The 163,127-nt window shown below is 70.5% G+C and carries 116 protein-coding genes and 12 pseudogenes (1 of these 128 only partly in view); 68 read left to right on the top strand and 60 right to left on the bottom strand.

Annotated features, from left to right (window positions below):
- Window positions 1-690 (top strand): hypothetical protein (locus tag IPN03_08610; protein ID MBK9373777.1); only part of this gene is annotated, 690 nt, incomplete at its 5' end.
- A gap of 102 nt (window positions 691-792) precedes the next feature.
- Here the strand turns inward: IPN03_08610 and IPN03_08605 are convergent.
- A complete protein-coding gene (locus IPN03_08605; protein ID MBK9373776.1) occupies window positions 793-1,185 on the bottom strand; it encodes a hypothetical protein in 393 nt (130 codons plus the stop codon).
- Complete coding sequence (locus IPN03_08600; protein MBK9373775.1) at window positions 1,182-1,439, bottom strand: hypothetical protein; 258 nt, start codon at window positions 1,437-1,439, stop codon at window positions 1,182-1,184. The genes IPN03_08605 and IPN03_08600 overlap by 4 nt, the downstream gene beginning before the upstream one ends.
- A 103-nt stretch (window positions 1,440-1,542) precedes the next feature.
- Here IPN03_08600 and IPN03_08595 point away from each other — a divergent pair, with 103 nt between their 5' ends.
- From IPN03_08595 to IPN03_08585, 3 genes are read left to right on the top strand one after another with little or no spacing between them, the layout of a single operon-like run.
- Window positions 1,543-2,121 carry a DUF4390 domain-containing protein gene (locus IPN03_08595; GenBank protein ID MBK9373774.1) on the top strand — a complete coding sequence of 193 codons (579 nt, stop codon included), beginning with the start codon at window positions 1,543-1,545 and terminating at the stop codon, window positions 2,119-2,121.
- Window positions 2,118-4,316, top strand: a complete 2,199-nt coding sequence (locus IPN03_08590) for a HAMP domain-containing protein (GenBank protein MBK9373773.1) — start codon at window positions 2,118-2,120, stop codon at window positions 4,314-4,316. Before IPN03_08595 ends, IPN03_08590 begins: the two co-directional genes overlap by 4 nt.
- Window positions 4,317-4,362: 46 nt before the next feature.
- On the top strand, window positions 4,363-5,760 hold the full coding sequence (locus IPN03_08585; protein MBK9373772.1) for a sigma-54-dependent Fis family transcriptional regulator: 1,398 nt from the start codon (window positions 4,363-4,365) through the stop codon (window positions 5,758-5,760).
- On the opposite strand, the gene IPN03_08580 is transcribed toward IPN03_08585, so the two are convergent.
- Window positions 5,750-7,012, bottom strand: a complete 1,263-nt coding sequence (locus tag IPN03_08580; GenBank protein MBK9373771.1) for an MFS transporter — start codon at window positions 7,010-7,012, stop codon at window positions 5,750-5,752. The genes IPN03_08585 and IPN03_08580 overlap by 11 nt on opposite strands.
- 106 nt (window positions 7,013-7,118) lie before the next feature.
- Between IPN03_08580 and sthA the strand changes: the two genes are divergently transcribed.
- Window positions 7,119-9,266 (top strand): Si-specific NAD(P)(+) transhydrogenase, encoded by a 2,148-nt coding sequence (sthA, locus tag IPN03_08575; GenBank protein MBK9373770.1) that lies wholly within the window; start codon window positions 7,119-7,121, stop codon window positions 9,264-9,266.
- A gap of 48 nt (window positions 9,267-9,314) precedes the next feature.
- Here the strand turns inward: sthA and IPN03_08570 are convergent, their stop codons facing one another.
- Window positions 9,315-9,605, bottom strand: a complete 291-nt coding sequence (locus IPN03_08570) for a hypothetical protein (protein ID MBK9373769.1) — start codon at window positions 9,603-9,605, stop codon at window positions 9,315-9,317.
- A gap of 90 nt (window positions 9,606-9,695) precedes the next feature.
- Between IPN03_08570 and IPN03_08565 the strand changes: the two genes are divergently transcribed.
- The 3 genes from IPN03_08565 to gap all read left to right on the top strand — a co-directional run bounded on the left by IPN03_08565 (window position 9,696) and on the right by gap (window position 12,785).
- Window positions 9,696-11,090 carry a DUF4147 domain-containing protein gene (locus IPN03_08565; GenBank protein ID MBK9373768.1) on the top strand — a complete coding sequence of 465 codons (1,395 nt, stop codon included), beginning with the start codon at window positions 9,696-9,698 and terminating at the stop codon, window positions 11,088-11,090.
- Window positions 11,091-11,093: 3 nt separating this feature from the next.
- Window positions 11,094-11,648, top strand: coding sequence for an FHA domain-containing protein (locus tag IPN03_08560; GenBank protein MBK9373767.1), 555 nt, complete (start codon window positions 11,094-11,096; stop codon window positions 11,646-11,648).
- A gap of 81 nt (window positions 11,649-11,729) precedes the next feature.
- Window positions 11,730-12,785 (top strand): type I glyceraldehyde-3-phosphate dehydrogenase, encoded by a 1,056-nt coding sequence (gene gap, locus IPN03_08555; protein MBK9373766.1) that lies wholly within the window; start codon window positions 11,730-11,732, stop codon window positions 12,783-12,785.
- A gap of 86 nt (window positions 12,786-12,871) precedes the next feature.
- Here gap and aceB read toward each other — a convergent pair.
- A pseudogene (aceB, locus tag IPN03_08550) lies at window positions 12,872-14,480 on the bottom strand (malate synthase A).
- Window positions 14,481-16,599: 2,119 nt separating this feature from the next.
- Between aceB and IPN03_08545 the strand changes: the two are divergent.
- Together IPN03_08545 and IPN03_08540 are read left to right on the top strand one after the other, a co-directional pair.
- Window positions 16,600-19,062, top strand: coding sequence for an NAD(P)/FAD-dependent oxidoreductase (locus tag IPN03_08545; protein MBK9373765.1), 2,463 nt, complete (start codon window positions 16,600-16,602; stop codon window positions 19,060-19,062).
- Window positions 19,063-19,308: 246 nt separating this feature from the next.
- Window positions 19,309-21,864: a S9 family peptidase gene (locus IPN03_08540; protein MBK9373764.1), complete on the top strand. Its 2,556-nt coding sequence runs from the start codon at window positions 19,309-19,311 to the stop codon at window positions 21,862-21,864.
- An 18-nt stretch (window positions 21,865-21,882) separates the two neighbouring features.
- On the opposite strand, the gene IPN03_08535 is transcribed toward IPN03_08540, so the two are convergent.
- Window positions 21,883-22,125 carry a hypothetical protein gene (locus IPN03_08535; GenBank protein MBK9373763.1) on the bottom strand — a complete coding sequence of 81 codons (243 nt, stop codon included), beginning with the start codon at window positions 22,123-22,125 and terminating at the stop codon, window positions 21,883-21,885.
- A gap of 246 nt (window positions 22,126-22,371) precedes the next feature.
- Between IPN03_08535 and IPN03_08530 the strand changes: the two genes are divergently transcribed.
- The gene (locus tag IPN03_08530; protein MBK9373762.1) at window positions 22,372-25,422 is read left to right on the top strand and encodes a glycosyl hydrolase; all 3,051 of its coding nucleotides are present in this window, start codon (window positions 22,372-22,374) and stop codon (window positions 25,420-25,422) included.
- Window positions 25,423-25,455: 33 nt separating this feature from the next.
- Here IPN03_08530 and IPN03_08525 read toward each other — a convergent pair whose 3' ends face one another.
- From IPN03_08525 to IPN03_08515, 3 genes are all read right to left on the bottom strand, one after another.
- Complete coding sequence (locus IPN03_08525) at window positions 25,456-25,809, bottom strand: STAS domain-containing protein (protein ID MBK9373761.1); 354 nt, start codon at window positions 25,807-25,809, stop codon at window positions 25,456-25,458.
- A gap of 108 nt (window positions 25,810-25,917) precedes the next feature.
- On the bottom strand, window positions 25,918-27,846 hold the full coding sequence (locus IPN03_08520) for a response regulator (GenBank protein MBK9373760.1): 1,929 nt from the start codon (window positions 27,844-27,846) through the stop codon (window positions 25,918-25,920).
- 51 nt (window positions 27,847-27,897) lie between these two features.
- Window positions 27,898-29,049 (bottom strand): pyridoxal phosphate-dependent aminotransferase, encoded by a 1,152-nt coding sequence (locus tag IPN03_08515; GenBank protein MBK9373759.1) that lies wholly within the window; start codon window positions 29,047-29,049, stop codon window positions 27,898-27,900.
- Between the two features lie 57 nt (window positions 29,050-29,106).
- Between IPN03_08515 and IPN03_08510 the strand changes: the two genes are divergently transcribed.
- Window positions 29,107-30,129, top strand: a complete 1,023-nt coding sequence (locus IPN03_08510; protein ID MBK9373758.1) for an alpha/beta fold hydrolase — start codon at window positions 29,107-29,109, stop codon at window positions 30,127-30,129.
- Here the strand turns inward: IPN03_08510 and IPN03_08505 are convergent.
- Window positions 30,126-30,566, bottom strand: coding sequence for an NINE protein (locus tag IPN03_08505; GenBank protein MBK9373757.1), 441 nt, complete (start codon window positions 30,564-30,566; stop codon window positions 30,126-30,128). The genes IPN03_08510 and IPN03_08505 overlap by 4 nt on opposite strands.
- A gap of 183 nt (window positions 30,567-30,749) precedes the next feature.
- Between IPN03_08505 and IPN03_08500 the strand changes: the two genes are divergently transcribed.
- The 5 genes from IPN03_08500 (at window position 30,750) to IPN03_08480 (ending at window position 37,345) form a co-directional block, all read left to right on the top strand.
- Window positions 30,750-32,387, top strand: a complete 1,638-nt coding sequence (locus tag IPN03_08500) for a radical SAM protein (GenBank protein ID MBK9373756.1) — start codon at window positions 30,750-30,752, stop codon at window positions 32,385-32,387.
- A 197-nt stretch (window positions 32,388-32,584) separates the two neighbouring features.
- On the top strand, window positions 32,585-33,280 hold the full coding sequence (locus IPN03_08495; protein ID MBK9373755.1) for a M23 family metallopeptidase: 696 nt from the start codon (window positions 32,585-32,587) through the stop codon (window positions 33,278-33,280).
- Between the two features lie 181 nt (window positions 33,281-33,461).
- Window positions 33,462-34,889, top strand: coding sequence for a DEAD/DEAH box helicase (locus tag IPN03_08490; GenBank protein MBK9373754.1), 1,428 nt, complete (start codon window positions 33,462-33,464; stop codon window positions 34,887-34,889).
- Window positions 34,890-35,020: 131 nt separating this feature from the next.
- Window positions 35,021-36,205, top strand: a complete 1,185-nt coding sequence (locus IPN03_08485) for an SPFH domain-containing protein (GenBank protein ID MBK9373753.1) — start codon at window positions 35,021-35,023, stop codon at window positions 36,203-36,205.
- Window positions 36,206-36,232: 27 nt separating this feature from the next.
- Entirely contained in the window at window positions 36,233-37,345 is a 1,113-nt protein-coding gene (locus tag IPN03_08480; GenBank protein MBK9373752.1) for a zinc ribbon domain-containing protein, read from the top strand.
- 129 nt (window positions 37,346-37,474) lie between these two features.
- Here the strand turns inward: IPN03_08480 and IPN03_08475 are convergent, their stop codons facing one another.
- Complete coding sequence (locus IPN03_08475; GenBank protein MBK9373751.1) at window positions 37,475-39,580, bottom strand: S46 family peptidase; 2,106 nt, start codon at window positions 39,578-39,580, stop codon at window positions 37,475-37,477.
- A 144-nt stretch (window positions 39,581-39,724) separates the two neighbouring features.
- Window positions 39,725-40,513, bottom strand: a complete 789-nt coding sequence (locus IPN03_08470; protein ID MBK9373750.1) for a hypothetical protein — start codon at window positions 40,511-40,513, stop codon at window positions 39,725-39,727.
- Window positions 40,514-40,594: 81 nt separating this feature from the next.
- On the opposite strand from IPN03_08470, the gene IPN03_08465 reads away from it, so the two are divergent.
- The 5 genes from IPN03_08465 to IPN03_08445 all read left to right on the top strand — a co-directional run bounded on the left by IPN03_08465 (window position 40,595) and on the right by IPN03_08445 (window position 48,560).
- Window positions 40,595-42,637, top strand: a complete 2,043-nt coding sequence (locus IPN03_08465; GenBank protein ID MBK9373749.1) for a sulfatase-like hydrolase/transferase — start codon at window positions 40,595-40,597, stop codon at window positions 42,635-42,637.
- A gap of 179 nt (window positions 42,638-42,816) precedes the next feature.
- A complete protein-coding gene (locus tag IPN03_08460; protein MBK9373748.1) occupies window positions 42,817-45,741 on the top strand; it encodes a carboxypeptidase regulatory-like domain-containing protein in 2,925 nt (974 codons plus the stop codon).
- A gap of 118 nt (window positions 45,742-45,859) precedes the next feature.
- The gene (locus IPN03_08455) at window positions 45,860-46,795 is read left to right on the top strand and encodes a hypothetical protein (protein MBK9373747.1); all 936 of its coding nucleotides are present in this window, start codon (window positions 45,860-45,862) and stop codon (window positions 46,793-46,795) included.
- Window positions 46,792-47,643: an N-acetylmuramic acid 6-phosphate etherase gene (locus tag IPN03_08450; protein MBK9373746.1), complete on the top strand. Its 852-nt coding sequence runs from the start codon at window positions 46,792-46,794 to the stop codon at window positions 47,641-47,643. The genes IPN03_08455 and IPN03_08450 overlap by 4 nt, the downstream gene beginning before the upstream one ends.
- Window positions 47,634-48,560 (top strand): N-acetylglucosamine 6-phosphate deacetylase, encoded by a 927-nt coding sequence (locus IPN03_08445; GenBank protein ID MBK9373745.1) that lies wholly within the window; start codon window positions 47,634-47,636, stop codon window positions 48,558-48,560. The genes IPN03_08450 and IPN03_08445 overlap by 10 nt, the downstream gene beginning before the upstream one ends.
- 660 nt (window positions 48,561-49,220) lie before the next feature.
- On the opposite strand, the pseudogene IPN03_08440 reads toward IPN03_08445, so the two are convergent.
- Window positions 49,221-49,631, bottom strand: a pseudogene (locus tag IPN03_08440) (DUF5009 domain-containing protein).
- Window positions 49,632-49,767: 136 nt separating this feature from the next.
- Between IPN03_08440 and IPN03_08435 the strand changes: the two are divergent.
- Window positions 49,768-51,573 carry a sensor domain-containing diguanylate cyclase gene (locus IPN03_08435; GenBank protein ID MBK9373744.1) on the top strand — a complete coding sequence of 602 codons (1,806 nt, stop codon included), beginning with the start codon at window positions 49,768-49,770 and terminating at the stop codon, window positions 51,571-51,573.
- Window positions 51,570-53,177 carry a serine hydrolase gene (locus tag IPN03_08430; protein ID MBK9373743.1) on the top strand — a complete coding sequence of 536 codons (1,608 nt, stop codon included), beginning with the start codon at window positions 51,570-51,572 and terminating at the stop codon, window positions 53,175-53,177. The genes IPN03_08435 and IPN03_08430 overlap by 4 nt, the downstream gene beginning before the upstream one ends.
- A gap of 33 nt (window positions 53,178-53,210) precedes the next feature.
- Here IPN03_08430 and IPN03_08425 read toward each other — a convergent pair whose 3' ends face one another.
- Window positions 53,211-54,344, bottom strand: a complete 1,134-nt coding sequence (locus IPN03_08425) for a dipeptide epimerase (protein ID MBK9373742.1) — start codon at window positions 54,342-54,344, stop codon at window positions 53,211-53,213.
- 18 nt (window positions 54,345-54,362) lie between these two features.
- On the opposite strand from IPN03_08425, the gene IPN03_08420 reads away from it, so the two are divergent.
- Window positions 54,363-56,144, top strand: a complete 1,782-nt coding sequence (locus IPN03_08420; protein MBK9373741.1) for a serine hydrolase — start codon at window positions 54,363-54,365, stop codon at window positions 56,142-56,144.
- A gap of 64 nt (window positions 56,145-56,208) precedes the next feature.
- On the opposite strand, the gene IPN03_08415 is transcribed toward IPN03_08420, so the two are convergent.
- The gene (locus IPN03_08415) at window positions 56,209-56,844 is read right to left on the bottom strand and encodes a DUF1579 domain-containing protein (protein MBK9373740.1); all 636 of its coding nucleotides are present in this window, start codon (window positions 56,842-56,844) and stop codon (window positions 56,209-56,211) included.
- A 113-nt stretch (window positions 56,845-56,957) separates the two neighbouring features.
- On the bottom strand, window positions 56,958-57,584 hold the full coding sequence (locus tag IPN03_08410) for an exopolysaccharide biosynthesis protein (protein MBK9373739.1): 627 nt from the start codon (window positions 57,582-57,584) through the stop codon (window positions 56,958-56,960).
- Between the two features lie 106 nt (window positions 57,585-57,690).
- On the opposite strand from IPN03_08410, the gene sppA reads away from it, so the two are divergent.
- Window positions 57,691-59,451, top strand: coding sequence for a signal peptide peptidase SppA (gene sppA, locus IPN03_08405; GenBank protein MBK9373738.1), 1,761 nt, complete (start codon window positions 57,691-57,693; stop codon window positions 59,449-59,451).
- A gap of 24 nt (window positions 59,452-59,475) precedes the next feature.
- Here sppA and IPN03_08400 read toward each other — a convergent pair whose 3' ends face one another.
- On the bottom strand, window positions 59,476-60,048 hold the full coding sequence (locus IPN03_08400) for a hypothetical protein (protein MBK9373737.1): 573 nt from the start codon (window positions 60,046-60,048) through the stop codon (window positions 59,476-59,478).
- Entirely contained in the window at window positions 60,045-60,956 is a 912-nt protein-coding gene (locus tag IPN03_08395; protein ID MBK9373736.1) for a hypothetical protein, read from the bottom strand. Before IPN03_08395 ends, IPN03_08400 begins: the two co-directional genes overlap by 4 nt.
- Before the next feature lie 38 nt (window positions 60,957-60,994).
- Between IPN03_08395 and IPN03_08390 the strand changes: the two genes are divergently transcribed.
- The 6 genes and pseudogenes from IPN03_08390 (at window position 60,995) to IPN03_08365 (ending at window position 67,405) form a co-directional block, all read left to right on the top strand.
- Entirely contained in the window at window positions 60,995-61,294 is a 300-nt protein-coding gene (locus IPN03_08390) for a hypothetical protein (protein ID MBK9373735.1), read from the top strand.
- A gap of 13 nt (window positions 61,295-61,307) precedes the next feature.
- A complete protein-coding gene (locus IPN03_08385; protein MBK9373734.1) occupies window positions 61,308-62,210 on the top strand; it encodes a TIGR01777 family protein in 903 nt (300 codons plus the stop codon).
- 31 nt (window positions 62,211-62,241) lie between these two features.
- A pseudogene (locus IPN03_08380) lies at window positions 62,242-64,448 on the top strand (xanthine dehydrogenase family protein molybdopterin-binding subunit).
- The gene (locus IPN03_08375; GenBank protein MBK9373733.1) at window positions 64,445-64,915 is read left to right on the top strand and encodes a (2Fe-2S)-binding protein; all 471 of its coding nucleotides are present in this window, start codon (window positions 64,445-64,447) and stop codon (window positions 64,913-64,915) included. Before IPN03_08380 ends, IPN03_08375 begins: the two are co-directional and overlap by 4 nt.
- A pseudogene (locus IPN03_08370) lies at window positions 64,912-65,803 on the top strand (FAD binding domain-containing protein). Before IPN03_08375 ends, IPN03_08370 begins: the two are co-directional and overlap by 4 nt.
- Before the next feature lie 864 nt (window positions 65,804-66,667).
- Entirely contained in the window at window positions 66,668-67,405 is a 738-nt protein-coding gene (locus IPN03_08365) for a RidA family protein (GenBank protein ID MBK9373732.1), read from the top strand.
- Here IPN03_08365 and IPN03_08360 read toward each other — a convergent pair.
- On the bottom strand, window positions 67,307-67,999 hold the full coding sequence (locus IPN03_08360; GenBank protein ID MBK9373731.1) for a hypothetical protein: 693 nt from the start codon (window positions 67,997-67,999) through the stop codon (window positions 67,307-67,309). The genes IPN03_08365 and IPN03_08360 overlap by 99 nt on opposite strands.
- 601 nt (window positions 68,000-68,600) lie before the next feature.
- On the opposite strand from IPN03_08360, the gene IPN03_08355 reads away from it, so the two are divergent.
- From IPN03_08355 to IPN03_08340, 4 genes are all read left to right on the top strand, one after another.
- Window positions 68,601-70,133: a PD40 domain-containing protein gene (locus IPN03_08355; GenBank protein ID MBK9373730.1), complete on the top strand. Its 1,533-nt coding sequence runs from the start codon at window positions 68,601-68,603 to the stop codon at window positions 70,131-70,133.
- Between the two features lie 129 nt (window positions 70,134-70,262).
- On the top strand, window positions 70,263-71,417 hold the full coding sequence (locus IPN03_08350; protein MBK9373729.1) for a hypothetical protein: 1,155 nt from the start codon (window positions 70,263-70,265) through the stop codon (window positions 71,415-71,417).
- Window positions 71,418-71,545: 128 nt separating this feature from the next.
- Window positions 71,546-74,587 (top strand): right-handed parallel beta-helix repeat-containing protein, encoded by a 3,042-nt coding sequence (locus IPN03_08345; GenBank protein ID MBK9373728.1) that lies wholly within the window; start codon window positions 71,546-71,548, stop codon window positions 74,585-74,587.
- Between the two features lie 263 nt (window positions 74,588-74,850).
- Entirely contained in the window at window positions 74,851-78,369 is a 3,519-nt protein-coding gene (locus IPN03_08340; protein MBK9373727.1) for a hypothetical protein, read from the top strand.
- A gap of 2,378 nt (window positions 78,370-80,747) precedes the next feature.
- On the opposite strand, the gene IPN03_08335 is transcribed toward IPN03_08340, so the two are convergent.
- On the bottom strand, window positions 80,748-81,299 hold the full coding sequence (locus IPN03_08335) for a hypothetical protein (protein MBK9373726.1): 552 nt from the start codon (window positions 81,297-81,299) through the stop codon (window positions 80,748-80,750).
- Window positions 81,300-81,575: 276 nt separating this feature from the next.
- The gene (locus tag IPN03_08330; protein MBK9373725.1) at window positions 81,576-81,980 is read right to left on the bottom strand and encodes a helix-turn-helix transcriptional regulator; all 405 of its coding nucleotides are present in this window, start codon (window positions 81,978-81,980) and stop codon (window positions 81,576-81,578) included.
- A 112-nt stretch (window positions 81,981-82,092) separates the two neighbouring features.
- Here IPN03_08330 and IPN03_08325 point away from each other — a divergent pair, with 112 nt between their 5' ends.
- The 7 genes and pseudogenes from IPN03_08325 (at window position 82,093) to IPN03_08295 (ending at window position 90,298) form a co-directional block, all read left to right on the top strand.
- The gene (locus IPN03_08325; GenBank protein ID MBK9373724.1) at window positions 82,093-83,265 is read left to right on the top strand and encodes a toprim domain-containing protein; all 1,173 of its coding nucleotides are present in this window, start codon (window positions 82,093-82,095) and stop codon (window positions 83,263-83,265) included.
- A 313-nt stretch (window positions 83,266-83,578) separates the two neighbouring features.
- Window positions 83,579-84,394, top strand: coding sequence for a hypothetical protein (locus IPN03_08320; GenBank protein MBK9373723.1), 816 nt, complete (start codon window positions 83,579-83,581; stop codon window positions 84,392-84,394).
- Between the two features lie 623 nt (window positions 84,395-85,017).
- Window positions 85,018-86,214 (top strand): site-specific tyrosine recombinase XerC, encoded by a 1,197-nt coding sequence (gene xerC / locus IPN03_08315; protein MBK9373722.1) that lies wholly within the window; start codon window positions 85,018-85,020, stop codon window positions 86,212-86,214.
- A gap of 70 nt (window positions 86,215-86,284) precedes the next feature.
- Window positions 86,285-87,563, top strand: a pseudogene (locus IPN03_08310) (DNA cytosine methyltransferase).
- Window positions 87,560-88,617: pseudogene (locus tag IPN03_08305) on the top strand (hypothetical protein). The pseudogenes IPN03_08310 and IPN03_08305 overlap by 4 nt, the downstream one beginning before the upstream one ends.
- 76 nt (window positions 88,618-88,693) lie before the next feature.
- The gene (gene vsr, locus IPN03_08300) at window positions 88,694-89,089 is read left to right on the top strand and encodes a DNA mismatch endonuclease Vsr (GenBank protein MBK9373721.1); all 396 of its coding nucleotides are present in this window, start codon (window positions 88,694-88,696) and stop codon (window positions 89,087-89,089) included.
- Between the two features lie 699 nt (window positions 89,090-89,788).
- On the top strand, window positions 89,789-90,298 hold the full coding sequence (locus IPN03_08295; protein MBK9373720.1) for a hypothetical protein: 510 nt from the start codon (window positions 89,789-89,791) through the stop codon (window positions 90,296-90,298).
- Window positions 90,299-92,162: 1,864 nt separating this feature from the next.
- Here IPN03_08295 and IPN03_08290 read toward each other — a convergent pair.
- On the bottom strand, window positions 92,163-92,981 hold the full coding sequence (locus IPN03_08290; GenBank protein MBK9373719.1) for a hypothetical protein: 819 nt from the start codon (window positions 92,979-92,981) through the stop codon (window positions 92,163-92,165).
- A 10-nt stretch (window positions 92,982-92,991) separates the two neighbouring features.
- A complete protein-coding gene (locus IPN03_08285) occupies window positions 92,992-93,396 on the bottom strand; it encodes a helix-turn-helix transcriptional regulator (protein ID MBK9373718.1) in 405 nt (134 codons plus the stop codon).
- A gap of 111 nt (window positions 93,397-93,507) precedes the next feature.
- Between IPN03_08285 and IPN03_08280 the strand changes: the two genes are divergently transcribed.
- The 9 genes and pseudogenes from IPN03_08280 to IPN03_08240 all read left to right on the top strand — a co-directional run bounded on the left by IPN03_08280 (window position 93,508) and on the right by IPN03_08240 (window position 101,785).
- Window positions 93,508-94,668: a hypothetical protein gene (locus IPN03_08280; protein ID MBK9373717.1), complete on the top strand. Its 1,161-nt coding sequence runs from the start codon at window positions 93,508-93,510 to the stop codon at window positions 94,666-94,668.
- A 327-nt stretch (window positions 94,669-94,995) separates the two neighbouring features.
- The gene (locus IPN03_08275; protein MBK9373716.1) at window positions 94,996-96,516 is read left to right on the top strand and encodes a DNA primase; all 1,521 of its coding nucleotides are present in this window, start codon (window positions 94,996-94,998) and stop codon (window positions 96,514-96,516) included.
- An 88-nt stretch (window positions 96,517-96,604) separates the two neighbouring features.
- The gene (locus IPN03_08270) at window positions 96,605-97,084 is read left to right on the top strand and encodes a site-specific integrase (protein ID MBK9373715.1); all 480 of its coding nucleotides are present in this window, start codon (window positions 96,605-96,607) and stop codon (window positions 97,082-97,084) included.
- A gap of 10 nt (window positions 97,085-97,094) precedes the next feature.
- Entirely contained in the window at window positions 97,095-97,289 is a 195-nt protein-coding gene (locus tag IPN03_08265; GenBank protein ID MBK9373714.1) for a tyrosine-type recombinase/integrase, read from the top strand.
- The gene (locus IPN03_08260; GenBank protein MBK9373713.1) at window positions 97,217-97,687 is read left to right on the top strand and encodes a tyrosine-type recombinase/integrase; all 471 of its coding nucleotides are present in this window, start codon (window positions 97,217-97,219) and stop codon (window positions 97,685-97,687) included. The genes IPN03_08265 and IPN03_08260 overlap by 73 nt, the downstream gene beginning before the upstream one ends.
- Before the next feature lie 183 nt (window positions 97,688-97,870).
- Window positions 97,871-99,147: pseudogene (locus tag IPN03_08255) on the top strand (DNA cytosine methyltransferase).
- Window positions 99,144-100,205 (top strand): hypothetical protein, encoded by a 1,062-nt coding sequence (locus tag IPN03_08250; protein ID MBK9373712.1) that lies wholly within the window; start codon window positions 99,144-99,146, stop codon window positions 100,203-100,205. Before IPN03_08255 ends, IPN03_08250 begins: the two are co-directional and overlap by 4 nt.
- A gap of 76 nt (window positions 100,206-100,281) precedes the next feature.
- Window positions 100,282-100,679: pseudogene (gene vsr / locus IPN03_08245) on the top strand (DNA mismatch endonuclease Vsr).
- A gap of 647 nt (window positions 100,680-101,326) precedes the next feature.
- The gene (locus IPN03_08240) at window positions 101,327-101,785 is read left to right on the top strand and encodes a hypothetical protein (GenBank protein ID MBK9373711.1); all 459 of its coding nucleotides are present in this window, start codon (window positions 101,327-101,329) and stop codon (window positions 101,783-101,785) included.
- A gap of 970 nt (window positions 101,786-102,755) precedes the next feature.
- Here the strand turns inward: IPN03_08240 and IPN03_08235 are convergent.
- The gene (locus tag IPN03_08235; GenBank protein ID MBK9373710.1) at window positions 102,756-103,967 is read right to left on the bottom strand and encodes a hypothetical protein; all 1,212 of its coding nucleotides are present in this window, start codon (window positions 103,965-103,967) and stop codon (window positions 102,756-102,758) included.
- Between the two features lie 87 nt (window positions 103,968-104,054).
- The gene (locus IPN03_08230) at window positions 104,055-106,454 is read right to left on the bottom strand and encodes a protein kinase (protein MBK9373709.1); all 2,400 of its coding nucleotides are present in this window, start codon (window positions 106,452-106,454) and stop codon (window positions 104,055-104,057) included.
- Window positions 106,455-106,523: 69 nt separating this feature from the next.
- On the opposite strand from IPN03_08230, the gene IPN03_08225 reads away from it, so the two are divergent.
- The gene (locus tag IPN03_08225; protein MBK9373708.1) at window positions 106,524-107,969 is read left to right on the top strand and encodes a radical SAM protein; all 1,446 of its coding nucleotides are present in this window, start codon (window positions 106,524-106,526) and stop codon (window positions 107,967-107,969) included.
- A 108-nt stretch (window positions 107,970-108,077) separates the two neighbouring features.
- Here IPN03_08225 and IPN03_08220 read toward each other — a convergent pair whose 3' ends face one another.
- From IPN03_08220 to IPN03_08210, 3 genes are all read right to left on the bottom strand, one after another.
- Window positions 108,078-110,051, bottom strand: coding sequence for a hypothetical protein (locus IPN03_08220; GenBank protein ID MBK9373707.1), 1,974 nt, complete (start codon window positions 110,049-110,051; stop codon window positions 108,078-108,080).
- Between the two features lie 874 nt (window positions 110,052-110,925).
- A complete protein-coding gene (locus tag IPN03_08215; GenBank protein MBK9373706.1) occupies window positions 110,926-111,870 on the bottom strand; it encodes a putative sulfate exporter family transporter in 945 nt (314 codons plus the stop codon).
- A complete protein-coding gene (locus tag IPN03_08210; GenBank protein MBK9373705.1) occupies window positions 111,870-113,525 on the bottom strand; it encodes a putative transporter in 1,656 nt (551 codons plus the stop codon). Before IPN03_08210 ends, IPN03_08215 begins: the two co-directional genes overlap by 1 nt.
- 275 nt (window positions 113,526-113,800) lie before the next feature.
- Between IPN03_08210 and IPN03_08205 the strand changes: the two are divergent.
- The 4 genes and pseudogenes from IPN03_08205 to IPN03_08190 all read left to right on the top strand — a co-directional run bounded on the left by IPN03_08205 (window position 113,801) and on the right by IPN03_08190 (window position 118,758).
- Window positions 113,801-114,343 (top strand): annotated as a pseudogene (locus IPN03_08205) (PD40 domain-containing protein).
- A gap of 36 nt (window positions 114,344-114,379) precedes the next feature.
- Window positions 114,380-115,231, top strand: a pseudogene (locus tag IPN03_08200) (PD40 domain-containing protein).
- Between the two features lie 1,034 nt (window positions 115,232-116,265).
- Window positions 116,266-117,438: a PDZ domain-containing protein gene (locus IPN03_08195; GenBank protein ID MBK9373704.1), complete on the top strand. Its 1,173-nt coding sequence runs from the start codon at window positions 116,266-116,268 to the stop codon at window positions 117,436-117,438.
- Between the two features lie 666 nt (window positions 117,439-118,104).
- Window positions 118,105-118,758: pseudogene (locus tag IPN03_08190) on the top strand (hypothetical protein).
- Here IPN03_08190 and IPN03_08185 read toward each other — a convergent pair.
- Window positions 118,686-118,994 carry a hypothetical protein gene (locus IPN03_08185; GenBank protein MBK9373703.1) on the bottom strand — a complete coding sequence of 103 codons (309 nt, stop codon included), beginning with the start codon at window positions 118,992-118,994 and terminating at the stop codon, window positions 118,686-118,688. The pseudogene IPN03_08190 and the gene IPN03_08185 overlap by 73 nt on opposite strands.
- A gap of 149 nt (window positions 118,995-119,143) precedes the next feature.
- On the opposite strand from IPN03_08185, the gene IPN03_08180 reads away from it, so the two are divergent.
- The gene (locus tag IPN03_08180) at window positions 119,144-120,196 is read left to right on the top strand and encodes an IPT/TIG domain-containing protein (protein MBK9373702.1); all 1,053 of its coding nucleotides are present in this window, start codon (window positions 119,144-119,146) and stop codon (window positions 120,194-120,196) included.
- A 9-nt stretch (window positions 120,197-120,205) separates the two neighbouring features.
- Here IPN03_08180 and IPN03_08175 read toward each other — a convergent pair whose 3' ends face one another.
- A complete protein-coding gene (locus tag IPN03_08175) occupies window positions 120,206-121,300 on the bottom strand; it encodes an aldo/keto reductase (GenBank protein ID MBK9373701.1) in 1,095 nt (364 codons plus the stop codon).
- Window positions 121,301-121,357: 57 nt separating this feature from the next.
- Complete coding sequence (locus IPN03_08170; GenBank protein MBK9373700.1) at window positions 121,358-122,755, bottom strand: hypothetical protein; 1,398 nt, start codon at window positions 122,753-122,755, stop codon at window positions 121,358-121,360.
- Between the two features lie 112 nt (window positions 122,756-122,867).
- On the opposite strand from IPN03_08170, the gene IPN03_08165 reads away from it, so the two are divergent.
- From IPN03_08165 to IPN03_08150, 4 genes are all read left to right on the top strand, one after another.
- Entirely contained in the window at window positions 122,868-123,308 is a 441-nt protein-coding gene (locus IPN03_08165) for a DUF2177 family protein (GenBank protein ID MBK9373699.1), read from the top strand.
- Window positions 123,309-123,386: 78 nt separating this feature from the next.
- Window positions 123,387-124,355, top strand: coding sequence for a 1-acyl-sn-glycerol-3-phosphate acyltransferase (locus IPN03_08160; GenBank protein MBK9373698.1), 969 nt, complete (start codon window positions 123,387-123,389; stop codon window positions 124,353-124,355).
- The gene (locus tag IPN03_08155) at window positions 124,352-125,146 is read left to right on the top strand and encodes a DUF1295 domain-containing protein (GenBank protein MBK9373697.1); all 795 of its coding nucleotides are present in this window, start codon (window positions 124,352-124,354) and stop codon (window positions 125,144-125,146) included. The genes IPN03_08160 and IPN03_08155 overlap by 4 nt, the downstream gene beginning before the upstream one ends.
- A 76-nt stretch (window positions 125,147-125,222) precedes the next feature.
- A complete protein-coding gene (locus IPN03_08150; protein ID MBK9373696.1) occupies window positions 125,223-126,656 on the top strand; it encodes an SDR family oxidoreductase in 1,434 nt (477 codons plus the stop codon).
- A gap of 67 nt (window positions 126,657-126,723) precedes the next feature.
- On the opposite strand, the gene IPN03_08145 is transcribed toward IPN03_08150, so the two are convergent.
- Window positions 126,724-127,119 carry a hypothetical protein gene (locus IPN03_08145; GenBank protein ID MBK9373695.1) on the bottom strand — a complete coding sequence of 132 codons (396 nt, stop codon included), beginning with the start codon at window positions 127,117-127,119 and terminating at the stop codon, window positions 126,724-126,726.
- A 363-nt stretch (window positions 127,120-127,482) separates the two neighbouring features.
- On the opposite strand from IPN03_08145, the gene IPN03_08140 reads away from it, so the two are divergent.
- Window positions 127,483-127,932, top strand: coding sequence for an NUDIX hydrolase (locus tag IPN03_08140; protein ID MBK9373694.1), 450 nt, complete (start codon window positions 127,483-127,485; stop codon window positions 127,930-127,932).
- A gap of 61 nt (window positions 127,933-127,993) precedes the next feature.
- Window positions 127,994-129,508 (top strand): annotated as a pseudogene (locus tag IPN03_08135) (cryptochrome/photolyase family protein).
- 10 nt (window positions 129,509-129,518) lie between these two features.
- Here the strand turns inward: IPN03_08135 and IPN03_08130 are convergent.
- The 3 genes from IPN03_08130 to IPN03_08120 all read right to left on the bottom strand — a co-directional run bounded on the left by IPN03_08130 (window position 129,519) and on the right by IPN03_08120 (window position 134,635).
- On the bottom strand, window positions 129,519-131,939 hold the full coding sequence (locus IPN03_08130) for an FAD-dependent oxidoreductase (protein MBK9373693.1): 2,421 nt from the start codon (window positions 131,937-131,939) through the stop codon (window positions 129,519-129,521).
- A gap of 52 nt (window positions 131,940-131,991) precedes the next feature.
- Window positions 131,992-133,002, bottom strand: coding sequence for a hypothetical protein (locus IPN03_08125; GenBank protein ID MBK9373692.1), 1,011 nt, complete (start codon window positions 133,000-133,002; stop codon window positions 131,992-131,994).
- A 175-nt stretch (window positions 133,003-133,177) separates the two neighbouring features.
- Window positions 133,178-134,635: an MFS transporter gene (locus IPN03_08120; protein MBK9373691.1), complete on the bottom strand. Its 1,458-nt coding sequence runs from the start codon at window positions 134,633-134,635 to the stop codon at window positions 133,178-133,180.
- A 142-nt stretch (window positions 134,636-134,777) separates the two neighbouring features.
- Here IPN03_08120 and IPN03_08115 point away from each other — a divergent pair, with 142 nt between their 5' ends.
- Window positions 134,778-135,782 (top strand): LysR family transcriptional regulator, encoded by a 1,005-nt coding sequence (locus IPN03_08115; GenBank protein MBK9373690.1) that lies wholly within the window; start codon window positions 134,778-134,780, stop codon window positions 135,780-135,782.
- A 22-nt stretch (window positions 135,783-135,804) separates the two neighbouring features.
- On the top strand, window positions 135,805-137,817 hold the full coding sequence (locus IPN03_08110) for a glycosyltransferase family 39 protein (GenBank protein MBK9373689.1): 2,013 nt from the start codon (window positions 135,805-135,807) through the stop codon (window positions 137,815-137,817).
- A 32-nt stretch (window positions 137,818-137,849) separates the two neighbouring features.
- On the opposite strand, the gene IPN03_08105 is transcribed toward IPN03_08110, so the two are convergent.
- The 7 genes from IPN03_08105 to ettA form a co-directional block, all read right to left on the bottom strand.
- Window positions 137,850-138,287: a BLUF domain-containing protein gene (locus IPN03_08105; GenBank protein ID MBK9373688.1), complete on the bottom strand. Its 438-nt coding sequence runs from the start codon at window positions 138,285-138,287 to the stop codon at window positions 137,850-137,852.
- A gap of 11 nt (window positions 138,288-138,298) precedes the next feature.
- On the bottom strand, window positions 138,299-139,030 hold the full coding sequence (locus IPN03_08100) for a GTP cyclohydrolase I (protein ID MBK9373687.1): 732 nt from the start codon (window positions 139,028-139,030) through the stop codon (window positions 138,299-138,301).
- Between the two features lie 25 nt (window positions 139,031-139,055).
- Window positions 139,056-140,363, bottom strand: a complete 1,308-nt coding sequence (locus IPN03_08095; GenBank protein ID MBK9373686.1) for a SpoIIE family protein phosphatase — start codon at window positions 140,361-140,363, stop codon at window positions 139,056-139,058.
- A gap of 53 nt (window positions 140,364-140,416) precedes the next feature.
- The gene (locus IPN03_08090) at window positions 140,417-141,196 is read right to left on the bottom strand and encodes an SDR family oxidoreductase (GenBank protein MBK9373685.1); all 780 of its coding nucleotides are present in this window, start codon (window positions 141,194-141,196) and stop codon (window positions 140,417-140,419) included.
- 72 nt (window positions 141,197-141,268) lie between these two features.
- The gene (locus IPN03_08085; protein MBK9373684.1) at window positions 141,269-142,696 is read right to left on the bottom strand and encodes a carotenoid oxygenase family protein; all 1,428 of its coding nucleotides are present in this window, start codon (window positions 142,694-142,696) and stop codon (window positions 141,269-141,271) included.
- A gap of 229 nt (window positions 142,697-142,925) precedes the next feature.
- Entirely contained in the window at window positions 142,926-143,456 is a 531-nt protein-coding gene (locus IPN03_08080; protein MBK9373683.1) for a hypothetical protein, read from the bottom strand.
- Window positions 143,457-143,497: 41 nt separating this feature from the next.
- Window positions 143,498-145,180 carry an energy-dependent translational throttle protein EttA gene (gene ettA, locus IPN03_08075; protein ID MBK9373682.1) on the bottom strand — a complete coding sequence of 561 codons (1,683 nt, stop codon included), beginning with the start codon at window positions 145,178-145,180 and terminating at the stop codon, window positions 143,498-143,500.
- Window positions 145,181-145,464: 284 nt separating this feature from the next.
- Here ettA and IPN03_08070 point away from each other — a divergent pair, with 284 nt between their 5' ends.
- Window positions 145,465-146,004 carry a DUF2911 domain-containing protein gene (locus IPN03_08070; GenBank protein MBK9373681.1) on the top strand — a complete coding sequence of 180 codons (540 nt, stop codon included), beginning with the start codon at window positions 145,465-145,467 and terminating at the stop codon, window positions 146,002-146,004.
- Window positions 146,005-146,044: 40 nt separating this feature from the next.
- Window positions 146,045-148,195, top strand: a complete 2,151-nt coding sequence (locus IPN03_08065; protein MBK9373680.1) for a S9 family peptidase — start codon at window positions 146,045-146,047, stop codon at window positions 148,193-148,195.
- A 57-nt stretch (window positions 148,196-148,252) separates the two neighbouring features.
- Here the strand turns inward: IPN03_08065 and purQ are convergent, their stop codons facing one another.
- The 18 genes in view from purQ to IPN03_07975 are tightly spaced (at most 31 nt apart) and all read right to left on the bottom strand, a layout consistent with a single transcriptional unit that may run on beyond the window.
- The gene (gene purQ, locus IPN03_08060) at window positions 148,253-148,975 is read right to left on the bottom strand and encodes a phosphoribosylformylglycinamidine synthase subunit PurQ (protein MBK9373679.1); all 723 of its coding nucleotides are present in this window, start codon (window positions 148,973-148,975) and stop codon (window positions 148,253-148,255) included.
- Window positions 148,972-149,214 carry a phosphoribosylformylglycinamidine synthase subunit PurS gene (gene purS, locus IPN03_08055; protein ID MBK9373678.1) on the bottom strand — a complete coding sequence of 81 codons (243 nt, stop codon included), beginning with the start codon at window positions 149,212-149,214 and terminating at the stop codon, window positions 148,972-148,974. Before purS ends, purQ begins: the two co-directional genes overlap by 4 nt.
- Complete coding sequence (locus IPN03_08050) at window positions 149,211-150,014, bottom strand: MBL fold metallo-hydrolase (GenBank protein ID MBK9373677.1); 804 nt, start codon at window positions 150,012-150,014, stop codon at window positions 149,211-149,213. Before IPN03_08050 ends, purS begins: the two co-directional genes overlap by 4 nt.
- Window positions 150,011-150,496 carry a dUTP diphosphatase gene (dut, locus tag IPN03_08045; protein ID MBK9373676.1) on the bottom strand — a complete coding sequence of 162 codons (486 nt, stop codon included), beginning with the start codon at window positions 150,494-150,496 and terminating at the stop codon, window positions 150,011-150,013. Before dut ends, IPN03_08050 begins: the two co-directional genes overlap by 4 nt.
- Window positions 150,493-151,776: an insulinase family protein gene (locus IPN03_08040; GenBank protein MBK9373675.1), complete on the bottom strand. Its 1,284-nt coding sequence runs from the start codon at window positions 151,774-151,776 to the stop codon at window positions 150,493-150,495. The genes dut and IPN03_08040 overlap by 4 nt, the downstream gene beginning before the upstream one ends.
- Window positions 151,777-151,807: 31 nt before the next feature.
- Entirely contained in the window at window positions 151,808-152,449 is a 642-nt protein-coding gene (locus IPN03_08035) for a type II secretion system protein (GenBank protein MBK9373674.1), read from the bottom strand.
- The gene (locus IPN03_08030) at window positions 152,443-152,901 is read right to left on the bottom strand and encodes a type II secretion system protein (protein MBK9373673.1); all 459 of its coding nucleotides are present in this window, start codon (window positions 152,899-152,901) and stop codon (window positions 152,443-152,445) included. The genes IPN03_08035 and IPN03_08030 overlap by 7 nt, the downstream gene beginning before the upstream one ends.
- A gap of 2 nt (window positions 152,902-152,903) precedes the next feature.
- The gene (locus tag IPN03_08025; protein ID MBK9373672.1) at window positions 152,904-153,365 is read right to left on the bottom strand and encodes a prepilin-type N-terminal cleavage/methylation domain-containing protein; all 462 of its coding nucleotides are present in this window, start codon (window positions 153,363-153,365) and stop codon (window positions 152,904-152,906) included.
- 10 nt (window positions 153,366-153,375) lie between these two features.
- On the bottom strand, window positions 153,376-155,772 hold the full coding sequence (locus IPN03_08020; GenBank protein ID MBK9373671.1) for a hypothetical protein: 2,397 nt from the start codon (window positions 155,770-155,772) through the stop codon (window positions 153,376-153,378).
- A gap of 10 nt (window positions 155,773-155,782) precedes the next feature.
- Window positions 155,783-156,379 (bottom strand): hypothetical protein, encoded by a 597-nt coding sequence (locus IPN03_08015; GenBank protein MBK9373670.1) that lies wholly within the window; start codon window positions 156,377-156,379, stop codon window positions 155,783-155,785.
- Entirely contained in the window at window positions 156,376-157,020 is a 645-nt protein-coding gene (locus IPN03_08010; GenBank protein MBK9373669.1) for a hypothetical protein, read from the bottom strand. Before IPN03_08010 ends, IPN03_08015 begins: the two co-directional genes overlap by 4 nt.
- Window positions 157,017-157,631 (bottom strand): hypothetical protein, encoded by a 615-nt coding sequence (locus IPN03_08005; protein MBK9373668.1) that lies wholly within the window; start codon window positions 157,629-157,631, stop codon window positions 157,017-157,019. Before IPN03_08005 ends, IPN03_08010 begins: the two co-directional genes overlap by 4 nt.
- 4 nt (window positions 157,632-157,635) lie before the next feature.
- Entirely contained in the window at window positions 157,636-158,607 is a 972-nt protein-coding gene (locus IPN03_08000; GenBank protein MBK9373667.1) for a hypothetical protein, read from the bottom strand.
- Window positions 158,597-160,234 (bottom strand): type II/IV secretion system protein, encoded by a 1,638-nt coding sequence (locus IPN03_07995; GenBank protein MBK9373666.1) that lies wholly within the window; start codon window positions 160,232-160,234, stop codon window positions 158,597-158,599. Before IPN03_07995 ends, IPN03_08000 begins: the two co-directional genes overlap by 11 nt.
- Window positions 160,235-160,238: 4 nt before the next feature.
- On the bottom strand, window positions 160,239-161,480 hold the full coding sequence (locus tag IPN03_07990; GenBank protein ID MBK9373665.1) for a type II secretion system F family protein: 1,242 nt from the start codon (window positions 161,478-161,480) through the stop codon (window positions 160,239-160,241).
- A complete protein-coding gene (locus tag IPN03_07985) occupies window positions 161,480-162,217 on the bottom strand; it encodes a hypothetical protein (GenBank protein ID MBK9373664.1) in 738 nt (245 codons plus the stop codon). Before IPN03_07985 ends, IPN03_07990 begins: the two co-directional genes overlap by 1 nt.
- Window positions 162,218-162,222: 5 nt before the next feature.
- Complete coding sequence (locus tag IPN03_07980) at window positions 162,223-162,768, bottom strand: hypothetical protein (GenBank protein MBK9373663.1); 546 nt, start codon at window positions 162,766-162,768, stop codon at window positions 162,223-162,225.
- Window positions 162,765-163,127: the 3' portion of a sigma-70 family RNA polymerase sigma factor gene (locus IPN03_07975; protein MBK9373662.1), read on the bottom strand. 294 nt of this gene lie beyond the right edge of the window; only the last 363 of its 657 coding nucleotides appear in the window; its start codon lies off the right edge, out of view; the stop codon is at window positions 162,765-162,767. Before IPN03_07975 ends, IPN03_07980 begins: the two co-directional genes overlap by 4 nt.

Raw genomic sequence — 163,127 nt, 5'->3', positions numbered from 1 at the left:
GTATCCGCTACCTGCCGGGCGTACGACGCCGAGGCACGTTCCGGGTTCCTGCAGAAAGGCGTCGTCGTCTACGCACCCTCCTACACGCTGCAGGTGAACAGGATCGGATCCGGGAGCGGGCTCGTTTACTCAAACCCGTCCGGCCTGAGCTGTGGGTCGGTCTGTTCCGCCGATTTCGCCACCGGCTCGACGGTGACACTGACTGCCCTCGCTTCCCCGGGCTCTCGCTTCGCCGGCTGGAGCGAACCGAGCTGCCTAGACCTCGGTCCCTGCACCATCCTCATGACGGCGGCGCACCCGGTAACGGCGACCTTCCAGCCGGACGGCGGAGCTCTCTTCTACCAGGTGACGCCGTGCCGAATCGCGGACACCCGAACCGGAAGCGGGGTTCCGCTGACGGCTGGGGAGATCCGCGAGTTCGCCGTAACTGCGAGCGGGTGCGGCGTTCCGATCGGGGCGGTAGCCGCTGCGCTGAACGTCTCTGTGACCGACGCCGCATCCGTGGGGTCCGTCACACTCTTCCCTTCGGGAATCCAGACACCCGGTACGCAGACGGTTTCCTTCTCTCCGGGCAAGATCCGATCGTCCTCTACGGTAATAAAGATCGGAGCCGGTGGCGCCGTGAGCGCCTATAACGGTTCTGCAGGACCTGCCCACGTGATCCTCGACATCTCCGGCGTCTTCCAGTAGCCGCCGCCAGCGAGCACGTCCGCCGCTCCGAGCCGGCCCACGAGACCGTCGCCCTCGCCGGGCGCTGAGCTCGATTCGTCGCCCCCGCTGATACCTTCGGCCTCAGTTCACGACCCTGCACGCGTCGTCGCACGCAACGATGCGGGTGCCGACGAGGAGATTCTCGATGTCCCACCACGTCGAGAGGACGACTTCGTGCCCGGCGCCCTCGAAGTGAAAGCCCTTCGGTGGCAGGACGACGAGGGGAAGTCTCGGCACGTCACCTTCCCGCTGGCGGGGGGGGCGCGTGTTCCTGTACCAGCACCCGAGTCGACGCATGACGGCGACCACCTCGGCACGGTTCCGGCGGATCTCCTCGCCGTAGTGCCGCCAGCAGAGAAGCCAACGGACCTCCGGCCGCCTGCACCGGCTGGTGGACCCGTCGGGTCCCACGACCTGGCCGTGGCACTGGCCGTAGTGGGCGGCGTAGGGGCAGGCCCAGCGATCCTCGCTCATCGCTCATCGCAGTCCGCGTCGCACGGGACCACCGGGATGGTGGCGAGTCGCTCGGCGATGTCAGACCAGTACTTGATGACGAAGGAATGCTGTCCGTCACCAAAGTGGTGCCCCGCCGGTGGCCAGACTTCCAGCGGGTAGGACGTCGCCGAGACGTTCGGCCCGGGGAAGAAGCACCGAGGGCGGTAGCTGCAGCCGAGCCTTCGGAGGAGCTCCAGAGTCTCGGGCGGGGCGGGGTCGTCTAGAGACTGCATTCCGAGTTTCGCTTTACGGCCATACGTGGGCGCCATTCTGACGGCGGATCTGCCTTCGTTCCAGCTCGGCTCCGAGCCGGTCCGTTTCGCGCACAATGCGCGGGTGCGCGCCCGCCCGGTCCTGATACTCGCTGCCGCACTGACCGCGGCCGCCCTCGCGGCCGCGGTCGCGCCGGCCTTTGACGAAGGGCTGCGGATTCCCCAGGTCGAGACGTCCCTGGTCGGGCGGGACGTCCGGGTGACGGCGCAGCTCTCCCCCGGCCTGCCGCCCGACGCCCTCAAGCGGCTCGCCTCGGGCCTCCCCACGACCGTCGCGTGGGAGATGCGGCTGTTCGTCTCGCGCAACAAGTGGTGGGACGGGCTGCGGGACGAGCGGCAGTACTCCATCACCGCGACCTACCGGCCCATGAGCGGCGACACCACGGTCGAACGCCGCCTCGACGGGCGGCTCCTCGAGACGGTCGTCCTGCCGGGCCGGGAGGAAGCCGAGCGGGTGCTCGCGACGCTCCCCGGGCTTCCGGCGTTCACGATGGGCCCGCAGCTCGTCGGCAAGCCCCTCGTCGTGAGGGTCCGCTGCCTCCACGGGACCGAGCTGACGCTCGGCTTCGTCCCGACGCGCGCCATGACCGACTGGCGCAGGTCGCCCGTCTTCTTCTGGAAGGGCAACGGGGAAGCTCGATGAAGACGCCGTGGGCGCGGGACAACAGGGTCCTCCTCGGCGTCGGCCTCACGCTCGGCCTCGCCCTCGCCGGGATCTACGCCCTCGTCCTCAGGGCCCGCGCGCTCGCGCCGCCGGCCGCCACGAACCGGGTCCTCCTGTTCGTCCTCTTCTACATCGTCGTCGTCCTCATCCTCGCCCTGCTCCTCGTCATCGGGCGCAGCGCGGCGCGCCTCGTCCTGGAGTCGCGACGCGGGGTCTTCGGCTCCCGCTTCCGGGTCCGCGTCGTCCTGACGCACGTCGGCCTCGCCCTCCTCCCCATCGCCCTCCTGATCCTGCCGACGACCGGCCTCCTCCAGCGCAGCGTGGAGATCTGGTTCCAGCCGCCGGTGACCGAGACGGTCTCGGCGGGGAGGGAGGTCGTGGAGCTGGTGCGTCAACGCTCGGCAGACAGGGAGGATCGGGTCGCCTCGCGGCTGGCGTCCTCGCTCGTCGAGGCCAGGGGCGCGGCGGCCCGTCTCGCCCTCCTCGCCTCCAGCCGCGAGGACTCGGGTCTGGACTACCTCGAGCTGAGACCCCTGGACGGGACCGCGTCCTCGGGCACGCTCGCCGTCGGCTCGCCGCGCTGGCCACTGCGCGACGTGCCGGAGCCTTCGGCGGAGTGGATCTCCTCGGCCCGGGCCCGCGGCTCGGTGCGGCGCATCGACGCGATCGAAGGGGGCGGGCAGGTCGGACGGACGATCGTCGCCTTCCCCGCCGGCATCCTGATCCTCGGCACGTACGACCCCCCCGCCGAGGCCGGTCCGCTGCGGATGCTCTCGCGCGCCACGTCGGCCTTCGCCCAGCTGGAGGCCGAGCGCACCTCGCTGCAGGCGGTGCAGGTCCTGCTCTTCCTCCTCCTCGCCCTCCTCGTCCTTCTCGCCGCGGTCTGGGTCGGGCTCCTCCTGGCGCGGCGCGTGACGCGCCCGATCGCCGCGCTGGCCGCCTCGGTGCGGCGGGTCGGGGCCGGCGACTTCGACACGCGCGTCGAGGTCGAGGGAGCCGACGAGATCGCGACGCTCGGGCTCGCGTTCAACGCGATGACCGACGAGCTGCGCGAGAGCCGCGGCCGCCTCGTCTCGGCGAACGCGGAGCTGCAGTCGGCCTACGCGAGGCTGGACGAGGACCGCCTCCGGATCCGCACCATCCTGGCGCACCTGGACGTCGGCGTCCTCGCGTTCGGCCCGCTGACGGGCGAGGGACGGGGCGAGGCGAGGCTCGAGGGGATGAACGAGGCCGCGCTGAGGATGCTCCGCAGGGCGGGCGCCCCTCCCGGAACGCCGATGTCCGCCCTGCTCGACGAGGAGTGGCAGGCGCCCCTCTTCGAGCTGCTCGACCGCGCGTTCCGCGGCACCGGCCCCCGCGAGGCGACGCTCTCGCTCGCGGCGCCCGGGGCACGCGAGCCGCTCGTCGTCGAGGCGCACGCCACGAACGTCCCGGGGGACGCCGGAGAGAAGACGGCGTGGGTCGTGACCCTCGAGGACACGACGGCCCTCGTCCGTGCCGAGCGCGCCGCGGCCTGGGAGGAGGCGGCGCGACGGATGGCGCACGAGATCAAGAACCCGCTCACGCCCGTGCGGCTCGCCGCCGAGCGGATCCGGCGGAAGGCGCGCGCCTCGACGGCGTGCGACCCGGCTCTCGCGAAGGTCGTGGAAGAAGGGGCCGACACGATCGTCCAGGAAGTGCGGACCCTCGCCGCGCTCGTCGACGCCTTCCACCGCTTCGCGCGGCTTCCCGAGACGAGCCTCGGCGACTGCGACCTCGGCGCGATCGTCGGGCAGGTCGCGAAGCTCTACGACGGGACGAAGGCGGGCGTGAAGATCACGGCCGACGTGCCGGAGGACCTCGCCGCGGTGAGAGGCGACGTGCAGCAGATCAAGCGGGCGGTCGTCAACCTCGTCGACAACGCCGTCTCCGCGACCCCTCCGGGCGGGGAGGTGAGGATTCGCGCGTCGGTCGAGGAGGGCGTCGCCCGCGTCGTCGTGGCCGACGACGGGCCGGGGATTCCGGCCGAGGAGAGGGACCTCGTCTTCGAGCCGACCTTCTCGACGAAGGCCGAAGGGTTCGGCCTCGGGCTCTCGATCACCTCGCGCATCGCCGCCGAGCACCGCGGGCGGGTCGTCCTGGAGGAGAATTCCCCCCGCGGATGCCGCTTCGTCCTCGAATGGCCGGCCGCGTGACGCCCCGCGCGCGGAGAAGACCGTGAGCGCCCCCGGCCGGGGGGCGCTGGTCTTCGTCTGCGACGACGCGCCGGGAATCCGGCGCACTCTCGCGCAGATCCTCGGCGACGAGGGGTATCGCGTGGAGGAGTTCGAGGACGGAACGTCGGTCCTCCACCGGCTCTCCGAGCCCGGCGGCGCGGCGGCAGGGGCGCTCTTTCTCGACGTCTGGCTCCCCGACATCGACGGCCTCGCCGTCCTCGACCAGATCCGCGCCCGCGGCCACGACCTGCCGGTCGTGATGATCTCCGGGCACGGAACCGTGGAGACGGCGGTCCAGGCCGTCAAGCGCGGCGCCGACGACTTCCTCGAGAAGCCGCTCGCGCTCGAGAGGGTCCTCCTGACGCTCGAGCGCGCGCTCGAGAGGAGCCGCCTCGCCCGCGAGCGCGACGTCCTCGCCCGCGAGGTGGCGCGGCAGCGGGAGCGGCTGGAGGAGGAGGAGACGCTCCTCGGCGAAGGGCCCGCGATGACCCGCCTGCGCGAGGAGATCCGCCGGGCCGGCGCGTCGGACGCGCGCGTCCTCATCACCGGCGAGAGCGGCGTCGGCAAGGAGGTGGCCGCGCGCAGCCTCCACCGGGCCTCGCCCCGCGCCGCCGGTCCGTTCGTCGAGGTGAACGGCGCGGCCATTCCGGAAGACCTCATCGAGAGCGAGCTCTTCGGGCACGTGAAGGGGTCGTTTACGGGGGCGACCGAGGACCGGAAGGGGAAGTGGGAGCTGGCCGACGGCGGGACGCTCTTTCTCGACGAGATCGGGGACATGTCGCCGCGGACGCAGGCGAAGATCCTCCGGGCGATCCAGGACGGGAAGATCTCGCGCGTCGGCGGGACGCGGACGATCGCGACCGACGTGCGGATCATCGCCGCCACGAACCGCGACCTGCCGAAGATGATCGCCGCGGGGACCTTCCGCGAGGACCTCTACTTCCGCCTCGCCGTCGTCCCGATCCGCGTTCCGACCCTCGCGGAACGGCCCGAAGACGTCCCCGTCCTGGCCACCCACTTCGCCGGCAAGCTCGCCCGCCGGCGCGGGCGCCGCCCACCGACGTTCTCGCCGGAGGCGGTCGAGGAGCTGAAGAAGCGCCCCTGGCCGGGAAACGTCCGCGAGCTGCAGAACGTCGTCGAGCGGGCGCTCCTCCTCGCCGAAGGTGCCGTCATCGGGCCGGACGACCTCCCGGGCGATGTCCTGCGCATTCCGAGGGCCGGAGCGGCGAACGAGCCGGACCTCCTACCGGGACAGAGCCTCGCCGACGCCCGCGACGCCTTCGAGCGCCGTCTCGTCACGCGCGTCCTCGCCGACTGCCGGGGCAACGTCTCCCGCGCCGCCGAGCGCCTCGGCCTCGACCGCACGACCCTTCACCGCCGGCTGAAGGGCTGGGGGCTGGGAGACGAAGGGGTCAGGTCCTGACCGTCGGCCTCGCCACCCAGCGGTCGTAGGCGAGGAGCGCGGCCGTCGAGACGAAGCCGAGGGTGGAGAGGATCATCCAGGCCTTGTCGGGCTGCATCGACTCCTTCAGGTACTTCTGGAGGAGGAAGCCGCCGAGGGGGCCCGCCAGGAGCGCCCCGAGCGCGATCGGGAGGAACGCGAAGCCCATGAAGGTGCCGACCTGCTCCTTCGGGGCGAGGTCGGCGATGTACTCGTAGTAGCGCGGCGCCTGGAGGACCTCGCCGAGGGCGAGGAGGAACATCGCCGCGGCGGCCGCCTGCCACGTCTGCGAGACGACGAGGAGGAGCCAGGAGCAGCTCCCGACGGCGAGGCCGAGCGTCATCTGCGGCACGGCCCGCACCTTCTTCATGAGCGCCGCCACGGGGACCGTCAGGAAGATGACCGAGAACGACTCGAGCGACGCGATGAACTCGAAGCGCTCCACCTTCAGGACGTCGCGGACGTAGAAGGGGAAGAGGTCGTAGACCTGCCAGAACATGACCCAGAAGCCGGTGAAGATGACGAGGAACCCGATGAAGCGTCCGTTCGCGAAGACGAGCGCCGCGTCCTTCAGGACCTTGCCGAGCGTCCGCTCCTCGGCGCCGGGGTCGCGCCCGGGCTCCTTGAAGAAGACGAGCGTGGCGAGGAAGAGGACGAACGAGACGAGAGAAGCGCCGACGAGGACCTGCGCGATGCCGAGGCTGACACGGACCTGGCTCGCGAGGACCGGCCCCAGCCAGCCGCCGACGTTCACGAGGGTGTAGTAGATCGAGTAGCCGAGGGCCTTGGTGTCCTTCGTCGTCGTCCGCGCGACGGTGCCGACGATGCACGGCTTGATGAGCGACCCGCCGATCGCCGTGATCAGGAGCGCGCAGACGACCCAGGTCTTCGTCCCGACGGCCTGGACGAGCGGCTGCCCCATCGGCATCCCCGACAGCCCGATGAGGAAGTAGCCGAGGGAGAAGATGCCGAAGCAGGCGGCGAGGCTCTTCTTGAAGCCGAAGCGGTCGACGAGCGGCCCCGCGAGGATCGGCAGGAAGTAGACGGCGAAGCCGTAGAAGCCGACGAGGCTGACGCCGAAGGGCCCGAGGCCGACCGTCTCGGCGAGGAAGACCGCGAGGACGATCTTCGAACCGTAGAAGGAGAACCGTTCGAAGAGCTCGAGGACGTTGGCGACCCAGAACGTCCGGGCGAAGCCGGACTTCACTTCGGAGAGACGTGCGGCGAGGTCCACGGGCGCTCCTTCTCGGGCCTTCGGGAACGCGGCATCTTCCGGGGCGCGCCGCGGCGCGTCAACCGCGCCCCGCGTTTGCTAGCCTCCCGGTCACCGGAGGAACGTCATGCCCGATGCGGAACGGTACGACCTCGTCGTCCTCGGGGCCGGTCCGGCCGGAGAGAAGGGGGCCGCGCTCGGCGCGTACTTCGGCCGGCGCGTCGCCCTCGTGGAGCGCCGCGCGGCTCCCGGCGGGACCTCCGTCCACACCGGCACGCTCCCCTCGAAGACGCTGCGCGAGGCGGCGCTCTACCTCACCGGCTTCCGGCGCCGGGAGCTCTACGGCATGACGCTGCGGCTCGACCGCAGGCGGAGCCTGCGGCAGCTCCTCGGGCGGCTCGCCGACGTGACGGACCGCCAGACGCGGCAGATCGACCGCAACCTCGAGCGCCACCGGATCGAGTGCGTGACGGGCCAGGCCCGCTTCCTCGACGCGGAGACGGTGGCCGTCGTCGACTCCGAGGGGCGGGAGACCCGGCGGCTCTCGGCCGGAGCGTTCCTCGTCGCGACCGGCTCGGCTCCCCTCCCTCCCCGCGGCCTGACGTTCGACGACCCGGACGTCGAGGACTCCGACCGGATCCTCGACCTCGACCGGATCCCCCGCAGCCTCGCCGTCGTCGGCGGGGGCGTCATCGGATGCGAGTACGCGTCGATCTTCGCGGCGCTGGGCACACGCGTGACGCTCGTCGAGGGGAGGGACAGGCTCCTCGGGTTCCTCGACGCCGAGCTGTCGGCCGCCCTGAAGGTGTCGCTGGAGAGAATGGGGGCCGACGTCATCCTCGGCGACGCCGTGGAAGGGCTCTCGCGCGTTCCGGGCCTCCCGGACGACGCCCTGCGCCTCTCCCTCAGATCGGGCACCGAGCTCGCCGCCGGAAAGGTCCTCTTCTCGGCCGGCCGCCGCGGCAACACCGAGGGCCTCGGGCTGGAAGCGGCCGGCGTGACCTTCGACGAGAAGGGGCGCATCCCGGTCGACGCGTCGCTCCGGACGAACGTCCCGGGCATCTACGCCGCCGGCGACATCATCGGCTTCCCCGCCCTCGCGGCCACCTCGATGGAGCAGGGGCGGACGGCGGTGAGGAATGCCCTCGGCCTCGCGGGGCCCGACGACCGCAAGCTCCCCTTCCCCTACGGCGTCTACACGATCCCCGAGATCTCGATGATCGGCGCGACCGAGGAAGAGCTGAAGGAGAAGGGAATCCCGTACGAGGCCGGCCGGGCCCGCTACGAGAACAACGCCCGCGGGCAGATCAACGGGGACGTGGACGGCTTCGTGAAGCTCCTCTTCGATCCGGCGACGAAGAAGCTCCTCGGCGCCCACCTCCTCGGGACGAACGCGACCGAGCTCGTCCACGTGCCGCAGATGGTGATGGCCCACGGCGGAGGCCTCGCCGACTTCCTCGACGCCGTCTTCAACGTGCCGACCCTCTCCGAGTGCTTCAAGTACGCGGCCTACGACGGCCTCCAGCGCCTGTCGCACCAGAGCCGTGCCGTGCCGGTGGAGGTCGCCTCGCCGGTCGCCGAGGGCGAGGTCCTCCCGCCCGGCGCGCGCGGCTGGTTCGTCGGCGTCGACCTGACCGACCTGTCGGCCCCGTCACCGCGTCCCGTCGACGTCGCGTTCATGGACCGCTGGCGCCGTGTGACCTTCTCGACCTGGGCCTTCGACGCCGCTGGTACCGGCCTCCTCCCGCCGGAGAAGCTGCGCGAAGGCGCGGTCGTCGCGATCGACGGCCCGCAGGGGCTCGCCGCGCCCGGCCGGAAGGTGCGGGACGGCGAGCGCGAGCTGCGCTGCGCCGGGAAGACTCCCGACGCCCTCCCCGCTCCCGGCTCGGCGCCGTACGCCGGGTTCCTGCGCGGGAGCGTCCTTCTCTTCTCGGCCCTGCGGGCGAGCGGGCTCGGCGTCTTCGGCGAGGTGCCGCAGGACCGGGCGATCCTCCTCGAGGTCTACCCGGCCGATCTCTGGAAGAAGTGGGCTGGGCACGCGCTCCCGAAGAAGCAGACGGCACAGGGGCGCAGGGCCCGCTGGGACCTCCTGCGAGGGCAGGGCCTCGAGCTGCCGGTCGACGCGACGGCGATCACCCACGACCAGCTCGACGCCGCCGCGGCGGCCCTCGCCGCCTATCTCTGGGCCACGGGACGGACGAACGCGTGGGGCGAGGCCCCGCGTTGGGACGACGCCGCCGGCGTTCTCCGCGAGGGGTTCGTCGTCAGCCTCTGAGGAAGGGCAGCTGGGGAAACCCGGCAGACCGGGTTTCCCCGATCCATCTCAGTCCCTACGATCCCGGGCGATCAGCCAGCCTATGAGGGCGCCGACGGCGAGCGCCCCGGCGGCCATGACGAACGCGTTCTCGCGGCCGACCCGATCGACCTGTTTCCACCGGCGGGCCAGCTCCTGCTTCACCTCACGCTGGAGCTTCCGGCCTTCGGTCCCCGCCTTCTCCAGGGCGTCCTCGATCTTGTCGGCGACGTCCTCGACGACGTCCTGCGACTTGTCCCTGACGCTCGCGGCGTTCTCGCGGATGGAACCGACGATCTTGTCCACGTCCATCTGGGGCATGGGTCACCTCCGTTCGGCCCGTGCCGGGCCGGATCGCCTCGATTCTCTCAGAAGCGGAGCCCCTCCCGAGTTCGGTAGAATTCATCCTCCTTGGATCCGCGCACGTTCCTCAGTGCCCTCTACCGCGCCGCGGTCTCGGCCGTGGAGCCGGGGCGGCTCGTCGTGGAGGCGCTCTCCCGGCGCGGGAACGCCGTCGTCATCCGTTCCGTCTCCGATCCGGGCCGGCGCGAGTTCGTCTTCGTCCCCCGGCGGGTCGTCCTCCTGTCGGTCGGCAAGGCCGCCGTCGCCATGGCGGCCGCCGCCCACCGGGCGCTCGGGACGCGCGTCGACGACTCGGTCGTCATCGCTCCGGCCGGCTCGCCGCAGGAAGAGCTCCCCCCCGGTTGCCGGTACCTGGCGGCGGCGCACCCCGTCCCCGACGAGCGCAGCCTCGCCGCGGGTCGCGAGGCGCTCGCCCTCGCCACGAGCCTCGGCTCGGAAGACCTCCTCCTCGTCCTTCTCTCCGGGGGGGGCTCCAGCCTCATGGCCCTTCCGGCGGAGACGATTTCCCTCGCCGACAAGGCGCGGACCGTCTCGCTCCTCTCGGCGGCCGGCGCCCCGATCGCCGACATCAACGTCGTGCGCGGCGCTCTCTCGCGCGTCAAGGGAGGCCGCCTCGCGGCCGCGGCCCGCGCGGCCGACGTCGTCACGCTCGTCCTGTCGGACCTCGGCGATGCCGGATGGCACCTCGTCGCCTCGGGCCCGACGCTCGGCGCTCCTCCATCGCCGCGGGACGCCTCCGCGATCCTCGAGAGCTACCGGCTCCTGTCGCTCGTCCCGGTCGCCGTCCGCCACTACCTGCTCTCCTCGCACGGCGAGACCGGTTCACGGGACGGCGGCCAGCGCTGGAGCGTCCTCCTGGGCGACATCCGGACGGCCCTCGAAGGGGCCAGGCGCGAGGCGCAGAGGCTCGGTGCCGACGTCCGCGTCCTCCCGGAGCTCCTCGCCGGAGAGGCCCGGTCGGCCTCCCGCCGGCTCGCGGTCGCGGGCGCCTGCGCCGGGAACCTCGTGCGCCGCGCGGGCGCCCCCCAGCGGCGCCTCGTCACGGTGTTCGGAGGCGAGACGACGGTCACCGTGAAGGGCACGGGGAGCGGCGGTCGAAACCGGGAGCTGGCGCTCGCCACCGCCTTCCACATCGACGGGGTCCGGGGAGCGCACCTCCTCGTCGCCGGGACCGACGGGATCGACAACACCGCCGACGCCGCCGGCGCCTTCGTCGACGACACCACCCTCGCCCGCGCGGCCGCCCTCGGTCTCGACGCGCCCGGGGCCCTCGACGCCAACGATTCCGGTCCCTTCTTCGCCGCGCTCGGCGACGCTTTCGCCCCTGGCCCCACCGGCACGAACGTCGGAGACGTGGCGTTCGTCCTCGCGCCCGGGGGTGAGGCCGCGCCGGCAACCGTCCGCCTCGAGGAGGAGGGAATCCCCCTCCCCGACAGGATCTGACCGATGGCGAGACCACACTCCACTGCCGACGACGCCGCGTCCCACCGTGCCGTCCTCACGGTCGAGGAGGACGGCGTGAGGCACACGTTCCACCTGGACGGGACCTCCACCGTCGGGCGGGAGCCGGGTTGCGACGTGCTTCTCAATTCGCCGACCGTTTCCCGGCGCCACGCGCTCGTCGCGCCGAACGGCGACGGGTGGATCGTGAGGGACCTCGGGAGCGGCAACGGGACGTTCCTGGACGCCCGCCGCGTCGACGAGGCCCCTCTTCCGAACGGTGTCGCGATCCGTTTCGGGAGCGTGCCCGCCTGGTTCGAGGAGCAGCCGGAGGCGCCCCTCACCTCCAGCCAGAGGATCCAGCGAACCCTGACGCAGACCCTCTCCATCCAGCCGGCGAAGCGGACCCGGAAGAAGGCCTGCGTCGCGTGCCTCGCGGGGGGCATCGTCCTCCTGCTCGGCGCCTCGATCTGGCACCGCGGGTGCGACTCGAGGGAGAGTGGCGCCTCTCGGCCGGCCGACTCTTCCCGCCCGGCCGCGTCCGCCCCGGCAGGGGGCTGAGGGATGGCCGCACACCCGGACCGCTCCGTCGTATAACGAAGCATCACCCGCGGGGGAATCCCCCGGAAGGAGACGCCCAAGATGGCCACGAAGGTAGGAATCAACGGGTTCGGCCGCATCGGCCGCCAGGTCCTCAAGGCGATTCGCGACAAGTACCCCACCGACCTCGAGGTCGTCGCCGTCAACGACATCGGCGACCTGAAGACGATGGCCCATCTCCTCAAGTACGACTCGACCTACGGGCGCTTCGACGGCACGGTCGAGGTGTCCGGAGAAGACCTTCTCGTCGACGGCAAGCACCTGAAGATGCTGAAGGAGACCGACCCGGCGAACCTCCCCTGGAAGGACCTCGGCGTCGACATCGTCATCGAGTCGACCGGCCTCTTCACGATCAAGTCCGACGGCGTGAACAAGAAGGGCAAGACGGTCCGCGGAGCCGAGAACCACATTACCAAGGGCGGCGCGAAGAAGGTCATCATCTCCGCCCCCGCCGAGGGCGAGGACCTGACGATCGTCCTCGGCGTCAACGAGGGGGCCTACGACCCCGCGAAGCACCACGTCGTCTCGAACGCCTCGTGCACGACGAACTGCCTCGCCCCCGCCGCCAAGGTCGTCCACGACAACTGGACGATCCAGCGCGGCTTCATGACGACGATCCACGCCTACACGAACGACCAGCGGATCCTCGACCTGCCGCACAGCGACCTGCGCCGCGCGCGCGCCGCCGGGCTGTCGATCATCCCGACGACGACCGGCGCCGCGAAGGCCGTCGCCCTCGTCATCCCCGACCTGAAGGGGAAGTTCGACGGCTACTCGCTCCGCGTCCCGACGCCGACCGTCTCCGTCGTCGACTTCACCGCACAGCTCGCCAAGCCGACGACGACCGACGAGCTCCGCCAGGCGTTCCGCGACGCCGCCGCCGGCCCGATGAAGGGGATCCTCGCCGCCATCGACGAGCCGCTCGTCTCGGTCGACTTCAAGGGCGACCCGCACTCCTCCTCCGTCGACCTGCCGTTCACGATGGTCCTCGGCAAGGAGAAGAGCGACTTCGTGAAGGTCGTCACCTGGTACGACAACGAGTGGGGCTACAGCATGCGGACGGCCGACCTGGCCGCCCTCATGGCGAAGATGCTGTAGACGGGTCGCGCGCGCCGCCGACGCCGCGGCGCGCACAACGACATCGACTCGAAGGGGAGGCCTCACGGCCTCCCCTTGGCTTTCTGCTACGCCCCCAGCTTCATCAGCTCCTCGTACGCCGACAGCGTCAGGAACTCCGGCAGCTCCTCGCTCCGGATCATCCGGTCGAAGAGCTGCGCGGCGAGCTCGTAGCGCCCCGCTCCGACCCCTTCCTCGGCGAGACGCGCGCGGACGGCGCCGACCTCCTCGTCGAAGACCTGGCCGTAGAGCTCGGGGGTGAGCGTCCGGCCGTCGGCGAGCGTCACGCGGTTCTTCAGCCACTGCCAGACCTGCGTCCTCGAGATCTCGGAGGTCGCCGCGTCTTCCATGAGGTTGTAGAGCGGCACGCAGCCGTTCCCGCGGAGCCACGCCTCGAGGTAGAGGATCCCGACGTTCAGGTTCTGGCGGAGCCCCTTCTCGGTGACCGGCCCCTCGGGGACGGTGAGGAGATCCTTCGCGGTGATCTCGGTGGTCGGCATGGCGGTCGCGATCTGGTTCGGCTGCGGCATCCCCGCGTCGAAGATCTCCATCGCGATCGGGACGAGGCCGGGGTGGGCCACCCAGGTCCCGTCGTGCCCCGCCCGCACCTCCCGCAGCTTGTCGGCCCGCACCTTCGCGAGGGCCGCCTCGTTGGCGGCGGGGTCGTTCTTGATCGGGATCTGCGCCGCCATGCCGCCCATCGCGTGGATGCCGCGCTTGTGGCAGGTGCGGATGAGGAGCGTGACGTAGGAGGCGAGGAAGTGCTTCTCCATCGTCACGAGGCCGCGGTCGGGGAGGAGGAAGCCCGGGGAGGCGCCCGAGCCTCTTGATGAACGAGAAGATGTAGTCCCAGCGGCCGCAGTTGAGGCCCGCCGAGTGGTCCTTCAGCTCCCAGAGGATCTCGTCCATCTGGAAGGCGCCCATGATCGTCTCGATGAGGACCGTCGCGCGGATCGTCCCGTGCGGGATGCCGAGGTCGCCTTGGGCCTTCACGAAGACGTCGTTCCAGAGGCGCGCCTCGAGGTGGTGCTCGAGCTTGGGCAGGTAGAAGCAGGGCCACGCCCCCTTCGCCAGGAGCCTCTTCCCACAGTGGAAGAAGTAGAGGCCGAAGTCGAAGAGGCTCCCCGAGCAGGGCTTGCCGTCGACGAGGAGGTGCTTCTCGAGGAGGTGCCAGCCGCGCGGCCTCACCATGAGGATGGCGGTCTTCGCGTTCAGCCGGTACTCCTTGCCGGTCTCGGGAGCGCGGTAGTCGATCGTCCCGTCGACGGCGTCGCGGAGGTTCCTCTGTCCTTCGACGCAGTTCGCCCACGTGGGCGAGTTCGCGTCCTCGAAGTCGGCGAGGAAGACGCTCGCCCCCGAGTTGAGAGCGTTGATGACCATCTTCCGGTCGACCGGGCCGGTGATCTCGACACGCCGGTCCTCGAGGCCGGGCGGGATCGGCGCGACCTTCCACTCTCCCTTCCGGATCTCTTCCGTCTCCGGGAGGAAGTCGGGGAGCACGCCGGAGTCGATCCTCTTCTGCGCCTCGACGCGGCGCGCGAGGAGCCCCTCCCGGCGCACGCCGAACGCCCTCTGGAGGGAGGCGACGAACCGGAGGGCCGCGGGCGTCAGGATCTCGTCGTACTGGGGGCCGATCGGACCGAGGACCTCGATCCCTTCCTTCGCGAGAGCGGCGATGGCGTTGTCTTCGGGCACGGGGGCCTCCTCGTCCGTGGGCGTCGCGGTCGTCCCCGAAGTTTACGATCTCGCGCCGCATTGCGGCACATCGGTGCGCCCCGCGTCTATGCTGTCATCCACCCGTGGCGTCCCATCTCGCTTCGTTCCGTGGCGGCACCCTCGCCGCCCTGCGCCTCGGCACGGCGGGTCTCCTCGCCGTCCTGGCGCTCGGCGCGAGCGCGGCGCCGGCGGCGCGGGGCCGCGTCGAGCCAGCGTTCGGCGTGACGCCTGGGGGGCTGGTGTGGACGGTGGAGCCCCTGGCCCGCAGGCTCGTCCTGCGCGACCCGGAAGGCTCGGAGCGGGCCGTCTTCCCGCTCGGCGACGAGGGGCACGTCCTGGGCGTGGCCGACTCGGGCGCTCGCGTCACCGCGCCGACCCCCGACGGCTTCCGCCGCGGGCTCGCCCGCAGGGGTGAGGAGCGGCAGGTGGAGGCGCGTTTCGTCTTCCGGTTCGCCGACGGCGGGGTGCGCGCCACCGTGGCGACGACCGCGCTGCGCGGCTCCGAGCCGGCGTTCTTCGGCGACGAGGCCTGGGTCCTGCGGCGCCAGGACGGCTCGTTCCGCATCGTCCGCGTCGCTCCGGACGGAGAGACGCCCTTCGCGGCGTTCCCGGTCGCGGATGTCAGGCGCCGGGTGGGACACCCCTCGTCCCCACGGGTCTTCGCCGGCGCGGCGGGGACCACGGTGCTCTTCTCCGGCGCACGGGGCGAGGCGGCGGCGCGCTTCGGAACCGGGGAGCTGGTCGTCGTTCCCGACCCGCTCGAGTCCTGCGGCGAAGGGCGCACGCGATTCGTCCTGGGCATCCCCGAGGGAATCGTGCGCGTCTCGGTCCGGACGGCTCCGCCCGCGGATGGCGAGGACTGGGGTGAGCCGCTCTCCGTCGCCGAGGTCTTCGACGGAACCGGGCGCCTCGTCAGGTCCGCGCCGCTCGGCCCGCTGACCGAGGTCTTCCCTCTGCCCGACGGCGGCCTGCTCGGCCTCGACGGGAGGGAGTCCGTCCGGTTCGACGACCGGTTCACCGAGATCTCGCGCGCGGTGCTGCCGCTCGAGGAGGGCTCGGACCCGGCCGCCGCCGCGAGGGTCGTCGAGCAGCTCCGCCGGCTCGAACGGCTCGGACCCCGCGCCACGGGCGGCGACTGGGCCGAGCTCGCGCTCCTCCCCGGCGCGCCCGCGTCGAGGTACCTCGAGCGGGCGATCGAGGACCCGGGCGGCGCTCTCGAGAGGCTCGCCCGGGTCGCCGATGGCGAGCCGGCGGCGCTGGAGGCGGCGAAGGCGGTGCCGATTCTCCTCGGGACCCTCGATCCCGACGCGCGCGACGGCCTCCTGGACCGGCTGAGGCAACGGGTCGAAAGCGGCGGCCCGATCTGGCTCCGGAACGTCGCGGCGCTGGCCCTCCTTTCGGCCTCACCGGCCGAGGCTCCCGCGTGGGCCCTTCCGGCGGTCGCCGAGGCCATCTCGTCCGGCGCCGACGGCGCTGGGTCTTCCCTTCCCGACGAGGCCTTCACGCTCGAGCTCGCCGAACTCGTCACCGCCGTCGACCGGGCCCGCATCGACCGGCTCGTACGGGAGAGGCCCGAGGTCGCCGAAGGGCTCCTCGCCGGGAATCTCGAGGAAGCGCTCTCCGGCTCCTTCGCCGAGCTGCGGTTCCACGCGCCGGCAGACCGCTTCGCCAGGACGCTCCTCGACTGCACGGCCGGCCCCCCCTCCGCCACGGGACTCCTCGCGCTGGCGCGCGTCTCCGAGGCGGCGCTCGAGGTTTCGCCGTCTCCGGCCGGCCTGGCGCGCGGCGACGCGCAGCTGCACGGAGCGGTCGAGGCGCGTGGCGGCCTCGCGGCGACTCTCCTCGCGGCGCAGGGCTCGCCCGATCCGGGGCTTCGGGCTTCCGCCCTGGCGCTCGGCCCCCTCGTGGGTCTTCCCCTGGATGCGGCCCGGTTCCGCGCGGACGTCCTGAAGCGGCCCTCCCTCGCCGCCTTCGGCTTTCTCGGCCTCGTGGCCGACCGCTCCCTCTCCCCGCGCTCGTGGACGGGGCTCTTCACGGAGCTCTTCTTCTCCGCCCGCGCCGCTTCGCGCGACCCGTCCGGATGCGCCCTCTCGGGCGCACCCGTTCTCCAGGCCGACGCGGAGAGCAGCCTCGACCGCTACTGCAACCTCTTCGCCATCGTCCAGTTCGCAGCGCTCGACCTGGGGGACGACGAAGACCCGTCCTTCGTCTCGCGGCAGCGGATCGGCCTGCTGGCGGAGTTCGCCCGCTCGGCCTCGGCCCCCCCGGAGCTGAGGCTCGAGCTGAAGCTGGGCCGCGCGCTGCGCGGGACGGCGAACGAGGAGGAGATCGTCGAGATCCTCGGCGCACGCGACCTGGCACCGGCCTTCCGCCGGGTCGTCCTCGGCAAGCTCCCTCCCGGTTCGACCCGGCTCGCGGCCACGCTCGAGCGCGAGCTGTCGTCGGGCCGGGTCGCCCCGCCCGAGCGGGAAGCCTGGCTCGACGCCCTCGCGCGCCTCGACCCGGCGGCGGGAGACCGCGTGGCGGCGGACGCGTGGACGCGCGGTCTCGTCCCTCTCGACGCGGAGGACGGTGGCGCGGGCGCCTTCGCCCGGGCCCTCGACCCGGAGCGCGTCCGGTCCAGCGAATCCCTCCGCGCGGCCCTGCGCCGGGCGCGCAGCCTCCCGGCCGCGAGCCTCGAGGCCGCCACCGCCCTGGCGCGCGCGGCGGACCCCGGCGCGGCCGCGCCGCTCCTCGCGGCCCTCCTCGAGACCTGCCCTGCCTGCCAGAGCCCGGCCGCTCTCGCCGCGCTGTTCGGACCGCTCGGCGAAGAAGGCCTGGATGCCCTCGCCCGTCTCGCCGAGGCGACCCTTCCCTTCGGCACCTCCCCTCTCGAGGCCCTCTTCGAGCTCGACGAGGCCCGCGCCGAAGAGCTGGGGCGCGCACACCTCGCTGTGGCGCTTGCCCGAGGGTGCGTTCCGGAGCCGCTCCTCCCCGCGCTCTTTGCCCACGGCATCGACCCCTTCCCCGACCTCCTCGCCGCCCTGCAGGAACGCGGGTGCGACCGGGCGCGCCTTCGGCCGGGCGAGCCGGTGGCGGCCGGAATCGCGCGAGCAGCCGGGACCGACACGGGCCAGGCCGCCCGTCGCGCGCTCCAATCCGCCGGCTCCCCCTCGTGCCGTGCCTCTCTCGCATCTCTCCTCGGCATCGCTGCGCACGACGGCGACCCGGAGGAACCGTGACGTCGCCCGAGCCTCGCCGGACCCGGATCGTCGTCGTCGGAGGGGGCTTCGCCGGCCTCACCCTCGTCCGCGCGCTGCGCGGCGCGCCGGTCGACGTGACGCTCGTCGACCGGCGCAACTTCCACCTCTTCCAGCCGCTCCTCTACCAGGTGGCGACGGGAGGCCTCTCTCCCGCAAACATCGCCACGCCGCTGCGCGCCCTCGTGAAGCGGCAGCCGAACGTCCGGGTCGTCCTCGCCGGGGCGACCGGCGTCGACGTGGGCGGCCGCCGGCTGCTGCTCGAAGGCGGGGAGCTGCCGTACGACACCCTCGTCCTGGCGACGGGCGCGCGGCACTCCTACTTCGGCCGTCCCGAGTGGGAGGCGCGCGCCCCGGGCCTGAAGACCCTGGAGGACGCGACGGGCATTCGCGCCCGCATCCTCTCGGCCTTCGAGGCGGCCGAGCGGGAGGAGGACGAAGCGCGGCGGCGCGCGCAGCTCACGTTCGTGGTCGTGGGTGCGGGACCCACGGGGGCGGAGCTGGCGGGGGCCCTCGCCGAGATCGCCCGGCACACGCTCCGGGACGAGTTCCGGCGAATCGACCCCTCCGCGGCGCGGATCCTCCTCGTCGAGGGGAGCGACCGCGTCCTGGGCGCCTACGCCTCCGCCCTCTCCGCCCGTGCCGCTCGCGACCTGGCCCGGCTCGGTGTCGAGGTCCGCACGGAGACCCTCGTGACGGACATCCGCGAGGACGGCGTCACCCTCCGGCGTGGCGAGGAGCAGGAGGTCGTGAAGGCGCGGACGGTCCTCTGGGCCGCGGGGGTCGAGGGCTCTCCTCTCGGGCGCGCCCTCGCCGCGGCGGCGGGCGCCAGAACGGACCGCGCGGGGCGGGTCGTCGTCGAGCCCGACCTGACGCTTCCAGGGCACCCGGAGCTCTTCGTGGTCGGCGACCTCGCCCTCTTCACGCACCAGACGGGCAAGCCGCTCCCCGGCGTCGCCCCGGTCGCGATGCAGCAGGGGCGGCACGTGGCGCGGACGATCCGGGCGCGGCTCGCGGGGCGTGCCGGCGAGCCGTTCCGGTACGCCGACAAGGGGAGCATGGCGACGATCGGGAGGGCCTCGGCGATCGCCGAGGTCGCGGGGCTGAGGTTCGGCGGGTACCTCGCCTGGCTCGCCTGGCTCTTCATCCACCTCCTCTACATCGTCCAGTTCGGCAACCGGGTCCTCGTCCTCGTCCAGTGGGCCTGGAGCTATCTCACGTGGGCAAAGTCGGCCCGCCTGATCACTTACCCCGCCGCGGAGACCCCGTCTCCACCCCTGGCGGGAACTTCCGCGCACGAGTGACGTACATTCCCAACAGGGTGATTCCGCACGCTCCCACAGGCAAGGAGGCCTCAAAGATGACCCTTTCGTCGTTCCAGCCGCGCCTCGCGCGGCTCGTTCTCGTTTCGGCCCTCGCGGTCCCGATGGCCGCTTCGGCCCAGACCCCCGCCGCCGCCCCGGCGAAGCCGGCCCCGGCGGCGAAGGCCGCGGCCCCAGAAGGGCCTTCCCCCCGTCCTCGACCGCGAGCTCTTCTTCGGCAACCCCGAGATCGCCGGCGCCCAGCTCTCCCCCGACGGGAAGTGGACCGCCTTCCTGAAGCCCTGGAAGGAGACCCGCAACGTCTGGGTCAAGAAGACGGGCGACCCCTACGACAAGGCCCGCCTCGTCACGGCCGAGCCGAAGCGCCCGGTGGCCGGCTTCTTCTGGAGCCGCGACAGCAAGTACATCCTCTTCGTGAAAGACAACGAAGGCGACGAGAACTACAACGTCTGGGCCGTCGATCCGGCCGCGACGGCCGAGGCCGGCAAGGACGCTCCCGCCCCCCGCAACCTGACCGCAGCCAAGGGGGCGCGCGCCCAGATCTACGACGTCCCGAAGAGCGACCCCGACGCCGTCCACGTCGGCCTCAACGACCGCGACGCCGCCTGGCACGACCTCTACAAGGTGAAGATCTCGACCGGCGAGCGGACTCTCCTGCGCAAGAACACCGAGAAGATCTCGGGCTGGGTCTTCGACCTCGCGGGCCAGCTCAGGCTCGCCTCCCGCATCGCCGACAACGGCGACACGGAAGTCCTCAGGGTCGACGCGGAAGGCCTCACGAAGATCTACTCCTGCAGCGTCTTCGAGTCGTGCGGCCCGGTCCGCTTCCACAAGGACGGCAAGCGGGTCTACATGGAGTCGAACAAGGGCGCGCCGGACCTCGCCGGCCTCCTCCTCTTCGACCCGGCGACCGGGAAGGAAGAGGCCGTCGAGACCGACCCGAAGGGGCGCGTCGACTTCGGCAACGCCATCTTCTCCGAGGCGACCGACGAGCTCGCCGCCACGTCCTACGAGGACGAGAGGACGCACATCTACTTCCGCAACAAGGAGTGGGAGGCCGATTACCGCCTCCTCGAGAAGAAGCTCCCGAACCGGGAGATCATCCCCGCCGGCGCCACCGCCGACGACATGCTCTGGATGGTGACGGCCTACTCCGACGTCGACCCGGGCACGCGCTACCTCTTCGACCGCAAGACGAAGAAGCTCTCCGTCGAGTACGTCTCCCGCGAGCGCCTCCCGCGCGAGCACATGGCGGAGATGAAGCCGATCAGCTACCCGTCCTCCGACGGGCTGGTGATCCCGGCCTACCTCACCCTGCCGAAGGGGGTCCCCGCGAAGGGCCTCCCTCTCGTCGTCTTCCCGCACGGCGGCCCGTGGGCGCGTGACGGCTGGGGCTTCAACAACTACGCCCAGTGGCTCGCGAACCGCGGCTACGCCGTCCTCGCGCCCAACTTCCGCGGCTCCACCGGCTACGGGAAGAAGTTCCTGAACGCCGGCAACAAGGAGTGGGGCCTGAAGATGCAGGACGACATCACGTGGGGCGTCAAGCACCTCGTGAAGGAAGGCATCGCCGACCCGAAGAAGGTCGCCATCATGGGCGGCTCCTACGGCGGTTACGCCACCCTCGCCGGCCTCACCTTCACGCCCGACGTCTACGCCGCGGGCGTCTCCATCGTCGGCCCGTCGAACCTCCTGACGCTCCTCGATACGATCCCGCCCTACTGGGAGGCGATCCGGATCATCTTCCACGAGCGTATGGGCAACCCGAACACGCCGGAAGGAAAGAAGCTCCTCGAGGCCGCTTCGCCGCTCAACTCCGCCACGAAGATCTCGCGGCCGCTCCTCGTCATCCAGGGGGCCAACGACCCGCGCGTGAAGAAGGCCGAGTCGGACCAGATCGTCATCGCGCTCCGCGACCGCGGCTTCCCGGTCGAGTACATCTGCGCCCCGGACGAAGGGCACGGCTTCGCCCGCCCCGTCAACAACATGGCGGCAATGGCCGCCTCCGAGGCCTTCCTCGCCAAGCACCTCGGCGGCCGGTTCCAGGAGGGCGGCACGCCCGAGGTCGTCGCCCGCCTCAAGGAGATCACGGTCGACCCGAAGACGGTCGTCCTCGCGAAGAAGGTCGATCCGGCCGCCGTCGGCGCGCCGAAGCCCGTGGCCGACCTCGCGGCCGGCTCGTACGCGTACGCCGGGACGATCTCCGCAGGTCCCCAGACGATGCAGATCTCCTCGACGCGCGTCGTCAAGGAGGAGGGCAGCACCTGGATCGTCACCGACACCGCGAAGATGCCGATGGGCGAGGCCATGGACACGACGACGGTCGAGAAGGGGACTCTCGTTCCGGTCAAGCGCGTCATCCGCCAGGGCCCGGTCTCGATCGACCTCGCTTTCGCCGGCAGCAAGGCGACCGGCACGATGGCCATGGGAGCCGAACCGAAGGCGATCTCGGTCGACCTCGGCGGCCCGCTCTTCGCCGACGGCAACGCGGCCCACGTTTCAATCGCGTGCCTGCCGCTCGCCGAGGGCTTCCAGACCACGTACCGCAACTTCGACGTCCAGAAGCAGAAGCCTGCGCTGAACCTGGCGAAGGTGACCGGGGCCGAGGAGGTCAAGGTCGCTGCCGGGACTTTCCAGGCCTGGAAAGTCGAGCTGACGTCGGCTGCGGGCGACCCCGGCTCGACGACCCTGTGGATCGACAAGGCCACCCGGAAGGTCGTGAAGACGTCGGCGACGCTCCCGCAGATGGGCGGCGCGGTCTTTACGTCCGAGCTGCAGCCGTAACGGACGGGGCGGCGCGGCCTACGAGGGCCGCGCCGCCTCCCATCCCCTCGTCGCCGGGGATGGCGCGGGTACCCTGGGAATCGGGCGGGTCGTCTCGAGCTCGACGGCGGCCGCGAACGTCTTCACGGGTACGCGGGCGGCCAGGGCCGCCTCCTGGAAGTCCATCAGGCCCAGGCGGTGTTGCCGGATGGCCCAGTCGAGGCGGATCCTCCTCGCAACCTGATCGCCCGCATCTTTCCTGTCGTACGCCTGCGCTTCCATGTCGTCTGACTCCTCGGAGGCCACCCGCCTCCCGCCTTCCCTTACGCCGTTCTTCGCGGTCCCGGATTGAATGCCGGGTTGCGGCAACGCCTCTCCCTCGAAGGTGAAGGTATCGTTCCGGCGGAGGTTCCCGTGACGCGAACCGCGAAATGGCTCCCCGCACTCGGCCTCGTCTTCGCCACCGCATCCCCGGCGTCTTTCGCGGCGCCCGCCGTGCCGCCGAAGGAGCCGTCCTTCGAGAGCCGGATGGAGGGGATGCGGTTCCGTTGCATCGGGCCGTTCCGGGGCGGGCGCGTGACCGCGGTCGCCGGGGTCCGCGGCCAGCGGAACGTCGCCTGGCAGGGCGCCACCGGCGGCGGGGTCTGGAAGACGACCGACGGCGCAGCGAGCTGGGAAGCGGTGTCCGACAAGGACTTCCGCACCGGCTCCGTCGGCGCGGTCGCCGTCGCCGAGTCGGACCCGAACGTCGTCTGGGTCGGGATGGGCGAGGCGCCGATCCGCGGCAACGTCTCGCACGGCGACGGGGTCTGGCGGTCGACGGACGCGGGGCGCACGTGGAAGCACCTGGGCCTTTCGGCCACGCAACAGATCTCGGCGCTCAGGGTCCACCCGAAGGACCCCGACGTGGCGTGGGTGGCCGCGCAGGGAAAGGTCTGGGGACCGAGCGAGGAGCGCGGGATCTACCGGACGAAGGACGGCGGGAAGTCGTGGACGCGCGTCCTCTTCGTCGATGCGAACACCGGCGCGAGCGACCTCTCCGTCGACCCGTCGAACCCGCGGATCCTCTACGCCGGGATGTGGCAGGTGGTGCGGCGCCCGTGGGAGCTCGTTTCGGGTGGCCCCGGCAGCAGCCTCTTCCGCTCGGACGACGGGGGCGACACCTGGAAGAAGCTGGCGAAGGGGCTCCCGGAGGGGACCTGGGGGAAGGTCGGCGTCGCGGCCTCGGGCGTAAAGCCGGGACGCGTCTGGGCGCTCGTCGAGGCGGAGAAGGGGGGGCTCTTCCGATCGGACGACTGGGGCGAGAGCTTCACGAAAGTGAACGAGGAGAACGACCTGCGCCAGCGGGCCTGGTACTACACCGGGGTCTACGCCGACCCCGGGAGCGCCGACTCCGTCTGGGTGACGAACGTCCAGCTCTGGAAGTCGGTCGACGGCGGGAAGACCTTCACGTCCGTCCCGACACCGCACGGCGACCACCACGACCTCTGGACCGATCCCGCCGACCCGTCGCACCTCATCGTCGGGGACGACGGCGGGGCGTACGTGTCGTACGACGGCGGCAGGACCTGGTCGTCGATCGAGAACCAGCCGACGGGGCAGTTCTACCGCGTCGCCGTCGACGACCGCTTCCCCTACCGCGTCTACGGCGCGCAGCAGGACAACACGACGGTGGCCATCGCGAGCCGCTCCCGTGGGCGGGAGATCGGCCGCGAGGAGTGGCACGCCGTCGGCGGCTGCGAGAGCGGCTGGATCGCCCCGAAGCCGGGCGAGCCGGACGTCGTCTACGCCGGCTGCTACGGCGGGTCGATCACCCGCTACGACCACCGGACGGGCGAGGAGCGCGAGATCACCGCCTGGCCGCAGCTCGCCATCGGCCGTCCCGCGACGGACCTGAAGTACCGCATCCAGTGGAACGCGCCGATCCTCGTCTCGCGGCACGACCCGAACGTCCTGTGGCACGCCGCGCAGCTCCTCCTCGAGTCGCGGGACGAGGGACAGAGCTGGAAGGAGATCTCGCCCGACCTGACCCGCAACGACCGGACGAAGCAGGGCTCTTCGGGCGGCCCGATCACGAAGGACAACACGGGCGTCGAGGTCTACGGGACGATCTTCGCCCTGGCGGAGTCGCGCCTGGCGAAGGGGCTCCTCTGGGCCGGGAGTGACGACGGCCTCGTTCACGTGACACGCGACGGCGGCGCGACGTGGAAGAACGTCACGCCGAAGGGGCTCCCCGAGTGGACCCAGGTGAACGCGATCGAAGCCTCGCCCCACGCCGCGGGCACGGCGTACCTCGCCGGGACGCTCTACAAGCTGGGCGACTTCACGCCGCACCTCTGGAAGACGGCCGATTACGGGGCGACCTGGACGCGGATCGACGCCGGCATTCCCCGCGACGCCTTCACGCGCGTCGTGAGGGAGGACCCGGAGCAGAGCGGCCTTCTCTTCGCGGGAACGGAGATGGGCCTCTTCGTCTCGTTCGACGCCGGGAAGGTCTGGACCCGTTTCCAACGGAACCTCCCGGTCGTGCCGATCACCGACCTCGCCTTCAAGGACGGCGACCTCGTCGTCGCGACGCAGGGGCGCGCCTTCTGGATCCTGGACGACCTCTCGCCGCTCCGGCAGTGGAGCGACGACGTGGCCGCGGCAAGGCTCCACCTGTTCGCGCCCAGGAGCGCGGTCCGGTTCCCGGGCGGCGGCGACCCGGCGAAGCCTCCGAAGGCGGCGGGCCAGAACCCTCCTCCCGGCGCGGTGATCTCGTTCTGGCTGAAGGAGGCGCCGAAGGAGGGCGAAGTCGTGGCCCTCGAGATCCTCGAAGGGGAGAGAGTCCTCCGCCGTTTCACGAACGAGAAGCGTGACGAGAAGGCGGTGGAGGAGGCGGAAAGCCCCACGGAGACGCCCCTCGAGCCCGTCGCCGGCCTGAACCGCTTCTCGTGGGATCTCCGGGGCCTGAAGCCGTCACTCGTACCGAAGGCGGTCCTCTGGGGTTCGAAGGAGGGGCCGCTCGTGGCGCCGGGGCGTTATGACATCCGTTTCCGGGCCCTGGGCGAGACCCGGACGGCGAGCGTCGAGGTCGTTCCGAACCCCGCGGTGAAAGTCGCCCCCGCGGACCTCGCCCGGCAGGCCGCCTTCCTCGCCGACCTGACGGCGGCGCTCTCCCGGACGCACGACACCGTTCGCACCCTGCGCGACGTCAGGGCGCAGGTCGTCGCGGTCGCCACGCGGGCGAAGAAGACCGGGGCGTCCCCGGCCGTCGCAGAGTCGGCGAAGGCCCTCGAGAGCCGACTCCTCGCCGTCGAGGCGAAGCTCGTCAACCCGAAGCTGAAGAGCTCGCAGGACGTCCTGAACTTCCCGCCGGCCCTCGACCACCAGATCGTCGGTCTGGTGAGCGCCGCCTCGAGCGCCGACGCCCCGCCGACGGCGGGCGCCATCGCCTACTGGGCGGAGCTGAAGCAGACGCTCGAGACGGTCTGGAAGGAGGCGAGCGAGGTGCTCGCGGGCGACGTGGCGGCCTTCAACGCCCGGCTGGCCTCGGCCGGCATCGCGCCGGTGGCGGAGCTGAGCCCGAAGGCGCCATAGGGAGAGCCGTCCTCCGGGGCGCCCTCGGGGCCCTCAGGCCGTCGGTGGGACGGCCAGGTCGTGCAGGGCGTCTTTCTCGTCCTCGAAGACGTGGAAGACGGGGAGGAGCGCCGCCAGGTGGAGCGTCTCCTTGACCCTCTTCGGAAGCCTGAGGAGGCGCAGCTGCGCCCCGAACGAATGGCAGAGCTTGTGGCTGGCGACGAGCTCGCCGATCCCGGCGCTGTCGACGACCTGGACTCCCGAGAGGTTGAGGAGGATTTTCTTCCAACCCTCGGCCAGGAGCTCGTTCACGACCTCGCGCAGGATCTCGTCCCCGACACCGCCTACGAGCCTTCCGGTCAGGTCGGCGACGACGACGTCGCCCTTCTTTCGAACCTCGACGTGCATGGTGGGGCGATCCTAGCAGGCCCGGTGGGTACGGTGTGTCCTTTCCAGATCCGGGGGGTCCGGGGGGCCGCGAACAGCGCCCCCCGGCGAGGCGAGCAGGGGTGGCGGTCAACCGGGTGGGCGGGCCGTGATGACGGTCGTGGCGACCGATCCCCGGGTGGACCCGCCCTCGGGCGGGAAAGCCCACCCCGGACCGCCGGACGGCAGCCCCTCGAGGGCTGTGGCGAGCCCTTCGGCCCAGGCCTCCACGTCGTGCGGGCGCATGTCCGGGTTCTTGGCGAGGGCGGCCCGGAACGCCTCGTCCACGAACGGCGATACCGCCGGAAGGAGGGTGGAGACGAGGGGGGGCGGGTTTCTCACGACGTCGACGAAGACCCTGTCGAGATCGGTCTCCACCGTCACGCCCCGTCCGACGAGCGCCTGGTAGCAGACGGCCGCGAACGAATAGACGTCGGTCCGCACGTCCACCTCCCGGCCCGAGATCTGCTCCGGCGGCATCCAGGCGGGGGTCCCGACGATGAGACCGCTCTGGGTGAGCTTCCTGTCGCCGTCGACCCGCTTTGCGAGGCCGAAGTCGAGGAGCCTCACCCGGAATCCTCCCCCTTCCGGGCAGAGAAAGACGTTCTCGGGCTTGATGTCGCGGTGAACGATCCCCTTCCGGTGGGCCGCCCCGAGCGCGCCCGCCCCCTGCCGCAGGAGCGCGGCGACCTGTGCCGGCGTGCCGCAGCCGGAGAGCCGGACGAGGTCGGCCAGGTCGCGTCCGTGGAGCCGCTCCATGACGAGGAACATCGAGCCGTCGCCGAGGTCGCCCGAGTCGAAGAGGTCGACGACGTTCGGGTGCCGGATGGCCGCGATCGCGAGCGCCTCCTGGACGAAGCGCCGCCTGACCGTGGCGTTCTGGAAGTGCTCCGGCTTGACGACCTTCACCGCCACGACGCGATCGAGCTTCTCGTCGTGCGCCTCGAAGACGGTTCCCATCCCCCCCTCGCCCAGGACGCGCACCAGCTGGTAGCGGTCGAGGACGCGATGCGGGAGGTTGCGCGGCTCGGCGAGGGGCGTCCCGTCGTCCTCGCACTGCCGCACGCTCGGCCCATAGCAGCGGGCGCAGGCCGGGCAGACGTAGAGGATCTCCAGGGTCAGCGTCGCGCCCGGAAGGCGGGACGACTTCTGCCGGGCCGCCGCGAGCTGCTCCTTCATCCGGTGGAGCTCGAGCGCTCCACCGAGCTGGTGGGCGAACCCGAGGAGGAGACCCCGCTCGATGTCGTCCCACTCCGCCTTCCCGTCGGCGACGAGGACGCCGAAGAGGTCGCCCCTCGGGCCGCGGATCGGGGCGACCGCCCGGTCACCGGAGACGAAGAGACTTTCCCCCGCCGGCAGCTGGGCGACCGCCGAGGGGGCAGGTGGGAGGGCGGACGAGGCCGCGACCGCGACGAAGGACTCCTCCTGCAGGAGCCAGACGGCGACCTCCCGGGCGCCGAGCGTTTCGGCGATCCCTTCGGCCATCGACCGCGCCCAGCGGCCGAAGTCGAGGAAGGCCTCTCCCCCCGTCGAGAGAAGGGTCGAGATCCTCTCCTGCGCCGCCCTCAGCTGCGCCGCGAGGCGCGTCACGTCCTCGCTCGCGCGGCGCAGGGCGAGCTGGGTCCCGACGCGGGCGAGGACGACCTGCATGTCGAGCGGCTTGGTGACGTAGTCGTTCGCCCCGAGCCGCAGGGCGTCGACGAGGTCCCGGCTCTCGCCGAGCGCGCTCGCCATGATTACCGGCAGCTGGGAGACGCCGAAGCGGGACCGGATGCGCCGGAGCACCTCGAGCCCGTCCATCTCCGGCATCATCACGTCGAGGAGGACGACGTCGAACCTCCCCTCGGAGAGCGCCGCGAGCGCCTCGGGCCCGGAGGAGACCGCCGCAACCGCGTAGCCGGCCGAGACGAGGCGCCGGGAGAGAAGGTCCCGGTTGGCGTCGTTGTCGTCGACGACGAGGAGAGCGGCACCCCGGTCCACCCCGGCTTCGCCGTTCTCGCGCTCCGCCCCGAACGCCATCGCTCCCGCTCCCTCCGATCGGCCGGGTGACGATAGCACCGGCAGCAGGGGCTACCGCCCGAGGAGCGAGGCGAGGACTTCGATTCCGGCGAGGACGGCGTCCGGTGGCGCGGAGGTGTAACAGACCCTCACGTGCGTGGGATACGGACCGAAGCTCGGGCCGGGCGATACGAGGAGCCCGCGGTCGGCGGCGTCCTCGAGGAAACCCGTCAGGCCCCGGGCGTCGAGCCGCAGCGCGACGTCGAGGAAGAGGAACGTCGAACCCTCCGGCCGCGGCACTCCGAGCCGGTCCGCCGCCGACTCGCCCATCGTCCCGTACGCGTCGCGGGTCCGGGCGATCCAGGCGTCCCCCGCCCCCTCGAGAATCCGCAGCGCCGCCAGCTGCGCCGCGGTCGGCGCGGCGTAGACGGTGTGGGTCGAGAGCTTCAGCGCCTCGGCGATCGCCGCCGCTGGCCCGGCGACGTACCCGACGCGGTTGCCCGCCATGCCGTAGGCCTTGGAGAAGGAGTGGACCGCGAACGAGCGTTCGGGCGCGAGGGAGAGGCCGGGCACGTGCTCGCCGAGGTAGACGTAGTCCTCGTAGACCTCGTCGAAGAGGAGCCAGAGGTCGTGCCGCCGGGCGAGGCCGACGAGGGCCTCCAGCCAGCTTCGCGGAATCACGCGTCCCGTGGGGTTGCTCGGAGTGTTGACGTAGAGCGCGACGGACCGCGGTGTGAGGGCCGCCTCGACGGTGGCGGCGGCCGTCGAGGCCGAATCGGCGACGCCGAAGAAGGGCACGTCGACGGGAACGCCGCCGGCCATCCTCACGTGCCCCTCGATGAGCGGCCAGTGCGGCGCCAGGATCAGGACCTCGTCGCCGGGCGACACGATCGCGCCGACGACCGAAGCCAGGCCCGACGTCCCGCCTCCCGCGACGAAGACGTTCGCCCTCTCGAGGGGGACGCCGGTCCGGGCGCGCAGCCTGTCGACGACGGCGTCGACGAGCGCCGGGATCCCCTGCGGGGGCGCGTAGCGGTGCATTCCCGGATGCGCCGCGACCGTGAAGTCCTCCATCCGGCACCCCTCCGCCGGCTCCAGGAACGTGTCGCCGACGTGGAGCGGGTAGACCTCGCCCCCGTACGCCGCCAGGCGGTGGAGGACCGACGAGTAGACGGAGCCCTTGATCGAGGTGGCGACCGGCGAGAGCTGGGGAGGGCGCGGCATGGCGGCGGGATGTTAGCCGCCCGTCCCCTAGACTCGCGATTCGCGAAGATCTCGCCGATGCGCCACGAAGAGTCCGCCCCCACGTTCGAGCCGGCCCCCGCCCTCGGCCACCGGCACGTCCAGACCTTCTGGGGCCGCCTCACGCGCCCGCGCCTCCTGGTCCCGCTGCGGCGGGAGGTCCTTTCGACCCCGGACGGCGACGAGCTCATCCTCGACCACCTCGACGGCCCGGCCGGCGCGCCGCGCGTCGTCCTTCTTCACGGCCTCGAGGGGAGCGCCCACTCGTGCTACGTCCAGGGCCTCCTCGCGCAGCTCGCGGCGCGCGGGCTGCGCGCCGTGGCTCTCAACTTCCGCTCCTGTGCCCGCGATCTGCCGGACCTCGGCCGGAACATCCCGAACCGCACACCCCGCCTCTACCACTCGGGGGAGACGGCCGACTTCGATCACCTCGTGAAGTCCCTCGTCGCCGCCGAGCCGGGCGTCGCGCACGCGGCGATCGGCGTCTCGCTGGGCGGAAACGTCCTCCTGAAGTGGCTCGGCGAGAACCCGGGCCAGGCCCACGTCGCCGCGGCCGCGACGATCTCGGTCCCCTACGACCTGGAGGCGGGCGCCCGCAAGCTCGAGCAGGGGCTCGGGCCTGTCTACACCGCGACATTCCTGCGGGGCCTGCGCCGGAAGACCCGGCAGCTGCTGCGCCGGCACCCGGAGGTGGCGGACCGCTTCGACGCCCAGCGGATGCGCTCGGCCCGGACGTTCTTCGCGTTCGACGACGCCGTGACGGCGCCGCTCCACGGCTTTCGCTCGGCGAAGCACTACTACGACACGTCGAGCTCGCTGAACTGGGTCGGCCGGATCACCACGCCGACGCTCTGCCTCTCGGCCGAGGACGACCCGTTCCTCCCCTCGTCGGTCCTCGACCGCGTGGCCGCGAACGCCTCGGGCGCCGTCCGCCTCGTGGCGACGCGGCACGGCGGGCACACCGGCTTCATCGGCGGGACGAGCCCCCTGCGGGTCCGCTACTGGGCCGAAGAGCGCGCGGCGGAATTCGTCGCCGCGCGCCTCGCCAGGTCGCGGGACTAGGTCTTGACGAGCGGCTGGCCCTTGGCGTCGGTGACGTTGCCGACGGCGATGAGGATGACGTCGATGAGCCACCAGATGCCGCAGCCGCCGAACGTCAGGAGCTTGCCGATGCCCAGCCCCACGTGCCCGAGGTAGAAGCGGTCGACTCCGAACGTCCCCAGGAAGATCGACAGGAGGAGCGCGACGAGCCACTCCTTCGGCGCGTCGGCCGTCACCGGCCGGGGGCCTGCCGGAGGCGCGACCGGCGGAACGGACGCCGCGGGAACTGCGAGAACGTCCGCGAGCTCGGGCCGGTCGCGCAGCGGAATCCACTGCGCCTCACCCGTCCGGAACGAGAGGCTCGCCGCGCCGACCCGGCCCTCGCCGAGCCATCCGCGCACCGTCGCCTCGTCGATCGGTCCGTACTGCTGTCCGTCTCCACCGATGACGTAATACATGGCGTCCCTCTCACTCCCCCGAAACGTCAAACGCGCGGAGAAGGTTTCCGCGCCGGGCGGAATCGTACCGGATGGCGCGCCCGCGCAGCGTATTAGGTCGAGGGCGATCTCCTCCCGGGGCCCCGGATCGGGCTTTCCGGCGGGGCGGGGTAGCATGAGACGTCCTCGCAGGACATCCGCATCATGATCCGCCGTCGCCCCGCTGCCACCCCCGCTCCCGCCGAACGGCGCCAGAAGCTCCTCTCCGCCGAGCGGGCGACCGAGACGTTTCACCGGAAGGGACGCCACCGGGTCGCGCTGGGATTTCCGAACTCGTACGAGATCGGGATGTCGAACCTGGGGTTCCAGTGGGTCTACCGCCTCTTCAACCGCGAGGAGGACGTCTCGTGCGAGCGGTTCTTCTTCGACGCGGAAGACCTCGGCCGGCGCGGGCCGCGGACGCTCGAGAGCGAGACGCCGCTCGCCGCCTTCCCCCTGGTCGCGTTCTCCATCTCCTGGGAGATGGACTACGTCCACTTTCTCCGCATCCTCGCCGCCGCCCGCATACCGCTCGACCGCCGGGATCGGACCGACGACGACCCGATCGTCCTCGTCGGCGGCGACTGCGCCCGGATCAACCCTCTTCCGCTCACGCCCTACGTCGACGCCTTCACGCTGGGGGACGGCGAGAAGCTCGTCCCGGGCATCGCCGAGGTCCTCAGGGCCAGCCTCGCGCGCCCGGCGGCGCTCGAGCGGCTCGCCGCGCTCAAGGGCCTCTACGTTCCGGCCGTCCACGGCGACCGGGCCGAGGCGGCGGACGAGGGAAAGGTCGTGGTCGACCAGTTCCGCGCAGCGGAAGGGGCGACGCGCGAGCCGCCGCACACGACGATCCTGACGCCGCACACGGAGCTGTCCGACAAGCTCCTCATCGAGGTGGCCCGCGGCTGCTCCGAGATGTGCCGCTTCTGCTGGGCGGCCTATGCGATGGCCCCGCAGGTGCGGATCCCGGCCTCGAGCATCCTCGCCGTCGCCGAGCGCTGCCGGCCCCTCACCTCGCGCGTCGGCCTCATCGCGACCGCCGTGGCCGACCACCCCGAGATCCTCCCGATCCTCAACGGCCTCTCGGGGCTCGGGTACCACATCGCCCTCTCGTCGATCAAGATCGACGCGCTCTCCGAGGAGCTCCTCGCGATCCTCGCCCGGCAGGGGGAGAAGTCCCTCGCCATCGCCCCGGAGGCGGGCAACGAGCGGCTCCGGCGGGCGATCAACAAGAAGGTCTCCGACGAGATGCTCCGCGAGAAGGTGCGGCTCATCGCGAAGGCGGGCTTCACGAACCTGAAGCTCTACCTGCAGGTGGGTCTGCCGGGCGAGACGGAGGAGGACGTCGACGACCTCGTGTCGATGGTCGACGACCTGCGCCTCGTGATGCTCGAGGAAGGGCGCAAGCTCGGGCGGCTCGGGACCCTCGTCCCGAGCGTGAACGCCTTCATCCCGAAGCCCCACACGCCGTTCGAGACCGAGGTCCTCGAGGACCCCGACGAGCTGGCGCGCAAGCTGAAGAAGCTCGACGCCGCCTTCCGGAAGATGCCGAACGTGACCTTCCGCGGGATGCCGGTCACCGAGGCGATCTGGGAGGCCTACCTCGCCAAGATGGGCCTCGAGTCGGGGCCGATCCTCGCGCAGGCGGCGGCGGGGACGCCGGTGAGGACGCTCGTGAGGGAGCACCGCGAGACGCTCCTCGCGGTCGCCCGGCCGAACGCACGCACCGATGCCGCCCGGCGCGGGGTCTTCGACCTCGCCTCGCGCCAGGCATCGCCGTGGGGGTTCATATCAAAGTCGTAAGGCGTTCCGCCCTCGCGGCGTTCCTCGCCGCGGCCACGGTGTGGCCGGGCTTCGCGAGGGCCCAACCCGCGACGCCCCAGGCCGGGCAACCCCCGAACCCGCAGCCCGTCGTCGCCCTTGCCACCGTACCCGAGGCTTCGGCGGCTCCCGCTGCGGATGTCGTCCCCGGTGGCGTCGTCCGGTGGGCTGACGAAGGGATCACGCGTTGCGGCGACGCCCGCGAGACGTGGAAGCCCCTCGCCGGGGCCTGCTACTACCCGGTCGACCTGGGGCAGGCCGAGGGAACGCTCGCCGTCTTCCGCGAAAGGGCCCAGCGCCGCGAGACGGCCACGCTCCGCGTCCTCCCCCCGCCTTACGCCGAGGAGAAGCTCGAGGTCGATCCCGGGAAGGTCCACCTGTCCAAGAGGAATCGCCTCCGGGCGGACCGTGAGCGGGAGGTCGTCGTTCCGCTCTTCTCCCTCAGGACGAATCCGGCCTTCTCCCTCCCCCTCGGTTCCCCGCTGAAGAACGCCCCGCCGCCCCGGAACTTCGGAAGGCGGCGGGTCTTCAACGGCGAGCCGCGCTCCGCGCACGGCGGCGCCGACTACCGGGCGAAGACGGGGACGCCCGTTCTCGCGGCCGACGCGGGGCTCGTCGTCCTCGCCGCCCACCACTTCTTCGCCGGCAGGAGCGTCTTCGTCGACCACGGCGGGGGCCTGATCTCGACGTCGATGCACCTCTCGCGCATCGACGTGAAGGCCGGCCAGAGGGTCAAACGAGGCGATCGCCTCGGCCTCTCCGGCGCCACCGGCCGGGTCACCGGCCCCCACCTCCACTTCGGCCTGAGGTGGCGCGGTGCCCGCGTCGACCCCGCCCTCCTCCTCGGCGACCCCTCCGCCCTCCCCTCCCCGTAGAACCACCCCAGTTCCGTGCCAGGCGTGAAGTCGTGTATTGTTTTCAACAATACACGACTTCACGCCTGGCACGGTGTGAGTTGGCGCCGGCTCCGGGAGCGCGGGGTGCTTTACTTCGCCGGAGCTCCGTGAAATCATGGTCGGTTCGCGCGGCTACGGGCCGCCGGAAAGTGAACTCGGAATGCCCTTCTCGTCTTTCGGTCTCCACCCCGACCTCCTCCGCGGCGTCAAGGAGCTGGGCTTCACGCGGCCCACCCCGATCCAGAACGACGCGATCCCTCCCGCCCTCGCCGGCAAGGACCTCCTCGCCTGCGCGATGACGGGGAGCGGCAAGACCGCCGCCTTCATCCTCCCGATCCTCCACCGCTTCATCGGGAAGCCGCGCGGCGCCACGCGCTGCCTGGTCATCACGCCGACGCGCGAGCTCGCCGCCCAGATCGACGAGCACACGCGGGAGCTGGCCGTCCACACGTCCCTCACGAGCGCTTCCGTCTTCGGCGGCGTCGGCATGGGGCCGCAGGAGCACGCCTTCCGCGCCGGAGTCGACATCATCGTCGCGACCCCGGGCCGGCTCCTCGACCACTTCCGTTTCGGCTACGCGAAGCTCGACAAGCTGGAAGTCCTCGTCATCGACGAGGCCGACCGGATGCTCGACATGGGCTTCCTCCCCGACATCAAGCGCGTCCTGAGGCACCTCCCCGCCAAGCGCCAGAACCTGCTCTTCTCGGCGACGATGCCCGGCCCGATCGCCGAGCTCTCCCGCGACATCCTGCACGCCCCCGTGACGATCAACATGGAGCGCAAGTCCGCCCCGGCCGTCGGCATCACGCAGGCGGTCTACCCGGTGGCCCAGGAGCTGAAGTCGCAGCTCCTCCTCGAGCTCCTCTCGCGGGGCGAGATCCGGAGCGTGATCGCCTTCACCCGCACGAAGCACCGCGCGAACCGGCTCGCCGACTTCCTGAAGAAGCACAACGTGGCGTGCGAGCGGATCCACGGCAACCGGTCGCAGGCGCAGCGCACCGAGGCCCTCGCCGGCTTCAAGCACGGGAAGTACCGCGTCCTCGTGGCGACCGACATCGCCGCACGCGGCATCGACATCGAAGAGCTCTCGCACGTCGTGAACTTCGACGTCCCGCACGTCCCGGAGGACTACATCCACCGCGTCGGCCGGACGGCCCGGGCCGAGGCGACGGGCGACGCCTTCACGTTCGTCGCGCCCGACGAGGAGGGCGACCTCTTCGCCATCGAGCGGGCCGTCGGCAAGCGCCTCCCGCGCGTGACGCTCCCCGGCTTCGACTACACGAAGCGGCCGGCGGAGCGCCTCGAGATCCCCATCGCCGAGCGGATCGCCCAGATCCGTGCCCAGAAGGCCGGCGAGAGGGCTCGCGCGAAGGAGAAGGCCGACCGCCGCGGCCAGACCGAGGCGGAGATGAAGGCCCGCATCGGCGAGAAGGCGCGGCGGCAGGTCGTCGCCGGCGCCCCTGGCGGCCGCCCCTCGGGCCCGCCCCGGCCCTCCGCCGGCCCGCGGCCCGGCATGCGTCCCGGCGGACCTTCCGCCGGCGGCCCGCCCCGCCGTCCGGGCGGCCCGCCCCCCCGCCGGAACGGCTGAGACACGACGAGGAGGGCCGGCGAAAGCCGGCCCTCTTTCCTTGCCCCGGGCCGCCGGGGCCCCAACCCTTCCGTGCGCCGCTGCGTATCATCGCGCTAGACTCGTCCCTCCCCGGGACCAGGAGGAGAAGAATGGGCCTGCTCGACAACATCAAGCAGCAGATTGGCTCGCAGTTCATCGAGATCATCCAGTGGCTGGACGAGTCGGACGACTCGCTCGTCTACAGGTTCCCGGTCTACAACCAGGAGATCAAGATGGGCGCGCAGCTGACGGTGCGCGAGAACCAGGCCGCCCTCTTCATCAACGAGGGGAAGGCCGCCGACCTCTTCGGGCCGGGCCGGTACGAGCTCTCCACGCAGAACGTCCCGATCCTGACGACCCTGCGCGGGTGGAAGTACGGCTTCCAGTCGCCGTTCAAGGCGGAGATCTACTTCTTCAACACCCGCACCTACACCGACCTGAAGTGGGGGACGACGAACCCCGTGATGATGCGGGACACCGACTTCGGGATGATCCGCATCCGCGCCTTCGGGACCTACGCGATGAAGGTCGCCGACCCGAAGGTCTTCTTCAACACGATCGTCGGGACGCAGGGGCTCACCACGACGGACGAGATCACCGGCCAGCTCCGGTCGATCATCCTCTCGAAGCTCTCCGACGCGATCGCCGAGTCGAAGATCCCGGCGCTCGACATCGCGGCCAAGTACGACGAGCTGTCGGCCTTCGGAAAACAGAAGCTCGGCCCCGAGTTCGGCGGCTTCGGCCTCGAGCTCTCGAAGTTCTTCATCGAGAACGTCTCCCTCCCCGAGGAGGTCGAGGCCGCGATCGACCAGCGGACGAAGCTCGGCATCCTCGGCGACAAGATGGGGCAGTTCACGCAGATGCAGGCGGCCGAGGCGATCAAGATCGCCGCGGCGAACCCCTCCGGCGGGCTCGCCGGCGCCGGCGCCGGCCTCGGCGCCGGGATGGCGATCGGCGGCGTCATGGGACAGGCGTTCCAGCCGATGATGCAGCCGCAGGCGGCCCCGCCCGCCACCGCGGCGCCCGCGCCGCCGCCCCTCCCGGGCGGGGCCGCTCCCCCGCCGCCGCAGGCCCCGGTGGCGCCCCGCTGGTCTCTCGCCATCGACGGCAAGACCTACGGCCCCTACACCGACGAGGCGCTGAAGCAGATGATCGCCGCCGGGCAGGTCGCCCCGTCGACGCTCGCGTGGCACCCGGGCGCCGCCGGCTGGGCGCCGGTCCAGACGTTCCCCGGCTTCGAGGGGACGAACCCAGGGGTCGCGCCCCCGCCGCCCCCGCCGCCCCCGGCCCGCTGACGGGGGGCGTCCATCGCCCGTCCCGCCATGCCGCCGACTCCCTCTCCCCGCCCGGAAACGGGCGGGGATCCCGTTTCCGCGAAGGCGCGCAAGTTCCCCTGCGGCGCGTGCGGCGCGGACGTCGTCTGGCATCCGGGCGCCGCGGCGCTGAAGTGTCCCTATTGCGGCAGCGAGACCGCCCTCCCCACATCCTCCGACCAGGTCGTCGAACGTCCGCTCGAAGAAGCGCTGAACGCGCCCCGGAGCCTCGGCTGGGGAGCCGAGCGCAAGAGCGTGAAGTGCACGAAGTGCGGCGCGACGACGACGTTCGACCCGGGCGTCTCCGCCTCCCGCTGCGCCTTCTGCGCGACCCCGGCCGTCGTCGAGGCGCCGACGATGTCGGACCACGTCCGCCCGGCCGGCCTCCTCCCGTTCGCCGTCGACCGCAGCGCCGCCTCGAAGAGCTTCCGGAGCTGGGTCGCGGGCCTCTGGTTCCGGCCGAACGACCTGAAGGAGAAGTCGTCCGTCACGGCGATGCAGGGGGTCTACGTCCCCTTCTGGACATTCGACGCCCTCACGCACAACCGCTGGACGGCCGAGGCCGGGCACACCTACACGGTGCAGGTCCAGGCGCTCGTCAACGGGAAGACCGTGATGCGCTCCGAGACCCGCATCCGATGGGTGCCCGCGGCCGGCTTCCTGGAGAAGGCGTTCGACGACGTGCCGGTTCCCGCGTCGAAAGGCCTTCCTCCCGGCCTCGCGCGGGGGATCGAGCCGTTTCCAACGGGCGGGCTCGTCCCGTACGACCCGCAATACCTCTCGGGGTTTCTCGCCGAGGAGTACGCCGTCGACCTGCCCGACGCCGTGGCCGCCGCGAAGGAGCGGATGACGCACGAGATCTACGCCGCCTGCGGCGCCCAGGTGCCCGGCGACACGCACCGGAACCTCTCCGTCTCGACGGCCTGGTCGGGAGTGACGTGCAAGAACGCCCTCCTCCCGCTCTGGATCTCGGCCTACGAGTACGCCGGCAAGCCCTTCCGTTTTCTCGTCAACGGCGTCACCGGGAAGGTGGACGGCAACGCGCCGTTCTCGGCGGTGAAGATCGCCCTGGCCGTCGCCGCCGTCATCGCCGTCCTGGTGCTGTTCTCGAAGCTGTCCTGAGAGGGCTTCCAGCGCGCGTTCCGGGGGTCCGGCGGGCGCACGGCAACACGCCCCCCGACGAGTGCGGCCCGCGCCCCCGAGGGGGACGCGGGCCGCTCGTCGCTACGAGGAAGACGGAGAGAGACCCGTCTACTTGATCCCGACCTCGTCGAGGAGGTGCTTCGCCCCTTCCACGGCGTCCCAGACCCAGAGGAGGTAGCGGCTGTCGACCTGGATCGACCGCGTCTTCTCCGTGTCGAAGAGGAAGTCGGAGGCGACCGTCTCGAGGGTGCCGTCGAAGAGGAGGCCGACGAGCTCGCCCTGCGAGTTGAGGACGGCCGAGCCGGAGTTGCCGCCGGTCGTGTCGACGTCGGACATGAAGTCGACCGGGACGTCGCCCAGCTTCTCGTCGAAGTAGGGGGACTTCTTCCCGGCGCGGAGCGCCTTCACGGCCTCGAGGAGCCGGTCCGGAGAGTCGAACTCGCCCTCGCCCGTGTGCTTGTCGACGACGCCCTGGAGGGTCGTCTGGGGGAGGTAGCGCATACCGTCGCGCGGGTCGACGCCCATGACGCGGCCGAACGTGACGCGCAGAGTGGAGTTCGCGTCGGGCGGCACGAGACCGCCGCCCTGCGCGAGGAGGGCGCGCATGTACTGCGGCCGCAGGCGCGAGCGCTTGCCGTCGTTCGCCTTGTCGCGCTCGCGGTTCGCCTCCATCACCGGGTGGAGGGCGACGGCGAGCTGGACGGCGGTGTCCTTCGTGTCGACGATCTCCTTCGTCGACTTGTCGAAGAGGCCGAGGCGGAAGTCCTTCTCGGCGAGCTTCGTGCCGGCGTAGAGGGCGTCGAGGTAGGTGTCGATCTTCTTCGCCGCGTCGTCCTTCGCCATGCCCGCCGAGAAGCCGACGAGCGTGTCGAGCGGGGCGATCCGCTGGTCGGCCGGCAGCGCCGCCGCGCCGAGGAGCGCGTAGCGGAGCATCGGGCGGTCGATGCGGTGGTCGTAGGTCCTCTGCATCCGCTCGAGGCCTTCTCTCATCCGCGTCCAGTTGCGCTCCTGGTAGGCCGGGTCGCGGTCGACGTCCTTCTTCGGGCGCTCGAGGGAGAGACGGTGGAGGTTGTCTGCGGTGCCGAGGAGGGTCGAGCCGAACGAGATCGTTCCGAGCGCCGTGTCCCGCTCGCGCGTCTTCAGGCTCTCGGCCTGCATCGCCGCGAGCTCCGCGAGGACCGGGCCGTATTCCTTCTGGCGCCCGGGGTCGGCGGCGATCCACGCCTCGAGGGCCTTCTGCTTCTCTTCCTTCCGGGCGAGGATCCCGCCCTTCAGGAGCCCGGCGAGGACGCCGTCGTTCTTCTTCATTCCGTTCTGGAGGCCGCGCATCCGCGGCTCCGCCTTGATCTCGAGCTCCTTCTGCCCCTTCGTCGTCTCCTCGAGGAGGGCGATCATCTCCCTGCTGCGCTTCACGGACTGGGGGAGGGCCCACTGGGTCCGGTCCTTCACCTCGGCGAAGGTCTCGTGGCGCTGGGTCCGGCCGGGGTAGCCGGCGACGAAGATCAGCTCGCCCGGGCTCGCACCCTTCGGGGAGACCTTCAGGAAGTGCTTCGGCTTGTACGGGACGTTCTCCTTGGAGTAGGAGGCGGGCTTGCCGTCCTTGCCGACGTAGGCGCGGTAGAAGGAGAAGTCGCCCGTGTGGCGGGGCCACTGCCAGTTGTCGGTCTCGCCGCCGTAGTTGCCGATTCCCTGCGGGGGGGCGTAGACGAGGCGGACGTCGTTGATCTCGAGCTGGCCGATCTCGAAGTAGCGGAGCCCCTCGAAGAACGAGGCGACCCGGCAGCGGAGGCCGTCCTTCTCGCAGGCGGCGGTCCGCTCCTTCACCCGGCGCTCGATGACGTCGTAGCGCTTGCGGTCCGTCAGCTTCGGGTCGATCTTCCCGGTGATCTCGTCGGTGACCTCCTTCACGGAGACCGTCACCCAGACGCGGGACCCGGGGCCGTTCGAGAGCTCCTCCTCGCGCGTCCGCGCGAGGTAGCCGTCGACGATGAGGTTCTTCTCGGGGGTCGAGTTGTACTGGAGCGACCCCTGCACGCAGTGGTGGTTCGTCGCGATGAGGCCGTCGGGGGAGATGAACGACGCGCTGCAGCCGCCGAGCGAGACGACGGCGTTCATCGGGAAGCCGGTCAGGTCGGCCCAGATCTTCGCATCGCCCGTGAAGCCGAGCTCCTTCAGGCGGGGGGCGAGGTCGGGGATCTGCTGGGGCATCCACATCCCCTCGTCGGCAGCGACGGGGAGCGTGACGCAGAGGGCCGCCACGAGGACGACGGTGAAACGGAGCGCTTTCTTCAAGTGAGATCCTCCCTCCGGATTGGCCGGACCCTCGATTATCGCGCGGGGACGCGCGGGCGGCACTCCTCAGGACCGTGTGACAGAGCGCCCCAGTCGCCGCAGCGTCTGGGCCGGGTCGTTCGTCAGGACCGCGTCGCACCCGAGAAGGCGATAGAGCCACAGCCGGCCGTCGGGCGCCGGGTCGAGCGGCGCCACGGCCTGGCCCCGCCGGTGGGCGAGGGCAACGTAGAGCGGGTTGACGAGGAGGAGCGGCCAGAACGGGCCGAGAAGCTCGACGCCCCGCGCCGGCCGGGACTCCTTCAGCGTGATCCAGCCGGACGGGAGCCCCGGCGCCCCGAGCCGCGTCGCGTCGAGGCGGGCGCGGGAAAAGGAGAGGACGACGCTCCGGCCGAGGACGCCGAGCGCGGCGAGCTCCTCTCCCAGCCGGCGCCCCACCCGAGGATCGAGGAAACGGTCGCTCTTCAGCTCGAGTGCGAGGCCCCGGTCGGGCGGCAGGAGCGTCGCGACCTCGGCGAGGGTGGGGATCCGCTCCGCGGCGAACACCGGCCGCGAGCAGGAAGCCGACAGCGCCTTCAGCTCTGCGAGCGACCGGGCCTCGACAGCTCCCCGTCCGTCGGTGGTTCGGTCCAGCGTGCCGTCGTGGATGCACACGAACACCCCGTCGGACGAGACCCAGAGGTCGGTCTCGAGGATGTCGGCGCCGTCTTCCAGCGCGCGCCGAAACGAGGCGAGCGTGTTCTCCGGGCAGGCGACCCGGTTCCCGCGGTGCGCCATGACGTATGGCTTCTCCCGACCCGGCAGGGAGAGCGAGAGACCGGGCGGGGGGCTGTGGCGGCCCGGGAAGCGAGACCTCATCCGCAGGCGATTCTGTCAGGCCCGCAGGAAGAGGCCGCCGGCCAGGATCGGGCATCGCGGTCGACTACACTTCCCGGCCTCATGGTCCAGGGCGGCCGCTTCCACCTCCGAATCGTCACGGCCGCAGCCCTCGCGCTCGCGTTCGGCTGCGCCCGCGAGGCCGAGCGAGCCGCACCGCCGCCGCAGCGCCCGTCGCTGCTCCTGGTCACGCTCGACACCACGCGGGCCGACGCGCTCGCGCCCGAGTCCCACGCCGCGACACCCGGTTTTGCCGCCCTGGCAGCCCGCGGGATGCGCTTCAGCCAGGCCTACGCGGCCGCACCGACGACCCTGCCGTCGCACGCGTCGATGCTGACCGGCCTCACCCCGGCCGGTCACGGCGTCCACGAGAACGGCCGCCGGCTCGGGGACCACGTCCCGGTCGTCGCCGAACGCCTGCTCCAGCTCGGCTACGGCACGGCCGCCTTCGTCTCGGGGTATCCGCTCGAGCGTCCGTTCGGGCTCGCCCGGGGGTTCGAGCGCTACGACGACGCGTTCGGAGCGGGCAAGGTCGAGCGGAGCTCGCGCGAGACGACCGACCGCGCGCTCGCCTGGCTTTCGGCCGGCGATGCGCGGCCACGCTTTCTCTGGGTTCACTATTACGATCCGCACGAGCCGTACGCCCCGCCGGAGCCCTTCCGCAGCCGCTTCCCGGCGGATCCCTACCAGGGCGAGGTCGCGGCCATGGACCACGACCTGGCGCGCCTGCTCGCGGCGTTCGAGACCGGCCGGGGCGGGCGCTCGGTGCGGATCATCGTCGCCGCCGATCACGGTGAAGGGCGCGGCGATCACGGCGAGATGCTGCACGGCAACCTCCTCTACCAGGGCGTCATGCGGGTCCCGCTCGTCCTCGCCGGCGACGGCGTCGAGCCGGGGACGCGCTCCGATCCGGTGAGCCTGCGCCAGATCCACGCGACGCTCCTCGGCTGGGCCGGAGAGAAGGCCGAGGGAGGGCTTCTCTCCCCCGCCGACGGACCCGTGCTCGGCGAGGCGATGCAGCCGTTCCTGAACTACCGCTGGCAGCCGCAGGTGATGGCCGTCGCCGGCCGCCACAAGCTGATCCTCTCGGGGCGCCTCGAGCTCTACGACGTCGTCGACGATCCGCGGGAGGAGCGCGACCTGGCCGGGCTCGTGACGCCCGACCGGGCGCTCGTCCGCGCCGTCGCCGCGTACCCGCTGCCGGGACAGGGCGGCGCCGTCACCCCTTCGACGCCCCTCGCAGAGGAGGAGCGCCGGCGGCTCGCGAGCCTCGGATACCTCGTCTCGGGGGAGACGCCGAAAGCGGTGCCCGCCGGCGCGCCCCGCGCCGCGGACATGACGGCGCTCTTCGGCGACCTCGACGCCGCCTCGCTCGCCTTCGGCGACGAACGCTGGGCCAGGGCCGCCCAGTCCTTCGAGCGCATCCTCGCGCGCGACCCCGGAAACCTGATGACGGCCGTGCGCCTGGCGGTCTGCCAGTCGATGCTCGGCAGGGAACGGGCCGCACTCTCCACGTTCGACCTCGCCAGGCGCATCGACCCGCGCTCGATCGAGGTGCGCCACTACCTCGGCATGCACCACCTGAAGGAGGGCCAGTACGACCTGGCCGCCGGGCACTTCGAGGCCGTGCTGGCCGCTCAGCCCGACCGCCTGGCGGCGATCGAGGGGCTGGCCCAGGTCCGGGCCCGCCAGGGACGGCTCGCCGAAGCGGCAGAGCTCCTGACGCGCGCCGTGCCGCTCTCCGGCGATGCGGGCACGCGCCTCGCCGAGGTCGGTCTCCTGCGCATGCAGCTCGGAGAGACCGGGCCGGCGATCGGGGCGCTCGAGCAGGCTCGGGACCTACAGGGATCGAGCTTCCGGCGCAGTCTCGAGCTCGGCGTGCTCTATCTCGCGGCCCGCCGGCTCGACGACGCCCGGGCCGCCCTCGATCGCGTCCCGCCCGACCACCCGGAGGCGGCGATGGCGCTGTTCAAGCGGGCGCAGGTCAGCGTGCTGCTCGGCGAGCCCGACAGCCGCGAGCGCATCCGTGCGGCGTGGGCGCGCGCCGACCCGGCCACCCGGCGGCTCATCGCCGACGAGCGGCTGTTCTCCGGCCTGCTTCCCTGAAACCCACCCGCGCGGCGCCCGACGCCGTCGCGGGGCTCCAGGCTTTCGGAAACGCCTTCGTCGGCCCGTAAAGAGACGAATTCCCGGTGCTAGACTTCGTCTCTATTTCCCGTCCGTTTTCTCGGTTCGATCTGTTTCGCGCCCATCGGCGCGACCGCTAGAGAGGGAGGAGAGACGACATGAAGTGGCTCCTGAGGGCATTGCTGGTGGTTCTCATCGCGACACCAGCGTTCGGTCAGCAGACCGGAAGCATCGTCGGCAAGGTCACGATGGCCGACGGGTCGACCCTGCCCGGGGTCTCCATCCAGGCGACCGCGAACGTGCTGCCGCAGCCCCGGAACACCGTTTCGGGAAACAACGGCGAGTTCCGCCTCCCGCTGCTGCCGCCCGGCAAGTACGAGGTGACGTTCACGCTTTCGGGCATGGGGACCGTGAAGCGCGCGGCCGACGTCGTCCTGCGCCAGGACACGATCGTCAACGCGTCCCTCGCTCTCGCATCGCTCAAGGGTGAGGTCACGGTCGTGGCGACGGCGAGCCTTCTCGACACCGAATCGTCCGCGCTCAAGGCCGCGGTGACCGACTCGGTGATCAAGGCCCTGCCGGTCGGCCAGGACTACCGCGACCTCGTGAAGCTCGTCCCCGGCGTCCAGTACACCGAGGATGGCACGCGCGGACCGAGCGCCGGAGGCAGCGGCCAGGACAACACCTACGCCTTCGACGGCGTGAACGTCACCCTGCCCCTCTTCGGCACGCTCTCGGCCGAGCCGTCGTCGCACGACATCGAGCAGGTCGCGGTCGTGAAGGGGGGCGCCGACGCGACGGACTTCAACCGCTCCGCGGGCATCTCGATCAACACGGTCAGCCGATCCGGGACGAACGCCTTCCACGGCAGCCTCTCCTACCAGATCCAGCCCGAGAGCACGGTCGCCAAGCGCGAGACGACCAGCGCCTCCGTGTTCGACGAGGACAAGAGCTGGGCGGTCGCCAACATCGGCGGTCCGATCGTCAAGGACCGGCTCTTCTTCTACGGGTCCTACTACCGCCCGGAGAGCACGCGCGAGAACCGCGCCAATCTCTACGGGGACGTCCCGGACGACTACGAGAACTCGCGAAACGAGTTCTTCGGAAAGCTCACGTACGCGCCGGCCGCGTCGATCCTCCTCAACGGCTCGTACCGGACCTCGGACCGCGAGGAGAAGAACAGCGTGGCGGGCGAGGCCTATGCCGCCTCGACCAGCAACGGCTACGAGGCGAAGCAGAAGATCGCGATCCTCGAGGGCTCCTGGATCATCAACGACCGCAGCTACGCGACGGCCAAGTTCACCGACTTCCGGAACCCGAACCAGGGAAGACCGGACACCGCGCTCTCCCTCGCGCCGTCGCTCGACGGCAGCGTCAACATCGACCCCATGGCGCTCGACAGGATGGGGCTCGTGACCATCCCCGTGCCGGTGACCGGCCAGACGGCCTACAACGCCTTCATCGCCCCCATCATCAACCGGTACGGGTACGTCCAGGACGGAGTCAGCAAGGGCGGTGGCCGCGTGGGCGGCGGGTCGCAGTACGACAACGACGACTTCTACCGCCAGAGCTTCCAGCTCGGCTACGACGTCTCCTTCGGCAAGAAGGTGACACACAACGTGCACGTCGGCTACCAGTACTCCAAGGACCAGGAGGACCTCTACCGGACCTCCAACGCCTGGGGGCTCGTCACCGTGCCCGGCGGCCGCATCAACTGCCCGACGGCCGCCACGGCCTGCGCCGGGAGGCCGGTCTACTACCAGGCGCAGGTGCAGCAGCAGGGCATCCTCGACGTCCCCACCATCAACTCCCAGTACGTGTCGCACAACATCGAGCTGAACGACTCGATCCGGTGGTCCAACGTCACCGTCAACGTCGGCCTCCTGATGAGCAACGACCTGCTCTACGGACAGGGCCTCCGGGAGAAGGACGGCACCGTCTCGGGGTTCGAGGTCGCCCAGGGGAACAAGTACCAGATGCACGAGATCGGCTTCGGGGACGCGCTCCAGCCGAGGCTCGGCATCGTCTGGGCGTACAGCGGAGCGAACACCGTCTACGGGAACTTCGCCCGCTACGTCCCGACGGCGGGCTCGCTGCCGCGCGCCGCGTCGTGGGCGCGCAACTCGGCGGTGACGGTCAACGCCTACTTCGACGCCGACGGCAAGTTCATCGGCTCCACCCCCGAGGCCGGCTCATCGGGCAAGATTTTCGTGGACGGCCTCGACCCGCGCAAGACCGACGAGTACATGATCGGCACGACCAAGGACCTCGGCGGCGGCTGGAACGGCCGCATACACGGCCGCTACCGCAAGTCCGACAACTTCTGGGAAGACACCAACAACGACGCCCGCCTCCTCTACAACCCGCCGGAAGGGATTCCGCGGGAGCTCTACATCCCGAACCTGGCCGCGATCCGCAATGAGATCGGCGGGTCGTCGTACGTCATCGCCGCCCTCGACGGCGCCTTCACGAAGTACTACGAAGCGGGCCTCGAGGCCGAGTGGCGCGGCCGCAACGCCTACGTCCGCGGCTCGTACGTCTGGAGCCACTACTACGGCAACTTCGACCAGGACAACAGCGCCGGCAGCGGCACGGGAAACGACAGCAACATCTTCATCGGCTCGTCGAACATCGGCGACGGCGCCGGCCGCCAGCTCTGGAACTTCAAGTACGGCGACCTCCGCGGCGACCGCCGGCACCAGTTCAAGGTCTACGGCTCCTACACCCTTCCCTGGAAGAGCTCCGTCGGCGCGTACGCCATCTACCAGTCGGGCCAGCCGTGGGAGTACCACAGCTACGAGCCGTACATCTCGCAGACGACGAGCACGAGCGACTCCAACCGCTACGCGGAGCCGGCCGGCTCGCGCACGACCGACGATCACTACCAGCTCGACCTGAACTTCACGCACGCCTTCCCGATCGGCGACACCTTCCGGATCGAGGCCCGCGTCGACGTCTTCAACATCTTCGACAACCAGACGGGGTACAACGTCCAGGACAACGTCCACACGGCCAACCCCGGGACGTATCAGACCTTCTACGACCCGCGCCGGTTCCAGTTCGCCCTCAAGCTCGAGTTCTAGCCGGCACTCGCCACCAACTTTCGGGGCCCGCGGAGCGATCCGCGGGCCCTTTCTCTTTCCCCGGGTCCGCGCGCGGACGGCGGCGGTCCGGCGCTCTTTCCGGCGGTACGATTCCCCCATGCCCGACCTCTACGTTGGCGTCGACGGCGGGGGCACGCGGACGCGGGCCCTCGTCACGGCATCCGACCTGCTCGCCCTCGGCCGCGGCGCCTCCGGCCCCGCGAACGCCACCACCGTCCCCGTTCCCCGTCTCGTCCAGTCGGTCACGGAGGCCATCGACGACGCCCTCGAGGCGGCCGGCGCCTCCCGCTCCGACGTCGCCGTCATCTCCTGCGGCCTGGCGGGCGTCGAGGCTTCGGCCATGAAGGGCCGGCTCGTCGTCGCGCTGGAGGCGGTCTACGGAACCGGGCGCGTACGGATCACGACCGACGCGAGGATCGCGCTCGCGGGCGCCCTCGCCGACCCCGTGGCCGATTCGGGCGCCGTCCTGATCGCCGGGACCGGCGCGATCTGCTTCGGCCGGAACGCCCACGGCCTCGAGGAGCGCGCGGGGGGCTGGGGAGCCCTCATCGGCGACGAGGGCTCGGCTTCCGAGATCGCCCGGCGCGGCCTCGCCGCCGTGGCGCGCGACGTGGACGGCCGGGGGCCCCGGACGAAGATGCGGGAGGCCCTCCACTCCTCGGAGGGGACCCGCTCGGCCGTCGAGATGGTCCAGAAGCTGTTCCGCCCCGGCGCGGGGCCGACCGACACGGCAGCCTACTTCCCGATCGTTCTCGACGCGGCGCGGGACGGCGACGACGCGGCGCTCGAGATCCTCCGCTGGGCCGGCAGCGAGCTGGCGCTCACGGCGCTCACCGTGCTTCGCAAGCTCGGCATCGCCGGCGACCCCGTCACGGTGGCCACGGTCGGCGGCGTCTTCGCCGCGGGCGAGCTCGTCCTGGCGCCGCTGCGCGCAGGGCTCCTCGCCGGCGCGCCCCGCGCCCGGCTGGGCCCGCCCGCCCACATCCCCGAGATCGGCGCCATCCGCCTCGCCCTCGCCGAGGGGGCGCGGTGATCGACACGCTGGCGTACGTCACGGCGATCCACGAGGCCGACCTGGAGGCCGTCCGGGCCGTCGGACGCGTCCTCCCGGAGGTCGCGCACGCCGCCGAGGCCATCGCCGCGCGCCTCGACGCCGGCGGGAAGTGGATCAACGCCGGGGCGGGCACGAGCGGGCGGCTCGGCGTCCTCGACGCGTCGGAGCTGCCCCCCACGTTCGGCGTCGCGCCGCGCCTCGTGACGGGCCTCATCGCGGGCGGGAGCGAGGCCCTCGTGAACGCCGTGGAGGGAGCCGAGGACGACGAGGCGCAGGGGGCCGAGGACGTCAGGCTCGCCGGCGTGACCTCGCGCGACGTGGTCCTCGGCATCGCCGCGAGCGGCGCGACGCCCTGGGTTGCCGGAGCTCTCCGGTGGGGGAAGGGGCTCGGCGCCCTGACGGTCGCCCTCGTCGGCGCGCCCCACTCACGCCTCGCCGCGATCGCCGACCTGGCGATCCTCGTCGAGACCGGCCCCGAGGTCCTCCGCGGCTCCTCGCGGATGAAGGCGGGGACGGCGCAGAAGCTCGTCCTCAACATGCTCTCGACCGCCGTCATGGCGCGGCGCGGTCTCGTCTACCGCGGGGAGATGATCGCGATGCGCCCGACGAACGTGAAGCTGAAACGGCGCGCGATCGACATCGTCGGGCGCGTGCTGGCGCTTCCTCCAGAGCCCGCCGCACGGCTCCTCGAGAGTGCCGGCTGGGAGCTGCCCGTCGCGCTCGTCTCCGGCAGGTGGGGCGTGCCGGTGGAGAAGGCGGGGGAGTGGATCGCGGCGCTGAGCGGGAACGTGGCGCGGGCGCTCGACGAGGAGCCGACGTGGGGTTGACCGCGGCGAACGGCCTGATCGACCTTCACCTCCACGGTGCCTTCGGCGTCGACGTCCTGACGGCGGACGAAGCCGGTCTCGACCGCCTCGCACTCGGCCTCGAGGAACGCGGCGTCGCAGGGTTCGTCCCGACGCTCGTCCCGGTCCCGCTCGACGCCCTGGCGCCGCTCCTCTCGCGCCTCTCGGCCTGGGTCCGCTCGCGCCGCCCGGGCGACGGACGCGGCGCGATGCCGCTCGGCATCCACCTCGAGGGACCGTTCGTCTCCCCGAACCGGTCGGGCGCGTTGCACCGCGACGCGCTCCTCGACGGAAGCGACGCGCGCCGGGTCGGCGCGTTCTTCGAGGCCGTCGGCGACCTCCCCGGACGCTCGATCGTCACGATGGCGCCCGAGATCCCGGGCGGGCTCGATCTCGTTTCCGCATTCGTGAAGCGCGGATTTCTCGTCTCGCTCGGGCACACGGAGGCGGACGTCCCGACGCTCGACGGGGCGCTCCGGCGCGGCGCGCGGCACATGACCCACTTCGGCAACGCGATGAAGCCTCTCCACCACCGCGACGCCGGACCGATCGGCTGGGGCCTCCTCCACGACGAGGTGACGGTCGACGTCATCGCCGACCTCCACCACCTTTCCCCCCAGATGCTCGCCCTCGTGAGGCGCTGCAAGGGGCCCGGGGGCTTCGTCCTCATCAGCGACGCCGCCCCCTGCGCGGGGCTCCCCGACGGGGATCACCTGGTCTGGGGAGAGACGCTCACCGTCACCGACGGCGCTGTCCGAAACGCCTCAGGGAACCTCGCCGGGAGCGCCGCGCTCCTGCCCGACTGCGTCGCGCGGCTGGCCGCCTCCGGTGTCGCGACACTGGAGGAGGCGCGCCACGCGGCTAGCGAGACCCCGCGTCGGCTTCTCGCCTCCGGCTGATCGGACCGCTCCGGCCCGTCAGACCTTCCAGTACCACCCCCTCTTCTCGCAGTACCTGAGGACGGCCCAACAGACGGCGAGGATCGCCAGCGCCTGCAGGTGCGAGGCGAGGTACGGCTCCCCCGCCCGCGAGAAGACCCCGTCGAAGAGGAGCTTGTGAAGGGACGCCGCGTTCCCGTCAGCGACCGTCACCTTCACGAGGCCGAGGAGCTTGGCGAGGAGGCCGGAGAGGACGAACGCGAGGAGCGGGTTCGTCCCGAACGTGAAGAGCGGGGCGAAGGGGCGCTTCACGCCGAGGAGGTCGACCACGACGAGGGCGGCGAGCAGCGAGAGGCAGGCCGCACCCGACGAGAAGAGGACGTAGGAGCCGGTCCAGAGCCCCTTGTTGAGTGGAAGGCCGAACGCTTGCCAGGCGAGACCGCCGACGACGCCGGCCGCACCCGCGAGGCCGAGGGCCACGAGGCGCGTCTTCAGCGGCGCCTTCGACGTGAGGAGGAGTCCCGCGAGCGCTCCCGTCAGCATCGTGGCGAGCGCGGTGAGGGTCGAGAGGATTCCCTCCGGGTCCCACGCCGGCTTCCAGAGGTGTCCCTTCAGGAGCGCGAGATCGACGGCCGTCTGCAGGTTCCCCTCGAGGGTCAGGTCGTAGCCGGGGAGGAAGAGGAGCGCCGTGTGGAGGGCGAGGAGGAGCGCGGTGGCGACCGCGAGAAAGGCCGTCTTCCGCCGCACGGGAGCGGCGAGGAGGAGGAGCGCTCCGAGAGCGTAGACGAGGCCGATGCGCGGCAGGACGCCCGGGATCCTGAGGTGGAGGAGCCGGTGGAGCGTGAAGGGGAAGGCGGCGAGCGCCCAGCCGACGAGGACGATCGTCGCTCCCCGGCGGAGGGCATGCCGCGCGAGCTGGGTGCGGGCGGCCCCCTGTGCGGACCGCTTGCCGAGAGAGAGGACCGAGGCCGTCCCGACGATGAAGAGGAAGAAGGGAAAGACGAGGTCGGTCGGCGTGCAACCGTGCCACTGGGCGTGGCCGAACGGCGGGAGGACGAAGGCCCAGCTCCCCGGGTTGTTGACGAAGAGCATGGCGGCGACCGTCGCCCCCCGGAAGAGGTCGAGGGCTGCGAGACGGCCGGCGGTCGGCGGGGCGAGTGCTCCGGAGGGGGCCAGGACCCGATTCTAGTAAACCGTTCGGGAGGCCGACGCCTTATCCTTTCGACGTATGTCTGTTGCGAACGGGTTCAGCGCCCAGGGAGAGATCCTCGCGCGCGCCTTCGCCACGGTCGACGCCGCTCTCGCCATCACCGACACCTCGGGACGCATCACCTGGGCGAACGCCACCTTCCACGACCTGCACGGCATCCCCGCGGGTGCGTTTCAGGACGTCCGTCTCCGTGACCTCGTCGTCGCCCGCCCGGGTGCCCCCTCGCCGCTCCCCGAGCCCCTCGCCAGCGGATTTCGGGGGTGTGTGCGGCACCGCCGGCTCGACGGGTCGATCTTCCTCGCCGACCTGTCCGTCACCCCGGTGACGGGAGGCCTCGCGATCGTCGCGAGGGAGGTCACGGCCGAGCGCAGGGCCGCCGCCCTTCATGACTGCATCCTGGCGCTCCTGCGGGCCGTCCGGGAGTCTCCGGTCCCGGAGAAGCTGTTCCCGGTGGCCCACGCGCTCTTCGCCCGGCTCCTCCCCGCACAGTGCTTCGCCGTCGTCGGGCCGGACCCCGGGACCGCGCGTGTCGATCTCCTCTACTCGGCACCCGAGTCGCTCGGGGACGACGTGAGACAGGCGATCTGGGCCGTTGCCGGACGTGTCCTGGCCATCGGGAGGCCGGTCTGCCTCGGGCCGTCGGCCTGGGGGGAGGCGTATGCGGCCGGCCACCTCGCGTCCGCGGGAATCCCCGGGACGTCGTGGCTCGGGGCGCCCCTCGGCGACGACCTCGGCGTCCTCGTCGTGTGGGCGTCGGGGGGTGCCGAGCACGACGAGGCCGACGCCGAGCTCCTCGGGACGCTCGCCCCCCCGGTGGGGCAGGCGCTCCAGCGCGGCCGGGACGAGGCGCGGCGGCGGTCCGAGCTCCTCGAGAAGACCGCGCTCATGGACGCGCTGTCCGACGCCGGGCAGGCGCTCGTGACGCTTCGTGACGGCTTCGTGGTCCACGCCAATGACGCGGCGGCCCGCTTCGTGGGGACGACGCGGGAGGAGCTGGCCGGCCGCCGCCTCCTCCTCGAGGTCGTCCCCCCCTCCGAGCGGCCCCGCCTGGCCCGGCTTCTCGCCTCACCGTCGCCCGAGGCGTTCGAGACGGCGCTGGCCCTCCCGGACGGCCAGCGGCGGGAAGTGCAGATGGCCATCCGTGCCGTCGACCTGCCGGAGGGTCTGCTTCAGCTCGTCGTCTTCCACGACGTGACGACGCTCGTCACCTCCGCGCGCACCGACTACCTCACCGGCCTCCCGAACCGGCGCGCCACCGAGGAGGCCCTCGCGCGCGAGTGGGAACGGTTGCGTCGCCGCTCGGGGGCCTTCGCGCTCGCGCGGGGCGAGGCCACCGAGACCCAGCCGGCTCCTCCCCTGTCGGTCGTCATGATCGACATCGACGACTTCTCCGTCTTCAACGACAACCACGGCCACCACACCGGAGACGAGATGCTCCGCCGGACGTCGCTCGTCCTGCGCGCCGCCCTCCGCTCGTGCGACCTCGTCGGCCGGTGGGGAGGAGAGGAGTTCCTCGCCATCCTCCCCGACACCGACGCCGAGGGTGCCGCGATCGTCGCCGAGCGGATCCGTCACTCCGTCGAGGCCGACGCCTTCTACGACGTCCCGCGCTTTCCGTCGGCAGCGGCGGAAGCGGCAAGAGCGGCGGTCGAGAGCGTCCGGCTCCAGGTCACGATCAGCCTCGGCGTCGCGACGGCCGTTCGCCCGGCCTCGCCGAAACCCGACGAGGTCGTTCGCCGGGCCGATGCCGCGCTCTACGAGGCGAAGACGACCGGGAAGAATCGCGTCCTCTCGGCCCCGTCCGAGGAGGAGCCCCCGGCGTGAGGCGCGGCCCCGTCGCGGCGATCGCGGCGCTCTCGGCGGCCGTCCCGATCCTCGTCTCCTGCGCGACCGCCCCGCCCCGGGAGCTCTTCGTCTCCCCGCCGTCGGAGCCGCTCGCCCGGCGCGTCGCGCGGCACGCGGAGGCGAGCGGTGCGCGGATGGGGGTCGTCGCCCTTCACGTCGAGAGCGGTCGCGAGCTCCGCTGGCGCGACACGGAGACGTTCGAGGGGGCGAGCATCGTCAAGCTCGCCCTCCTCGTCGAGGCGCTCGCGAGGAGCCGCGAAGGGACGCTGGAGCTGTACGAGCGGTGGCCGGTCCCTCCCGGCGCCGTCGCCGCCGGCTCGGGCGTCCTCGACGAGTTCGGGCCGTGGCTCGCGCCGACCCGTCGCGACCTCCTGCGCCTGATGATGGCGCTCTCGGACAACACCTCGGCAAACCACTTCATCGACGCCTTCGGCGCGGAGACGGTGAACTGCCGGATGGCCGAGCTCGGACTCGCCGGGATCGAGCTCGTCGGGAGGATCCCGGACCTCGGGTCTCCCGAGGAGGACGCGCCGTGGGAGCCGCTCGGCCGGATGACCCCGCGCGACACCGCCGAGCTCTGGCGCCGGGCCGCCACGGGAACGCTCCTCGACAGGGAGTCGAGCCATCTCGCGATGCGTCTCGCCGCCAACCCGCGCACGGCGAACCGGATCCCGCGTCTCCTCGCCTCGCTGCCTGGAAACGCCTGGGCAGGCAAGACCGGCACGATGAGCGGCGTCAGGGCCGACTCCGGGGTCCTGACGACGCCGAAGGGGACGTTCGTCTTCGCGATCTTCGCCGACCGCATCCCGGGCGGCGGCTCTCTGGCGGCGAACCACGCCATGGGGGAGATCGCCAGGGAGGTCGTCGACGCGTGGTCGAAGGATCTCCCTGACCGCCCCCCGATCGACCTCTCCGAGGAGCGCCCACGCCAGCCGGCCCTTCCCAGGGTGGAGCTGACGCCGCTCGAGGCCCGCACCGGAGGGCCGCACCTCGAACGCGTCTACCGCGGCGCCGACCGCCTCTTCTGGGAGCTGTGGGAGAAGGCGGGCGGCGACCTCGCGGACGCCTGCCTCGTCCCGATGCCGAACTCCTCCTGGGACGGGTGGCTCCCCCGGCGGATCGAGCCGCTGACGTCGCTCGTCCTCCACCACACGGCGATGGACGACGACGAGTCGTGCATCGCCTTCTTCCTCGAGCCGTCGAGCTTCGTCTCCTCGCACTTTCTCGTCGGGCGGGACGGACGGCTCTACCAGTTCGTCTCGCTCGAGCACCGGGCGTTCCACGCGGGGGCCTCGTACCTCCACGGCCGGTCGGTCCTGAACCTCAGCTCGGTCGGCGTCGAGATCACCGGCGACGGGAACCGGGTTCCCTTCACGCGCGCGCAGATCGAGACCGTCGCGAGGCTCACGGGCGTCCTGACGGCGCAGTTCGGCCTCGAGGTACCGTGGATCGCCGGGCACGAGCACATCGCTCCGGGCCGCAAGATCGACCCCGGAGCGCTCTTCCCGTGGAACGAGGTCGTTCGACGCGGCCTCGCTCTCGCGGAGGAGCTCCGGCCGCTCGTTCCGCCACCTGCCGAGTAGGGGTCGCCCCGGCCTGAAAGGCCGGCTTTTTCCTCAGACCGGAACGACGCCGAGCCCCGGCCCCGAGGGGAGATCCCACCGGCCGTCCTTCAGGACGAGCCCCTTCCACGGGTCGTTCGCGACGAGGAGGTTCCCGTCCAGGTCGAGCCAGTCGTAGAGCGGGGCGACCGCGACGGCGGCGGCGATGCCGAGGGACGACTCGATCATGCAGCCGAGCATCAGCTTGAAGCCGAGCGCGCGCCCGAGGGCCGCGAGCTCGTAGGCGCGGGTGATGCCGCCGCACTTGGCGAGCTTGGCGTTCACGCCGTCGAAGAGGCCGACGAGGGACGGGACGTCCTTCACGTGGAGGACCGACTCGTCCGCCACGAGCGGGAGGACGGACGCCGCCTTCACCGCCTTCATCTCGGCGTTCTTCGCGACGGGCAGCGGCTGCTCGACGAACTCGATCCCCATCGTCTTCAGCCAGGCGATCTTCGCGAGCGCCTCCTCCGCGGTCGCCCACCCCTCGTTCGCGTCGACGCGGATCGGCTTCTGCGTCACCGAGCGGATCGCCGCGACGTTCGTCTCGTCGCCCGGGAGGCCCACCTTCACCTTCAGGAGCGGGTAGGGCTCGGCCTCCTTCACCTTCTCCTTCATCACCTCGGGCGTGTCGATGCCGATCGAGAACGTCGTCTGGGCCATCCGCCCCGTCGGGATACCGAGGAGCTTCCAGACCGGCTGTCCGACCGCCTTCCCTTTCCAGTCCCAGAGCGCCATGTCGAGGGCGGCGACGACCTGCGAGTCGCCCCCGGCCGCTTCCTCGGCCCTCTCGAGCCACGCGAGGTGCTCCCACGGGGAGAGCCCCGCGCAGGCCGCCTTCACCTTCGCGAACGCCGCTTCGCCGCTCTCCCAGCTCTGGCCGTAGCGCTTGTTCGCCGCCGTCTCGCCGTAGCCGGTGATCCCGCCCGACGCGAGCGTCAGGAGTCCGTTCTTCTTCTCGTCCGAGGAGCTGCGCGCGATCGTCCAGGTGTGCCGCAGCTTCAGGAGCATCGGTTTGAGGTCGAGCGTCACGCCCTTCGCGGCCGCGACGTTCGCGGGGGCGGCCGAGGCGATGGAGGGAAGGAGGGCGGAGGCGGCGAGGGACCCCGAGACGGCCAGGAGGTCGCGGCGCGAGAGGGAAGCACTCATGCGACGATTATGGGCACGATGAGTCCTCTCAGCGCGACCCGGTTGCTCCGGGCCGTTTCCCTCCTCCTGCTCCTCGCCCTCCCTGCCGCCGGCCAGACGGCGGCCGCTCCCGCGGCCGCCGTCGTCGTCGTCCCGGTCGCCAACGTCCTCGCCCGCCCCGAGGCGGCGGCGCCCGTCGAGGACCAGGCGATTCTCGGCGAGGCGGTCGAGACGTCGCGCGCCGACGGGCGCTTCCTCTTCGTGAAGACCCGCTCCGGTTCGCGGGGGTGGATCGAGGCGACGGCCGTGCGGCCCGGCCTCGCCGACCCGTCCGCCGAGCGGCTCGAGGTGACCTCGAACCTCGCGCACGTCTACCGCGAGCCCAGCTTCATGGCCTCTGCGCCGCTCGCGACGGCCCCGTTGGGAGCACGCCTCGGAGGGCTCCGAACGCTCGAGAAGGACGGGTACGTCTGGCGGGAGGTCGTCCTGCCCGACGGGCAGACCGGCTACGTCGCCGGCGAGGACGTCGCGGAGGAACGGACGAGCGCGATGCCACCCGTCCTCGATCCCGCCTCGTGGCTCGCGATGGCCAGGCGCTTCCTCGGCGCCCCCTACACCTGGGGCGGGACGACGCCCTGGGGATTCGACTGCTCCGGCCTCGTCTGGCGGGTCCTCGAGCGGCACGGGGTCCTCCTCATGCGCAACAGCTCGGAGATGTGCTTCCGCGACCCGCAGCTCGTCCCGGTCCGCTTCGAGGAGCTCGCTCCGGGCGACCTCGTCTTCTTCGGAACGGAGACGAAGATCGACCACGTCGGCTTCTGGACGGGTGAGGGAAACGTCCTGCAGGCGACGAGCCACCGCGTCCCCTCGACCCAGGAGATGCCCTGGGCGAGCGAGCGGATGGCCCCGCGTTTCCGCTACGCCCGGCGCCTCGCCGCGCTCCCCGGCGCCCCCCGCCCCTCCGGCCTGACGCCGGCGAAGGCCGAGGCGCTCGGGAAGGCCCTCGACGCGCTCGCCGCGGAAGGGAAGGCGACGTTCGGGATCGTCGTGAAGGACCTGCAGACGGGCGGGACCGTGAAACGCAACGCGACGACGACGATGCACGCGGCGAGCACGATGAAGACGGCCGTCCTCCTCGAGGCGCTGCGGCGCGTCGACGAGAAGACGCTCTCCCTCTCGACGGGAATCCCCGTCGTCGACTGCTTCTCGAGCGCCGTCGACGGCTCGCCGTTCCGCGTCGAGATGGACCCCGAGAGCGACGGCCGGCTCGTGCCCTACCTGACGCAGCCGGCGCGGCTCGATTTCCTCATGCGGGAGATGATCGTCCGCTCGTCGAACGTCGCGACGAACCTGATGCTCGGCCTCTGCCCGCCCAGGGACGTCCAGGCCTTCGCCGACGCGCTCGGCGCGCCGGGCGTGAAGGTCCGGCGGATGGTCGAGGACGAGAAGGCCTACCAGGCCGGCATCTCGAACGAGACCGACGCCGAGGGCATGGCGGCGCTGATGGAGGCGGCCGTGAGGTCGCCGAAGCTCTCCGTGGAGGCCCGCCGCCTCGCTTTCGAGATCCTCGCCGCGCAGGAGTTCAACGGCCAGATCCCGGCCGGCATCCCGAAGCAGGCGGGGGCGGTCGTGGCACACAAGACCGGGAGCATCTCGAAGGTGCAGCACGACGCGGCCTTCGTGAGGCTCCCCGACGGGCGCGAGTACGTCCTCGTCCTCCTCGCGACGGATTTCGGCGCCAGCGAGGAAGGGCGCAAGCGGGTCGTCGAGACGACGCGGAAGATGTCGCGCGCCGTCTGGGAGGCGATGATCGCCCCCTGAGCGACGGCGAGCGGCCCCGCCCGCGTCCCCGGACGCGGGCGGGACCCGGGGCGGCTCGCGCCGCCTACTTCTTCCGCGTGTAGGTCATCTCCATCGACTTGGCCATCTTCCCGTCGGGGCCCGACATCCACATCTCGAAGAGGAGCGTGTCGTCGTCGACCTCGGTGTCGACGGTCCGGAGGGCGACCTTCTTCCCGTTCGTCGGGTCGATCATCGAGCCCGTGTAGACGGTCTTCTTCCCGGACGCGTCGCGGGTCCCCGCCAGCACGAGCATCCCGGTGCCGGCCGAGTCGATCCAGTACGCCTCGTACTTCTTCTTGGTGTTGTCGTAGCCGGTGAAGCCGATGCCCGAGAAGGGCTGCCCCATCATCGAGCCCTCGAACTTCTGCTCGAGGTATCGGCCACCGAGGACCATCCGGAACTCGCACGTCCCCGTCGTCTCTTCCGGAGGCTGAGCCGGGTCCATCCAGGACTTCGTCTTCACGATCCAGGAGCCGGCGAGCTTCGCGAGCCGCGCGTGCGGCTCGCCCGGAGTCATGGCGGCCGCCCAGGCCTTCATCATCGCTTCCTGGCCCGGTGCGGCGGCGGGCTGGGAAGCCGGTTTCGTCTCCTTCGCCGCGGTCTTCGGCTCCTGGGCTGCGGCGGGAAGGGCGAGGACCAGGGCGAGAACGGGAACGGTCATCGAACGGGCACGCTTCATACGGCCTCCTCTCGGGCTCGGGATTCTCCAAGAATAGTGCCCGCGAGTCTGACACGGGTCGGCGCCCGAGGCATCCCCTCGCCGCGGAGCCGCGAGCGCCCGGACGGCCTGCCCTAGAGTCCCAGCTTCTCGAACGCCGCTCCCCCCGCCCAGACGAGGAGGACCACGAGCGCGGCGAAGTAGAGGACGGTCAGGACGAGCGTCCCCATCGCCGCCACGAGCATGAGGCCGTCCTCCTCCAGCTCGCCGAGGGCGACGAAGACGACGGCGAGGGCCGGGAGGGAATTGCTGAACGGCATCCCGGCCAGCGGCACCGAGATGAGAAGGCCCGCGACCGCGATCATCAGGCCCCCTGCGCGGCGCCCATTCTCCCCCGTCACCCACTCCGTCCGGCGGCGACGGGTGAAGCGGCGGCAGAAGCCCAGGACCTTCGTGGCGACGCCAAACAGCCTCCGCCAGGCGGCAGGACCGGGTGCCCAGGCCGCGACCCGCGCCGGAAGCCAGGGCGAAGGGCGGCCCCGCGCCATCTGCCAGCCGAGGATCGCGAGCGAGAGGCCGAGGGCCGTCGAGACGGGGCCGAGGGCCACAGGCTGGAGGAACGGGAGCGCCTGGAGGACGCAGACGAAGACGAAGCCCGACTCTTTCAGGCTCGAGAACGCCTCCCCGAGCGTCAGCGGGCGCAGCTCGGCCGTCTCCCGGCACGTCGCGAACGCGTCCATCAGCTCCTCGTATCGCCCCATCGCCTCCCCAACGGCTCCGTCGCCCGCGTGATTCCCGCACCCCGCGCGCTGCGGACGATAATCGTCCGCGCTGCCGGGGAATGAGCCGGGCGGCCAAGAGGGTCTCATGACCAAGGGTGGAAAAGGTCTCCTCGTTCTCGTTCTCGTCATCTCCGTCTTCGGCGCCGTCCTCGTCGGGGCCGGCATCTTCGTCAGCGGCATGGGGAAGCCGTCGGTTCCGAAGAAGGCGATCCTGGAGCTCGACCTCGAGCGCGGGATTCCCGAGACGCAGCCCGACAACCCCTTCGCCGCGTTCGGAGGCGAGCGAACGCTCACGCTCCGCGACGTCGTCGACGCGCTCGAGAAGGCGGGGGACGACCCGCACGTCGTCGGGCTCGTCGCGCGTCTCGGCGCCGCGCCGATCGGCGTCGCCGAGATCCAGGAGATCCGCGACGCCGTGAAGGCCTTCCGGGCGAAGAAGAAGTTCGCGGTCGCCTACTCGGAGACGTTCGGCGAGTTCGGGCCCGGCAACGGCCCCTACTACCTCGCGACGGCGTTCGACGAGATCTGGCTCCAGCCCTCGGGCGACCTCGGCCTGAACGGCCTCGTGGGCGAGAGCCCCTTCCTGCGCGGCGTCCTCGACAAGCTCGGCGTCAAGCCCGAGTTCGGGCAGCGTCACGAGTTCAAGAACGCGATGAACCAGTACACGGAGACGAAGTTCACCGACGCCCACCGGGAGGCGACGAAGGCGCTGATCGAGTCGATCTACGGGCAGATGGTGAAGGGGATCGCCGAGGGGCGGAAGATGTCGGAGGACGAGGTCCGCGCCCTCGTCGACCGGGGCCCCTTCCTCGGCCCCGAGGCCCTCGAGGCCAGGCTCGTCGACGGGCTCGCCTACCGGGACGAGGTCCACGACAAGCTGGTGAAGAAGGGGGGCGCGGACGCGCGGTTCTTCGGCCTCTCGGCCTACCTGAAAAAGGAAGGCCGGCCCCACGCCGAAGGGAAGCGGACGATCGCCCTCGTCTACGGCATCGGGGGCGTCGTGCGCGGCCCCAGCAGCGGGAACGCCCTCACGGGCGGCCAGTCGATGGGCTCGGAGACGGTGGCGAAGGCGATCCGGACGGCCGTCGAGGACGACGACGTCGCGGCGATTCTCTTCCGGGTCTCCAGCCCCGGCGGCTCCTACGTCGCCTCCGACACGATCTGGCGGGAGGTCGTCCTCGCGAAGAAGGCGGGCAAGCCCGTGATCATCTCGATGGGTGAGGTGGCGGCCTCGGGGGGCTACTTCGTGGCGATGCCGGCCGACAAGATCGTCGCCCAGCCCGGGACGATCACCGGGTCGATCGGCGTCCTCGCCGGGAAGATGGTGACGCCGGCGATGTGGGAGAAGGTCGGCCTGACGTTCGACCAGGTCGAGGTCGGCGCGAACGCGAACATGTGGAACGCCTCGCGGAGCTTCTCGCCCGCGGAATGGGACAGGTTCAACGCCTGGCTCGACCGGATCTACGAAGACTTCACGTCGAAGGTCGCCGACGGGCGGAAGCTCCCGAAAGAGAAGGTCCTCGAGATCGCCAAGGGGCGCGTCTGGACCGGGGAGGACGCGAAGGCGATCGGCCTCGTCGACGAGCTGGGGGGCTACGCCACGGCCCTGAAGCTCGCGAAGGCGGCCGCGAAGATCCCGGAGGGCGAGAAGGTGAAGGTCGCCGTCTTCCCGAGGGAGAGGAACCCGTTCGAGACGCTCGCCGCGAGACTTTCGGGCGAGGAGGAGGACGAGAGCTCCTTCACCTCCATCATCAGGCTCCTCGAGCCGATTCGGCCTGCCCTCCGGCAGATCGAAGCCGAGCAGCAGAAGGGCGTCCTGACGGCGCCCCCGCTGACGATCCGGTAGCTTTCTCCCGTTCTGCCGTCGCGCCTACTCGATGCTCGCGCCGGCGCCCGCCTCGGCGATCCGGCGCCGGGCATCGAGCTTCCAGTCGAGCCGGCCGCGAGCCTGCGAGGCGAGCTTTCCGTCGGGCCCGAAGAACATCGTCTCGAGCGCCCGCTTGTTGTTGAACTTCAGCGTCGTCTTCCCCTCCGGGTCGACCGTCAGGGAAGCAGGGACGGGCGGCACGAGGCCGTTCTTCGCGAGCCAGGCGTCGAGCGCGGCGAAGGAGTCGGTCTTCACGAGGACGACGATCTCCGCCGAGGCGTCCGCACCGCGCGTCTCCTGGTAGGCGAAGAGCTCGCGGAGCTCCTGGGCCGCGGCGCCGTCGTCGGGATCGACGAAGTGGACGACGAGCACCTTTCCGGGCGCGCCGACGAGGTTGCGGCCCCTCCCGTCGCGGGTCTCCACGTCGAGGTGGCCTCCCGCGTCCAGGTTCAGGATCCCGTGGTCGTGGTCGGCGTGGGTCGCCGGGACGAGCGAAGAACGGTAGGCGAGGAAGATGCCGGCGAAGGCCCCGGCGAGGGCCACCCCGAGGACGATGCGGCGCTTGGAAGGAGTCATCGGGCGGATTGTACGGAGGCGGCGTCCGGCCCGCCGACGTCGCTGTCGGTTTCGACCGAGAAGCTGGCGAAGCCGGAGAACTCGAAGCGGAACGACGTGTCGAGGTTGAAGAAGACGGCCGTCTTTCCCCTGAGGTGAAGGTCGATGACGCACGGGAACCACACCCCGTGGGGGAGCCGCGACCCGCGGTACGAGATCGTCGCCTCCTTCACGTTCGCGGCGATCCCGCCGCTGACCTTCACGGGCCGAACGAGACGGGCCTCGACCGAGACGATCTGGAAGTCCGAGGCGTCGACGAGGACCCGGCCGGCGAGAGCGTTCAGCGCCCGGTCACCGAGGGAGCCGGCCGGAAGTCCCGGCTTCGGCGAGAACGCGAGCGCGTAGAGCAGCCGCCCGTCCTCCTCGACGGCCCCGTCGAGGCGGTAGTCGAAACGGGCGACCAGGTCGGAGAGGCGCCGGGGCCCGACGAGCGGGTCCTCTTCCTCGCCGGAGACGGCCGGCGGCCGCGAGGCGTCGGCCCCGGCACGCCGCTCGACGTCCCGCCGCCGTTGCTTCGCGTCCTCTTCCGCCTGATCGCGTCTCTCCTCCGGGGTGGCCGGCCGCCCGTCGACCTCGACGAGCTCGCGGGTCGCTTCTCCCGGCCTCTCCCCCGAGAAGTAGTGGAAGAGGCGGCGGCGGGTCTCCTTCTGACGTCCGCCCTTGCCCCACGACGTCCGCACCTCGACCTGGTCGAACGTGTAGTCGGTGAGGGACCGGTCGACCCGGCGCTGGGCGAAGGCCACCTTCCGGATCAGCTCCTCGGCCGGGAACGGCAGGTCCTGGGGCCCCGCGCCACGGCCGGCCGGCTGCGCGCCGGCGGGGCCCGCGAGGAGCAAGACTGCGAGCGGGATAGCTGCCAGAACCGTCACGAGATCCCTACGCTCCTCTGGAACGTTACGATGTCACCATGTCGAATGTACCGAAGTCCGCCTTCGACCTCGCCATGGAGCGCCTCCACGCGGCTGACCGCGAGGCCGGAATCGAGGAGAAGACCCTCTCCGACAGCCAGAAAGCCGCCATCGCCGAGGCGCGGTCGGTCGGCACGGCCCGCCTCGCCGAAAGGGAGATCCTCTTCAGGGACGCCCTGAGGAAAGTCCTCGAACCCTCCGAGCGGGAGAAGGCCGAGGAGGAGTACCGCGTCGACCGGTCGCGCATCGAGGCCGACCGGGACCGGGCGATCGATCAAATCCGCCGCGGGGAGAAGTGACGGAGCCCTCCTGATGAAGGTCGTCGTCACCGGCGGGACCGGCTTCCTCGGGAGAGGACTCGTCGCCGCCCTTCTCGAAAAAGGACACGCGGTGGACGTCGTCACGCGTGACCCGGCGAACGCGCCGGTTCCAGGGGGAGCCCGTGCGGTCTCGTGGAACGAGCTGGCCTCGGCCGTCGACGGCGCCGGCGCCGTCGTCAACCTCGCCGGGGAGACGATCGCCCAGCGATGGACCGCGCCGGCGAAGGCCCGGATCGTCGGTAGCCGGGCCAGCGCCGCCGAACGGGTCGGCGCGGCGATCAGGGCCGCGAAGAGCCGTCCGGCCGTTCTCGTCAACGCGTCGGCCGTCGGTTTCTACGGAAACCGCGGAGACGAAGAGGTGTCCGAGGCGACCGGGCCCGGCACCGGATTCCTCGCCGAGACGACGGTCGCATGGGAAGAGGCGGCGCGACGGGCCGCTCCCGAGGGGGTCCGCCTCGTCCTCCTGCGCATCGGGATCGTCCTCGGCGAGGAGGGAGGAGCTCTCTCGAAAATGCTCCTTCCGTTCCGCCTCGGTCTCGGCGGCCCGCTCGGGAGCGGGAACCAGTGGATGCCGTGGATCCACCGCGACGACCTCGTCGCGCTCCTCGTCGCGCTGCTCGAGGATCGCCGGTTCGAGGGCCCGGTCAACGCCACGGCCCCCGCTCCGGTCACGATGAAGGAGTTCGCCTCGACGCTCGGCCGGGTCCTCCACCGCCCCGCCTTCGCCCCGGCCCCCGCCTTCGCGATCCGCGCCGCGATGGGAGAGATGGCCTCCCTGGTCCTCGACGGGCAGAGGGTCCTTCCCACGAAAGCCTCGGCCCTCGGTTTCAAGTTCCGCTTCGGGACGCTCGAGGCCGCCCTCAGGGAGATCCTGGACCGCCCTTCGCGCCCCTGACGGCGAGCCCCCGGGCGGGTAGACTCGCTCGATGGCGCCCTCTGTCGGAAAGTCCGTTCCCCGCGTCGACGGCCCCGCGAAGGCGGCCGGGTCGGCACGTTACGTCGACGACCTCGTCCTCCCCGGGATGCTCCACGGCGCGACCGTCCGCAGCGACGTCGCCCGCGGCCGCCTCCTCGGCATCGACTTCGATCCCGCCTTCGACTGGACCGGGATCACCGTCGTCACCGCCGCCGACGTCCCGGTGAACGCCGTACCGCTCATCGAGACCGACCAGCCGGTCCTGGCAGAAGACGAGATCCGGCACGCCTACGAACCGGTGGCACTCCTGGCCTGCGAGGACCGGCTGCGCCTCGAGAAGGCGCTGAAGCACGTCGCGCTCCGCGTCGAGCCGCTCCCGCCGGTCCTGACGATCGACGAGGCCCTCGCGGCGCGGGAGGTGATCCGCCCGCCCGACAACGTCTTCAAGCGCTACCGGATCACGAAGGGGCGCGGCGGAGACGCCGTCGACGGGTGCGAGGTCGTCGTCCGGGGCGTCTACGAGACGGGCTGGCAGGAGCACGTCTACATCGAGCCGAACGGAATGATCGCGTTCTGGGACGCCGAGGGCGCGCACGTCGAGGGGTCGCTCCAGTGCCCGTTCTACGTCCAGAAGGGAATCAAGGGGGTCTTCGGCCTCCCCGACGACGGCGTCGACGTGACCCAGGCCGTCACCGGCGGCGGCTTCGGCGGCAAGGAGGAATACCCGACGCTCGTCGCCCTCCACGCCCTCCTCCTCGCGAAGAAGTCGGGCCGTCCCGTGAAGCTCGTCTACGGCCGCCAGGAGGACGTCGAGGCCTCCACGAAGCGGCACCCCTCGCACGTCGAGATCGCGAGCGGCTGCGACCGGGACGGGACGCTCCGCGCCGTCTCGATCCGCATCCTCTTCGACGGCGGCGCGTACGCGACGCTCACGTCGGTGGTCCTCTCGCGCGGCGCCCTCCACGCCTGCGGCGCCTACCGCTGGGAGGACGTGACCGTCGAGGCGCTCGCCGTCGCCACGAACACGCCGCCGAACGGCGCCTTCCGCGGCTTCGGCGCCCCGCAGACCGTCTGGGCGATCGAGCGGCACATGGACCGTATCGCGCGGACGCTCGGGATCGACCCGATGGAGCTGCGGCGCAGGAACCTCCTCCGCCTCGGCGACACGACCGCGACGGGGCAGACGCTGAAAGAGTCCGTCGGCGTCCAGGAGTGCGTCGAGAAGGCGATGGCCGCGAGCGGGTTCGCCGAGAAGCGCGCGCGCGCGGGCCGGTCGTGACCGGGCGCGTCGCCCGCGGCATCGGCGCCGCCGTCTTCCTCCACGGCGCCGGCTTCACCGGCTCGGGGGAGAAGTACCTGAAGGGGAAGATCGCGGTCGACCTCCTTCCCGGCGGGAGGGCCCGCGTGAGGACCGCCTCGACCGACATCGGCCAGGGGACCGAGACCGTCTTCCGGCAGATCGCCGCCGACGCCCTCGGCATCGCGACGGACGCCGTCGATTTCGCCGTCCCGTCGACGAAGCACGTCCCCGATTCGGGCCCGACCGTCGCCTCGCGCACCGTGATGGTCGTCGGCTCCATCGTCGAGAAGGCGGCAGGGGAGCTCCGTGTGCGCGTCGGCGAGGAGGCGACGGCCACGGGCGTTTCCCGCGAGGCCGCCTGGGACCGGCTCGCCGCCGACCCCGGGCGCGCGACGGCCCTCGTGCAGTACGAGCCGCCACCCGGTGTCGTCTGGGACGACGCGACCTACTCGGGCGACGCCTACCCGGCCTACGGATGGGCCTGCGACGTCGCGGAGGTGGAGGTCGACCTCGACACGTTCGAGACGAAGGTGACCGGCTTCTGGGCCGCGGTCGACGTCGGCCGCGTGATGAACCCGATCCTCTGCGCCGGTCAGGTGGAGGGCGGAACGCTCCAGGCGATCGGCTGGGCGCTGACGGAGAAGCTCGTGACGCGCGACGGGAAGATCCTGAACCCGAGGATGACGAACTACATCGTCCCGACGAGCCTCGACGCGCCCCCGTTCACGACGATCCTCGTCGAGGCTCCCTATTCCCGCGGGCCCGGCGGCGCGAAGGGCGTGGGCGAGCTTCCGATGGACGGCGGCGCCCCCGCCGTCGCGGCGGCGATCGAGCACGCCACCGGCCTCGTCCTCGACCGCGTTCCGCTCCTTCCCGAAGACCTCTTCGAAGCCTCGCTGAAGGGAGACGCGCGATGAGCGTCACGCTCACGGTCAACGGCTCCCTCCTCACGCTCGAGGCGCCTCCCGCCGCGCGCCTCCTCGACGTCCTGCGCGAACGGCTCGGCCTGACCGGGACGAAGGAAGGGTGCGGCGAGGGCGAGTGCGGCGCCTGCACGATCCTCCTCGACGGCGTCCCGGTGAACTCCTGCCTCGTCGCCCTCGGCCAGTGCGCCGGCCGCGAGGTGACGACGGTGGAAGGGCTCGGCGACGCGCAGCACCTGACGCCGCTGCAGGAGGCGATGGTGACCGAAGGGGGCGCCCAGTGCGGCATCTGCACGCCCGGGATGCTCCTCTCGGCCGAGGCGCTCCTGCGCGAGAAGCCCGCGCCGACCGACGGGGAGATCCGCGAGGCGATCGCCGGCAACGTCTGCCGCTGCACCGGCTACCAGCGGATCGTCAACGCGGTCACCGAAGCCGCGAAGCGCCGCGAGGTGCGCCCGTGAGCGTCGCCGGCCTCGCCCTTCACCCCTTCACCGCACCCCGCGACCTTCCAGCGGCGCTCGGCCTCCTCGCCGAGCGTGCCGCGCGGAACGAGAAGACCGTCCTTCTCGCCGGCGGCACCGACTGGTTCGTCGAGCGGCACGTCGCCCCGCCGGAAACGGAAGGGACGCTCCCGCTCGTCGTCGACGTCTCCCGGCTCGAGGGGCTGCGCAGAGTCTCCCTCGACGGCGACACGCTCCGGGTCGGCGGCGCCGTCACCTACCTCGAGCTGCGCAAGGACGCCCGCGTCGCCGCGCGCTGTCCGCTTCTCGCGGCGATGGCCCGCGACGTCGGCGCCCTCCAGATCCAGGCCCGGGGCACCCTCGCGGGGAACCTCGCCTCCGGCTCCCCCGCCGCCGACGGCGTCTGCGCCCTCGCGGCCCTCGACGCGACGCTCCTCCTCAGGAGCATCCGCGGCGCGCGGCGCGTTCCGCTCGCGAGCTTCTACACCGGCTACCGCAGGAGCGTCCTCGCCCCCGACGAGCTGATCGAGGCGGTCGAGATCGCTCTGCCTCCGGCCGGCGCCCCTTTCGTATGGCGCAAGGTCGGAACCCGCCAGGCGCAGGCGATCTCGAAGGTCGCCCTCGCGGGCGTCGCGGTCGTGGAGAACGGACGGGCGAAGCGCCTCGGCCTCGCGATGGCCTCGGTCGCTCCGACCGTCGCGTTCCTGCCCGGCGACGCGTGCCCTCGGCCTCTCGCGCGCGCTCGCGGAAATCACCGACGCCGAAGTTCGGGACGCCGTTCTCGGCGACGTCGCGCCGATCGACGACATCCGCTCCACGGCCGCCTACCGGCGGCACGTCGCCGTCGCGCTCGTCACGCGGTTCTTCGAGGAGCTGCGCGGGGCGTAGGGCGTTCGCCCGTCGCCCCGGCCAGGTCGTCAGCCCCGGGCTTCGCCTTCGCGACGATCTCCGCGTAGCGCGCCTCGCCGCGCAGGCTCGCCAGGTCGTCGTCCCCCTCGATCGCCTCGCGCGGCCCGAAGCCCTCGGCGACGGCCTTCTCCAGGCGATCGAGGGCCTCGGACGTCCTGCCCGCGAGCGCGTTGGCGCAGGCGAGGTTGAAGAGGACGTTGCGCTTTCCGGCATCCGTGACCCGGGGCAGGGCCGCACCATGGTCCAGGGCGCCGTCTCCTTCAGCAATTCCGCTGAGTGCGAGCGGACCCCGGCGTTGAACTACGGGTCGTCCCTTCCCACGAGGACGAAATGGGCGGGGAGGTCTTTCCGGAGGCTGCCGAGAGCTCTTCCGCCCCGCCCGCTCTCTCGCTGAGCACGCGACCCGCCAGCCGGGCTCGAGCGATCCCATCTCATCGGGACATCTCGAGAACTTCTTCGCTTCGCCTGTTGTACTTCTGCCCTCCTTGCGGAGCTTAGAAGTGTGGGTCCTGCCTCCGGGATTTGAGATGCGCCGCTTCGGGCCCGCGTCGAGACGCAATAGGTCCTCTCGGTTTCGGACACCGAAGGGCACGGAGTGCGGGTTCCCGGGTTTTCGGCGATCCGGAAGCTGTTCTTTGGTAGAGACTTACACGCTCCCTGCCTGATGTCGTCGTTGGACCGACTGACCGAGCTCCTGTCGGCCAACCGGGGAGGAGCGCGGGGATTTGCAGCCCGGAATCCCGGTATCGACACCTCACAGCTCAGAGGTGGCGAGCCTCAGTGTTTACACGTTCCTGACATCGGCAATCATCTGAATTCTCGAGAAGGGCGGAGGATCGACAGATGGTCCCCGACGAAATCCCCGCGACGCTGGTTCGGCAGTGTCGGGCGTACACCGTTGCCGAGCAGGAAGAGCGCCGCTTTCTCGGCCTCCCACCGGACGCACCTGCACCGCCAGGCGCTCTACGCGATGCGAGACTGCCCTGCCGACGCCACATTCAGAAGAGCGCCGTTCACGCCCTCGATGTCCTGAACGAGGCACCCAACTACCCGCAACCAGTCTCCTTCTCCCGTGGAGTGAGAGTTGACGTCATCGGGCCAGTCACCCATCTGTTCCTCAGCGGGACCGCGAGCATCGGCCCGCTCGGCCTCACGCTCCATCCGGGTGACTTCCGAGCACAGTGCTGGCGCGCCTACAGAAACCTGACACGGCTCCTCGAGGCCGGGCAGGCCACGTGGCACGACGTCGTGAGGTGTACGTGCTACCTACGCGACATCGAGAGGGACTATTCGGCCTTCAACGAAATCCGAACGGAGTTCTTCGAGGCGCTGAATCTGAACCCGCTTCCGGCCTCAACCGGGATCCAGGTGGGCTTGTGCCGAAGCGATCTCCTCGTCGAGATCGAAGCCCACGCGATGCTTTCAGGCTCACCAGAGACGAGGCCGGCCACGCCGCCTCCAGGGAGGCCCCTTCCCCCTGCCTCAGTAGTCGACCCTCGCGAGGGTCTCCCCCCGCGAACTCTGGCCAAGCGAGTCCGTCACCACGACCGCGATCAAGTAGCGGCCCGGCGCCACAAGTGAGCCGTTCTCTCCTCGGCCGTCCCAACGCACTGTCACTGAACCGGGCGCAACCTCGCCTACCCGGATAGTCCTGAGAATCGAGCGTGACTCCAGGTTCATCGACGTCACCACCGCAGAGACATGTTCACCACGATAGGTACTGACCGCGAAGCTCACCTCCTGAGAACTCAGACCAGGCCGGTAGAGGGGCGGCTTCACCCGGACATTCGTCACGACTGGCCGTCCGCCGTGAACCACAACGCCGTTCTTCGAGAGCTCCTCGTGATGAGAGATCACGAAGATCCCGCGGATGTCATCCCGATAGTTGCCCTCGTCATCCACCCCGGCCCACTCGTACGTGAACTCCCCTGCGGGGTGGAAACCATCGAGAAACCTGCAGAAGAACCTCGGCGCCTCGCACGAGAGGTGGACGTAGTAGGTCTCCCTCGAAAAGACCAACACGATCTCTCCCGGTCTGTCGAACCTGTGACTGAACTTCAGGGGCGCGCTCTCGAACGGATCCCACTTGGCGTACTCCGGATGCGACTTGACCTCGGCGTCGCCGTCCTTTTCGGCAGTCCAATCGATCGTCCGCTCGTGCGCTCCGTCCGCCACAGTGGCGACCCAGCGATAGAGGCCGTCCCGAAGCCGTGTCCCGTCGGCAGCCGTTCCATCCCAGGCGTCCCGGTAGATTCCGGGCGCCCTCTGAGCCGTCGACCAGCGTCCTGGCAATCGCGCTTGCGGCGTCCTTCAGTACCAGGGTCTCTCGAACCCGAAGCGGCAAGATCGAGGTCAGGACAACCGATTCCCCCGCCCCAGCATCCAGCTCTCGGCCGCTCAGCGTGATTCTGACGTCGGCCAGCGTGTCGCCGGAAGGCACCGGACCCGCGCTCTCGTGAAGGTGAGGCTCTTCGTCCGTTTCCGAGCCGCGACTCGACGCCGGCGGTGCCGCGAGGGTGCACGCCGCGAGCAGAAGGGCGGGAAGAGGGACCGCAATTCCTCTCATGGCGGGCAGCACCCATCGGCGCGAACTCGTGGACCACGCTTGAAACACGGGACGAGGTGTGGAATCAGCGTTCAATTCGACTCCATCTGGCCCTGGTTGCGGGAACCATGTGTTAGCGCGACTCCGTTTGAGATCCAGGCCCTATTCACGTATCTCCGGATTCTACGAAGGCGAGGAGACTCTATGACATCACGACGAAGGTCGGCGCCGGTGCTCCTGGCGACAGCTGTGCTCGCGACCGCGCCCTCGCCAACCATCGATGGCAGTCGTCCTCCTCCTTCCATCGCCATCACAGCTCCCCGGGAGGGAGCAGTCTTCCCCCGAGATCTCGCGCCGCCGACATTTCGTTGGGAGGACACTCGAGGCGCTTCGTACTGGCGCGTCACCATCGAGATTCAGGGTGAGGCTCAAGGTGTCACCTACGTTTGCGAGAAAAGGGAGTGGCGGCCGGAGGCGGAAGCCTGGCAGCGAATCAAGGCGCGCTCGGTGGGTCGAACCGCGCGCCTTCTCGTTCAAAGGATCGAATCCGAGAGAGGGGAAGCCTTAGAGCCAGGCGCGTCGATCTCCTTCCAGACCTCGCCCGACCCCGTGGGCGCCCCGATCTTCTATAGAGAGGTCCCGCTTCCTGTGGCCTTCGCAATGGACCACAAGCCGCTGATCCGCTGGAGGCTCGGCGACGTCTCCTCGGCCGATCCGCCTCGAACGGTCTTGGCGGGAATGCAGACCTGCGCGAATTGCCATTCCTTCTCGTCCGACGGCCGGACCCTCGCGATGGACATCGATTTCGCCTCGGACAAAGGGGCCTACGCCATCGCCACGGTAGCCCCGACCGTCGAGATCGGCCGCCCCGAGATGATGAGCTGGGGCGAGTATCAGCGCGGAGACGGGGAGAGCACCTTTGGGTTCCTTTCGACCATCTCTCCCGACGGTCGCCATGTGGTCAGTACGGTCAAGGAGACGATCTTCCTGAAATTCATGTCTGATCCGTACTGCTCCCAGCTGTTCTTCCCCACGCGAGGGGTCCGTGTCTCCTACGAGCGCTCCAGCAGTCGATTTCAGGCCCTCTCCGGAGCCGATTCTCCCGACCTCGTGCAGACGAATCCGGCTTTCAGCCCTGACGGCCGATGGCTCCTCTTCGCCCGTGCCCGCGCTCCCGAAATTCCACGACACGGCAGCGTCATCGAGCCGGACGTCATATCCGCTATCGCTCCCGGTTTCATAGACGGCAAGCGGAAGATCTGCTTCGACCTCTTCCGGATACCCTTCAACGGCGGTAAAGGAGGCGTCCCGGAGCGGGTTCTTGGAGCGGCCGACAACGGCCGAAGTAACTTCTTCGCCCGGTACTCCCCCGACGGTCGCTGGATCGTCTTCTGCCAAGCAACCAGCATGATGCTCAATCGACCCGACAGCACTCTATTCATCGTGCCGTCGGAAGGGGGAGTGGCCCGACGCCTGACCTGCAACGCTCCGGGCCGTATGAACTCCTGGCACAGCTTCTCGCCAAACGGTCGGTGGCTCGTCTATGCCTCAAAGGCGACAGGTCCGCTCACACAGCTCTGGCTTACTCATATCGATGCTATGGGTCAGGACACGATTCCCGTTCAGCTCGAAGGTTGGGTCGATCTCGACCGCGCCGCAAACCTCCCCGAGTTCGTCAACCTCTCGCCGGGTGCGCTGCGCCAGATCACCGTAGCCCCCGAGATTCGCGACTCGACGCCATCGCTCCCCCGGCGTCCGAACTGAGATCGTCACGGACTCCGCCAACCGAGCTGGCGCCGCCGACAGGCAACTCACGCGCCAGCTCGACACCGCCAGCCAGGCCGGCCACGACTGCCGGCAGAAGAATGCAACTCAGAGACGAAGGAGGTCCTCGTGGAACTTCGGAAGTTCCGTCCTCTCGTTCTACTCCTGCTCGTAGTCTTCTCCACGCGTGCCGCCGAGGGAGCAGGGCGCCCGGCCAGCCACATCAAGCACGTCGAAGTGGCCCCTGCTGCTTTCCTCCCGAGCCTCGGACAGAAGGCCCGGCTCACCGCGCACCTTGCTTCGGGAGGCAGGCTGCGAGCCGAGGTCCTGGACCGAGACGGCTTCGTGATCCGGACCGTCGCCTCCGATAAGAAGGTCGCCGCGGGCCGTCTCACGCTTTCATGGGACGGGCGCGACGACTCGGGGCGTGTCGTTCCGGACGAGGCGTACTCGTTCCGCCTCGACCTGAGAACGGGAAAGGGCCGGAGCGTCTACTTCCCGGCGAACAAGACGGTCGAGATGTTCGACGTGCCTCCCGCGTACTACAGCAGGGCGGACGCGATTCTCGTCTACGAGCTCTCGAGGGCCTCTCGTGTTCATCTCCAGGCGGGTCAGGCGGCCCTCGATCCTGATCTCGGAAAGACGGTCGGACCCGTTCTGAAGACCATAGTCAATCGCGAACCGCGTCCTGCCGGCCGAGTCCTGGACCACTGGAACGGCCGAGACGAAACGGGGGAGCTTCTCGTTTCGGAGCTCCCGCATTTCGTCGTCAGCATCGCCGCCTGGCCCCTGCCCGAGAACTCGGTCATCACGACAGGGAATCGTGACGTTCGCTTCCTCGACTACGCCGCTACGCGCAAGGGGGTGTCGCGCATAACAGCCGTTCGTGGCCGCGGTCACCACCACGCCGGCCTCTCGGCCCTCGAGGACGTCAGTCCGGCCGCCACTGTCCTCGTCCGAAACGGCTCGAAGACGGGCCAGCACGGCTGCTGGCAGGTGACTGGCTCGTCCGCATTCCTGACCGTTGGTGTTACGGGTCCGACCGCACAGTACTTCCGAAGGCAGCCGGCCCACGTGTACGTGTACGAGGGGGTCAAGCAGCTCGCCAGGTATCCCGGCAGCCCTGCTGGAGTCGGCGCCGTGATCGATCTGGGCGGGCCGTTGACTGCGCGCAGGACGTTCGCTGTCAACTGGGCGAGCGATTTCGGCCCGACAGCTCCAGGAGTCTTCTGCCTGGAACCTCGACGAAGCACCGTTGTGAGTGAAGTGGGGGCCCAGCGGTGAGGGCTCTTCGGCTCGGTCTCGCGCTTGTAATCCTGCTCGTTCCGCATCTACGCGCCATCTCCGACACACAGGTAAGCGGCACCGTTTCGACTTCCGCGACGTGGACATTGGCTGGGAGTCCCTATCTCGTGACAGGCGACGTCCTCGTCGAGGGCGGATCGAGCCCGGTCCTGACGATCGAGCCGGGGGTGACCGTGAAGTTCGCGTCGGGAACGGGGCTCTTTGTCGGGTACGGTGACACTGGTGGGCTCCAGGCTGTCGGTACGTCGGCGCACCCGATCACCTTTACCTCCAACGACGCGAACCCAGCGAGCGGGTCCTGGCGATGCATCGGATTCTCGAGCCTCGCACTCCCGACGAGCCACCTCGCCCATGCGACCGTGACCTGGGCGGGGTCGTACGAGAACACAGGCATCTACATAGACCGCTCCTCCCCGACCCTCGAGAACCTCATAGTCACGAACTCCTCCGGGACCGGAATCACCGTCACCGGAGCCGGAGCCAGCCCGACCATTTCGAGCACGAGCCTGATGGACAACTCGGGGGTGGGGCTCAATCTCACGGATTCCGCTACGGCGAGCCTGACCGGGCTGACGACGACGGGCAACGGAGGATTCGCCATCTCGCAGGATCCCGGTATCACGCTCTCGGCCGCCTCTGGCCTCGTCGCCCAGGGGAACGGCGTGGATGCCATCGAGCTTAGGAACGGGTTCGTTGCCACGACCACGACGTGGAAGAAGACCGAGCTTCCTTACGTTTCGACGGGGTACTTGCTCGTCGCAGACGCGTCGAGCCCGGTCCTGACGATCGAGCCCGGCGTGACCGTGAAGTTCGCGTCGGAGACGGGGCTCTTCGTCGGGTGGGGCGGCCCCGGCGGGCTGCATGCCGTCGGAACGCCCGCAAGCCCGATCACCTTCACCTCCAGCGACGCGAACCCCTCGCCCGGGTTATGGAGGTGTATCCACTTCACGAACAACGCCCTCTCCACGAGCCGCCTCGCCTACGCGACCGTGACCTGGGCGGGGTCGTACGAGAACGCCGGCGTCTACGTCGACGGCTCCTCTCCAGCCATCGACAATGTGACGATCTCGCACTCCTCCGGGGCCGGCATCACCGTCACCGGGGCCGAAGCCAACCCGACTCTCTCGAGCGCGACCCTCACGAACAACGCTACTGCCGGAATCTCGATTGAGGGAGGATCCCCCTTCGTTACCGGCTCGCTGATACAAGCCAACGCCAGAACGGGAATCGTCGTGATCGGAGGGAATCCCGTCATCCAGGCGACGACCGTATCCGGAACCACGGCAGGGGATGGCTGGTCCGGGAATGGAATTGACCTTCGTGGGGGGTCCGCTTCAGTCAACCTCTCCACGATCTCGGGGAACGCCGCCGCGGGCGTATCCGCGGGCGGAGGGGCCGGGCACGTCGTCCAGAACTGCGTCTTCTCTGGGAATGCGGGCGGCGCGATGAACGACATACCAGCCAACCGGGTCATCGCCCGCCTGAACTACTGGGATTCCGCCTCCGGCCCATCGGGCCAGGGATTCGGCTCGGGCCAGCCGGTTTCTTCCGGGGTCATCTTCGACCCCTGGCTCACGGCTCCGCCAAATCTCAGCGAGTACGTCGCGGGCCTCCTCCTTGTTGGACCGCGGTTCAACCCTCTCGCCGCACCCGCTCGCTGGAATCTATCCAGCAGCACCTCCGGCACGTGGACGCTCTCCATCCGGGATCCGGGCCAGAACCTGATCCGGACCCTCGGCTCGACCGGCACGCCGACGACTCTGTCCTGGGACGGGAAGGACGGCGGCGGCACCCTGCAGCCGGATGCGACCTACACATACCTCCTCGAGATCGTCTCCGGCCTGGGCGCCGTGGCCGCACCGGCGAGCGGACGCCTATACCTCGACACGTCGATGGACGTTTCAATAGCCTCTCCCGGCGCAACCGAGACCCTGTCGAACGTCTACTCGAGCGGACAGCTGGCGTTCCCCGTCTCCGGCACCGTGGCGCTTCAATCACTGACCGAATGGATCCTCGAGTACGGAAGCGGTGGGACGCCGTCATCGTGGACGAGCCTGGCGTCCGGCACGAATCAAGTCGCTGATGCGACGTTCGCAATCTGGGACACGGCTCCTCTCTCAAACGGGCCCTACACGATTCGACTCACGGCATTCGACTCGCTCGACAATCCGGTCGAGGTCTGCATCCATCCGACCGTCGGCCACTTCTCGGTATCGTCTGACAGATGGGAGTTCGATCCCCGGGCTTCGGAGACGGTTTCCTACACCTCGATCGTGCCTTTCCCGCTTTCATTGTGGCTCTATACAAAGAACAGCGCGGGCCAAACGATACGAACCCTGACGAATGCCCAGCGGGACGCGGGCACGTATACAGAAGCGTGGGACGGGCGGAACGACGGATCAGCCCTCGTACCGGACGGGCTCTACTCCGTCATCGCGGAAGTCACTGACGGAACCCACTCCCTGACCTACGATCTGTCAGCCGATTTCGTCGACCTCGGAGCTCCCTATGGACTGGACGGCTTGACGATCCCCAGTTACGACCCGTTTGCCGGCAGCCCCATGACCTTGACCTACAAGCCATGGGCCCCCGGTCGCGTCACCGTCATCTTCTCAACCACGCCTCGGAGCCAGGGAGCGATAGTTGGAAGCTGTACGACCCCAACGGAGTTCTGCATCCTCGATCGTGAGTTTCGGTCCTCACAGAGCCAGACGATCACCTGGAGCGGTGTGGATCTGACCGGTCGCTACCGGAGCGACGCTCGCCAAGTGGCGATCTTCATTGAAAGCAACCAGTTTCCGAAGAACGGCGTCGTCGTCTACGGCTCTCCCATAGCGATCTCCAACATGAGCCTGAGCCCGGCCCGGGTACGACCCGGCATCGACAACCTCCAGATCGATTTCGACCTGGCACTCTCTTCGGGCGACACTGCGACCGTCGCGATCGCCTTCGTGAATCAGGAATCGCTCTCGCCGCTTCGAACGATCACGCTGACTGGCCGCTCCGCCGGCCACCACACGGCTACGTGGGACGGCCTCGCAGACAACGGCAGCCGCGTTGCCGAGGGCAACTACCTCGTCGACGTGTCCGCGACAGACAGCTCGGGCAACAAGCGGTCGGCCCAGCTCCTGACCGTCTTACAGTACTGAGAGGACTCAATCGAATGAGGACCCTACGCCCGTTCCTACTGATCAGCTTCCTCCTCTTGACCGTACCCGGATCGGTCGCGACCGCGCAAACGAACTTCTGCGGGAACGAGTTCACTCCACCGCCGGAGCCCCCGCGACCGCACCATGCCCCGTGCAATCCGAATCCCCAGTGCTGCCCAGATCGCACGAAGCCCTGTCCTGGGCCCTGCAATGCCTCTCCGTGCTACGCCGGGTCCGGGACCTACGTGGCCCAGGCGCTGGACTTGACCGTTCCCATCGAGGGCGGCGCCATCTCGGTCAACCGCTCCTACTCCAGCGCCCGCCTGGTCGACGGGATACTCGGCGTCGGCAACTCCTCGATGCTCCAGGCCCGGCTCTACTACGCTACCTACCTCTTTGCGGCGCCGAGCACATACCGCAGTGTCGCTGACGTTGTGATGCCCGACGGCTGGCAGTACCGATTCATCGAGACCACGCCGGGTCAGTTCACCCCGCCGGCCACCCGTCGCGACGTCCTCGTGCGCAATGCCGACGGCTCCTTCGACCTCACCCTCGAGAAGTCACGAACCGTCTACCACTACCTTGCCGACGGCAATGCCGCCTCCATCCGCGACCATGCCGGCAACCTGACTTTGTTTTCTTACGACGGCTCCGGGCGTCTCAGCCGCGTCGCCGACGGTTCAGGGAGCGGGCGCTACGTCGACGTCTTCTGGGGCGCCGACGGCCGCATCGCCTCCTTGCGGGATTCGGCGAGCCGTATCGTCTCCTACACCTACAATCTCAGCGGGTCTCTCGCCAGCATGACCGATCCGGCCGGGCGCCAGACGACCTTCTCCTATGTCACCGGGCGGTTCTCCACGCCACTCCTCTCCAGGGTCACCGACCCCTGGGGCCGCATCGTCACTGACATCGCTTATCTCCCCACCGATCAGGTCTTCTCCTATACCGAGAATGGAGAGACCTGGCGGATGTCGTACAACTACCAGGACGACCCGAGGCTCACCGCCAAGCTCGACAGCTGCGACAACACCTGGCGGCTGAGGTTTGGCTCGGACATCCAGATCACCGATCGGATAGCACCCGACGACTCAGCGACCAACACGGTGTACTCCCCGGAAGGCTGGGTTCAGCAGCAGACGGACCAGACCGGGATCCTGACGTCGTACACCTATGACACCGCGGGAAAGGTGACGTCCGTTACCCGGGATGCCCAGACCTCCAGCTCTGTCCGGTACGACTACGTCTACGACGCCGCCTTCCCGGAGAAGGTTGCCTCGGTCATCCCGCATGATCCCGCGACGAATCTCAGCGATCCGGACTGGCAGGCGTGGCGGTACGACTACCACCCTTCCGGCAGCGCGAGCCCAGGGGCGCTCTTCCACGTCTATCGGGTCCAGTCCGATGGGACGACGCTCGAGACGGTCGCTACCTATGAGTACGACACCGTCGGGCGGGTGACGCGACAGACTTCGGCGACCGGAGCGCAGACCGACTACTCGTACGATTCCTCCGGGAACCTCCAGTCAGTGACCGGCCCTGCCAACAACGACATGGGGACCCGGCCGCAGACGACCTACGCCTACGATTCCCTGGGCCGGGTAACGCTCGTGACCGACCCGCTGGGGAACGAGTCAACGTACACCTACGATCCCCTCGGCCGCGTTCTCACGGTTACGCTTCCGAAGCCTTCGGCCGGCTCCACCCTGGCTTTCACGACGACCTATGTTTACGATGAGTTCGATGCGAGCACAGGACTGGTCTTCACCCGGGTCACCGATCCCAATGGCAAGGTGACACGCCTCGGGTACGATCAGTTCGGCCGCCTCGCGCGCTCGGTCGACGCAGCCAGTGGCATTACGTCCTATTCCTACACCGCGGACGTCCTGAGCTCGATTACGGATGCCAACGGGAACGTGACGAGCTACCTGTACGACGCCCAGAGGCGGCTGACGAGGACGACCTTTCCGGACGGGGCCTACGAGAGCTATGCGTACACCGTCGACGGCCTTCTGCTTTCGAAGACCGACCGCAGGGCCGTGACGGTGACCTACGACTACGATGCCCTGAAGCGTCTGGTGACGAAGAGCTACTCGACCGGGGGAACGGTCACCTACTCCTACCAGGGACAGTTCCTGCTACAGGTCCAGGACACCGTGGCAAGCCCGCCCGAGACTCACGGCTTCACGTATGACCCGAGCTACCGCCTCTCCACCACGACCCAGGCGTCCCGGGGGAGCCTCACCTACACCTACCGCGCCGACGATCGGGTGGAGTCGATGGCGATCGCCGCAGGACCGACGACAACCCACACCTACTACCCGGATGGAAGCCTGAGGACGACCGACTGGAGCCCGGTAACGGGCAGCTTCCGCTGGGACTACACGCTGCCCGGGCAGTACCAGACGTTGACCCTCCCGATCACGCAGGCTCGCTCGTACACGTACGACGACCAGGGACGTCTGCTGCAGCTGGGGAACTCCTACGGGGGAACGACCCTGGCGGCCTTCTCCTACGGCTATGACCACGACTACGCTCTTGGGACTGACACGATTCTCGGGCAGAGGACGAGCGCGGCAACCACGCTCCCGGCGCAAGCGCTGACGGGGGCCCTGGCCACGTACCGCTACGATTCCCTCTACCAGCTGACCCGGACGGACTACCCGATAGCACCGCCTTTCAACGCCGAGATCCACCAGTGGACCTATGACGCGATCGGGAACCGGCTGACGAACACGATTGGCGGGAACACGCTGGCGTACTCCTACCTCCACAACGGCGCGAACCCACTCAACGGCCAGAGAGTCCAGAATGACGGCGTGAACGCCTACGGCTATGACGCTGCTGGGAACACCACTAGCCGTCAGGGCCCCGGGGGCAACTTCGCCTTCGACTTCGATCCAGAGAACCGCCTGAGCGCGATCACCGGTCCGGTGAACGCGGCCTACACCTACGACTACCAGGGGCGCCGAACAACAAGGACGGTGGGCGGTGTCACGACGACCTATCTCTACGACGGCCTCAACCTGGTCTCCGAAACGACGGGCGGCCAAACGACGCACTTTCTGAATGGCCCAGGCATCGACGAGCCTTTGGCGATGGCGAAGAGCGGAGCCGTCAGCTACTTCAGCGTCGATGGCCTCGGCTCGGTCGTCGCCACGAACGACCCGACCGGCACCGTTACGCACTCGGTTCTCTTTGATGCCTGGGGGAACGTCAAGGGGGAGACCGGTACGAGAGAGCATCCCTTCACGTATACGGGGCGTGAAGTCGGCGAGGCCGGCTTCCATTTCTACCGCGCTCGCTTCTATCAGCCGAGCATCGGTCGCTTCACTCAGGAAGATCCGGTGCAGGATCGGTGGCGTGAGTTCATCGTCCAGCAGGACTCTGCGCATGCCTGGAATCCCCACGGCTTCAGCGACCTGATGGGTCTCTGTACCTTGGGACGGAGTTCCTCGCTCCTCCCGAGGGGGACTTCTTCATGGACTGTCTCGAGATCTGCACGGGCCGGCCGACTAACGGTGACAGCTCCTCGAACGGGACGGCATGCAGACCCGGCGTTCTTCGGACCCACCTCATGTCATGGGGGCCTAAGGGGTCCCCTTCGAAGACGGTTTCTGTCGAGCGATTCTTCCGGTGCCCGACAGTGCTTGACGACCGGACCGACAAGAGGCACGTTCGCTGGACCGACGCCCATTGTCACTTCGCAGCTGGTGCCGCCGATGATCCTCGACCTTCGGCCCCAATCGATTCCACCCTGCCCCGGCGACTGCCCGATTCCGTAAAGGAGGGGCCGAAGAGATGCTTTCGCTCGCCGTTTCGGCGCGCCTGGATTGGGTTGCCGGGGCCATCGAGATCTGCAGGCGGCTCCGGCTTGCTCTGGCGTACCGCCAGACGACTGGACGGTTCATACTTCACTCGCTGTCAGACCTATCTGAGCATGCGCGAAGGCTCTGCGAATCGGACAACGCGGTGGTCGCGCCCCGGCGTCCCGAAGCCTGAACTCTTCGGCGACTAGTTGTCTTGCTGTGCAGGGATCCGCTTGAGGTCCGGAAAGGCACGGACGATCGTCATCATGAACGACATGCCGCGAGAGGATGGCAGCTGGTCTGGTCGATCGGATCCCGGTAACGCCGATTCGGCGGTGTTTTGCTCGATACCGAGCGGCACTTTCTAGGATGTTCCTGCTTTCTGTAGGCCTACCTTGTCTCGCACGCGGGTCAGTGCCACGTGGTTAAGTACGAAAGCCGAGATCGCCGCCATCTTGGACGCGACTCAGCATTCCATCTCGGGCTTCCTCAAGGACTGGGAGCAGGTCTGAATTTCACTCGAGCCGCTGACCTTCCCGGAGGCCACGACGACCCCAAGGAGCCGCCGAGGGGAGCCCGAAAGGGCGACCCCGGCGGCTCCGGCGCGCGGGGCGAGGAAGGTACGGGCGCGAGCACGGCGCGTGCCGGGGGCCCCTCCTCGGACCTCCCTCCGGCACGCGCCGAGCAGCGCCCCGCGAGCCCAAACGCGTTTGGGCCGCGCCGGCTGAAATGAGGCGCTCCGTTTCACTACGCGCAGGCCCCGCGCGCCTCCGGGGCATCGCCTCCGCTCGCTGATCGCTCGCTGCGGCGAGCCCTGCGGCCTAACAGAGTTAGGCCGACACCGCCGTGGTCGTACGGTGCGCGCGCCGCGGTCGCTGAAGGGCCTGTCAACGGCTCTCGCGAACGCGCCGCCGCACGCGCCTCTGGTGCTCGCGAGCTGCGCTCCTCGGCCCGGCGGCGTCGCGGGCGAGAGCCGCGCCAGGCCGTACTTCAGCGGAGGCGGCGCTGCGAGCGCCGCGGCTCTGAAGCGCTGGCACTGCGGGCGCGAAGATCGGGGCGCGGACCTCTGCGCGCCGCGCTTCGCTGCGGTGCTCGAGCACCGCGCCCCGAGCGCCCTCGCGCCAGCGCGGCCGGAGGCCGCCCGGGAGCGGCTAAGGAAAGAAACCTCGCGGCCCTCTTCGCCGTACGTCTTCTGCATCGAAGGGCTCGCAGGCAGACAACGTCTGCCACGGAGGCCTCGTTGGCTAACGTTTTCTGCCACTTTCTCGGCGACGTCGCTTTCGTCGTCGAGCCTGCCTCACCGAGGAGATGCCGCTGCATCTCCTCATAGCCGAGATGGGCCGAAGGGCGGGCCTTGTCCAGGGCGAGCGCAGCTCGCCGCGAAGCGGCCGAAGGCCCTGGACAAGGCCCGCCCCGAAGGCCACCCGGGTCCGTGCGCCCCGGTCCTCGGCCGTCGGAACCGGCTCTACGAGCCTCGCGCTGCGCGCGTCCTGACCGCCTGCGGGCCGGAGCGCGTCGTCTCTGATATCGCGGAGCCCTTGCGGTCTCCGCGTCGACGATGTCGCCGCGGGGGGCTCGACGAGGACGGCACGCTCGAGCTGCTTTCTTCCTTTCGCTGCCGCTCTCGTCGGTCTCGTCCTCGTCGTCCTCGTCGGTGTCCGCCCTGGCGGGAGGCTGCGCGCGCGAAGGTGCCCGAGCGCGGGCCTGCGGCCCGCGCGAGAGGACCGCAGCGCGGCCGAGCGGCCGCACTGCCAGGGCATTGAGCGCCGCGCCGCAGGGCCGCCTTTGAAGGGATGCCCGGCGCGGGGGCTGCGCGGGCGCGCCAAGGCCCGAGCAGTGAACGCGCAGGGGCTTGGCGTGCCCGGCCTCGCAGCCCGCGTGACGGGCCTTTAGCTGCTCGCGCGGCCGTGAAGCGGAAGCTGAGCTTCCGTAGGCCGTGCGCTCCCTACACCCGCGGGCGGTGACGGTCGCAACTTGTTCGACCGCAGGGCGCGCCGTGCGCGCCCCGGAGGCGGGAGGCCCGCCCCTCGCTGCGCGGCGAGGGACATGGCTGACTCCGGGCCGCCGAAGTGCACTTCGGCGGAAGCGGCCCGGCCCGACGCGGCGGCGCGAAGCGCCGGGACACGGAGGCCGCCCTCGGCCGCAGTGACGCGGCCGGGTCGGGATGCGAGGGGCGTGACGGGCGGGAGGCCGGGAGGGGCCCGCCCGGCGCGACGCTCGCAGAGGGTCCGGCTCGACCGGGCCTTCCGCCGGAGCCGCCCGCGGGTGCCCTTTCGTGCTCTGGTGCTCTGCGCGCCCTGGCGCCACGCGAGACGTGTCGTGCAGCGGTTTCCTAAACCGCGTGCCGGCGGCGGTCAGTCCTGTGGCGGTGGCGGGGGAAAGACTGCTTCGGACGTGAGGGCTGCCCGCGTCTCCACCAACGCCGCCAGATGGCTGAACGTGGCGATCTCGAGATGCGACAGCCTGAACGGCCGATACGGGAGATCGAGAGTCCACGCCTGGCCCACGAAGAGCTGTGTCCCCGGCTCCTGTCGCGGCTCACCGAGCCGCTTTCCTCCGGGCTCGTAGTCCGCAACCCAGAGCCGGCCATCTGGAATCACCGTGACCGGCAGGACGACGTATTCGGCGCGATCGCGCTGCCGCACGAGATCCAGCGTGACGTCCTGCGCTGAGGCGATGGCCTGCGCGACCTTCTCGAAGACATCGCGGTCGGAGCTGACGATCTCACCGGGCTGTCCCGGAGCCCGCCCCACCTGGTCGATCCGCTTCCCGACCGGCTGGCCCTCGGGATAGAGGCCCTCGGCCTGTTTGAGGATGTGGAGATCGGTGACCGGAGGGACGGTGCTGCCGCGAAGCGGCTCGTAGCGGATGACCGTGTGGAAGGCCTCCTCGGTGCGGCGTGGCACGCGGTGCACGACGAGGGGTAGAAGTCCCGGATGTTTTTGCACTCGGCGCAGAGGACGAGGCAGGCCCGCCCTTGCGACTTGCGGGCCCGGATATCGAACTGCCGCGCTTTCCCTGTGACGGGATCGGTATAGGTCCCGCCGTGCTCACACTTGAAGCCGAGGCGCTCGAGCTCGGAGAGGACCTCCATCTCGAAGGCGAAGTCGGAGACCCCTTCCAGGTACTCCTTGATGTCCGCGGCCCCGATCGCTTCTTCTTTGAGCTTCACGCGTGCCGTCTCACCCGACGATCTTCCGGATCTTGCCCTGGGCGATGAGGGCGTCGACGAGCTTGATGGCGGTCTCCTGGTCGTCCTTGGGGAGCTGCTCGAGCTCGCGGAAGCGGCGCAGGAGGCGGAGATTCTTGACGTGGGCCTCGTCGGGGACGACCTCGCCGAAGAGCTGGTCGAGGGAGACCTGGAGGGTGCGGGCGATCTGGAGGACCTTGCCGACGGTCGGGAAATTGACGCCGGTCTCGTACTTGGAGACCTGGATGTAGTGGACGCCGACGGCGGCGCCGAGCTCCTTCTGGGAGAGGCCGCGCTTCTTGCGGATCTCCTGGAGCCGGCGCCCGAAGGTGAGGGCCTCGGTGGAGCTGGGCATCAGCAGCAAGGTAGCGCCGGTTTCCAGAAGGGCCTTGCTCATCGGGCTTGGAGTTTCGCTAAAGACTTAGTCTAGAGTCAAGCGTTAATAGAAAGTCTTTCCCGCCAGCCTCTCTTGACAGGGTCGGGCGGGAAGGCGGGAACGGAGGTGCCCGATGCCCCGAATCCCCGACGAGCTTCTGGCGCGCATCAAGCAGGAGGTCCCGCTGGCGGAGCTGATCGGGCGCCGGGTGGCGCTCAAACCCCACGGCGAGAACCTCCTCGGCCTCTGCCCGAACCACCCCGACAAAACTCCCTCTCTGGTCGTCACGCCGTCGAAGGGCCTGTGGCACTGCATGGGCGCGTGCCAGACGGGCGGCACGGCGATCGACTGGGTGATGAAGAGCGAGGGCGTCAGCTTCCGCCACGCGGCCGACGTCCTCCTCTCGGAATTCTTCGCGCTCGAGTCCTCGCGCCTCTCACCTCCGAAGCGCTCCACCGTCCGCACCCTCGCCTCGCCCGTGGAGCCGGAAGCCTCGGAGGAAGAAGCGAAGCGCCAGGTCGTCGCCTACTACCACGAGACACTCAGGGAGAGCCCCGAAGCCCTCGCGTATCTCGAGCGGCGCGGCCTCACGCATCCCGACCTCACGAACCACTTCCAGCTCGGCTTCTCCAACCGCACCCTCGGCCTGCGCCTGCCCCTGATCAATCGCAAGGCCGGCTACGAGATCCGGACGAAGCTCCAGAGCATCGGGATCTACCGTGCTTCCGGCCACGAGCATTTCGTCGGCTGTCTGGTCATCCCCGTCTTCGACGAGGCCGGCAACGTCGCCGAGATCTACGGCCGCCGCATCGACGACCCCGCGAAGAGCGGCGCACCGAAGCACCTCTACCTCCCTGGAGCCCATCGCGGCGTCTTCAACGCCGCGGGGCTGAAGGGCCGGAAGGAAGTCATCCTCTGCGAGGCCCTCATCGACGCCCTCACCTTCTGGTCCGCCGGCTTCCGCAACGTCACGGCGAGCTACGGCGTCGAGGGCTTCACGACCGATCACCTGGCCCTCTTCCAGCGCGAAGCCGTCGAGCATGTCCTCATCGCCTACGACCGCGACGAAGCCGGCGACAGAGCCGCCGAGGCCCTCGGCAAGAAGCTCGGCGCCTGCGGCATCGCCACCTCGCGCGTCCTCTTCCCGAAAGGGATGGACGCCAACGACTACGCCCGCAAGGTGACGCCGCCGGAGAAGTCTCTCGGCCTTCTCCTCCGCAGCGCCGAGTGGAAGGGCGCTACGAGCGGCCGGCGGCGGCCGCCACCGTACCCGTACCCGCGACAGCAGCTAAAGAATCTTCTTTAGCCGCCGCGGAGCCCGCGGGCGCATTCGCGCCCGCGGCTCCGGCGATCCCGGAAGAAGCCGCTAAAGAAGAAAAGATCGGCGAGCTCGTCAACGACGACGAGGCTCTCTTCCGCTACGAAGACCGGAGCTACCGCGTCCGTGGCCTGAAGAAGGCGCTTCGGAGCGGAGGTCTTTCCGTCAGCGTCGAGGCCCGCCGCGAGGGCGACCTCTTCGCGCCTCCTCGCCTCTGTCGGGCTGGTTTCTCGACCGCTTCGACTTCGTCTCCTCGCGCCAGAGGACCCTCTTCGAGAAGCAGGCCTCCCACGAGATGGGCGTGAAGGCCGACGTCGTCCGCTGGGACCTCGGCCGCATCCTGCGCTCTCTCGAAGAGCTGCAGCGGAAGGCCCTGGCCGAGGCGCTCAAGCCGTCGACGCCGGCCCACGTCATGACCGAGGAGGAGAGGGCCGAGGCGCTCGAGCTGCTCACGAGCGAGGACCTCGTCTCCCGCATCCTCGCCGACTACGAGAGCTGCGGCGCCGTCGGCGAGGAGACCAACAAGCTCCTCGGCTACTTCGCAGCCGTCTCCCGCAAGCTCGCCCGCCCCCTCGCCGTCATCGTCCGCTCCAGCTCCGCCGCGGGCAAGACGGCCCTGATGGAAGCCGTCCTGGCGCTCGTCCCGAAGGAGGACCGCGAGAAGTACTCGGCCCTCTCCGAGCACTCCCTCTTCTATTTCGAAGGGAAGGACTTCAAAAACAAGATCCTCGCCATCGTCGAAGAGGAAGGGGCGCAGAAGGCGGCCTACGCCTTGAAGCTCCTCCAGAGCGAAGGCGAGATCACCATCGCCTCCACCGGCAAGGATCCCGGCACCGGCAAGCTCGTCACCAAGGAGTACCACGTCGAAGGGCCGGTCATGATCATCCTGGCCACGACGGCCGTGGAGGTCGACGAGGAGCTCCTCAACCGCGCCATCGTCCTGACCGTCGACGAGGTCGCGAGCAGACCCGGCGCATCCACAAGCTCCAGCGCGAGAGCCAGACGCTGGAGGGCCTCTTCTCCCGCGAGGAGCGCGAGGAGATCTACCGCCGCCACCACAACGCGCAGAGGCTTCTGCGCCCCCTCCACGTCATCAACCCTTACGTCCGCGAGCTGACCTTCCTCGACGACCGGACGCGCACCCGGCGCGATCACGTCAAGTACCTCACCCTCATCGAGTCGATCGCGCTCCTCCACCAGTACCAGAGGTCCGTCAAAGCCGAGACGCGCTTCGGGCGGACGAAGGAGTACATCGAGGTCCTCCCCTCCGACATCGTCCTCGCCAACCGTCTCGCGGCCGAGGTCCTCGGCCGCTCGCTCGACGCTCGAGTACGTCCTCGTCCACCGCGGAGGCCGGGGCCAGAGCTTCGTCTACGAGCTCCTCTATGACGGCCAGGGGCAGGACGGGGAGCCCTTCCTCATCGGCCTCTGCGACGCCGAGACCCTCACCGGCAAGAGGCCCGAACCCATGCGTACGTCCACGACTTCCGCGGGCTCGGAGGCCACCTCCGCGGGTGGTTTCGGGGGGCCTTTGGGGGGGCCTTTCGGGGCCTTCCGTGGTCCCGTCCATCGTGCCGGAGGTCGCTCCCCATGCGGCTTTGGCGGCGATGGCGGCCGAGGCGGGCGGAAATGGAGATAAGGGGCCTCTCCTGAAAGCGTACGCACAGGCGGACCGTAGTCACATGCCCGGACCGGCGCGGCCTACGTCCTGCGAACGCCGGCCCTCGCGCGGGGGCTCTGATGGCGCGCAAGGGGCAGAAGAAGTCCTGGCCCTTTCTCGACCCCCACCGACCCCCGAGGGGATGCCAGGTCCTGCGGCTCCTGTGGCTCGATGCCCTGAGGACCCGCGGCTACTCCGACCCCTACGTCCAGAACTGCGAGAGTGCCCTCGGGGCCTTCATCCTCTGGGCCCAGGAGCGCGGCATCACGAAGGCGCGCGAGGTGACGCGGCCGATTCTCGAGAGCTACCAGCGCTGGCTCTTCCACTATCGGCGCGAGACGGAAGAGGGGGACGAGCCGCTGTCGCTCCGAACGCAGGCTGAGCGCCTCTCGGCGCTGAAGGGCTTCTTCAAGTGGCTGGCCCGCTCCGGCTACCTCCTCGCCAACCCCGCTTCGGAGATGGAGCTGCCACGCATCCCTCCACGAAGGCCGCCCGAGGTCCTCTCCGTGGCCGAGGTGGAACGCGTCCTCGCGCAGCCCGATCTCGAGATGCCGATGGGGCTGAGGGACCGGGCGATCCTGGAGGTCTTCTACTCGACGGGGATGAGAAGGAAGGAGCTGTCGCGCCTCCTCGTCTCCGACGTCAACGCCGAGGCGGGGATCGTCCGTATCCGGCACGGCAAGGGGAAGAGGGAGCGGATCATCCCGATCGGCACGCGGGCTCTGGCGTGGATCGCGGGCTATGTGCGGAACGCCAGGCCCCAGCTCGTAGCCACGCCCGACGACGGGACGCTCTTCCTCACCGTCAGCGGCAAGCCCTTCTGGCCCGACAACCTCACGGACCTCGTGAGGCGGTATGTCGAGGAGTCGGGCGTGGGCAAGCCTGGCTCCTGCCACCTCTTCCGCCACACGGTGGCGACCCTGATGCTCGAGAACGGCGCCGACATCCGCTTCATCCAGGAGATGCTCGGCCACGCCACCCTCCAGGCCACCGAGATCTACACCCACGTCTCCATCCGCGCCCTCAAGGAGATCCACGCCGCCACGCACCCGGGGCGGGACTGGGGCGGCGGCGCGGACGAGAGGGACGAGGCCGAAGAAGGGGTCGGAGAGCCGTCTATTCCACCCCAGAGCCTCTTATGCCGCCCGCCCGCACCACCCCTGACCCCGCCCGCGCCGCCGCTTGACACGCGGGCACGTGCACGTGTCTTCTCAAGGAGGAAACGATGTCCGAGACACCTCTTTCGGCCCGACAGATCCGGCACGGCAAAGCCGTAAGCGGCGCAGAAGCGCCGCCTGGAGCGCGCCGCTGCCCCGCAGGGGCGCGGCCGTGAGCCGGAGCCTCCGGGTGGCCGACCTTTTCTCCGGCGCCGGCGGGCTGTCGGAAGGGTTTCGGCAGGCCGGCTACAAGATCATCGCCGGTACCGACGTCGACCCGGACGCCTGCGCCACCTATGCCCTCAACTTCCCCGAGGCGGTGACGGTCTGCGGCGACATCCGCGAAAAGGGCGTGAGGCGCGCGCTGCTGGAAGCCGCCGCGGGAGCGGACATCGTCGTCGGCGGCCCGCCGTGCCAGGCCTTCTCCCAGGTCCGCAACCACCGCCGGCTCATCGAGGACCCGCGCAACTCTCTCTATCGCGAATTCGTGAGGACCGTCGCAGAGCTCGAGCCGATGGCCTTCGTGATGGAAAACGTCCCAGGGCTCGAGCAGATGGGCGTCAAGGAGCAGGTCCTGGAGGACCTCGCGCAGAAGGGTGCGTACCAGGTCTCGTCCAGGGTCCTCGATGCCGCGGACTTTGGCGTCCCGCAGACCCGCCGGCGCATCGTCTTCACCGGGATCCGCTCGGGCCTCGGGCTCCGAGCCTCCCGTGCTGCGGGGATCCGGGGCGACGGCCGCCTTCTCGCTCGAGCGGCGCAACGGCAGCGGCCCCGTCCGCTACGAGGTCACCGAGCAGCCCAGCCTCTTCAGCTTCATGGAGAAGCTCCGTAACCCGGATGACCCTTCCTTCGTCACGGCCGAGCAGGCGATCGGCGACCTTGCGGGGCGCAAGGCTGGAGACAAGCGGGAAGAGATTCCCGCGGACGAGCTGCCGGCGCCGTCCTCGGCGTACCAGCGGGAGATGCGGGAGCGGCTCGGCGGCGCTCTCCTCAACACCAGCGTCCCGTGGATCAACGCCGACACCGAGATCCGCCTCTCGGCCCTGCCGCCCGGCGGCAACTTCCGCGACCTGCCCGAGGAGATGACCGAGCGCTACCTGACCGGCAACCTCTGGGGCCCGCACAACGGGACCGGGCGGCTCGGCCGGCAGCACTACTACGCCTATCGCCGGCTCCATCCGGGCATGTGGTCCTGGACCCTGAACACCAAGGCCGACTCCGTCTACCACTACCGCGACAAGCGGGCGCTGAGCGTGCGCGAGTTTGCTCGGCTCCAGTCCTTCCCCGACCGCTTCGTCTTCACGACCGACCCCCGACGCGGGGAGCTGCCGGGCCGCATCGAAGGCGGCGCCGGCCACTCCCGCTACCGCCAGGCCGGCAACGCCGTGCCCCCACTGCTCGCGCGCGCCATCGCCGTGTCGCTCGCCGAGCGTCTCGCCGCCGGGAGGCGCATGCGTAAGACCGCGTGAAGAAAGAGCTCGAGCCCGCCGAGATCCAGAGAGCCTTCGGATCGGAGAGCCGCCGCCAGATGCTGGAGGAGTACTTCGGCAAGGCGGGCAAGGTGACGCCGGCCAACGCCTGGAAGCACGTCTACCGGCTCCTGCTCTGGACCGACCGGACGACGGGCCTGGCCCACTGCTACGAGAGCGACAAGGCGCAGCCCGGCCGGCCCTGGTACGCCCGCTCGCTCGCCTTCCACGACTGGGTCTCTGAAGGTCTCGGCGCCGCTCCGGGCGACCTCGGCGCCGAAGTCGACTGGCTCTTCACCCGGGGAACCGAGCGGCTTGCCGCGGTCATCGCCCGCCGGCAGGCCGAGAGGACCGGCCGTGCGGCCGAACAGCGTGCACCGTACGACGGCCGCGGCTTCCCCGAGCCGGGCGAGGACCCGGCGCTCGAGTCGCTCGTGCGCGAGGAACTGGCGCCGTGGCTCCCGTCGCCGCCGCCACCGGCCGCCATGAGGAAGCTGACGCAGCGGATCCGGACGCACCTGGCGCAGGAGAACAAGCGCAAGAACCTCGTCGGCGAAGGCTTCGAAGATGTCCTCGGCTCACTCATCGGCCGGCTTCCGGGTGCCGCGAAGATGAAGGTGAACGGCCGGCCGGTGCTGCACAGCCTTCCCGGTTTCCGGCCGCCGCCGGGCAACGAGAAACCGCGGAAGGTCGACCTGGCCGTCATCGGGCCGGGCAAGCGCCGTGTCCTCGTGAGCGCCAAGTGGAGCGTCCGCGCCGACCGTGAGGAGCAGTTTGGCGTGGACTTCGAAGCGTACGCGCGGCTCGAAGACGCCGGCCGCGACTTCGACTTCGTCCTCATCACGAACGAATTCGATGCCGCGCGCCTGAACGCCGCCTGCGAGCGGCGGCGGCAAAACGCCACGCTCTTCACCTCCGTCGTCCATGGAACCCCCGCCGGGCCGCTCGCCGCCTACGGCGAGAGCTCCCGGGCTCGGCGGCGAAGCTGGCCGAGCACGTGAAGAGCGGCCGCCTGATGAGCCTGGAGCGCTGGCTCTCCAAGCTCATCGGCTGAGAGGCGGCGCGCAGGGGCGCGCCGCACGGGGAGCGCCGTGGCCGACGTCTTCACCCGCGAGAAGCGCTCGGAGGTGATGGCCGCGATCCGGGCCAAGGACACGAAGCCCGAGATCGCCGTCCGCCGCGCACTCCACGCGATGGGCTACCGCTTCCGCCTCCACGCCGCCGCCCTGCCTGGGCGGCCCGACATCGTTATGAAGAGGCTCGGCCTCATCGTGCAGGTGAAGGGCTGCTTCTGGCACGGGCACCGTTGCCTGAAGGGCCGCGTCCCCGGGCTCCATCGCCGCTACTGGCTCGAGAAGATCGCGGGGAACAAGGCGCGCGACGCTCGCAACGAGAGGAAGCTCCGGGCCACGGGCTGGTCGGTGAAGACGATCTGGGAGTGCCGCGTAAGGCGCTCGAGCCCGGAGGAGCTCCGCGCGAGTCTCACGAAGGTCCTGCGCCAAGCCGAACTGCGGGGCGGGCGGTAGACTGGCCGCATCGTGCAGAACATCGTCGCCGAGCCGAGCCTGGGGACGGCCTACGCAGCACCGGCGCCCGCCTGTTATCCCGGAAACTCGCATCGGGGCTTTCGACTTCTCCGCGGCCACGTGCACCGAGCCTCTGGGGTACGGAAGTGCCGATGGGCAGCGGGCTTGCGGGGATTCCTGGCCGGGGGATGACGGAGGATCTCTTCCTCTTCACTCAGGAAGATCCGGTGCAGGATCGGTGGCGTGAGTTCATCGTCCAGCAGGACTCTGCGTACGCATACGTCTGGAATGCACCCACGGCCTTCAAGGACCCGATGGGTCTCTATACCTTGGGTGACGGAGTTCCCTCGCTCACTCCCGATGGGGACTTCTTCATGAACTGTCTCGAGATCTGCACGGGCCGGCCGATAACGGTGACAGCGTCCTCGAACGGACGGCATGCAGACCCGGGGCACGCCGGAGGCACCTCATTCGACATCCGGCCTAATGGAGCTCCTTCGAAGACGGTGTTCTGTTGCGCGCGATTCTGCGGCGCGCCCTACGTGCTGGACGAGCGGACCAGAAAGACGAAGTTCGGTACCGGAGCGCATTACCACTTCCAGCTGGTGCCGCCGAGGAAGCCTCGACCTTCGGCCCCCAACTCGATTCCACCCTGCCCCGGCGACTGCCCGCCGATTCCGTAAAGGAGGGGCCGAAGAGATGCTTTCGCTCGCCGTTTCTGTCGCGCTCTGCATTGGTGCTGCCGGGGCCATCGAGGATCCTTGCGCACAAGCGGGTCCGGCTTCGCTCTGGCGTGCCGTCCAGGCACAGTACTCGACGTACAGACTGAACTCGCTGTCAGACCTCTCTGAGCATGAGCGAAAGCTCTACGAATCGGAGAACGCAGGGTCGTGCCCCGGCGTCGCAAAGGCTGATTTCTTCGGCGACAAGGTGACTTCCTATGCACTGATCTTGAGGTCCGGGAAAGAGGCGATCGTCATCACGGCACGACATGCCGCGAGAGGATGGCAGCTGGTCGAGGTCGATCGAATCCCAGATGGCTCCGTTTCGGCGGTGTTTGCTGAACCCAAGGGCACTTTCGAGGATGTTGCTACGGGAGAGAGGCGCTCAAGCAAGCACGCGGTCGTCCACGTGGTTAAGTACGAAAGCTCCTCGATCGTCTACATCTTGGAGGACTCAGCATTCCATCCAGTCTTCCTCAAGGACTGAAGCGGCGCGAAGTCTGAACCGACCGCTGACCTCCCCGGAGGCCACGACGCCCCGAAGGAGCCGCCGAGGGGAGCCCGAAAGGGCGACCCCGGCGGCTCCGGCGCGCGGGCGAGGAAGGTACGGGCGCGAGCACGGCGCGTGCCGGGGCCCCTCCTCGGACCTCCCTCCGGCACGCGCCGAGCAGCGCCCCGCGAGCCCAAACGCGTTTGGGCCGCGCCGGCCAAATGAGGCGCTCCGTTTCACTACGCGCAGGCCCCGCGCGCCTCCGGGGCATCGCCTCCGCTCGCTGATCGCTCGCTGCGGCGAGCCCTGCGGCCTAACAGAGTTAGGCCGACACCGCCGTGGTCGTACGGTGCGCGCGCCGCGCGGTCGCTGAAGGGCCTGTCAACGGCTCTCGCGAACGCGCCGCCGCACGCGCCTCTGGTGCTCGCGAGCTGCGCTCCTCGGCCCGGCGGCGTCGCGGGCGAGAGCCGCGCCAGGCCGTACTTCAGCGGAGGCGGCGCTGCGAGCGCCGCGGCTCTGAAGCGCTGGCACTGCGGGCGCGAAGATCGGGGCGCGGACCTCTGCGCGCCGCGCTTCGCTGCGGTGCTCGAGCACCGCGCCCCGAGCGCCCTCGCGCCAGCGCGGCCGGAGGCCGCCCGGGAGCGGCTAAGGAAAGAAGCCTCGCGGCCCTCTTCGCCGTACGTCTTCTGCATCGAAGGGCTCGCAGGCAGACAACGTCTGCCGCGGAGGCCTCGTTGGCTAACGTTTTCTGCCACTTTCTCGGCGACGTCGCTTTCGTCGTCGAGCCTGCTCCTCACCGAGGAGATGCCGCTGCATCTCCTCATAGCCGAGATGGGGCCGAAGGGGCGGGCCTTGTCCAGGGCGAGCGCAGCTCGCCGCGAAGCGGCCGAAGGCCCTGGACAAGGCCCGCCCCGAAGGCCACCCGGGGTCCGTGCGCCCCGGTCCTCGGCCGTCAAGGAACCGGCTCTACGAGCCTCGCGCTGCGCGCGTCCTTGACCGCCTGCGGGCCGGAGCGCGTCGTCTCTGATATCGCGGAGCCCTTGCGGTCTCCGCGTCGACGATGTCGCCGCGGGGGCTCGACGAGGACGGCACGCTCGAGCTGCTTTCTTCCTTTCGCTGCCGCTCTCGTCGGTCTCGTCCTCGTCGTCCTCGTCGGTGTCCGCCCTGGCGGGAGGCTGCGCGCGCGAAGGTGCCCGAGCGCGGGCCTGCGGCCCGCGCGAGAGGACCGCAGCGCGGCCGAGCGGCCGCACTGCCAGGGCCTTGAGCGCCGCGCCGCAAGGGGCCGCCTTTGAAGGGATGCCCGGCGCGGGGGCTGCGCGGGCGCGCCAAGGCCCGAGCAGTGAACGCGCAGGGGCTTGGCGTGCCCGGCCTCGCAGCCCGCGTGACGGGCCTTTAGCTGCTCGCGCGGCCGTGAAGCGGAAGCTGAGCTTCCGTAGGCCGTGCGCTCCCTACACCCGCGGGCGGTGACGGTCGCAACTTGTTCGACCGCAGGGCGCGCCGTGCGCGCCCCGGAGGCGGGAGGCCCGCCCCCTCGCCGCTGCGCGGCGAGGGACATGGCTGACTCCGGGCCGCCGAAGTGCACTTCGGCGGAAGCGGCCCGGCCCGGACGCGGCGGCGCGAAGCGCCGGGACACGGAGGCCGCCCTCGGCCGCAGTGACGCGGCCGGGACGGGATGCAAGGGACGTGACGGGCGGGAGGCCGGGAGGGCCCGCCCGGCGCGACGCTCGCAGAGGGTCCGGCTCGACCGGGCCTTCCGCCGGAGCCGCCCGCGGGTGCCCTTTCGTGCTCTGGTGCTCTGCGCGCCCTGGCGCCACGCGAGACGTGTCGTGCAGCGGTTTCCTAAACCGCGTGCCGGCGGCGGTCAGTCCTGTGGCGGTGGCGGGGGAAAGACTGCTTCGGACGTGAGGGCTGCCCGCGTCTCCACCAACGCCGCCAGATGGCTGAACGTGGCGATCTCGAGATGCGACAGCCTGAACGGCCGATACGGGAGATCGAGAGTCCACGCCTGGCCCACGAAGAGCTGTGTCCCCGGCTCCTGTCGCGGCTCACCGAGCCGCTTTCCTCCGGGCTCGTAGTCCGCAACCCAGAGCCGGCCATCTGGAATCACCGTGACCGGCAGGACGACGTATTCGGCGCGATCGCGCTGCCGCACGAGATCCAGCGTGACGTCCTGCGCTGAGGCGATGGCCTGCGCGACCTTCTCGAAGACATCGCGGTCGGAGCTGACGATCTCACCGGGCTGTCCCGGAGCCCGCCCCACCTGGTCGATCCGCTTCCCGACCGGCTGGCCCTCGGGATAGAGGCCCTCGGCCTGTTTGAGGATGTGGAGATCGGTGACCGGAGGGACGGTGCTGCCGCGAAGCGGCTCGTAGCGGATGACCGTGTGGAAGGCCTCCTCGGTGCGGCGTGGCACGCGGTGCACGACGAGGGGGTAGAAGTCCCGGATGTTTTTGCACTCGGCGCAGAGGACGAGGCAGGCCCGCCCTTGCGACTTGCGGGCCCGGATATCGAACTGCCGCGCTTTCCCTGTGACGGGATCGGTATAGGTCCCGCCGTGCTCACACTTGAAGCCGAGGCGCTCGAGCTCGGAGAGGACCTCCATCTCGAAGGCGAAGTCGGAGACCCCTTCCAGGTACTCCTTGATGTCCGCGGCCCCGATCGCTTCTTCTTTGAGCTTCACGCGTGCCGTCTCACCCGACGATCTTCCGGATCTTGCCCTGGGCGATGAGGGCGTCGACGAGCTTGATGGCGGTCTCCTGGTCGTCCTTGGGGAGCTGCTCGAGCTCGCGGAAGCGGCGCAGGAGGCGGAGATTCTTGACGTGGGCCTCGTCGGGGACGACCTCGCCGAAGAGCTGGTCGAGGGAGACCTGGAGGGTGCGGGCGATCTGGAGGACCTTGCCGACGGTCGGGAAATTGACGCCGGTCTCGTACTTGGAGACCTGGATGTAGTGGACGCCGACGGCGGCGCCGAGCTCCTTCTGGGAGAGGCCGCGCTTCTTGCGGATCTCCTGGAGCCGGCGCCCGAAGGTGAGGGCCTCGGTGGAGCTGGGCATCAGCAGCAAGGTAGCGCCGGTTTCCAGAAGGGCCTTGCTCATCGGGCTTGAGTTTCGCTAAAGACTTAGTCTAGAGTCAAGCGTTAATAGAAAGTCTTTCCCGCCAGCCTCTCTTGACAGGGTCGGGCGGGAAGGCGGGAACGGAGGTGCCCGATGCCCCGAATCCCCGACGAGCTTCTGGCGCGCATCAAGCAGGAGGTCCCGCTGGCGGAGCTGATCGGGCGCCGGGTGGCGCTCAAACCCCACGGCGAGAACCTCCTCGGCCTCTGCCCGAACCACCCCGACAAAACTCCCTCTCTGGTCGTCACGCCGTCGAAGGGCCTGTGGCACTGCATGGGCGCGTGCCAGACGGGCGGCACGGCGATCGACTGGGTGATGAAGAGCGAGGGCGTCAGCTTCCGCCACGCGGCCGACGTCCTCCTCTCGGAATTCTTCGCGCTCGAGTCCTCGCGCCTCTCACCTCCGAAGCGCTCCACCGTCCGCACCCTCGCCTCGCCCGTGGAGCCGGAAGCCTCGGAGGAAGAAGCGAAGCGCCAGGTCGTCGCCTACTACCACGAGACACTCAGGGAGAGCCCCGAAGCCCTCGCGTATCTCGAGCGGCGCGGCCTCACGCATCCCGACCTCACGAACCACTTCCAGCTCGGCTTCTCCAACCGCACCCTCGGCCTGCGCCTGCCCCCTGATCAATCGCAAGGCCGGCTACGAGATCCGGACGAAGCTCCAGAGCATCGGGATCTACCGTGCTTCCGGCCACGAGCATTTCGTCGGCTGTCTGGTCATCCCCGTCTTCGACGAGGCCGGCAACGTCGCCGAGATCTACGGCCGCCGCATCGACGACCCCGCGAAGAGCGGCGCACCGAAGCACCTCTACCTCCCCGGAGCCCATCGCGGCGTCTTCAACGCCGCGGGGCTGAAGGGCCGGAAGGAAGTCATCCTCTGCGAGGCCCTCATCGACGCCCTCACCTTCTGGTCCGCCGGCTTCCGCAACGTCACGGCGAGCTACGGCGTCGAGGGCTTCACGACCGATCACCTGGCCCTCTTCCAGCGCGAAGCCGTCGAGCATGTCCTCATCGCCTACGACCGCGACGAAGCCGGCGACAGAGCCGCCGAGGCCCTCGGCAAGAAGCTCGGCGCCTGCGGCATCGCCACCTCGCGCGTCCTCTTCCCGAAAGGGATGGACGCCAACGACTACGCCCGCAAGGTGACGCCGCCGGAGAAGTCTCTCGGCCTTCTCCTCCGCAGCGCCGAGTGGAAGGGCGCCGGCGAGCGGCCGGCGGCGGCCGCCACCGTACCCGTACCCGCGACAGCAGCTAAAGAATCTTCTTTAGCCGCCGCGGAGCCCGCGGGCGCATTCGCGCCCGCGGCTCCGGCGATCCCGGAAGAAGCCGCTAAAGAAGAAAGATCGGCGAGCTCGTCAACGACGACGAGGCTCTCTTCCGCTACGAAGACCGGAGCTACCGCGTCCGTGGCCTGAAGAAGGCGCTTCGGAGCGGAGGTCTTTCCGTCAGCGTCGAGGCCCGCCGCGAGGGCGACCTCTTCGCGCCTCCCTCGCCTCTGTCGGGCTGGTTTCTCGACCGCTTCGACTTCGTCTCCTCGCGCCAGAGGACCCTCTTCGAGAAGCAGGCCTCCCACGAGATGGGCGTGAAGGCCGACGTCGTCCGCTGGGACCTCGGCCGCATCCTGCGCTCTCTCGAAGAGCTGCAGCGGAAGGCCCTGGCCGAGGCGCTCAAGCCGTCGACGCCGGCCCACGTCATGACCGAGGAGGAGAGGGCCGAGGCGCTCGAGCTGCTCACGAGCGAGGACCTCGTCTCCCGCATCCTCGCCGACTACGAGGCTGCGGCGCCGTCGGCGAGGAGACCAACAAGCTCCTCGGCTACTTCGCAGCCGTCTCCCGCAAGCTCGCCCGCCCCTCGCCGTCATCGTCCGCTCCAGCTCCGCCGCGGGCAAGACGGCCCTGATGAAGCCGTCCTGGCGCTCGTCCCGAAGGAGGACCGCGAGAAGTACTCGGCCCTCTCCGAGCACTCCCTCTTCTATTTCGAAGGGAAGGACTTCAAAAACAAGATCCTCGCCATCGTCGAAGAGGAAGGGGCGCAGAAGGCGGCCTACGCCTTGAAGCTCCTCCAGAGCGAAGGCGAGATCACCATCGCCTCCACCGGCAAGGATCCCGGCACCGGCAAGCTCGTCACCAAGGAGTACCACGTCGAAGGGCCGGTCATGATCATCCTGGCCACGACGGCCGTGGAGGTCGACGAGGAGCTCCTCAACCGCGCCATCGTCCTGACCGTCGACGAGGGTCGCGAGCAGACCCGGCGCATCCACAAGCTCCAGCGCGAGAGCCAGACGCTGGAGGGCCTCTTCTCCCGCGAGGAGCGCGAGGAGATCTACCGCCGCCACCACAACGCGCAGAGGCTTCTGCGCCCCCTCCACGTCATCAACCCTTACGTCCGCGAGCTGACCTTCCTCGACGACCGGACGCGCACCCGGCGCGATCACGTCAAGTACCTCACCCTCATCGAGTCGATCGCGCTCCTCCACCAGTACCAGAGGTCCGTCAAAGCCGAGACGCGCTTCGGGCGGACGAAGGAGTACATCGAGGTGCTCCCCTCCGACATCGTCCTCGCCAACCGTCTCGCGGCCGAGGTCCTCGGCCGCTCGCTCGACGAGCTGCCGCCGCAGACGCGGCGGCTCCTGGAGCTGCTCGACGGGATGGTCACCGAGACGGCCGGCAAGAACGGCGTCGAGAGGGCCGACCTGCGCTTCACGATCCGCGACATCCGGCGCGCCACGGGCTGGAGCCACGACCAGGTCTGGCGGCACATGCAGCGGCTCGTCTTTCTCGAGTACGTCCTCGTCCACCGCGGAGGCCGGGGCCAGAGCTTCGTCTACGAGCTCCTCTATGACGGCCAGGGCAGGACGGGGAGCCCTTCCTCATCGGCCTCTGCGACGCCGAGACCCTCACCGGCAAGAGGCCCGAACCCATGCGTACGTCCACGACTTCCGCGGGCTCGGAGGCCACCTCCGCGGGTGGTTTCGGGGGGCCTTTGGGGGCCTTTCGGGGGCCTTCCGTGGTCCCGTCCATCGTGCCGGAGGTCGCTCCCCATGCGGCTTTGGCGGCGATGGCGGCCGAGGCGGGCGGAAATGGAGATAAGGGGCCTCTCCTGAAAGCGTACGCACAGGCGGACCGTAGTCACATGCCCGGACCGGCGCGGCCCTACGTCCTGCGAACGCCGGCCCTCGCGCGGGGGCTCTGATGGCGCGCAAGGGGCAGAAGAAGTCCTGGCCCTTTCTCGACCCCACCGACCCCGAGGGGATGCCGGTCCTGCGGCTCCTGTGGCTCGATGCCCTGAGGACCCGCGGCTACTCCGACCCCTACGTCCAGAACTGCGAGAGTGCCCTCGGGGCCTTCATCCTCTGGGCCCAGGAGCGCGGCATCACGAAGGCGCGCGAGGTGACGCGGCCGATTCTCGAGAGCTACCAGCGCTGGCTCTTCCACTATCGGCGCGAGACGGAAGAGGGGGACGAGCCGCTGTCGCTCCGAACGCAGGCTGAGCGCCTCTCGGCGCTGAAGGGCTTCTTCAAGTGGCTGGCCCGCTCCGGCTACCTCCTCGCCAACCCCGCTTCGGAGATGGAGCTGCCACGCATCCTCCACGAAGGCCGCCCGAGGTCCTCTCCGTGGCCGAGGTGGAACGCGTCCTCGCGCAGCCCGATCTCGAGATGCCGATGGGGCTGAGGACCGGGCGATCCTGGAGGTCTTCTACTCGACGGGGATGAGAAGGAAGGAGCTGTCGCGCCTCCTCGTCTCCGACGTCAACGCCGAGGCGGGGATCGTCCGTATCCGGCACGGCAAGGGGAAGAGGAGCGGATCATCCCGATCGGCACGCGGGCTCTGGCGTGGATCGCGGGCTATGTGCGGAACGCCAGGCCCCAGCTCGTAGCCACGCCCGACGACGGGACGCTCTTCCTCACCGTCAGCGGCAAGCCCTTCTGGCCCGACAACCTCACGGACCTCGTGAGGCGGTATGTCGAGGAGTCGGGCGTGGGCAAGCCTGGCTCCTGCCACCTCTTCCGCCACACGGTGGCGACCCTGATGCTCGAGAACGGCGCCGACATCCGCTTCATCCAGGAGATGCTCGGCCACGCCACCCTCCAGGCCACCGAGATCTACACCCACGTCTCCATCCGCGCCCTCAAGGAGATCCACGCCGCCACGCACCCGGGGGCGGGACTGGGGGCGGCGGCGCGGACGAGAGGGGACGAGGCCGAAGAAGGGGTCGGAGAGCCGTCTATTCCACCCCCAGAGCCTCTTATGCCGCCCGCCCGCACCACCCCCTGACCCCGCCCGCGCCGCCGCTTGACACGCGGGCACGTGCACGTGTCTTCTCAAGGAGGAAACGATGTCCGAGACACCTCTTTCGGCCCGACAGATCCGGCACGGCAAGCCGCCGGCGGCGCAGAAGCGCCGCCTGGAGCGCGCCGCTGCCCCGCAGGGGGCGCGGCCGTGAGCCGGAGCCTCCGGGTGGCCGACCTTTTCTCCGGCGCCGGCGGGCTGTCGGAAGGGTTTCGGCAGGCCGGCTACAAGATCATCGCCGGTACCGACGTCGACCCGGACGCCTGCGCCACCTATGCCCTCAACTTCCCCGAGGCGGTGACGGTCTGCGGCGACATCCGCGAAAAGGGCGTGAGGCGCGCGCTGCTGGAAGCCGCCGCGGGAGCGGACATCGTCGTCGGCGGCCCGCCGTGCCAGGCCTTCTCCCAGGTCCGCAACCACCGCCGGCTCATCGAGGACCCGCGCAACTCTCTCTATCGCGAATTCGTGAGGACCGTCGCAGAGCTCGAGCCGATGGCCTTCGTGATGGAAAACGTCCCAGGGCTCGAGCAGATGGGCGCCAAGGAGCAGGTCCTGGAAGACCTCGCGCAGAAGGGTGCGTACCAGGTCGCGGCCAGGGTCCTCGACGCCGCGGACTTCGGCGTGCCCCAGACGCGCCGGCGGATCGTCTTCACCGGAATCCGCTCGGGCCTCGGGCTCGAGCCTCCCGTGCTGCGGGGATCCGGGGCGACGGCCGCCTTCTCGCTCGAGCGGCGCAACGGCAGCGGCCCCGTCCGCTACGAGGTCACCGAGCAGCCCAGCCTCTTCAGCTTCATGGAGAAGCTCCGTAACCCGGATGACCCTTCCTTCGTCACGGCCGAGCAGGCGATCGGCGACCTTGCGGGGCGCAAGGCTGGAGACAAGCGGGAAGAGATTCCCGCGGACGAGCTGCCGGCGCCGTCCTCGGCGTACCAGCGGGAGATGCGGGAGCGGCTCGGCGGCGCTATCCTCAACACCAGCGTCCCGTGGATCAACGCCGACACCGAGATCCGCCTCTCGGCCCTGCCGCCCGGCGGCAACTTCCGCGACCTGCCCGAGGAGATGACCGAGCGCTACCTGACCGGCAACCTCTGGGGCCCGCACAACGGGACCGGGCGGCTCGGCCGGCAGCACTACTACGCCTATCGCCGGCTCCATCCGGGCATGTGGTCCTGGACCCTGAACACCAAGGCCGACTCCGTCTACCACTACCGCGACAAGCGGGCGCTGAGCGTGCGCGAGTTTGCTCGGCTCCAGTCCTTCCCCGACCGCTTCGTCTTCACGACCGACCCCCGACGCGGGAGCTGCCGGGCCGCATCGAAGGCGGCGCCGGCCACTCCTGCTACCGCCAGGCCGGCAACGCCGTGCCCCCACTGCTCGCGCGCGCCATCGCCGTGTCGCTCGCCGAGCGTCTCGCCGCCGGGAGGCGCATGCGTAAGACCGCGTGAAGAAAGAGCTCGAGCCCGCCGAGATCCAGAGAGCCTTCGGATCGGAGAGCCGCCGCCAGATGCTGGAGGAGTACTTCGGCAAGGCGGGCAAGGTGACGCCGGCCAACGCCTGGAAGCACGTCTACCGGCTCCTGCTCTGGACCGACCGGACGACGGGCCTGGCCCACTGCTACGAGAGCGACAAGGCGCAGCCCGGCCGGCCCTGGTACGCCCGCTCGCTCGCCTTCCACGACTGGGTCTCTGAAGGTCTCGGCGCCGCTCCGGGCGACCTCGGCGCCGAAGTCGACTGGCTCTTCACCCGGGGAACCGAGCGGCTTGCCGCGGTCATCGCCCGCCGGCAGGCCGAGAGGACCGGCCGTGCGGCCGAACAGCGTGCACCGTACGACGGCCGCGGCTTCCCCGAGCCGGGCGAGGACCCGGCGCTCCGGGAGTCGCTCGTGCGCGAGGAACTGGCGCCGTGGCTCCCGTCGCCGCCGCCACCGGCCGCCATGAGGAAGCTGACGCAGCGGATCCGGACGCACCTGGCGCAGGAGAACAAGCGCAAGAACCTCGTCGGCGAAGGCTTCGAAGATGTCCTCGGCTCACTCATCGGCCGGCTTCCGGGTGCCGCGAAGATGAAGGTGAACGGCCGGCCGGTGCTGCACAGCCTTCCCGGTTTCCGGCCGCCGCCGGGCAACGAGAAACCGCGGAAGGTCGACCTGGCCGTCATCGGGCCGGGCAAGCGCCGTGTCCTCGTGAGCGCCAAGTGGAGCGTCCGCGCCGACCGTGAGGAGCAGTTTGGCGTGGACTTCGAAGCGTACGCGCGGCTCGAAGACGCCGGCCGCGACTTCGACTTCGTCCTCATCACGAACGAATTCGATGCCGCGCGCCTGAACGCCGCCTGCGAGCGGCGGCGGCAAAACGCCACGCTCTTCACCTCCGTCGTCCATGTGAACCCCGCCGGGCCGCTCGCCGCCTACGGCGAGAGCTCCCGGGACTCGGCGGCGAAGCTAGCCGAACACGTGAAGAGCGGCCGCCTGATGAGCCTGGAGCGCTGGCTCTCCAAGCTCATCGGCTGAGAGGCGGCGCGCAGGGGCGCGCCGCACGGGGAGCGCCGTGGCCGACGTCTTCACCCGCGAGAAGCGCTCGGAGGTGATGGCCGCGATCCGGGCCAGGACACGAAGCCCGAGATCGCCGTCCGCCGCGCACTCCACGCGATGGGCTACCGCTTCCGCCTCCACGCCGCCGCCCTGCCTGGGCGGCCCGACATCGTTATGAAGAGGCTCGGCCTCATCGTGCAGGTGAAGGGCTGCTTCTGGCACGGGCACCGTTGCCTGAAGGGCCGCGTCCCCGGGCTCCATCGCCGCTACTGGCTCGAGAAGATCGCGGGGAACAAGGCGCGCGACGCTCGCAACGAGAGAGGGAAGCTCCGGGCCACGGGCTGGTCGGTGAAGACGATCTGGGAGTGCCGCGTAAGGCGCTCGAGCCCGGAGGAGCTCCGCGCGAGTCTCACGAAGGTCCTGCGCCAAGCCGAACTGCGGGGCGGGCGGTAGACTGGCCGCATCGTGCAGAACATCGTCGCCGAGCCGAGCCTGGGGACGGCCTACGCAGCACCGGCGCCCGCCTGTTATCCCGAAACTCGCATCGGGGCTTTCGACTTCTCCGCGGCCACGTGCACCGAGCCTCTGGGGTACGGAAGTGCCGATGGGCAGCGGGCTTGCGGGGATTCCTGGCCGGGGATGACGGAGGATCTCTTCCTCTTCATACAGGAAGATCCGAAACGCTGGGCCGATTCTGCCCGCAATCTGTACCGGATGGTCGAGAACCGCCCACTGGATCGAATCGATCCGACCGGGGAGGACTACGTCCCCGTCAGCCCGATCTGGAACCTGGATCCTCGTCCCTATCCCGCCTCGGGCGATACCGGCCGGAATAGCCCGGGCCGGACGTATCTCATTCCCAAGAGGCGGGACCCGGCCTTTCCCTTCTTTCCGATTCCCTTCCCGCCTTTTCCGATGCTCCCCATACCAGTACCCTCAACCCCGCCCTGGTACGACAACGACCACATCTGTACTGACGACGGCTGGAGGAAGGCGCCGATAGGCGGTTTCCTGCTCGGGGGCCGCCTCTGTGGGCCCTTCGTTAGGCCTGACCCTGACTGGACCCCACCGTTTCCTTGCCCGATTCCGAGGTGCCCGAGATGAGACTTACCCTTTTCGTGTTGATTCTGCATGTGGGCACAGGCGTGTACTGGGCGTGGGGCATCCTCACAGAGGCCCCGCAGCTGGGTGACCCGTGGTTCTTCTTGAGCGCGACGAGCCTATCGGCCATCTGCGGGTGGCTTAGCTATCGCCTTGCCCGAGGTAGGCGACCGAGTGCAGTAGGCGTATCGATCACAGGGCCTCTTGCATTTGTCATTGCCTCCTCTGCCATCGAGCCCGTAGCGGATCCGGCGCTCGGATTGATTGCGTCAGGCCTGGCGTACTCCTACTTGGTCCTCTTCTCCCTGTTGCTCTTCGCAGGAACCTGGATAGGCATTTCGGTCGGTGTGATCATGAAGAGTGAGGGCGACGGACTGCCGAAGAGAATCCTGACCGACCTCAGCCGAGTCTTTAGAGCGAGGCGCGTCAATCAGGAGCCGGATGGGGACAGGTCTTGATTTTCCATTGTGACCACGGGGGTCAGGTCTTGATTTTCTATTGTAACGGTCTGGCTTCCATTCCCTCGTAGAGCACGAATCGAACCCCAAGGAGCCGCCGAGGGAAGCCCGAAAGGGCGACCGCGGCGGCTCCGGCGCGTGGGGCGAGGAAGGTACGGGCGCGAGCACGGCGCGTGCCGGGGGCCCCTCCTCGGACCTCCCTCCGGCACGCGCCGTGCAGCGCCCCGCGAGCCCAAACGCGTTTGGGCCGCGCCGGCTGACATGAGGCGCTCCGCTTCGCTACGCGCAGGCCCGGCGCGCCTCCGGGGCATCGCCTCCGCTTCGCTGACGCTCGCTGCGGCGAGCCCTGCCACCTAACAAGTTAGGTGGACACCGCCGTGGTCGTGCGGTGCGCGCGCCGCGCGGTCGCTGAAGGGCCTGAACACGGCTCTCGCGAACGCGCCGCCGCACGCGCCTGCGGTGCTCGCGAGCTGCGCCCCTCGGCCCGGCGACGGCGCGAGCGAGAGCCGCGCCAGGCCGTTCTTCAGCGGAGGCGTCGGCGACGCCGACGCGGCGCTGAAGCGCTGGCACTGCGGGCGCGAAGACCGGGGCGCGGACCTCTGCGCGCCTCGCCTCGCTGCGATGCTCGAGCGCCGTGCCCCCAGCGCCCTCGCGCCAGCGCGGCCGGAGGCCGCCCGGGGAGCGGCTAAAGAAAGAAGCCTCGCGGCCCTTCTCGCCGAACGTCTTCTGCATCGAAGGGCTCGCAGGCAGACAACGTCTGCCACCGAGGCCTCGTGGGCTAACGATTTCTGCCACCTCCTCGCCGACGTCGTCCTCGTCGAGCCAGCTCCTCACCGAGGAGATGCCGCTGCATCTCCTCGTAGCCGAGACGGGGCCGAAGGGGCGGGCCTTGTCCAGGGCGAGCGCAGCTCGCCGCGAAGCGGCCGAAGGCCACCCGGTGCCTCGGTCGAGGCGGTCACCTCCCGCCGCGTCAGCTCCGGGGCTTCGCCTTCGCGACGATCTCCGCGTAGCGGGCCTCGCCGCGCAGGCTCGCCAGGTCGTCGTCCCCCTCGATCGCCTCGCGCGGCCCGAAGCCCTCGGCGACGGCCTTCTCCAGGCGATCGAGGGCCTCGGACGTTCTGCCCGCGAGCGCGTTGGCGCAGGCGAGGTTGAAGAGGACGTTGCGCTTTCCGGCATCCGTCACCCGGGGCAGGGCCTCCTCGAGGCGCGTGATCGCCCCGGCGTAATCCTTCTTCTGCATCGCCACGAGCCCGGCCCGGGCGATCGCGGAGGCGAGCCCCTGGACCGCTCCTTCGTCGCCGGGGGTGACGGCGAGAATCCGGCGGTAGAGGGCCGCCGCCTCGTCGAACTCCTGCCCGTAGACGTGGGTCAGCGCCGCACGGGCTGCGTCGGGCGCCGGCCCCGCCGAAGGCGGCGCCACGAGACGGTCGACGAGCCACGTCACAGTCTCTCTCACCAGGCGGCGCGATGTGACGCCCTCGTCGAGGGCGTCGAAGGCGTGCGTCAGGCCGGGCGCGGTCACCATCGTCCAGGGCGCCGTCGCCTTCACCGCCTCCGCGAAGTGCGAGCGGATACCCTCATTGAGCTGCGGGTTGTCCCGTCCTGCAAGGACGTAATAGACGGGAAGATCCTTCCGGATGGCGCCGAGCGGGACTTCCCGCCGCGCCGAGCCGTAGTAGAGGACCGCGGCGACGACGCCCGGCCTCGGGCTCGACATGAGCCACGGGAGGGCGAGGGAGACGTTCGCGGAGCAGGCCCAGACCGCGATCCGGGAGGCGTCGACGCCGAGCGATGCCCCGTTCGCCGCGAGGTGAGCCGCCAGGGCGTCGAGGCTCTTTCCGGGGTTCGCCGGGTCAGAGCGGTAGACGATTCCCGCCATGCCGTGCGCCGCCACGAGCCTCGCCCAGTCGCGGTAGATCTCCCAGGTCCCATACGGCGCCCCCGTGGAGTTCGCGAAGACGACGGCCGGCACCGGCTTTCCCTTCGAGCCGGGAGGCAGCGTCACGTCCATCGTCCTGTCGCCGTCTCCGAAGGGCAGGCCCGGCCGCAGGAGGGCATCTTCCATTCCGGACACCCGGTAGACGACGCCGTACGTCGTCACGTCGTGTGGAGAACGGGGCTGGGCCGCCGCGAGCGCGGCAAGAAGGAGCGGGGAAAGGGCGAGGCGCGTCGCGATCCGCATGACGGGGTCCTCCGGATGCCGATGGATACGGCGCCTGCGGCGAAAGGTTGAGGCGAACGGCCCTCTCCTGCGCCGCGCGCGGCGCTGTTACCCGGCTCCGCCGCCCGATCCCGTCCGGTCGGCCGGTGCCGCGATCCGGTGCCCTGCGAGGAGCTGCTGGAAACCGGGCTCGCTGTAGAGCGGCGCGAAATCGGGCTCGAGGAGGACGCGGCGCAGCGTCAGGGCGGGCCGGAGCGCCGCGGCCCCCGCGAGGAGCTCGAGGGCGCGGACCGTTTCGCCCCGCAGGACGAGAGCCTGCGCGGCGTAGTACCGCGTGAAGGGGTCGTCGGACCCCTGCGCGAGCCGTTCCTCGAAGCGCGAGAGGGCCCGCTCGAGGGCCTCCTCCGCCTCGTCCTTCCGGCCCAGCCGCGCGAGCGCGCTCCCGAGGCGAACGTGCAGCTCGACGAGCGCACGGCCGGAGAGGGCGTGGTCCACGCTCGCGAGGTGCCGCCGCTCGGCGAGGAGCTCGGAGACGGCCTCCTCGAAGCGTCCTTCGAGGGCGTGAACGTGCGCGAGGCGGACGTGGGCGCCCACGATGAGGAGCCCCTCCTTCCCCGACAGGGCCTGCTCCTGCAGCTCGATGGCCCGCCGCGCCACGGCGTCGGCGCGGGGGAGCTCGCCCGAGAGCGCGAGGCAGTGCGCGAGCTGGAGGGCGATCCAGCCCCCCTGAGGGTTCAGGGCGAGGGCCGCTTCGTAGGCCCGCGCCGCCTCGAGGAACTCCCCCTTCGCGACGAAGAGGACCCGCGCGTACGCCTGGTGCGCCGCCGCCTCGCCCGGAGCGAGGGAGAGCGCCTTGCGCGCCGCCGCGAGCGCCTCGTCGTCGCGACGGAGGAAGAGGAGCGTGTAGGCGAGGCCCCGGCAGGCCTCGGCGGAGGACGGGCGCAGCTCCAGCGCTCTTCCGAACGCGGCGAGCGCCTTCTCGGCCGGCTCGACGAGGCCGAGGTATTCGGCTTTGTCCTGGAGCGCCCAGCCGAGGGAGACCTGCGCGGCGACGTAGCGCGGGTCGAGGAGCGTCGCCCGCTCGAGGAAGAGCGCCGCGCGGTCGAGGGAGGTCACGCTGCCGACGCGGAGGTTGATGAGCCCCTTCGCGTACGCCTCGTAGGCCGCGACGACTCGTGTCTCCTCCGCGGCGGGAGCGAAGGCGGCGGCGCTCCCGGAGGCTTCGCGGTAGGCGAGGACGAGGTCGGCGGCGAGGCGGTCCTGAAGATCGAAGAGCCCCGCCACCTCCCCGTCGGCCTTGAGGGACTTCACGACCTCTCCTGTCCCGGCGTCGGAGAGCCGCGCCGTGATACGGAGCCGGTCGCCGACGCGCTGGAAGCCGCCCGTCGCGACCCACCGGACGCCGAGCCGGCGCCCGGCCTCCTCGGCGATCTCGCCCCCCTCCCCGCCCCGCTCGTCCGCGAGGCGCCGGACCATCTCGTGAACCCGCTCGCTCGCGACGACTGTCGGCCCGGCCGCGGAACGGAGCTCGGCGGCGAGCGTCTCGGCGAGGCCCGTTCCGAGCCACTCGTCCTCCGGGCGCGCGGAGATGTTCCGGAAGGCGACGACGGCGACCGAGGCTCCCGACGCACCGCGGATTCCCGCCGGAAGCTGCCCGCGACGCGCCGCCGCGAGGTCGTCCACCGCGTCCCGCATCGATGGGGTGCGGCGGGTGCGCTCCTTCTCGAGCATGCGCGATACGACGCGGGAGAGGGCCTCGGGGACCGCCGGGTTGAGGGTCGAGAGGGGCTCCGGGTCCCGGCCGAGGACCGCGGAGAGGACCGCGCCCACCGTCTCCCCCGGGAACGCGCGCCGCCCCGCGAGGAGCTCGTAGAGGACGGCGCCGACGGCGAAAACGTCGCTCCGGCCGTCGAGCTCCTCGCCGCGGATCTGCTCCGGCGACATGTACGCCGCCGTCCCGGCGATCCCGACCGATTCCCGCGCGGCCTCCTCCAGGCCGAGCGTCTCGAGGGAATCCTGGCCGAGAGCCCCGCTCCGGGTGGCGAGACCGAAGTCGACGAGCCGCGCCCGGCCTTCGGCGACGAGGATGTTCGACGGCTTCACGTCGCGGTGGACGACTCCCCGCGCGTGGGCCGCCGCGAGCCCCTCGGCGACCTGCTCCACGAGCGCGACGAGCTCGCCGGGAGAGGCCCCGGCACGGGCGTGCTCACCGAGCGTCGGGCCGTCGACGAGCTCCATGGCGATGTAGGCGACCGCGAGGCCGTCCACCTCCGCCTCCCCCGCCTCGTAGATCGTCGCGATCGCGGGGTGGGTCAGCGCGGACGCCGCGCGCGCCTCCCGGAGGAGGTCGCTCGCGAAACCCGCTCCCGCCCCGGGCCGCAGGACCTTCAGCGCCACGTCCCGACCGAGTCGCCCGTCGCGCGCGAGCCAGACCTCTCCCGTGGCGCCTTCGCCTCGACGCTCGCGGACCTCGTATGGCCCCACCTTCAGACCCGGGGAGAGCCTCATCGGAGAGCTCGAGTATAGGGAGCGCCGCGTGCCCCCGTGGGGTCGTCTCCCGCCGGGCCACTCCCTCGCGTGGGCCTCTTCGACCGGCTCCTCGACCGCCACCGATTCCCCGTGCTCCCGCCCCCGGAACGAAGAGCCGCCGATGCGCCCGGCGAGGCCCCGGTCGTCTGCCGGATGATCTTCGAGGAGCTCTGCGTCCTGGCCACCGGCGAGATCGTCTGCTCGTGCGGCGATCCGGCCGGTCTCGCGGTCTACGGGAACGTCCACTCCGACCGGATCGAGGAGGTCTTCCGCGGTCGGCGCTACCGCCGGATGCGCCGCTGGCAGCTGTCCGCCGCGCCCGGCTCCTTCTGTCCCGTCGTCCGGTCCCGCTGCGGGGGGCGCGTCTCGCGCGCAACGGCGCTCGACACGGAGGAGGGGCGCGCGATCAAGGTCCTCCAGCTCGAGCCGACCTCGCGCTGCAACCTGCGCTGCCCAGGCTGCCCGGTGAGCAATTTCAATGTCGACCGCGCCTACCGCCCGGGCCGGACGGCCACGCTCCCGCTCGCGACAATGCTGGGTGTCGTCGACCAGCTCCCCGACCTCGAGAAGCTCCTCTTCTACGACTTCGGCGAGCCTTTCCTCCACCCCGACGCCGTCCCGTTCCTGCGCGAGGTGCGGCGGCGGCGGCCGGAGGTGACGCTCCACGCGTCGACGAACGGCCTCGCGCTCACGCCGGGGGCGATCGCGGCGATCGCGGGCGAGTCGCTGGCCGACCGCGTCGTCTTCTCGATCGACGGCGCCTCCGAGGGACCCTACCGGCGCTACCGGCGCGGAGGCTCGTTCGAGAAGGCCCGCCGCGCGGTCGCGTCTCTCGCCGGGGAGTGCGCACGAGCCGGCACGCGGGAGAGTGTCGACGTGGTGTGGCAGTACATCCTCTTCGAGTGGAACGACGGCGACGAGGAGATCGCCCGCGCGCGGACCCTCGCGGCCGAGGCCGGAGCAAGGCTCTCGTTCGTCGTGACGCACACCCCCGGCGCCTCGCGGCGCTACGTCGACGGGAGCCCGGCGACGGCGCACCTCCTCGCCGGGGGCGACCCGTACGAGGCGCTCACCTGCGACGCGCGGATGCAGCACCTCTGGAGCCACGGCGGCGCCGCGGGCGACCGCTGGCGGGCGCGCCTCGCGACCGGGACGGCGGGGCTGCGGGGACCGGCGGGGAGCGACGCCGCCTTCGTTCTCGTCGTCGGCAACGACGGCCGCCTTCCCTGGGGCGATTCCGGCTCCCAGGTACGGCTCGGCCTCCGGCTGCGGACGCTCTCGGGCCGGCTGCTGCGCGAGCTCCCCGGCGTCGCCGTGGCGCCGCCGGCGCTCGCTCCGGGCGCCTCCGTCACTCTCGAGGCGCGTGTCCCTCTGCCCGACGAGCCCGGGCCCTACGAGCTCTTCGTCGACGCCGTGGAGGAAGGCGTCTGCTGGTTCTCCGACCGCGGCTCGACGCCGCTGGCGCTCCGTCTCGACGTTCTCCCCGTGGCCTGAGCAGGGAACGGGGCAACGCCCCCGGTCTCCTCACAGAGCCGGGATGAGGCCCGTGACGATCGCGGCGAGCGTCCCGGCGCTCACGCCTCCCGTCCCTCTCCCGAAATGTCAGGGATGCTTATCCAGCTCGAGGGAGAGGACGCCGTAGGGCCCAAGCACGCCCTCCGCGCACTGCGCTGGCGAACCGAGGCTGCCGAGAGAGTGTCGGCAAAAGCGATAGTCGCCCGGGGCCATTCCCGGGAACCGGGTCTCATTGCCCCGTGTGAACATCTGGAGGAGTTGGAGCGGCAGGAAGCAGGGACCCCGCCATAGAAGGAACGTCTCACTGTTCTTCGGGGCGGGCCTTTCGACCTGGATCGTCCCAGTTGCCCCAGGAATGATGACCTGCTGCTCCTCAAGGCCAGGCGTCACCGAGAACACGTGGACCGGCCATCCCTCCTGCGCGAAGGCAAAACACTGATGGGAAGCACCCGGTTGTGTCCGGAACGAGACCCTTCCTGTCGCGTCCGTTCGCTCCGAGATCGAGGTCAGGCCTGGAAACAGGGTCGTGCGGAGGATGTTCACGCTTGCCGAAGGGATCGGGCTGCCCTGTTCGGTCACCAATCGAAGTGCAATCTGGGCCTCGCGGACGGCTACGATCTTCAGGAACGGCGAGGACCCATCGGGAGCGATCTCTGCGACCACCGTCTCGCTGACCCGGCCCGGTCCTTCCGCGCGCAGGAGATAGTCCCCTGGTTCGAAGCCCGTGAGCCGAAAGAGGCCGCCTTCGACTCTCTCCTGCACCACTTCGCGGCGACCCCCGGCTTTCGGTGAGATCTTGAGGATCGCCCTGTCGAGGTGCTTGTCGTTCTCGTCGACGATCTCGCCCGTCAGCGCGCGGTCCTCGAGAACGATTTCCAGGCGCCCGCGACCATCCCCTCCCCGGCGGATCTCCACATCGATCTGCCGGTGTACCGACGGCTGCTCGCTCGCGACGTCAACATGCCACTTACCGAGCCGCGGAAGGTGACCTTCGAGCGAGCCGTCGACCGCCGACCGGATCTCGATCGACAGATTCTCGTCCGGAGCTCCGAACGTCAGACGCCCGGCCAGGGGCTGGTCCCCGAGGCGCACGGTCCCCCTCACCTCCTCGAGCCCGAGATCGAGAACCCGTCGGTGGATCGGCCCGGCCAGCTCGAAGGCGGTTGCGTCAGCCCACCAGGCGTGCCCCTCCGACGTGCGGACACGGATCATCATTCGACGGCCGGAAGCGAGGCCGTCCCTCGACCACGCACCTCCGAGCGAGGCGGGCGCCGACGCGACGGTCTCTGCCCGCGCTGCCTCTCTCGATTCGAGCAGCTCGACCATCCAGGGCTTCCCGCCTGGGTCCTGGGGCGGCAGCAGCGTCAGCGCGATCCGCGCCGGCCTGGAGAGAACGAGCGGCTCCTTCAGATTCGCCTCCATTCCTTCCAGAACATTCGCCGGACGTCGGGCCTGGGCGAAGCCCTCCTGCTCTGCGACGATCACCCAGTTTCCGGGCGGAACGACCTCCAGGTGGAAGAAACCCCGAGCGTCCACGCCCGACCCATTGTGGTCGGGATCGCCCTGGCGTTTCGTGCCGGAGACGCCCGGTGGCTCGAGCCGGACTTTGCAGGAACCGGGCTTCGGGGCGTCTCGTTCGTTCGACACCACCTTGCCGACCAGTGACGCTCCTCGCCTCAGCTCGAGCGTCCCGAGACGCATGATTGCTCCCGGGGCGATCGTCTGGCCCCATCGATAGACGCTGACGTGGCCCTTGGCACGGAAACGCAGGTCGAAGGTGCCCGCGGGAACGACGCAGCGGAATCTGTTCTCCTGCACCGGGCACGACACGCCGCCCTCAGCGGGAAAGCCTTCCAGACCCTTCGAGCCGGGCGATGGCACAAACCTCGCTGTGATCTCGCCGACCTCTCCTGCGACCTGAAGGCGGAGTTCTCCACCGAGAATCGCTGCTGGCCAGATGCCGAAGGACCCACCCGAAGAGACGGTCTCCGGCCACGACCAGTATCCGGGAGCATCGATCGAGATCGCCCATCCCGCGGCTCCAGGCAGATCGAATCGCACGGAGCATGGTTCCTGCCTGCCGCAGCTGAATGGGACCTCGACGGGGCCGCCCGACCGTCCGAGGCCTTCGCAACGACGAATCCTCGAGCTGGCGCGCCTTCTTTGCCGTGCACCCGAACAGCCACTAGAACGCTCTCGGCCGTGATCTCCCCTGTAAACGCAGCGATCCCGAACAGCAGCAGAAGCCGCCGCGACACGCGGAGCCCTACGGGACGTAGGTGCATGTACCTCCCTCGCTGCACGAACCGCTTTCAAAGAAGCAAGCACATCCGCCATTCGCCGTCATGTAGTCGCAGATGTTCCAGCAGCCTCCGAACTCGCTGCATTGCACGGCGCAACGCACACAGCTTCCGGACCAGCAGAGGTTGCCGCCCCCGCCGCCGCCTGGATCCTGCTCGCAGGGGATCGGATTGCCGTTTGCATCCTTGCAAATCGCAGCCTCGGCCGTCCATCCGCACACAAGCAACATCACGACAAGAATGCCAGCTATGGTCGTCTTCGCCATCGTTCTCTCCTCTTAGTCGGCCGCGAACCGCTCCATAAGTCGATTCTGTCTGCGCCGCGGCTCCCCCCCCCCCCCCCCCGGAATTGTCAAGCGCTCGGGGCGTCTTGAACAACTGTATCAATTCTGACGCGAGCCGTTTCAATGAACGCCTCTACCACGGCACGGTTCCTCCGACGTCCCGTTCCGACAGTGCCCGGGGAAGGACCGGAACCCCGGAGGTTCGCTGGGCGTCTCCCCACACCTCGACAGAGCGTCTCCGGAAAGCCGATCTGACCTGTCCGCGTCCCGATAGCCAGGGACCGGCCGACAAGACCCTTCCGTTCGCGATGTCGCCCGCGGCCTTCACCGGGGGCAACGCCCCCGGTCTCCTCAGAGGGGCGGAATGAGGCCCGTGACGATCGCGGCGAGCGTCCCGGCGCTCACCAGGAGCCAGAGAACCGCCCCCTGGGCGAGGGGACGGATGCCGACCCTCCGGAGGACATCGCGCGTGAGGCCCGTCCCGATCAGGAAGAGCGTCAGGACGAGCGACTGGCGCGCCACCGCGACGAGGGTGTCCCAGAGCGGCTGGAGCGAAGGAAGGAGAGTCCTCACGGCGGCGGCGGCGACGAAGCCGGCGACGAAGAGCGGGAACTTCGGCTTCTCTTCCGAGCGGAAGAGGAGCGCGGCCAGGAGGACGCACGGCATGATCCAGAGCGCCCGCGTCAGCTTCACGGTCGTCGCCACCGCGAGCGCCTCCTTCCCGTAAGCCGAGGCCGCGCCGACGACGCTCGACGTGTCGTGGATCGCGAGCGCCGCCCAGAGCCCGAACTGCCCCTGGTCGAGCGGAACGAGCCGTCCGACGGCCGGGAAGAGGAGCAGCGCCGTGGCGTTCAGGGTGAAGACGGTCGCCAGCGAGACGGCGATCTCGTCGCTCTTCGCCTTCACGACCGGGGCCATCGCCGCGATCGCGCTTCCCCCGCAGATCGCCGTGCCGAACGAGATCAGCGTCGAGAGGGGCTCGGCCGTCCCGGCGAGGCGGCCGAGGAGCGTTCCCACGGCCAGCGTCAGCGCGATCCCGACGATCGTGTAGATCGCCGACCGGCCACCGACACGCATCACGGTCCCGAGGCTCAGACCGAACCCCAGCCCGACCACCGACGCCTGGAGGAGCACCTTGCTCCAGAGGGCCGTCTTCGCCGGCGCGGGGTTCCCCACGGCCAGGCTGAAGAGGACCCCGGCCGCGAGCGCCGTCGCGGGACCGACCCACGGAAGGAGGCACGCGGCAGCGAGGACGAAGAAGAGGACCGCCCTGTGGCGATCGGACACTCCCGGCATCAGCGCGCCAGGAGGAGGACGAGCACTTCCGCCGCGACGATGCGCAGGATCATCGTGAGCGGATAGACCGAAACGTAGCCGAGCGTCGGCGCGTCGGAGCCGGCAAGGCCGTTCGCGAACGCGAGGGCGGGCGGGTCGGTCATGCTCCCTGCGATCACACCGGTCAGCGTGAGGAAGTTGATCCGGAACGCAGCGCGCGCGATCGCCCCGACGACGAGGATCGGCACGAGCGTGATCCCCGCGCCGATCGCCATCCAGGTCAGCCCCGGCCCCTTCACGAGCGTCTCCACGAAGCCGGCGCCCGAGCGGAGGCCGACCGCCGCGAGAAAGAGCGCGATGCCGATCTCGCGGAGCATGAAGTTCGCGCTGATGGGGAGCCAGAAGACGAGCGGCCCGACCCGGCCGAGACGGGAGAGGAGGATCGCGACGAGGAGCGGGCCGCCGGCGAGGCCGAGCTTCACCGGCGCGGGCATCCCCTGGAGGTGGATCGGAAGGAGGCCCACCGCAACGCCGAGGGCGATCGTGAGAAAGACCGGGACGAGGTGCGGGTAGTTGAGGTCGCGGGGCGAGTCACCCACCTCGGCCGCGGCCTTCCGGATGTCCTCCGGCGCGCCGACCGCCAGGAGCGCGTCGCCCGTGCGCAGCTCGAAGCCGGGGAACGCCGCCATCTCGAGCTCGGCGCGGGAGACGCGCGTGATCCTCACGCCGAAGCGCGCCGCGAGGCCGAGCTCGCCGAGGGTCCTCCCGACGACCTCCTTGCGCGTCACGATGAGCCGCTTGCTCGTGATCGGCGTCGGGAGGCTCGTCAGGTCGAGATCGCTCTCCCTTCCGACGAGGAGCTTCAGGTCGTCGAGGTCCTTTCTCGGCCCGACGGCGAGGAGGACGTCCCCGAGCGCGAGGCGCGTGTCGTGGCCGGGGACCACGAGGACGCCGTCGTGGTGGACGCGCGAGACGACGAGGCCGGTCCGGTCGGCGAACGGGAGCTTCTCGAGGAGGAGGCCGTCGAGGTTCGGGTTCGTCACCTCGAGGTTCGCGCGGTGGAGGGGCGGCGCCTCGCTCCGGAGCGATCGCTGCAGGAGCTTCTCCTCGACGGGGAGCGAGACCCGGAACGCGAGCTTCAGGGCGAGCATCGCGAGGATGACTCCCGCGACGCCGAAGGGATAGGACACCGCGTAGCCGAGCGGAGGGACCGTCGCGGCCCGGGCGACGGCGGCGGCGTCTCCCGCGACCTCCCGGAGCGCCTGCTGGGCGGCGGCGAGGCTCGGGGTGTTCGTCGTCGCGCCCGAGAGGATGCCGACGACCGCCGGGAGCTCGACGCCGAGCACGAGGTGGGCGGCGGCCGCGAGGGCGACCCCCGAGAGGACGACCGACGCTGCCAGGAGGTTCAGCTTCAGGCCGCTCCGCCGGAGCGAGGCGACGAAACCGGGACCGACCTGGAGGCCGATCGAGGTGACGAAGAGGATCAGGCCGAAGTCCCGCACGAACTCCAGGACAGCCGGCTCGACCTCGACGCCGAGATGCCCGACGAGGAGGCCGACGAAGAGGACGCCGGCCGTCGACAGCCCGACACCGCGGAGCTTCACGGAACCGAGTGCCAGGCCGAGGCCGGCAACGAGCGCCAGGACGAAGGCCGCCGGGACTCCCGGAAGAACCATCCCTCCATTCTCCGTCTCTTCGTCTGCGGCGTCCAAGACAGGAGACACGCGGCGGGGTCAACCCCCGGCACGCATCCTGCGTCGATATCGAGGAACGGAGGACCCAATGAGAACGCCCCGCCGTGCCTTCGCGCTCCTGCTCCTCCTCCCGGCACTCGCCCTCACCGGATGTGCCACCGTTCACGCCTCCTCCGAGCGCTACATCGGCGTCCCACAGGCCCCGCCGACCAATCCCTCCTCCGTCGAGATCCTCCGGAAGGAGCCGACGCGCCCGCATGACCAGATCGGGGAGGTCTTCCTCTCGCCATCCCCCGACACTTCGGTCGATTCCATCGAAAAGGCGCTCCGGACCGAGTCCGCCAGGCTCGGCGCCGACGCGGCGGTCGTCGTCCACGACCGGACGAAGAGGGTGGGGACGTACATCAGCGGGTCCTGGTGGGTCCGCTACCACGCCCCGTCTACAGCCGCCAGGTCGTCGCCGTGGCGATTCGATACGACGTCCACTGAAGCACCGTCTCAGGCTCGAACCTTCCCCGCGGGCGGCCGTATCGTCCAGGCGTGGCCTTCACGCTGAACGTACGCCGATTCACCGCCCCATCCCTCCTCTCCCTCCTCGTCCCGCTCTTCGCCCTTCCCGCCTCCGCCGTCCCTGCGCGGTTCGTGAGGACCCCGGACGTCCGCGGCGACGTCGTCGTCCTCTCCTGGGAGGGGGACCTCTTCCGCGTCCCGCTCGCGGGAGGCACCGCCGTCCGGATGACGACGCACCCGGGCACGAGGAGGCGCCGAAGGTCTCCCCCGACGGTAGGTGGCTCGCCTTCCGCGCCGCCTACGACGGCCCGAACGAGGTCTACCTGATGCCGATGGCGGGCGGCGTCCCGAAACGCCTGACGTTCACCGGGAACGCCTCGCCCGTCACCTGGGCGCCCGACGGGAAGAAGGTCGTCTTCCGCTCAGGGCACGAGTCGACCTTCCGGCCCGTCCCGAGGCTCTTCTCGGTCTCCCCCGAAGGGGAGCTCCCCGAGCCCCTGCCGCCCGAGCGGGGTGTCGTCGCCTCTTACTCCCCCGACGGGACGAAGCTCGCCTACAACCGTCGCGGCGACGAGGAGTACTACTGGAAGCGCTACAAGGGGGGAGCGTTTCAGGACATCTGGCTCCACGATTTCAAGGCGAACAGCTACACCCTCCTCACCGACTACGTCGGAAAGAACTCCTACCCGATGTGGGCCGGCGGCGGCCTCCTCTTCGTGACGGACCGCGCCTCGAAGGGGGTCGCGAACCTCTGGCGCCTCGACCCGGTGACGAAGGCCGCCTCGCCCGTCACGGCGTACGAGGACTTCGACGTCCAGATGCCGTCGACCGACGGGAAGACGGTCGTCTTCACCCGGGCCGGCGTCCTCTACCGGATGGACGTCGCGACGTCGAAGGTCGAGAGGGTCGAGATCGACGTCCCGAGCGACCAGTGGGCCGTCGGCGAGCGCGCCGTCAGCGCGAAGGAGACGATCCAGTCGATGGCCGTCTCCAGTGACGGCAGGTGGACCGCCTTCGAGGCGCGCGGCGACGTCTTCCTCGTCTCCACGGAGGAGAACGGGGGGACGCGCAACCTGACGCGCGCGCCGAAGAGCCGCGAGCGCTTTCCCCGCTTCTCGCCCGACGGGACGAAGGTGGCCTTCTTCTCGGACCGGACCGGCGAGTACCAGCTCTACGTGACGGGCGTCTCCGGCGACCAGCCGTGGGAAGCGCTGACGACCGACCTCGACCGGACCGCCTACCACGCCGAGTGGTCGCCCGACGGGACGAAGCTCCTCTTCGGCGACAAGGACCTCCGGATCTTCGTCGTCGACGTGGCGACGAAGAAGCGGACGAAGATCGCCGAGTCGAAACAGCTCGCCAACGACGAGTTCTCGTGGGAGATCTCCGACTACTCGTGGTCTCCCGACGGGGCCTGGGTCGCCTACACGCACATCGGGCCGAACCGCAACGGGCGGATCTGGCTCCACGAGCTCGCGACCGGCAGGACGACCCCGGTGACCGACGGCTTCTACCACTCGGTGAACCCGTCGTTCGACGCGAAGGGAGAGCTCCTCTACTTCCTGTCGTACCGCAGCTTCACGAGCCGCATCGACGTCTTCGAGGACAACCACGTGATCCCGAAGCCGGTGATGCCCGTCGCCGTCCAGCTCCGCGCCGGGCAGAAGCCGCCGTTCGAGAAGGCCCCGAAGGACGAGGCGAAGGGCCCGGAGCCCGCGCCCGAAGGGGCGAAGGTCGGGCCGAAGGACGCGAAGGGATCGAAGGTCGCAAAGGACGCTCCGAAGACGCCCCCCATCCCGAAGGTCGTGGTCGACGTGGAGGGCCTGTCCTCAAGGCTCTTCCCGCTCCCGGTCAAGGCCGGCACCTACTTCCACCTGAAGGCCGGCAAGGGTTACGTCACCTGGGGCTCGACCGAGGAGTACGGCGAGGACGAGATCGAACAGCTCTTCTCGCCCGCCTTCGGAAAGGAGCTCCTCGGCCTGCGCGTCTTCGACGTCGCGGCGCAGAAGGAGGTCGCGCTCGAAGGGAACGTCTCCGACTGGCGGCTCTCCCCGAACGGCGAGCACGCCGTCGTGAAGAAGGGGGCGGCGTTCCACGCCTCGCCGCTCGAGAAGGTCTTCTCCGGCAAGGCCCTCGGCACGGCGCTCGTCCTCGACCGCGTCGTCGTCCGCGTGAACCCCCGCGACGAGTGGCTCCAGGTCTTCGACGACGCATGGCGCTGGTACCGGGACTTCTTCTACGACCCGAACATGCACGGCCGCGACTGGAAGGCGATGGGCGCGGCCTACAGGGCCATGGTCCCCGCGCTCAGTTCGCGCAGCGAGCTGAACTGGCTCCTCTCGCAGATGGTGGGCGAGCTCTGCGTCTCGCACACCTACGTGGGCGGCGGCGACACCGGCCCGAAGAAGGCCCCGAGCCGCTCGTCTTCACCGGGCGCCTCGGCGCCGACCTCGCCGCCGCCGCGGGCGGGCGCTTCGTCTTCCGCTCCGTCTTCCGCCCCTCGGGCACCACGGGCGACCTGGCGGCGCCGCTCGCGCGTCCCGACGTCAACGTGAAGGAGGGCGAATACCTCCTCGCCATCGACGGCATCGACCTGGCTGTTCCCGACAACCCGTACCGGCACCTGCAGGTGGCGAAGGGGCAGAAGGTCCGGCTCACGGTCGGCCCCGCGGCCGACGGGAAGGGCAGCCGCGTCGTCGAGGTCGAGCCGCTGCGCAGCGAGTACGACCTCCGCTACGACCGCTGGGTCGCGAAGAACCTCGCGTTCGTCGAGAAAGCCTCCGGCGGCGAGATGGGCTACCTCCACCTCACCGCGATGGGGGCCGAGAACATCGCGCAGTTCGACCGCTTCTACCGCGCCTTCCACGACCGCAAGGGGCTCGTGATCGACGTCCGCGGCAACGGGGGCGGGTGGGTCGAGTACTTCGTCATCGACAAGCTCCAGCGGAAGCTGACCGCCTTCAACGTCCTGAAGAACATGGAGCCCTTCGCCTATCCGCCCGGCGCCTCGAGGGCCCGCTTCGCCCTCCTGACGAACGAGTACAACGGCTCGGACGGCGAGGCCTTCGTCGAGCACTTCAAGGCGGCGAAGCTCGGGACGGTCATCGGCGTCCCGTCGTGGGGAGGCCTCGTCGGGATCGTGAACGGCCAGCCGACGGTCGACGGCGGGACGGTCCACCAGTCGAACAACTCCTTCTACGGGCGCGACGGCCACTGGCTCGTCGAGAACCACGGCGCCGACCCCGACGTCCTCCTCGAGAACGACCCCGCCTCGGCCTCCGCCGGCAAGGACCTCCAGCTCGAGAAGGCGGTCGAGGTGCTGAAGAAGGAGATCGCCGAAAGGCCGTTCACCTTCCCGGCGAGACCGGCCTACCCGGTGAGGTAGGGAGACCTCGTCCTGGCGGAGGGGAGGGGCTCGCGCTCCCCCCTCCCTGCCAGGGTTTCTCTTTCGCCTTCCGCGTGGCGCCCCGAGGCCTTAGATTGCGCGGATGCGCCGTCTCCTCCCCCTCCTCGGTATCGTCCTCGGCCTCGGCCTCGTCCTCCCCCGCTGCGGCAGACGGTCCGTTCCGCCCCGTCACGGCGCCCGCCGAGGTGGCCCAACTCTCCGTGCCCCAGGCGCGGGCCCGGGCGCTCCGTCCCTTCTCCTTCGACGCCCGCTCCTTCGCGGAGGCGGTGAGGGGGATCGCCGTGGAGCGAACCGACGAGGTCGGGACTCCCTCGACGCTTCTCGAGCTGCCGCACCCCGATGGCGGCCCCGCCCTGTTCCGGGTGATCGAGTCGCCGATCATGGCGCCCGACCTCGCGGCGAAGTTCCCCGAGATCCGCACGTTCCGCGGCGAGGGAGTCGACGACCCGACCGCCTCTGTCCGGTTCGACGTCAGCCCCCGGGGCTTCTCCGCCATGGTCCTCTCGGCGTTCGGCGCCTGGTACGTCGACCCCTGGTCGAAGGAGAAGCCGGGCTTCGTCGCCTCGTACCACCGCCGCGACGCCCTGCGCGACCCGGAGAACGTCTTCCGGTGCGAGGGGCCGGTGAAGCGGCCCGGCTTCGAGGATTCCGGCTTCCGGTCGGTCCGCACCGAGCCGGGCAGATGGAGATGCCCTCCTCTCCGTCGGCGCGACCCTGCGGACCTACCGGCTGGCGCTCGCCACGACGGGCGAGTATTCGGTCGCCGTCTGCGGCGCCAGCCCCACGAAGCTCTGCGTCGCCACCGAGCTCGTGGCGTCGATGAACCGGATCAACGGAATCTACGAACGCGAGGTTGCGGTCCGGATGACGCTCGTCGCGAACAACGACCTTCTCATCTACCTCGTCGCCGCGACGGACCCGTACACGAACAGCAACGGCGGCACGATGCTCGGGCAGAACCAGTCGAACGTCGACTCCGTGATCGGCAGCGGGAACTACGACATCGGCCACGTCTACTCGACCGGAGGCGGCGGCCTCGCCGGCCTCGGGGTCGTCTGTCGATCGGGATGGAAGGCCGGGGGCGTCACCGGGAGAGGCACGCCGACCGGGGACGCCTTCTGGGTCGACTACGTCGCCCACGAGATGGGGCACCAGTTCGGCGGGAATCACACGTTCAACGGCAGCTCGGGCTCCTGCGGGGGAGGGAACCGCAACGCGACGACCGCCTATGAGCCCGGCAGCGGCTCGACGATCATGGCGTACGCGGGGATCTGCGGGTGCAGGACCTCCAGCCCAACAGCGACCCCTACTTCCACGCCGCGAGCTTCGACGAGATCGTCACGTACACGACGACGGGGCCCGGGCTCGGGCTGCGCCGGCGGCCCAGCACCGGAAACTCGGCTCCGACCGTCGAGGCGCGCGACGTACTCGATCCCGTCCCGGACCCCGTTCGCCCTGACCGGCTCGGCGACGGACCCGGAGAGCGACCCGCTGACGTACTGCTGGGAGCAGTTCGACCTCGGCGCCGCCGGCACCGGGTCCACCTCTACCGACAACGGCTCCGCCCGATCTTCCGCTCCTTCAACCCGACGGCGAGCCCGACGCGGACTTTCCGAAGCTCTCGGACGTCCTCGCCGGGACGACGCCCACCTATGGCGAGACCCCCCCGACGACCACCCGGACGATGACGTTCCGCCTGACCGCCCGCGACGACCGGTCCGGCGGCGGAGGCGTGAACTCGGACACGACGACGGTTTCTTCCGTAGCTTCCGCCGGTCCCTTCGCGATCACCGCCCCCGCGTCCGCCGTCAGCTGGGCCGGCAACTCCGAGCAGACCGTCACCTGGAGCGTCGCGGGCACGACCGCCGCGCCGATCTCCTGCGCGAACGTGGAGATCGCGCTCTCGGTCGACGGAGGCGTCACGTTCCCGACGACGCTCCTCGCTTCGACGCCGAACGACGGCGCCCAGTCGATCACCGTCCCGAACACGCCGACCGCCGGCGCGACGGCCCGGATCAGGGTCGCGTGCCCGCCGAACATTTTCTTCGCGATCTCGAGGCCGAGCTTCACGATCACGGCTCCCGTGCCGCCACCGACCGTCACGGGCGTCGACCCGGAGTCGGGCTCCACCGAGGGCGGAACGGCGGTCACGATCACCGGGACGGGATTCCTCTCCGGCGCGACGGTCTCGATCGGCGGCGTCGGAGCGACCTCGCCCGTCGTCGTCTCGGCGACGACGATCACGGCCGTCACCGGGGCGCACGCCGAAGGACCCGTCGACGTCGTCGTCACGAACCCGGGCGGCGGCACGGGAACGAAGGCGGCGGCCTACACCTACGTCGCGGCGAGCACGGGCCTCCGCTTCTATCCCGTCACGCCGTGCCGCGTCCTCGACACGCGCAACGCCGACGGGCCTTTTGGCGGCCCCGTTCTCGCGGCCTCGCCCGCGGAGCGGACGTTCGGGGTCGTCCCGGCCTGCGGCGTCCCGGCCGACGCGAAGGTCGTCTCGGCCAACGTCACGGTGATCAGCGGCGCGGCGCCCGGGAGCCTCCGGATCTACCCTGCCGACGCCGCGCTCCCGGTCGCGACGACGATCTCCTTCGGTGCCGGGAGGATCCGCGCCAACAACGCGATGCTCCTCGTCTCGACGACCGGCGGCGCCGGGCGCGTCACGGTCCGCAACGACGCCGCCGCCCCCCTCCACCTCGTCGTCGACGTGAGCGGGTACTTCCGGTAGGGCTCTCCCTCACGCCTCCCAGCGGTGGAACCAGAGGGACTGCTTCGCCACCGGCTCGGCCTTCGTCTCGAGCGCGGCCATCTGCGTGCGCGCCAGCGGCGTGAAGCCCCGCGCGATCGCCACGTTCTCCTCCAGCTGCGCCACGGAGTCGCAGCCGACGATGACGGTCGAGACCGGGAGGGAGAGGACGTAGCGCATCGCCTCGGGCATCGAGAGCGTCCCGGGGCGCGTCGCCTTGATCTTCCCGCGCTGCTCCTCGAGCGGGGGCGGGACGTAGCCCGCGAGGAGCCGGCCGCGGGCCGGGACCTTCATCCCGATGATGCCCATCTCCTTCTCGACGGCGAGCGGCAGGAGCTCGCTGCCGAACGGGAGGTGGTGCGGGTCGGCGGCGTTGATGGCGAGGAGGATCGCGTCGAACGGGAAGCGCCGGATCGCCTCGGCGAGGACGGCGGGGTCCGTGTGCCCCGAGAGTCCGAGGAAACGGACGAGCTTCTGCTCGCGAGCCTGCTGGAACGCCTCGAGCGCCCCGCCCTTCGCGAAGACCTTCTCCACGTCGTCCATCGTGCTCATCGCGTGGAGCTGCCAGAGGTCGACGTGATCGGTCTTCAGCAGCTTCAGCGACGTCTCCAGGAGCCTGAGCGAGCCCTCGCGTGAACGGTCGTGCGTCTTCGTGGCGAGGAACGCCTCGTTCCGCCTTCTCGCCATCACGGTCCCGAAGTACTGCTCGCTCCAGCGCGCCTCGCCCCCGTAGCGGGCCGAGGTGTCCACGTAGTTCACGCCGAGGTCGAGCGCCCGCTCGATGAGCGGCACGGCGACGGCCTCGTTCTCCGGCTTCTCGAGGGCGGCCTGGCCGCCCAGGCTGAAGAGGCCGACCCGGAAGCCGGTCTTCCCGAGGTTGCGTGTCGGCATCGCCTCGGCGGTCCGGGGGTTCCACGGGAGCGCGTCCGGCTTCGCCGCCGCCTTCGCCTCGGCCCCCTTCGCGGGAGGCACCGGGGCCGCCCCGAGCCGCCCCGTCACGAGGCCCGCGGCCGCCGCCGCTCCGAGCTTCAGGAGGTCGCGCCGCTCCATGGCCCCTTCCCTCGTCGTCTCGTCCCGTTCGGCCATCACACACCTCCCGCCGGAGCCCCGGCACGCCCAGTATCGCCCGGCCGCAACCCCGCCTCAGAGGCGCGGCTTTCGACCGCCTCCCGCCTCGATCTCCGCGACGTGGGCCCGCGCCCGCGCGGCGAGCGAGGGGTCTTCCGTGGCCGCCGCCACCTCGCGGAAGACGCCCAGCGCCACGGCACCCTCCCCCGCGTTCAGGAGTCCGACCGCGGCGTTGAACCGGCGGACGAGCCGGTTGTGCGTCACGAGCCGCCGCAGCTCGCCCACGTCCCAGCCGAGGGCGGCCTGCATCTCGGGGTCGTATCCGAGCGACGCGTGAAGCGCCTCGAGCCGGGTGAGCGCCTCCTCCTCGCGGCCCGCGTCGATGAGGCGATTCACGAGGTCGACTTCCGCCGGCACGTCGCGCCGGACGGCGATCGTCGCGCCCGGCAGCGTCGAAGCGAGGAGCGGGGCCGGGGGCGGCACCGCCGCGGGCGCGCTCGAACCCGGTTTCGTCTCGGGCTCGGGCAGCCGTCGGCCTTTCACGACGCCGCCGAGGACTCCCGCGGCCCCGGTCCGGGTCAGCGGGAGGAGGCGGCCGACGGGCGGCGCTCCTGCGGGAACGTCGACGACGCGGGCGAGCGGCCGCGACTCGACGACGTGTCTTTGCGCCCGTTCGAGGAGCGCCCGCTCGCCCTCGCCGAACGCGTCACGGAAGGCGGCCGGCCCCTCGCGCCCTTCGCGGGCGAGCGCGGCGAAGCGGTGGAGCGGACCTTCGCCATCGGGGGTCCCCTGCAGCAGGACGTGGACGACGGCCCAGGCCTGGGCGCGCAGGAGGGCGACCGTTGCATCCTCCCCCTCGAGCGCCGGCGCGGAGAAGAGGCGCGGACGCCCCGCCGGGAGGCGGGCGGCGCGAAGCAGGGCGACGTGCTCCGGCACGAGCCGCCCCATCGTGGCCCGCTCCGGGGTTGCCGAGAACGTGGAGAGGTACTCGCCAAGCCCCGCCACGAGCCACTCCGGGAGCGGCACTCGCGACCGGCGCCCGAGGGCGGTCGCGACGGCGCGAAGGAAGCCGGCGCGTTCCTCCTCGTCGCTCGTCGCCGCGAGGACGATCCGGCCGCTCGTGGGACCCGTCGGTGGATAGCCCACCCGGGCGAGATGCCCGGTGTCGTGAACGACGGCGGCGACGAGCGGCGGCGAGGCGCCGAACGCCCCCGGAACGAGCCCCGGCATCAGGGCGACGAGCGCTCGCAGCGTGACGGCCGTCTCCGCGAGGCGTGCGTCGGACGCCGTCCCGACCACCGTGACACTCCCCACCTCCACCTTTCGCCACGCCTCCCGGTCGGGAGCCGGGGCGGGAGCGGAGAAAGCCAGAGCGCCACCCAGCAGGGGCGAAAGGAGGGCTGCCGCCAGAGACGGCTTCGATGGCCTCCACGGCCTCCGTTCTTCGCACGTGCCCTCCGGGTACGGCGTCACGTCGTTCTCCTCCGCCGTCTAGTATCGCCCGCAAGACGGGTCGCCGGCTTCCGTCGGTGTGACCGCGAAGTCCAAACGGGGCCGTGAGACGTTGTAGGGTGGGGAGACTCCCGTGAGCATTCGACCGAACGTCCAACCCTTCCCGTCCGTCGTGACTGCGACTCTTGCAACGGCCGCGGCGATGCTCGTCCTCGACCTGGCGTGGCTGGGCATCGTCGCGCGCGGCCTCTACGTCTCCGCCCTCGGACCGCTGATGCGTCCGGAGGCCTTCTGGCCGGCGGCCGCGCTCTTCTATGCGTTCTACGTCGCGGTGATCGTGGGCTGGGCGGTCCTCGGCACCCATAACGCGCGAGCCGCGGCCCGGCGCGGCGCCGGGCTCGGCTTCGTCGCCTACGCGACCTACGAGCTGACGAACTGGGCGGTCCTCAGGGACTGGCCGGCATGGATCGTCCCGATCGACATCGCGTGGGGCGTCGTCCTGACCGCCGTCGCCGCCCTTGCGGGAAAGCTCGCCCAGCAGGGCGTCCGGGGAACCCGGGGCACGGTCCGGTGACCTCGAGGGACGAGTCGCTCCTGGCGGTCTGGGCCCGGCGAGCGGTCTCCGTTCCGGTCTACCTTCCTTCTGGCCGCCGTGGCGTTCGTCACGGCCCCGCTCTGGGCCACCGCAGGATTCGTCTGGGATGCGCTCACGGGCGCCGCGCGCCGGCGGCCGCGGACCCGCGCTCTCGCGTTCTTCGCGCTCTACCTCGGATGCGAGGCGGCCGGCATCCTCGCAGCGACGGGCCTCTGGATCGTCACCCTCGGCGGGCGCGCCGGCGGACCCGGGCGCTGGATCGAGCTCAACGCGGCGCTCCAGCGACGGTGGGCGGACGCGCTCTTCTCCGGGAGCCTCCGGCTCTTCTCGATGAGGGTCTCGACCGAGGGGCTCGATCTGGCGCAGGGGGGGCCGTTCCTCCTCTTCGTGCGCCACGCGAGCCTGGCCGACACCGTTCTCGCGGCCGCGTTCGTCGCGAACCCCGGCCACCTCCTGCTCCGCTACGTCCTGAAGCGCGAGCTCCTCTGGGACCCCTGCCTCGACATCGTCGGCCGACGCCTCCCGAACGCCTTCGTGAAGCGCCGGGGGCCCGGCCTCGACGCGGAGGTCGCCGCGATCGCCGGCCTCGCCCGCGGGCTCGACGCCCGCTCGGCCGTCCTCATCTACCCCGAGGGGAAGCGCTTCAGCGATCAGAGGCGCGCGGCGGCGCTCGCCGCGCTCGAAGAGAAGGGTCCGGACGACCTGGCGACCATCGCCCGCGGGTACCGGAACGTCCTGCCGCCGCGCCTGCGCGGACCGCTCGCGCTTCTGGACGCGGCGCAGGGGATCGACGTGTTTCTTCTCGAGCACACCGGCTTCGAAGGAGCCGCGACCCTTCCGCAGTTCTGGCACGGAGCACTCGTCGGCCGCACGCTGCACGTCCGGCTGCGCCGCTTTCCGGCCTCCGCCATTCCGGCCGACGGACGCGATCGGTGGCTCTTCGAGAGATGGGCCGAGATGGACGACTGGATCTCGGAGGCCAGCGGGACGACAACCGCGGATCCCGGCGTAAGGAGCGACGCGTGACATTCGACCTCGTGGCCTGGAATGCGGCTCTCGTCCTCGTCCTGATGACGGCGCTCTGGGCCGTCAGCGTGTTCCTGAAGGACGCCAGCATCGTCGACCCCTGGTGGTCCATCGGCTTCCTCCTCGTCGCCGCGAACACCGTGGCGCGGACCGGCCTGACGCCGGCCAAGGGGCTCCTCCTCGCCATGGTGGGAGCATGGGCGGTCCGCCTCTGGCTCTACCTCCTGGCCCGGAGCCGGGGAAAGGCCGAGGATCCGCGCTACGCGGGCTTTCGCAGGAAGTACGGCGTCGACCGGTACTGGTGGATCAGCTTCTTCCAGGTCTTCGTCCTCCAGGGCTTCCTGATCGTCCTGATCTCGGCACCGCTACAGCTGGCGGGGTCCGCGCGCGAGCCCGACCCGATCTCGTTCACCGACCTCCTCGGTCTCGCGCTCTTCGCCGTCGGCCTCGCGATCGAGGTCGTGGCCGACGCGCAGCTGAACGCGTTCCGCGCGGCGCGCGCGCGCGGCGGTTCCGGCGCACCGGGACCGGTCCTCGACACCGGGCTCTGGCGGTACAGCCGCCACCCGAACTACTTCGGCGAAGCCGTCCTCTGGTGGGGCTTCTTCCTCTCTGCCCTCGACGAGCCGATGGGCTGGGCGACCGTCCTCGCCCCCGCGCTGATGACGTTTCTCCTCGTGAAGGTCTCCGGGGTCGCGATGCTCGACGCCCACATGGCCGCGACGCGGCCCGAGTACGCGGGCTACATCCGGAGGACCTCGGCATTCGTTCCGAGGGCTCCGCGTGAATGAGCCTCCGCGTTTCCCGGGCCCGGAGGCCGAGTACGATGCCAGCGTGCCGGATTCGCCGAGAGATACCGAGGCCGGGTTGATCCTCCTGACGGGCGCGACCGGCTACGTCGGCGGCCGGCTCCTGCGCGCGCTCTCAGAGCGCGGCCACCGCGTGCGCTGCCTCGCCCGGCGGCCGGAGAGCCTGACCTCCCGGGTCCCCGAAGGGACCGAGGTCGTCCCCGGCGACTGCCTGCGGCGGGAGACGCTCGACCCGGCGCTCGCGGGAGTCCACACGGCGTACTACCTGGTCCACTCGATGGCGGCGGGCGCCGCGTTCGAGGAGCAGGACCGCCTCGCTGCCCGCAACTTCGGCGAGGCGGCCCGCGCCGCCGGGGTGCAGAAGATCATCTATCTCGGCGGCCTCGGCGAGTCGGGGGCGGGCCTCTCGGCCCACCTCCGGAGCCGCCAGGAGACGGGCGACGTGCTCCGGTCCGCCTCGGGAATCCCGGTCGTCGAGCTGCGCGCCTCGATCGTCCTCGGCTCGGGGAGCCTGTCGTTCGAGCTCATCCGGTCGCTCGTCGAGCGCCTCCCCGCCATGATCTGTCCCCGCTGGGTGGAGACGAAGGCGCAGCCGATCGCGATCGAGGACCTCGTCGCCTACCTGCTCGCGGCCCTCGACCTGGACCCTGGCGAGGGGCGCACGGTGGAGATCGGCGGCGCCGACCAGGTGACGTACGGCGACCTCATGCGGGAATACGCGGCGCAGCGGGGCCTGAAGCGCTGGCTGATCCCGGTGCCCGTCCTGACGCCCCGCCTGTCGAGCCTCTGGCTCGGACTGACGACGCCGGTCTACGCGCGCGTCGGGCGCAAGCTGATCGAGGGCGTGAGCAACCCGACGGTCGTCCGGGACGACACGGCCCGCCGGCTCTTCCCCGCGATCGTGCCGATGGGCCTCCAGAGGTCCATGGAGCGCGCCCTCGCGAACGAGGACGAGGAGTTCGCCGCAACGCGCTGGTCCGACGCCCTCTCGTCGGCCGGCACGGCGCCCGGCGGCTACGGCGGCCTCAGGGTCGGCGCCCGGCTCGTCGATTCCCGCGTGGTGAGGGTCGCGGCCACGGCGGCGCAGGCGTTCACGCCGGTCCGCCGGATCGGCGGCGAGAGCGGCTGGTACTACGCCAACTTCCTCTGGCGCCTCCGCGGCTTCGTCGACCTCCTCGTCGGCGGTGTCGGCGTCCGCCGGGGCCGGCGCCACCCGGAGACGCTCGCCGTGGGAGACGCGCTCGACTTCTGGCGGGTCGAGGCCTTCGAGCCGGACCGGCGGCTGCGCCTGGCCGCCGAGATGAAGCTCCCCGGAAGGGCGTGGCTCGAATTCGAGGTGAGTGAGGACGGGAGCGGATCGACCATCCGGCAGACCGCCGAGTTCGACCCCGCCGGACTCGCCGGCCTCCTCTACTGGTACGGCGTCTACCCTCTGCACGTCCTCGTGTTCAGAGGGATGCTCCGGGAGATCGCCGCGCGGGCGACGCGCTGACCGGGAGGGCATCGCGCCCGCCGCTGCGCGGGCGGCGCGCCCTCCCGGCCCCGGAACAGGGCATTCCTTACCGGGCGAGCGCGACGACGGTCGTGGCCTGCGGGACGGCCGCCATCGTGGCGGGCGCCTCGCCCGCGGAGAAGCTGTAGCGCCAGGCGCCGAGAGAGAGGGTCCGGACGGCCCAGTCGTGGGAGAGCGTGCCCGAGGTCTCGAGCTCTGCGAGCTTGAGGGAGGCCCGGCGCGCGAGGGCGACGCCGACGACGGTCGAGTTCTCTTCGTCGTAGACCGACACGACGCCACGGTCCGAGGCCCGGAACGCGTACACCCCGGCGGGGAGCTTCACGCTGCCCACCTGGACGGCCTGGTCGAGCCGGAAGACGGCGACGTCGTCGGCGACGGCGGGAACCGCGATCAGCATCGCGAGCGCGGCGAGAAGGAACGACTTGCAGAGGAGAGTTTTCATTTGGATGCCTCCCATTTGTACGTTGCCTGGGGATGTAGGGGCAGAGACCCTGCATGTCGAGATGGACTCGAGCCGCGGGCTGCCGGTTTGTCGAGATTGATCAGGGTTTGTGTCGTTCTGTCGCACCGATCGTCGTAACGAACCACCTCCCATGGGCCGGAGGGTCGACCAGGCTCGGGTGCGGCCGGGTGCCGGGTTACCTGAGCTGGACGTTCACTGCTACGGGCGGTCTCAGAAAAGGTTCGCCAGGGCGAATCGATGTGACAGAAGTGCCCAAGTCGGCCTCCAAACGCCGGTGCCGGGCATCGAGCCGGGCGTGCAGCAGGCCGCAGATGCCTAAACTCTCCGCCGGAGGAGACCGCCATGCCCTGGAACGTCACCGTCGCCGCGATCGTCGAACGGGCCGGTCGATTCCTCGTCGTCGAGGAGCTGGACCCGGGACACCCCGGCCCCGTCTGGAACCAGCCGGCAGGACACGTCGACCCGGGCGAGGCGATCCTCGACGCCGTCGTCCGCGAGGTACGCGAAGAGACGGGACTCCCGTTCACGCCCGAGAGCCTCGTGGGCGTCTACCAGCTCCTCTCGAGGAGCGGCCGCGACTTCTGCCGCTTCTGTTTCGCCGGCACGGTCCCGGAGGGCGTCGAGGCGCATGCCGAGGACCCGGAGGAGATCCTCGCCTGCCGCTGGCTCACGCGTGACGAGATCGCGGCGGGACGCCCCCGTTCGAGCGTCGTCGTCCGCTGCATCGACGACTACCTCGCGGGCGTGCGCCTCCCGCTCGGGGCGGTGACGCACTTCCACGCCGACCGGTGAAGGCGCCCGGGCCGAGCCTCGAAACGAGCCTCTGGCGCCGGTCTGGCGGAGAATCCCTTCGATGAGGGAACCGCGGAACCTCGTCGTCGTCCTCGGGGACCAGCTCGACGCGGCGTCGGCCGCTTTCGACGGCTTCGACCCGGAACGCGACCGGGTCTTCATGGCAGAAGTCTCCGCGGAGGGCGAGCAGGTCTGGTCGCACAAGGCGCGGATCGCGCTCTTCCTCTCGGCGATGCGCCACTTCCGCGACGACCTTCGCGCGCGGGGCTTCGACGTCGCGTACGTCGAGCTCTGCGAGTCGACCCTCGGGACCGAGCTCGCGAGAGCCGTCGAAAGGCTCCGCCCGGAACGGGTCGTCGTCGTCGAGCCGGGCGAGTGGCGAGTGCGGGAGGAGCTGCTCCGGGCCGTCCCCGGCCTCGAGATCCTCCCCGACCGGCACTTCCTCTGCCCGACCGAGGAGTTCCGGGCGTGGGCGAAGGGGCGAGAGCAGCTCCGGATGGAGCTCTTCTACAGGGAGATGCGGAAGAAGACCGGCATCCTGATGGAGGGCGGGCTCCCCGCGGGAGGAGCCTTCAACTTCGACGCGTCGAATCGCGAGAGCTTCGGCGTCCGGGGTCCCGGGCCGGTGCGCGCTCCCCTTGCCTTCCCTCCCGACGCGACGACGCGCGAGGTCCTCGACCTCGTGGGCCGTCGCTTTCCCTCGCACCCCGGGAGCCTCGACCGCTTCGACTGGCCCGTGACCCGCGCGGAGGCGCTCCGGGCCCTCGACGACTTCCTCGCGCACCGCCTCCCCTCCTTCGGCCGCTACGAGGACGCGATGTGGGCCGGCGAGCCCGTCCTCTTCCACTCGCGCCTCTCCGCCGCGATGAACCTGAAGCTCCTCGACCCGCGGGAGGTCCTCCGCGGGGCGGAGGCGGCGTGGCGGACGGGCGCGGCGCCGATCGAGTCGGTCGAGGGGTTCGTGAGGCAGGTCCTCGGCTGGCGGGAGTACGTCCGCGGGGTCTATTGACTCCGCATGCCGGAATACCTCTCCGAGAACGCGCTCGGCGCCGACCGCCCGCTTCCCCCTTTCTACTGGACGGGGGAGACGGAAATGGCGTGCCTGGCCGACGTCCTGGGCCAGACGCTCGATCTCGGCTACGCCCACCACATCCAGCGGCTCATGGTGACGGGCCTCTACGCGCTCCTCCTCGGGGTCCGTCCCGTCGAGGTCCACCGGTGGTACCTCGCGGTCTACGTCGACGCCGTCGAGTGGGTCGAGCTCCCGAACGTGATCGGGATGTCGCAGCACGCCGACGGCGGCTACATGGCCAGCAAGCCGTACGTCGCGACCGGGAAGTACATCCAGCGGATGGGGAACCACTGCCGCTCCTGCCGGTTCGACCCCGCGAAGGCGACGGGCGAGGAGGCCTGCCCGTTCACGACGCTCTACTGGGACTTCCTCGCGCGCCACCGGGCGTTCCTCGCGAAGAACGCCCGGATGCTCCTGCAGCTGAAGAACCTCGACCGGCTCCCCGAGGAGACCCTGCGCGAGATCCGGCAGCGCGCCGCGTCGCTTCGCGCTTCGGCCGCCTGACGGCCGGCTGTCAGGCGCGCGCCCGCACCTTTCCGTGCGAGGCAGAACCGAGGAGCCTCCCTGCCGCCGCGAGCCCCGCGAGGACGGCCCGCTCGAGGCCGGTGTTCCCGGTCGGCGGCACCGCTTCGACCTGCCCGAACGCGTCGCCGGCGAAGAGGAGCGGCGCGCCGTCGAGATCGACGAGCGGGACCTCGCCGGGGAACGGAGCCGACGGGCGGGCGTACCGCCACCGCTTCAGGTCCCTCTCGACGACCGCGTCCGCGCCGAGGCCGAGGGCGCCCAGGGCCGCCGCCTCGAGCGCGGCGGCCGTCTCCTCCGGCGGGGCTTCGAAGCGCTCCGCCGCGACGCTTTCGCGCGCATAGACCGAGAGGCGCGACGGGCCGCCGTCGCGCGCGTTCTCGACGATCCGCGCGACGGGGCCGCCGTCGCGGAGGGCGAGGAGGCCCGCGGGCGGAATCGCCGCCGCGCGCCGGTCGAGGCGGAGGAGGAGGACGAGGCCCGGGTGATAGGCGACGGCCGCGAGCGCGGCGTGGAGGTCGTCGGGGATCCGACTCGCGAGGCCGCCGCGGGAGAGGAAGTCGAGCGCCTGCGGGACCGGGGGTGTCAGGATCGCCGCCGCGCCCCGCAGGGTTGCGCCGTCCTCGAGGACAAGGACGAAGCCGTCCTCGTCGCGCGCGAGGGAGACGGCCTTCGCGCCGAGGCGCACGTCGAGGCCGCGCGCGAGGTGCTTCGCGAGGGAGGTCGCCGGGCCGCGGACGCGGAAGGCGTTCGCCTCGCTCCCGCCCCCGGGCGCGGCCTCGACCCGCTCCACGAGCCCGTCCGCCTCCCAGGTCGCGAGGCGCCGCCGGAAGGAGGCCGTCACCGGCTCGAAGAGCGCCGCGCCGTGGTCGAACGAGCCCCCGTCGCCGAGCCGCCGCGTCGCGAGCCGGCCGCCGGCGCCCCGCCCCTTGTCGACGACGGTGACCTCGAGGCCGTGGTCGGCGAGCGTCCGCGCGGCGAGGAGCCCCGCGGCCCCGGCGCCGACGACGAGGACGGGCGAGGGGTTGCCGCGCGGGCGATTCACGGCGCGAGCGTACCGCTCGAGGCCGAGCCTCATCGCGTGCTCCTCCGTCGGGCGCGGCCTCACGAGGCCGAGGAGGGGACGCTCCGGCGGAAAGGGGCGGTCGAACTGCCCGAGGCACCAGAGGATGCCGCCGTACGACGACGGGTCGCGCCCGTCGAGCGCCCAGCGGTGGTTCAGCTCCTCGGCGAGGGCGAGCGCCTCCTCCGGGCTCCGCGTCCACTCGAGGAGCTTCTTGCCCCAGGTCATCCTCACGTTGTTGTGGAGCTCGCCGTGCGCGACGAGCGAGCGCTGCGCGAGGTCCCAGAGCGGGTCTCCCGTGGTCCCCAGCTCGATGGCCTCGCGGGGCGGGAGGTCGCGCGGCGCGGCCTGGGCCCGTGCGAGGCTCTCTCGCGCCCACGCGGGGAGGGCGGAGACGCTCGCGTGGTCGCCGCGGTGGAAGCAGAAGCTCCACGCCAGCTCGCGCCAGGTGAGGATCTCGTCCAGGTACTTCGCCGCTCCCGGGCCTCCCGCCGCGCGCGCCTCCCGGGCGATGCGGGCGGCGGAGACCATGCCGAAGTGGAGGTAGGGCGAGAGGCGGGAGACGCCGTCGAGGTCGGCGGCGTCGTTGCGCGCCTCGGCGTAGCGCGCGAGCCCCGTCTCGCGGAACGCCCTCCAGCGCGTGCGGGCCGCGGCCTCCCCGCCCCGAAGGCCGGGGACGGCGCCGACGCCGTGGTCGATCGCGCAGGAGGCGACGAGGGAGGGGATACCCTCCTCCGATACGACGAGCGGCGCGAAGCCCGCGTCGCCGGCCCACGGCGGCACGACGGGATCGACCCGCGGGAGGGGCGCGTCGAGGCGCGCGAGGCGCTCGCGCTCCGTGTCGGCCCGGAAGGCGAAGGCCCGCTCGTACGCGCGGCCGACGAGGCGCATCGGGAAGACGCACGCGGCGTCGACCGCGACGACGGGAACGCCCGCCTCCTCGGCGAGCCGTGCCCGCCGCCGCGCGAAGCCCCCGGCCGGGAAGTCCTCCGTCACGACGAGGTCGGCGCGCCGGGCGAGGTCGAGGAGCGCCCCCGAGGGGTCTCCCGGCCCGCGCTCGAGGCGGAAGAAGTGCCTCACGCCCCGGGCCGCGAGATCCCGGGCGAGACCCGGGACCCCTTCGAGGACGAACCGGAACCGGCGGTCCGTCGCCCACCGCGCACGCCAGGTCAGGTCCTGGTAGACGACCACCGGCAGGTGGCGCGCGTTCGCCTCCGCGATCGCGACCTCGAGGGCCGGGTTCTCGTCGACCCGGAGAGCCGTGGCAGCCCACCAGAGGACGAACTCCCCCCGCCCCTCCCGCCGGGCGTCGTTCAGGGGCCGGATCCGTTCGGCGAGGCGCTCGTCCATAGACCGCTCTACGCCGCGCGATGGCACCGGGGATCTCGAGCGCACAGCCCTCTCATTGGCCCGTCGCCGGCGGCGGGAGTGGCCCAGTGGCCCGCGGCAGTCCCGGCCGGACCGCTGCAACCGGATCGATCGCGTGCGCCGCGCCGTTCCGCCCCTCCTCGTCGGCCGGATCGGAGAGGACGTCCCCCGTCCGCAAGGAGAGAAGAAGGAGAAACGCGAGGGCGGCGAAGGCGGGCCAGCCGAGGAAGAGCCACTCGAGGGCCCGGCGGTGCCTCTCGGCCGGGAAGGTCCGCTTCCAGGCCCACGCGACGTGGACGAGGAGCGCCGCCCCACCCGCGGCGAGCGCCGGCGGCAGGAGGTCGCGGGCAGCCCAGAGGGCTCCGGGGGCCGCGTACGCGACCGCCACGAGAATCATCAGGGCCAGCGGATAGACGATATAGGTGGCGACCCGCGCTGCAATCGCGCGACGCCACAGGAGCGCCGTCTCCCACGGTTCGACACGGACCCTCCGCATCGCCACGACGAGCGGCTCCAGCCACATCGCTGCTTCGTGAGCGCTCGTCTCGGCGTCGCTCTCGGCCATGCCGAGCGTCGCGAGGTGAATGTGGAGGCGCCCGTCGGAGCAGGAGATCGCCCTGAGGCGTGCCCCGCGCTCCTCCACCCGGGCGAGCCCCGTCGCGAGCCTCGCCCGGAGCCCCTCCGTCCCCTCGAGGAGCCGCGCGGCCAGAGGGTCCTCCGCGTCGAGGTAGAAGGCGTCGTCGAAGGGCGCGTGCGAGAGCTGCGGCTCCCTCGCGAGCCGGAGCGCCTTGGCGAGCCGGTCGTAGAGTCCTTCCCTCCGGAGGATGAAGCGAAAGGCCCGCGGCACATCGAGGCAGACGCAGACCGAGACGACCCTGCTCTGGTTCCGGTTGACCTGCAGGCGACCCGGCTCGCCCCCGACGCGCCGGTCCACCGGGTCCCGGCCGTTGCGGCAGTCCCACGAATCGGCCAGGAGGGCGCCGAGAGCGAACACGACGAGCGGCAGAACGAACAAGAAGAGGATGAGCAGCTCGAATTCGTCCACGCTGTCGTCCCCCTCCTCCGGCGCACGGTGCCCGGTCTCGAATGGTGTGTGCACGCCGGGCCTCCCCGACCCTGTCCGCAATGTGCGCGGACCATAGCAGAGGGCGGGGCGGCGGCCGGAGCCGGCGCACCGGTGCGTTTCCCGACGGGCGTTCTCGCCGTCTTCCCTGGCGGCCTCATGACGTCTCCGGGGCCGGCGAAGGCTCCGCCGCGGGCGCCCGGCTCAGGAACGCCACGGCGAGGGCGACCACGATCAGGACCGCGGCGACCGCGAACGTGGCCCGCATGCCGACGGCGACGGCGGCGGGGTGCGCGACGGTCAGGTCGGCTGCTCCCGACGCCTTCGCGAACACGGAGCCCATCACGGACGCGCCGGTGATGAGCCCGAGGTTGCGCGACAGGTTGAGCATGCCCGAGACCACGCCTCGCTGGCCTGCCTCGACGTCGGCCATGACGGAGGTGTTGTTCGCCGTCTGGAAGAGCGCATAGCTGGCGGTGATGACGACGATCGGAACGATGTACCCGACGACTCCGATCGCCGTCGGCATCATCGAAAGGGCGGCCGCGCCGGACACGATTCCGACGAGCCCCGCAAGCGTCATGCACGGCGCGCCGAAGCGATCGACCGCGCGACCCGCTGGCACGCCGGTCATCGCCGCGGCCAGCGGGCCCGCCGACAGGACGATCCCGACCATCGCGGCGTCGAGCCCGAGCGCGAGAGAGAGATGGAACGGCCCGACCACCATCGTCGCCATCATCACCGTCGCAACGAGCGCGCTCATCGCGAAACCGGCGCCGAGCGCCGGATTGCGAAGCATCGCCATCCGGACGAGCGGCGCCTTCGCCCGCCCCTCGGCGAGCACGAAGAGGACGCCACCGAGCACCGCGCCCGCCAGGAGCGCGGCGCTGCGCCGGCTGAAGCCGCCTCGCCCGGCCGTCATCGCGAGCGCATAGCACGCGAGCGTCAGGGCGAGCACCAGCGTGCCCGTGGAGTCGAAGCCGGCCCGATCGCCCTTCGCCACGCGACGATCGACCGGCAGGAACCGCCGCGCCATCACGAGAGCGGCGGCGCCGAGCGGAAGGTTGACGAGAAAGATCGCGCGCCAGCCGAGCCCGGCGATCAGAAGGCCGCCGAGCGAAGGGCCGAGCGCCGTGCCGACCGCCGACATCGTTCCGAGGAGCCCCATCGCGGCCCCGGTCCGCTCCTTCGAGACCGTTTCGCCGACGAACGCCATCGTCAGCGCCAGCATGATCGCCGCTCCGAGACCCTGCAGCGCCCGCGCTGCGACGAGCATCCAGAGCGCGGGCGCGAGGCCGCACAGAGCCGAGGCAGCGGTGAACACGACGATCCCCGCGCTCAGCAGCCTCCTGCGGCCGGTGACGTCACCCAGCCGCCCGACGCTGACGACGAGCGTCGTCGTGGCGATGAGATATGCGAGAACGACCCACTGGACCGCGTGGAACGGCGCGTGAAACGCACTCGCCAGCGTCGGCAGCGCGACGTTGGCGATACTCGTTCCGAGAGACGACAACAGCATCGACAGCGAGAGGCTCGTGAGCGCCCATCGGACCGAGGGCCGTCGCTCCGCGGCCTCCTTTGCCGCTGCGTCCCGTCTGTCGTCGATCGCGTTCATCACGAACCCCCTCTTCTTTCGGCTCCCGAGGCGGAGCTGCGATCAAAGTAGGGGCTGTTCGCGTATGGCGGAAGACGCACCATTTGCACTCCATGAGTGCACCGAACGCCATGTCATCCCCAGGCCGTGCTAGCTTCGGAGCATGTCGACGCCCGACTTCAACCTCCTCGGCACCCTCGATGTTCTGCTCGCCGAAGGGAGCGTCGCGCGCGCGTCCAGAAGGCTCGGGCTCAGCCCCTCGGCGATGAGCCGTGCGCTCGCGCGGCTGCGCCTGGCGACCGGCGACCCGCTTCTGGTCCGGGCGGGCCGCGGCCTCGTTCCAACCCCCCGGGCGCTCGAGCTCCGCGATCGGGTCGGCCAGCTCGTGCAGGACGCGGAGGCGGTGCTGCGCCCGGCCGGGAACATCCGGCTCGACGCGCTGGAACGGAGCTTCACGCTGAGATCGGCCGAGGGCTTCGTGGAGAACTTCGGCGCGAGCCTCCTCGCGCGCGTCGGAGCGGAGGCTCCCGGGGTGCGGCTGCGCTTCGTGCAGAAGCTCGACAAGGACAACGTGCCCCTTCGCGACGCGAACGTCGATCTCGAAACGGGCGTCGTCGACGGCGCGACCGACCCCGAGGTGCGCGTGCAGGCGTTGTTCCGCGACCGCTTCGTCGGCGTCGTCCGGGCAGGGCACCCGTTGTGCAGGGGGAGGATCACGCCGGCGCGGTATGCGGCGGCCCGGCACGTCTTCGTCTCCCGGCGGGGCCGGAGCACGGGCCCGATGGACGACGCCCTGAAGCGGATCGGGCTGGAGCGCGAGATCGCCACGGTGGTCGGCGGCTTCTCGACCGCGCTGGCGCTGGCGCGCGCGACCGACCTCGTCGCCACGGTCCCCGAGCGGCACACGGGCAGCCTGCGCGAAGGCATGCACACCTTCCCGCTTCCGGTAGCAACCCCCGAGTTCACCGTCTCGATGCTGTGGCACCCGCGGTTTCAGGCCGATGCCGCGCACCGCTGGCTTCGCGGCTGCGTGAAGGAAGTGTGCGAGGAGCCGCCGCATCGGGCGACGCCTCCGCCCCCGCTTCATGCATCCTCGAAAGCTCCTCGGTCCCCTGTGCACCGCCGCCCGGCAGACCGTCCGCCGCTCCGGAAACGAGGGCGATCGTGAGTCCCTCCGCTAGACTCCTTGCGTGAGACGGCGGAGCGCCCCGGCTCGACGAGCCTCGTCCGACGTCGACCACGCCCCCTCTCCCCGGACCACGATGCCGGTTGCGCCTCTCCTCGTCGCGTCGGCGCTCGCCCTCGCGCTCCTGGCCGGCCTCGGCGACAGTGTCACGTTCGACGAGGGCGTCCACATCGCCTCGGGCCTCACGGCCCTGGGCCGCGGAGACTTCCGCCTGAATCCGGAGCACCCGCCCCTCGCGAAGCTCTGGGCGGCAGTTCCGCTGATTGCGGCCGGGATCCCCGCTCCAGCACCCGGAACCCGGGGTTGGTCGGAAGGAAACACCCTCGAGCTGGCGCGGGCGTGGCTCACCGACCAGGTCGACGGCGAGCGCGTCGTCCGCCTCGCACGCCTTCCGATGCTCGTCGTGCTCGGAGCCTTCCTCTGGGTCGTCTTCTCGAGCGTCCGCACCGTCCTCGGCTCGAACGCCGCCTTCCTCGCCCTGTTCGCAGCGGCGTTCGACCCTCTCGTTCTCGGCCACGGCCGCCTCGTGACGACGGACCTCGCGGCCGCGATCGCCATCCAGGCCTCTCTCCTGTCGCTGGCTCGCTTCCTGCAGAAGCCCGGCGTTGCAAACGGGCTGCTCTTCCTCCTCGCGCTCGGCTTCGCGAGCATCACCAAGTACTCGTGGGTCGTCGCCGTCCCCGCACTGGCCAGCATGGGAATCGTGTGGGTACTTCAGCGGGAAGCCTCGGCCGAGGGCACGGGCGAGGCATCGCTCGCCGCTCCCGGGCGTCGACGGGATCGCCGAATCGTTCTCCTGGGGGGGCTCGCCGTCGGAGCTGTGGCGGCCGTAGGCGTCGCCGTATGGGGCATCTACGGGTTCCGGTACGAGCCCTACCGCGGGAACGACGCTCCCACGGCCCTCCTGCGGCGCGACTCGAACTCCGATGGCCGGTTCGCGGGAAACCGCGAGGAGGGCTGGAAGATCGTCCAGGAGGACTGGGCCACGGGGATCCGGCGGCGAGGAGCGCTGCCGCGCGTCGTCGAGTTCGCACGCGCCCGCCGGGTGCTCCCCGAGCCCTACCTCTACGGCCTCTCCTACGTCGACAAGTGGTCCCGCCAGCGCATCGCATACCTCAGGGGCCAGCTCTCGACGAAAGGCTGGGTGTCGTATTTCCCCGTGGCCTTTCTCGTGAAGACGCCCGTCGTCACGCTCGTTCTCCTGGGCCTTGGAACCCTGGCGATCCTCGGGCGGCGGGTCGCGGTCGAACCGAAGGGGCGACTCCTGCTCCTCGGGATGTCGGTCTTCTCCGTCACCTGGCTGGTCCTTTCGGTTTCGGGGGGGCTCAACATCGGCCTGCGGCATCTCCTCCCCGTCTACCCGCTCCTCTTCCTCGTCGGCGGCGCGGCCGCCGCGTTCGCGGGCGCGCCGCGTGCGCGGCTCCTCGCCGTCACGCTCGCAGCCCTTCTCGTGGTCGAGACCCTCTCCGCTTTTCCGAATCACCTCGGCTTCTTCAATCGTCTCTCGGGGGGGGCGGCGAGGGGCAGGGCGTGGCTCGCCGACAGCAACCTCGACTGGGGTCAGGACCTGCTCCGACTCAGGGACTATTGCCGCGAGCGTCGCATCGACGAGATCCACCTCGCCGTCCACCCGTCCACCCCGATGCCGAAGTCCTTCCGGCCGGCGTTCGTCCTCGCAGCGTCGCCCGGAAGCCGCCTCTCACCGCTCACGCCAGGAACCTACGTGGTGAGCGTCAACACGCTCCTGGGGCTCTGGGAGCCGATGGTTCGGGACGAGACCTGGAGTGACCCGGGGTTCCTCGAGAACGCGCGACGCGCTCTGGGATGGGCGTCGTCTCCGCCAGAAGCAGGCGTGCCGGCCAGGCTCCTCGCCCGGGCGCGCGAAGACGCCGAGGTCCTGCACCACGCGCGCCTCGTGAACCGGCTCCGCTCGCGGCCGGAGGACGGCCGCATCGGTACGTCGCTCCTCGTCTTCGAATTGACGGCCGACGACCTTCGCTCCCTCTCGACGTTCTAGTTTCCGCGGTCGACACCCGCCCGGGCGCGGTGTCAGGCGCCGTCGCGGCTGACGATCGCCGCGCTGGCCATCAGCTCCTCGAGGAGCGCGAGAGCACACTTGCCGCTCATCTGGAACGGGTCGAGGACCGGCGTCTCCGAGAACCTCAGGACGGTGCCGCGGTTGACCCGGTTCAGGTTCACGTTCCCCATCCGCCAGGTCGCGAAGCGCCGCTCGCCGATCTCGGCGTAGTCGAGGAGGGTGACGTCCGTGTGGCGGGGATCGCGCAGGATGCGGCCGTAGAGCTCGTTCACCGCGGCGCGGCCCCCCTCGAGCACCTGGAGGAAGACGTTCCCCTCGGAGGAGGTGCAGAGGATGCCGGTGAGGCCGTGGGCGGCGTTGTACGCGTGGGCCTTCTCGAGGATCGAGGCGACGAGCGCTTCGTCGACCGGGGCGTTGGCGCGGCTGGCGTAGAGGAGGCGGACGAGCATCTCTTCTCTCCCTACTTCGTCCGGCCCGCCAGGAGCGAGAGGAACTCGCGCCTCAGGTCGGGGTTCTTCAGGAACGAGCCGCGCATGACGCTGTTCGTCATCTTCGAGTCCGAGTCCTTCACGCCGCGCCACTTCATGCAGTAGTGGTCGGCCTCCATGACGACGGCGAGGCCGTCGGGCTGCATCTTGTCCTGCAGCAGCTCGGCGAGCTCGGTGATCGCCTCCTCCTGGATCTGCGGCCGGGCCATGACCCACTCCACGAGGCGGGCGTACTTCGAGAGGCCGATCAGGGCGGAGTGCTCGTTCGGCATCACCCCGACCCAGATCCGGCCGATGATCGGACAGAGGTGGTGCGAGCAGGCGCTCCGCACCATGATCGGGCCGACGATCATCAGCTCGTTCAGGCGGCCCACGTTCGGGAACTCGGTCACCGGCGGCTGCCCGCCGTAACGGCCCGCAAAGACCTCGTTCAGGTACATCTTGGCCACGCGGCGGGCCGTGTCCCTCGTGTTGTGGTCGCTCGCGGTGTCGATGACGAGCGCCTGGAGGACGCCCTCGATCTTCTCCGCGACTTCCAGCCGGAGCAGCTCGAGCTCCCCGTCCTCGATGTAGGCGGCGATGTTGTCGTTGGCGCGGAAGCGGCCGCGCGCCTTGCGGATGCGATCCCGGATGCGGTCGGCGACAGGTGTCCGTCCGTCTGCGACCCGGCTCGCGGGCTCTATCGCCCCGGCCTGATTCGACATGGGCTCGATCTCCTGTGGAAAAAGGCTACCACGTGCTCGCGGGGCCCCGTTCCCGCCCGGAGCCGGGACGCTGGGCGACCCTCTCGATCGCGAGGAGCGAGACGTCGTCACCGGGACCGCCGTCCGACCAGTTCCGCACGGCGTGGGCGAGAAGCTCTAGCCCCTCCCGGAGGGGCAATTCCCGGGTCCGGTCAATCTCGGCCATCAGCCGCGCCGGGCCGAACTCGACCTCCGAGGCGTCGAGCGCTTCCGTGACGCCGTCGGTGTAGAGATAGATGCGATCCCCCGGCGCGAGGGAGACGGTCTCGTCCCGGTACGACGCGCTCTCGATCATCCCGATCGGCAGGCCGCGCCCCGGCAGCTCCACGGGCGGTGCGCCCCGGCGCAGGAGGAGCGGTGGCGGGTGGCCGGCGACGACGTAGCGGAATCGCCCTTCCAGGTCGTCGTAGGCCCCGTACACCAGGGTGAAGTACTGCCGCGTCCGCTCCATCGGGAACTGGCGGTTGAGGCGCCCCGCGAGCCTCGCGGGAGAGACGGTGGCCGGGCCGTCCCCTGCGTCCTCGACGAGGAGGGAGCCTTCGCGGGAAGGAGCCAGCAGGTGGTTCAGTGTGAACGACAGGAGGGCGGCCCCCACGCCGTGCCCGCTGACGTCCGCGAGGTAGAGCCCCACCGAGCCGAGGGGGAGGGGGACGACTCCCATCGCGTCGCCCGCGAGCTCGGTGCAGGGGTGGAACGCGCGGGCGACGCGAAGACCCGGGAGGTGCATCTCCGGCGGCGGGAGGAGGGACTGCTGGACGCGCGCCGCCAGCTGCACCTCGTGCTCGAGCGCCTCCTTGGCGTGCCGCAGGCCCTCCTCGGCGTTCCTTCGCGCCGTGACGTCCGACTGGATCCCGATGAAGTGCGTGGCCTCTCCCGTCTCGTCGCGAACGGGCGTGATCGACAGCCGGTTCCAGAACGGCGTCCCGTCCCTCCGGTAGTTGAGGATCTCGACGACGCACTCGCGTTCCCCCGCGACGGCGGCGCGGATCCTCTCGACTGCGGCCCGATCCGTGTCGGGTCCCTGGAGGAACCGGCAGTTCCTCCCCAGCACCTCGGCGGCGGGGTAGCCCGTCACGCGCTCGAAGCCCTCGTTCACGTAGATCAGGGGACGGTCCGGGAGGCGGGCGTCGGCGATCGTGACTCCCTCCGCCGCCACGTCGAGGGCCCGGTCCTTCAGCGCGAGCTGGTCTCCCGGCGCCCTTTCCCGGAGGAGAGCCGCGAGGTTCGACGTCCCGGCGGTTTCCGATGGCTGATTTGAGATGCGCGCCCCCTGCTCCCGATCCGCCCCGATCATAGGCGCGGGGGCGTCGCCACGACCTCTCGATGCGCCGCGCCCGGTCTCGCGGCTCAGGAAGCCGTCGCCGGCGGGCGGCCCGCCGCCATCCCGCCGTCGACGGGGAGGACGGCGCCCGTGACGTTCGCGGCGCCGTCCGAGAGGAGGTAGAGGACGGCCGCGGCGACGTCGGCGGGCTCGGAGATGCGCCCCGTCGGGTGCATCGCCTGCGACACCTTCAGGCTCGCCTCGCTGGACGTGATCGCGGCCGACATCGGCGTCCGCACGAGGCCCGGGGAGACGACGTTCACGCGGATGCCGTACCGCGCCAGGTCCATCGCCGCCGACCGGGCGAGGCCCACGACCGCGGCCTTCGCCGCCGAGATCGCCGCGTGGTTCGGGAGGCCCAGGGAGGCCGCCGCCGAGCCGAAGAGGACGACCGAGCCGGCTCGCGCCTTCCGCATCGGACCGAGCGCGGCCTGGAGCGCCCGGAAGGCCGACCCCGCGTTGAGGTCGAGCTGGCGAGCGAAGTCCTCCTCGCCCGTTGCCGAGAACGGCTTCAGGAGGATGGAGCCGACGGCGTGGACCCAGCCGTCGAGGCGGCCGGTCCGGGCCACGGCCTCGGCCGCGGCAGCCGAGAGGGCGACCTGCGACCCGGCATCCGCGACGAAGGCACTCGCGGCCCCGGCCCGCCCCGCAAGGGCGTCCAGCTCCGCGACGCGCTCTGCGAGCATCGCTTCGTTTCGTGCCACGAGGAGGACGCTCCCCCCCTCGCGCACGACCCCGCGGGCCACCTCGCTTCCGATTCCGCCGGTTCCTCCGACGACGACGACCGTTTTGCCCGATAGCCTCATGCGGCTCTCTACGCCGCGCCCACGAGGCCGGACTGCCCGGGGGGGCGAACGGGCGGGTGAGCGAACGCCCCGCTACGCGCCCGGCCGCCAGTAACCGTGGAAGCTGACCGGCACGTGGTGCTCGAGGAGGACGCGGGCCAGGGGGCCGTCCGCGACCCTCGCCGCGTCGAGGATCGCGAGCGAGCTCCTCCTCGAGTCGCCGTCGTAGAGCTCGACGAGGAGCCACCCTTCCTCCTCCCCGGCGCGCGCCGGGTCGGGGACGAAGACCGGCTCGCTCGTGAAGACGCGGTCGCCGAAGTCGTGCTCGACGGTGCTCCCGTCCTCGAAGTCGACCCGCGCCACGGCGTTCCAGAAGAACTGTCGCGGCCGCGCGCTCGCCATCCAGCCCCAGCGGTTGCGCCGGCCGAGGAGGCGGTCGTCGATCCGCGGCCACTCGAAGCTCCCCCCGGCCACGACCTCGTTGCGCGCGCGCGTCGCACCCGGCGCGACCCGGATCCTCCGGACGAGCCCCGGGTGCTCGAAGCGCCCCGGCCGCCCCTTCATCACCTCGAGGACGAGCGGCTCCTCGCCGATGAAGTGGTCGGGGTCCTCGTAGCCGACGAAGTCGAGGACGAGCTCGTCCCCCTCCTCGTGCCCGTTGAACGAGTGCCACATGAACGACGCCTCGGTCTCGACGAAGCGGGGGGCGACGCCCCCGCCCCGCCGCTCCCTCGGGAGGATCATGAGGAGGCTCCCGTCGGCCCCGTTCCAACGTAGGGAGTCGACGATGCTCCTGAGGCCCAGGAGAAGGCCGAAGACCTCGATCGTCGCGGGGTGGAGGTGGAGGACGACGAAGCGCCGCGTCACGAACCAGTCGTGGACGTAGGAGAAGCGGGGGAGCGGGTAGACGTCGTGCCCGGCGAGGGAGCCGTCGGCGGCGAAGGTCGTCAGGTGGACGTTCAGCTTCCGCCCGAACTCGAGGCCGAAGTGGAGCCACTCGCCCGTCTCGACGTCGATCTTGTTGTGGGCCGCGTAGAGGGTCAGGTCGCGCGGGAGGCCGAAGCTCGTCTCGCCGACCGTCTCGAGCGTGTCGGCGTCGAGCTCCCACGGGAGCCCCGTCTCGTCGAACGCGAAGACCTTTCCCCACCGGGGGACCGCCGTGATGCCGGCCTGGCTCCGGATGTTCCGCTCGGGCAGGACGTTCGCGAAAAAGCCCCCGGGGGCCTGGGTGCTGAACGTGCCGAAGACGAACGCGCCGGCCTTCTCCTCGGCCACGAACTTCTCCGTCCTCACGAAGCGGGCGCGGTAGAAGACCCCCTCCTCGCCGAACCGGAACGCCTGGACGAGGCCGTCGCCGTCCAGGAGCGCCCTCCGGCGCTTCCCTCCCCGGTCGAAGAGGCCGGGCCCGTTGCGGTAGAGCGTCCCGCGAAGCCCCTCCGGGACCGTCCCCTCGACGCGCGGCGCGTACGACTTGTCCTCGAGGAGGCTCGTCGCGAGCCCTCCCCACGGCTCGGCGTCCATGAGCGCGGCGGTCCGGCTCGTCTTCAGCGGCGGGCTCGCGGAGCAGCCCGGCACGGCGAGCGCCACCCCGCCCGAGCCGAGAAGGCCGAGGAGTTCCCGCCTCGTCAAGCGGTTCTCCGGGAGAGAGCCGGGTTTGGTCACGAACGGACAGGCCGGGGAATCGTCAATTTCTTCCTCGTGTTCGCGGCGGGCGGGGCCACCCCTCGCACCGCCACGGCGGGCGGGCGCGTCAGCCCTGCGGCTTGTAGCGGTGCTCGTCGCAGAACGTGGACTGCGGCGTGTGGGCGGGGCGGAAGCAGACCCGGCAGGTCCCGGCCACGGGGGGCGGGCCCGCCACCTTCTGCGGGTTCCTCTTCATCATCTCCGCGAGGAACCCGACGCCGAAGACGCCGGCCGCGACGAGGACGCCGAGGGGGACCGCGAGGAGGGCGGTCACTCCGATCAGCCCGAGCGCGACGCCCGCGAGGAGGCCGGCGGCCCCGGCGGCGAGGAGCGGCATCGTCAATCCCCTTCCCGTCGCCTGCCTTTTCCTCTGCTGCGCCGCGAGCGCGGCCCGGACGTGCTCCTCCGGGATCCCGAGCTCCTCCGCGATCGCGAAGACGTTGCCCTCGCTCTTCAGCGAGGGGACCTCGGACTCCTGCTTCAGAGCCTCGCCCTGCAGGCGGCTCGCCTCCTGCAGGACCGCCGTCAGCTCGTCGCCCTTGAGGTCGATCGAGGGCGGGGCCGGTCGCGGGCGCTGCCTCAGGGACTCTTCAACCATGAGGGAATTCTAGAGGAAGCGCGTTCCCCCGCCTCTCTCCCCTACCCCGTCGTCAGCTTCCGGTACTTGATCCGGTGCGGCATGTCGGCGGCGGAGCCGAGGCGCTTGTGCCGGTCGGCCTCGTACTCCTGGTAGTTCCCCTCGAACCAGAACGTCTTCGAGTCCCCCTCGAAGGCGAGCATGTGGGTCGCGACGCGGTCGAGGAACCAGCGGTCGTGCGAGATGACGACGGCGCAGCCGGCGAAGGAGAGGAGAGCCTCTTCCAGCGCGCGGAGCGTGTCGACGTCGAGGTCGTTCGTCGGCTCGTCGAGGAGGAGGAGGTTGCCGGCCTTCTTCACGGTGCGGGCGAGGTGGAGGCGGTTCATCTCGCCCCCGGAGAGGTCGCCGATCCGCTTCTGCTGGTCGGCCCCCTTGAAGTTGAACATCGAGCACCAGGCGCGGCTGCTCATCTCGCGGCGGCCGACCATGATCTTCTCCTCGCCGCCGGAGATCTCCTCCCAGACCGACTTCGTCTTGTCGGGCCGGTCGCGGTTCTGGTCGACGTACGAGGGGAAGACCGTCTCCCCCACCTTCAGGACGCCGCCGTCGGGCGTCTCGAGGCCCATGATCATCTTGAAGAGGGTCGTCTTGCCGGCCCCGTTCGGGCCGATGACGCCGACGATGCCGCCCTTCGGGAGGTCGAAGGAGAGGTCGTCGAAGAGGAGGTTGTCGCCGTACGACTTCTTCAGGCTCTCCGAGCGGACGACGACGTCGCCGAGCCGGGGCCCGGCCGGGATGTAGATCTCGTTCGTCTCGCCGCGGCTGTCGGCCCCGCTGTCGGCGAGGAGCTGCTCGTAGGCCTGCAGGCGCGCCTTCCCTTTGGCGTGCCGGGCGCGGGGGGCCATGCGGACCCACTCCAGCTCGCGCTCGAGCGTCTTCTGCTTGGTCGTCTCGGCCTTCTCCTCCTGGGCGAGGCGCGACGCCTTCTGCTCGAGCCAGGAGGTGTAGTTCCCCTTCCACGGGATGCCGGCGCCGCGGTCCAGCTCGAGGATCCACTGGGCGACGTTGTCGAGGAAGTAGCGGTCGTGCGTGACGGCGACGACGGTGCCGGGGTACTCGGCGAGGTGCTGCTCGAGCCAGGCGACCGACTCGGCGTCGAGGTGGTTCGTCGGCTCGTCGAGGAGGAGGAGGTCGGGCTTCTCGAGGAGGACGCGGCAGAGCGCGACGCGCCGGCGCTCGCCGCCGGAGATCTTCGTGACGTCGGAATCGGGAGGCGGGCAGCGCAGCGCGTCCATCGCCGTCTCGAGGGTCCGGTCGAGGTCCCAGCCGTTCGCCGCCTCGATGGCGTCCTGGACGCGGCCGTACTCGGCCATGACCTTCTCCATCTCGTCGTCGGAGAGGCTCTCGCCCATCTTCTCGCCCAGCTCGTCGAAGCGCGCGAGGAGCTTCTTGGTCGGCGCCACGGCCGCCTCGACGTTCTCGAGAACGGTCTTGGCCGGGTCGAGCCACGGGTCCTGCGCCAGGAAGCCGACGCGCGTCCCCTCGGCCGCAAAGGCCTCGCCGTTGAAGTCCTTGTCGACGCCCGCCATGATTCGCAGGAGCGACGACTTCCCCGCCCCGTTCAGGCCGAGGACGCCGATCTTGGCGCCGGGGAAGAACGAGAGGTAGATCCCCTTCAGGATCTCCCGCTGGGGCGGGACGACCTTGCGGAGGTTGACCATCGTGTAGATGTATTGCGGTGCCATGGCGAGACCTCGTCGCGGCTTCGGCCGCGGGGGCGGGAGAGTAGCAGAGCGCCCCGGGAGATCCCCGGCCTGCCTGATCGGAAAGATCTGCCGCTCCCCAGGGAAAGGAGAAAGTGAGGTTGCCCCGGCACACGGTTCCTCCCTCTCACCACCCCCCCCCCGACCGCCTCGCGACCGGTCAGCTGACCTACTGACGGCTCGCCGGTCCGGTCGCCCCGGACCGGCGGCACCCGCCTCCCGTAAACTCCCCTCCCGGCCGGACCCGAGCCGGCCGCGGAGGTCGAATGCGCCGAGCCGTCCTCATCATCGCCATGTCCCTCCTCGCACCCGGCGCGCTCGCGCAGACGGGAAAGCCCACGCTTCCCCGCGTGCCCCTCTCGCCCCGCGCGACGGAGGTGATCGCCGTCGGCACCGGGCAGGTCCAGGTCGAGTACAGCCGGCCGTTCGCGAAGGGCCGGAAGATCTTCGGGGGCCTCGTACCCTGGGGCACGGTCTGGAGGACGGGTGCCAACGCAGCGACGACGCTGAAGACGAATGTCGGCCTGACCCTCGGAGACGTCGCCGTTCCGAAAGGGACCTACACGCTCTACACCCTGCCGGGGGAAAAATCCTGGAAGCTCATCGTGAACCGCCAGACGGGGCAGTGGGGGACGGAGTACGACCCGAAGATGGACGTCGCGCGGATCGGCATGAACGTCGAGACGCGCGCCGACGCCCTCGAGGCCTTCACGATCTCGTTCCTCCCGGAGGACGCCTTCCGGGGAAGCCTGCGCATCTCCTGGGAGAAGCTGACGGTCTCCGTTCCCTACGCCTTCCGCCAATGACGGGAGCGGGTCTCACGACCCTCCCGGAGGAGACGCTCGAATGACCCTGAAGCCCGCCTTCGCGGCTGCCCTTCTCGCCCTGGCAGCACTTCCCCTCGCCGCCGCCCCCGAGAAGCGGGCCGTGACGATCGAAGACCTCCACAAGGTGAGAGGGGTGGCCGAGCCCGCCATCGCACCGGACGGACGGAGCCTCGTCTATACCGTCACGACGACCGACCTGCCGGCCGTCAAGCGCTGGACGAATCTCTGGCGCGTCGATGCCGACGGCAAGAACGCCCGCGCCCTGACGGTCCTCGACAAGCGCGACGCGAGCCCGTCGTTCTCGCCCGACGGCGCGACGCTCGCGTTCCTCTCGACGCGTTCCGGCGACCCGCAGGTCTGGTTCCTGCCGGTCGCCGGGGGCGAGCCCGAGAAGAAGACCGACGTCCCCGGCGGCGTCGGCGCGTTTCGCTTCTCGCCCGACGGCAAGCGCCTCTTCCTCGTCGCCGACGTCTGGCCCGCCTGCGCCGCCGACCTCGACTGCAACCGGAAGAGGAACGACGCGATGGAGAAGGGAAAGATGAAGGCGGTCGTCGCCGACTCCCTCTTCGTCCGCCGGTGGGACTCCTGGGAGGACGGCAAGCGGACGCACGTCCTCCGGATGGACCTCGCCGACGCGAAGGCCCCGCTCGTCGACCTGACACCGGGCGATTTCGACTCCCCCGCCTTCTCGGTCGGCGGCGGTGCCGACTTCGACGTCTCTCCCGACGGCAAGGAGCTCGCCTTCACGTCGCACCGCGATGCGAACCCCTCCTCTTCGACGAACGTCGACGTCTACGTCGTGCCGGTGGACGGCACCCCCGAGCAGCTGAAGGCGCCGAGGAACCTCACCGCGAAGAACCCGGCCTTCGACGGCTCGCCGAAGTACTCGCCCGACGGGAAGTCGATCGCCTTCCGGATGCAGCGGACCCCCGGGTACGAGTCCGACCGCTTCCTCCTCGCCCTCTTCGACCGGGCGAGCGGCGCGAGCCGTGTCCTCACCGAGGCGTTCGACTCCTGGGTCGGCGACTACCGCTTCCACCCGGACGGGAAGCGGGTCTTCTTTCTCGCCGACATGAAGGGGCGCACGCCGCTCTTCGACCTCGACCTCGCCTCCGGCGCGATCCAGGCCGTCACGGCCGTCGGGCACGTCGACGCGTTCGAGATCGCCCGCGACGGGACCTGGGCCGTCCTCGCCCGCCGCCAGATGCACCTGCCGGCCGAGCTCTGGCAGGTGGCGCTCGCCGGGAAGGCGCCGGGCACCACGACGCCCCTCACGTTCCAGAACCAGGCTCTTCTCGAGGAGGTCGACTTCCGGCCGATGGAGGAGGCCTACGTCGACAGCCCGTCGGGCAAGAAGATCCAGGTCCTCCTCGTCAAGCCGCACGGCTTCGACCCGGCGAAGAAGTACCCCGTCATCGTGAACGTCCACGGCGGCCCGCAGATGCAGTGGGCCGACGCGTTCCGCGGGGACGCGCAGGTCTACCCCGGCGCAGGCTACGTCGTCGCGTTCCCGAACCCGCACGGCTCGACCGGCTGGGGGCAGGACTTCACCGCCGCGATCTCGGGCGACTGGGACGGCAAGGTGATGAAGGACGTCCTCGCCGTGGCCGACTGGCTCGCCGTGCAGCCGTGGGCCGACAGGGACCGGATCGGGGCGATGGGCTGGTCGTGGGGCGGCTACGCGATGATGTGGCTCGCCGGAAACGACAACCACTTCAAGGCGCTCGCCTCGATGATGGGCGTCTACGACCTCCGGTCGATGTACTCGATGACCGAGGAGCTCTGGTTCCCCGAGTGGGACCTGAAGGGGACCCCCTGGCAGAACCCCGGGGGGTACGCGAAGCAGAGCCCGTCGTCGTACGTCGAGAAGTTCAGGACGCCGACGCTCGTGATCACCGGCCAGAAGGACTTCCGCGTCCCCTACACGCAGTCGCTCGCGTTCTTCACCGACCTGCAGAAGATGGGCGTCCCGTCGCGCCTGATCGTCCTCGAGAACGCGAGCCACTGGCCCGGCTGGTACGACATGGTCCTCTACTACGCCGCCCACCTCGACTGGTTCCACAAGTACCTCGGCGGCGCTCCCTCCCCCTACGACCCGAAGGCGCTCGTGGCGAACGACGTCTTCGGAAAGGAGAAGGACGGGAAGAAGGACGAGGCCGCGAAAAAGTAGCCCTGTCTTCCGCGAGCCCGGAACCGAAGGCCGCGCCGGGAGCGCGGCCTTCGCCGTTCAGGCCGTCCGGCCGAGGAGGAGGGCGTTCGCGAACGAGCGGAAGAGCCGTGCGCCGTCGGCGTTTCCGAGCATCGCCTCGGAGGCCCGCTCGGGGTGCGGCATGAGCCCGACGACGTTCCGCTCGCGGTTGCAGACGCCCGCGACGTCGTCGAGGGAGCCATTCGGGTTCGCGCCCGTGCCGCGCGACCCCGCCGCGTCGCAGTAGCGGAAGACGACCTGGTCGTGGGTCGTCACGTCGTCGAAGGTCGCGGCCTCGGCGCGCCAGTTGCCGTCGCCGTGCGCGATCGGGAGACGCAGGACGTCGCCCTTCGTCAGCTCGGCGGTGAACGGCGTCCGGATCGTCTCCACGCGGATGAAGACGTCCTCGCACCGGAAGCGCTGGCCCGAGTTGAGGAGGAGCGCGCCCGGGAGGAGCCCCGCCTCGCAAAGGACCTGGAAGCCGTTGCAGATGCCGAGAACGGGGCCACCCCGTGCCGCGAAGTCGCGCACGGCGTCCATGATCGGCGAGAAGCGGGCGAGCGCGCCGCAGCGCAGGTAGTCGCCGTAGGAGAAGCCGCCGGGGAGGATGACCAGGTCGGGGCGGCCGAGGTCGGTGCCGGCGTGCCAGACGGGGCGCGCGTCGGCTCCGATCGTCGCCTCGACGGCGTGGACGGCGTCGTGGTCGCAGTTCGAGCCGGGGAAGACGACCACCGAGACGCGCGGCCGCGCCCCGGCGCTCACCCGAGCACCTCGGCTTCGTACTCCTCGATGACGGGATTGCAGAGGAGCTTCTCGGCCATCTGCCCGGCGAGAGCCGTCGCCTCGGCGGCGTCCCGGGCCTCGACCTCGACGCGGAAGACCTTCCCCGCGCGGACGTCGCCGACGCCCGGGAAGCCGAGCCGCGCCAGCGCCCCCGCGATCGCCTTGCCCTGCGGGTCGAGGACTCCCGACTTCGGGACCACCGTCACCTGGACCTTCATTCGATTCCTCCCGCGGGCCGCGCCCGGTACCAGCCGGTCGGTGCGTCGGGACCCGCCACCTCGAGGACGACTTTCGCCCCGAGCCGTTCGACGCCCTGGCGGAGCGCGCGCTCGGCCAGGGTCGGCGTGTTGTTGTTCTTCGACAGGTGCAGCCCCACGACGATCCTCGTCCGTTCGCCGAGCAGGCGCGCGAGGCCCGCGGCCGCGGCCTCGTTCGAGAGGTGCCCCACGTCCGAGAGGATCCGCTTCTTCAGGAACGCCGGGTAGGCCCCTTCCCGGAGGACGTCGACGTCGTGGTTCGCCTCGAGGCCGAGGACGTCGCACCCTTCGAGGGCTTCGAGAACGTTCTCCGAGAGATGCCCGAGGTCCGTCGCGACCCCGACGCGCCGCCCGGCGCCGTCTGCGAAGACGTAGCAGACCGGGTCGACCCCGTCGTGCGGCGTGCGGGTCACCCGGACGGTCAGGTCGCCCCCGCCGAAGCAGAGCTCCGCGCCGTCCGCGACGGTGCGCAGATCGGCGAAGAGCGGCCCGGGGAGGCCCGCCTTCGCGAGCGTGCCCTGCGTGGCATAGACGGGAATGCCGCGTTTCGTGGCGAGGACCGCCGCGGAACAGACGTGGTCCGAGTGCTCGTGCGTCAGGAGGAGCGCCGAGACGTCGTCGAGAGTCATCCCGAGCTTGCCGAGCCGCACGCCGATCTGCCGCGGCGAGAGGCCGGCGTCGAGGAGGACGGCGGTGCGGCCGGCCCGGATCACCGCGCAGTTCCCCGTGGAGCCCGACCCGAGGAAGGCGACCTCGATCACGCCGTCCCCGTCGACCCGAAGCCGCCGGCGCCGCGCGCGGTGCCGTTCAGCTCGGGGGCCCGCTCGAAGCGCGCCCGCACGACGGGCGCCACGACGAGCTGGGCGATCCGCTCCCCGCGGGCGAGCGTGACCGGCTCGGCGCCGAGGTTCACGAGGATGACGCCCACCTCGCCGCGGTAGTCGGCGTCGATCGTCCCGACGCCGTTGGCGAGGGCGAGCCCCTTCTTCAGCGCGAGGCCCGAGCGGGCGCGGACCTGCGCCTCGAAGCCGGGCGGGATCTCGAGCGTCAGGCCGGTCGGAACGACGGCGCGGGCGCCGGGAGCGAGCGTCATCGGCGTCTCGAGGGCCGCCCGCAGGTCGGCGCCGGCCGCGAGGTCGCTGGCGTACTCCGGAGGACCGAGATCCGCGCACTCCGGGCGGAGCCGGAATCGGACCGTGACGCTCCCGGAGACGCTCTCGGGGGCGCGCGAGGCGGCGCTCACGCCGCGAGCTCGCCGGCGAGGTCGTCGACGGTGGCGCCGACGAGGGAAGGGCCCGTCACGCCGAAACCGGTCGCATCGGGCGTCCCGAAGAGAACGCCGATGGCGTCGTCGACCTCGGCCGCCGTCACGGCCTCGATCTCGGCGATCACCTCGTCGGCCTCCCAGGGTCGCCCCCGGTAGAGCCAGGCGCGGACCACGCCCTCGCGCCGCGAGGAGGTCGACTCGAGCGACATCGCGATCTCGGCCCGGACCTGGTCCTTCGCGCGCCGCAGCTCGGAGCGCGTGATCCCCGTGCTGCGCAGCTCGCGCAGGACGGCGCCCGTGGCGCGGACGAGCTTCGGGAGCTTCTTCGGCGCCGTCGCCGCCTCGATGAGCGCCATCCCGCCGTCGCGGTGGAGCGTGAGCCCCGCCCCGACGTGGTAGGCGAGGCCGTGCCGCTCGCGGACGCGCCGCCAGAGGCGGGACGAGACGCCCCCTCCGAGGACGACGGAGAGGAGCCACGCGGCGGGGACCTGACGGTCGGCGTAGGCCGGGGCCGGCGTCCCCACGAGGAGGTGCGTCTGGGTCAGGTCGAGCCGCGGGATGTGGAAGGCGCAGCGCGTCGCCCTCGGCGACAGGCGGGCCGCGGCCTCCGGGCCGAGCGGGGCCGGCGCGTGACGCCGCTTCCTGCGCTCGGCCGAGAGGAGCCTCAGAAACGCCTCCGGCTCGAACGCGCCGACCGCGACGAGGAGCGTCCTCTCCGGCCGGAAGACCTCGCGAAAACGCTTCACGAGCCGCCCGCGCGTCAGGGCGCGAACCGTCTCGCCGGTCCCGAGGATCGGGGCGCCGAGCGGATGGTCGGGCCAGTAGGAACGGACGAACGTCTCGTGGAGGCGGTCCTCGGGAACGTCGTTCGCTTCGGCCATCTCCTCGAGGATGACCTTCCGCTCGGTCTCGACGTCGTCGGCCGTGAAGGCCGGCGCTTCCGTCAGGTCCAGCAGGAGAGAGAGCGCGTCGGGCAGCCGCTCGGACGGTGTCCGGGCGTGGACCGCCATCCACTCCTTCGTGGTGTAGGCGTCGCAGTCGCCGCCGAGGCGGTCGGTCGTCCGGGCGATCGCCGCGCCCGTGCGGCGGCGGGATCGGCGGAAGAGGAGGTGCTCGAGGAAGTGGGTCGATCCGAGGTCCGAGGGCTCCTCGTCGGCCGATCCTCCCGCGACGTAGATGCCGAGGGCCACGCTGCGCACGTCCCGCATCGGGTCGAGCCAGACGGCGAGGCCGTCTCCGAGGGTTCGGGTCTCCACGGCGCGGATCTTACCGTCGGGCCGTGATGGGTCAGTTCCTGCCGCCGCCGGGGGGAGCGGGACCCGTTCCGCCGAAGCCGGGACCGGGTCCCGTGCTCGACCCGCCATCTCCGGGCTTGAGGGCCAGGCTCTCCTCGGTGAACCGCCACTCGTTGTACGACTCCCGACCTTCCCAGAGGCGGTAGCCACTCTCGGTCGACTTCGAGTAGACCCCCATCACGGGACCTGCGGCGGCGCCGCCGGCCCCGGGCAGGGCGGTGCCGGCGAACGGCCCGGGCGTCGGCGTCGGACGCGGCGTCGGGGTCGCCCGCGGACTCAGCCCCGAGCCCGTCCCGCCGCCCGACGTCACGGGTGTCCCCGCCATCGAGATGGTTCCCCACGCGCCGTCCTTCGTCATCGGGTCTTTCCAGAGCTTGCGGATGCTCCGGGGCTTCACGTCGAGGAGCTCCTGCAGCGCGTTCGGGTAGCGCCCGTAGCGCCGCCGGAATACGCGGATACCCTCCGCGTACTGGAGACCGCGGAAGATCAGCTCGGCCTCGCGCTCGCGCTGCGCCTGGGCCGAGGCCAGGGGCAGGACCGCGGCGATCAGGACCGACGCCACCGTGATCCCCACGAGGAGGGCGACGAGCGTGTACCCGCCCCGCCCCTGCCGCGGCCCCGTCCCGTTCACCACGTGTTGTAGGCGGTCCCGTCGAGCGCCATCGCCTTCGACCCCGAGTGGACGTCGATGACGCCGAGCGGCTCCTCGGTCGCTGCCTCGGCCGAGGAGGGCTCCTCGAAGACGAGCTCCCACGTGTCGGTCGACTTCGTGAACGGGTCGATCGGGACCTTCCGGATGTACTTCTCCTGGACCAGGACCTCGAGCGACTCGGGGTAGTGCCCCTTGTCGGCCTTGTACTGGTCGAGGCAGGAGCGGAACGTGAAGAGGTTCTCCCGGAGGGCGGCCTCCTTGGCCTTGATCGGCGTCTGCAGGAGCATCGGAATGCCGATCGACGCCAGGATGCCGATGATCGCCATGACGACGAGCAATTCGATCAATGTGAAGCCTCGGCGTCGGGCGGGAGGAAGGGCGTCAGAAGGAACCGGAGGCGTCCCCTCAGGAGCGTTCGGGAGATGGCTCGTCATGTTCACCAGTCCTTGTACTTCGTGCCGTCCAGCGCCGTCTTGTCGGAAAGGGAGTAGACGTCGTAGACGTTCTGGCGCCCCCAGCTGGTCGAGTCGAAGTCGTCCTGCAGGCTCCTGAGGCCCCACTCCGTCTCACCCGTCATCGGGTCGACCGGGATCCTCCGGAGAAACTTCCGCACCTTCTTGACCTGCCCGACGAGCTCGATCCCCTCGACGAGCTTCTCGAGCTCCTTCGGGTACCCCTCCGTGTCGAGCTCGACCGGGATCAGCCCCTGGTCGGAGAGGCGCTTGTGCTCGTCGATGGCCGTGCGCATCGTGCGGAGCGCTTCCTTCAGCTCCATTTCCTTCATCCGCGTCCAGTTGAACCGCGCCACGGGGACGATCATCGCCGTCAGGACCAGGATCAAGGTGACGACGACGACGAGCTCGACGAGCGAGTAGCCGCGGGCGCGGGACAGGGTCATCGGAATCGCCTCAGGGCGCCACCGACAGCGTCACGGCGTCCGCCTCGGGCCGGAGCGCTCCCGTCTTGCCGTACCCGGCCCCCGCCGACATCCGGAACAGCGTCTGTCCCGGGGCGAGGGCACGGACGGTGAACCGCGCGAGCGCGCCGCTCGGCAGGCCGACGACGCCCGTGGGCGAGCCGAGGCCGACCCTCACGCGGCCGGGCCCGCGGTCGGCGTCGAGGCGCGTGTTCAGTGCCGCCGAGCCCGTGCGCCACGGCCCCGGCGAGATCGTGACGATCTCGGCGACCGCCGGGTCCCACTCGAGGGTGATCTCGAGCGCCCCCGCGTCGGCCAGCTCGGCGGGCCCGCTGAGCGTCATCGTCGTCGTCTCGCCCGCAGACAGCTCGGAGTTCTCGATCTCGAGGCCGAGGGCGAGCGACTGCGGACCGGCGGTTTCGACGAAGCTCGCGGAGGCCGGTGCCGCGTCCCCCCCCGCCAGCGGTGTCTTCGGAGACGCCGGTGCCGGCGTCGGCGTCGGCGCCGCCGGCTTGAACGGGTCGTTCGGACCGGTTCCCTGGAGCGGAAGGATCCCCGGGGCGGGCACGTTGGCCGGGACCGGGTTCGTCGGCGACACCGGGCGGGAGGCCGGGGCCTCGGAGGGCGCGTCGAACGGCGTCGCGGGCGCCTGCGGCGACTCGAGCCGCACGTTCAGGCCCGAGAAGCTGACGTTGTTCTCGGTGCCGACCCAGACCGGAATGAGGTCCTCCTCTTCGATCTGCGGCGCGCGCGTGATGTGCGGCGTGAGGGTCAGGAAGATGTCGTTGCGGTCGTTCTGCGTGTTCGTCGTCGAGAAGAGCGGTCCGATGAGAGGGAGGTCGGAGAGGAACGGCATGCCCGACTTCGTCCTGAGCTTCGTCGTCTGGATGAGGCCGGCCAGGAAGCTCGTCTCGCCGTCCTTCAGACGGATGTTCGACGTGATGGTGCGGGTCGCGATGATCGGCTGTTCCTGGCCGTTCTGCCCCGCGACCGATCCGTTGAGGTTCGAGACCTCGACGGTCAGCTTCAGCGAGACCTCCTTGTTGTGGTGGACCCGCGTCTCGATGTCGAGCTTGATGCCGATGTCCTGGTACTGGAACGACGTCACCGGGACGACGCCGACCTGGCCGACCGCCTGCTGCGTGTTGATCGTCGTGACCGGGATCGGGACGCGGTCCCCGATCACGAGCTGGGCCTTCTCGCCCTCGGCGATCCGGAGCTGGGGCCGGGCCAGGATCTCCGCGTCGGTGTTCGACTTGAGGAAGTTGACGGCGATCGACGGGATCGTGAAGTTGAAGTCGGAGAGGGAGAGCTTGAGGAGGTCGTTCCAGGGGAGCGACGTGATCGGCTTGCCGTCGTTCCCCGTCGCCGTGCCGGTCGTGATCGGCTTGTAGCTCGAGAGGGCGACTCCGAGGTCCATGAGCTTCTTCGTGCTGAGCTGGAGCAGCTCGACGTCGAGGACGACCTCGGCCTTGGCCTTGTCGTTCACCTCGATGAGCCGCTCGGCGACGGCGACCTTGTCGGCCGTGTCGCGGATGACGATCGCGTTGAGCTGGGTGACCGTCGCCATCCTCCGCAGGTCGAGGAGGCCGCGGACCATCGTCGAGACGTCCTTCACGTCGCCGTTCGAGAGGAAGAACGTCCTGACGACCTGGTCCTCGTACTCCTTCCGGTTCTGCTGGGTGTCCTGAGCGACGAGGATCGTCTTCTCGTCGATGACCTTGTAGAAGTGCCCCGCCTGCCGCATCGTCGTCTCCAGGGCCTTCTGGAACGACAGGTTCCTGAGGTCGATGGTGAACTTGTCGTCCTTCAGCTGCGGGTCGAAGATGACGTTGATCCCGGAGGCGGTGCAGAGGGCCTGGTAGATCTTCTTGATCGGCGTGTCGGGCGGAAAGGTGACGTCGATCGGCTTGTCCGACGCCGGGTTCAGCATCGGCGGGGCGGCCCTGCGGCCCTTGGCTTTCGCCTTGGCCTTTTCGGTCGGCGACCCGCCCAGCGTCTCGAGGCGGCGCACCTCGATCTCCTCGACGACCTTCTTCAGCTCCTGGACGGCGACGTCGTTCGTCGGGTCGAGCGCGACGCTCTGCTCGAGCTCCACTTTCGCGAGGTCGAGCTGCCCCGCCGAGCGGTGGAGCCGCCCCCGCCCGAGGTGGGTCTGGGCGGCCTGAAGCCGCGCGCGGAAGAGGGACGACTCGTACTTCTTGTTCGCCGGGTCGAGGGACGCCGCCTTCTGGTAGGCCATGACGGCCATGTCCCAGTACTCCAGCTGCTCGTAGTCCCGCGCCTCGCGGAACGCGCGCTCGGAGGCACAGCCGGAAGCGCCCACGGCCAGGGCGAGGGCGGCGGCGAGAAGGAGAACTCGGGGCGGTCGCGGTCTCTGAACGGTCATGGGCGTCCCTTCAGCGGAGGGCGTCGGGCGGAAGAACGGGGATCCGCCGGGTGATCTCGGGCGGCAGCCCGACGAAGGCGAAGTCGACCGACTCGCGGCCGACGCGCCTGAGGATGAAACGGCCGTCGAGAACGTCGCCCTCGCGGGCGTTGATGAGGCGGGGGCCGTCCTCGAACGTGACGATCGGCCTGTCGCGCGGGCCGAAGACCCCGAGGGCGCGGTAGGGGATCGACGGGGGAACGATCGGGGTCGCCGTCGGCGTCGGGGTCGGAAGCCGCGGTCCGATGAACTGCGCCGAGCCGGGGGCCGGTAGCGGCGTCGGCACCGGCGGGGGCGGCTTCGGGGTCGGTGACGGGGGGACGTGGAACGCGAAGACGTTTCTCACCACGCTGCCGCCGATCTCGCCGCGCCCGTCGCGAAAGGCCAGGGGCGGGATCTGCGATGGGGTCGTGGCACTGCCGACCGGCCGCGCGGCAGTGCCGACTGCGGCGGTCCGCGGCGGGGCGGGCGCGTCCCCCGAGCCTCGCGGCCAGAACCGGAGGACGAGGACGACGACGAGAAGGCCGAGCAGGAAGAGGAGGCCCCGGCGCGACGCGAACGCTTTCATCGCGTGGTTCTCCCACGCGGTCCCGCGGCGGCGCGCGGTCCCGTGGGGCTGCGCCTGTCGCGGACGGTCCGGATCGGCCGGAGGGAATCCGGTCGGAAGTAGTTCGTCACGGCGATCGAGACGTTCACGAGGTTCGGGTCGTCCGTCGAGCCGCCGGAGAGGCCGACCTCGTCGACGACGAGGAAGCGCTTCGAGCGTTCGAGCCCCGCCAGGAGCCGCTTGACGTCGGCGTAGGGACCAGCGACCGCGAAGGTCATCGTCAGGGAGTCGGTCCCCGGCTCGTCGGTCGAGGTGTACGCGATCGCGTCCGGGCGAAGCCCCGCGGCGCGCGTCGTGGCGTAGATCTCCTCGATCAGGGGGGCGATCCGTTCCTCGCGCTTCCCGAGCGTCTCGGAGAAGAAGGCGGTCAGGGCCTCCTGCGTCTCGAAGAGCCTTCTCTCCGAGGCCTCGGCCTCCTTCGCCCGGCGCTCGGCCTCGTCCCGCCGCTCCTCGAGCGCAGCCTGCTCGGAGACGAGGGCCTGGAGGCGTTCGTCGTAGAACGTCCGGTAGGAGAGGAGGACCGCGACGTTCCCTGCGAGGACGGCGAGGAGGATCAGGAAGACGATTCTCCGGTCCCGAAATGCCGTCGTGGCGCTGCTCACGGCTTCGCCTCCCGGTCGCGGTAGACGAGGTCGAGCGCGAAGGTCCGCCCCTCGACGTCGCCGAGCTCGCCGCCAGCCTCCGAGCTGGGAGTCGGCGCATCGAACCACGGGGAGGCGTAGAAGGCCCGGATCAGCTTCGGCAGGCCGTCGGGATCGCGCGAGACGAGTGACAGGGAAACCAGGTAGGAGTCGTCCGCGGAAGCCGCCGGGGCGGCCCCTTCCGTCTTCTCCGCTCTCGAGAGGCCCACCGAGACGACGCGAACGTCGTTCGGGAGCGTCCTTTCGAGACGCGTGAGGAACCGGCTCCACGAGAAGGTGCGAAGCCGGGCGAGCTGGTTGGCCTCCTCGGCTCCCGCCCTCATCCCGGCGAGGTCGAACCGGGCGAGCTTCTGCTCGGCCGCCCGCCCCGAAGCTTCGAAGCGGCTGATCTCGGCGCGCAGGGACGCGATCCGGGCCCGGGAATGCCGCGAGCCCTCGAGGTAGGCGTGGACTGTCCTGACGCTGACGGCGGTCAGGACGACCGCGGCCAGGAGAAGGAGCGCGGCGGCGACGTTGGCGGGGCGGGAGTCGACGAACGGCCTTCGGGCGAGGTTCGGTCGGGTCGCGGCCATGGCGTCAGCCCGCTCCCTGCAGGAGACCGACTCCGACCAGCGGGGCCGTGTCCTCGCCCCAGGGCGGGAAGCCCAGCGAGACGAGGGTCGGCGAAAGGGAGACCGGCTCCCTGCCCCCGTTCTCCTTGAGGAACTCCAGGAACCGGACGGAGGCCGGTGCCGTCGCCGGGACGACGACGACCTCGCCCGTCACGTCGGGTCCGGGTCCGTCCGCCGAGGACACTCCGAGGAAGGCGGCCGCGAGCCGGATCTCCTGGAGCGCCTGCTCGGGGTCCGCGGCGGTCTCCCGGGTCCTCAGGAATCGCACCGCCCCTTTCTCGAGGAAGACGGTCGACACGGTCGGCCCGTCGGTGAAGACGACGAGCCCCGTCCCGGCGAGCGCCAGGGAGGCGATCGCCGAAATGGCGAGGGCGGCCGGCTCGAGGGCACCGATCCGGATCCCGTGGGCGAGGAACGCCGCCTCGAGCGAGGCGATCGTCTCCTCGGGCGAGGCGAGGACGAGGAGGCGGGTCCCACCGTCGGGGGCGACGCCCGCCTCGCACCAGGTGATCCGGAGCTCCGGCGCCGGCTCTCCGTAGAGACGGCTCACCTTCCACCGGAGCATCTCGGCGAGCTCGCGGGGGCGCTTGCCGGCCCCGGGTTCGATATCGACCGTCGCCGCCTTCACGAACCGGTCGGGTATGGCGAGCGAGGCCGCCGCAACCCGGCCCTTCGCCGGGAGGAGGGAGGAGAGAGCCTGACCGAGACCGGGGCCGGCGACGGGAAGTCCCGCCGGACCGGCTCGGAAGGTCCCCGGCGGAAGTTCCCGGGCGAAGACTCTCGCGCCCCCGGTCGCGCGCACGCCCCGGACGTCCCGCGGAAGCGCGACGTGCACGAGTCGGTCCTCGGTGAGGACGAAGGCGTGGGGCGGCCGGCGGAAGCCCCAGGCCCTCCTCAGCGCGTTCCGAACACGGATTGCGAGGCCGTCAGTCGACAAAGGTCACCTTGTTGATCTCTTTCAGGGTCGTCTCCCCACGGAAGACCTTCTTCAGCGCCGACTCGCGGAGGAAGGCCATCCCTTCCTCCTTGGCAGCCTTCTTGATCTCGGCCGCGGGGCGGCGGTCGAGGATCAGGCCCCGGATCCGGTCGGAGAGGTCGAGAAGCTCGGTGATCGCCATCCGGCCGTAGAAGCCCGTTCCGTTGCACTCGATGCACCCACGTCCCTCGTAGAACGTGACGCCGGCGATCTCGGCCACGGTCAGGGCCGACTCGTCGAGGAGCTGCTTCGTCGGTTCCATCGGCGTCTTGCAGTGAGGGCAGATCTTCCTCACGAGCCGCTGCGCCAGGATGCAGTTCAGGGCCGAGACGAAGTTGTAGAGCTCGACCTTCATGTTGAGGAAGCGGCCGAGGACGTCGACGACGTTGTTCGCGTGGACCGTGGTGAAGACGAGGTGCCCGGTGAGCGCCGCCTGGACGGCGATCTGGGCCGTCTCCTCGTCGCGGATCTCGCCGACCATGACCTTGTCGGGGTCGTGCCGGAGGATCGAGCGGAGGCCCCGGGCGAAGGTGAGCCCCTTCTTCTCGTTGACCGGGATCTGCGTGATGCCGCGAAGCTGGTACTCGACCGGGTCCTCGATCGTGACGATCTTGTCCTCGACCGACTGGATCTCGGAGAGGCAGGCGTAGAGCGTCGTCGTCTTGCCCGAGCCGGTCGGCCCGGTGACGAGGACCATGCCGTACGGCTCGCGGATGAACTTGCGCAGGCGCTTCATCGTCTCGGGGTCCATGCCGAGGACGTCGAGGCGGAGGTTCTTGAACTCGGCGTTCGCCGACTCCTTGTCGAGGATCCGGATGACGACATCCTCGCCGTGAACGGTCGGCATGATCGAGACGCGGAAGTCGATCGTCCGCCCCTTGACGCGGATCTTGAAGCGTCCGTCCTGTGGAATCCGCTTCTCGGCGATGTCGAGCTCGGACATGACCTTGATGCGGCTGACGATCGTCTGATGGTGCTTCTTGTCGATCGGCTCCATGGCCGGGTAGAGGACACCGTCGATCCGGTACTTGATGACGACGACGTTCTCCTGGGTCTCGATGTGAATGTCGGAGGCGCGGCGCTGGATCGCGTTGAACAGGACCGAGTCGACGAGCTTGATGATCGGGCTGGCGTCGGCCGCGATCCGGTCGATCGTCAGGACCTCCTGCCCCTCCTCGTCCTCCCTCACGACCTGCATCCGGAACTCTTCGGTCGCCTCCTCGAGGACACGCTGCGTCGACTCGGACTTCTGCAGGATCTCCTGCATCGCGGCCCGCGAGCCGACCTTCATCCGGAGGCGGCGCTTGACGAGGGCTTCGAGCTCGTCGCGCCTCACGACGTCGGTCGGGTCGGTCATCACGATCGTGAGGACCCCGTTCTCCTCGCTCTCAGGGACGAACTCGAAGCGGAGCATCCACTCGAGCGGCACGCTCTTGAAGAGCACCGGGTCGACCCGGAACGTCCAGAGGTCGACGAAGGGGATCCCGAGCCGTCTCGCGACCTCCCGGGCACGGCTCTCCTCGGAGGCCGCGTCCAGGACCCGCGGGAAGTCGGGGACGGAGGGGGCGTCGGTTTCGGCTCGGCTCATCTCCTCAGCCCTTGATGTTGGAGAGGATCGTGAACATCGGAAGGTATACGGACAAGAGGATCGTGGCGATGACGCCCCCCATGACGACCAGGATGACCGGCTCGATCAGGTTGATGATCGTCTGGAGGCGCGCCTCGATCGCCTCGTCGTAGAAGTCGGAGACGTTCGTGAGCATGTCCTCCAGGGCTCCCGTCGCCTCGCCCACCTTGATCATCTCGACGGCCAGGGATGTGAACTGCCCCGTCTCCTCGAGGCTCCGCCAGAGCTCGGCCCCCTGGCGCACCTTCGGCACGACCTCGGCGACGGCGTCGGAGACCTTCCGGTTCCCGATGGATCCGGTCGAGATCTCCAGGGCCGTCACGAGCGGCGTCCCCGCGCCGACGAGGGTCGCCAGGGCGCGGGCGAACTGGGAGAGGGAAAACTCGTGCAGGACGACGCCGATGACCGGAACGCTCAGCAGGAAGCCGTGCACGGCGCGAATCCCGCGGTCGGTCCGCCGCCAGCGATCGAAGAGGAAGCCGGCCGACACGGTGCCGAGGAGGAGCTCCAGGATGTACGTCCGCATGAACGTCGCCGTCCCGACGACCGCCACCGTCAGGGCGGGCATGTCGCCCCCGAAGCCCGAGAAGAACTCCGTGAACCTCGGGATGACGTAGGTCATCAGGATGACGATGAGGCCGATGGAGAGGCTGATGAGGACGGCCGGGTAGACGAGCGCCCCGGTCACCTTCCGCTTCACCTGTCCGAGGATCTTCTGGTAGCCGAGGAACCGGCGGAGGACCTTCTCGACCTCCCCCGAGCGCTCGCCCGCCTTGAGCGAGGTCGCGTAGAGGCGCGGGAACGCGTCGCCGTGCGAGAGGAACGCGTCCGAGAGAGCCGTCCCGGCGACGAGCTGCTCCTTCACGTCCACCAGGATCCTCTTGAAGTGCGGGTTCTTCTGGCGCTCGAGGAGAATGTCGAGGCCCGAGACGACCGGCAGGCCCGCCTTCAGGAGCGCGACGAGCTCCTGGTTGAAGACGAGGAACTCGTGGATCTTCACGCGGCCTCGCGACCGCATCCCGCCTGACCGGGGCACCAGCCCTCCCGGCCGGAGGGTGACGCCCCCCGCGCGGGCGAGGCGCGCCGAGAAGAGCCGTGCTCCCTGCCTCTCCAGCTCGGCTCGGACGACCTCCTCGTTCGCCGCCTCGACGACGCGTGTCACCATGCGCCCTTCGGGGGTCCCGACCCGGCAGACGAACTCCGGCATCAGCGGAGCCCTCCGATTCCGGGACCGGGTCCGACCGGCGCGGCCGACAGGACCAGGAACAGCGCGGCCGAGCCCCCCTCCTCGCGGCCGACCCCGAGGACGAACGGCTCCCGCAGCTTCAGGTTGATCGAGGTCCGCGCCACGTCCCGGACGGTCTCGCTTCCCCTCTCGTCCCGTCTCACCCGGGCGAGGACGAGGTTGCGAAGGCGCACGACGTCGTCACCGTTGCCCGCTTCGAGCAGGAAGTCGATCCGGTGGCTTCCGCCGAGATTCCAGGAGAACTTCTCGCCCTCGAGCCCCTGAAGGACGACGTCGTCCAGGGGGGTGTAGTCGGTGAAGCTGAAGAGCCGCTTCAGGCGTGCCCCGACGGCGCGGATCTGCTCGGTGACGGGCGTCGGCGCCGCCCGCTGCGGGGGAGCCGTCGTCGCACGGAAGAGGGCGACGGAGATGGCAAACGCCCTGGGGGGGACGTCGAACGACTCGACGGCCCGGGCGGCCAGCTCGACGGCCCGGCCCGCGTCGCGGACCGTGAGCGCGTTGAGCGCCGGCTGGAGGACGAGGGAGCCCCGAGGCGTCAGGAGCGGGCGGACGACCAGGAACGCCTCCTCGGCCTTCCGGTGCCGGAGGGTGAAGACGCGAACGACGTCCGGCTCCGGAGACGAGGTGCGCTCGGCGGTCGAGGCCCCGGATCCGAGCAGGAGGGCCGCGAACACCGCTGCGCGAAGGAGCGACCTCATCCGACTCAGATGTCCGCGTTGCCGTCGACGACGAAGACGACCGTCGGTTCGCCCGGCCGCGACGACGGGAACTGGTAGACGACCGCTCCGGTCGCGCGGACATCCTCGACCGCCGGAAACGTCTCGCCCGGCTCGGTCCGCTCCCCGGCGGCGTCCGCGACGGGGAAGGCTCCTTCAGGGGAGGGCGATGCGCCGCGCTCCCGCGCGTACCAGACGGCGGCGACGGATACCGCCAGAAGCAGGGAGGCGGCTATCCGCAGACCGACGCGCGCACGGGAAGCCGAATGGCGCCGCCCCGCCTTCGCGGCGGTCGTCGCCGCGAGAACGTCCGCGACGAAACGCTCGCGTCCTTCGGCCGTCAGGACGTCGGGAGCGCTCCGCGCCGCGTCGCGGGCGAAGAGGAGGACGGGGTCGTGACGGAGCGCCTCGGCCGCGCAGACGTCGCAGGAGACGAGGTGTCCGGCGAGGAGCCGCTCCTCGGACAGGGAGAGGCGGTCGGCGTCGCGCTTGGCGAGGAGGTCGTCCAGGCGGGAACAGACGGGGGTGCTCACGCGCGAGCCTCACCCGCTCCCGGGCGCGCCGCGGGGGCGTACTCGGGGAATCGGCGTCGAAGCTCTTCCCGGAGGAGACGTCGCGCCTGGAACAGGTGGTTTCTCACGGTCGACTCCCGGCAGCCGACGATCTCGGCCACCTCGCGGCTCTCCTTCTCCTCCAGCTCCCTGAGGACGAAGACGATCCGCTGCTTCTCGGAAAGAACCGTCGCGCACGCGTCGAAGACGCGCCGGATCTCTTCCTGCGAGAGCCGCAGCGGCGCCTCCGGCTCGGTTGCCAGGAGCCCGCCCCGAACGACCCGGAAGCTCTCCGCGAGCGTCCGGGCGCGCGTTCCGCGCGCCCGGAGGGCGTCGATGGC

Source organism: Holophagales bacterium, from assembly GCA_016719485.1.
Lineage (GTDB): Bacteria > Acidobacteriota > Thermoanaerobaculia > UBA5066 > UBA5066 > UBA5066.
The sequence above is the reverse complement of the archived record's forward strand: the minus strand, read 5'-3'. Positions and strand labels throughout refer to the sequence as shown.

What these genes read in the sequence shown, in the direction of transcription:
- gap (MBK9373766.1), top strand. Translation starts at nt 11,730, where the DNA reads ATGGCCACGAAGGTAGGAATCAACGGGTTCGGCCGCATCGGCCGCCAG.
- IPN03_08175 (MBK9373701.1), bottom strand. Translation starts at nt 121,300, where the DNA reads ATGGCCGAACGGGACGAGACGACGAGGGAAGGGGCCATGGAGCGGCGC.
- IPN03_08285 (MBK9373718.1), bottom strand. Translation starts at nt 93,396, where the DNA reads ATGAGCAAGGCCCTTCTGGAAACCGGCGCTACCTTGCTGCTGATGCCC.
- IPN03_08210 (MBK9373705.1), bottom strand. Translation starts at nt 113,525, where the DNA reads ATGGTTCTTCCGGGAGTCCCGGCGGCCTTCGTCCTGGCGCTCGTTGCC.
- IPN03_08195 (MBK9373704.1), top strand. Translation starts at nt 116,266, where the DNA reads ATGGCGCTGGTACCGGGACTTCTTCTACGACCCGAACATGCACGGCCG.
- IPN03_08400 (MBK9373737.1), bottom strand. Translation starts at nt 60,048, where the DNA reads ATGACTCCTTCCAAGCGCCGCATCGTCCTCGGGGTGGCCCTCGCCGGG.
- IPN03_08130 (MBK9373693.1), bottom strand. Translation starts at nt 131,939, where the DNA reads ATGGACGAGCGCCTCGCCGAACGGATCCGGCCCCTGAACGACGCCCGG.
- IPN03_08240 (MBK9373711.1), top strand. Translation starts at nt 101,327, where the DNA reads ATGAGACTTACCCTTTTCGTGTTGATTCTGCATGTGGGCACAGGCGTG.
- ettA (MBK9373682.1), bottom strand. Translation starts at nt 145,180, where the DNA reads ATGGCACCGCAATACATCTACACGATGGTCAACCTCCGCAAGGTCGTC.
- IPN03_08325 (MBK9373724.1), top strand. Translation starts at nt 82,093, where the DNA reads ATGCCCCGAATCCCCGACGAGCTTCTGGCGCGCATCAAGCAGGAGGTC.
- IPN03_08005 (MBK9373668.1), bottom strand. Translation starts at nt 157,631, where the DNA reads ATGGCCGCGACCCGACCGAACCTCGCCCGAAGGCCGTTCGTCGACTCC.
- IPN03_08080 (MBK9373683.1), bottom strand. Translation starts at nt 143,456, where the DNA reads ATGGTTGAAGAGTCCCTGAGGCAGCGCCCGCGACCGGCCCCGCCCTCG.
- IPN03_08065 (MBK9373680.1), top strand. Translation starts at nt 146,045, where the DNA reads ATGACCCTGAAGCCCGCCTTCGCGGCTGCCCTTCTCGCCCTGGCAGCA.
- IPN03_08280 (MBK9373717.1), top strand. Translation starts at nt 93,508, where the DNA reads ATGCCCCGAATCCCCGACGAGCTTCTGGCGCGCATCAAGCAGGAGGTC.
- IPN03_08235 (MBK9373710.1), bottom strand. Translation starts at nt 103,967, where the DNA reads ATGCGGATCGCGACGCGCCTCGCCCTTTCCCCGCTCCTTCTTGCCGCG.
- IPN03_08085 (MBK9373684.1), bottom strand. Translation starts at nt 142,696, where the DNA reads ATGGACGCCGAGCCGTGGGGAGGGCTCGCGACGAGCCTCCTCGAGGAC.
- IPN03_08390 (MBK9373735.1), top strand. Translation starts at nt 60,995, where the DNA reads ATGTCGAATGTACCGAAGTCCGCCTTCGACCTCGCCATGGAGCGCCTC.
- IPN03_08375 (MBK9373733.1), top strand. Translation starts at nt 64,445, where the DNA reads ATGAGCGTCACGCTCACGGTCAACGGCTCCCTCCTCACGCTCGAGGCG.
- IPN03_08030 (MBK9373673.1), bottom strand. Translation starts at nt 152,901, where the DNA reads ATGACGAGCCATCTCCCGAACGCTCCTGAGGGGACGCCTCCGGTTCCT.
- xerC (MBK9373722.1), top strand. Translation starts at nt 85,018, where the DNA reads ATGGCGCGCAAGGGGCAGAAGAAGTCCTGGCCCTTTCTCGACCCCCAC.
- IPN03_08115 (MBK9373690.1), top strand. Translation starts at nt 134,778, where the DNA reads ATGTCGACGCCCGACTTCAACCTCCTCGGCACCCTCGATGTTCTGCTC.
- IPN03_07995 (MBK9373666.1), bottom strand. Translation starts at nt 160,234, where the DNA reads ATGAGCCGAGCCGAAACCGACGCCCCCTCCGTCCCCGACTTCCCGCGG.
- IPN03_08505 (MBK9373757.1), bottom strand. Translation starts at nt 30,566, where the DNA reads ATGTATTACGTCATCGGTGGAGACGGACAGCAGTACGGACCGATCGAC.
- IPN03_08535 (MBK9373763.1), bottom strand. Translation starts at nt 22,125, where the DNA reads ATGGAAGCGCAGGCGTACGACAGGAAAGATGCGGGCGATCAGGTTGCG.
- IPN03_08510 (MBK9373758.1), top strand. Translation starts at nt 29,107, where the DNA reads ATGCGCCACGAAGAGTCCGCCCCCACGTTCGAGCCGGCCCCCGCCCTC.
- IPN03_08365 (MBK9373732.1), top strand. Translation starts at nt 66,668, where the DNA reads ATGGTCCCCGACGAAATCCCCGCGACGCTGGTTCGGCAGTGTCGGGCG.
- IPN03_08145 (MBK9373695.1), bottom strand. Translation starts at nt 127,119, where the DNA reads ATGAAAACTCTCCTCTGCAAGTCGTTCCTTCTCGCCGCGCTCGCGATG.
- IPN03_08475 (MBK9373751.1), bottom strand. Translation starts at nt 39,580, where the DNA reads ATGTGGATGCCCCAGCAGATCCCCGACCTCGCCCCCCGCCTGAAGGAG.
- IPN03_08100 (MBK9373687.1), bottom strand. Translation starts at nt 139,030, where the DNA reads ATGTCGAATCAGGCCGGGGCGATAGAGCCCGCGAGCCGGGTCGCAGAC.
- sthA (MBK9373770.1), top strand. Translation starts at nt 7,119, where the DNA reads ATGCCCGATGCGGAACGGTACGACCTCGTCGTCCTCGGGGCCGGTCCG.
- IPN03_07985 (MBK9373664.1), bottom strand. Translation starts at nt 162,217, where the DNA reads ATGAGGTCGCTCCTTCGCGCAGCGGTGTTCGCGGCCCTCCTGCTCGGA.
- IPN03_08295 (MBK9373720.1), top strand. Translation starts at nt 89,789, where the DNA reads ATGCTTTCGCTCGCCGTTTCTGTCGCGCTCTGCATTGGTGCTGCCGGG.
- IPN03_08460 (MBK9373748.1), top strand. Translation starts at nt 42,817, where the DNA reads ATGAAGTGGCTCCTGAGGGCATTGCTGGTGGTTCTCATCGCGACACCA.
- IPN03_08525 (MBK9373761.1), bottom strand. Translation starts at nt 25,809, where the DNA reads ATGCACGTCGAGGTTCGAAAGAAGGGCGACGTCGTCGTCGCCGACCTG.
- vsr (MBK9373721.1), top strand. Translation starts at nt 88,694, where the DNA reads ATGGCCGCGATCCGGGCCAAGGACACGAAGCCCGAGATCGCCGTCCGC.
- IPN03_08180 (MBK9373702.1), top strand. Translation starts at nt 119,144, where the DNA reads ATGACGTTCCGCCTGACCGCCCGCGACGACCGGTCCGGCGGCGGAGGC.
- IPN03_08560 (MBK9373767.1), top strand. Translation starts at nt 11,094, where the DNA reads ATGGCGAGACCACACTCCACTGCCGACGACGCCGCGTCCCACCGTGCC.
- IPN03_08605 (MBK9373776.1), bottom strand. Translation starts at nt 1,185, where the DNA reads ATGAGCGAGGATCGCTGGGCCTGCCCCTACGCCGCCCACTACGGCCAG.
- purS (MBK9373678.1), bottom strand. Translation starts at nt 149,214, where the DNA reads ATGAAGGTCCAGGTGACGGTGGTCCCGAAGTCGGGAGTCCTCGACCCG.
- IPN03_07990 (MBK9373665.1), bottom strand. Translation starts at nt 161,480, where the DNA reads ATGCCGGAGTTCGTCTGCCGGGTCGGGACCCCCGAAGGGCGCATGGTG.
- IPN03_08570 (MBK9373769.1), bottom strand. Translation starts at nt 9,605, where the DNA reads ATGCCCCAGATGGACGTGGACAAGATCGTCGGTTCCATCCGCGAGAAC.
- IPN03_08455 (MBK9373747.1), top strand. Translation starts at nt 45,860, where the DNA reads ATGCCCGACCTCTACGTTGGCGTCGACGGCGGGGGCACGCGGACGCGG.
- IPN03_08415 (MBK9373740.1), bottom strand. Translation starts at nt 56,844, where the DNA reads ATGAAGCGTGCCCGTTCGATGACCGTTCCCGTTCTCGCCCTGGTCCTC.
- IPN03_08070 (MBK9373681.1), top strand. Translation starts at nt 145,465, where the DNA reads ATGCGCCGAGCCGTCCTCATCATCGCCATGTCCCTCCTCGCACCCGGC.
- IPN03_08025 (MBK9373672.1), bottom strand. Translation starts at nt 153,365, where the DNA reads ATGACCCTGTCCCGCGCCCGCGGCTACTCGCTCGTCGAGCTCGTCGTC.
- IPN03_08330 (MBK9373725.1), bottom strand. Translation starts at nt 81,980, where the DNA reads ATGAGCAAGGCCCTTCTGGAAACCGGCGCTACCTTGCTGCTGATGCCC.
- IPN03_08545 (MBK9373765.1), top strand. Translation starts at nt 16,600, where the DNA reads ATGCGCCCTCTCGGGCGCACCCGTTCTCCAGGCCGACGCGGAGAGCAG.
- IPN03_08120 (MBK9373691.1), bottom strand. Translation starts at nt 134,635, where the DNA reads ATGAACGCGATCGACGACAGACGGGACGCAGCGGCAAAGGAGGCCGCG.
- IPN03_08590 (MBK9373773.1), top strand. Translation starts at nt 2,118, where the DNA reads ATGAAGACGCCGTGGGCGCGGGACAACAGGGTCCTCCTCGGCGTCGGC.
- IPN03_08435 (MBK9373744.1), top strand. Translation starts at nt 49,768, where the DNA reads ATGTCTGTTGCGAACGGGTTCAGCGCCCAGGGAGAGATCCTCGCGCGC.
- IPN03_08385 (MBK9373734.1), top strand. Translation starts at nt 61,308, where the DNA reads ATGAAGGTCGTCGTCACCGGCGGGACCGGCTTCCTCGGGAGAGGACTC.
- IPN03_08015 (MBK9373670.1), bottom strand. Translation starts at nt 156,379, where the DNA reads ATGAAAGCGTTCGCGTCGCGCCGGGGCCTCCTCTTCCTGCTCGGCCTT.
- IPN03_08530 (MBK9373762.1), top strand. Translation starts at nt 22,372, where the DNA reads ATGGAGGGGATGCGGTTCCGTTGCATCGGGCCGTTCCGGGGCGGGCGC.
- IPN03_08515 (MBK9373759.1), bottom strand. Translation starts at nt 29,049, where the DNA reads ATGCCGCGCCCTCCCCAGCTCTCGCCGGTCGCCACCTCGATCAAGGGC.
- IPN03_08105 (MBK9373688.1), bottom strand. Translation starts at nt 138,287, where the DNA reads ATGCTCGTCCGCCTCCTCTACGCCAGCCGCGCCAACGCCCCGGTCGAC.
- IPN03_08270 (MBK9373715.1), top strand. Translation starts at nt 96,605, where the DNA reads ATGGCGCGCAAGGGGCAGAAGAAGTCCTGGCCCTTTCTCGACCCCACC.
- IPN03_08230 (MBK9373709.1), bottom strand. Translation starts at nt 106,454, where the DNA reads ATGAGGCTCTCCCCGGGTCTGAAGGTGGGGCCATACGAGGTCCGCGAG.
- IPN03_08095 (MBK9373686.1), bottom strand. Translation starts at nt 140,363, where the DNA reads ATGATCGGGGCGGATCGGGAGCAGGGGGCGCGCATCTCAAATCAGCCA.
- sppA (MBK9373738.1), top strand. Translation starts at nt 57,691, where the DNA reads ATGACCAAGGGTGGAAAAGGTCTCCTCGTTCTCGTTCTCGTCATCTCC.
- IPN03_08420 (MBK9373741.1), top strand. Translation starts at nt 54,363, where the DNA reads ATGAGTCCTCTCAGCGCGACCCGGTTGCTCCGGGCCGTTTCCCTCCTC.
- IPN03_08470 (MBK9373750.1), bottom strand. Translation starts at nt 40,513, where the DNA reads ATGAGGTCTCGCTTCCCGGGCCGCCACAGCCCCCCGCCCGGTCTCTCG.
- IPN03_08215 (MBK9373706.1), bottom strand. Translation starts at nt 111,870, where the DNA reads ATGCCGGGAGTGTCCGATCGCCACAGGGCGGTCCTCTTCTTCGTCCTC.
- IPN03_08480 (MBK9373752.1), top strand. Translation starts at nt 36,233, where the DNA reads ATGCCGCCGACTCCCTCTCCCCGCCCGGAAACGGGCGGGGATCCCGTT.
- IPN03_08490 (MBK9373754.1), top strand. Translation starts at nt 33,462, where the DNA reads ATGCCCTTCTCGTCTTTCGGTCTCCACCCCGACCTCCTCCGCGGCGTC.
- IPN03_08090 (MBK9373685.1), bottom strand. Translation starts at nt 141,196, where the DNA reads ATGAGGCTATCGGGCAAAACGGTCGTCGTCGTCGGAGGAACCGGCGGA.
- IPN03_08520 (MBK9373760.1), bottom strand. Translation starts at nt 27,846, where the DNA reads ATGGCGTTCGGGGCGGAGCGCGAGAACGGCGAAGCCGGGGTGGACCGG.
- IPN03_08410 (MBK9373739.1), bottom strand. Translation starts at nt 57,584, where the DNA reads ATGGGGCGATACGAGGAGCTGATGGACGCGTTCGCGACGTGCCGGGAG.
- IPN03_08140 (MBK9373694.1), top strand. Translation starts at nt 127,483, where the DNA reads ATGCCCTGGAACGTCACCGTCGCCGCGATCGTCGAACGGGCCGGTCGA.
- IPN03_08465 (MBK9373749.1), top strand. Translation starts at nt 40,595, where the DNA reads ATGGTCCAGGGCGGCCGCTTCCACCTCCGAATCGTCACGGCCGCAGCC.
- IPN03_08485 (MBK9373753.1), top strand. Translation starts at nt 35,021, where the DNA reads ATGGGCCTGCTCGACAACATCAAGCAGCAGATTGGCTCGCAGTTCATC.
- IPN03_08425 (MBK9373742.1), bottom strand. Translation starts at nt 54,344, where the DNA reads ATGAGTGCTTCCCTCTCGCGCCGCGACCTCCTGGCCGTCTCGGGGTCC.
- IPN03_08600 (MBK9373775.1), bottom strand. Translation starts at nt 1,439, where the DNA reads ATGCAGTCTCTAGACGACCCCGCCCCGCCCGAGACTCTGGAGCTCCTC.
- IPN03_08500 (MBK9373756.1), top strand. Translation starts at nt 30,750, where the DNA reads ATGATCCGCCGTCGCCCCGCTGCCACCCCCGCTCCCGCCGAACGGCGC.
- IPN03_08020 (MBK9373671.1), bottom strand. Translation starts at nt 155,772, where the DNA reads ATGACCGTTCAGAGACCGCGACCGCCCCGAGTTCTCCTTCTCGCCGCC.